The organism is Lacticaseibacillus sp. YLM2-1, assembly GCF_056583465.1.
The window spans coordinates 691,410-922,095 of record NZ_CM152617.1; the positions used below are offsets into that span (position 1 = coordinate 691,410).

Consider the following 230,686-nt stretch of genomic DNA (forward strand, 5'->3'; position numbering starts at 1 on the left):
ATGACGTTCTCCGACCGTAAGCTATACGAAGACGTTAATTTGAAATTCACGCCCGGTAATTGCTATGGCATTATTGGCGCAAACGGCGCGGGAAAATCGACTTTTCTTAAAATCATCCAAGGTGAACTGACCCCAACGACCGGGACGGTTAGTTTGTCGCCGAATGAGCGGATGAGTAGTCTGCGTCAGGATCACTTTGCGTTCGACAATCAAACGGTGATGAACACTGTTTTGCAAGGTTGGGAACGACTTTATCAGGTGATGACGGAAAAAGATGCTTTGTATGCTAAGCCAGACTTCTCTGAAGCTGACGGGAATAAGGCAGCCGAGCTGGAAGGTGAGTTTGCCGAAATGGACGGCTGGAACGCTGAAAGCGACGCGTCTCAGCTGTTGCAGTCATTGGGCATTGCGGAAAGTGAGCACCAGAAACTCATGGCTGATCTGCCTGAAGGGGAGAAGGTCAAGGTGTTGCTCGCTCAAGCGTTGTTTGGCAAACCCGACGTTCTGCTGCTCGACGAACCAACCAACGGGCTTGATCCGCAAGCGATTAACTGGCTTGAGAACTTTTTAGCTGACTATGAACACACCGTTTTGGTTGTCTCTCATGACCGGCATTTCCTGAATGCGGTCTGCACCATGATGTGTGATGTTGACTTTGGTAAGATCGAACTTTATGTCGGCAACTACGATTTCTGGAAGCAGAGTTCTGAACTGGCCTTGCAACTGCAAAGCCAAGCGAATGCTAAAAAAGAAGAACAGATCAAGCAATTACAGGAATTCGTGGCGCGTTTCTCCGCCAACGCTTCAAAGTCCAAGCAAGCCACTTCACGTAAAAAGCAGCTTGAAAAAATTACGTTAGATGATATTCGGCCTAGCACACGGAAATATCCGTACATCAAGTTCGAACCAGAACGCGAAATCGGTAACGATTTGTTACGGGTCGAGAATGTTTCCAAGACAATTGATGGTCATGAAGTACTGAAAAATGTCAGCTTCATTTTGCGGCCAGGTGACAAAACAGGGATCATCAGCCGCAATGACGTGACTGCCACTGTGCTGATGCAGGTGCTGGCAGGTGAGCTTAAACCTGACACCGGCACCATCACATGGGGTGTCACCACCAGCCGTGCCGCTATGCCAAAAGACTTGAATCCTGAATTTGATCATGATGATCTGAACATTCTCGATTGGTTGCGGCAGTTTGCACCACAAGACGAACAAGATAACACGTTCTTGCGTGGCTTCCTCGGTCGGATGCTCTTTTCTGGGGATGAAGTGCTCAAGCAACTGAACGTCTTGTCTGGTGGCGAAAAGGTCCGTTCATACTTGGCCAAAATGATGCTGAGCAAGGCAAACGTCCTCATCATGGACGATCCAACCAACCATCTTGATCTGGAAAGCATCACCAGTTTGAACGATGCCTTGATCGACTTCAAAGGCTCATTAATCTTCACCAGTCATGACCATCAGTTCATTCAAACCATTGCTGATCATATTATCGAGGTTGGGCCACTCGGTGTTGTTGACCGTGCGGACACAAGCTATGATGAATTCACGCAACACGAAACCGCTCAGGCCCAGGTCGCCGATATTTATCCGGCTGATAAAAAGAAGTCGAAGGCTTGATTGCTGATATCGTGCTGAAAGGTACAGGTTGTGGCATCCTATACAGTCACTATACAGGCGAACAATTTTCCGTAGTTAGGGAAATTGTTCGCCTGTTTGTTTGCTCATGGATAACTTATTGGAATTTATAAAGATCCCAGTGCCAAGGCGGAGCAATCGTAGGCCAGATGGGGTCAAAGCGCCGTCTCCGCTCTAGCTGCGCGTCGCCAGCCCAGCTGGCCGGAGATCGCTAAGTTTGGCACGGTAGGGATTGTTGCATAGATCCTTTCTGAATTGTTTGAATTTTAGAATTCTTGCTCATCTCTACTTCAATTTTGTTTTTCAAAACCATCTGATAGATAATATCAGCATAAGTAACCGACAAGATAAGTGTGTGTGACCCGCGCAAGTTGTTATTGAAAGTCTCACCAATCTGGTCACATCAGCTAAGAAAGCAGTGATCAATATGTCACAACCCATTACGATTCTTCTCAGCGTCACCGGCTTTATTGTTGCGATGATTGTCCTCAATGGTTTGTTAACCTGGCAGCGACAGCAAAAGCTCAAGCGCCAATTGCTAGCTGACTGGGGCACTTTTCCTGAAAAACGGCCAAAAGGTGAGCGCTATTTAAAAGCCGCCTATCTTGATCATGAAGCCCAAGTTAATCACGATTGCCAAGTTGACGACCTGACTTGGCAGGATCTTGATATGTTAGACGTGTTCGAACAGCTGAACGTCACCCAAAGTAGTGTTGGCGCTGAACGGGTCTATGCACAATTGCGGGCTTATGATTTAGGCAAACCAGCTGTTGACGAGGCGTTGATTGCCTTTTTTCAAGATCATCCTGACAGCCGATTGAAAGTGCAAATGGCGTTTGCCGGACTTGGCATCGAGCCGGCGAACAATAGCCAACTTTATCTACGGACAACCACCAAAAAAGCCTTGCCGAATGCATGGCGATTCAAAGTAATGGGCGGTTTTCCATTTATAGGTGTCTTGTTGACGCTATTGTGGCCGGCAATTGGGGTGACCGTGATGGTGGTCAGTTTGCTGGTCAACGTGTTCTACTACATTTTGAAACGTGAAGGCCTTGATGCCGAAATTACGTCTATGGGTTACCTTGTCCGGACGATTATTACGGCAGAACGTCTCGCCAAAATTAGCCAACCGACTCAAGCAGCATTGCGACAAGCAGTTAAACCAATGCGCGGCATCACGCGATTTGCGTTTGTCTTCCGGACCAAGACCGGCAGCATGGGCGACATTTTAACTGAGTATCTTAGCATCATGTTCATGCTGAGCTTTATTGCCTACAACACAGTGCTCGATCGCTTAAGCAGCCACCATGCTGAGGCACTAGCCCTGTGGCAACGGCTGGGCGATGTAGAGTTGGCCATTGCCATTGCTAATTTTCGCGCGGCGGAAGCGACTACAACGCAGCCAGTCTTTGCCAAAGGCGGCATGACCGCCACTGACTTAGCCCATCCTTTGTTGAAACATCCCGTTGCCAACCCAGTTGACTGGCAGAAAAATGCGTTGATCACCGGCGCCAATGCTTCCGGTAAGTCGACCTACGTCAAAAGTATTGCGATCAATGCCATTTTGGCACGAACGATCAATACCGTGACAGCGACAAGTTTCACGATGGATCCAGGAGAAGTCATCACGGCTATGGCGGTGCGTGATGATCTGAGTGAAGGCGATAGCTATTTTGTTGCGGAAATTAAAGCCATTCGGCGGCTGCTCAATGCTGTTGCCAAAAAGAAACGCGTCTATGGTTTTATCGACGAAATTCTAAAAGGGACGAATACCGTCGAACGAATTGCCGCTTCGGCGAGTGTCATTAATTGGCTAAAGCAATATCCGAGTTTGGTTGTGGTCGCGACACATGATAATGAATTGACGGACATTATGGGCGATCAATGCGTCAACTGGCATTTTCAAGAGAAAGTGACGAAGGAGGATGGCGTTGTCTTTGACTATTTGCTCTATCAAGGTCCGGCCACTTCGCATAATGCCATAGCACTGTTGGCAACCATGGACTATCCAACGTCCTTAATTCACGATGCGCGGCAGTTGGCTGCGGATTTTGAACGTAGCAAAGCATGGCCTAAGTTTGTTAAAGGAGGGATTCAAGCGTGACAGATGCAGATAAAATATTTGAGGCTATTCGTCAGGATCCCGATAACGCTGACTTTACCGCCCAAGGATGGGATCCGCTATATCATATTGAACCTGAAGCAACGATCCTCATCGCCAGTCAGGCACCAGGACGAAAAGCACAAACGACAAAAACATACTGGAATGATCCAAGTGGTGACCGCTTGCGAACTTGGATGGGCGTCACCAAGGATCAGTTTTATCACAGCGGTAAAATTGCAGTTTTGCCGTTAGATTTTTATTATCCCGGCAAAGGTAAGTCAGGTGACTTGCCACCGCGTAAAGATTTCGCGGCCAAGTGGCATCCTTCTTTGCTGGCGTTAATGCCAAAGATTCAACTTACAATTGTGATTGGCGCCTATGCCCAAAAATATTATTTAGGAAAGCATCGCGAAAAGACGCTGACGGCCACTGTCAAAAACTTCCGGACGTATTTACCTGACTATTTTCCGATCGTCCATCCTTCGCCTCTAAACTATGGGTGGGTTAACCGTAATCCATGGTTTATGACCGATGTGGTGCCGGCATTACAGGCGCAGGTTGCAGACTTGATGAAGTAGAATGAATTAATGTGACGCGCTCGCAGGAGTCTACACATACCAACCTTGAAAAAGTCAGGCCATCATTCACAGCCCTCAAATAAATGCGAACAGATTATCGCAAAAGGTTTTTGTCGTCCTACATCTCGTGCATAACTTATCCGGATATAAAGATGTCAGTGCCAAGGCGGAGCAATCGTAGGCCAGATGGGGCTCAGCTGTGCAAACAACACAGCGACCGGGCTTTGTCGCTGATGTTGTTAGGCGACTTCGAGACCGGTTTTTGGGCTCGAAGCGCCGTCACGCGTTCCAGCCCCAGCTGGCCGGAGATTGCGGAGTTTGGCACGGCCGGGGATTGTTAGCCTAGCTCTTTTCTGGATTATTTAGGATCTGACAAATCATAAGGTCACTTACGTTTTGATTTTCAGGTGTTACTGTGCAGTCACAAAAAAGCTGAGATCACGGAAACGCTCCGCCGCGATCTCAGCTTTTTAAGTAGCCTTTTGCTTGAATAATTTAACGAGTGATTGAACTTATGGTAATGTCACGAAAATGAGTGCGCCAACAACGCCGCCAGCTAAAGGACCGAGAACAGGTACCCACGAGTAACCCCAATCAGAGCCGCCTTTATGTGCAATCGGCAGGATGGCGTGCGCCAAGCGTGGGCCGAGATCCCGCGCCGGGTTAATTGCGTAACCGGTTGTCCCCCCAAGTGACAATCCGATTGCAGTGATTAAAACGCCAACACCCATCGGACTCAAACCGGCTGTCCATTTGCCTTGCGCAAAAGCTAATAGGCCAAAAATCAAGACAGCAGTGCCGATGAATTCAGACAAGAAGTTAGCGGTATAGTTGCGAATGGCTGGGCCGGTCGCAAAAACGCCTAAGGTGGTTGCTTGGTCATTGGTCTTCGTCCAATGTGGATAGTAATGCAGCCAGACAACGGCGGCTCCTAAGAAAGCACCAAGCATTTGGGCAGCGACAAACGGCAGCACCCATGACCAAGAAAATTGACCGATGGCGGCAAAAGCGATGGTCACCGCCGGATTGAGATGGGCTGGGCCAAGGAAAGCGGCGGTATAAACGCCCATGGTGACAGCTAGTCCCCAACCAAGGGTGATGGCGACCCAGCCAGCATCCTTTGCTTTTGATTGGTTGAGTGACACGCCAGCCACCACGCCGTCACCAAGGAGAATCAGGATGAAGGTGCCGATAAATTCACCTAATGTTTGTGTCCACATGTTGATTCCTCTTTCTATTCAGGATGAACCGGTGCTGGTGCCGTTTTTAGATAGGCCAGTTGACTGTCGGCAATGGCAGCATTCAAGGCGGCCAGTTGTTGGGCTTTCACCGAGTCGTCCCATCCCAGTGTTTGCGCCATTTCGTCAACAACCGGCTGTTTCAACTCAGCCAGTGTTTCAGCGTGGAAAAGAAGGGCATTGGTTCGGCGCAAGAGATAATCAACCGGTGTGAGCGTCATTTCTTCATTGAGTGAATAACGCAGACTCATGGTTTCCTTCAGACTTAATCCTGGCGCAGGGCCATCGACAGCGTAAGTGAGCACTCGGCTGGTATTGGAACCGAAGCGGTTAGCCAGATCTTGGGCGTCTTTTTCCGATAAACCAGCATCAACGCCAATCCGAATGTAGAAGGCCATGGTTTCTTCAACATTGGTCGGATCAAAATGTCCGCCGGAAACTTGCAGCTTTTTGGAATCAACTGCTGGCGCGTCAACGTTGAAACGGTCGACCAGAATACGGCGAATCAGCGCGAGGGCACCAGCGGCCATTTTCCGATAGTCTGTAATTTTACCACCAGAAAGGGTGATGAGCCCGTCTGTCGCTTGGTGAAGAGAACTGCCGCGAGAAACTTGGGATGGGCTTAATCCGGCTTCTGCATGTGCTGTTTCCAGTTTGGAAATGGCACGTTCAACATCGGCGCGGGTTGCTTGATCGTCTTCATAAGCGTTCACAACCTCGATCAAGGCCGTGAATGAATCGTCTGAAACTTTGCCGCTGTTAGCACCGCCGCCGTTATAATCGGAACTGCCGTTGTCGTTGATCAGTGGTCGCAACCCAGCCCAACTAGCTTCAATATCGTCGATCGTCATATGGCTTTCGGGGAAGCGTTTATTGACGACTTTCAGCAGATAATCGACATCTTCTTGCTCAACGCGGGGATGTTCATAATCGCCGGTATAATCTGTATCAGTGGTACCAAAATACGTTTTGCCTTCTCGCGGAACCACGAAGAACATCCGACCATCGTTTAAGCCAGTATCCATGTAAGTTGGTTGCGGAACTGGCAAGCGAGAACCGTCAACGACTAAATGAACACCTTTGGTTGGCCGCAAAGTTGGCGCGTGTTTTTCGTGATCGTCAAGTGCATTGAACTTATCAGCCCATGGACCGGTTGTGTTGATGACCAGTTTGGCATGGATATCGAATTCAGTGTCGTCCAACAAGTCTTTAACATGCAGCCCAACCACTTGACCAGCGTCATTGTGCAGCACGCCGACCGCTTTAACATGACTGGCCATCAAGCCGCCAAGTTCGTCAGCTTCTTTGATGTTTTCGATCACAAGGCGCGCATCGTTGTTGACGAAATCGAGATAAACGCCACCGCCTTGCAGGTTATCAGCGGACAATTGTGGTTCACGTTGAAGGACTTCATCTTTTGTCACGGTATAATTGGCGTACTGAGAACCTTCAACACCAGCCAATCGATCATAGAGATCCATGGCAATTTTGACGCTGAACATGTCAAACGTACTGCCGGATTCTTGATAAATTGGCAACAGCATTGGGAATGGCCGCGGGATATGCGGCGCGATCCCTTGCACGACGGCGCGTTCCTTAACAGTGTCAGCGACAACGCCAACATCAAAAGATTTAAGATAGCGAATACCGCCGTGTACCAATTTGGTCGAACGTGAACTGGTGCCTTCCGCAAAGTCCTGCATCTCAATCAAACCGGTTTTGATCCCGCTGGCAGCTGCTTGAATCGCCACCCCAGCGCCGGTAATGCCGCCACCGACGATGAGCAAGTCGAGCTCGGTATGCTTTAACTGATGAATCGTTTGTTTGCGCGTTTCGTTGGAAAATACCATTTTGTTCTCCTTCATTACGGATCGAGTCAGTCTCGATCATTTTTTGGTTGACAGATCAGGCTTTCTTCGCCTTGTGCTTATACATTTGGGTTGCAGCAACAGCTTGCTGCCAGCCTTCATAAAGGTGGTCGCGATCAGGCGCGTCCATTGTTGGTTCAAAACGTTTGCCAAGCTTCACGATACTTTGCAGTTCATCGGTATTGTTCCAGAAGCCAGTCGCCAAACCAGCGAGGAAGGCAGCGCCCATCGCCGTCGTTTCCAAATTGGCTGCTCGTTCAATCGGAATGCCTAAAATATCTGCTTGGAATTGCATCAGGTAATCGTTGTTAGCTGCGCCGCCGTCAACGCGCAAAGCTTGGATCGGGATACCAGTGTCTTTATTCATGGTATCCACGACATCACGTGACTGATAAGCAAGAGATTGCAAGGTTGCTTTGATGAAATCTTCGCGAGTCGTGCCACGAGTGATGCCAAAAATAGCACCGCGAGCATCAGAATCCCAATAAGGCGCACCTAAGCCTGTGAAGGCTGGGACAACATAAACTTCATTTTGACTCTTAGAAGCCCGTGCGGCGGCTTCGGAGTCGCTTGAACGCTCGACCAACTTCATGGCGTCCCGCAACCATTGAATCGCACTGCCGGCAACGAAAACGGAACCTTCAAGTGCATAGGTTACCTTGCCATCAAGTCCATAGCCGATGGTGGTGAGCAGGTTGTTGTTGGACAAGGTCGGTTTTTCGCCGGTATTCATCACAATGAATGCACCTGTGCCATAGGTGTTTTTCACCATACCCGGCTCAAGCGCCAACTGACCAAAAAGTGCTGCTTGTTGGTCACCAACCATGCCGGCAATTGGCACGGTACTGCCGAAGAAATGGTAGGCTGCTGCATTGCCGTAAATTTCTGAATTGCTGCGAACTTCCGGTAGCATTTGCTTAGGAATATTCAACAATTGGAGAATCTCGTCATCCCAGGCTAGTTTATGGATGTTGAACAACATGGTTCGTGAGGCGTTGGTATAGTCGGTGACATGAATGGCGCCGCCGGACAGCTTCCAAGAAAGCCAAGTATCGATGGTGCCGAAAAGCAGTTCGCCTTTTTCCGCCCGTTCTTGCGCGCCAGGCACATGATCCAAAATCCAGCGAATCTTAGTCGCTGAGAAATACGAATCAATTAGCAAACCGGTTGAATCATGAATCATATCGCTGTGGCCGTCTGCCTTAAGTTTGTCAGCGATCTCGCTAGTTTGCCGCGACTGCCAGACGATGGCGTTGTAGATTGGCAACCCGGTCTGTTTGTCCCATACAACCGTGGTTTCCCGTTGATTGGTAATCCCGATTCCGACAATTTGGCGTGGCTGAATCTGTGATTCAATAAATGCCGTCGCGATGGTCGACAAAGCGGCATTCCAAATTTCATTGGCATTATGCTCGACCCATCCCGGATGCGGAAAATACTGCGGAAATTCCCGCTGTGCATCAACAACTTTTTGACCATTGTGATCGATGATGATGGTCCGTGTACTCGTGGTACCCTCATCAATCGCCAGAATGTACTTCTGATCACTTGTCACAAATAACTACCCCCTGTGAAATAATATTGCACACAATGAAAACGTTTCCGGAAATAGTTATACCGTACCTCGTGACATCCTGTCAACTTTAAACTTATGTGTATCATTAGTTATTTTAAAAAGTTAAAAAATCGATCAGGATTCTGTAAATGAGATGGAAATGGAGGTTGTGCTGCAAATGAGATATCTTGAATAAAAAAACGCGTGGCCGATGAACGTTTTCATCAGCCGCGCGTATTTTGCTTAGGATCATCTGACCGGCTATTGGATGAGCTGGCGCATGCGATGGATCCGCTCAAAAATCTGGTCTTCCTGACGGCGATCAGCCCAAGAAAAATTGTGCATCGTGCTATTCGGGCGATTAACCTTCGTGTACAAAATGGTTGGATTATAAGCATATTTGCCAGGCGTATGCGCGACAAAATCCGCCGTGAAGTAATAGTCCTCAGCAATGCGTAATTGTTCATCATAGCGAATATTACCGGCAGTTAAAGCATCCCGAGAGAAAGCCTTGTTCCAAATATAACCGCCCACTTCGGAGCCGTGGCGTGAGACTTGATCAAACATTTCCCGCTGTGACAACAATTGAAAGCGATTGGGCCCGCCGCGGTTGCGATGCCACCAATCATAACCAACCGCAGTGGCCACAACACCCGATGTGAACCCGTGTGATAACGTTGCGGCAAAGGTCGGCGCGATTAAATTGTCACCGTCAACAAACGCCACAGCTTGACCAGTGGCATGATCAATGCCAAAGTTTCGCGCAGCACCGATGCCACGATGGTGATTAAAACCGGTCGCGTGAAAATTAGGGATACCTTTAACAAAATCAGCCACTGTCTGAGCGGTACCATCAGTCGAGGCATCGTCGATGAGCCAAAGTTCAAAATCAATTGTTTGTTGCTGGATACTTTTTAATGTCTCAGGCAGATAATGACCTAAATTGTAAGTTGGCACAACGATGGTTAAATCTAAGTTCGACATAATTGCCTCCTTGAAGCTCGTTTTGATCATTATCGTCAAATTACAGGTGACGTCAATCAAAATGATTCATGTATGAAGTTGGGTTGTTGACATGGGGAATGCTAACTATCGGCGCCATGTGGAAGGGACATTCTGAACCTGCTAGAATTTTTAGTAAAAGGAAGTTGCTTTAAATTCAGCGATTTTTAAATGACCGCTAAAACAAAAACAAAATAATTTGGCTATAGCGCTTCCAATCCGTCATTATTTTTAGTAAAATAAAAACGGTTACAAAAATCAGTAGCGGATAAATAAGCTTAACTTCAATTAGGAGGTATTGACGGTGAATAGTACAGATGTCACGAAAGGTTTTACGGAACAATTTGGTAAGCAGGCGGAGCACACTTTCTTTGCACCAGGACGCATTAATTTAATTGGTGAACATACCGATTACAATGGTGGCCACGTTTTCCCGTGTGCCATTTCGCTGGGCACTTATGCAGCGGTTGGCACCAATGAGGACAACGCTTTTCGGTTATACTCGGCCAACTTCCCAAAGGTTGGCATTATTGACATCCCATTCTCGGATCTTTTCCAAGATAAGCGCGGCTTGTGGACAGATTACTTCCAAGGTATGGCGCGGGTGATGAAGACGGCGGGTGCGAACTTCACGCATGGCCTCAATGTTTACATCAACGGCAACTTACCTGATGGCGCTGGGTTATCAAGTTCTGCTTCTCTGGAAATGCTGGTCGGAACGATTCTGAACAATCTTTTTGATGGCGGCTTTGAACCGTTGGAGCTGGTTCAGTTCGGCGTTAAAGTCGAAAACGACTATATCGGCGTGAACTCCGGTGTGATGGATCAGTTCGCGATTGAAATGGGTCGCGCAAATCAAGCAACGCTGTTGGATACAAACACGATGAAATACGAGTACCTGCCAGTTGAGATGGGCGATAACGTGATTGTCATCATGAATACCAACAAGCGTCGTGAGTTGGCTGATTCCAAGTACAACGAACGCCGCAGTGAATGCGAAAAAGCACTGGCAATGCTACAAAAAGGTATTGAAGTTAAAAGTCTGGGCCAACTGAGTGAAGACGAATTCGACGAGAATACTTATCTCATTTACGATCCAATCCTGATCAAACGCGCGCGCCACGCCGTCTTTGAAAATCAGCGGACATTGAAGGCTTCGAAAGCACTGCAAGATGGCGATTTGAAGACCTTTGGCAAACTAGTCTCTGCTTCTGGAGTTTCGTTGGCTTTTGACTACGAAGTCACTGGCATCGAGCTTGATACCCTTGTGACCAATGCCTTGAAGCAACGGGGTGTGCTCGGTGCTCGCATGACCGGTGCTGGCTTTGGCGGTTGCGCCATTGCGATTGTCAACAGTGCTGATGTTGAAGACTTTATTGATAATGTTGGCAAGACTTATCGTGAAAAGATCGGCTATGACGCCCATTTCTATGTGGCCGATATTGCCGATGGTGCTAAGCAACTGAACTAACTCTGCTAAAATAGAAAAAGTGTTATAAAGTAGAGCGTGAGCCAGACCGATTTCTAGTCTGACGAACACGTTTTAAAAAAGGGAGATATTTTATTATGACAATTGCAGTTTTAGGCGGCGCTGGTTACATCGGTTCACATACGGTAAAACAATTACTCGCTGCCGGCGAGGATGTTGTGGTTTTGGATAACTTGATTACTGGGCATCGTAAGGCGGTTGATCCACGCGCCCGTTTTTATCAAGGCGACATCCGCGACTATCATTTTCTGAGCCAAGTGTTCAGCCAGGAAAAGATTGACGGGATTGTCCATTTTGCGGCGTTCTCAATTGTGCCGGAATCCATGAAAGATCCGTTGAAGTATTTTGATAACAACACTGGCGGCATGATCACCTTGCTTGAAGCCATGAATCAATTCGGCATCAAGAAAATTGTCTTCTCATCAACGGCAGCAACTTATGGCGAACCTAAGCAGGTCCCAATTAAAGAAACTGATCCGCAAGTACCGACCAACCCATACGGTGAAAGCAAGTTGGCCATGGAAAAGATCATGCATTGGGCTGATGTGGCTTATGGGCTGAAGTTCGTGGCTTTGCGTTACTTCAATGTTGCGGGTGCGATGCCAGACGGTTCCATCGGTGAAGACCATCATCCAGAAACGCATATTGTGCCAATTATCTTGCAGGTTGCAGCAGGTACACGAACTGGTTTGCAAATTTATGGTGACGACTATCCAACCAAGGATGGTACCAATGTGCGTGACTATGTTCATGTGGTCGATCTTGCTGATGCCCACATTTTGGCCTTGAAGTATCTGGATGCCGGCAATAAGTCATCCGCGTTCAACATAGGTTCTGCGCATGGTTTCTCCAACCTTGAAATTCTAAATGCAGCGCGTAAGGTGACTGGCCAAGAGATTCCGGCCACGATGGGCCCGCGGCGTGCCGGTGATCCAAGCACTTTGATTGCTAGCTCAGAAAAGGCTCGTGACATTTTAGGCTGGAAGCCAAACTATGACGATATTGACAAGATTATCGAAACCGCATGGAACTGGCACGAAAATCACCCAGAAGGATTTGGTGACCGGAATTGACCGCGATTAGCAATCACGTTGGTACCATTGTGAAACTCAATCCCGATTACACCCAGATGGATGCAGTCTATCTGACCAACAAATTGTTGAATTTGATCGGAGATGCTGCCCTTGACCTGTCTGGTGATGCTGATCCATTAACGAACCTTGATCTGATGGTGAAAGCTGCGCAGGAGAATGGTAAAATTCCAGATTCACAGGCAGCACGTCAGATTTTGGAAGCGCAGCTGATGGACCTTGCTACCCCGACACCAAGTCGGATCAATCAACTGTTTTGGGATAAGTATCAGGCGGGACCACGGGTTGCAACAGACTGGTTCTTTGCTTTGAGTCGCGCGAATAATTATATTCAAACGCGAGCGATTGCTAAGAATGTTGTTTTTCCAGCTAAAACTGAATATGGCGACCTCGAAATCACCATCAACCTGTCTAAACCGGAAAAAGATCCGAAAGACATTGCTGCTGCGGCACATGCCGCCCAGTCTGGCTATCCGGCGTGTGCCTTGTGTTTACAAACGGAAGGGTATGCCGGTCGAACTGACTTTGCGGCGCGAACCAATCATCGAATTATTCGCTTTTTGCTTGGCGGTAAAACATGGGGATTCCAATATTCGCCATATGCTTACTTCAACGAGCACGCGATTTTTCTGGATGCTATCCATGAACCCATGGTGATAGACCAAAGTACCTTCAGCAACTTGTTGTCCATCGTTTCAATGTTTCCAACTTATTTTGTTGGCTCAAATGCTGACTTGCCAATTGTCGGCGGTTCGATGCTGACGCATGAACATTACCAAGGCGGTCGCCATACATTTCCAATGGCCAAAGCACCAATTGAGACGCAGGTTGAAATTAGCGGACATCCGCATGTTTTCGCTGGCATCGTCAAGTGGCCGATGAGTGTTATTCGCTTAGTGAGTGCTGATTCGGACGAGTTGATAAATGCAGCCGAACATGTTCGGCAGGTTTGGAATCAGTATACCGATGAAACAGTTGACGTCCGCGCATTTGTTGATGGCAAACCGCATCATACGGTGACCCCAATTGCTCGGCGCGTTGGTTCGGAATTCCAGCTGGATTTAGTGCTGCGCGACAATCAAACTAGTGCAGAGTATCCGGATGGTATTTTCCATCCGCATCAAGACGTGCAACATATCAAGAAGGAAAACATTGGCTTGATCGAAGTGATGGGACGTGCCATTTTACCGGCACGATTAAAGTCGGAGTTAGCTGAAGTCCAGAAATATCTTTTGGGTGAAGCCAACACGATGAAACCAATGCATCAAGCATGGGCCGACCAACTGAAAGCAAAATATGATTGGACGCCAGCAAATGCAGAGATACAAATGCAGGCAGCGGTTGGTCGTGTATTTGCCAGGGTCTTAGAAGATGCTGGTGTGTTCAAACGCGATGAAGTTGGTCAAAAAGCATTTGCTCGCTTCTGTCGGGCACTGTAGCAACAGGCTACGTTGCTGAAGCCGGCAAGGAGTCAATGGAAACGGAGAAAACGATGACCACGATTACCGATATTGCGAAGGCGGCAGGGGTTTCAATTGCGACTGTCTCGCGTATTTTAAATTATGATACGACGTTGGCTGTCACGCCCGAAACGCGCCAACGCGTGTTGAAAACAGCCGAAAAGCTGGCGTACAAACCACGTCGACGTAAACGTGTGTCCCCGCAAACCACCGTTGCCTTGATTCAGTGGCGCAGCGAGCAAGAAGAGTTGAATGATCTGTATTATTTACAGATTCAATATGCTATTGAGGCACGGGCGGCCTCAGCTGGCTATCATTTGCAGAGCTTGCATTTGGAGCAGTTGGGAGCCGAGACGACACAAAACGTCCAAGGTGTGATTGCGTTGGGTAAGTACGACGCTGGCGAAGTGGCAACGATCAAAGCCTTGGCGCAACCAGTTGTTTTCGTGGATCAAAATATGTTGGCATTTGACTGCGACTCGGTCACCAGCGATTATGCTGGTCCTATCGAGCAAATTATTCATCATTTTCAATCGGTAGGGATCAACGACATCGGGTTTCTCGGTGGCGTTGAAACGAGTCGCAGCGGACGCGAGCAGTTTCAGGACGTGCGGACAGCCGCGTTTGATCGGGTGATGTACGCAGAGAATTTGATGCAGCCAGCGTTTCGTTTTATTGGCGCGTTCACGCCTGATTCAGGTTACGAACTGATGAAACAAGCGATCACCAAACTCGGTGACACCTTACCGCACGGTTTCATTGTGGCCAACGACACGATGGCAGTCGGTGCGTTGCGCGCTTTGAACGAGGCTAAGATCGAGGTGCCGCAACGCGTCTCTGTGATCAGCTTCAACGATGTGGCGGTCGCCAAGTTCACGACCCCGCCACTTTCTACGGTGCATGCTGCCACTGACCAAATGGGCCAAACCGCGGTCGAACTATTGCAGGCACGCATCAAAGATCCGAAACGCGTACCACGTCAGGTTAACTTCAAAAGTGAGCTTATTATGCGAGCCAGCAGCATGTAGGAACGGCATCATAACGTGTTCCCCCGCGAAGAAACCTGTCCATAATGACCTCAAGTGCAATGACCAAAAGCGGGTCATCATACTTGAGGTCGGCTGATGCTTTGGTTTCTAACCGCGCTGGCTTACGCTCGTTTATAAAGGAGGACAAGATGGACGTTTCAGTTGAACCATACGGTCAGTATCAAGGCCACAATTTGTATGAGCTGACCTTGACCAATGATCAAGGCATGGTTGTGAAGTTGTTGAATTATGGTGCAACCTTGGAAAAAGTGTTGTTACCAGAAGCTGACGGCTTGCACAACATGATTCTGTCGCTGCCAAGTCGGGAGGATTACTCGAAAGAGCGCAACTTCCTTGGTGGCACAGTGGGTCGAATTGTCGGCCGGATTCGTGGTCATGTTTGGCAGCATGGGGATGTGAAAATTGATCTGCCAATGAACGAAGGTAAGAATCACATTCACGGCGGGGATGACGGTCTGGATCGGCAAGTTTATAACTTCCGTATTGACCAGACAGCTACCACAGCTAGTGCTAGTTTTACCTTTGTTGATCCAGCAGGGCATAATGGCTATCCGGGCAACGTCAAGCTGCAAGTGACTTATACCTTGGAGAATACGAATACCTTGCATTATCGTCTGGATGCAGTTAGTGATGAAGAAACGCTCTTCAATCCAACTAACCATACCTATTTTGCGATTGACCAGCCAAACAAAATTGATGCTACCACGCTGACGATTCCAGCCGACGATTACAAACCGCTTGATGCAGACCATCTGCCAGATCAAGGCTGGCAGCCAGTTGCCGGAACGGTCTTTGATTTTCGGCAAGGGCAAAAGCTTGGCGATGTCATTCACACTCGAGCAGCGCAAATCACTGCAGAACGGGGCATTAATCACCCATTCCTACTGAAACACGGTCAAACCCTCGCGGCCAAACTCCAGACTGACAAACATACTATGACCCTGGCAACCACTGCACCGTCTGTCGTCGTTTACACCGCCAACCACTTTGACGGTACCGGTATTCCTCACAACATTGATCAATTTGATGGTGTGGCTCTTGAATGCCAATTTGCTCCGGTCAGCGGCGATGATCTTTCGGCGATGACATTATTGCCGAGCGAACCATTTACGTTGGTGAATAGCTGGACGTTTGAATAGGCAGCTTAACTTTTTAATGCCTCGGAATGTTCTGAACGAACCTAATCTTTATAAAGAAAGAAGCCTTCCAAATCATTGGAAGGCTTTTTTGACGCAACGAGAAAAGTTTAGAAGTTCTTGTGTTGAGCTGCTTTTTTGGTTAGCATTGTGAACAAATAGTTTCAAGTTAATACATAAATGGTTACGCGGTCAAAAGACATGCAATGTGACAAAAGGAGTCGATAGCATGAAGACAAAGTTTCTTAAGTTGCCGGTCTATCAACAAGGACTTTTCTTAACGTTGATTTGGCTAATGGTCGGGATTGGCGTGATGCTATATCGCTGGCCAACAAGTGATCAGGATTTTCAAACAACCGCCTATTGGCTTGCACCGAATTTGATTCATATGCAAGGTGAGGTGACCGCTCAATGGTTCCCGTTTGCGTGTGCAGTGACGGCCGGTGTGAGTCTTTATGTCGTCAAGCATATTAAAAGTAGAAACTGTGACACTAGAGAAGGCCTTTATGTACTTCAGAATTTGTGGCCCATCTGGTTGGTGACAATCGTAGTATTTTTCTTATTAAATCTTTGGCTACCACAAACAGGGATGACTCGTTTTTCGAGTTTTGATCGACAAGTACTCACGATTGCAATACTGTTTCTTGATATTACTTTATTTAGTTCTTACATGCTTTGGTTAAACTTCTGGGTGCCGGTTGGCCGGGTACATAATGTCATTAAGGTTCTATTTTGGGCAGTGCTTTTCCTTGGAGCTGGATTTATTATGAGCCACTTTCAATTTACGTTTGCCAGCAGCTCCTTTAGCTTGGACGATCTAGGACGACGTACATGGTTAACACTGCCATTTTGGCCAAGCTGGTTTTTAGGTTTACTATTAACGGCGGTTATTTGGTGGCACACTTTTCGTCGACTTCGAATGACGGATGATTCTCACTAAAATAGAGAGACCGGCCGTGCTCACACAACTCGGCAAAAAGATTGAGGGGGTCTAACTGCTGACAAGCGTACAACCTAGTCGGGCGAACCAACTATCCAAGATGAACAATCAAGCCTTAAAAAAACACGCTTTTTGTAAAAAGTAAACGCTTTCAACTATAATTTAGATAGCGATATGAACCGTTTACGTAACTAATATTGAACGTGTAAAAATGTTAATTGGGCGGCAATTAGGGAAGGAGACTTTCTCATGAAAATGAAATTGCAACGCCTACCAATTGCACTGCAAGGCATCGTTCTAGGCGCCATCTGGTTTTTGCTTGCTATAGCATTCATGCTGTATAACACTCCGACTGCAAAAAATGAAGTACCAATCTCCTTTTCACCACTTGTACCGCAGATGTTTCGAGTAGATGGTGTTGTAACAGCTGACTGGTTACAGTTCACTTTCTGGTTCATTCTTTTTCTCACGTGGTACGCGATCTATCGGTTTGTCAGACTAAATGACCAAACTCATACGCTTCAACCGGTGCTGCGAGCGGTCGTACCAATATGGGTATTTGCAATTACAATCGTCTTTATCGCAACTTTCTGGACGCCGATAATTGGGCTAAACGGCTTGTCGGTTGTTGAACGATCCCTAGTAACACTGGGGTTACTAGTTTTCACAGTTCTATTTGTGGGTGCATTTCGGTTGTATGGTGAGATTTTACGTTACAGTTCGAGACAAGGGAAAGTTTTCAGAATAATTTGCTGGTTTACACTTCTTTGCGCGTCATTCTATGTCATATGGCATCTACAGTTCACCGTTCAAGGAGAGCCCATTTTAAAAAATACGTTCTTGTTCGGTGGTCTCAGCCAAGACGCTTGGGTCGTACCTTTTTGGCCAAGTTGGCTGATTGGCATGGCGCTTGTTTCCTTAAGCTTGTTAATTATCAGAAAAAAAGCAATCAACATTCAGTACCGCGAAAAAACAATGTAGTCGATAAAAATTGCAATATATATAAATAAATAGGTTCCAAAACAAATAGCCGGCAATCTAATTTCTGGCTATTTGTTTAGATTTGTTCTTTTATGTTATATCCAAGAGAAATATTATTGATAGCGATTTCGACTTTGCAAAGTCATATTACTGACCTAAAAGTTTGTAGCAACGAGGATGAGGAGGAGGCTGATGTCTTATAAATTAATTTGCCAACCTTTCAAAGATTTTCTTGACTACTGAAAGCGTTTGAATATAATAAAGAGCGAACAGAAACAAACATTAATTAACAGGAGCTGAGAGAATGGCTAAGACGGTTGAGAATGACCTTTTTGATGCAGCGTTAGCATTTGTCGAGGATGGTGATGATCAGGATACAGTCTTTAAGCAAGTTTCCGATCAATTACTAGTAGCCGGTGCCGTTAAACCGGACTTTTATGAACATCTAAGCGAGCGGGAAAAGAACTATCCGACAGGCATCGATATGAGCGTTGTGAACGCTGAATATCCGAATGTAGCGATTCCGCATACAGAAGGCGAATTCGTCAATGTTAGAAAAATTGTTCCGATCCGCCTCAAAAACCCGATCGAATTTGCCAATATGATTGCGCCAGATCAAAAACTCAAAGTTAGCTTTCTGTTCATGATTTTGAATAATGATCCCGAGGGCCAGGCCAACGTCTTGGCACAGATCATGGATTTTCTGACAACATCTTCTGCTGAAACATTAGCTAAATTATTCGGAGCAGACGATGCGGCAACAATTTACAACGTTTTGGCAACCAGTTTTAAAAAATAAGGAGGAAGTTTGTTATGACAGTCAAGATTTTGGCAGCTTGTGGTGCGGGTGTTAATTCTAGTCACCAGATCAAAGATGCAATTGAAAAGGAATTTAAGAAGCGCGGCTATAGCGTTCAGGCAGATGCCGTGATGGTCAAGGATGTTAATGAAGACATGATGAAGAATTATGACATTTTCACTCCAATTGCAAAGACCGATTTAGGCTTTACACCGGCAATTCCAGTTATTAACGCAGGTCCAATCTTGTATCGGATGCCAGCAATGGCGAAACCTGTTTACGACAAAATTGAAGGCGTTATCAAGAAGGAAAATCTGAAATAGTCTCATGGTCTGATGGCGATGAACCGTCAGATACATATAAGGAGTGAGAAAATTCATGCAAACCATTATTGATTTGGCCAATGCGGTCTTCAAGCCAGTTATTGATTTAGGGGCAGCACCGATTATGCTGATCGTGCTGACCTTAATTGCTTGGGCGGTTGGTGTTAACTTCTTTCATGCGTTGGAAGGCGGCATCAAACTTGCGATTGCGATTACCGCGATCGGGAGTGTTATCGGTTTATTGACAACCACCTACCAGCCGGCGTTAAATGCTTTCGTTAAGTCTACAGGGATCAATCTTTCAATTACTGACTTAGGTTGGGCGCCACTCGCAACAATTACTTGGGGTTCACCGTATACATTATTCTTCTTAGCAATTCTGGTCATCGTCAACTTGATTTTGTTATTCTTGGATCGGACAAATACGTTGGATGTTGATATTTTTGATATCTGGCACTTATCATTTACTGGTTTACTGGCTATTTATTTCGGGGCTAACCTCTTTATTGCTACCATTTTGGTCATCTTCATTGGTATTTTGAAGATTATCAACTCTGATCTCATGAAACCAACTTTCAACGACTTACTGGACGATTGGGAAAATCCAATGACAACCACGCATTTAAACTACATGATGAATCCAGTCATCATGGTGTTTGATAAGTTGTTTGACAAACTGTTCCCATGGTTAGATAAATATGATTTTGATGCTGCAAAATTGAACGAAAAGATTGGTTTCTGGGGCAGTCGTTTTGCCATTGGGATTTATCTTGGGATCTTTATTGGTCTGATCTCCCACCAGAGCGTTAAGTCAATTGCGACACTGGCCTTTATGGCTGCTACCTGCTTGGAGCTGTTTAGTATTATCGGTTCTTGGTTCATTGCTGCTGTTGAACCGCTGTCACAAGGTGTTACTGATTTTGCCAACAAGCGCCTTGGCGGACGTATGTTAAATATCGGCCTTGACTGGCCATTCTTAGCCGGCCGTGCTGAAATTTGGGCCGCCGCTAACGTTTTGGCACCAATCATGTTACTTGAAGCATTGATATTGCCTGGCAACCGCATTCTGCCTTTAGGTGGTATCATTGCCATGGGTGTTACCCCAGCCCTGCTGGTTGTGACTCGCGGTAAGATTATTCGGATGATCGTTATCGGTGCGATTGAACTGCCGCTCTTCCTTTGGGCAGGCACTCTCTCGGCACCATTTATCACACACACAGCTCGCGCACTACACGCGCCTGGTATCCCTGCAACGGGTCTCTTCTCTTCCTCAACTAAGGAAGGTCCAATCGAACAATTCATCGCTGTGCTTGTTGGTAAAGCTTCTAAAGGCGAAATGATGATGGTGCTTTACGCTGCCCTAGCACTGATTGCATACACCGCATTATTCTTCTGGTATCGTCATGAAATGATGAAGCGGAATCAGAAGTACTCTGATGAAGGTAAAGAAGTTGCTGACGACGTTAAGTTCGTTGCAACACACGGTGCTGCAGGATCCGCGAACTAAAATTCTTAAATCTTTTAACTTACAGCTTCATCATGAGATGCATAAAGAGCCTCCATCGTTTTTGATGGGGCTCTTTTTGTTTCATCAATGGTAAATAGACGTTATTACTTTTTGAGAAACAAGTAGAAGGACATTTTAAAGAGGCACAAAAAAAGTCGCGATGGCCTTCGCAACTTTACGTGATGATTGAATAAAAATGGCTGAATTGATTTACCGGCTTGCCCGATTCTCACGACGCTTTTTACGATCAAAGACATGGTCCATTTTGAGTAGCTGATAGAGGGCATAGCAGGCGGTGACCATCACTAATACTTGTGTCAATGAGTTTTTAAAAATACCGTTCATGATTGCCACGAATGTCACAAGGGCCAACCACAGTAAGTAAGTTTTTCTACGAGCCGTCATCAGATTACCTCCATTGGCTTTTGAATAACTCTATTATACCGCAGCTAAAGCGCTAACACTAGTCAAAAAAGAACTAAAATTAACAATATCGAACAGGCAACACAGCTCGTATTATTGAGGCTAAATAAGGTTGCGGGTTAATAGGCATCACCTGCATTGAAGTGGTAAAGCGTGGAGAACTAAAAGTAAAGAAAAAAGCTCCAACTGCATCCACAAAACGCAATCGGGGCTTCTGTTTACTTGAAAAATATAAAGCTGTTACAGTCTAATAAATCGAATTAAAGTCTTGCTCCATTCTCAATGGGGGGGACTAACCACGTTCTTTCGATGAATGGCGTGAGTGCGATGTCGACGTGGGCTGGTGGACACGTTAAAGTGACAGGACACATTTTGGATGCTGTCTGAGTTGTTAACATAGGCGCATTCGGCCATTGTAACTTAGTTTAAATGCTTCACCTGAACGAGCTCGCCGGTGACGCCAACTTGAATGCCTTGCTTGATCTTGTCTGTGCGACTTGCATGGACGACTTGAAACTTGTTTTGTTTAACGATCAACTTGTTATCAGTGTGATAGTCGGCTGGCAATGGTTGGTTGCTGCCGCGCACGAGCATCACGATAAACTTGAAGCCGCTGGCATGCGCTTCGCAAGGGCTGTAGTGAAGCGTGTCGCTGAAGAATTCCACAACGGTTCCAGCCGGTACGAAAAAAAGCTTCGCGTCTTTTTCGGCATTGAATTGGCCATCATGCATCTGACCGCGTTTGCCGATCACCATGACAACATCGGTGAAGAAAACGTTCACTTCACTGCCTTGATGAAATTCAACCGCAGTCAAAGCGTCGGCGTGGCCGGCACATTCGCCTGCTTCAATTGGCAGGCCAGCGTAGACATCGCGCCCAATTTGCTGGACGACGGGAATCCTTTCCATGTCGGGATTTGACGGGATATAGAGATTGGCTTCGCTAGGGGCGGGGATGGTGACGTGCTGATCCATGAAAGCTTTGAGCTCACTGACGTCATACTGGGCGTAAGTGACGCCATAGTCGGCAAATGCCGCCTCATCTAAGCTGTGGATCGTTTTATCTGGATTCAGGGTTCTGAGCTGATCAATGGTTGACATAGGTGGACTTCTTTCTAAATGTTAATAGGATTCGATGGTGACTTTGGCAAAATACTCATCAAACTTAGCTGGATTGACGAAGCCGGTTTCTGCTTCCATGGTGTTCAACATCCCGGTTGTCATCGCCGTTTTCATGATGTCTTCGTCCGACTTGCCGTCATGAATGCCCATGGCTAAACCAGCCAGCGTTGAGTCGCCAGAACCAACCGGATTGACAACCTTGATCTTTGGAATGGCCGCGTGATAGAACTTGTCTAAATGCTTCACGAAAGCACCAGCTGCGCCCAAGGACACGACGATCCAATCAACACCGTCAAAAATCGGGTCTATGAGATCTTGTTTCAAGGCTGCGTAGTCGGTTTTGTCGACTTCACGATTGAGCAAGCCGCCGAGCTCTTCTTCATTTGGTTTAATCAGCAACGGTTTCACGGGTGCCTCTAAAGCGGATTTTAAAGTAGCACCTGATGTGTCCAGCAGCACTTTGACGTTTTTCTGACCAGCATGGGCGATCATCTGGGTGTAATAATCAGCCGGCAATCCTTGCGGCATGGAACCGGAGATGGTGATCAAATCGCTCTTATCTAACAGACTGTCAAAATGGCTGAGAAATTTCTCGGCATCTTCGGCAGCAATTGTTGGTCCGGCTTCCAGAATTTCAGTCTGTTCGCCGCCATCATGTAACATAGCAATCGAACTGCGGGTTTCGGCATCAATCGGGAAGAAGTCATGGTCAATACCGTCACGATCAAGCTGATTTTCCAACCACTTGCCAAAATAGCCGCCAATAAAGCCAGTTGCTGTGATCTCGTGATTTAACATATGAATGACGCGAGATACATTTAATCCCTTACCGCCAGCAGTTTTCCGTACCGTTTTCACCCGATTGACGGTGTCGATTTTGAGATGTTCGAGCGGGTAGGAGACGTCAATGGATGGGTTTAAAGTCACTGTTAAAATCATAAGTATTTTCCTCCAAAAATGTGATGATGAGCTGGGTCGGATACAAACCTAATCACGGAAGACGTTATAAAAGCCGATTCCCTGAGGAGTCGGCTTTTATCGTCTTCACGCGAATTAGGCGTGTTCGACCTTGTCCGTCCAAGGAGTTGCCGTTTCAGCTAAGACCTTGTTTAAGCGATCGATGTTTGCTTTGCCTTCGGTTTCCAGCCATGCTTTACCAGCAGCTTCGCCTTCAGCAGCAAATGGCTTCACGCCTGGCTTCCAAGTTGCCCGGCCGCAAAGAACACCATTGAAGGTTGATCCTGCTTGCTTCGCAAATTTCAGTTCTTCGAGGAACAATTCGTTTGAAACGCCGGCAGACAGGAAAATGAATGGCAGGTCGGTGGCGTCGGATTGGGCTTTGTAATACTTGGCAGCCTCCTCCTTGGTGTAAACCGGGGTCACGCCTTGATCTGTGAAGCCTTCGACAAACTTCTGATCAACTGGAACCTCGACTTTTAGAACAGAGACATTGTACTGTGGTTTGCTGAATTCCTTCGTGATCTTGATCACCTTATCTGGCTTTACCTTTGCCCATGCAGCCGTCCCAGTTTCATTGAGGGTGCCATCGTAGGAAACCAGTTCCAAGAACAATGGCAAATCGTTAGCCTTTGCTTCGGCACCAACGCGTTCAACGAAAGCATACTTGCGATCATTGATGGCGTCAGGTTCGTCTGGATCGATATAAAGCAAGAATTTAACGGCATCGCCGCCTTCATTCTTAATGCGCAACGCACTTTGATCATCAATCAGATCTGGAAAACGGCCAGGTTCGGTAGCATCATAACCGGTCTTTTCATATGAAAGCAGCAGGCCAGCCTGAGGGGCACGAACTTTGGCAGCCGGCAGACCATATTCCGGGTCAAGCAGAATGGAGCTGGCATACTTGGTTAATTCTTCGGAAACAGCCTTTTTGAAATCAACGATGGTGGTTTCATCAGCCGGCTTGTTAGCCGCTGCTGCAAGCATCTTTTTCAGGGAACCGCGTTGATCAATGGCCAGAGCAGAGATGACGTTGTTGTCATCGGACAATTGTTGCAAATGTTTGTATTGGCCAGCAGTAAGGGTGACAGTCATGTAGAAATTCCTCCTAAGAAATAGTGTCGAAGTGATAATTAGTCGTGGTAGACGCCTTCAGCCCACTTTTCGAGTTCAGTATCGAAGAAGTGTGGATTGTCTTTTTGTTCTGGATTTGGCTTAGCAATGTTGTCAATTTTATCGATGATCTTCTTGTTCTCAGGGGTTTCTTTATAGGTGGCATCCAGATAAGCTTTGACAATATCTTGGATCATATGGATACCAACTGTGGCACCACCGATACCCAATACATTGGCGTTTAATTGTTCACGTGCATAAACAGCCGAGGTCACGTCATCACACATAGCTGCCCGGATGCCGTCGTTTTTGTCAGCTGCGGTTGAAATACCGATACCAGTACCGCACATCACGATGCCTAAGTCAGCGCGGCCGTCAGCAACATCTTCGGCAACTTTCTTACCATAGATAGGATAGTGGGTACGATGGGTGTCATAGGTACCTTCATCAATGACGGTATAGCCCATATCTTTTAACATGTTCGAAATTTCAATTTTCTGCATCGTGACGATGTGATCGTTACCAATAGCAATAATCATAAGTGTGAAGCTTCCTTTCTTCTTTTAGGCTGAGGGCAAGGGGATTAAATCATTTTTTCAAGCATGTCGAGGCGGATTTGGTGACGGCCGCCTGCATATTCGGTGTCCAGATAACGTTGGATGATGACAAGTGCCCGGTCATAACCTGTGATGCCAGTACCAATGGCAATTGCCTTGGCGCCATTGTGTTCGGCGGTCATATGGGCGGTGTTTTCTTCTTCGACAACCGCGGTGACCATGCCCTTAACCTTGTTTGAAGCCATTGCTGAACCAACACCGTAACGGTCAAACATGATGGCTTTATGCGCATCGCCGCCCAATAATTCCTTCGTGACAGCTAAAGATGAATCAACAAAGTCTTCAGCAGGTTCTGGGGTCATATCCTTAACCCGATACTGATGATCCTCTAAATACTTTTTAACTTGTTCCTTCATTGCGAATCCATCTTTGTCTGCGCCAATAATGACATCCATGTTCTTATTCTCCTTTATTTGTTTTATCTGTGATGACATGTGTGAACGTGTTGTAATGTTGAAGATCATCGCGACTGATGCCCGGATCGGTAATCAAGCCATCTGTCTGATCAAGATCATAGAAGCTATAGAAGTCTTGCCGATTCAACTTGAAATGATCTGCGACCACAAGTTTCATGCCCGCATTGTCTAAGGCAATACGTTGTGTCTGGCCTTCTTCGGGGCTAGCATTGCTGATATGATTGTCCGCAATACCGTTGACACTGATAAATGCTTTCGTGGTGGTGAGATGTGCTAGCATTTCGTTTGCTAAGCTGCCGATAAATGCGCCAGATCGAGCCCGAAGCCGTCCGCCAATTAGTTGCAGTGAAAAGAAATCCGCGCGATCCTGAAAACTTTGAAAAACAGGGAGACTATTGGTGATGATGCGCACGTCTGGTTTTTTGAGATATTGTGCAATCATTTCGTTCGTGGTCCCAGGGCCGATATAGATCGTGTCGCCTGGTATGATCAGTGCGGCAATTGTTGCGGCGATTTTTCGCTTTTCATTCACATGAATCGATCGCTTTTCATTTCGGGATAATTCAGTCAGCGGTTTAAAGTTGGTACTCTGGGCGCCGCCATGAATGCGGACTAATTCTTTTTGGTCGGCAAGCTCTTCCAAATCCCGTCGCACCGTCATCGTTGAAACACCAAGGCTTTCCCCGATTTCGTTGACAGTTACAATACCCTTGCGGTCAACTAAATTACGTATTGTCAGTAAGCGCTCGTCTTTTAACATATCCTCACCTCGCACGTGTGTTCATTGTTGTTTGATTTTGTTTCTTATTACATTGTTCAAGTTACCACCGAGTTCAATATTCGTCAAGCCTATAAATACGATGTCTATTAAGATTTCATTTGCCTTGATGATAAAAGATAGAGATCACAAGAAAACGGTTTACAATGAACAAACGGATATAATGCAGCATTTAACCAAACAGAAAACAACATACACACACAGAAATCTGCTTTCACGAACGTTTTCACAAAAATGCTCATGCTCGGTGACCTGTGTCGGATGGCTTTTTAGCTGGTGTAGATGAGAAATTCATGGCATAAATTCAAAAAATAAGTTTAAAAAAAACCGCCAATAGGTGCATGTGCGCACGCACTCTTTAGCGGTTTTTGGTTGGAAATTGTGGATAAACGTCATTTTAACGTAGTATATAATAGGAACAACACGTCAAGCTAAGGTTGGCAAAGTCAGCAAATCACTTGCCTGTTGTAGCACCGCAACCCGAGGCATTACTTCATTACTTGGCGGCGTGGTCCAACCTGCAAGTGCAAAAGCAACCTTGGCGTCGGCAGCTGCCTGTGCATCAGTCGGTGTATCACCAATGTAGATCGTTGATGCTGGCTCACTGCCCAAACGTTCACGTGCGAGGGTGATGGGATCGCCAAAGGGTTTGTTGCGTTTGGCCTCGCCAGCAACCACGATCGCGTCGAAGTAAGGACTAAAATGAAACTTTTTGTCTTCTTCAATGAACTGCGTCTTGTCTTTTGACGTCACTAGGCCAAGCTTGTAGGTTTGTTTGAGCTGATTGAGCGCATGCTGCATACCGGGAAACCAAGCAATGTCGGTGAGGAATTCCTTCGAATCTTCTCGCCATTGCTCATGGACTTCAGGAATTTCTGCGGCACTGAATCCGAGTTCCGCGAGGCTGTCAACGCCCGCACGCCCATTGGTCCAGGTTAATTCATGAATGGGGACCTCTCGGCCATGGCGGCGTAATGTTTTTTGTAAGCCATACAAATACGCCTCTACATTGTCGAGCAGCGTACCATCGATGTCGAAGATAAAAGTGTTCATGATATTCCTCCCAATAAAGATAATTGTAGCAAGTAAGCGATAACAAGGAAAGGCATAACGATGAGATTCTTACACACAGCCGATTGGCATATTGGTAAAAAACTAAATGATTTTGATTTGCTTGAGGATCAACAAGCTGTGTTTGAGCAGCTGGTGGAAACGGCTAAGCAGCATAAAGTTGATGCCATTGTCATTGCGGGGGATCTCTATGACCGCGCCTTGCCAAGCGAAGCTGCTGTTTCCGTTCTGGATAACATGTTGATTAAGTTGAATCGTGACCACGGCTATCCGTTGTTGGTCATTTCAGGCAACCATGACTCGGCGGTACGCCTGCGCACAGGTCGGGCATGGTATGCCGCTACTAAAATGTTTGTTAATACCCAAGTAGCCGAAGCTTTTACACCCATTGAGTTGGATGGCGTGCAATTCTTTTTGCTGCCGTATTTTGAACCCTTTGCTGTTCGTGACTATTTTCAAGATAAGACAATCACGAATGTGGCTCAGGCAATTCGCCCGATTGTCGCGAAAATGAAGACTTTATTTAAGCCAGATATGCGTCATATTCTGGTTAGTCATTTTTTTGCTGCTGGAAGTGACCATAGTGCTTCGGAAACGAAAGTTAATGTTGGTGGACTGGACGCGGTACCGCTGGATGATTTGGCAGCATTTGATTATGTGGCACTAGGGCATCTGCACAACCATCATGCTTTGCATGGTGAACCAAAGATTCAATATAGCGGTGCTTTGTTAAAATACGCGGTCAGCGAGGCCCATCAAGAAAAAGGGGTCTATATTGTCGATACTGAGACCATGGATCGTGAGTTTGTGCCGTTGAAGCCTAAGCACGATTTAATCGAGTTAAAAGCTAGTTATGCCGACTTGACGGCTCCAGCATACTATCAGCAGCAGGATCGAGACGCCTATATTGGGATTGATTTGACCGATACGCAAGTAATTCCGAATGTCATGGCGCAATTACGCCAGATTTATCCGCGGATTATTAGCCTGCGCCGTGAGAACGGTGTGAATGCCATCAAGCCTTTGCAAGAGCGGCAGCGTGATTTGGATCCGATGAGTTTGCTGCAGACTTTTTTTAAAGATATGACACAAGATGATTTGTCGGCCGCCCAGATTAAGTGGGCGAAGGCAGGGTTGACGACGGCTAAAAAGGAGCAGGCATAATGCAACTTAAACAATTACACATGCAATTTTTTGGTCCATATGCAGATGCAGTCGTTGATTTTGACGATTTTCGTACCAGTCCCTTATTCTTGATCAGCGGGCCAACCGGCAGTGGTAAAACCACGATTTTTGATGCTTTGATTTATGCCTTGTATGGTGAAACGTCAGGTGAGCGTGACGGTGGGCAAATGCGCTCAAATTTTGCAGGTAACAGCGATTTAACAAAGGTGACACTCACCTTTGATCATGATGGCAAACATTATTTAATCGAGCGCCAACCGCCGCAATTGCAAAGTAAAAAACGCGGCGATGGACTAACCGAAGTCAAAGCTAAGGTGTTGCTAGCTATCTCCTCAGATGAAAAACAGGTGGCTGAGTACCGTAAGAAAAATCAAGTTCAGGAACAGCTAGACGCCGTTTTACACCTTGATGCTTCGCAGTTTCGACAGATTGTTTTGTTGCCACAAGGCGATTTTCGCCGGTTCTTAGATGCTGATAGCAATGCGAAAGAAGATCTACTGCGTGACTTGTTCGGTACTCAGTTGATTCAACGTTGGCAAACCGCTATGTTGGCGCAGATGAAAGCCAAGGGAGCAGCCATTCAGGACCAAGAGCGGATGTTAGACGTTTTGATGTCGCAGTTTGACTTCGAGACGGCTCCTGACGAGCATGCTACGATGGCGGATAAGCTGTCATTGATGAGAGCAACGGTGGCGAGTCAAGCGAAAGTTGTGACAGCAAGACAAGCGACCGCGGCGCAAAGTCACCAACGATATCAGGAAGCACAAACGGCACTGCAACAGGGGCAACAATTGGCGCAGGCTTTTACAGAGCGAGAACAAGCCGCCACAGCTTTAGCAAAACTGGCGGAGCAAAAACAAACCCATCAGAAGCAATTAAAACAAATTGAACAATTGACATGGGTACAGCAACATGAAAATGCTGCTCAACGTGTTCAAAAGGCTGGACAAGATCTTAAAGCGGCAATTGTGCAGTCTGAACAAACGCAAGCAGCTTTAACGACGACCGAACAGAAATTTTCTCTGGACAAGCAAGCTTTAGCACGCTTGCAGGCCAAATCAGACCAGATTGAGGCCCAAAAGAAACAACTGAATAGTTTACAGGCTGTTCAGCAACAGTTGACAGCCATCGCCGAACAAAATAAACAGGTGATTAAACAAGCAGCAATTGTTAATGAGGCTGAGCTTGCGTTGACGCACGCACAACAGCAGTTGACGGACGCCCAAACCGTTAAAACACAGCAGCAAACAAGTCTGGATAACTTGGGCTTGGATGAGCTGATAACCACGGTCAATACTCAGCGCAACTTATTGGCTGCCTTAGTGCCACAGGCTGCTAATTATCAGGAAGCCCAAGCTGATGTTGCACAGTTGTCTATGGCCATCAAAAAAACCCAAGTTACGCTGGAGCAAGCCGAAACGCAGGTAGCAGCCACAACCTCGCATTTGAACAAGCTTCAGCAGACTCAGATTCGCCAACAAATTGCACATTTGGCTGCTAAGCTCGAGCCTGACAGCCCATGTCCTGTTTGCGGCAGTACTAGCCATCCGCATCCGGCGCTTGTGGTTGACGAACCATTGGTGAGCGAAGCAGCGTTGAAACAAGCCGATCAGGAACGGCAAAAGGCTGCCGCAAGAAAAACTATGGTCGAGACACAATTGGCGAATCTTGAAACCCAACTGAAAACTGCGAAGGCCAAAACTGCACAGGCAAGGCAGGCTTTTACTGAGCATTGGCAAGAACAGGCCAAACTGATTGCAGGCGTTGCGGATAAAACTGGTATTTTACAACAATTAACGGCGTTGAAAACACTGGCGGCAACTAACGAGCACCAGTTAACGGAAGCGCAAACGGAGCACGCTGCTTTGCAAGTTGCGCTAAAAAAGAGTGACAAGGCCATCACTACCGGTACGACAAAAGTTCAGCAATGCGAAGCTAGTTTGAACACGGCTAGAATTGATGCGGCTGAAGCGGAAAGTGCGTTGAAGACCATGCAAAAGAACCTGCCCGCGGAAGCGACGGATTTGGCGACGGTCGCTGCTCAAGCTACAACCCTGCAGACAACCATTACAACGTATCAGGCTCAACTTCAGGAGGCGCAGGCAAGGGTCAATGCTTTGGATCGGCAATTAGCCGGGTTGCAAGCAGACGAGAAACACGCCGCGGCACAAGTGACTGCTTTGACCAAGGAACAGGCGGAAGCAAAAGCAACCTTTACGATAGCAGTCACGGAGTATTTTGGTGCTGATGGCAAGCAACGGTTCGCCGAGTTGCAGCTGCGGGTATCACAATTACCGCTGTTGAACGAACAGGTTCAGACTTATGAGCATACACAGCTCAAACAACAAACGTTATTAGATGCCGCCAATAAAACTATTGGTACCCAAGCACAGCCACAGCTTGATCAGCTTGAGGCCGAAGCAACAGCAGCGGAAACGACAGCAACAAACGACCAAACGGCTTTGATTAAGATTAGTCAGGCGCATGATGCTGCTGAAAAATTGGCCAAACAAGCGGCCACTATCTTTACGGCCAATCAAACGGCGCTTGCAGCCTACGCGGATTTACAAACACTGGCCACTGTGATGAATGGAAATGGTCCCAAGAAACTCAGTCTGGAGCGATACGTTTTGCAGGCTTATTTGCAAGAAATTCTGAATGTGGCCAATAGCCGTCTGCAGGTTTTGTCCAATAACCGGTATCAATTTGTTTTGCATACCAGCTTGGGGACGCAGAAGATCCACTCTGGGTTGGAAATTGATGTTTACGATGATCAGGTTGGTGAGAAACGAGCTGTGCAGACGCTATCAGGCGGTGAAAGCTTCATCGCTGCCCTTAGCTTGGCGCTGGCTTTAGGGGAAGTGATTCAGCAGGAAAGCGGCGGGATTAATATTGATGCATTGTTTGTTGATGAAGGCTTCGGCAGCCTTGATGCCAATAGTCTTGATGTGGCGATGAATGCGTTAGAATCATTAGAAGGCGAATCGCGGCTAATCGGCATCATTTCACATGTGACCGAGCTGCGGGATAATATTCCCGATCAGTTGCAAGTTGAGCCAGCAGGTACGGGCCGCAGTCGCTTAAAGATCCTTCACTCGGCTTAGCACTTTTAAATTGAGTGTGCCAAGTCTACGTGAAAGTGGTATAACAGAGATTGTAAGGGTCAATCCTACGAACTCACACCAAAAAGAGGCGACATCACATGGCATCATTGAGCAAAGAACAGAAAAAAGCTTTGATCGCTAAAGTTGAAAAGGAGCGCCAAGACCATCCCGAAAAGAAGTCAAAGAAGTCTGGCTTTGAAACGATTGACGAAGAAGCAGAACGCCTTGAAAGCGAAAATTAATGTTAGTTGAGTCGCTGGTCCTGAACAGTTAACTGTTCAGGGCTTTTTTTTGCAGAGCGCAAACTGGCCCGCTTAGAAACCGAAGCATAAGTGGCCTCGAACCTAAACGACTGGTCTTTGGTCGTTTAGGTTCGAGGTCCTTATGCGGAGGTTTCTGGGCCAGTTTGCGCGTTTCGGAGTTCAGCAATATCAGGCAGGGCTTTGGTCGTTTTAGGTTCGAGGTCCTTATGCTTCGGTTTCTGGGTCGGTTTGCGCGTTTTCAAAGATCTATAGCCCAATATTCAGTTTCGGGACAGCCAGATCTGCAACTTTTGCGCCCCAGTGACAGTAACTGTCTATGATGGCAAGAACGGTATTTATCGCCATTAAGCTAGCGCTTTTACCCATGACGCCGCATACTAGTCGTGTCCATTGAGCAGTTGCCGCAATACTAAGACTTTTTTAATAATGGTCTACAAAGAAATTAAAAGCTATAACGCATGTGAGAGTATGCAAAGAAACCGATTAATCAGCTTTTTTCAAAAAATATTAGCACTTAGCGTTCACAAGTGCTAGTTTGTGGTATAACTATAGGTGGAGCGAGGGAGAAGGAACAAGAGCTTCAGAGCAAATGTGTTTCTCCCGAATCGCCAAAGTCTCTATATTGAAAGGAAGCTATCTGTTATGGCTAATGAAGTTTTGAATCGTCGTAATAATGAGTTGATGAACAATGTGAATGATCCGTTCTTTGACAACTTAGCACGCCGGTTCTTCGGCCCGGTATCTGACTGGATGGATTGGGCAACACCTGCCATCACCAGCACGGCCGTCAACGGATTACTAACTGATGTTAAGGAGACCAAGGACGCTTACGAAGTTCATGTGGATGTACCTGGGATTGATAAGAACAACATCAAGATGAACTACCACGATGGTGTTTTGAGTATTAACGTTCATAAGGACGATATCACCGACCACGCTGATAAGAACGGCAACGTCATGATGTCTGAACGTAACTACGGCACAATGAGTCGGAGCTATCAACTACCAAACGTTGATGCAAGCAACATCAAGGCAGCCTATCAGGATGGTGTCCTCAATATCACCATGCCTAAGCTGACTGAATCTAAGGAGTCTGGTCACAACATTGAAATTCAATAATGTTCGTCATCAGCTGACCCAAGATTTACGGACTGCATTGCAAGCATGAATAGAAGCGGCACTTCTGCCGTTAGTGGGCAGAACCCATGAGTAAGCAAACAAAAATCGATGAGAATTGCCGCAGTTGCAGTGATCATTGAGTCGTTAAAGTCATCCCAGCGATACGTATGGTCGTTGGGGTGATTTTTTTGTAGAGCGCGAAAAGGCGCGATTAGAAACCGGAACATAAGTGGCCTCGAGCCTAAACGACAGGGCTTTGGTCGTTTAGGTTCGAGGTCCTTATGTGCAGGTTTCTGCGCCTTTTCGCGCGTTTCAGAGAGCCACAATATCATGGCTAAGCTTTAGCCATTTAGATTCAAGCTCCTTATGCGCAGGTTTCTAGGTCAGTTTGCGCGCTTCGGCGAGCCACAATATCATGACAGGGCTTTGGTCGTTTAGGTTCGAGGTCCTTATGCACAGGCTTCTGGACCTTGCTCGCGCATTTCAGCTTGAAACAAGGATTCCCACTCACTAACAAAAGCAGTTCAATATTTCCCGATTTTCAAGTCCATGGTAAGCTAGGGGTTATGATGACAAACAAATTAATCAACTGGCCGCCGGAAAAAGTGGCGGCTTTTCAAAAGGCCTTATTGAATTGGTATGATCAACATGCGCGTCAATTGCCGTGGCGCGAGGATCATGATCCTTATCATGTCATGGTTAGTGAGCTCATGCTGCAGCAAACGCAAGTGCAGACGGTGATTCCTTATTATGAACGGTTTATGAATCAATTCCCGACCGTGGGAGCCTTAGCGAAGGCGCCAGAAGCAGAGGTTCTGAAGGCGTGGGAGGGCTTGGGTTATTATTCCCGCGCACGCCGTCTGCAACAGGCAGCCAAGCAGATTGTTGCCGATTATGGCGGCGTTTGGCCGCAGACCTCAGAAACACTGCAGACATTGTCTGGCATCGGGCCTTACACAGCCGGAGCGATTGCGTCAATTAGTTTCGGGGAACCTGTGCCTGCCATTGACGGTAACGCTTTTCGAGTTTTCGCTCGGTTGTTTAAAGTGGATGCGGATATTGCCCGGCCACAAACGCGTCAGATCTTTTTTGACTTGATTCAGCCACTGATGCCAAAAGATCGACCTGGTGATTTTAATCAGGCCGTCATGGATCTTGGCTCAAGTTACATGTCGGCGAATCACCCAGACCCTGCACATTCTCCGGTGCGAGATTTTGATGCCAGTTATCGAGATGGGGTGGTTTCGGCTTATCCGGTTAAAACGAAAAAGCCACGGCCGGTGTTGCATCGTTACTTTGCGTTAGTCATTCGCTCGGAGAAAGGCTATTTACTTGAACAGCGGCCAAGTACTGGCTTGCTGGCTGATTTGTGGATGTTTCCGCTCGTTGACATGGCAGATCTTGAAAGTACCATGATGAGTGCGCAGTTAGATGAGGTCAGCACGTTGTTTGCGGCATCGTCAGGGATGCAGCTGACGTTTGCGGATCTTGGCGCGAAAACGGTTAAGCATACTTTTACGCATCAGCAATGGCAGTTGACGTTGATTGGGGTCGAAACTGCGGCGAGCGATCTCAGCTTTTTACCAGCACGGTGGGTGAAAGCGGATCATTTTAGTGAGCTGGCGTTGCCGACGGTGCAGAAGAAGTTGAATGCAGCGCTGGGGATGAATTAGAAATTGGTATTGGGTGAGTGGCTTAGTGATTTTGAAACATGTTCATCAGCTCAGAAACTGGGCCGTCTCACCCGCTGGCTGAAACGTGCGAACAGGCGCAGCTCGGCTATGCCAAGCTAACCGCTCCGCTTCACGCTCTGAGTCAATTGCTTACATTTCGCCGTTGAGCGGGTTATACTGAGTGCAAATTTGATTGGAGAGGTGAGCGTTTTGACAGTTAAAGTAACAAGAGATATCGCTTACGGTGATGCAGCATTACAGAAGCTTGATTTTTATGAACCAGAGAAGTCAAATGGGGCGGCGATCCTCGACATTCACGGTGGCGGTTGGTTTCGCGGTGAGAAGAATAAAGAAGGCGAGATGGCTGAACGGTTTGCCGCACTTGGTTATACGGTGGCGGTTCCAAATTACCGGCTTGCACCTGAAGCCTTCTTCCCAGCAGCTCGTGATGATGTTTTAGCAGCCTTTTCATGGTTGCGTGAGCATACTAAAGGGTTGCAACTTGGCGTTTTTGGGTCCAGTGCCGGTGGTTCGCTGTCAGTTGACGTTGGGTTAGCCGAAGGGGTACCGACAGTTTCTTGGTCGGGCATCTTCGACATTCGTCAGTGGTTCGCAGATCATCCAGCAGTCGTTGCCCAGCCGGATACGAAAACCGATTTTGTGAAAACGGCAAGTGCGAAAATTGACCAAGGTGGTCGTAATGATCTATTTTACAAATGGTTCATTTTGAATTATGTTGATTCAGATGAAACAAAGTTCCCTGAAGTTGAACCGTTTGACCGTTTGACCGCTCAGGCTGGACCTTTGTATCTGGCTAATTCGCAGGAAGAGATTATTCCGATTAGCGGCATCTATCAATTGGCACATGCCGCTGAAAAGCTTGGCTTACCTGTGACCTTGCAGTCGATTCCGGGCGGTCAGCATGCTGAAGGCTATCTTGATGAAGCGTGGCAGGGTACCGTTGCGTTCTTTGCGCAGTATTTGTTGAAAGGATAATCGTGGAAACATTAGTCGTTGTGAGTCATCCTGAAATTGAAAAAAGCGACACTCAGCAGTTTCTAAAGGCGAGTGCCGCTTCTTTGTCACAAGTCGTGTGGCATCATTTAGATAGTCGGCTACCCTTTGATGTGACGGCGGAGCAGCAAGCAATCACGTCTGCTGATCGCCTTATTTTTCAGTTTCCGCTTTATTGGTATATGGCGCCGGCAAGCTTACATCAGTGGCTGACAGATGTTTGGCTGAAACAGTTTGTTTATGATGCGCGAGGTGGATTGCTACACGGCAAATCACTTGGTTTTGTCGTGACATTCAGTCAACCGGCGACCGCCTATCAGCTTGGCGGTAGCGTTGGTTTTAGCATCAGCCAATTTTTGACACCATACGCGGCCTTGGCGGCTAAAACCGGCTTGACGTTATTGCCGCCTTTGACAATTGCCCAATTTGCCAATCAAACGGATCTTGAGCATCAACAATTATTGGTGCGTTATCAGCAATATTTGACGCTTGACCATCCTGACCGACCAGATGAACAAGCACAGTGGTTTATTGATCGATTGAGCGGCAACGCTGACACACAATTGTTGGCGGATCAATTAGCAGCGCAGACGGATGACATTGATCGCTTACGTTTGACATTACACGAATTAAAGGCAGGCGAGTCGGAATGACAACAGATGAACAATGGCTAGTGAACGCTGCTGCAGTGCAGGAAAAACAGGCAACATCTTATGAAAATGCCGCCTTTTTTAGGGCACTACAAGCATTCGTCACCCAGCAGGCAAAACGTCGTGAAAGTCTTGAAGGTGAAATCGATGGCCGCAGTTGGAATCACGAACAATGGTGAAAGTTCAGTCTGACGACGGAGGGGAAATAACTCACCGTATGCTATGGTTAAGTTAGCAAAACAAAGGAGCCTAAAAAATGCAAACAATGTTTGATCGTCTTCAACGTTGGTCATGGCTGCGCGGTTTGCTGATGATTTTAATCGGTGCCTGGATTTTAATCGCACCGCGCCAAGTCTATCGCAGTTTTCTCTGGATCGTAGCTGCAGTCTTGATTATTGCGGCAATTCCAAAGCTGATTGACGGCTTTTCAGCCCGCAAAGCATCAGGCACTTACGGTACATCGCTTTTTACAGGGGGCTTTTACCTGTTATTGGCGCTGATGGTGCCGGTCATCGTTCGGCCACTGATGAGTCTCGGGCCATTGCTGCTGGGCATTGTCTTGATGATTTATGGTGTCAATAAAATTTTAAGTGCTCGAAATCGACAACAATTTGTGAACGTCTCGGTTTGGCCGACCGTCATTTATGGTGTGGTGTTGCTCATCATGGGCTTCATTATGGCCTTGAATCCGTTCAGAACTGTCATGATGGTCTTCTCATTCTTTGGTGGCTTACTCGTTGTCATGGGCATTTTGCAACTCTTTACGCGACCACGTGCCTAATCACTAAAAAAGCATTCGACATCTAAAAGGTGGGGAATGCTTTTTTTCTTTGCCTAGATCTTTTGCTGGCTGATAGGCAGAATAATTGTATTCCACCGAGTAGATGGCTACACTCTGTGCAAAAGGATCTGACAACGCTTAACATGCGTGCTTAGAAACTGGCCTATACGCGATTTAAGGCTGAAGTCGTCGCCTTTCTGGGCTGGAGAACACGTTGAAGGAGGAAAAAATGATGCACAAGTTTGATTGGCGGGAAGTTGAACGTGACGAGTATTCGCGGTCTGAGGAACCTAGTTTTGTGAAGTTGACAACGCGCAGCTATATCACAGCGATGGGGGTGGCACCAGATCGGGTGACGGATCAAGCCTTCACGTCATTGGCAGCAGCGGTCACCCAAATTGCTGAGCGGATCAGCGAAGGACCAGATGCTGGCATTGATATTCCGAACTTTAAAGCTTACCATCCCTATCCATTGCAGGCGGTTTGGTCAGGGGGCGATAAAATCAGTAAGCGCCACATTTTTCGACTGTGGTTGAAGCAACCGTTGTTTATTCATGAAGACCAGTTTGAGGCTGCACTGACACAGCTGCATTTTGAACCAGCCATTGCCCAGCAGCTTCACTTAGAACAGTTGGCAGAAGGGTTTGAAATTCAAAGCTTTAATTCAACACCACTGACGGATGAAGCACCTGCGATTGCGCATATTCAAACAGTGATCAATCGCGACCATCTCGTTCCTAAATTTGATGATCGGCATCGCGAGGTTTATTTGGAAGGCTATCAAGGAGAAGTGCCGGTACTTTACCGGGTGCCGCTTGACGAAAACTTCGGTGAAGTTGGCGATGAGCAGGTTGCATATAATTAATCTGAATCGATGGCGCCATGAAAAAGCGATCAGCTGGGGCGGTGCCCCGTCAAGTGGACAGCTCAAATATTAAAAAGTTGTTCTCGTGTTATTTCCAAGTTAGGGACAAATTAATCATTAATTTTGGCAGTCCGCCTGGGCTGCCATTTTTGATCCAAGCACTTTCCTAATCAAAAGGTCCTTCTTGAATCATGGCTCTCCTCCTCGTGGATTCTTACAGAATACTATTATGCTGCTGTTTCAATGGCATGATTTCGGTATTCCGCTGGGGTCATCCCGTTGAGTGTCTCTTGGTGCCGATCACCGTTGTACCACAACACGTATTCTTCAATGAATTGCATCATTTCTTCGTATGTATTGGCATGGACAAAGTCAAAATATTCAGTCTTCGCATGGCTCCAGAGACTCTCCATCGGACTATTGTCTCCCGGTGTTCCCGGCCGTGACATGCTATGAATAACACCAGAACCGGCCAATTCAGTATTGTATAGTCGGGATGTGTAACCGGAACCTTGGTCACTGTGCAGCAGCTCAGGCAAAGTCTCCTCTGCCTCTGCAGCGGCTCTGAATGTTTGAGTGACCAGTGTAGCGGTCTCACTCGGCTCGACCTCCCAAGCCACGATACTATGGTCGTAGAGATCCTTGATTGCGCTCAAACGCAAATGGCACTCTGAATTGAAGCCATACGTCAACTCGCTGCAGTCCGTGACCCAAACCTCATTGGGCCGGGTAGGATGAAAGGCATGGCTGCCATCCTGGTTAAGCAATTTATTTCCAAGGATGTATTCCTTCTTTTCCGCTACTCGATCATGCTTCTTCTGGCGAATTGAACACTGAATACCGTTATCTTGCATCAATCGCCGAACCCGTTTAGGGTTCACATGATAATCAGTCTCCTGATTAATGATCATCCTTAACCGATCAACCCCATAAATGTAGTGATTGTCTTCTTCTAATTTCTTGATGAAACGAACCAGCTCAGTGTTCATGATGTCTTGTTTAGTTGGTTCTCGGTGCAGCCACTTGTAATAAGCAGAGCGTGGAATATCGAATATTTGGCAGCACAACGATACCGAATGGTATCGCTTGGTGACCCTGGTTACCTCTTGGGTGAGTTCTTGAATGGCAGTATATTGGTATTGTCGGTGTTGTTGCCGGCACTCCTTCTCTCTACATTTTGCAATTTTTTTAGGAGAGCGTTCTCCGTCTCCAGATAGTCAATCCTGGCCTTACTTTGTTTGTTCTCAAGCTTTAAACGTTGATTCTCATCAAGGGTGTTTTCAGGCTTATGCTGACCTCGCCGATCCTTAAGACCTTCCTCGCCGCTCTCGCGAAACTTCTTCACCCAAGAATAGACTTGACCGTACGAAACTCCAAAGTGCTTAATGGCCCCTTGGTAGTCCATATCATGTGCGATGATCCACTGTGCGATTTCGATTCTTTCAACGTAAGTTGTTTTCTTGCCCTTTGTCATGGGTGCACTCCCTCTAGTGGTCTGTAGTAGTTGACCACTATTATACAGAGAAACCCATTGGTAAACGACTGCTGGATTGGAGATGTCATACTCCGCACATAGTTTAGGGTAAGACGTCCCACCCGCCAGGTATTCTTGGACAATCTGAAGCTTGAACTCTCTGGAATACGTCTTGTGTTTACGTGGGTGGCGTCGCGTTGCTCGTTTCTTCGGGACGAGTCCAGCCGCTCCCCATTGCTGATAGCTGTGCACCCACCGACCTAAAGCCACATGGCGGGGTCCCCCAGACCTCTGAACATCCATGAGTGATTGGCCAGACAGAACTCGATTAACGAATTGAATCTTTTCTTCCAAAGAATAACGAATTCCCTTCCGCCGCATAAAAAAACTCCCTTCCAGGAGAACAGACCTTAAATATTTGGTCTGTCCACCCAAAAGGGAGTGTACCCGCTCTTTTTAAAATGAGCTGATCGCTTTTGTTGTCTTAATTAGAATTGTGGGTAGACAATCTTATTGGCCCAGTGATTGATCGGGCCGTACTGATGACCGACTGCAATTGGATGACCAATGGCTTGATTGGTGAAACGCTTAGCAATGCGAATGGCTTCCTCAACTGAGTTGCCTTTGCCAATTTCTGCGGTGATGACGGCGGAAAGCGTGTCACCTGTGCCGTTAACCCGGTCGGTTGCATGATAAGGTTCACTTAACCAGAATGACTTGCCGCTTTCCAGCAAAACAAAATCACGCACAGTTGGTTGCGTAGGATCATCATGGGCACCTTTTAAAACAATGTTCTTGGCACCGGAGTCTTGTAGTTGATGTGCGGCCGCTTCAGTCTGAGCGTCGGTGTCGAGTTTCATACCGGTTAGATGCTCGGCCTCGTAATGATTGGGGGTGACCACCGTTGCTAGGGGGATCAGTTCATTTTTGACAGCATCATAAGCGTCTTGTTCTAGCAACATCGCGCCGTGTTTAGTGATAATAACGGGATCGACAACTAAGGCACCGAAATCATATTGCTGCCAGTTTTTGATAATATTTTGCACCAGTGCGCGATCGGCAAGCATGCCCGTTTTAGCAGCGCGAATATGCAAATCAGCAGCGAGTGACTTGAACTGGGCATCAATGAACGGTAATGGCATGACCATACTATCCTGAATCCCGTAAGAATTGCCTGCAACAGCCGCGGTTAAAATGGTAGCACCATAAACACCGCGCATGAAGAAACTATGCAAATCGGCTTGGACACCGGCACTGCCGTCACTGTCCGTACCGCCGATTGTCATCACTTGTGGAAACTCATTAGCCACGTGATTCCCTCCTCGTAAACGTGTTCACTGGTGCAGAAGCCGGTACATCAGGATCTGAAGCACACTGGCCAAAGCTCAGCCAATGCGCTTCAGGTCGCTTATGCTCCGGATTCTAACCGCATCAGTTTACGCTCTTCCTGATAAAAGACTGTCATGACTTGCCAATACTGTTACTAATTAAACGCCCGTTTTTGCGGCAAGACAGCTTTAAGCCATTCGCCGATAAATGGATACTGATGGTTAAGTTCGATGATCTGCGTTTCTGGATCAGGATACTTCAGATAAACCATATTATTAGCCGGATTGATCATCACTGTAAAGATCTTTTGATTTGGTAGTGGCAATTCGTAAACGCCAGCTTTGGCACCTTGTCGCATGAGGATAGCGTTGTTGGATGCAATGACGAATAATTCATCCAATGCAGGTGAATTACTGCCTGCCGAAACACGAATAATGAGCTTGAGACGGTGATTGACCAATTCTTGCGGCACAGTAGTTGATGCCCACTCAAAGCGGTCATTTTTGACTTCTTCAGAGCCAAGATCTTGCCAGTCGTGGCCATCTTCGTCTAGGACTTGATACCCAAGTACTTTTGCATCCTGATCTAATGACGTACCAATGCTAAAGTCGCCGGCTTTGATGACTGCCTTTTTTGCAACGAGTGGTTTGAGGTTATCAAACCGTGTCTTGAAACTTAGTCCGTTAACGGGTTGCAAGACAGTTTCATCAACAGTAGTGAAGCGATAGCCGCCTTGATTGAGCGCTTTGGCTAAAGCAGACAGTGCCTTAACGGTTTCGGCATCGTAGGTCATGGCATTGCTGTCAGCAGCGGTGATCTGCAAAAGTGTCGGTAGGTTGACCGCTTTTAATTTGGCATCGTCACTCAAGGGATCCACAATCGTTAACAATGTGTTGTTGTCGTCCTGCGTCGTCTGAATCACCGCAATTTCGCTGTGGTGAGCATCTGCCGTTGTATCCTGCAGCCACAATGTCTGCAAAAATGGGGTAGGGATTGACGTCAAGTTTTGCAATGCCTGATATAATTTATTGCCCAAGAGATTCGTGTAGCTTGCCAATAAGGCGGTCAATGCCTCATCATTTGATTCCCATAATGGCGAGTTTGCTAAACGATCGGCTTCTTGCTGATATGCTGTACCAATTTGTTGGCGTGCCTGAGCAACGGTGAGTGGTTTTGTAATCAGGGCAGCCAAATGTGCATCATTAAGATTAAGCATGCGTGCGCCCTCCTTCAAGCTTTAATGACTGCATGAAATCATCCTTCAAGTTAGCTAAGATATTTTCAAATTCAGCGACTGAGCTGTAAGTCCCCATCACTGCTTGGAATTCATAGCGCGTGATGGCTGCGGAAACTTCGAGTTCGCGTTTGCGCTTGTCGAAAATATCATCGGCGGTAAGCTTTTCCTTGTCGAACTGTGCTTTCAGTCGCGAGGCATCTCCTGAAGGTTGTGAAGGCGATGGTTGGTCATCATCACTCGGATCAATAAAGTTTTTCAACAAGCCACGGAAACCGCTGTTGCCTTGGGTTGCTTGGCCGCGCTCTGGGGCGTTTTCGGCTTCCAAGTTGTCGATTTGGGTGTGCAATGAATCGACGTCACGGTAAACCTCTTTGCGCATCGCATCCAACTGGCGGTCTAGATAATGGTCGGGATCGTCAGAAAAAGCTTCGAGTTGTGGTAGGATGCGGCGCTGTTCGTCAGCTGACTGCGTGATTGCTCGCAAGATGACGTTAATATGGCCAAACTCGCGTCGGTGGTACCAATTACCAAAGTAGACGGTTCCTTGATCATTAACTTCAAAAAAGGGGATGTGCTGGCGCAGAAAATCAATAAGACCGATCTGCAGAAAATCATGCAGTTCCGCCTGTGCGTTTTTGTCATAAGCCAAAATATAACCAGGCGTTTCTTCGATGTCTAGCCGCAGATTTTCAGCGGTTGCATCTAGTCCCTGATAAAGGCGATAACGTGACTTTTTATGCCAAGCATCGGTAAAATCGTTGAAGAATTTCTTTTGATAAGTAAGGCTAGCTTCAATTGACATTTAATATCCTCTCACATTCTATACTAATGATTTAAGTGTACCGCATAACTGGCAATATAAGGAAGTTTTCTTGTCTTTTTCAAGCCCAGAAGGCAGATTCAGCCGTAAATGCTGGATACATGCTAGAATATGGACGAGAGGTCGTTGCTTCCTATAAACGCGCTCGTCAACCCAGCAAGTTGCATGTAGGCGGATTGACCTGCGCTCAACATGAAATGAGGTAGGCAAAATGAAAATTGCTGTTTTGGGTGCTACTGGTCGCGCGGGCAGTGCCATTGTCGCTGAAGCTCGGCGACGCGGACATGAGGTGCTGGCAGTTGTGCGTGATCCGCAGAAGGCCGCTGATCGGCTTGGTGCAACGGTTGCCACGTTGGTGAAGGAACCGTTGGTATTGACTGAAGACGACTTGGATAGCGTTGATGCAGTGGTAGATGCTTTGAGTGTGCCGTGGGGTTCAGGCCGTGGTTATTTACATCTGGACTTTGCCACGCACTTAGTTAGTCTGTTGCGCAACAGCGATACACTGGCTGTCTTTATTTTGGGAAGTGCTAGCTTGGCGATGCCGGGTGCGGATCACCCCATGATTCTTGACTTTCCAGAAAGTGCCGCAAGTCAACCATGGTATGATGGCGCCCTTTACCAATATTACGAATATCAGTTTTTACAAATGAACGCGAATGTGAACTGGATTGGCATTTCACCAAGCGAAGCCTTTCCAAGTGGACCAGCAACGAGTTATGTTGCCGGCAAGGATACATTGCTGGTGGGCGAAGATGGACAAAGCCACATTACGACCGGCAACATGGCCTTGGCAATTCTGGATCAGTTGGAACATCCAACAGCAATTCGAGATCGAATCGTTGTCCGCGATGCGGATTAGATGCTTGTGCAGCGATTAAAAAAGGCAACTTTGCAACTTCCCGAGGCGATGTTAGGAAGGTCAAAGTTGCCTTTTGCCATTTTTGCTTGGTGGACTATTAAAGACGGTAAGCGAGCCTGCTTTCGCTGAAACGGGTAAATTAGCCCAGAAATCTGCACATAAGGACATTGAACCTAAACAACCAAAACTCCGCCAATTTTGCAGGCCCTCGCAAACGCGTTCGCAGAAACCTGCTTTCGCGCTACACAAAAAAACCCGCGTATTGGGGGTACGCGGGGTTTCCTGTCAACACCATTGGGGGTGGTGCCGACTTCTTTTTACTTTGGAGGAGTAAAAATGAAAAAAAGTTGGGTTGGGGTAGTAGTAAGAAGGGGGTAAACTTCCTTGCTACATAGAAAAGAATAATCTGTAATTGTGAATTTTTTATGACGTTCTGGAAGAAAAATTTTGAATGTGGTTTTTTAATGTTCTTTGCTACTTTTTGATATTGTGAGCAAATGTTATTGAATTTTAAATTGTCAAAATGTCAATTAGTTGAAAATATGTTTATATAAATTGACAAAAGCTGTTGTGATTGAAGCCTTGATCTTTCGGGCGAAACTTAAATGAATGAATTGCGACCGTTTTAAGCGTTAATATCGTTATCTTAAGGTATAATAAGTGTTCCAAAAAAACATGGCAAAAATTTTGCCGGAAAAGAGGTAATTTTGATGGGGGTGGTAGTATCTAACTTTCATCTGGCGAAGATCACAGCTGAAGAAAAAGTGAAACTAACTTCTGGAAAAGATTTCTGGACTTCTGAGCATCTTGCCGATAAAGGTATACCAAGTTTTCGGATGAGTGATGGTCCCCATGGGCTGCGGTATCAGGCACTGGCAGCGGATCATCTCGGAATCAATGATAGTGTCCCTAGTACCAGTTTTCCAACGGCTAGTGCTAGCGCAGCTGCGTGGGATCCTGATCTCATTCAAGCAATGGGTAAGGCGATTGGATTAGAAGCGCAAAGCTTAGGTGTCGATATGGTACTTGGTCCCGGTGTTAATATGAAACGCAATCCACTTTGCGGTCGGAACTTTGAGTATTTTAGTGAAGATCCATTCTTGGCCGGAAAACTTGGCGCTGCGTGGATTAATGGTATCCAGGCGCAAGGGATTGCTGCATGTCTCAAACATTTTGCAGCGAATAATCAGGAAAATGACCGGCTTTCATCTGATTCGCTGGTGGATCCGACCGCCTTGCATGAAATCTATCTTGAGGCTTTTCGTATTGCTGTCACAGAAAGCCACCCAGAAGCGGTCATGTGTTCCTACAACAAAATTAATGGCACCTATGCAAGTGATAATCTCTATTTGATGACCCAAGTGTTGCGGCAACAATTTGGGTTTGGCGGGGCAGTGATCACAGATTGGGGAGCGTTGAATGATAAGGTTGCGGCGCTTAATGCCGGTACGGATTTAGAAATGCCAGGCGACGATCATTTATTTGATGGTGAGGCGCTGCAGGCTTATCAACAAGGCACACTGAAATTGGCCAGCTTAGATCGAGCGGTGACTAAGATTGCGGAAATTGCCCGCAAACAACGGCCCAAATTCCAGGGATCGCGAGAGCAATTATTGCAAGCAAATGGACAATTGGCGCAAAAAATTGCAGAAAGTGCGATTGTTCTGCTGAAAAATGAGGCCGCCATGTTACCATTACAGGCTACTGATACAGTCGCGGTCATTGGTGAGCTGGCTAAAGCTACACGCTTCCAAGGGGCAGGGTCTTCGCATATTAATGCTTCCGAGATCGTTTCAGTTTTGGATGGCCTTAAGCAAAAAAAGGTGTCATTTGATTATGCGGCTGGCTATCGACTTGACGATCAGGATGATTCGCAGGCGACTGCCGAGGCATTAGCCTTGGCACGCAACCATGACAAAGTCGTTTTTGTTGCTGGGCTACCCGACAATTATGAGTCGGAGGGCTTTGATCGCCAAAATATGGCTTTACCAAAAGTTCAAAACGATTTATTGCAGGCAGTGACCGCAGTTAATCCAAACGTGATTGTCCTGTTAGTTGCCGGTGCACCGGTTGAGCTTCCGTGGGTGGATCAAGTCAAAGCTGTCGTTAACCTATCACTTGGCGGTGAACGTATCGGGGCCGCAGCTGCCAACGTTTTGACAGGTGCTGTCAATCCAAGCGGCAAGCTAGCTGAAAGTTATCCGCTAAAATACCAAGACGTGCCCTCAGCGGATGTCTATGATAAAAACCCTCGGTCGGTGCCGTATGTTGAAAGCACATATGTTGGCTACCGTTATTACGACAAAGCAAAAGTGCCAGTCGCCTTTCCATTTGGTTTTGGTTTGAGTTACACATCGTTTGCCTTGAAAAACATTCAGCTCTCAAGTGATCACGTAACCGATGATCAGCCACTGACCATTAGCTTGCAAGTGACCAACACTGGAAAGGTTGATGGTGCGGAAGTGGTCCAGGTCTATGTTCAAGAACAACAACCACGACCATTACGACCGGAAAAATCATTAAAGGCATTCAAAAAGGTTTTTGTCAAAGCTGGACAAACCGTTAATGTTGCTCTCGATCTGAAGGCACAAGCCTTTAAGGAGTGGCGTGAACAGACACAAACATGGGTCTTGCCTGAAGCTCAAAAGGCGATTGCTGTTGGTACCAGTGTCACTAATATTGATGCTGTCTTACCGGTTAGCTTCACAGGGGAAACTTTTAATAACTTTGCAACGATTCCAAATTGGTATACAACGCTTTCCGGGAAACCTAGTGTTCAAGATTTTGAACAGTTGACAGACCAGAAAGTACCGGCACCACATGAATTTGTACCAGGCGAATTCACTCGACTCAATACACCGCGAGAAATGAAGAAACATTGCTGCGGCTAGTGGCGTGGATCACGGTCAAAATTCGAACTAAAGATTATATCGACAAGCAAGGACCCGAGGCGAAGTTCCAGCAGGCAATCGTATTGGACACGCCACTCATTCGCTTGGCGCAACAGGCCAGCGGTGCATTAAAGTTAAGCATGGTTGATCGACTCGTAGCTGCGGCCAATCATCAGTATGTGAAAATGATTTTTAGATAACAGATGTATTGTAAAATCATTAAAAATTTTTCTTGACGAATGACGATTGGATTCGGTATGCTGATTCTCGTACCAAACAGATAGCGTGTCAGCAGACGTGATTTATGCGACTGCGAACGCGTGTTTAAAGGAGTGTTGACCATGAACTTAGTACGGCAAACACAACTTAATAACTTTTTCGGCGGCTTTTTCGGATAGCGGTTTGCAGTGAGATGCAAACCGCGCAAGCAGTGGTTTGCATCCATAAGGCCGTCACATTAAATGTGCACACAACGCCGCATGGATGAACAATTATCCATGCGGCTTTTCTATACCGAAAAATCTCGGGGCCAGTCGCATGGTGAAAACCAGCGGCTGGTCCTTTTTGCATCATGCGACTATGTTGACCGTTCCGGATGGCTGAATTGTCACTCGTCACTCATCGATAACGCGCTCGCCAGCGCGGTTGCTGCGCTGGCGAGCGCTCACAGGAGGATTTTTTTATGAAAAAGCATCGACTACTTGTTATCGCTACTGCAGCACTGGTTGGCTTGACGTTGATCGGCTGCGGCAAGAAAAGTAACGCCGCCAGTTCCAAAACTGTCAAAATCGGCATTTTGCAGTTGATTGACCAAAGTGCCTTGACCGAGGCAAGAAAGGGCTTTGAGGCGGAGCTAGCCAAGGCGGGCTACAGTGGCGATCGTGTCAAGATCGATTACGTGAATGCCCAAGGTGATCAGGCTAATCTGAAAACCATGAGCGATCGGTTGGCCAGCGACAAGAATGATGTGAACCTTGCGATTGCAACTCCTGCCGCGCAAGCACTTCAACAAGCCGACAAAAAGACACCGATGTTATTCACCGCCATCACGGATCCTAAGTCAGCCGGATTGGTCACCAATCCCGCAAAACCAGATAAAAATGCAACCGGCGTGACAGATTTAGTTGCGGTAGCCAAACAAATTGACCTGCTTCATCAAACTTTCCCAGAAGCAAAAACTGTCGGCCTCATGTATAACGCTGGCGAACCAAATTCGGTTTATCAGATCAAGCAAGCCAAAGCTCGGCTGAAACAACTCGGCTTGCGTTACCAAGTTCGAACAGCGGCGACAACCAACGATGTGCAACAGGCCGCCGAGAGTTTAGCCAAAAGCGTCGATGCCCTTTATTTACCGGCCGATAACGTTATGGCCGCCGCGATGCCGACTATTGGTAAAGTTGCCAAGGCGCAGCAAATACCAGTCGTCCCAGCCGCTTCGACCATGGTTCAAGACGGCGGCACGATCACCAAAGGCATCAACTACCGCGACCTTGGTAAGCAGACGGCTAAAATGGCTATTAAACTGCTTAAAGGTAAAACAGTTAAAACATTACCAGTTGAGAAACCAGCAAAAGTCGAAACAGTTCGCAACGAGGCAATGCTAAAAGCCGTCAAACAAACGGTTAAATTACCAGAATAACTGCTATAGTAACGTTCTTTGACATTCTTCCCCATACAAAAACTGAAATAGCCGAATGTAAGTTTTTTGTTTGTGTTGACAAGATGAGAATATGAGTATACGCTTTGAGACAAGTCAGAGAGAACATCTCTGCATGAAGGAGTGTTGATCATGGATCGAGTCAAAACAACACAACTTAATCATTCTTATTATTACGGCTATTTCGGATAATGGTTTGTATCTCATGGATACAAGCCAATCAGGTTTGTATCCATGATGGCCGTAAGTGTTTAACTTGCAATTAACCGCCACATGGACGAATTCATCCATGTGGCCTTTTCTTTTTCCGGGAAAAAACAATGGCCAGCCACATGGACGAAAAATCCAGTGGCTGGCTATTTTTGTAAGAGCGCGAGTCAGCCCGGGTAGAAACCGGAGTGTAAGCGGCCTTGGTCGTGATAGTCGTATTTTGACCACTGCGACCAAGGTCCTTACATGTAGGTTTCTGCGCCAGTGAGCGCGTTTGCACAAAGTGTGAAGCACCATCACCTTAACCCGTACATCCCAGGAGGAAGAAAAATGAAGATCAAACGAATGGCCGCTATTGCGGCAGCAGCACTCACTATCATGGTTTTAGCCGGTTGTGGTAAATTAACCAGTGCAGCGGCTGACAAGAGTCAGGTTAAAATCGGCATTTTACAGTTGATTGACCAGCAAGCATTAACCGCCGCCCGTAAAGGGTTCACGGAAGAACTGGCCAAAGCCGGTTACAAAGGCAAGAAGATCAAGTTGGACTACGTGAATGCCCAAGGCGATCAATCTAATCTTCAGACGATGAGCCAGCGCTTGCAACGTGATAAAAACGATCTCAACTTGGCGATCGCTACACCGGCTGCCCAAGCCCTACAGAAGGCAGACAGCAAGACCCCGTTGCTGTTCACGGCGATCACGGATCCAAAAGCGGCTGGTCTTGTGACCACAGCAACCAAGCCAGACAAAAACGCTACAGGAGTCACAGACATGGTCGATGTGGCGGGGCAGATCAACTTTTTACACAAAGCCTTTCCTAAAGCAAAAAAAGTCGGCTTATTGTTTAACGCCGCCGAAGAAAATTCTCAGGTTCAGATCAAACTTGCCAAGGCAGCTATTAAAAAACTAGGTTTGACTGCGGTTGAAAAAACTGCCGCGACCACCAATGATGTTGAACAAAGTGCCACTGCACTGATGAAACAAAGTGATGTTGTGTACATTCCAACCGATAACACGATGGCGGCCTCAATGCCGACCATTGGCAAAATCAGCACGAAAGAAAACATTCCGGTCGTCACCGCTGATGCGACGATGGTGAAATTAGCCGGGGTGGCGACAGTAGGGATTAATTACGAAGATCTAGGCCGGCAGACTGGCAAACTGGCTGTTCAAATTTTGAAGGGGAAGAAAGTCAGCGATCTACCTGTTGAAAAACCGGCTAAAACTCGATTGGTCACTGATCCGACCCGGATGAAACAATTTGGCTTGACAGAGGCTGCCTTGAAGCAAGCTGAATAATCGATTTCGTGTCATAACGCGCTGGCAGTCGCAGCACCCGGGCTGACTCGCGCTTCTACCATAACGCGCTCACCAGCCCAGAAGCCTGCGTGTAAGGACCTCGGTCGCAACGGTCAAACTACGACCATCATGCCCAAGGCCGCTTACACTCCGCTTTCTACCCGGGCTGGCTCGCGCTCACTTAACAAAGGAGCTTTTCATTATGGACATCGTGACATCAAGTATTGCCCAAGGATTACTATGGTCGGTCATGGCGATTGGCGTGTACCTGACTTTCCGAATATTAGACATTGCTGACATGACTGCTGAAGGCAGTTTTCCCTTGGGCGCTGCGATTACTGCGCATGCAATTGTCACGGGGGTGGGGCCGATTGCGGCGACGCTCATGGGCTTTGCCGGTGGCGCTGCAGCTGGTGCAGTTTCAGGTTTTTTAACCACCAAGTTGCATATTCCAGACTTGCTCACTGGTATTTTGACCATGACCGGGTTGTATTCGGTGAACCTCTTCATCATGGGCAAGGCTAATATCAGTTTGATTGGGACTGTTAAGACGGTTTTCAATCTGGTTGACAGTGGTGATGCCACGACCACCGGCATCATCATCGGTGCCATTGTGGTCGCCATTGTGATAGGTATTCTGGTATTCTTTTTCCATACCGAGATGGGCTTAGCTGCTGCGGCAGTCGGCAACAACCAGAACATGGCGGCGGCCAACGGGATCAACAATGATGCGATGAAAATTATCATCTACATGCTGAGCAATGGCCTGATTGCTTTATCAGGCAGTCTCATGGCGCAAACCAATGGCTATGCGGATTTGTCGATGGGGATTGGGACCATCGTCATTGCCTTGGCAGCCATCATTATTTCGGAAATCCTATTGCGCAGCGTGCCGTTATGGGCGCGGTTGTTGATGATCATTGTCGGCGCTGTGATCTACCGCCTGATTATTGCGGTTGTGCTGGATCTTGGTGTTGACCCGAACTACCTGCGTTTCTTCTACGCCTTGATGTTAACGATCTTCCTGTCATTGCCGTTACTGAAAAAGAAATTGCAACTCATGACAATTCGTCACGGTAATCGGCGTCAAGCTCGCATCGTTCAGGCACAGATGCAAGCAGCAAAAACCGATTCAATGCGCACACATGCTGGTGATCAGCAAAAGGAGGTTTAGCCATGGCCGTACTTGAAGTGCATGGACTGCACCAGTATTTTGAACAAGGAACCGTGAACGAGAATCACGCGCTGAAAGGCATTGATCTCAGTCTTGAACGCGGGGAGTTCGTCGCGATTATTGGTGGCAACGGCGCAGGTAAATCAACGTTGCTGAATAGTATCGCTGGCACGCTCCCTGTTAGTCAGGGGCAGATTTTGATCAACGGTAAGGACGTGACCTATCAAAATGTTGCTAAGCGGGCGAAGGTAATTGCTCGAGTCTTTCAGGATCCACGTTCCGGCACCGCCTCGTTGCTGACAATCGAACAGAATTTGGCATTGGCCGAAAAACGCGGCTCTTGGCGTAACTTTTGGGCCAGTGGGGTCAAACGGAGTGATCGCCAACATTTTAAGGAAAAATTGGCGACCCTTGGATTGGGCCTTGAGAATCGCCTGGGTGCCGAAATGGGCTTGCTTTCTGGCGGTCAACGACAGGCAGTAACCTTGCTGATGGCTACTTTAAAAGAACCAGCGTTGTTATTGCTTGACGAACACACAGCAGCGCTCGATCCGCAGACAAGCGCTACCGTCATGGCTTTGACTGATAAAATGGTTCGCGCGCAACATACGACAACTTTGATGATCACACACAACATGGCCAGTGCACTGAAATATGGTGATCGCTTAATCATGCTGGATCATGGTGAAATTGCTGTTGATGTCCGTGGCGAGGAAAAACAGCATCTGACCGTCGAAGACTTATTGACGATGTTTAAAGAACGCAGTGGACAAGAGTTTGCCGATGATGCTGTTTTGTTGAGTTAAAGCTGGCCTAAAAGAAGTTAATGAATAGATTCTCTATGAGAAAACAAAAGACGACTGATTTCCGCCATTGGAAAATCAGTCGTCTTTTGGTGGCTATCAGTTGTCCTTCAACCGTGTTTGGTTGAAGCGCAACTTTGATGGTTAAAAAATCAAGCATGTCAGAGATTAGTGGTTAATTCATAATTGCTGCCAGCAAATACAGATACTCAGTAGCTGGCACTTTTCCATTAGCCCATGTCCACAATCGTCCGGGTTGTGTGGTGGTTAAAGTGTTTCGTCAAGGTTTGTGGCAAGTCAGCTAGTTTGACCGTATCGACAGGCATTGGCGCCAATTTGCCCAATGTCTGCCATGCGGCTGCTCGGGCCGCAGCAGGGGCATTGACGGAATCCACACCGAGCAAGCTGACATTGCGCAAAATGAAGGGGAAGACGGTCAGCGGCAAGGCAGTTCCTGCAGCATTGCCACATAACGCGATTGCGCCGCCATAACGCATACTTGGCAGCAAACTGGTTGTGAACGATCCACCGAGCGGATCAATGGCAAAATCAAAGCGTTGCTTACTCAAAGCCTTTCCCTTGGGAAGCTTGTCAAGTGCTAATGTTGCCGTGGCGCCAAGTGACATAACCTGTTTTTGCTGATCTGGTGTCCGCACAATACCGATTCGATTCGTGAAGCCTGCTTGCTCTAATAAGCGCATGGCAACACTGCCGACACCGCCCGTTACGCCACCAACAAGAATCTGCGGTGCATGCTCAGGCGTCATGCCATGCGCGGTCAAAGCAGCGACACATAAGGCAGCGGTCAAACCCGCCGTGCCAAAACTCATGGCGCTAGCAAGTGTCATGGCTGATGGCAGCGAGATTGCCCAAGAAGCCGGAATGCGGGCATATTCAGCGTAACCACCGCCTTGACTGACCCCTAGACCATGACCGGTGGCCAACACTTGATCGCCTACTTTAAAATTGGCATCTTGACTGGCTACCACAGTCCCACTTAAATCAATCCCGAGAATCTGTGGATAATCTCGAATAATTTGATTCTGCGGTTGATAGGCAAGCGCATCTTTGTAGTTAATATCTGAATAAGCGACCCTGATCAATAAATCGCCTGCTGGTAAATCATCTTTGTGCAGGGTTTGAAAAGTTGCCTTTTGCCCATCGTGAACCAATGCTTGAAATGTTTGCATAGAACAAGCCTCCTTGGATGGTATTCTTCCACCTATTGTTGGTGGTGAATTGCCATGCTCATTAGTTAACTAAAGCATATCAGATAACGATGATATCGCAAAACCAACGTTATTCTGCCGAATCTGATAAGGTGGCCTGACGCCATGGCGCTAATTCGTGCCGATGTTGACGGCGCTTGTAAGTTTCAACAACCAACATTGGCAGCCAGATGGCACCGAGGACGATGGCCCATTGTCCGGCTGTTAGTGGCGCTAGCTGAAAAATTTGTTGCAATGGTGCAATGGTTGCTAAGGCAACGATGACTGTCATCGTCAGTAAAAGGCTACCAGTCAGGATCGGATTGACAGTCATCGCTGACCAGTTAAGCCGACCACGGGTTTTGATGGGGAAAATGTCCAGCATCGAACCGATGGCTAATGTCAGAAATAGCATGGTCATGCCGATACTTGGCACATCGGGGCTGACCACGAAACGGCCAACGAAGTAGATGCCAAGAATCAAGCCAACATAGGTGGTCGTCCGCACGGCCACACGTTTGCCGAGGCCATTGCTGAAAATACTGGCTGCTTTTGGAATGGGTTTCAAGTGCATCATGCCAGGTTCAGCCAATTCTCGGCTAAGGAAGAAGCCGGGAATACCATCAGCAAGGACGTTGACGATGAGTAGCTGCTCAGGTGTCATCACAGCACCCCAGCCAACGAGGACGGCCAGTAGCATCGTGAAAATTTGGGCAAAATTAACCGAAATCAGAAATTCAACGGCTTTTAAAATATTTTGATAGACGGTTCGACCTTGTGCGACAGCATCGATAATCGTAGCAAAGTTATCGTCGGTCAAAACCATATCGGCAGCATTTTTGGCCACATCTGTACCAGTGATGCCCATGGCAATGCCGACGTCGGCAGCTTTGAGCGCTGGCGCATCATTGACGCCGTCACCGGTCATGGCGACCACCGCATCTTGTTTTTGCCAAGCTTTGACGATTCGAATTTTATCACTCGGGGTAGTCCGCGCGAACACGCGGATATCAGCAATATTGGCCGCCAGATCCTCGTCGCTCATTTGGCTGAGGTCATGGCCGGTGATCGCTTGTTGGCCGCTTTCAAGGATGCCAATGTCTTTAGCAATGGCTTTGGCCGTACCGAGATGATCCCCAGTGATCATAACCGTTGTAATGCCGGCCTGTTTAGCAGCGCGAATGGCAGCGGGCACTTCAGGGCGCGGCGGATCAATGATACCAATCAATCCCAACGGTTGTACGGCGGTTAGCTGTGTTTCCCAGTTTTCCCCAGGATCGGTTTCAAATTGTTGATAGCCAGCCGCCAGTACCCGCAATGCTTGTGCCGTCATTTGGTCATGGATTGCGGTGGCAGTTTGCTCCCAGTTTTCAGGCGCAAAGTTAATTCGGTCAACTGCTCCTTTAATAATCGCTAGATAGTGGCCATCCGGCGTGCGATGCAAAGTCGCCATGGTTTTCTTGTCAGATGAAAACGGCGCTTCAGCCACACGCGGATAGGTTTGCTCAGCCTCGGTCCGACTCAGATCGTAATGATCAAGTAGCCGAACAATTGCCAGTTCAGTCGCATCGCCGATATCTGGTTCATCATCAGCAGTTAAGTGTGCGTTGGTTGCAAGACCGAGATACTTGAAAAAGCGGGTGTCATTGGCTGACAACTTTGTTTTGGCGACTTTATGAATTTCTTTGCCATAAGGCCAGAAATGGGTGACTGTCATGCGATTCTGCGTGAGGGTCCCAGTTTTGTCTGAGGCAATCACGTTCACGTTCCCAATGGTTTCAACAGCGGTGACTTGGCGAATAATCGCGTGGCGCTTGGCCATCTTCTGAACGCCATGAGCCAAACTGAGGGTGACGATGACGGGCAAGGTTTCTGGAACTGCAGCAATGGCGAGGCTGACACCAAGCATCAAGCTATCTGTAAAGCCTTCCTGATGAAGCAAGGTTGCTAGCAAAATGGTGATGATACCGCCCAAGATAGCAACGAAGGATAGCCGCTTGCCAAGTGTGTTTAACCGTTTGGCCAATGGCGTCGTCTGCTTTTTTGTCTGATTGAGCAGTGCAGCAATTTTTCCCAGTTCGGTGTCCATGCCGGTAGCCGTCACAATCGCAGTTGCCTTGCCGCTGGTAATGGCTGTGCCAGAGAAAATATAATTGGCAGCATCCCCAAGATCATCAGGAGCAGTGGCCAAGGCTTCTGCCGTTTTGGTCACGCCCAGACTTTCGCCAGTTAAAATTGCTTCATCCGCTTCAAGTTCTTGGCTTTGAATGATTCTGGCGTCTGCAGGAACCGCATCGCCGGCCTTGAGGAGAATCAAATCGCCTGGAACAAGCCCGGCGGCCTGAATGGTTTGCGTCTTGCCTTCACGAACAACGGTGACGGTTTGGATCGTCATGGCTTTCAAAGCAGCGAGTGCTTTTTCAGCGCTGTGTTCTTGGTACAAAGCGATCACAACATTGAGAATGACGATGGCGCCAATAACAATGGTTTTGGTCCAGTCACTGTCAGTCGTCAAGGCCAGATAGGCAGAGAGACCAACGGCAAAAAGCAAAATTAGTGAGGTGATATCGCTGAGGTGATGGCCGATTTGCCGGAGCAAGCTAGGCTTTTTAGCCGCGGTGAGCTGATTGCGGCCATTTTGCTGCAAACGTGCAGCTGCTTCTTTAGCAGTCAGGCCAGTTTTGGTGTTCGTCGTTAATTCAGCGGCCAGATCGCTTGGCGTTAAGCGCGTCAAGTGCTTGGTCGTTGTTGTCATGAGTTCATTCCTTTCAATTTGTCAGAGACACGATCATTGCTTACTTATAATAACCGTAACATAAAAATATTGGTGTTGTAAAATTTAAAATGAGTTTAGACATGAGCACCATTAGCTAGTTCAAACATATTTGTGGCATTTAGCTTATTCTTTTGTGCTCAAAAAAGCCGCTAGCCTGATGTCGTCATTCAAACAACAGGTTAGCGGCTTTCTTGATTTTAAATAGTGGCGCTTGTGGCTAGTTTTGTAATGCGTGATAAGGATAACTTGTTTGTTGCGTCGTTTGGGTTTTGAAGCCGTATGTGTCGGCAACGATATAGAGCGGTCGATGGCGGCTTTCAGCGAACATCCTCGCGATGTAGGTGCCGAGCATGCCAATGGTGAAGGTAATACCAGCGCCAACTAGCAAGGTGATGATCATGACCCAGGTTAAGCTAGTGAGGTGGCCTAGTGCCAAACTAAGCCCAAAGAGCGCGACCGCGATGATCAGGAAGAAGCCGCTTAACCAGCTAGCTAAAGTTAACGGTACTGTGGAAAAACTAGTGATCCCATCCATAGCTAAGTGAAGCATTTTTCTCAGTGGATAGTGCGTTTCACCGGCTTCCCGTTCTTGACGATCGTACTCAACCGCAATTTGTTTGTAGCCGACCCAAGTGACCATCCCGCGTACATATGGGTCCTGTTCATTCATCTGCTTGAGAACATTGACAACACGCCGATCCATCAAACGGAAGTCGCCGGTATCGACAGGAATGTTGATGCTAGTGACAGCCTTGAGTAAGCGATAAAACATTTCGGCAGTCAACTTCTTAAACCACGTTTCACCACTGCGTTTGCGCCGCTTACCGTAAACGACGTCATAGCCTTCACGCCAGCGGGCTAACATTTCTGGGATAACACGCGGCGGGTCTTGCAGATCGGCGTCCATGACCACCACTGCATCGCCGCTGGCATAGCGAATACCGGCAGTGATTGCTAGCTGATGGCCGAAGTTGCGGGAGAAAGCGACTAACCGAATCGCCGGATTTTTGGCCATGGCGGCCCTGATTTGATCAGCACTATCGTCTGTTGAGCCGTCATTGACGAAAATTAACTCGTATCGTTCCGGCCGTGCACGAACGTAATTTGCCAAAACCGTTAAAGTTTCGCCGATGCCAGCACTTTCGTTATAAACCGGCAACACAATCGAAATGAATGGATTCTTTTCTTGTCGCATATCGGGGACTCCTTTCATAGAGAGATCAAGACGCTTTATTTCACCATGCTGGCATCGAGTTCATACAAGGTGCCGCCGCCCATGCCGCCTCGGCTGCCAAAGCCTTGCGTGCTGGACGATGAAGTGCCGCCATATTGACTTGCGGCAACCTTTTTGCCGACTTTGGTGACCCAAGCTTCAATCTTCGAATTGCCTGAGCGGCCAGAGGAAAGGTAATACTTCATATCGCCCTTTTTAACAAGCGCTTTGAACTGTTTCAGGGTGATAGCTGGATCAGTCCCGTTAAAGCCGCCAATGGCCATGACCGCTTTGCCAGATTTGATGATATACGGGGCTGCAGTGCTGGCGTTGCTGGTTGCAAACAGGTATTTGGCATTGCCTTGATGTTTTTCAACATACTTTAACAAGCCAGAATCTGCTGTGCCGTTGCCGAGTCCACCGTTACCGCTAGAGGAGAGCAGTGATGGACCGGCAGAAGGAATACCAGCCGAGGAACCAGCTATTGTTGGCGTTAAGGACCAGAATGCTGGTGCGGCCATGATTGCTGCGATGGCAACGCCTAACGCTGTTTTACGCCATGCTTTAGTGCGGCCGATGAACAGAAGTATCAAACCGAGCAGGCCGCCAGCGATGACTAAGAATGGCTGCCATTGATAATAGAGACTGACATACCAAGCCTGCAAGCCTGTGGTGACCACGATTGCGATTGGCAAAAGCCATGCTTGCCAATGTTTCAGATCGGTTTTGAATTGTTTGAACATAGTGACAGTTCCGATGCCGAATAAGGCGGCAATTGGTGGTGCCAACATGATCATGTAATAAGGATGGAAGAAGCTGGCGATGGAGAAGAAGCCAGCAACGGGGATGAGCCATCCAAGCCAAAAGAGCAAGTGATTTTGTTGAATGGTTGTCTGGTACCATTTCCGTTTGCGGTCCAAATAGTAGGCAAAGGCACTGATGAAGCCAATGATTGCAGCTGGCAGAAGCCAACTGATTTGTGGACCTAAATCAGATTGCAATAGGCGTAATGGACCGACTGTCCCGATGGAGAAAGCACCACCAGCACCGCCACGTTGACTGCCTTGACGACCACGTGTACCGCCCTTAAACGTCCCTTTTTTGAAGTTGGCAGGCATTTTGCGACCTGTACCAGCGCCTCTTTCGGTCGTCACAGCGGGTTGCTTCCCAGCCGCGCCAGTCTTAGTGCCGGGCATTTTTGTTCCGGCAGGTGGTGTTTTGCCTGTGTTGCCGGCACCAGGCGTTCCAGTTGGTTTCCTAGCAGTCGTGCCACCCGGCGCCGTGCCTTTAGCACCGGGTGGCGGGGTGCCAGCAGTGCCAGTGGAGCCGGTCTTGGATTTGGTACCCATACCAGGGAAGGCAGCACCAGTTCCTGTGGTTTGTCCGAGTAATCGTTCAGTGCCGTTGTAGCCAAAAGCCAGCTCCAATTCAGAGTTAGTTTCCGAACTGCCAACGTAAGGCCGTTGACTAGTGGCGGTTGAATCCACCTGTATTGGCCAAGCGAGGGTGGTGACGGCCATAGCAACCAAGGCAATAGCCAAGGTGCCTAGGCGCCGCCAAAGTTTCTGATTGGAAGCCAGCCAGAAGAATAAGAGCAAAGCCGGCAGAATCATAAACGCCTGTAGCATCTTGATGTTAAAAGAGACGCCGATCAGCGCGAACCTCACAACAACGAGCCATGGTTTGCGATTGCTAATGGCCTTCATGAGGCACCAACTGGCGAGTAAGAGGAAGAACTGAAGGGTTGCATCCATATTATTCGTTCGTGAATCAGCAACAACGATCGGTGTCAGCGTTAACGCCAACGCAGCAAGCCGTGCTGCCCAAATGTTAAAGCGCGGTTTGATCATGTTGTAGATCAAGGCGACGCTGCCAATCCCGAAAAGAATGGATGGCAAAACAACGGACCAACCATGTACGCCAAAAATTTTTGCCGAAATAGCCATGAACCACAAGGCAACTGGCGGTTTATCAACGGTGATGAAGCCGGCGGGATCGAAGGCACCATACCAGAAGTTATGCCAGCTTTGAATCATACTGGTAATAGCGGCGGTGTAGTAGTCGTTAGCGTTACCGGCTTCCCAAATATTCCAAGCATATAGAAAGGCGGCTAGGGTCAGAATGCCAATAAACCACCAATCAACGGTCCACTGTTTAATTTTTTTCATGTGCAGCAACTCCCTTTTCTCGAAATACCCAGAACTTGCTTAAAAGGAAGTTCGTTGGGACAGTGATCATCAATGCGAACATAGGTGCAAGCGGCTTGGGTAGTCGTAAGAAATCATTCCAAAAACTTGTCAAAACTAAACTTAGAATGAAGGTCAGGCCATAGGAGAGATAATAACGCGGTGCCACCGTTTTGAGTTGGCGTCGATCCTTTGCCTTGAACACCCATGTGTCATTAAGAAATAGGCCAAAAATGGATGTCAGCCCGTAGCCAACCCCCATGGCGGCTGTCGGGTTGATCAGCTGATATAATGTCAAGTAAATGAGATAGGTTAAAATGGTATTGACCCCACCGACCAAGCCGAAGCCGATGAATTGTTTCAGCTTTTGACGCATCAAACCGCTCCCTTCTTGGTGAATGGGATCATTATGAGAGTTACAGCATAAATTAACCTTAAAGTCGGGCATTCTATTTCTTAAGATGGCTTTATGGTTATCATGATATGGTCAGACCAGCAGATATAAGGTTACCAACAAATAAGTGGGGCAGAACATGACAGTTAAACCGAGAATTCTTGTGATCGAAGACGATCCGGATTTAAACGAGAGTATTACTGATTTTATCCGCGCATTTGCCGACCCAGAAGCCGCCTTAAACGGTGCTGATGGTCTGTATTTGGCCGAGGAAGGTATTTTTGATGCCATTATTTTGGACATTATGTTGCCAGAATTAAATGGTTTTGACGTACTCAAGAAGTTGCGGGCAAAGCAAATTAAAACGCCTGTATTGATTTTGACAGCCAAAGATGCGCTGACCGATAAATTGCACGGGTTTGAACTTGGCGGAGATGATTATCTGACGAAGCCGTTTCATCGTGAAGAACTCATTATGCGTTTGAAGGCGTTGTTAAAGCGAACCGGTCACTTCTTTGACGATGACGGCTTAACTGCTGGTCCTTTTGTGGTACATGTGACGAGTCATGAGGTGCTCATCAACGATCAACCAGTGGCCTTGAACGGTAAAGAATTCGATCTGTTGGTTTATCTATTACAAAATCAGAAAACAATTATCACCAAAGATCAGATTTTTGATCGTTTGTGGGGATTTGATTCTGAAACAGCTGTCAGCGTGGTGGAGGTTTACATGTCCAACCTGCGCAAAAAATTAAAACCGCTAAAAGTTGAGCATTGGATCAAAACGATTCGCAACGTTGGCTATATTTTTCAGGAGCCGGAGGGCAGTGAATGAACGCAGAAAAAGGTATTAAACATCAGCAACGTCGCTTATTCATCGGGCAACTGTTGAGCTTTGCGGGCTTGTTTGTGGTATTAGGTATCATTGTTTTTTTCTTATATGAGCGCTCAATTTATCAAGACATTGATCACACCTTAGAGCAGCAACAAGCAATGATTCTTAATCCAAACGAAGAAACGACAAAGCTTGGTCCGCAGCAACCCGGTACGAGAGTAACTCACCCAGCACCTTTCCGGACCAACATGGTGGTCTTTAACCAAAAAGGCCGCATCATTAATCAGGCCATGCTTGGTGAGCGGTTTTATGCTTACTTTAAAAATTTAAAACTGGATCGATCAGCGCAAAACAAGTTACAGACATTGACCACATCAACTGGAACATTCCGGACGCTATTAATCAAAGCACCTAAATACAGCGCAGATCCTCAGTATGCCGGTCACTATGTGTTAATTTTGCAAAATACCGATGCACAGGAAGCAGCGATTCGATCATTTCGGCAGGTTCTGATTGTCACCATTATTCTTTTTTGGGCATTGGCACTCGGCTTGTCATACTGGTTGTCCACACGTGCTATGCGGCCAATTGTCCGGTCATGGCAGCGGCAACAGGATTTCGTTGCCGACGCAGCACACGAGTTGCGGGCGCCACTTGCCGTGATTCAAAGCAAGCAGGAAGCCCTGCTGACGAAACCACAAGCGACCATCATTGACGAAAGTGAGGCAATTGCGACTTCGTTAGGTGAGACGAAACGCTTGCGTCAGCTGACCGATGATCTGCTAACAATTGCCAAAGCCGATAGCAACACCATCGAAATTGAATTGGTTGATCAACCTTTTGAAAAGGCCTTTGAACCACAGCTGTCTTCTTATCAAGATATTGCTGTCAGTCAGCAGAAGTCCTTCACAACAACGTTACCCAAGGCCGGTCATGCATTGTTTGACACGGCGAGGATGAAACAACTGTTAGTGATTTTACTGGACAATGCCTTTAAATATACACAGGCGGGTGATTCTATCTGGGTTGAAGTGACACAGACACCACGTGATTGGCAGTTGCAGGTTGGCAATTCTGGGCCGAGTATTGCGGATGCTGATAAAGCTCGCGTTTTTGAACGTTTTTATCGAGAAGATGCCTCGCGTAGTCGCCAAACAGGTGGTAGTGGACTTGGTTTAGCAATTGCTCGGTGGATTGTGACCATGCATCACGGGCATATTGAAGTCAAGGATGTCCATCCTCATGGCGCACTTTTCATCGCGACCTTCCCAAATAAGCCGCGTATGCGTTGATCAAACCAAAGAACATAAAAAAAGCCGCGTCAAAAATCAATTGTGATTTTTGACGCGGCTTTTCTGTTACGAGTTGTTAAGAATGCCCCGAGATTACGTTTCTTGAAAATAGCAGTTAGCGAGCAGGGTTATTTCGAACACCATTGGCTTCGGTGAAGTCAATAAAGCCCATATTGGTATCAATATCACCGCCGTCACCACTCAAAACTAAGGTATTCAGCGTTTTGTTAAAGTGGACATTCATGTGGGCATTCAAATCTTCTTGCGAATAACCCTTGATCAGAATTGGACCAAGGTTACTGTCAATTTCAGTGTCATAATCCGTTGCCGGATCGCTAGCTTTTACGACGTTAAGTGAGAACTGGACCTGCATATGGATCATCGCATGCTGCGAATAAGGACCCACCCCATCTTCAAACGTAAGCAGCAACTTTTTGTCATCGCCTAGATGCGGTTGGATTTTTTCAGTGGCACCTTCATCAAAATGAATTTGCATAGGATCAGCTCCTTTCGCCGTTAACATAGGCTGATTTGGCGTTAAAAGCAACTGATTTGTCTCGCAGGCAAAATGACGTTAAAGCCATCAAATTATCGGGTGAAAGTGAGTTTATTGTGATTCAAATATCGACGCACCTTAAAACTTGCGCCAAGTTTGAAACAAGTTTCAGCATCTTTTAAATCAATTCCAGTAATGTCACTGATGTGCTTGAGCCGGTAGCGCAACGTGTTTAAGTGAATGAAAAGTTGCCTGGCAGTGTGGGTGAGGTTTTCACCAGATTCAAGATAAGCGTCCAGTGTCGGTAACAACTCAGTTTTATTTTCAGCATCATGATCCATCAATGCCTTAACCGCCGGATTGATGAAAAATGGCAAAATTTCGGCATGATCGACCTGTGCCAGCATTAAGTCAAAGAAGGCATCCTCACACATGGTGACGTGAGTTGGTTGAGATTTAAGCTTCGCAGTACGACTGCAGACGGCATAGGCAGCGATGGTATCTTCAGGCCGCGTATATTGATTCGAAACGATCAAACGACAGTTGGCACGATCGGCAATGGTCGCTAAATTAGCTTTAAATTCAGGGTTGTTGTAAGTTGGTAAGTCGACAGAAACTAAGGCTAGACATTGATGATGATAAAGTGTGATCAAAGTTTGTGAGAAAAGCGGGGTTAATAAATACTTTAGTCGCTCTTTCAACGCTGCCAAAGATTGTCCAGCACGAGGCTCACCCTTAATCAAAACCATGCTTGTTGGCAATGTTGCATGTTCTTTCGCAAACTGAGCGGCAAAGGTACCACTTTGTTGTTCGGTAAGCAGCATGGTGAGCAGTTGATCGCGTTTTGAGGCGGCGGTCGGCATCATCCGGTTTTTGATCAAGGAGCTGGTGATGATTTTGGCTTCGGCTTTGAAGAAGGCAGTTTGTTCAGCGGTGAGCGGTCTGACGCAGGCTGGCATGACGAGGTAGCCTAGGGCATTGTTGCGATAGGCCAATGGCAGACATAAAAGCAGCAAGGGCAGCTGTGATTGCTGAATGAGAATAACTTGCGGGATCAAGTCTTTAGCGGGTCTGAATTTTTTCAATGCCTGTTGGACCTGGACAGAGGTAATAGCTGGCGCTGTCAAGTCACTAATGGCCGGCGCTTGCGTGGATTGCGCCACAGGTTGCCCGACAAGATCAAGAACAATCAAGGGATTACCTAATGTCCGGGCGGCTTGATTAAGAATCGTGTCGAAGTCCTCTGTGATCGCTTTAATAGCAAGCTGATTAACCTGTGCTTGTAAACTTGTTTCGGACGTCAAAAGACAACCAGCCCGATCGAATAGTTGAGCAAGTTGCGACTCGTTTTTTAGCTGCGTTTGAGCACACAGGGACAGTTGTGCAGTCTTGCCAACAGATCCTTTCAAAGTAATCGTTTGATCAGCAGATACAGCAAGATACAGTGAGGTCGGATGTGGCGAAAAAGTCGTATCATCGTCAAATTGCAGGCTTGTTATTTCGGGGTTTTGGAGACTGGTATCAAAGGCTAATGGGACTGTTTGGTCAAGTCGTTGGAGCAAAGTATTTAATTTCATTATTTATCCTCGAAGGTGACGTGAAGGTGGCACGTGTCAATTAGCAAAAACATACAAATTTATTTGTTCATTCATGTGCAAACTGTACCTTCATCATACGTTTTGAAAGCGCTATCGTAAAGGTGTATTCGAAATTGTGAATAAGCACACACATGAATGACTGCGTGTGCGGATTCACGCCACATAGGAGGCAAGCAATTATGAAGGATTTTAAGGACAAGGTCATGTTCATCACCGGGGCCGCCCACGGATTTGGTCGGGTCATTGCTGAAGAAGGGGCAAAACGGGGGATGAAGCTCGCCTTAGTCGATATCGACAAGCCGGCTTTGAATGAAACTTATCAAATCGTTGTGGCAACAGGGGCGGATGCTGTGATGATTCCGACTGATGTTACCAAAGAAGACGAAGTCAACGCAGCTATTGATCAGACACTTCAAACATTTAAGCAAATCGATCTGCTGATCAATGATGCAGGGATTGCTTTGCCAGGACGTATGTGGGAATTACCAACCCGTGATTGGGAATGGATCATGCACGTCAATGTGATGAGTCAGGTTTATGCGATGAAGCGGATTATTCCAATTATGATGGCGCAAAAAACGCACGGGGCGATTTTGAACGTCGCTTCGATCGCTGGCTTGGTCGATACCCCAGGCATGCCTGCATATCACGCCAGCAAGTTTGCCAGCGTCGGTATGAGTGAAGCAACTGCTTATGACCTGCAGCGGGCCGGTGCTGATATTGAAATGCATGTGATGTGCCCAGGTTTTGTTCAGACGGATCTTTATCACACTGAAGAACATCGTCCAAAGCAATACAGCGATCCAAGTGATCCTTACTATCAAAGCGAGGCTTTCCTGAAAGGTCAACAGTTTGCCAAATATGTGATCACCAACGGTATGCCACTTGATACGATTGCGGCGACGGTTTTCAAAGCACTTGAAGAAGATCAGTTCTACATTTTGACCCACCCACAGTTCAACCCATTGATTTTGGATCGGGTCAATCGGATCGTCAAAAATGGTGCACCAGATGTTCATGTGATGGATGGGATTATGTAGTTAGTTACTTTCGATAACACGCGAATCAGTGCCTCAACCGCGCTGGCGAGCGTTCACAAAAAAGGAGCGTCAAAAATGTCGAGTTATGTTGTGAGTCAAGAAGACGTGAAGAACTTTCTGAATTTACCAAGTATGAATGATCAAGAAGGGATCAGTTTTGCCTATGCCACGGATCCAGACGCCTTGGCCAAATTGATTCCGGCACCGTTGAAGTTGGTTGCACCAGTTGTGTGTGGCTACGTCGTCCACATGGGTAAGCCGTCGTTTGGCGGACCTTATCTGGAACAAACGCTATTTGCCCTTGTTAGCTACAAAGACAAAATGATGGGTTCCTATCCACTAACCTTGCTCCTGCATGGCCCTGGTGCTGAAGCCGGCTTGGTGGCAGGTCGTGAAGGTGCAGGTATTCCTAAGAAGCTCGCCGATCACATCGAACTGCGGCGCAATGACAACAGTGCCAGTGCCACGGTGGAACGTCACGGCAAGACGCTGCTTTCGGTTGATTGGGAAGCCGGGGATGTCAATGATCCTTCCATTTTGCAAACATTTGGCAGCCAATTTGCCTTAAACAAAGAATCCGAAATGAACAGTTTCTTCTTCACCCATGATCTTGTACAGGATAAACAAGGTGCGAACCACTTTGAAAATGTTGAGCTGGTCGCCACGCAGATGAAGTCGTTAGCTGATCGAGTTGAGCCAGGGAAACTGTCGATTCAACTTGCATCAACTGAAGATGATCCATTCGGTGAATTGCCAGTGCTCAGGCCGCTTGGTGCGATGTGGTATCATTTTGCGACTTCGACCATGTTCAACACTTTGCATCTGGAACAAGTCGATGCCGATAAAACCGCCCCTTATTTGATCACCGGACGCTACGATCGCAGCATGATGAATCCGCTGGCAACGACCTATATTATTTGATTGAAAACGGTTAATATTGATATTAAGAAATGAGGCAAAAAAAATGACAGAAACAGTAGCAACAAAAAAAATAACTAATAATGACTTCGCAGACGTGATGTTTGATCGTCATTCAGTTCGGGTGTTCGATCCATCAGTTAAAATCAGTCGCGATGAGCTTCAGGAAATGATTAAAGAAGCTACCACCGCCCTATCTGCCTGCAACTTGCAGTCGTGGCACTTTGTCATTATTGATACACCAGAAGGCAAAGAAAAATTGAAAAAGTCTGCCATGAAATTCAACTATCCGCAGATTGACTCCAGTTCTGCCATCATCTTCATCGCCGGCGATACGCAGTCTCATGAAGTTTATCGTGATGTTTGGACCAAGGTTTATGAAGACGGCAAAATCAGCAAGGAAAAGTTGGACCAGATTTTCAATACCTTCCTGCCATTATATGAAAATGCTTCACCTGAATTTCTGACATTAGATGCCACCATCGATGGCGCCATGGTTGGCATGCAACTGCTGCTGACGGCGCGGGCACATGGCTTTGATGCCAATCCGTGGTCCGGTTACGACTTCAAGACGATTATTCCAACATTGGGACTTGATCCAAAACGTTTTGTGCCAGTTATGGCAGTGGCTATTGGTAAGGCAGCTGAGAAGCCGATTCATACTGATCGCTATGATGTGAAGCAGCTGATTGACTATTTGGACTAATATGACGGCACAAACTGTCCGAGATGAGTGGGCACGTTTAATTTTTTAGAAATAGAGAGGAAGTTTACGATGGTCGATGCAGTAGAGACCGATCCATTCGGCAAAGTTGATGCGATTGATGTGTTGGATTTAGCCAGTTTGGAGGCGCGTGCGGAGAAAATTCTTGGCCGTGGCGAATTTGGCTATATCAGCGAAGGCTCTGACGATGGTTACACCATGCGCCGCAACACCACCGCTTTTACAGATGTACAATGCTCCCGCGCGTGCTCCAAGGAGTGGAGAAGCCGGATCAAAGTACGACCTTTATGGGAGCAAGACTGGCATCACCGCTGTTAACTGCGCCGATCGCCGGGAACACGCTGGCACATCCAAGCGGTGAATTGGGCTTAGCAAAAGGCGCAAAAGAAGCCGGTATTATGATGTCGCAAAGCACCTTTGCTTCCAAGACAATTGCGGAAACTGCTGCGGTCAGCGACGGTGCCCCTTATATGTTCCAACTTTACATGCCAAAAGATTGGTCGTATTGCCAATATTTGTTAGATCAGGCAAAACAAGCAGGCGCATTGGCGATCATTCTGACGGCCGATTCGACACTTGGCGGCTATCGGGAAAAAGACGTGATGAATCATTATCATCTCAAAGGCCGCTTAGCTAATCTTGAAGGTTACAATACTGGGCAGCAGGGAGTTGGCGCTGGCGGTTTGTTTAAAGAATCCATGCAGAAACTGGATCTTGCAACCATCGATAAGTTGGCCTCTTATTCAGGGCTGCCAATTATTGTCAAAGGCATTCAGCATCCTGATGATGCGGTTGCGGCGATCACAGCTGGTGCAGCTGGCATCTATGTTTCCAACCACGGTGGCCGCCAACTAGATGGTGCGCCAGGTGCGATTGAAGCCTTACCAGCAATTGCGGCTGCAGTTGATCATCGCGTACCAATTATCTTTGATGGTGGCGTTCAACGCGGCACCCATGTCCTGAAGGCCTTGGCCCTCGGCGCCGATCTTGTCGGCATCGGCCGGCCATTCAGTTATGGCTTAGCCCTCGGCGGCTGGGAAGGCGTCAAGGCGGTAGCCGATCACATGAAGATGGAAATCAACATCGCCATGCAGCTAACCGGTTGTCAAACGATGGCCGACGTCAAGCAGATGCAGATTAAAACCACTTTTGCATAATCAGAGAAAATGTCCACCTGATAAGGGTTGGGCATTTTTTTGTTTCAGGGAAAAGATGATGATTGTTTTGGCAAATGCTAACAACAAAAAATGCCAGCGACAGTAGACGAAATTGTCTAACTGTCGCTGGCGTTTTTCGAAATCAACACTGCCTGCCCAGCAAGAAATGTTGACTATTCCTTTTAGGCTATGAGCGCAAGTTTGATGTTCAGTGAAGCTAATTGCCAGAAGAAAATCACTCATGGATCTTAACGGACTTGAACCGTCGACCTCCTGCATGCCATGCAGGCGCTCTCCCAACTGAGCTAAAGACCCGCCATGAAAGCTGATATAAAATGGATCCAAACGGACTTGAACCGTCGACCTCCTACATGCGAAGCAGGCGCTCTCCCAACTGAGCTATGGACCCAAAACACAAGGTTCATTGTACTGAACTTCCGGTCTGCTGTAAAGAGGCATGCCTGTGAATATCAGAGAAGAAAAGCTGCCGTGACGGACTTGCACAATGAATCGAAACGCTTTATTCTGAATAGTCCCGGCGTGCGATGACGGCAGTAATGATGTTTTGCATGACACCGCCAATGATGAAAATGAGCCAAGAGTATGCCCATCCGTGGAGTAGAAAGCTGACAAGAAGATAGATGATAAGCACAGTCGGCCAATAGACTTGGTGAAAAAGTGCTATATCTTGGCGTGCTCGGGTGTTCTGATGATGCTTGTGTGGCTGTTCCCAATAATTAGCGGCATCGTCATCAGTACCATGGTACCAAGCAGTTGAATTTGCCGCAGTTGTCGCGTAAGCATAACGTTTTAGCTGAGAATAATTGATGGAGACATAGATGATCAGGTAGCTGCCTAGGCCAGCAATTGCTAGAAATAGCGCTCCGCCAGCATTTTCACTGATAAAACCAGGAATGTAGGCAGAAATGATGGGTGGGATGAGAGAGCCGATGCAGATCATAATACCAGCAATCAACCCAGCGGCAAATTGCCGGGTGTATTCCCCGGTGGTCTTGTTGGCTAGCTGTTTGGCACTGGCTGTGATCGGCCGGTCATTAAGCTGCTTTTTTTGCTGGCTGAAGACGGTGCCGCCCCAGATGAACAGACCAACTGCAAGTGCAGCAAGCAGAAACATGCCAATCACACCGAATCCTTCCCAGCGGCCCCCGCCTGTGTAGGCAGGCAAGGCGATACTGACGGCGCAAAGCAAAACACCAAGGGCAATTTGGGTGGCAAACTGATCGGCCATGTGCCAGAAGCTGCGAAGTTCGGTTTCAGTAATCGCATCTTCATCGGCTTCCTCCTCAGCGTCGGTGGGGTCCGACTGTGTTGTTGTCGCCGTTGCTTGTGCTGGCATTCCCAGATCAGCCCGTAGCTCGTCAATTGAGCCAAACGCGCTGATGACAGCACCAATAGCGGCTTCTTCGCTTTTACCTTCGCGCAACAAATCACGGTAATAATCACGCATGTTAGCGAGCATATCGGCTTTGGCTTGTCGGGTTTTGTCATTATCAGGTAAGGAAGCAAAAAGACTATCTAGGTAGGTGGTGATGGTATCCATGGGCGATTCCTCCAAGGTTAAAGATTCGTTAGCGGCTGTTTTAAGAATGGATCGACAACGGTTTTGACACGTTCCCATTCGGCTGCTTTAACAGCAAGAAAATTACGGCCGCTTGGGGTAATGCGATAATAAGTGCGGGGCTTGCCATTGGTGACATCCCCTGGGTAATCATCGATGTAGCCATTTTTGCTAAGTCGGTTAAAGACGGCGTAAAGGGTTGTTTCTCGAATGAGGTATTGACCATCTGTGCGCTCACGAATTTCTTTGCCAATTTTATAGCCGTAGGAATCGCCTTGCTGTAAAATCGCAAGAATGAGCGCATCATTATACCCACGCATGGCGTCACTGCTAATCACAGCATGACCTCCCTCTATCGTTATGGACTGATGCAAAGCACGTTTCAAAGTGCTTTACATCAGTACTGCATCTGTTGAAGTAATACTAGCACGATTACTCTATCAGGTAAAGTAAAAAACACCCTCATCTAAGATGAAGGTGTTGTCGAATAGCGGCTTATTAGTGGATGAAAACTGTGATGAAAGTCACCAGCCCGAACAGAATACCGGGCATATTTGAGATGATAATCGGCCAGTCTTTGTATGTTTTAGTCCAACCATAGAAGGTCCACAAAGTGGCATTGATCATCGCAACCAGTGGTTGAATCGGATTAACCGGATTCCCGGAGAAGTTGGCGATGATTTCGGGAATATAAGAAACATACATTAAAATACAGGTGAATGTCGCGACTTTACTCAATAACTTGAGTCGTTTCACTCGAACGGGGTCAACCCCTTCAGGATACTTTCCGGTGTCAACGCGCATTCATAACGCCTCCTTTTTGGATAAAAATAACCATAACACTAAATTAGTCTAAACCCAAGGCATGTGTCTGGGTGTGATAGAATCAAGAAGGCGACAGACCGCGGATAAGCGGCTCTAAAAATTTTCTGAAAACAAGCAGATTAAGGAGGATTACGATGGCAGAACAATCGGAGAACACCGTGACGCGAACACAAAAGCAAGAAGGTGCGGATGCGATTATGGATAAGGGTTACGTCACTGAGCGGGATATTCCGGAAATGATGAGCAAAACATGGAGCGAACAACTTCTTGATGCTGTTAATGATGAGTTGCGCTTGCGCACGGTGACCAATCGTACCGTGTTACAGCAATTTCACTATTACATGGGTAACGGCACGATCATTTATGATCCGGGTCAGCTGAACTCTGAAGGAGCCAAGATCGCCTTACAGCACGCCTTAGGTTTCCGCAAATAAAGCTAAACTGCTTGTGATGGTTATCGGCAGTTTAGCTTTTTTGATGGTCGTGAGCGGTATTAAGCAAACGGGCCAGTCAAAACAACCTTGCCCACTTCATGGCCACCTTCAACTAGGGCAGTCGCATTCTTGAGGGTGTCAACCGAGATGGTGTCAAAATGCTTGGTCACTGATGCCTTGATTTGATGGTCCTGATAGAGTGAGACTAGACGGCTCAGAATAGCACCTTGAGAAGCCACGTGATAATCAAAGTCGGTTTTGGCAAACATGTACTCATAATCAAAACTGGCAGCTTTATCTTTAACAACGGCCAAGTCTAAACCAGTTTGTGGGCCAACAATACAGCCTATGTGGCCAAAGGCACGAATCAGCTGACTGGCTGCTGCCAAGTAAGGTTCTGGTTGATAAAGCAACGCGATACCGTCGACTGTTTGCAAGCCGGCACGTTGGACTTGGGCAATCAAATCCTGATGGTAATCCAGTGGTGTTGCAACGCCGTGATCAAGCAGCCAAGGATGATTTTTTGGACTGCTAGTTGCTAGGACGGTTAAACCGCTCCAACGAGCTAATTGACAAAGCATGGAGCCAACGCCGCCAGCACCGTTGATGACTAACAAGTGTTGTCCTTTATTAGCATTGAATTCGGGGATAAAGCCCATTTTTTCGAAGAGTAATTCCCATGCGGTTAAACCGACAAGTGGCAGCGCGGCAAGATCGGCATCTGGGGCATCAGCTGGCGCGGCAGCGAGTAAGCGGGCATCAACTGCCTGATATTGCTGATTACTGCCGGGACGGTGTGTTGTACCAGCATAGATGACGCGATCACCAGGCTTGAAGCTGGTGACATTGGCACCGATCTGTGTAATCGTCCCGACTGCATCATAGCCTTGAATTTGCGGTGTTTGATGCTTTCCAGCAACTTGTCGGCGTTTCGTATCAACAGGATTGACGGAGACCCCGGCAACAGCCACGATCACTTCGCCTGACTGGGGCTGCGGCATTGGCAGCTTGAACTGTTGAAGACTGTTGGGTGCCGTGATTGGCAACCCTTCTGTAAAGCCAATTGCAAGATTTTGTGTCATCGAAATCGCCCTTTCTGTAAATAAAGACCTACTGTGATTGTAACCTTTTTCCACGAATAGTTGGAAGTTCCGGTTTTTTTTGGTAAAATGTGCAAGATATTGCAAGGAACAGTATGGTGTTGGCACAGTTGGCGGTTGATGAATCTGCAGGTTATGAACCATTGATTGTCATACTACCGGTCACCATGATGAAGACAGCGTGTGACGCGGCAGTGTTTCTAAGTCGAAGATCACATTTAAGGAGGCTGCATAGTGAAAAAACTTGGTACTAAGCGCGAATTGATCGGTGTTGTCATTGTCTTGCTGTTGGCAGCAGTAGGATTTGCGCTCTTTGCCTGGTATACGATGCGGCCAACAGATACCATTGGCACGATTGCCACGATTTCTTTTGGACTTGTTTTGTCAGCATTGATTGGCATTGTCCTGATTTTAGACACGGCAGCGACCACGCGCTGGCGCCGATTCTGGGTCGATCTACTTTTTGCGGCATTGATGTTGACCCTGATTGATTATTTCTTCTTAGATACCACGGCACCATGGCAGATGTTGGTGGCAGGAGCAGGGGTCGCTCTGGCGATTGTCGCATTGCTGGCCATTAGAAAAATCGATGAGTAAGTTGCTAAAAGAGTCAGATGAATAGGGTATAAGCCTAGTGAAAGTAAATGAAAACTCCCTGAAAATTTTCAGGGAGTTTTTTGTCGATACTTGCTGATGGTAACAACTTGGGGCAAACGCTATTTGTTATTGCATCGCTAGTTCATGCGTTGGACAGTCACAGGCACTGTTTTTGGCAAAACTTTCGTGAGTTCCGTCATAAAGTTTTGAAGACTTGCTTGGAAAGTCAGGCGAACCATGCGCCGTTTGCTAAGAGCGAAAACGGCAACAACCCATTCCTGACCATTAGGCAAACTAACCGGCGTCAACGTGATGCTGGACATGTTCGCGTAAGGAATAACGCGCGCCAGAATACCATTCGCGATTAAGCGCGTTGGCGCCAATCCACCGGTACCAGCCATGATCGACAAAACCAAAAAGATTGAGATGAAGACAATGTAAGGCAAATTGTCGACCCGAGTGGTCATAAACCAAAAGCCTAGGAAAACTGCCCACATCAGCTGGGTGACAGCGTAACGAGAAGCAACTTGAATTTTACTTTGCCAATAAAGATAGTAACCGGCAAGCGCCATCAGGATGACGTCAAGGCCGATCAGAAAAACATTAAAATTATTCATGAGGAACTCCTTTTTGCTTCGTGTCATCTGTGGCATGCTCGGCTTCATAGAGCCCGGAAACCTGTTGATACCAACTGAAGAAGCGGGTGACCACGATCTTCAACACGGCGAATCCTGGAATGCCAAGAATAACGCCGACTAAGCCGAATAGATTACCTGCTGTTAACAACACGACGACAATGGTGATGGGATGTAATTCAAGTTTACTCCCCATCACAAGCGGTGAGATGACTTGTGTTTCGATGAGCCATTCAATGAAAAAGACGATGATGACAGCTAAAATCATTCGCGGAGAGGTTAGGGCACCCATGATAAGCGGCGGAATCATCGCCAAGGCTGAGCCAAAGTATGGGATCAAATTCAGTGGGCATGCCAATAAGCCGAAGATAAGACCATAACGTAAACCGATCACTGAATAGCCGACCATGAACATCACGGCAACGCACAAGGCAACGGTGATTTGACCTTGGACATAAGAACCGACCTTTTCATTCATCTCATGCAACATTTGCTTGACTGACCGGCGAAGTTTAGTTGGCACGATATGAAGTACCATCGGCGTAAATTTGTCGCCGTCTTTTAACATGAAGAAAAGAATGATTGGCGCTGTTGAAATGGTGATGACGACATTACCAACAATGCCAATTAAGTTCTGTAGTTGAGAAATTGTGCCGGTTACGAACGCGCCTTGTTTACCAGTGAAGAAACTTTGCACTTCTGCTGCAATCTCATTGAGATCATGCTGTGAGAGAATATTCTGCTGGTCATTCAGATTATCCAACCATTTGCCAATTTCATCAAAGATTTGCGGCGCTGAATGGACAATACTGGTAATTTGATTGCTTACTGCCGGAATGAAACGCAACAATCCCCACGCCAACAAACCGATCAGCACAATGAATAACAGGCCAATTGCCCAACCACGATGAAGTCCGAATTTTTCTAATCGATTGATAATCGGGACAGTAAGGTAGAAGAGAATGCCGGCAAAGATAAACGGTGGCGCGATAATCCCGAGAAAATCCAGTACTGGCTGGAAAACCCACGCAATTTTAGTGAAAACGAAAATCACGAGCAATGCCAGTAACAAGTCAACTAGCAGGATCATAAACTTGCTATTAAGAAAGCGGCGATAGAGCCACGAGTCGGTATGTTTCAAGGGGGTACCCTCCTCTACAATTGTGATACCTGTTGGATGTATAAGCTTCATGACAATAACAAACGATGAGAGTGACTAGCCAGATTTGCGGCAGGGCCCTGTTCACGCTCATTAAAACGCGTTCACAGGCACAGAAACCTGCACATAAGGACCTCCCAACCCAAATGACCCAAGCCCGGCCATTTAGGTTGGAGGCCACTTATGCTCCGGTTTCTAAACGTGCCTGTTCACGCTCTGTACCATTAATGATACTCGACTCATGGTCATATTTCGAGGATAGCCGTGTTAAAAGCGGATTGATTTGATGTTAAAAAAGATTACATAAAATTTACAAACAACATGGAATAATCGTTACAAATCTTTAAAAACCCTAAATAAAGGCATCAAATGTAAATTTTATGTATACAAAGGCTTTACAAAACTCAAAAATTGGGTATGATTAGAGTCACAACCAAAACGGTGAGTATATGTCGGTTTATCCGATACGGAGAGGAGTGACCCCACATGACAATCCTACGGGGCGCAAAATGGACATTAATTACTCTGACCCTCGTGGCAACCTTGCTGTTATTCAGCAACTTTGCGACAGCCGGCATTTTGTTAATCGCGCTTGATATTTTCTTGAGTTTCTTCTACGCGGTCATCAAAAGCAGATGTGATCGGCGTCAGATGCATAAGATGCCATTATTGCATAATTAATTTAAGGATGAGGTCCACAGATGCTTTTTATCTGTGGACTTTTTTGCTATTTAGGCATAAAATCATTGCAAACGTTCGTTCGCTTTGGTATGCTTTGTGTAATCAATTAGAACTGAGGCGGTGAGCGGATGCCAACACAAGCAAGTCAGAAACGTTGGAAACAAATTTTACAATCAATCTATGATGCAATCGAGGATCATGGGTACCCGCCCACGGTTCGCGAAATCGGCAAATCAGTCGGTCTAAGTTCGTCAAGCACGGTGGCAGCGTACTTGGAGAAATTGTTGGCGGCGGGACTTATTGCTAAGGATCCAGCGAAGCCGCGGACGCTTGAAGTGACCTCAGCCGGACGTGACTTCATTGGCGTTCAGGATCACGGTATTCCGATCGTCGGCACAGTTGCTGCAGGGGTCCCGATTACGGCCATCGAAAATATCGATGATTATTTTCCGGTACCAGACGATCTTCCGTATGCCGCTGACGAATTATTCATGTTGCGAGTTCAAGGTAATTCAATGATCAAAATCGGCATTTTAGATGGTGACCAGATTATTGTCAAGAAGCAGAATGACGCCGAGAATGGGCAGATTGTTGTTGCAATGACTGAGGAAGATGAAGCCACTGTCAAGCGATTTTATAAAGAAAAGAACGGCATTCGGTTACATCCTGAAAATGACAGTATGGATGATATGTTTTTCCCGGATGTAACGATTCTTGGCATCGTTGTGAGTTTATATCGGCCGGCATTAGTTTAACCATTTGAAGTCGTGAATGACTAGGCATGGCAACTTAAATCCAATTAAAAATGTACCATCAACAAAAGAGACATCAGCTGTGATCCCACAAAATATAGGATCACGGCTGATGTCTTTTTGCTCAGACACTTTATTGGTTTTGTTGGGCGAGGCGATCGAGATCGTCTTGTGGCACCTTTTTATAAACGGGACCATCGGGCAACTGCTTTAAGTTACCGGTTTTTGTTAATTGAAATTGTATCGTATTAGCAGAGGCTTGCGGCTGCGCTTTACCAGTGAAGGTGAAGATTCGGCCTTTGAGGGTCAAATCAGCAGCAAAAATACCACTATCAGTACTTTCAAAGACACCATCTCGATTGGCTAATGTTTCAAGATAGTAGCCGCTGGTGGATGAGGTGACTCGAATTGCTTTGGTAGCATCTTTTGTTTGGACGAACGCATGGCCAACCAATGTACCTAAGGTCGCTTTCGGAACAGCTTTTTTGACCGTGTGCGATTGTGATGTTGCGCTCGATGATGATGTTGTCTTTTTTGGGGTTGAGGTAGTTTGTGAGCAGCCTGATAAGATCAAGATTGCTGCTAGTAGCAGATAGCGCTTTTTCATTCGACAGCAACTCCTAGTGAATGAACTGGATGCAAGTCATCACGATTGGGATCACGATCATCGAAAGCAGCGTTGTTTCGGTGACCATGATAGCAGCGTAATCGGAATCCGCATCGTACAGTTTGGCAACAACAGGCGCATTGGTCATGACCGGCATGCAAGATTGCAAAATAAAGATTTGTTTCATCAAAGTTGGGACAGGGGCGAAGGCGACAAGCGCCGTCATGAGTAACGGTGCAAAGAGGAAGCGGCCACTGAAAATACCCAAAGCTTCTTTGCTGATTCTTAATTTACCCCAGCCTGCTTGATGCAAAGCAATGCCAATGAAGAACATGGAGCCGGGAACAGTTAAGGCACCGACATAAGTCAGATCGGCCATCAAGAAAGTCGGCAATTTGATTTTTAAAAGCACAAGCACAATCCCTAACATAAAACCGAGTAACGGTGGTGAGAACACTTTTCCAAGTGCCTTTTTCAAATCAAATTTAGCTGGGCGCGGGCCGTCACCTTGAATAAGGTAAACGCCGATGGTCCAAAAAATGGTGGTGTTGGCCATGTAGTAGACCAACACATATGGCAGACTACTTGGCCCAAATAAGGCTAAGTTGACAGGCAAGCCGATAAAAACTGTGTTGGAGTTAAAAAACATTGACTTAAAGGTACCCTTACGTGCATGTGGCACCTTCAATAAGTAGCAAACCAGAAATGATAAGGCAAATAGGATCATCATGGAAAGGACTGGGAAAAACAAATCTGGCAAGAGTCGCAGCAACATTGGCGCCGTGAATTTTGAAGCAATCGTGACAATCATGTAGGCTGGCAAAGCAACTTGGGTGACAACTTTGGCAATGATTTTACTTGAATGGTCATTAAACCACCCGCGTGCTGTCAGAAAATAGCCGATTGCGATTAGAATCAAAATTTCAAGAACACCAAAAACACTGGAAATAAACGCGGTCAAATACTGACACTCCTTTATAAAATTATTTTGGCCGCCGCAGTGTAAAGGTGCGTCCAAGCTCGGCGTATGTCGGCCCGGCGAGGCGGGCAATCGGCGCCAAAACGGTGGGATCAATGTGAAGCGTTGTCGGATCAAGAACCGTATCGGCAAAATGGAATCGGTGCACTTCTAAAATGAAAAGATCAGTCAAAATGTCACCATCAGCGTTACGAATCGGCACGTATTGATAAAGCTTGGTTTCAAATCGAACACGCGCTGCCTGCAACCCCGGCACCTGAATGTCCGTACTTGCAACTAACGGCAGGTCAATCAACGACAACTCGCTTTGATCAGGTGCTAAGCGGGCAGCTGTTTGATTCATGGCCTTCGTGAGATCTGCACTCACGATGTGAACAACGGCCTCGTGGCGCGCCAATAGATTTGCAGCGGTATCCTTTGCCTGACCCCCATCACGTAAAACTGCTACTGACAACAGTGGCAGTTGGTTTGAAATCCCGGTCGTAAATGAAAAAGGCGCTAGGTTGATGAGGCCAGTCGTGTTTTGCGTGGTAATCCAAGCGATTGGCCGCGGGATGATACTGCCAGCCAGCAATTTATATTGATCACGCGCGGATAAGTCGGCGGCAGCAAGGTTGAACATCGTGGTCCTCCAGAAAGTTGGTAACGCGGCAGGTGCGTTAAATTGAGTGGGTCGCATTTGGGTGTGGTCATCAACTTGATTTTGCCCACTATGGTTGCAAGTTTAGCGCAGGCAGTTGGCGGCGTCAAAGTGGAACCATCATTTGGCATCATTGATGTCAGTCATGGCATGTTTTTTAAAGTCATCACAAGGATGTCATTGATCATATAAAAACTGACACCTGAAAAGTCGGGTGTCAGTAAGATTTTTTAAGGAAATCAATTAACTGGGATTACTGTTTGAAGCTGACGAGCTGCTGTCTGGTGACGGGGATGGTTGTTCACTAGATGGGTTCGAATTGCCGTCAGTTTGGGACTCGTTTTGACCGTTATTGTTATTTCCATTATGATTGCTACCGCTATTATCAACCGTGCTCTGTTGACTTTCCACACTCGGCTGAACAGAAGGCGCTGGCGCCGCTGATGATGGTGGCTCGCTTGGTTGGCTAACGATGACCGGTGCGCTGCTGACAGTGCTTGACTGTGCGCTGGCTGTTTCTTGCGTGGTTTTGAATTTAGCCAGACTGGTTAGCTTTTTCTTCGATTTGCTTAGTGGCAAATTGGTCTCAACATAGCGATAACTGTGCGGTGTTTTGTTTTTCAGCGTAATCGTGTTGTTCAACTCGGATGTGAGCGTCTTGGTGTAGCTTCGAACAGTGCCGGTCGCGCCATCGACTGAATACTGGCGAACGGCAGTCGGCTTATTGTTCTTGTACGTCGTCGCACTGGCGTATTCATAAACATTAGCGTGTTCGGATGTCAATGTTAGTTTGCCATTTTTACGCTTAAAACTGCCGGTGTCGTTGACGACAAATGGATGCCCATGAGGATCGAGAATGAGCAGGCGAGTGTAGGTTTGGTCATCTGTCAGCTTAACATAGACGGTTAAGTCATGTTGATCACGGTCTAGATCGATGACCGTGCCCGAAGCCTTATAAGTACCGCTGTTAAATGGGTGTGTGACGGTGACTGAAGATGAAACACTGCTGCTGGAAGATGTCACCGGGCCTTGAACTTTAGCACCGCGAAGAACGAGCCACATAAAAACAGCTACAAAAATAACCGCGGCACCAATACCGGTGAGCGTGAGATAAAGCGTTCGACGATTCTTGCGAATACGTTCACGTCGCATATTGTGCCTCCTGAAATAAGATGAAAAAGGTTTATTTTAATATAAGGAATGTCCAGTAGAAAGGCAATCTTTTACCAAATGCTTAACCTAACCGTTACACAATGACATCCCCATTAGCAAGAATCAAGGTTTGAATTGGCACATCAAACGGCTCCACAGGCCAAGCCACATGCGGAAACGCCATCACGGGTGGTACCAGTGTGATCGTGGTGCCGCGATAAGTTGTCAGAAAGCGATCATAATAGCCGCCACCGAAACCGATGCGGTACTTGTCAGCCAGCGAAAAGCCAATGCCAGGCACCAAAATGAGATCAGGGGCGGCATGAATCTGATCGGCTTGATAAGGCGGCTCCGGGATACCAAAAGCACTGGTGATCAGCTTGTCTTTGCCAGGATCAGGTAGGAAAACCATTTGCCGCTTGGGCATGACCCGTGGTAAGTAGACGGCTTTATTGGCGTCGTGGGCCGCCTGAATAATTGGCTCGGTTGGGACTTCAAACGGTCCGCTTACGGTAACACCGATGCTGTGAGCACGTTGCCACATAGGTGTTTGAACTAGTGCGGCCAAAAGCGTTGCACTGGCAGCCTGAGTCGCTTTCTGGGCGGCTTTCAGACGTTTTAACTGAAGCGGGCGAAATTCGGCTTTGCTTGGCATAGTGACCTCACTTTGTTTTGAGTAGTTCGCTTAGAACAACGGCTTGGTTATGCGTTTCGTCCTTGGCACCATAGAGCATAATGACTGGCTCTTGTTCATGTTGCTTCAATGTTTTGATGAAGTCTGGCAGGTCAGGATTAGCTGCTAACTCAGCTAAGTACCGCTTCTTGAATTCAGGGTACTTTTCAGGGTCGTGACCAAACCACTTCCGCAACTCAGTGGACGGCGCAATGGTTTTGGCCCATAAATCCAAAGCAGCGTTAACTTTGCTGATGCCCCGTGGCCAAACTCGGTCAACAAGGACACGGAATCCGGATGCTTGCGGTTTTTGGTAGATGCGTTCAAGTGTTACTTTCAAAATCATCACCTCACTGACTATTCTACCAGCCTTGGCAACTAGTGGCCGAAGGGGAGGATAGATACGTTATAATAAAAGAGAACGTGAACTGGCGCGTGTAGCAATCCGCGTGTGAGCATTTTGTACGGGATTGGCATCGCGGACAAGGGTGCATACAGAACGGCCTCTGCGCCAGTAAACGCGCTTTAATACGGCCAAGAGGTGTTGAAATGATTACGCGTTATCAGATCCAGCTACGAGGAAATATGCAGGTAACCACAGACGATCAGGCCAACTGGATTCGAGTTTCGGCGCCGTTGCCTCAAGAACTACAGACGCTGGCGACGACATACGGGCTGCCAGCAACCTATCTGGCGGCAGCAACCGATCAACATGAAAATGCGCGCGTGGAAGGTTTAAATCCGGCAGATCAGGTGCCAGGATTGATTGTTTTGCGTTACCCGGTTGAAACAACCAGTGAAACGGGGTTTGATCAATACAATACCGTACCTATGACCATGATTCTACTGAATGATCGTGTGATCACGATTACCCACGATCCCTTACAAGCTTTCGATGATTTAGCTCAACAAAAACTTTCTCCTAAGCCTGAAGAGTTTGCACTGGAAGTCCTGTGGTTGGTACTGCATCAATTCGTGATTGCAATGGACAAGCTGAATGATGAAACCAAGCAAATTGAGCGCAGCTTAGGTAAGGCGGCCAAAAACACGCAACTTTATCAGTTGATGGCCATGCAAAAAGGGCTGGTGTTTTTTGATGCGGCCTTGGATCATTCTGGTACGCTGCTTAAAGCCTTACGCGACGGCGAGCGCTTTTTTAATACGAATGGGTACTTACGGCGGTTGCATGATGTTGAAGTTGAAGTGGTCGAGGCTCAAACGATGGTTCGGATCACCGAGAAGTTGCTGACGCAGTATTCAACTGCCGTGAGTGCCATTGTTTCGAATAATTTAAATTTGATTATGAAGGTGTTAACTAGCATCACAATTATTTTGACGATTCCAACCATTGTGGGTGGTATATATGGCATGAATGTTCGCTTACCGTTTGCCAACGCTTACTGGGCTTTTTGGTGGTTAATCGGCGGCACAGCCATCTTGTGCGGCTTGGCGGCATGGTGGTTGTGGCGTCAGGATTACTTTTAGCATTAGGTACTTTGAAAATGGGTGTACAAATCCCCGTGACGTATCGCTATCGTCACGGGGATTTTGTGTGCGTCCGTCAGCCTGAGTAGAAACCGGCGCAAGTACGAGGAACGTGATGGCCGGCCTTAATCCTTGCGACCTAGATCCTTATGCGGAGCTTTCTGGGTTGGTGAGGCACGATGTTGCAGACGAATTAGTCTGTTTTCACGACTGACATGACAGCGTTAGTTTGCCGCAAGGATTTGATTAAAGTGCTGCATTGCCGGTGTCAAAACACGGTCTTTGCGGCGGACAATGGAAATGGTGAAAACCGGCTGTTTTGGATCAGTGAGTTTGACAGCCGCAAGATGGTCATCAGGATTGATGGCGAGATTTGTCAAAAAACCGATACCGACATTTTGCGCCACCATTTGCTTAAGAAGTTGCACATCACCGGTTTGATAGACCACGTTGGGGATGAATGCCGACTGTTGTTGAAACCATGTGAAGGCGCGAGTGTGGACGAAGGCTTCACTGAGCGTCACAAATTTTTGCATCGCCAGTTCCGCGAATCGAACCTTGTCTTTTTGGGCCAACGGATCTGATTCAGGGGTAATAATGACAAATGGCGCCGTGCCGATTTGGCTGATCGTCAAATCTGGCTCCTGTAATGGTCCACTGGCGCCAAGTAAGGCAAAATCAAGATCGCCTTGTTTGATTTGGTTTAGTAAGGCGGCGGATCCTGCTTCAACTGTTTGCAATTGTGGCATTAAGCCCGCGGCAATAAGCTGCGGTGCAATTTTTGGAAAGAAGTAGTTACCAATAATTGGTGGCAAGCCAAATCGAATTTTGTTGGTCTGATCCCACGCAATTTCCTGCTGCGCCAAGGTCAACTGCTGAAGGATCACTTGGGCGTGTGCTGCTAACTGTTTGCCAGCTGACGTGATACCGATGTCGTGATGACGCCGATCACGAATAATGAGTTGCGCTTGAAAACTGTCTTCGAGGCGCTTGATGGCGGTGGTAATCGTTGGTTGACTGACGGCAAACTGCTCTGCTGTTTGTGAAAAGTTGCGGGTCTGCGTTAGCGCCAGAAAATATTCAAAATCGCGTGTGTTCAAAGTGTTACCTCCATGAAACGGTTGATGGGGAATAGAAGACCAATTCTTTGATTAAAGCATATAAAAATATTTTATCACTCCTGCTGGGTTTGACTATAAGATTTGTCGGCGTGTAATGTGACCTGCTGTAAAGAAGAAAGCCCGAGCAATGGCTGGTTGCTAACCGCGCTGGCTGGTGCGCACCATAACGCGCTCCCCAGCGCAGCAACCTGCGTGTAAGAACCTTGGTCGCAATGGTCAAAGAACGACCATCACGCCCAAGGCCGCTTACATTCCGGTTGCTAATCGCACTGGCTCGCGCTCAACTATAACGCGCTCGCAGTCGCAGAAGCTTGCGCATAAGGACCTTGAGTCAAAATGGCCAAGATCGAGCCATTTTGACTCAAGCCTACTTATGCTCCAGCTTCTAAGCGCTCCTGCTCGCGCTCACTTAGAAGGAGTGTTGATTTTGAAATATACACCAGAGCAAATTATTAACGATCCGTTTTTAAATAAGGGTACCGCCTTTACTCAAGCAGAACGGAATCAGTATGGCTTGAATGGTTTGTTGCCACCAGCTGTCCAGACCTTGGACCAACAAGTTAAGCAAGCTTATGCTCAGTTAACGACCAAGCCGACTGATCTGGCTAAGCGTCAGTTCTTGATGACGCTTTTTAATGAGAACCATGTGCTGTTCTATAAGCTTTTTTCCGAGCATATCAATGAATTCATGCCGATCGTGTACGATCCAACGATTGCCGATACGATCGAAAATTACAGTGCGCTGTTTGTCAATCCGCAAAACGCCACTTATCTGTCGATTGACGATCCTGATCATATCGAAAGCGCGCTGAAGCATAGTGCCAATGGCCGTGATATTCGCTTGTTAGTCGTTAGTGATGCTGAAGGCATCTTGGGAATCGGCGACTGGGGCACCCAAGGCGTAGATATTTCTGTCGGCAAGCTTATGGTTTATACCGCTGCTGCTGGCATTGATCCGAGTCAAGTTCTCCCGGTTGTGCTGGATGTTGGCACCAATAATGAAGCACTATTGAATGATGATCTTTACTTGGGCAATCGGCATAAGCGGGTATATGGCCCGAAGTATCGTAGCTTTGTTGATCAATTTGTCACCACGGCAGAGAAGCTATTCCCTAATTTGTATCTGCATTTTGAAGACTTTGGTCGCAGTAATGCTGCCGATATTTTAAATGAATACAAAGACCAGATCACCACGTTTAACGACGATATCCAAGGAACAGGGATCATTGTGTTGGCTGGTTTGCTTGGTGCGATGAATATTTCTAAACAGAAGCTGACCGATCAAGTTTATCTGAGCTTTGGTGCCGGAACAGCCGGTGCCGGCATTACGTCGCGGGTATATGAAGCCTTTATCGAAAAAGGCTTAAGTCCTGAAGAAGCCAAAAAGCATTTTTACTTGGTTGATAAACAAGGCTTACTTTTTGATGACATGTCTGACTTGACACCAGAACAGAAGCCATTTGCTCGCAAACGCAGCGAATTTGCAAATGCCGATGCGTTGACGAATCTTGAAGCCGTTGTCAAGGCTGTCCATCCAACTGTCCTAGTTGGGACATCAACCGTGCCTGGAACCTTTACCGAAAGCATTGTTAAGGAAATGGCTGCGCATACGGAACGTCCGATTATTTTCCCGTTGTCCAATCCGACCAAGCTTGCGGAAGCCAAGGCTGACGATTTGATCAAGTGGACAGATGGCCGTGGTCTGATCGCAACTGGTGTACCAGCGGCTAATGTTGACTATCAAGGTGTCAGCTATGCAATTGGTCAAGCAAATAATGCTTTGGTTTATCCGGGCCTTGGCTTAGGCACCATTGCTTCAACAGCCAAATTGTTGACAGATTCCATGATCTCAGCAGCAGCGCACAGCTTAGGCGGTATTGTTGACCCTGATGAACCTGGTGCAGCGGTATTGCCGCCAGTTTCCAAGCTGGATCAGTTCAGTCAGACTGTGGCAATTGCGGTTGCTGAAGATGCGGTGAAGCATGGTCTGAACCAAAAGCCGATCAAAGATGCTAAACAAGCGGTTGCAAATATGACATGGCAACCAGAATACCGGCCACTGCCGGATTCACTCGAAATGGACTTGGGGGAATAAACGTTGACTGCATTAAGTACATCCATTCAAAGTGTTCTGACGATTGTTTTGCTGATCGTCGTAGGTTATGTGTTGCGGCGGCAAGGACGCTTTGATGATCAATTTGGTAAAACAATTTCTGATTTGTTAATGAAAATCGCCTTGCCAGCATCGATTTTCATCTCGGTCTTGCAACGCCTAACGTTGGATAAGTTGGTGAGTCTATCATCAGGCCTTGTTTATGGCTTTGGTGCCGTCATTTTAGGCTACCTGATCGCTTTCTTACTGGTTTGGTTATTAAAAGTGCGCCCGGGTCGGCGCGGGACGTTCATCAACATGTTTGTGAACGCGAACACCATTTTCATTGGTCTGCCACTTAACCTCGCCTTGTTTGGCGATAAGGCCGTTCCTTATTTTCTCATGTATTATGTGGTGAACACCGTGTCGACGTGGACTGTCGGGGCCTTCATCATGGCGTGGGACGATCCAACCCAGAAGAAATCAGAAAAAAGCAGTACTGGCTTCAACTGGAAAAAGTTGTTGCCAGCACCGTTAGTCGGATTCTTAGTCGCTTTGGTTTTCCTGTTGTTGAAGATTCCGTTTATTCACGTCGGTTGGTTAAGCTTTGCAGTGAATGCCCTTGATTATGTGGGCAGTTTGGTCACACCGTTGTCATTGATTTACATCGGGATTATTTTGGCCGATGCCGGTCTGAAAGCGATCCGCTTTGACCGCGATACCATCGTGGCTTTGATTGGTCGTTTTGTCATTGCGCCTGCATTAATCGCTGGTTTGATTCTGCTGGGGATGCATGCTGGGTTCAACGTACCAGGTCTTGAAGCGCAAACTTTGATCATTCAAGCTGCTGCGCCTGGATTGGCTGTATTGCCAATTCTTGCTACTGAGGCGCATGCCGATGTTGAGTATGCGACAAACGTGGTCACAACATCTACCGTCTTGTTTGTGGTTGTCGTGCCAATTTTGATGATGCTCGTTCAGGGCTTAGCTTAAACGTACGAAAAAAGAAGCCGATCATGGCTTCTTTTTTTTGTGCGATTAATGTTGATGAGCTTCTAGATAGGCTAAAGCGCTTGTGTAATCAGGCTCATGTGTTTGTTCGGTGATTAGTTCACGATATTTGACAGTGCCGGTGCCGTCCACGATCCAAACGCTGCGAGCATCGGTGTGATTATCGGCCACAAACAAGCCCATAGCCTTGCCAAAGTCGCCATTTTGATCAGACAACAACTGCATTTTTTTCACGCCTTCAGCGGCACACCACGACTGTTGTTCTTGTGGGGTATTGGTTGAAATTGTATAGAAGTCAGTATGATCAAACGCATCCATATCTTCATTGAAATGTTTGGTTGAGATACTGCAAACGCGTGTGTTGATGTCTGGGACAACGCTGATTAACGTTAATCGCTTGCTTAAATCCTGGGTAGTAACGGGTTTTGCCTGTGCATTAGTAACGGTGAACGTCGGCAACTGCTCGCCGAGTTCGATTGGTGTACCATTCGTTGTTAATGCTTCGCCATGACGGGTTATTTCCAAAGGGCTCACTCCTTATATCGTTAATGTGGAATCGTTCAAGTTCAGTATCAGTGTACCACGATTCTGAATGCCATCAGTGTAGCATGCATTTGGATGAAACGAAATTCGAACAATTAAATTTGCTAAAATTCATTAGCATATATATTGACGCGAATATAATTATTTATGTACATTAACAATAAGCAAAATCATGCCAGATTTTTACAATTGACGTAATCGAAAATGTTAGCGAGCAAATAACCGGCACTGCAGGTGCGAGAAGGAGGTGGTCGAATGGAACAAGCATTGGTTGTTTACGCTTCGGAGACAGGGTTCACGCAACGGTTTGCCCTTGGCATTGCCCAAGCACTGCATTGTGAATTAATTGATGTGCAATTTGTCACCACTGCAGACCTGCAAAAACGCAAACTTATCATCTATGGCGGCCATCTCGTAGGTGAAAAAGTCTTGGGTCTAAAGGCCTTCTACCGCGAATTTCACCAGTCTTTACCTGATCAGTTGATAGTCTTTGGTAGCGGGATTATCCGACGGGAACAAGTGGCAATTAAGCAGATCAAGCTACAGTATCAGAACCGCTGCGTCATGCCTATCGATTTTTATTACTTACAAGGCCAACCCAAGCTAAGTCAAATGAACCTTTTTCGGCGTATCCAGACGAGCCTTGCTTTAAAACAATTAGGCGCCAGTCATTGCCCGGCAATTCATGAAACCATTCAACCTCTTTTGAGGGCAGTGGTGCGCTTGTTGGATTAGGCAAAGTTATGATCGATAAAATCGTAAAAAAAGCCGTCACTTGGGCGGCTTTTTTTGCTGGGGTACTTAATCGATATAGATGCCAAAGTATTTGTAAGCAGATGTAGCCGACTCATTTAAGATGATTCGTCGAGCGTAATTAAAATAGTCAGCAAGCTTTGAGAACTTGAGTGTATTGGCAATTTGCACGGCTTCGTTTAACATTGCTGCTCCTGTATCTCGCTGACCATAACGAACCTGTAATTCCCCAGTGCGAAATTTGGCACGTAAGGCGAATTCTGCATCTTGCTGCTCAACCAGTTCGACCTTTAACTGGTTTAAATAAGTCGCGACCATGTCATAATTTTGGCGCAGGAATTCAAGCGTTATCTGATTGTCTAGTAAATGGAATATCAACCTTGGGGCACTGCGGTAGTGACTGTAGTGGCGGCTTCTTTTTAAGGCGAGCGTCAATAATCGCCGTTGCGTTACAGGCGGCATGGCAATGCTAAAGATGATGAAAAGATAAATGTCGAATTCACCCCAATTCTCAATACGTTGCAAGTATTGCTCGGTGGCATGGGTTAAATCAGGTCTGATGGGCAACTGATGGGCTTTATCAACGACGAGTGATTGAAAAGTTGCAAGAATGACGACGCGCGCATTGACTGCCAATTGTTGCTTAAGATTAGGGTGTCGGTCAAAAGCGGCTTGAGCACGGCTAATTTCCTCCTTCATTACTTGAATCGCTTTAGGGAAGTCTTTTGGGTCGGCGGACAGTTCCAAAGTCTGACCAAAATAAGTTCCCAGTAATCTGTCTCGGGTGGCATAGTCGTGCTCTCTCCCAGCAGTTACCAAAAATAGAAACTCTTCCGGCGTGGTGCTAAGTCGTTCGAGCAAGTGAGCTAACTTTGTGACTGTAATGTCACTTTGGTCGCGTTCTATCTTAGAAAGATAGGAACTGCTGATTTGTGCATCGGCGACTTGTGCAAGACTCATACTTTTGTTGGTGCGGATGGTACGAAGCAATTGACCAATCTTCATGACAGGTTGCCTTTCATATATGACATTTATTGTTTCTCTCAGCCTATACCTGACTATATTGAACAGCAAGTACTAAAGCGACTTATTGGTCAACACCAAGTCGCCAAGGTTAGGCCAAAGGGGGACATGTATGATGATGACATGGCGATATGGGCGCAAATGGCAATTGATTCTATTTGTTGGGACGAGTGTTTTGATGAGTGCGATGAATGTGGGGGTTGCAGCAAGCTTAACAGCTATGATCCAAGCGGCGACGGCGAAATCCGCAACGTTATTATTACAAACATTGCTGCCAAGTTTATTGGTCTTTTTCGGAGCTGCTGTGGCGACATGGGCCACAATGTTGCTACAAGCCGCCATTATTCGCCAAGTGAACTTGACTATCAAGAAAGTGATGACGCGGCAATTGATTGATCATCCGGATTTATCAAGTTCGCAAGGCTCAGATCTGTCGTTTATGACCAATGACCTTAAAATGATCGAAACCAATGGCGTGACCAGTGAACTGACAGTGGTCGGGCAACTCATCACGTTTGTTGGGGCAATGATTGGCGCGTTTGCGTTTGACTGGTTGACGGCATTGATCTTTTTCCTAGGGAATCTGGTGCCGTTAGTTGCTTCAAAAGTCGCCCAAGGACGCTTGCGCACAGCAGCATCAAATTGGTCTGAGGCTAATGGTAACTGGACGTCAGGGCTTAAAAATTATTTGAGCGGGCGCGATACAATCAGCGTTTATCAAGCAGAAGGGGTTGTTAAAGGTCGCATCCATCAACTAGCCGATCAGCTTGAAAACAGTCTGCGGTTGTTAAATGTTTTGACTAGTAGCATGGATTCGTTGGGGATGTTATTAGCACTTTGTTTCGGCGTTTTACTGCCATTTGGAGTTGGTATTTATCGCGTCATTAGCGGCGCGTCAACATTAGCATTGTTTATGGGTATCGTGCAGCTCTCAAATGACATGCGCAATCCGCTCGTTGTGATGATTGGTGCTGTGAACAAGTGGCAAACAGCACAGCCGCTTATCGCAAAAATAAATGCGGCGAATCATGCACCAACAGTTGAATCCTCATTGCTGATCAGGACTGGGGCGATGATGCTTAAGCATGCAGATGTGGCGATTGACGGTCACAAGATTCTAAACGGACTCAATTTGACGATCACACCAGGCCAAAAAGTTTTAGTGATGGCTCCCTCGGGATATGGCAAGTCAACGCTGCTCCGGCTGCTCGCTGGGGAGTTGCCAGTAGCAGCCGGTCAGTATTGGATCGGTAAGACCCTAGTGACCGCAAAAAATACGCATCAATTGCGGCAATTGTTTGGCCTCATTAAGCAAACGCCGTTTATGTTTGATGACACCATTCGCTTTAATCTGACGCTTGGTGAACGATTTTCGGAAAATGCTTTGGAACAGGCTGCTGCTGACGCTGGCTTGGCACCACTCATCGCAGAAAAAGGGTGGGACTATCAAGTTGGCGATGAAGGCCACAATCTGTCAGGTGGACAGGCGCAACGATTAGAGATTGCCCGCGCTCTGTTACGTCACCGGCCAATTCTATTGGCAGACGAAGCGACATCAGCCTTGGATGAGCATTTAAGCGATCAATTACATGCTCATCTTTTGAAAAGTCCTGGGACGCTCATTGAGGTCGCACATCATATTAGCGAGACATGGCAAAAACAATATGATCAGGTGATTCGACTTGACGAGCTTGCTAGTCAGCAATAAACGCGAAACCGTTTATAACTAAGAAAAAGACTGGGAATTAGCGATCAACCGTTCATTGCGCCGGAATGGCACAATTTAGCGGTGATGGCTTTTCCCAGCCTTTCATGATGAGGGGCTACTTAGAAATTGTGGTGCTAAATGCGTGATGCAGTTTTTGTCATTAGCCATTGATTTCATGACTCAGTGAAATAATCTCATCCACTGTTCTACCGAGGAAGGCAATGGTTTGCTTCAAGGCGGCATCTGTGGTGACATCGACACCGGCTACCCGAGCAGCAGCGACTGGATTGAGTGAGTCGCCTAAGCTTAAGTAACGCAACCAGCGGTCAACGGCAGGTTGGCCTTGTTGTTCGATGGCTTGGAATGCCTGAGTAGCAACCGTGAGACCAGCGGAGTACGAGTAGGAATACAATCCCATATAGTAATGGCTTTGTCGCATCCATGTGAGCTCGGCGCCTTCTTCTAGTTCAACAGCCGGTCCCCAGAAATCAGTGAGCACCTGACGTTTGATGGCATTCAACGCCGCTGCATCGAAACTGTCGCCGGCGTCAATGCGTTGGTAAACTTTGCGCTGGAACGCAGCTTCAAGTAAGTGGGTGACAAAGTTATGGAAGTAGGTGTCGTTGAGTAGGCGGGACAAGGCGAAGCGTTTCATCTGCGGATCTTTAGCCGTTTGATCAAGATAGTGGGTTAATAGGAGCTCATTGAAGGTCGAAGGGCTCTCCACTAAATAGTCATTGAAATCAGCATCGAGAATATTGTGTGCTTTTTCAGAGCGAACCATTTGTGCCGTGTGCCCAAGTTCATGAATTAAGGTGTAAACCGCAGGCAGGGAATTACTCCACGTCATTTCAACATAAGGGTGAACGCCATAGGGACCCGCAGTGTAAGCACCGGAGTCTTTGCCTTGATTGGCAGGGAAATCAATCCAGTGATCGGTGAACGCCTGCATCATTTGCGCTTGGTAATCATGGCCCATGATGGCGGTCGCCTTTTCGATGTCTTGCTTGGCCTGATCAAGCGTAATCGTTGGAGAGTAGGCAGGATCGATATCGATCTGAAGGTCGGTATAACCGATATGATCAAGTCCCCACAATTCCTTCACGTGGGTGATATATTTGCGCATGATCGGTGCCAGATCGTGCATAATCACGTCGATTTGGCGGTCGAACATGGCCCGACTGACTTCCTGATCGGCCAGCAAATAATCGATGACGGAATCATAGCCGCGCATGGTGGCAGTGATTTTTTCACGAGTGACTTGTGCTAGATAACCAGCCGCCATCGTGTTTTGATACCGACGCAATGTCTGGTTGAACTTTGCATAGGCTGCACGCCGCACTTCGGTATCAGGATGCTTCTGATAATTTTCTTCATACATCACGAATGACAGCGGATAGGTTTTACCGTGAGCCGTGAAGGTGCCAAAATCCATATCGCCGAAAATCGTTTGGTCGCGAATATTGCTAGGCGCTTGGAAAACAGGTGATAACTCGGCTAAGACCTTCTCAGCAGCAGGAGCCAAAGCGCCTTTTTTAGCAATTTTGATTTGGCGGAAAAAGCCAGCATAGTCAGGTGCCTTGGCAACAACGGCATCAAGGACCTCTTCAGGTAACTGGGTTAGTTCTGCTTGAAAGAAGCTCAATTGACCACCAATTTCACCATCTAAAGCCGTGGCTTTGATTTGGCGATCACGGAGTTTAGGATCAGTGGTATCTGTCGAATACGGCATAAATGCCCAGTGTCCAATTTTACTATCAAGTTCGATAATCGAGCCATAGTCGCCCAGTGCATCAACAATGATGGCCGGTTCGGTCAACTTTCCTTGATATAGATGGACAAAATCCTTGGTCAAAGCGCGTACTTGCTTAATGGCTTCGGTGTAAGCAAACTCATCAGCAAAAATCGGCGTTAAATCCCAAGTCAGTTTTGGATCAACCTCTTGACGTTTTGGCAGTGCGGTTTCACTCATCGAAAAAACCTCCTTCGCTTAATGGGTAAAGTATAGCATTGGTCTGCATGATTTTGTTCTGTGGAATCGCATGGGGTAGATGGAAACGCATATCCACAAAAAGCGACTCGTGGTAAAATCATTAAAAAGGATGTGTTATATATATGGGAATCGACAATAATCAGCTCGTGGCGCGCTATTTTGATCGCAAAGCTGATCATGCAGCATTCTTCAAGGCGTTAGAAGCCTATTTGGATGATCAGATTAATGAACTGTATACAACGTTGAATGATACTTTCGCAGATACGGTGACGCTGTCATTAGATGTGGCCATCGCTAAGGCGCACCAAGCCGGCGCCAAGATTGACGATCCAGCGGCTGAAGAAATTGCGGCAACTAACTATTTATTCAAAGAACTCTCTTCTCGCGGCTTGTGGCTGCAATCACCTGATCAAACCGAACCGAACACCATCATCGCTAAATTGAATTTCGGTAATCGGCGGACTTACTATTAAGCCTGATTGATCATCAAACGAGAAGTTGAGACATCATTCATAGTAACCAAAAAGAGGCATGATTTTCTGACTTGGGGAAATCATGCCTCTTTTACTGCGTCATATGGATAACTTGTTAGGATCTAAAGATGCCAGTGCCAACGCTGAACAATCGTAGGCCAAATGGGGCTCGAAGCACCGGCTCCGTTCTAGCTATGTGTTGCAAGCCCGATCTAACCGGAAATTGTGGAATTTAGCACGGCAAGGGACTCTTTTTACATCACCATGGCAATTTACCCGCGGTTTCTGTAAATGTCATATTCAAATCAGGGCTATCGTCAGCGGCGAGTTTGACGATTTGAGCAGCACCTTCTGCAACCGTTTGTTCGCCGCTGCGATTACCACCAAAATCTGTGCGAGTCCACCCAGGATTGACTGAGTTGACACTAATGTGATCTGGCTGTAACTCTTTGGCAAAATCAATGGTGGCGAAGTTCACCGCTGCTTTTGAGGCTTGATATCCAAGTGAATTCACCTGAAAGAAGCGACTGTCAGGATCGCTAGCCAAACCGAGTGAACCCATGTTGCTGCTAACGTTGATAATTTTAGCTGGAGCACCCTTTTTTAACAACGGGATCATCGCCTGTGTGACACTGACTAAGCCGAAAAAGTTGACGTCAAAGTCTTGACGCATTGTCATCACAGGCAATTGTGAAGGTGGTTGATGGGCATCTAAGGCAATACCAGCATTATTGATCAGAACATTGAGATAGCCATGTGAGGCTTCAATTTGTTTCGCGGCCGTCGCAATGGTGCCGGCTTGAGTCACATCTAAGATGACCAATTCTGCCGATACGCCAGCTGTGTGCAACTTGTTAATAGCCTGTTCACCGCGTGCCTGATTGCGCGCACCGACAAGCAAATGCTGACCGCGTTTACCAAGCGCCATTGCGGTTTCAAAGCCTATCCCTTTATCGGCACCGGTGATCAAAGTTAACGTCTGTCGTTTAACCATGATCCTCACTTCTTTCAATTATTGACCCTATTTTTCTGGCTGATGAGGGGCGTATTGACGATCAGGGAACCAGATTGGAATTTCACGTCGGGCACTCGTCTCACTATCGGAACTGTGAATGACGTTGCGAATAGTTTTGTCGGCCCATTCACGGCCAAAATCTCCACGAATCGTGCCGGGCGCTGCTTCGGCGGGATTCGTGGCGCCTGTCATTTTACGCACCGCTTCGATCACATTGAAGCCGCTCACGATCATTGCCACCATCGGACCGCCCGTCATGAAGCGTTCGATTCTTGGAAAGAAAGGCTCGCCAACAAGTGCTGCGTAATGCTGATGTAACTGATCTGCCGTTGCATGTGTGACTTTCAGTGCATCAATTGTGAAGCCGCGGTGTTCAATCCGCGTGATCACATCCCCAATATGTCCGTTTGCAACACCATCCGGTTTGACCAAGACTAAAGTTTGTTCTTCTGCCATGTGTGTGTGCCTCGTTTCCTTAACTATTTTCAGAAAATTCCTGCAATCTCAGTATACACGAGTCACCGTCGAACAAAAAAGGTCGTTGGGCATTTTCATCGTTTTCATCGCCAATTGATTTTTGACAAAACACGGCGACCAAGAAATTCTTGAATTAACAAGTAAAACGGAACAGTTGAGATCATGAGTGGCAAATAAATTAACGCGAGCTGCCACTGCCAGAGATTGACAAGTGAAAAAATTGAGCTGAAGACGAAGAAGACAAGAAACAGGGCAATGCTGAGACCACCCAGTAGGCCAACCTTGAGTCGGTTGAAAGGTCGGGCAACGACGAGCAGAACATTCAATGAAATAGTGCCAATCAACATGGCTACCATTGATGAAGTAGACTCAAAACTCAAGTGGAAGAAAGACTCCATCCATGTCAGCAGTAATGTGTAGATGACGACACTAATGGCAGCAGGTGCGGCAATGGTCATGACCTTCTGCATAAATTGACCAGTCACGCGTTCGAAGTTTGGTTCCAAAGTCAGGAAGAAGGAAGGAATGGCAACCCCGATAGCAGAAACCGGTGTGAGGTTAATCGGTACAATCGGATAATCAAGTGGCAAGAAGACAAAAATGGTGGCTAGGATGACTGAATACATCGTTTTGACCAAATACATGGATGCCACGCGTTCAATGTTGTTGATGACTCGGCGGCCTTCGTTTAGAACGCCGGTCATGGCATCGAAGTTTGAATCTAACAAAACGAAATCCGCAATAGAGCTGGCAGCATCGGCACCAGATGCCATGGCGATACTGCAGTCGCTTTGGCGCAATGCCAAGACGTCATTCACACCGTCACCAGTCATGGCGACGGTGTGCCCCAAAGCTTGATAGGCCATGATTAAAGATTTCTTCTGTTCAGGTGTGACCCGGCCAAAAACGTTATAGCGTTTCACAAGTGTTTGATAATCTTTGGCGGTTGCGTTGTCTGCAATGGTGCTCATGTCCACACTTTGATCAGCTCCTTCAAGGCGAGCTTGCTTGGCAATGTTGGCGACCGTGATCGGATCATCACCTGAGATGACTTTTAAAGCCACCCCTTGCGTTTTGAAGAAGTCGAACGTATTAATGGCAGTTGGCCGCAATTCATCGGTGATCAAAATCAGACCGAGCAGTTGGGGATTAACTAACGGATGCACTAATTTGGTTGCTGTGCCAATGGCTAAAACCCGGTAGCCCTTAGCAGCTGCATCCTTAATTTGATTTGCAATCGGTGCTGGTAATTGATCGCCGAATGTGAACTGCGGGGCGCCCATAAACAATACTTGACCATTAACAACGGCACCCGACCACTTACGCGCAGAGGAGAAGGGCATTGTCTGCGTGACTTGCTGATTGGTATCGTTTTGGAAGGCGGCTTTGATGGCCATTGCTGTTTCGTTGTCGTCATTTAGAGCATAAACAATAGCGGCGGCGGCTTTGGTGACTGTCGCTTCACTTTGCCCAGTCATCGGCAATGTTTCGGCGACTTTAAGTTTGCCACTCGTGATAGTACCGGTTTTGTCAAGACAGATAGTATCAACTCGTGCGAGTGCTTCAATGGCCGGCAAGGCGCGAACGAGAACTCGTTTAACGGCAAGATTGCGGGCGGATACGGCTAATGCCACATTTGTTAGCAAAACCAGACCTTCAGGAATCATGCCGATCATGGCGGCACTGGTTGTTAAAATAGCCCGATTATAGTTGCCTCGGCGGATCATCGAGACGGTGAAAAGAATTGCGCCAATCGGGATAAGCACATAAGTTAACACGCGAATGATGCGATTGATCGTTGCCAACAGTTGACTTTTGCTACCTTTTTCGGCTTTGGCTGCCAAAGCAAGCTTTGCCGCAAAAGTTGCGGCGCCAACCGCGGTGACTTGCATGGTTGCCTGACCGGAAACGATAAATGCGCCAGAAAGCAGCTTGTCGCCCACTTTTTTAGTGATGGGTCGAGACTCACCAGTTAAAGGACTCTCGTCACTTTCGAGACCATTCGTTGCGACAACCACACCATCGACAGGAATCTGATCACCGCGTTTCAGGTGCACCATGTCATCCATAACCAATTGTTCAAGCTCGATTTTTTGTGTTTTGCCATCACGAATGACGGTGGCTCGAGCAGCTGCCAAAATTGACATTTTATCAATCTGGTGCTTCGCCTGAATTTCTTGAATGGTCCCGATCGCCGTGTTGATGACCGCGACACCGAGAAAGAGTAAGTTCTTATAACTGCCCGTTGTCACAATCAAAGCACCTAAAACCACGTTCACCAAGTTAAATAAGGTGAACGTATTTACTTTGATAATTTGGCTAATTGATCGCGTTAATGGTTTTAACGGCAAGTTATGTTGACCCGCGGCAAACCGTTCTTCAACTTGCTTTGTTGATAATCCCTGATCCGGCAAAATGTTCTGCTCAGCCATCGCATGCCCTCCAATGCTTTTCATTCATTTTACCAATCAATCCCGGTAGATGACGAATAAGCGACCTGTTTTTATTAAACTTTGAAGAGTCTTATAAGATTGCGAAGTGGCTTAATGTTGTTCATCAACCACGAAACTCGCATAATGGAAGACAAACGACAAGAAAGAAGCGGTTGTATGCCAAAACTTAATCCAGACGGGACGCAATTCATCACGTTATCGAGTGGGTACCATTTGTGGACACAGACGCAAGGAAAAGGTGATATCCATCTCATGACCTTGCATGGTGGCCCAGGCGGCACCAATGAAGTCTTTGAAAATTTTGCTGAGCGGCTAGCGCCTTATGGTGTGCGCGTGACCCGTTATGATCAGTTGGGGTCATTTTACTCCGACCAGCCAGATTTCTCCGATCCGGCAAATCGTCAGCAGTTTCTGAACATTGATTACTATCTGAGCGAAGTGGAGCAGGTTCGACAGCAGCTTGGGATTGACCACTTTTATCTGCTTGGTCAATCGTGGGGCGGTGTGCTGGCAATTGAATATGCATTGAAATACCCAGAGCATCTTAACGGAGTCATTCTGAGTTCGATGATTGACAATCTTGACGAATATATTGTGAACATCAATCGGATTCGGGAAACTATGTTTTCAAAAGAAGATGTCGCTTACATGCAGCAAATTGAACAGCAGCATGCGTTCGATGATGCAAAATATCAGGCGCTTGTAAGTGAGCTAGGCGAACACTACTTGCATCATGCAAAAGATCCGCAGCCGCGTCACTTAATCAGTACGCTGGCCACGCCAGTTTACAATTATTTTCAAGGCGACAATGAATTTGTGATGGTGGCTGCGCTTAAAGATTGGGATCGGCGTGCAGATATCCACCGTATCGCCGTACCCACCTACCTGACGTTCGGCGGTCATGAAACGATGCCGCTGGCAGCCGCGGAACGCATGGCGAAGACAATCCCAGACGCTACCTTACATGTCACGTCGAATGCTGGTCATGGACAAATGCTGGATAACCCCACTGACTATTTCAGTCATTTAGGTGATTGGCTGGTCAAAACCGACACGAAGACGGCTTTTCATTCTAAATAACGTTATAATAAGAATGGTAAGGTAAGTTTTTCAAAATATGGAGGTGCTTGCATGTCTGAATATGATGAATTAAAAACAAGCTTGTTCGAACCTGTACGAGCGTTTGATCGGGCATTGGAACAACAGCCGGATTTAATCATTCCATTGGCAGTTGTTCACTTGATTCCAATTGCTCTGACACTTGGCGGCGGGATTGCTATCATTCGGGGTCACCAGAAACTGCGTGCCGAAAAAGAGCGCACGAAGCAGTTGAGCTTGAAGCTGGAGATGCATAAACATCATCATGGTCGGCGTAATTGGCGGCTGGCGCCAGAACATCGCGGCGAGCAGGATGTTTTTGCTCCAGAATATTTGGAGAAACCGGCTGGTAAAAATCGTCACGCCCATCGTCGGCATTAGGTTGATTTGATACATGAATAGATCAAAAGCCTGAGCAATTATCTATTGCTCAGGCTTTTTTGCTTAAGTATGCGCAGCTTTACGTGTTGATTTTTCACCTGTGAACATGTTTATCGCCGTGTCCAAAGCCGTATGTAAAAAAATTTTTTGTCCATTTTTTTACATATTACTAACCACAAAAACTGCCGCGCACTTTTATGCGCTGTCATTGAAACGGGCGACAAGATGCGGGACAATGGGTGCACGATAATTTAGGAGATGATGTTGATGCCAGTTATGTTGATGCGTGCTGCTACCCGAGAAGATATTCCCGCGATGATGAAGATTATTGCTTCTGCTCGGCAATTTTTGGGCGAACAAGGTATTTCACAATGGCAAGGAACCTATCCCGATCAGGCTGCGGTCGAACAAGATGTAGCGACAGGCATCGGGCGAGTTTTGGTCGTTGATGGGCAGGTTGCCGGCATAGCCGCTTTGGTGGAAGGGCCTGATCCGCATTATCTCAAAATTGATGGTGCTGGTTGGTTGGCCGATGTGCCCTATTTGGCAGTTCATCGATTTGCGCTTGATGGCAGCATTCGTGGTCATCAATTAAGTAAAGTTTTCTTTAGTAATATTATGAGTGAAGCCTATCGACGCGGTGTCTATGACCTGCGCGTGGATACGCATGCCCAAAATGTGATCATGCAGCATGCCATCACTGGAATGGGCTTCGAATATCGCGGCATTGTTTACATGGATGAACCTGTTCCTGAACGCAATGCTTATGAGGTTCGTTTGGCACACTAACAGAAAGACACGAAATGGAGGAGATCGACATGCAGGACATTGGCAACTTGGCACTGATCTTAGTCACAACGCTGGTTTTAGCGCATTTAAGCCGATTGTTGAATATGCCCGCTGTCATTGGGGAATTATTGGCTGGTATTTTGATTGGACCGGCGTTATTGGGCTGGTTGGCACCAAGTCACACGATTTCATTATTTGCGGAGATTGGTGTCATTATTTTGATGTTTCTTGCTGGCTTGGAAAGTGACCTTGATTTATTAAAAAAATACTTCAAACCAGGCATGTTGGTCGCCATGATCGGCGTCATTGTACCGGTGGCTGTTGTGTTCGTTTTTGGACGCAGTTGGGGCTTCAACATGACAAGCAGTCTATTCTTAGGCATTACCTTTGCCGCTACTTCTGTTTCGATCTCTGTTGAGGTTTTAAAAGAGCTACATGCCCTAGAAGGCCGAAATGGTGCGACCATTCTCGGTGCGGCGGTGGTTGATGATATTCTCACTGTCCTCATTTTAAGTTTCACGGTAGCAGTCCTTGGTGAGCAAAAGACCGCGAGTTTGCCTTTCTGGGTGCAAATCATTGAACAGTTGCTCTACTTTGTCGGCATTTATTTGGTTGTCAGGTGGGCTGCGCCATACTTAATGGGTTTGGCAGAAAAAATGTTTCCGTCGTCGGCTGTGACCATTATGTCTCTGCTCATTTGCCTCGGTATGGCCTATCTGGCTGATCTTGTAGGAATGTCCGCCGTTATCGGCGCTTTCTTCGCTGGCGTGGCAGTAGGCCAGACACGTCATCGCCATGAAGTGGATGGTAGTTTGAGTGCGATTGGGTATGCCGTGTTTATTCCGGTGTTCTTTGTCAGTGTCGGCTTGAATATGCGGTTTGATACCTTTGGCCGCGATCTAGGGTTTATTGCGATTTTGACCTTATTAGCCTTAGTCACAAAATGGGTCGGCTGTGGGGTTGGTGATCGTTTGGCCGGTGCGAGTTGGCTACAGAGTAATGTCGTGGGTGCCGGCATGGTTTCTCGTGGCGAGATGGCATTGATTGTCGCCCAAATTGGGTTCGAGGCCAAACTCATGGACGCTGAATATTACTCGGCGGTTATTGTTGTGATTGTCCTGACGACATTGATTGCACCAATTATCTTGAAAGATGCGCTACGGCGTGAACAGGAACCTGTATAATAAAGATGCGCGTCTATTTAACGCGACATAAAGCCGAGCGTGCGTGCGAGTTCTTAAAAATGTGTTGACTGGGCAATCATTGCGGGACTGGCGGCCGCGTTTATGAGGGGGATTCAAATGGCTAATTTGTTTTTTGACTTTGATGGCACCGTTGCTGATTCGGAAGTCGGTATCGTTGCAGGATTAAAATATATGGTTCAGGATCGCGGATTGCGGCCGCTGGACAATTCGGCCTACACGCAATTTATCGGACCAGCGCTGATTGATATGCTTCCCAAGGTTTGGCCAGAACTTGATGACATTGAAGTTAAGCGGGCCATTGATGCTTTCCATCATTATTACGAAGAGGAAGGCCTTTATCAGGTTGAATTGTATCCTAATTTTCTGGACACGATGGCAAAGCTCAAGCAACAAGACAACCAACTTTACATTGCCTCGGCTAAGCCAGAAACAATGCTGCATCGCCTTGTAAAGCACTTTTCGTTGGACCAATATTTTGCTGGTGCGTACGGTGCAAGTGACGATGAGGAAACCCGGGTCACGAAAACCGATATTTTGACCTATGCGCTAAAAGACAGTCAAGTTGCGCTCGATCAAAGTGTCATGATTGGTGATCGGGCCAATGATATGATTGGTGGCAAGGCCAATCATGTTCAATTGCTGGGTGTGACGTACGGCTTTGGTTCTGCTAAAGAACTAAAAGAAGCCGGTGCCAAAGTCTTAGTTGATCAACCTGCAGATATTCCTGCAGGATTGGCGAAGCTAGCAAAGATCAACGCAAAATAGTGCCCTAATCAAGCTTGATTAAGGAACCAGACAAAAAAGACGTGCCTGTAAATGGCACGTCTTTTTTGTCTGGCACGAGATACCGAATTATTGATCGTCCTCAGAAGTTTGTTGGGGATGAATCAGTTTCTCACCAATTTCATTGAGCAAGTCAACAAACTGTTTGGCTTTGTCCTCGCCAAGTGCAGTAACCCACTGATCGAAGCGATCAGTAGCAGTTTTAGTGATCTCCGCCTCAACTTGTTTTCCAAGCGGCGTTAATCGTAAAGTGTTACGCCGACGGTCAGCTGCAAACTTGGTCTGGGTCACGTAATTGAGATTGCGCAGTACGCGCAGTTGGCGGGCCACGGCCGGTTTCGTGACGCCTCGTTTGGCGACAATGGCAGTCAGGCTAATATCGGGATCATGGGCAATATCAGATAGAATCCGAAATTGTTCAAAACTAAGATGGTATTTTGCCATTGGTGCCGAGATTAGCTCATTAATACTTTTGAATGTTGAAAAATAGGCATCCACATATGCCTGTAGCAAAGATTCATCAGTCATCTTTCTTCCTCCAAAGTTTATCTTAACAAATCATACCGCAACTGTAACTTGAAATTATTAAAAGTTGCGGTACACTTTTTAGTTATGTAAAGGGCTTTAACTACTTATGGAGGCTATTAGTGTGCGAAAACATAAAAAAGCTTGGCTGATTGGGCTGTTATCAATCTTCGGTGTTCTGCTTATGGGATTAGTTGGCGCCAGTCTGTATTTCTACCAATATGCATTTGTGCCATCAAAAAAATCTTTTTTGAGTGGTGGCGAAAGTCGAATTGTCAAGGACGGTAAGGCGTGGCTTAAAACCGTTCATAAGGAAACGTGGACCGAAAAGGCGGCTGGTGCCGATTTGAAACTGGTTGCCGACTATGTGCCAGCGGCGAAACCAACGAACAAGACGGTGGTGGTCGCTCACGGGTACATGAACACCAAAGAATTCATGGCGCCGCAAATCAAAATGTTTCATGATGCAGGGTTTAATGTTTTGGCCCCAGATGATCGTGGCCATGGACAATCGCAAGGAAACTACATCGGGTATGGCTGGCCAGATCGGCTGGATTATTTGAAGTGGATCAATCAAATCATCAAGAAACAGGGCCAGCAAAGTCAAATCGCGTTGTATGGTGTCTCTATGGGCGGCGCAACAGTGATGTATCTGAGTGGCGAAAAATTGCCATCCCAAGTCAAAAGCATTGTCGAAGATTGTGGCTATACCAGTATTATTGATGAACTGACTTATCAAGCCAAAGCAATGTTCAATCTGCCTAAATGGCCGCTGATTCCGTCAGTGGCACTGACAGCCACGATCAAAGCCGGTTATAACGTATTTGATGCCAGTGCCATCACCGCGTTGCACAAAAATACCCGCCCCATTTTGTTTATTCACGGCAGCAAGGATAAGTTTGTACCAACCAGCATGGTGTATCAAAACTACCGAGCAGCCACAAAATCGAAGAAGGCCTTGTGGGTCGTTAAAGGGGCAGGGCACGCGAAGAGTTTTCCTGATCATCAGCAAGCCTACAGCAAGCGAGTTGTCGGCTGGTTTAACGCAAACTGGTGAAGCGCAACGTTACTGGGCGGCATTGGTGGCAGCAACCCGCTTTAAAATCGCGTAGATTTTCTCAGCATCACTTGGGGTCCCGCGTAATTCGTAATCGGCTAAGAAGGGTGCATCGAATTCTTTGGCATAGCGTTTAGCCGTGAGACAGTATTGTTCGTTAAAGTTACGATTGCCGGAACCAATGATGCCAATGCATTGATCAGCGTTTTCGCCTTCTGCCAGATAGTCACCCATGGCAGTGGTCATCAACTCCTTGACGCCGTTATCAATACCATTACCGCCGTCAAGATAAGTCGGCACCATGACAAAAAATGGTTTGGTTTCACCGTCACTTTGTGTGGCATCAGAAATTTCTTTCAGCACAATTGTTGGATTAGCAGCATCCTGATCATGTTGCGTTTGTGCATAGACTGCCAAGCGATGGGCAAAAGCCCGAGTATTGCCAGAAATAGAAATAAATAAAACGTGGATAGGTTCAGTCATTGTGATGGCCTCTTTTCATGATTTTGAGCATGGCACAAGCCTTTGCAGTCGCTTGCTTTTTGCCGATATGCCAAACGAAGAACAGCTAAAAAGAGTCGCGGTACAGCAGCCAAGTGCTTGCACCACGGCTCTTTTTTGCGGCGTTAGAATTCTTGATAAACTGCCGGATCTTGATCCTTGAGCCGACCATCCGGTTTTGTCAGACTGTCAATGGCGGCCATTTCTTCGTTCGTTAGTGTAAAGTCAAACACATCGAGATTGGTGCGTTGACGGGCAAGGTGTGCGGACTTTGGAATCGGTAAGATCTGATGTTGCAGATCCCAGCGTAAGATAACCTGACCGACATTTTTACCGTGTGCCGCAGCAATCTTTTTGATGCTTGGTTCCTGTAAAACCGCGCCGCGACCCAATGGACTCCAAGCAACTGTTTGGATATTGTGCTCTGCGTCATACTCACGTTGCGCTTGTTGGTTGAAGTAAGGATGCAACTCAATTTGATTAACAGCTGGCGTCACGTCGGTTTCTTTAATTAGCCGATCAATATGCTCAGGCAAAAAGTTTGAAACGCCGATTGAGCGAACCAATCCAAATCGTTGTGCCTGAATCAAGGCTTGCCAAGCTTCCACGTAAAGATCCTCTTTAGGATTTGGCCAGTGAATTAAATAGAGATCGTAATAATCCAAACCAGCACGATAAAGACTTTCTTCGATGGTATCGATGGCTTCTTGATAACGATGATGACGACCTGGCAGTTTTGAAGCAATCGTTAATTGACTGCGCGGAATGCCGCTTTGGCGAACGGCCTCACCAACGGCACCTTCATTTTCGTAGTTAAAAGCAGCATCCAACATGCGATAGCCGACATTGACGGCTCCCACCATTGCTCGAACGCCGTTAGCACCATTAAGTTTGTAGGTGCCAAAACCGATTGCTGGTAGGACGTTGCCGTCGTTTAAGGTGTAATTCATTCTTGTGAACCTCCTTTAAGATGTGCTCATGGTCAAACAGGACACAGATGACTAGCTGATGGGATTGAATAAGTGCTCGGACCAATCAGTTAAGAAACCAAATTCATCAGTTCAACAGTTCCTAGACGTCGCTGCGTCCGCTTTTTTAAGCTGCACAACACTATATATAGTGTAGTCCAAACCTAGTCATGCATACAAGCATCGACAAACCTTCGTGTATAATAAAGCCAAAAGATAGCGCGCAAACCAGTCTAGTTTCTGTGCTGGTAGGAGTTTTACGCGTTTACAAAGAGGGGATTATCACGAAAACACAGCAATGGCGAGCCGTTTCACGAAGCTGGTTTGCACTATTCACGATGATTTTTTGGGTATTATTATTTGTCGAAGCTTTTAGTACAGGGATGATGCTCACAATTGGCTCACCAGTGCGGACCGAGGCGGTTATCGTCAAGAGTAAAGGCCTAGATCAATTGACGCAAACGTTGAATCAGCAGTTGTTAACAACTGCAGCGAAAAGTGGGGCATCACTGGATAAAAGAACAGTGCTCGTCACTACAGATGATACCCAGAGACTGGCTAAGAATATGGTGGCGGCCAGTTCACTACATCAGCCACATGTTTCGTTGACGACCATTGAAGAGAGTGTCACAAGTCGCTTACAAACGGCAGCGACTGTGCAGCATCAAAATTTTGATCAAAAAAAAGTACTCGCCAGTTTGAAAACAACGCTTGAGCGCGAAATTAATTTACACGTGATGGCACAAGGCTGGGGATTAGTTTATCCATTGCTGGTTTTGATGACGCAAACAGCTGTGATTGTCGCGGCGATCCTGATGGCCTTTGTTTTGCTCATTATGATCAAAACCGCTCATTCATGGCGGCGTTTCTTAGCAGTAACTGGTCGTTCGACCTATGTCATGGGATATGTTGGCGGATTCATGGCCATGTTTGTCACCGCGAATCCTTTCTTAGGTGCTGTCGTATCACGCACTGCGATTAATCAACAACTGACACGTGATCTGATTCTGGCTTACTCGCCATTATGGCAGCGCGTCGCAGGATGGACGATTATCATCGGTTTGCTTGTTGCGGGTGTGAGCCACTTTTTCCCGCGCGCTCAGGCTGAGGACGATGACTTATTAACGGCTGAAAGGAGTGCTTTATGAAACTAAAACGCTGGGTTGTTATCGTATTTGCGGCGGTTGTGGTTATCGCTGGAGCGGGTTGGTACTGGTATCAGGAACAACCCACCGATACACCGACGACAGAGAAAACGACGATTGGTCAAACCGCAACGCTATACTTGCATGGCTATTCAGGGGGTGCTGGCTCGACTAATACCTTGATTCGACATGCTGAGCAGTCTGGCGCAACTAAGGTGCTCACGGCCACTGTCGCTAAAAATGGTAAAGTTAGCTGGCAAGGAAATGCACGGCATGTCAGCAAGCCGATAGTTCAGGTGATTTTTCAGGATAATGTCAATCCGGATTACGCCAAGCTAGCGGGTTGGTTGACGACCATTAATCGCGAACTTTATCAACGTTACGGCGTTCGCCAGGTCAACTTTGTGGCCCATTCGATGGGCAATATGGCAGTGATGTTCTATGCAACTCAAAACTCAGATCACCCTAAATTGCCAAAAATGCGGGCTTACGTGGCGATTGCTGGCCATTTTGACGGTATTATCGGCATGGGCGATGAGCCTCATCGTATTAAACTTGCTCCAAACGGTTATCCGACGCCGCCGGATGAGAATTATGCCACGTTAGCCAGAATGCGCGATCGTTTTCCAAAAAATGTGAAGGTTTTGAACATTTATGGTGATGTGGATGATGGTTCAGACTCAGACGGTCGTGTCGCAAACAATTCATCGCGCTCATTGCAGTACCTAGTTGAAGGGCGCGCCGCCAGTTATCAAGAAAAAGAATTTGTTGGCAAAAAAGCGCAGCATAGTGCGCTTCATGAAAATCCACAGGTGGCTAAGGCGGTTGATAATTTTATTTGGTGAGGGTATGCGCTAGTTTTTGTTAGGGTCATACGGCGTGACAACGACTTTGCCACTAAGATAGTTGGCCATGTAAACGTCGCCAGTTTCATAGCCTTGCTCCTGTAGCTGTGCTTTCAGCCAGTCTTCATCATGATCAATGGCATCAAGTGCGGCGGGATCAATCTGGCCATCTAGAATCAACGGGTATTTGATGGTTTCATCGCCTTTGAGGATGACATTAAGCTGACCATTTTGTTCTAGATAGGCTTGCCGAACATCGCGAAGATCGTTTACGCCAGCAGTTCGTAATTTGTAAGCCAAATCATTTGCCGAAAGACCGACTTGAGTCGCCGTCTCTACACGAATTTTGCCATGCTGCACGACCAATAAAGGCTCGCCGTCAATCAGACGCTTGATCCAACGGTTATGGTTAGTTAAGTATTTCGAACTGAAAACAATGAGTGTCCAAATCAGCAGTACGTTTACAAATTGGAGCAAGCCGATATCAGTATTGTAAATCACCCCGCCGATAATACCGCCAAGGACGTAATTCTGCATTTGATCAACAATCGTTGCTGGGGCAAGGTTACCTTTGCCGGTGAGCTTGATTTGGGCAACGAACACAATGAAGCCTAGTAAGAGTTTCATTGCCGTGATGAAATATGGATCTCTAAAAAGTTGCATGACAGCCTCCTACTTGGTCACAAAGTTTGCTTGAGGCACAATCAAGGTGGTTTTATCTAGCTGGTAGCTATTGTTGTCCGCATTGATCGTCACCGTAAACATGGTTTTCGTTGACTTACCGATGGTGACGAGCATGCCAGTGTGAACCGTGTTGCTGTTAGCATAGACTTGTTGCACACCCACCTGTTTTTGCTTGGCAACACTGCGCAACAGTGTCGCGACTGCCTGTGAATCAGCGGTTGCGGTGCGGCTCGCTTGCAGATCACGAATTTGAATGCCGATGGTTAATAGTTCAATCAACGCAACTAAAATTAATAGATCGCGATATTTGTTTGTGTGTTTGTGGCGCAAAAAATAGATGAGATAGGCGACAATCACAACAGCTCCTGCCATGATGATGATGTAACGGAAGGTACTTTGCCAAGTAGTTTGGCGAGTTAAGACGCTGTAAGCATAAAAAGTTGTTCCCATGAGACACCTCCAAAAAAGTAACTACCAAAAGCATACCAGAAACAGAACATGACAGAAGTTATTCTTGACAGTTTGATTGGCGGTGTTATGATAATGCCAACCTAGACAGACAGATTGCTTTGCGGAGAAGAGTACCTGAAGCGCAGATCACAAGCGAGCCTGAACAGTGAAAGCAGGCGATCAGTTAATCAGGGAAGATGAGCTCCAAACTGCTTTTCAGCGGTTCACGCCACTGAAACGGGCGCACCCGTTACCATGCCGGGTATCAAAATTGGTACCGTTGAGGCATTGGCATCAAAACCAGTGCGAATAAGGGTGGTAACGCGCAAAGTCGCCCCTTGATCAGAAATGGTCAAGGGGCGACTTTTTTGTGAGCGCGAGCCAGCCCCAACCCACTTCCCAAGCCATCGTAAGCACCGCCCCCTCCCAACATTCTTTCCGCAAAAGCCATCACTGCGTCTGTCGACGAAAAATAAGGAGGACCACCATCATGACAGAAAAAGTTCAAATAAAAGCTCCTTTCCGCGCCGATTTAGTCGGCAGCTTGCTTCGGCCTGAACGCTTAAAAGCGGCGCATCAACAACTTGCGATCGGTGAAATTAAACAAGATCAGGAACTCAACATTCAACACGCAGCCATTGAGCGTATCGTCAAACGACAAGTTGAACTTGGCTTCAAAGCTGTGACGGATGGTGAGTTCTCCCGCCGTTATTGGCATCTAGACTTTTTATGGGGCTTGAACGGTTTTGAAAAAGATGATAGTTGGCAGTATGAACACGACTTCAAAGGCGGCATTAACGCAGCAGCTAATGTGCATCTTGCTGGGAAAGTCAGCTTCAATCCTGATCACCCATTTTTTGCCGCCTTTAAGTATTTGCAGAGCATTGTGCCAGAAGGGGTTCTCCCCAAACAGACCATCCCGAGTCCTGCATTGCTCTTTCGTGACCATCGCAGCGATAACTGGGCAAAATATTATGACAGATTTGATGATTATTTGGCTGACGTTGTCCAAGCCTATGTGGATACGATTCAACATTTCTATGATTTAGGTGCCCGCTATCTTCAAATTGACGATACTAACTGGGCCTACTTGATTCAGAATCTAAAAGATACTGAAAATGATCCCAAGGCGCATCAGCGGTTTATTGACCTCGCTAAATTGGCACACCGCGTGATCAAGGCCGTTTTGGTGAAACTGCCAGAAGACTTGACCGTGACGTCGCATATCTGTCGCGGCAATTTCCAGTCGACATTCCTGTTTTCCGGCGGGTATCAATATGTGGCAGATTACATCGGTGATTTGCCGTATGACGGCTTATTCCTAGAGTATGATAATCAGCGTTCGGGGTCTTTTGAACCGTTAACAAAGTTGTGGCACGGCGATACTAATAAGCGCATTGTTCTAGGCCTGATCACTTCGAAGTTTCCTGAATTGGAAGATGAGGATGCCGTTATCAAGCGAATTAACGCTGCGACTGAGTACGTACCGCTGACGAATCTGGCGTTGTCCACTCAATGCGGTTTTGCTTCAACCGAAGAAGGTAACAAGGTTACTGAAGATGACCAGTGGGCGAAACTGGCTCTGGTTCAAAAAATTGCCAAGCGAGTTTGGGCGGATGCTTAGATTGTTTTTTCACTTATGTTTCGGCTTCTGAGCGCTACTGCTCGCGCTCAGATTTTTTTAACAGATACCACTGTTGTGTTATATGATAAATGTGTCATCAAAACTAAAAGGGAGATTTCTATATTATGGCAAAAGTTGAAAGTTTCACCTTGGATCACACAGCTGTTAAAGCACCTTATGTTCGGTTGATTACGACAGAGCATGGTGCAAAGGGTGATGTGATTTCAAACTATGATTTGCGGTTGGTACAACCAAATACAGCAGCCATTGATACGGCTGGCTTGCACACGATTGAACACTTGCTGGCATCGTTATTGCGCGATCGGATGGACGGCGTTATTGATTGTTCACCATTCGGCTGCCGCACCGGTTTCCACTTGATTACTTGGGGTGAGCACAGCACAACCGAAGTGGCCAAGGCTTTGAAGTCAAGTTTAGAGGCCATTGCCAATGACATTACTTGGGATGACGTCCCTGGTGTTGACATCAAGAGTTGTGGCAATTACAAGGATCACAGCCTGTTTTCAGCAAAGGAATGGGCGAAGTTAATTTTGAGCCGCGGCATTTCAAATGACCCATACACGCGTCAGGTTGTCTGAGGCTTGGTTTCAAAAGTATCCCACCAGCTCAAAATTACCGCATAAAAATGGGTCTACACTTTCTGGTGTTGAGAAATAATCAACACTGAACGTGTAGGCCCTTTTTGGATAACGCAAAAAGACACCTACTCAGTGTCCATGCTATGCTTGTTAGCGTCGAAACCAAAAGCAAGCGAGGTTATGAGTAAATGTCCCAATACGATCCTACACTGTCCGTCCTTGGAATACCAGACCATAATATCAAAGTTGCCTTTGTTCGTCATGAATATCGCGGCAACGGGGTACGTCGCCGCCAGTATCATGTGATTGATGCCGAGCTGACTTACCGGTTAACCCGGTGCCCACTGTGTGGCTTTGAGGCCTTGCACCCTAACGGGTTTTACACGGCCCACGTGCGCGTCCTCAACGGGGTTGAAATGCCGACAGTCATTGACTTGCACAAGCAACGATGGCGCTGTCATAACTGTTACCACACAGTCAGTGCCAAGACGCCACTCGTGCAACCCAACCACACGATCGCCGCTCACATGACAGAGCGAATCATGAAGTTAGCGCATGAACGGTTGCCAGTCAAAACCATCGCCCGTATTATCGGAATCTCAGCCTCCTCGGTTCAACGGATCATTGACCAAAATCTCAAACTCCGACCGGCTCGCCGGCTACCCACGCGACTCTGCTTTGATGAGTTCCGTTCCACTCATGGCATGATGTCGTTTATCTGTCTTGATGCCGATTCACATCGTCTGATTGCCTTGCTTGGTGATCGATTCAACCGCACGATTAAAAATTTTTTCATCGCTCATTATTCACTCGCTGACCGCACTCGGGTCCAGACGGTCACCATGGACATGAATGCAGCTTATCAAACGATTATTCATGAGGTTTTCCCCAAGGCCCAAGTCGTCATTGATCGGTTCCATATCATTCAACTTGCGGCTCGTGCCCTTGATCAGGTACGCGTCCAAGCGCTCAAACAGCTTGATGACAAACACAGCCGTCCTTATAAGATCATGAAGACAAACTGGCGGCTTTTTCATCAAACCGCGCCTGACGCTAAACACAAACAGTTCCTGTTTGGTTTGAATGAATACGTCACGCAACAGGAGGCCATCGATATCGCACTTGATACTGAGCCCAAGCTCAAGCAAACCTACGAGACCTACTTAGCACTTCATGATGCTTTGATGGTGAAGAAACATCCCGCGGAACTGGCAAACCTGTTAGCTACTTACGAGCCAAACGGTACGGCAATGGACATGACGATCGCGACGCTTAAGCGACACAAAGTCGCTGTTCTCGCCGCTGTCACCAGCCCTTATTCCAACGGTCCGATCGAAGGCGTTAACCGCCTCATCAAGTCACTCAAACGATCCTGTTTTGGCTTCAAGAATCAGCTGAACTTCTTCAAACGAATCTACCAAATCACGGCATAACATGACAAAGACGGCTCCCCAAATGGAGAACCGCCTCAAATGATAAATTTATTCTTCAACACCAGTTGACGCAGAGCCATAAAAATGGCACTGCTACAACTCGCTAAATGAGTTTGACAGTGCCATTTTCATGTTCGAAGGATTATTGAAATAAGTGGATTAGCCATTGCCCGCCATAAATCAAACTCATACTGTAGGCGAGGATTGTGATAGGTTTGCCTAAAATAATGATCCAAAAAAACTTTTTAAAGGTCATTTTAGTTAACCCGGCAAGCAGACACAAAACGTCGTCAGGAGCAACCGGTAAAATGATAGCAAGCGTGAAAAAGCGATCAAAGCGTTGCTGATTTTTGGTATAGCCGATGTATTTGTTATAGGTCTTTTCAGAGATCAGATAAGTAAGCAGCGGCTTACCAAATCGCCGAGCAAGATGGAAATTGATAAACGAGCCAATTGCAATACCGATGTAGTTGTAAAAAAAGCCTGTCCATGGGCCAAACAAAATCACGCCAGCCGCCGTACTGACACCGCCAGGAATGATCGGGATGACAACCTGAATGACTTGAATGAGCATAAAAAATAAAGCGCCGGCTATTCCGAGGCGAGCAATGTAAGCCTGCAGAGCATTGATGTTTGAAAGAATACCTAAGTCATACCAGTAAATGGCTACTGCTGCTAATAAGATAACAACAACGATGGTGGCAAAATTAATCAGACGACGCACATTTTTTGGATTCATTTATTTTTGGCCTCAGAACAGTTCATCATCAGGAAAACATCTATGCTACAATGAATCAAGCATACCAAACATACGTACTGAATGGAGAGCTTATGTACGAGTATTTTGAAGGCATTATTCAGGCGGTGACCCCGGCTTACATCGTCATCGATGTGCATGGCATCGGGTTCCGTCTGCTGGTAGCCAACCCTTATCATTTTGAAGCTGGCGAGCAAAAACGTGTTTATGTGCAGCTGATCATTCGCGACAACGACCAGACACTTTATGGATTCGAAGGTGCTGCGGATAAGCGTACCTTTAACCAGCTATTGACGGTCACAGGCATTGGCCCGAAGTCAGCGTTGGCCATTTTGGCGAACGTGTCTAGCGGCGGCTTGGCGACTGCGATTGCTCAAGATGATGTGAAGTTTTTGACTAAGTTTCCTGGGATCGGTAAGAAAACAGCTGCCCAGATTATCCTCGATCTCAAAGGTAAAATCACAACAGATGGACAACCAGCGGCAGCAGCGATTGCGCCAGTTGCCAGTGACGTTGATTCGGAACTTGCAGATGCGTTAGCGGCACTCGTGGCATTGGGCTACCCGCAACGCACCGTTGATGGTCTCACTGACACACTGAAGGCATTCAGTGCCAAGACAACTGATGCCTATTTACGCGAAGGCTTGCGGCTATTAAGCGGCAAGGCTTAGGCTTGATTATACTGAAGCTGACCGTTGACGACAACGGAAGCGGCTTTTGAATCACGATAAAATTTTTCCCGTGCTTTTAATAGCATGTTAACTAGAGAGGAAGTGGGCTTTTGGCAGACGCAGACAAGGATCGCTTGGTTTCTGGCGACGTTGACGATTCGAATGAAGCACAGATCGAAAAAAGTTTACGTCCCCGGATGCTCGCGCAGTATATTGGTCAGGATCGCGTCAAACATCAGTTGGAAGTCTATATCACGGCTGCCAAACAGCGCGAAGAGTCATTGGATCATGTTCTGCTCTATGGACCGCCTGGTTTGGGAAAAACGACGTTGGCTTTGGTGATTGCCAATGAACTGGGCGTCAATATTCGCACGACATCAGGGCCTGCTATCGAAAAACCGGGTGATTTAGTGGCACTGCTGAATGAATTGCATCCCGGTGATGTCTTGTTCATTGATGAAATTCACCGTCTACCAAAAATTGTCGAAGAAATGCTTTATTCAGCGATGGAAGATTTTTATATTGATATTGTGGTTGGTCAAGGGCCAACCGCCCACCCTGTGCATTTCCCGCTTCCTCCCTTCACCTTAATTGGGGCGACAACGCGCGCTGGCATGCTTTCCGCTCCGTTACGTGATCGATTTGGCATCAGTGAACATATGGCGTATTATTCTGCTGATGACCTCAGTGAGATCGTCAAACGATCAGCAACAATTTTCGATATGGCGATTGATGCTGAAGGTGCTCATGAAATTGCCCGACGGTCGCGGGGAACACCGCGGGTTGCTAATCGGCTGCTCAAACGTATCCGTGATTTTGCCGAAGTTGCGGGGCAGAGTCCAGTTGATATACAAATGGTTGACCATGCGCTTGACCAGCTGCAAGTCGATCAGCAAGGCTTAGACCAAATTGATCGCAAACTGTTGATGTTCATGATTCGTGATTACGAAGGTGGCCCCGTTGGACTCTCAACGATTGCCGCTAACATCGGCGAGGAAATGGCAACGATTGAGGAAATGTATGAGCCTTATCTGTTACAGATCGGGTATTTGAAACGAACGCCGCGTGGCCGCATGGTGACGCCAGCCGGATTTGCACATATGGGGCTGTCGGCTGAGCAACATTAGGCAACATGCTAAACGCGCTCGCAGTCGCAGAAGCCTGCACATAAGGACCTTGAGTCAAAACGACCAAGATCGGGCCATTTTGACTCAAGCCCACTTATGCTCCGGCTTCTAAGCGCTCCTGCTCGCGCTCACTGATTAAAATGAATGGAAGCGAATATGGTGCAAGAGAACAAACGTTATCACAAAGTAGAAGACAAACATTATCAGCTATCGGATTTCGATTATGACCTGCCGCATGAATTGATTGCGCAGACACCTTTGAAGGAACGTGATGCCAGTCGGCTGTTGGTATTAAATTCTGAAACTGGTGAGATGCAAGATAAGCATTTTTACGACATTCTTGATTATTTCAAGCCAGGTGATGCGTTGGTCATGAATGATACGCGGGTGATGCCAGCGCGATTGTATGGGGTTAAGCCAGAGACTGGTGCCCATATGGAAGTGTTATTGCTTAACAACACATCTGGTGATGATTGGGAAACCTTGATGAAGCCTGCGCGCAAGGCTCCGGTTGGCACGGTGATTGATTTTGGCGATGGCTTACTAAAGGCCACAGTTACCAAGGAACTCGAACATGGTGGTCGAATGATTCACTTTGACTATGACGGCATCTTTATGGAAATTCTTGATAAGTTAGGCGAGACGCCATTGCCGCCTTACATCAAGGAAAAGCTTGAAGATCCAGAAATGTATCAAACTGTTTATTCTAAAGAGTTAGGCTCTGCAGCGGCACCGACAGCCGGTCTTCACTGGACCAAAGACTTGCTGAAAAAAGTGCAAGAAAAGGGCGTCAAGTTGGTTTACTTGACGTTGCATGTTGGCTTGGGTACTTTCCGGCCAGTAGTTGAGGAAAACATCGAAGCACATAAAATGCACAGTGAATTTTATCGGTTGACTCCAGAAGCAGCAGCGACACTGAATGATGTTCGCGACAATGGCGGTCGAATTATTGCTACCGGTACGACATCCATTCGCACCCTCGAGGCCATCGGTACCAAATTTGATGGTGCCATCAAGGCAGATTCGGGTTGGACTGACATTTTTATCAAGCCAGGGTATCAGTGGAAGGTTGTTGATGCGTTTATCACCAACTTCCATTTGCCAAAGTCAACGTTAGTTATGCTCGTGGCAGCGTTCACCGGACGCGATACAATTTTAAATGCGTATAAGCATGCGATCGACGAAAAATATCGCTTCTTCAGCTTTGGCGATGCGATGTTCATTTACTAATCACGAAGCTAGTTTCTGCTCACTTTAGTGTGTTTACTAGCCCGGCAACTTGTCTGTAAAGAGCTTAGCCGCTTACTTTCCGGGTGTTAACCGCTGGCTTGCGCGCAACTATCACGCGTTCGCAGTCCCAGCAACTTATTCGCGCTCACTAAAAAATCGGCTTGCTTAAATGCAAGCCGATTTTTTAACGGACGGGATCACATCAACACATACCAACAGACATGTCTCGATTTTTCTTTTAACGCATCGCTGCGTGGAACAACGTATTCATAGGCGATCACAATGGCCGGGTCAAAACCCGGGAAGTGCGAAAACTACGGTAACGGTGATCCCGTCCTTAACTTCATTCTAACAGGGAAGATGGTATGAGAAAAGCGGAAAGCTCGGACTTTCTTGAAGGTTAAGTCAATCATGATATGCATGCACTTACTTTTAAATAACAAGTAACTCTGTTAAACTGACGTCACGAGAAAATCAAGCGGCGGTGCTGCGAGGGCATTGCCATGAATGAGGAGAATGTATGGAACCAGCAGTTAAGTATCGTCTGATTCATCAGGATAAGCATAGCGGTGCGCGGTTGGGTGAATTGATCACGCCGCACGGCACATTTCCCACCCCAATGTTTATGCCTGTTGGCACACAGGCGAGCGTGAAAACAATGGCGCCTGAAGAATTGGATACGATGGGGGCCACTGTTATCTTGGCGAACACGTATCATCTGTGGTTACGGCCGGGGCCAGAACTGATTGAAGAAGCGGGCGGCTTGCACAAGTTTATGAACTGGCACAAAGGTATCCTGACTGACTCAGGTGGCTTTCAAGTCTTTTCGCTAGCCGACACTAGACATATTACTGAAGAAGGTGTCACTTTCAAAAATCATTTGAATGGTGCCAAGATGTTCCTGTCCCCAGAAAAGGCGATCGCGATTGAAAACGCGTTGGGACCTGACATCATGATGAGTTTGGATGAATGTCCGCCGTTTTTTGAAAGCTATGATTATGTTAAAAAGAGTGTTGCTCGAACCAGTCGTTGGGCTGAACGTGGCTTGCAGGCTCACAAGAATCCTGATTGGCAGGCGCTTTTTGGTATTGTGCAAGGTGCCGGATTCAAAGACTTGCGCGAGCAAAGTGCTAAGGATCTCGTTAGCCTGGATTTTCCTGGCTATTCGATTGGTGGCTTGTCTGTTGGTGAATCAAAAGATGAGATGAACCATGTCCTTGATTTCACTACCCCGCTGCTGCCGGAAAACAAACCGCGCTATTTGATGGGTGTCGGCTCTGCGGATGCGCTGATTGATGGCGCCTTGCGTGGCATTGATATGTTTGACTGCGTCTTACCAACTCGGATTGCCCGAAATGGTACTTGCATGACCAGCCGTGGCCGGCTCGTCATTAAAAATGCGAAATATGCGCATGACTTTGGACCGCTGGATCCTAATTGCGATTGCTACACGTGTCGTAACTATAGCCGCGCCTATATTCGCCATCTGATCCATGTTGGTGAAGCTTTCGGTATTCGGTTGACGACCTACCATAATCTCTACTTCTTACTGCACTTGATGCAGCAAGTGCGTGAAGCGATTGCCAATGATGATTTGCTGGCTTTCCGTGAAGATTTCTTTGAAGCTTACGGATACAACAAAGAAAAAGCAAAGAATTTTTAGATTATTTGGAGTAGACCGCCTAATTCTGTTACACTGTTTGTTGACAAAATAAAAATAAGAGGTGCCTAAATTGAATGGTAATGTGACAATGATCTTTATGCTGCTACTTTTTGTGGGCTTCATGTATTTTGGCATGGTTCGTCCGCAAAAGAAACAACAGCAAAAGCGTCAAGAAATGTTGAATCAGCTTAAAAAAGGCGACCCCATCATCACAATCGGTGGGTTGCACGGTGTCATTGATTCAATCGACCAGCAAGCTGGGACGGTTGTCATTGATTCTGACGGCATCTATTTGACCTTTAACTTGAGTGCTGTTCGCGGCACAGCAACTCGTCCTGCAGCGCCTGCGCCAGCCGCTACCGTGACAAAGGCTGAAGAAGCGCATAATACGGATGAACAACGCGAAGCTAAACCAGTTGAAGAGGCTGCACCAAAGGCTGACGATCAAACCGATGCCAAAAGTGATAGCAAGGCAGAAGACGACAAATAGATTCGTCATCTGATAGAGAATTCAATATAGGTGACGTAAGGGAAGGCGTTTAGCCTTCTCTTTTTTTGCGTTTTAAGAGCGGATTGGCGCCTATCACGGGGAGATGTCAAAACACCGCGTTCTTTTTTGATAAATGACTTTAAAAGACCTCTAAGTCAGAAAAAAACTGCAAATTTACCTTAATAGTTCAAAAAAATACAAAGTGAAATAAGCAATTAAAGTCAATGAACACAACAACATCAGTGAGCAAGTCGATTTTTCGTGAAAAAATTCACCAAAATTGTTTACAAAATCACAAAGACCGGTTATGATGTTCTTGTGAAATGGTTAACAAAAAATTCCGCAATACACTTGGAGGTAAGCTCATGTTAAAGAATACTGCGAAGACTGCTACCGAAGTTGATGTTAAGAGTATGGTTGACGAATTGGTTGCGAATGCGCATGCCGCTTTGAAGATCATGAAAACTTTCGATCAAGAAAAGATCGATCACATCGTTCATCGGATGGCAATCGCTGGTTTGGATCATCATATGGAATTGGCAAAACTCGCTGTTGACGAGACGGGCCGTGGCGTGTGGGAAGATAAAGCGATCAAGAACATGTTCGCCACCGAAGAAATTTGGCATTCAATCAAGAACAACAAGACCGTTGGTGTGATCAACGAAGACAAACAACGCGGCTTGGTATCGATTGCTGAACCAATTGGTGTCATTGCTGGTGTGACGCCAGTGACGAACCCAACTTCAACGACCATGTTCAAATCCGAAATTGCCATTAAAACCCGTAATCCAATCATTTTCGCCTTCCATCCGGGTGCCCAAAAGTCTTCAGCGCGTGCGTTGGAGGTCATCCGTGATGAAGCCGAAAAAGCAGGCTTACCAAAGGGTGCTTTGCAATATATCCCTGTACCAAGTATGGATGCGACTAAAGCTTTGATGGATCACCCTGGTATCGCCACGATTTTGGCAACGGGCGGTCCTGGCATGGTTAAGTCCGCCTATTCATCAGGCAAGCCAGCACTGGGTGTTGGGGCCGGGAATGCGCCAGCTTACATTGAAGCCAGCGCTAACATCAAACAAGCTGTCAATGACTTAGTACTTTCAAAGAGTTTTGATAATGGCATGATCTGTGCTTCCGAACAAGGCGTGATTATTGATTCCAGCATTTACGATGATGTGAAGAAGGAATTTGAAGCCCAAGGTGCTTACTTCGTTAAACAGAAGGACATGAAGAAGTTCGAAAGTACCGTCATTAATCTTGAAAAGCAAAGTGTCAATCCGCGAATCGTTGGTCAAAGTCCTAAGCAGATTGCTGAATGGGCGGGGATCACGATTCCTGATAACACCACGATTCTGATTGCTGAATTGAAAGGTGTTGGCGAAAAGTATCCACTGTCTCGTGAAAAACTAAGTCCAGTACTGGCCATGGTCAAAGCAGATGGTCACGAAGATGCCTTCAAGAAATGTGAAACCATGCTTGATATCGGCGGTTTGGGTCATACGGCAGTCATTCACACGGCTGATGATGAGTTAGCTTTGAAGTATGCCGATGCTATGCAAGCTTGCCGGATTTTGATCAACACACCATCTTCTGTCGGCGGGATTGGCGATCTTTACAACGAAATGATTCCAAGTTTGACACTGGGCTGCGGCTCATACGGTGGTAACTCAATTTCGCATAACGTGGGGACGGTCGACTTGCTTAACATCAAGACAATGGCAAAACGCCGCAATAACATGCAGTGGATGAAATTGCCACCAAAGATCTATTTTGAAAAGAATTCTGTTCGTTACCTCGAACACATGGAAGGCATCAAACGGGCCTTCATCGTTGCTGATCGAAGCATGGAAAAGTTAGGCTTCGTCAAGATCGTTGAAGATGTTCTGGCTCGGCGTGAAAATCCTGTTCAAGTTCAGACTTTTGTCGATGTTGAACCTGATCCATCAACTGACACGGTCTTCAAGGGGACCGATATCATGCGCTCATTTGGACCGGATACCGTCATTGCTATCGGCGGCGGGTCTGTTATGGATGCTGCCAAAGGGATGTGCTTGTTCAACGATGCCGGGGATGCTGATTTCTTCGGCGCTAAGCAGAAATTCTTGGATATTCGGAAGCGGACTTACACCTTCCCGAATCTGAATAAGACAAAGCTTGTCTGCATTCCAACAACTTCTGGGACTGGTTCAGAAGTAACACCTTTTGCGGTTATCACCGATTCCAAGGCTGGCATCAAGTATCCGTTAGCTGACTATGCATTGACGCCAGACATCGCGATTGTGGACAGTCAGTTCATCGAATCCGTACCGCCAGTGGTTGTCGCTGATTCCGGTTTGGATGTGCTCTGCCACGCAACCGAAAGTTATGTTTCAACCATGGCCACTCATTACACGAAGGGCCTGAGTCTGGAAGCAATCAAGTTGGTCTTCGAAAATCTGGAAAAGAGTTATCATGGCGACGTCGAAGCAAAGTCAAAGATGCATGATGCTTCAACCATTGCCGGGATGGCCTTTGCCAACGCACTGTTGGGCATTAACCACAGCATCGCGCATAAGATTGGGCAAGCGTTCCATCTGCCTCACGGTCGTTGCATCGCGATCACGATGCCACATGTTATTCGCTTCAATGCGAGTCAACCGAAGAAGCGCGCTATCTGGGCGAAGTATAGCTACTTCCGCGCTAACGAAGACTACGCAGAAATCGCTCGCTACCTTGGCCTTCCTGGCAAGACAACTGATGAATTGGTTGAAAGCTATGTCCAGGCCTTCATCAAGCTGGCTCACAGTGTTGGCGTCAAGCTCAGTTTGAAGGAACAAGGCGTTAAAAAGGCTGATCTCGACAAGCAAGTTGATCGTCTTGCAGAACTGGCTTATGAAGACAACTGCACCGTTACCAACCCGCAAGAACCGTTAATCGGCGACTTGAAGCATATCATCCTTGATGAATATGAAGGCACCGAATCCACTTTCTAAGATGTTTGCCGCTAATCATTTCACAATGATCGGCGCAGAGAATTCAATGGCGACATTATTTGAGCCGATCACGAAAAACACGTCAGTAAATTGGCGTGTTTTTTTGTGTGACTCATGGCATAATGGAGTACAGTGACTGCAAATTAAAAGTAAGGATGTAAAATGACACCGAATAAAGAGGATTATCTTAAATTGATTTTTGAGATTGGCGGCGATACACAGCTGGTCTCTAATAAACAAATCGTTGCCGGTATGCATGTTTCTGCTGCTTCGGTCAGTGAGATGATCAACAAACTGGGCGAAGAAAAACTGGTTGCGCACACGCCTTATCAAGGTATCCAGCTGACATCAGCTGGCCGGAAAAAGGCGGCCATTTTGGTGCGTAATCATCGGCTCTGGGAAGTATTTCTGGTTCAGTGCCTTAAATATCCAGCTGATGCGGTCCATCAAGAAGCAGAAAAACTGGAACATGCCTTAACGCCGGAAATGGCCAAACGGTTGTCAGCCATGTTGGGCGAACCTCGCTATTGTCCGCACGGCGGTGTTATTCCGGATGCCAATGGCCACTATCTCCAACAAAGTCGGGTGACATTAGGCACGTTAGATGTTGGGCAAAGCGGGCATATTGAACGCGTGATTGATGAAGTTTCGTTGATTGATTACACGGTTAAAATTGACCTGCGGCTGGATGATGAATTCACGGTGACTGCGAAAACCTTAGATGCCGTGATCATCAAGTTAGCCCGTACCGGAAAAGAATTGGCGGTCGATGCAGATCGTGCTGATCACATTTTTGTCGAATTGTAATTAAGTCTAGAGAAAGCAGGGTCGTATACATGCCAGAAGAGTCACGTGCTGTGATTATTATTTTTGGAGGTTCAGGAGATTTAGCCTCACGCAAGTTGTATCCCGCACTGTTTAATCTTTACCGTCGTGGTGTCCTCGCTGAGCATTTTGCGGTGATCGGCACAGCGCGGCGTCCGTGGACGGATGATCATTATCACGAGGTTGTTGAAAACGCCGTCGCTGGCGATGATGTGGATCGTGACCAAGCAAAAGCCTTTGCCCAGCATTTCTTTTATCAGAGTCATGATGTAACCGATGCAGATCATTACATTACCTTGAAAAATCTGGCCGCAAAATTGGACGATCAGTATGTGACTGGTGGCAATCGCATCTTTTACATGGCCATGGCACCAGATTTCTTCGAAACAATTGCGAGCCATCTGAAATCGGAACATTTGCTGACGGAGCGCGGTTTCAACCGATTAATTATCGAAAAACCGTTTGGTCATGATTATGCCAGTGCTAAAGAACTAAACGATTCGTTAACTGCAACCTTTGATGATGATCAGATTTTCCGAATTGACCATTATCTTGGCAAAGAAATGATTCAGAATCTGTTGGCTTTTCGGTTTGATAATGCCATTTTTGAAGGAGTCTGGAACAAGGATTACATCGACAATATTCAAATCACACTTTCCGAGGCGGTCGGGGTTGAAGAACGAGCTGGCTATTATGAAAAGGCCGGCGCGTTGCGTGATATGGTGCAAAACCATGTGATGCAGGTGCTGTCTTATCTGACAATGCCAAAACCAAAGACTTTTACGGCTAACGACATTTTGACGGCCAAGGATCAAGTGTTTGCCGCTTTGAAGCCTTATGATCTTGCAACTGCTAAAGAAAATTTTGTGCGTGCGCAATATGCAAGCGCCGAAGTAGATGGCGACCAAGTGCTGGGTTATCGGCAAGAAGAAGGCGTGGCAGCAAATTCACAAACAGCCACTTTTGTCGCAGGCAAAATTATGTTAGATATGCCGCAATGGGAGGGTGTGCCGGTTTATATTCGCACTGGTAAACGGTTAACTCGGAAGTCAACCCAGCTGACACTGACATTTAAACCGGTCGCAAGTCCGTTATTCAACCGAGAAACCGGAAGTCAACCAGACAGCTTGACCATTTATATCGAGCCAAGTGAAGGCTATTCGTTGCAATTGAATGGTAAGGCCCTTGGCACAGGCTTTAATATTGAACCCGATGAGTTGCGGTATCGTCATGATCCGGAAGCCGCCGCTGCTGCTCCAGAAGCATATGAACGATTAATCAATAATGTGCTTGAAGGCGACCAGACAAACTTTACTCATTGGTCAGAGCTATCGGCATCTTGGCGGTTCATCGATGCGATTCAAGCAGCTTGGTCACAGGAGACAGAAATGCCGACATATCCGGCTGCCACGATGGGTCCACAAGCAGCGTTTGATTTGTTAGCTCGTGATGGCCGCCAATGGTTCTGGCAACCACGCCGAATTAAACTGGCGGACTAGGCTTTCACAGATAAACAAAAGGGACTGTGACCCGAAAAGGTGGTCAGGGTCCTTTTTTAGTGAACGTGAGTCAGCCCGGGTTTCTGGGCTGACGAGCGCGTTATAGGTGGTCCGAGTAGAATCGGTCTTGATCGTTAAAGCTGAACGTGAACTAGCGCGACAGAAAGAATAACAGAACAGTTGATACGAGGAAGGGGAAGCTCATGGCGTTATTTGAATTACCATTACAAAACGATACTTCCCGGAAAATCATTCATCTGGATATGGACGCCTTTTATGCTTCAATTGAGATGCGCGATAATCCGCAATTGCGTAGTAAAGCCTTGGTAATTGCCCGGGATCCGCGTACAACTGGCGGCAAAGGTGTTGTGACAACGGCCAACTATGTCGCCAGACGTTATGGCGTTCATTCGGCAATGCCGGCCAATGAAGCCTTGCAACTTGTGCCTCGTTCAAAACTGGTGTTTAAGACACCGGATTTTCCAAAATATAAAGCAGTGTCCGCGCAAATTCACGCCTTGTTTCATCAAGTGACCGATCTAATTGAACCAGTGGCGTTCGATGAAGCTTATCTTGATGTCACGGCCAACAAGATGTTCCCGAGTACGATCGCCTTGGCATTGTGGCTGCAAGATCAAATTAGTCAGGCAACGCAGCTCACAAGTTCCATTGGCATTTCCTACAATAAATTTATCGCCAAGCAAGCCTCTGATTACAATAAACCGGTTGGTCGTACACTGGTTTTGCCAGAACAAGCCCTATTATTTTTGGATCGGCTGCCGATCAAGCAGTTTCGCGGGGTTGGTAAGAAAACGTTGCCGAAGTTAACCGACTTAGGTGTCACTGATGGCAAGTCTTTACGGGCCTTATCGCAAGATGATTTGCTCCGGATGTTTGGCAAAATGGGATTTGTGCTTTATCAACATGCTCGTGGCGTTGACAATCGTCCTGTTGCTGTTCGGACGGCGAAGTCAATTGGCAAAGAACGAACCTATGGCACGCCTCTAACTGACGCCGAGGCGGTTCAGACACAGTTACACAATCTGGCAGGGATGGTCGTGACATCGTTGAATCAAAAAGGTATGCACGGCAAAACCGTGGTGCTCAAGGTGCGCGATGTTGACTTCATCACGCAAACAAAGCGGCTAACCCAAGATCACTACTTCGAAGGCGAACAAGCCATTTTCGATGCAGCGTGGCAGCTCTGGGGCAGTGTTGCCATGTCGAACTTGGCCATCCGGTTACTTGGGATTACCGTGACCGGGTTGGATCCGAAGCAGTATGAGAATTTGGACTTACCGTTGTGAAGACAAACAGCGAAGGGGTGCTTGCTGTAGGGGCTTTGGTAACGGCATGCGCTACTTGAGCTAATTAATGCGGTTTAGCGCACGTTTTTCCCATAACGCGCTCGCCAACCCAGAAACCTGCACGTAAGGACACTGAACGCAATGACCAAAATCCGGTCATCACGTTCAGTGCCGCTTACGCTCCGGTTTCTAACCGGGTTGGCTCGCGCTTCGTCTGTCATAGTACAGCCGTAACCTATGGTATACTAACGATAGATTGCAGTGGGGTGATGGTATGGCGACAAAGCATGAGCAGATTTTGGATTATATTGCAAACTTGGCGGTTGGCAAGAAGATTTCCGTTCGGTCGATCGCAAAGCATTTGAAAGTCAGCGAAGGAACCGCTTATCGAGCTATTAAGGAAGCCGAGAATACCGGCTTTGTCTCGACGATTGCGCGTGTCGGCACGATTCGGATTGAACAAAAACCGTTAAATCCAATTGAATCTGTGACATTCAAAACACTGGTTGATTTGATTGACGCCAAAGTTTTAGGCGGGCAGGCCGGTATGGACAAGAAATTGGACAAATTTGTGATCGGGGCGATGACACCAGCTGCCATGCGGCCTTACATCACGCGTAACTCGTTGATGATTGTCGGAAACCGTGAAGATGCACAACGGCTGGCACTAGAAGATGGTGCTGCGGTGTTGATCACCGGGGGATTCGAAACTAGCGCGGCGATTATCGCCTTGGCGGATGATCAGCAGTTGCCTGTGTTGCAAACTGCTTATGATACCTTTACAGTTGCAACCATGATCAATCGAGCTTTGTCAGATCAGGCGATCAAACAGGATATTTTGACAGTAGCTGCTATTTATACGCCGTTGGCCCAAATTCAAACCATTGGTGTTGAGGCGACGGTCGGTGATTATTTGCTGTTGCCCGATCCGCGATATCCATTGCCGGTCGTGACGCGCAATGGGCGATTGGTTGGCGTCATGCGGCCATCGCTGGTTGGCGGTAAGAAGCCGACGGTGCCGATTGAACGGTTGATGCAGAAGGATCCGCAAACTGTCAAACCTTACCTTAGTGTGACTGCTGTGGGGCATACCATGCAGGATAACGGTTTAACGGCCATGCCGGTGGTGGATGATAGCTGGAATCTGTTGGGAATTGTGACCCGCAACGCGGTTTTTTCAAGTCTCACAGGCATTGCCCACAGTCGCGAACTATCCAATACCATTGCCGATCAGGTCAGCGCTCAACTGACCGCCATCACACCGCAACCGCCTTACGTTGGCGGTTACGAGTTGAAAACCGTGCCGGCCATGACCAATTCGCTTGGCACTATGAGTTTTGGGGTGCTGGCTGAAGCCATTAACGGTTGCACTACCCGTTATTTGCATGACACGGGGCGGCGAAACGTGTTGGTCGAAGGACTGAATTTAACAACATTTCGACCCATCCAGTTAGAAAGTGTGGTCACCGTCTTGTTACGTGAACTTGAGATGACTAGGCATGATGCGACGCTGGATGTTGATGTCTTAAGCGACGGGGTTCAGGTTGCTAAAGCGATTGTGACCTGCCAGCTATTAGAAAGGAATTGATTTTTGATGATTCAAACCGATATTATTAACGCCATCAAGGCAAACGATCCAATCATTATCCATCGTCATGTGAACCCAGATCCAGATGCGTTGGGTTCCCAAGTTGGCTTAGCAGAAACCATTCGCGCTAGTTTTCCGGATAAGAAAGTGTATCAGGTTGGTAGTGACACTGGCAATTTGAGCTGGTTGGCACAGGAACAAACCATTACTGATGACGTTTACAAGGATGCTCTCGTGATTGTGACCGATACTGCCGATACGCCGCGAGTTTCTGATGAGCGCTTCAACAAGGGGAAAATGCTGATCAAAATCGATCATCATCCGAACGATGATGCGTATGGCGATCTTGTTTGGGTCGATAACAACGCTAGCTCTGCCTCTGAACTGATTTACGATTTAATCGCCGCCAGCAACGGTGTTTTGAAACTCAGCGATAAGGCTGCTCGCCTAATGTACGCTGGGATTGTTGGCGACACCGGCCGATTTTTATTTAACAATACGACACCGCATACGTTGCAGGTGGCGGCTGAGTTGATTAAAAAGGATTTTGATCCAACAGCCATTAATAATCGGATGAACACGGTGACGTTGGCACAAGCACGGTTGCAAGGCTATGTTGTCGATCATCTGAAAATTACCCCAGCAGGTGCCGCCAGTGTGACGGTACCACGGACCGCGATCAACGAGCTGAAACTGGCTGATGATCAGGTAAGCGCTGTTGTCGGCACACCCGGCCGACTGGATACCGTCATTGCTTGGGCAGAATTTATTGAACAGGCAGAAGGTGGTTACCGTGTTCATCTGCGTTCAAAAGGTCCCATCATCAACACACTTGCCAAAGCACACAATGGCGGTGGTCATCCATTAGCAAGCGGCGCTAAGGCAGCTAATTTTGACGAACTGATTCAAATCGAGACGCAACTCGATCAACTGGTCAAAGAATATTCGACCTCAGGAAAGTAGGCATTATGGAGAATCAATTCAAACAATTTCAACTAAAACCTTTTGTTATCGATGGTCTCAATGCAATGGCCATCACCGCCCCGACACCCATTCAACAAAAAGTTATTCCAGCACTTTTGCGTGGTGAAAACATTGTTGGGCAAAGCCAGACCGGTAGCGGGAAAACTCACGCCTTTTTGGTCCCCTTACTCAGTATGGTAGATCCTACCGAAGATGCGACTCAGGTCGTGATCACTGCCCCTTCACGTGAGTTAGCCAATCAAATTTATGCGGTTGCCCAGCAACTCATACAAACTGAGCCGGCGATTCGGATTAACCGTTTAGTCGGGGGAATGGACAAGCAAAAGCAGATCGACAAGTTGCAAAATCATCAACCACATGTGGCTATCGGAACGCCAGGTCGAATCTTGGACATGATCAAAAGCTATGATTTAGTGCCATCGTCTGTCCGTCATTTTGTAGTCGACGAAGCTGACATGACGCTGGATATGGGCTTCCTCGAAACGGTTGATGCGATTGCCTCGAGTTTTCCAGATCATCTGCAGATGGCTGTTTTTTCGGCGACTATTCCGCAAAAACTGGAACCCTTCTTGCGCAAGTACATGGACAATCCAACGACGATTGAATTGAAACCGCAGTCGGTGATTGCTGATACGGTTGAAAACATTTTGATTGCGTCAAAAGGGCGCGATAAAAATGAGTTAATCTATCAGCTTGTCACGATGGGGCATCCCTTTTTAGTGCTGATTTTTGCTAACACCAAGACCAGCGTGGATGCTATCCATGACTTCTTGAAGCATCAAGGTTTGAAGGTGGCCAAGATTCATGGTGGCATTCAGCCGCGAGAACGTCGGCGCGTGATGAAGGATGTTGCCGACCTCAAATATCAGTATGTGGTCGCCACTGATCTTGCTGCTCGGGGTATCGATATCAAAGGGGTCTCAATGGTCATCAATGCCGAGATTCCCCGCGACAACGAGTTCTTTATTCACCGAGTGGGCCGAACCGGTCGGAATGGCATGGCTGGTACAGCGGTGACACTGTACGAACCGGGACAGGAAGATCAAATTGCCGAATTAGAGCATATGGGCATTAAGTTTGCGCCGAAAATGATCAAAAACGGTGAGCTTGTAGACACTTATGACCGCAATCGTCGAGTTCACCGCAAACCGAAGCAAGAAGACACCAGTCTTGCCATTCGCGGTCTGGTGAAAAAGGCAAAGCAAAAGCACATGCCGAATTATCGTAAAAAGATTCGAACTGCGGTGTTATTAGAACGCAAACGAAATACCAAAATTGCTCGGCGCCAAGCGCTGTTAGCAGAAAAACGCAAGAACCGCAAACGAGGGTGAGCATATGGCAGTCAACGACCTGACCCTGCCGACCTGGAACACGCTGGATGAAGCGCGGCAGAAGTTTATTTTTCAGCAACTCACACGATACTTTCTAAGTCCGTTATTGTCCGTTGACGATATTCGGCCGTTGACGGTGACTTTTTTTGGCCAAACTTTGCATACGTTCGAGGCAATGATTGGCGGGGAATGGTTACGGTTGGTCCCGGGGATGCCTAATGTTAGCTTAGGTTTTGCGGCTGATCAACAAGGGCAGTTGGCTGATTATTTGGGGCAAAGCGGACTAACCATGCAAGACCTGAGCCATCAGCTTTCGCCTGAACGACAAGTTGATATACCAGCGATGCTCGTGGCAACGAGAGCAATGCCAGCGAGCGAAGAGATTTTAGGCCGAGTCAGTTTAACGACACGTATTTTTAAGGGCAATCATATGGCCTACGCGGCTGTTCGTGCTCAAGTGCTGGCCTTGCTGGACCGCCATGGCAGTCTTGATCCGTTTTCTCAATCCGGCTGGCCAGCAACTTTGACTAGCGGATCGGTGATTCTGCGACTTGCCAGTGCGCACCATTATCAGGTCAGCATCAGCAAAAACTGGCAAAAATCTGAGCTGCAAAAAGCACTTAGTTACTTCGGCTTCCGCCTGCCAACCCAAGATCAATATGAATACTTGCAAGGCGGGGGTGTCACCAGCCTATTTTCATTCGGCAATACCCTGCCAGCAGACATGCCACGCTACCTTCCCAATCGCTTCGGCCTAACTGTTCCGGTCACAAGATCCGGCAGTGAGCTAATCCAAGAAGCGATGCAAAAAAGCACACTACTTTCCGCGCAACCAACCGCAAAAGAAGCTTTGGCACTGTCACCGTTTTATCAGTTGGCAGGCGAAGGGAACATGGGCACGGCTTTATATCGGCGCGTGGCGACAATTACGATGGATTGAGAATCTGTACTCGTTGGCGTTTGAATGCGCGCTAAACACTCAGGATGAGACAATAATCAACAACAAGTTGACCCTTTTTTTCAGAAAAGCTATAATGAGTTTTCGTTAGGACATGCGTTGAACCCTGCACGAGACAGAAACGACCGCACAGCTGAGAACGGTCGCGTCAGGCTAAGATGTGCTCCCTGATATTAGTTAAACGACAATTAATGAAGTGGTAATGACTCGCATCATTGCAACCAAGGTGGTACCGCGTGCAAGCGCCCTTGGCAGCAATGGTGCTTTTTATTTTGTGAGCGCGAGCCAGCCCGGTTAGAAACCGGCGTGTAAGCGGCCTTGGACGTGATGGCCGAGTTTTGGTCATTGCGCCAAGGCCCTTACATGCAGGCTTCTGCGACGGCGAGCACGTTATAACGGACACCAAACAAGGAGGAACTTTTTGATGAAAAAAATGTCCAGTGGTGAAATTCGCCAAATGTTTCTGGATTTCTTTAAGAGCAAGGGCCATGCAGTCGAACCGAGTGCATCACTTATTCCCGTTGATGATCCAACTCTGCTTTGGATTAATTCCGGCGTGGCGACCCTGAAAAAATATTTTGACGGATCAGTAGTGCCTGACAATCCCCGGATCACCAATGCCCAAAAATCAATTCGGACGAACGATATTGAAAATGTCGGCAAAACTGCTCGTCATTTGACGTTCTTTGAAATGCTTGGCAACTTTTCTGTTGGCGACTACTTCAAAAAAGAAGTCATTCCTTGGGCGTGGGAACTGCTCACGAGTCCAAAATGGTTTGGATTTGATCCTAAACGGTTATACGTCACCGTCTATCCAAAAGATAAGGTCACGAAAGAACTTTGGCAGAAAACTGGGGTGCCTGACGATCATATTGTGGAGGCGGAAGACAATTTCTGGGATATCGGTGAAGGTCCTTCTGGTCCCGATTCCGAAATTTTCTATGATCGTGGCCAACAATTCAATAATGTGGCTGAGGATGATCCAGAAAATTATCCTGGTGGCGAAAATTCGCGTTATGTCGAAATCTGGAACATCGTCTTTTCTGAGTTGAATCATTTGCCAGATGGCCGATTTGTGGAACAACCGCATAAGAACATTGATACTGGCATGGGTTTGGAGCGACTGGTGGCGGTTATTCAAGGCACACCCACGATTTTTGAAACCGATTTGTTCATGCCAATCATCAAAGCAACCGAGAAAATGAGTGCTGGCAAGCGCTATGGTGTCAGTGCGCAGGATGATGTCTCTTTTAAAATCATTGCCGACCATGCGCGAACAGTGACCTTTGCGATCGGCGATGGCGCCTTACCAAGCAATGAAGGCCGCGGCTATGTTTTACGTCGATTAATTCGTCGGGCGGTTCTGAATGGTAAAAAGTTGGGCATTGATCATGATTTTCTATATCAATTAGTGCCGGTTGTTGGTGAGATCATGAAGAGCTACTATCCACAGATTCTGGCCAACCAACAGTTTATTCAAAAGGTCATTGAATCTGAAGAAGCACGCTTCCGCCAGACTTTGGACGCCGGCGTGACCTTGCTCAATCAGATCATTGCTGACTTGAAACAGGACGGTAAGAAAGAAATTCCTGGAGCAGATGCGTTTAAACTCTTTGACACCTATGGCTTCCCAGTTGAAATGACCAACGAATATGCGCAAGATGAAGGTTTGCAAGTCGACATGGCTGGCTTCAAGAAAAACATGGCTGCGCAGCGTGATCGGGCCCGCAAAGCGCGTGGTGATCGACAGTCCATGGGCAGTCAAGATAAAGTGCTGATGAGCATCACTACGCCAAGCAAATTTACTGGCTGGACCGAATTGGATCATAAGCACGCCTCCTTGCAGACCATTGTGGTGAATGATCAACTGCAAGATAGTGTCAGTGAAGGCACCGCCCAACTGATTTTTGACGAGACGCCATTCTATGCTGAAATGGGTGGCCAAGTGGCGGACCACGGCGAAATCAAGGCCCAAGACGGCACGGTGTTAGCTGACGTGAGCGATGTGCAGCATGCGCCAAATGGCCAAAATCTGCACACCGTTACGGTGAAGGGCAAACTGGAAACAGGCCAGCAATACTGGCTAAGTGTTGATCCGCTGCGCCGTAAGAAAGTATCACTCAATCACACAGCAACTCACTTGCTGGACCAAGCTTTGCGTGATGTTCTGGGTGAGCACACACATCAGGCTGGCTCTTTGGTTGAACCGGATTACTTGCGTTTCGACTTTACGAATTTTGGTCAAGTAACGCCTAAGCAACTACGCCAAGTTGAAACGATTGTGAACCAGAAAATTTGGGACGCTTTACCGATTACTTGGAAAGAAATGCCAATTGAAGAGGCCAAAAAACTTGGTGCGATTGCGATGTTTGGCGACAAATATGGTTCTGTCGTGCGGATTGTCAAGATTGGCGATTACAACACCGAATTCGATGGCGGGACTCATCCAACCAACTCCAGTGCACTCGGCTTATTCAAGATTACAAGTGAGTCTGGGATTGGCGCCGGGATTCGTCGGGTCGAAGCGGTCACGTCAAAAGAAGCTTACGAATATTTGACCCAGCAACAGGATTGGTTGAGCGAAACTGCTGAGAATCTAAAGATTGACCAAGTCAAAAATGTTCCAAGCAAAGTGACCCAATTACAGGCGGATTTAAAAGCCGAACAAAAGACAGTGGCTGGCTTACAGGCCAAGTTGGCAGCCCAAGCGGCGGCAGGTATTTTTGATCATCCTGAGGAAGTCGGCGGTTTGAAACTGATTGCCAAACAGGTTCAGGTGGCCGGGATGAATGAACTCCGACAGTTGGCGGATAAATGGAAAGCCAAGCAGGCATCTGACATTTTGGTACTGGGTACCGAAGTTAGCGGCAAGGCCAACTTGTTGGTTGCTGTCAATGACACGGCTAACCAAGCAGGCTTTAAAGCGGGCGATTTGATCAAGGCCATTGCACCAAAAGTTGGCGGCGGTGGCGGTGGTCGTCCAGACATGGCGCAGGCTGGCGGCAAGAACCCAGCTGGCATTCCTGCGGCGTTGTCTGAAGCAAAGACAGTGATTAGCCAAAAGGCTTAGCTGATTAGGCCAGATGGTCACCATCGATAATGAAGCGGCAAGTTTTTGGAAATTTCGAAAACTTGCCGCTTTTACTTGACCTTTTTTCTGAGATTGGTGAAGTCCATCACGCAAAGTTGAGCGGTCATGTTAAACTTAAGAAAACGATTTCATCGAGGTGGGGAGTATGAACAGGTTGCGGTTGTCGCTGACTGGCTTTTTTGGACCAAACGAACACTATCTGGTTGCCGAACAACATGATGGCATTAAAATCATATATTCAGTTGATCCGCGTGTTTCAACACCTATTTTTTTACGGACCATTGCACAAAATCAAATAGGCCATTAAATTAGTCGATAACGACGATTGGTAGCCGCGCAGAACAAAAAATAGCATTTATTCACTTACTATTGCTCAGGAATTGTACATTTGCTTGTATTTCAAGTAAAATGGTCTGTGAAGCGGATAGAATAGAGGTGTAAGAATGAGCACATTAGATCAAACCGTTCATTTTGATTTTCGAGATAACAATCCGAAGAATGTTCACGAAACGCTGGAGACAGTTTACAAGGCTCTTGAAGAAAAGGGGTATAATCCGATCAACCAGATTGTGGGGTATCTGATTTCTGGGGACCCGGCCTATATTCCACGGTACAATGATGCGCGTAATCTAATCCGGAAACATGAGCGCGATGAGATCATTGAAGAGCTTGTTCGAAACTATCTTGGCAAGGAGCAAGCTTAATGCGCTTGATGGGGTTGGACGTCGGTTCCCGAACCGTTGGGGTCGCGGTCAGTGATCCTTTGGGCTGGACAGCTCAAGGTTTGGAAATTATTCGGATCAACGAAGACAAGGAGCAGTTCGGCATCGCCCGCCTCAAGGAGCTTGTGAAGCAATATGAGGTAACGGCGTTTGTATTGGGGTTGCCTAAAAACATGAACAACTCGATTGGACCGCGTGCGGAAAAGTCACAAGCTTACGGTGAACTGTTGAAAACAACGTTTGGTTTGCCAGTTGATTTCATTGACGAGCGACTCACAACAGTTGAGGCTTCCCGCATGTTGATTGAAGAAGCTGATGCCAGTCGTAAACGGCAAAAGCAGGTGATCGATAAATTAGCTGCTCAGATGATTCTCCAGAATTATCTGGATGCAAAAGGTCCCTTGACCAAGCAATAATCAGGGCAAGTGATGGCATGACCTCCGCCCGTGTTGAAGGAGAAACAAGATGGCAAATAATGAACATGTAACGCCCGGCGAAGACGATCAGCAGATTACGCTGATTGACGAAAAAGGCAATGAAGAATTGTATCAGGTCTTGTTCACATTTGATTCGGAAGATTATGGCAAGAGTTACGTATTGCTGTATCCTGCGAGTGAAAGTGACGATCAGGAAGTCGAAATTCAGGCTTTCTCATTTACCCCCGACGAAAATGGCGATGCCAGCTCGGGCGATCTTTTCCCGATTGAAGACGATGCTGAATGGGATATGGTTGAGGAAGTTTTGAACACTTTCTTGGCCGACGACGATTCGAATCTGAAAGATTAAGTCTTAACTCACGGCATGTAAGACCACCAGAATATTGGTGGTCTTTTTGTAGAGCGCGAGCCAGCCCGGTTAGAAACCGGAGTGTAAGCGGACCTGAACGTGATGGCCGGGCTTTGGTCATTGCGCTCAGGGTCCTTACACGCAGGTTTATGGGCTGGCAAGCGCGTTTACGAGCGAAGTGTAAATTGCCAGCAGCCTAAAAAGGGAGTTAAAGCCGGCCCGGTTTTGAACTGGCGAGCATATGATGACGACAAGCATTACCCCACTTAATATTCGCTGGCAAAACAGATAAATTGAGCTGTGTCGCAATCAACCCCTTATCCTACTTGCCGGCTATGGTAGAATACACTTTGAGAGAGTGGAGGCATTCACGCAATGAGCGAAGAAAAGCGTCGTTTTAAAGCCGTGATCGGTGATAAAACGTATACGATTATCGGACCAGGGTCCGAACAACATTTTATAACGGTCACGAAGTTGCTGAATGAGCGGCTGGAGCAAGTTAAAACACTGGCGCCAGATCTATCGGCCGAGGAACAAGCCATTTTAGTTGCCTTCAATTCTGTTTCCGATCAGGTCAAACTGTTGGCGGCGCAACAGGATGATCATGAGCAGGAAGAGTAGTGGGGGACCGTGTTGATTTCATTATCGATTATTTTAATTTTGGCTTATTTCTATTATAGCGGCGCGCGTCGTGGTGCGGCGTTGCAGTGGTTGCATGTGGCCGGTTATGGGTTGAGCTTTCTTGCTGCAACTGCACTTGCTCGGCCACTGGGGGCGCATTTTACTTTGGTAGTGCCTTATCCGTCTGCTACGAATGCCGGCCAGTTTGCATTTTATTCAGATAAAGTCGGCTTGACGCTTGATACCGCATTTTATCGCGGCTTTGCTTTTTTAGTCGTGCTGACGTTTGGCTGGTTATTAACTCGAGTAGGGGCATTGTGGTTTCACGACTTGACATATGCCGCAATGGGTCATCGACGCAGTGCCATTATTGGCGGCTGTGCTAATTTAGTGATTGGTTACATTTTTCTGTTTTTGATTTTAGCCTTGCTGGCATTGATTCCGATTGCCGGTATTCAACATGGCTTAGACCATGCCATCGTTGCCAAGGTCATGATCAAATATTCGCCAGGGCTAACACAATTTGTGAATGCTTTGTGGCTATGAATGTTGACGACGCTCAGGGACGATTTATCACGTCTTTGAGCGCTTCTTGGTTATAGGAGCAATTATTTATGAATGAAAAGATTTTAAAAACCCTTGAATACGACAAGATTCAGCAGGCATTGTTGGGTCAGGTCGTGACAGCAAATGGCCGCCAGCTGGTGCAGGCCATGCAGCCGCTGACCGATCCAGTCGCCGTACAACAGGCACTAGATGAAACCGCAGACGGCGCATCGGCGTTGCGATTAAAAGGCGGTATTCCGGTGCCGCAACTCGAGAATATTGATCCGGCGCTTAAACGAGTCGACATTGGGGCCGTTTTGAATGGTCAAGAACTAGCCAGCATCAGCCGTGTCTTGCAAACGGTGAGTGCCATTGATAAATTTTTGACTGATTTACAGGATCAGATTGATTTTCGCCAGCTTTACACACTTCAAGAATCGTTAACCGTGTTACCGCAATTATCACGGCGCTTGAAGACAGCCGTTGATCCTGATGGGACATTGACCGATGAGGCTAGTCCTCAGTTGCATGGTGTTCGTGAACAGATCAAAAGTATTGAAGGCGAGATCCGCGGTAAAATGACAAATTATACTCGCGGCGCCCAATCAAAGTATTTAAGTGACCCGATTGTGACGATTCGGGATGATCGGTACGTGATTCCGGTTAAGGCTGAGTATCGCGCCAAATTTGGCGGTGTTGTCCATGATCAAAGTGCGACCGGCCAAACCTTGTTTATTGAACCGCAAGCAATTGTCGCCTTGAATAATCGACTGCGTGAGGCACAACTGGCCGAGGTAGCTGAGATTAACCGCATCTTAGCCGAATTGTCTAATGAATTAGCGCCTTATACCGGTCAAATCAAGGCGAATGCGGCGGTTCTTGGGCATTTTGACTTCATCAATGCGAAGGCGAGATTAGCCAAGGCGGAAAAAGCGACAGAGCCGTTAGTGTCGGCTGATAATGACGTATTGTTGCGTGATGCTCGGCACCCCTTGATCGATCCGCATAAGGTGGTTGGCAACGATATTCCGTTGGGCGACAAGTACCAAGCTATGGTTATCACCGGCCCGAATACCGGTGGGAAAACAATCACCCTCAAAACATTAGGACTGTTGCAGTTGATGGGGCAGTCCGGATTGTTTATTCCAGCTGATGATGAAAGTCGTATCGGCATTTTCGATGAAGTCTTTGCAGATATTGGCGATGAACAATCCATTGAGCAAAATTTGTCGACTTTTTCTGCACATATGGACAATATTGTTCATATTCTCAAACAATTGTCACAAAATAGTTTAGTGCTGTTTGATGAACTTGGCGCCGGCACTGATCCGCAAGAAGGTGCGGCGCTGGCGATCGCGATCTTGGACGCAGTGGGTGAAGTTGGCGCGTATGTGGTTGCCACGACCCATTATCCGGAATTGAAGTTGTATGGGTACAATACAGCAAAGACGATTAACGCATCGATGGAATTTGACAGCAAAACGCTGCAGCCGACTTATCGCCTTTTGGTCGGGGTACCTGGGCGCTCAAATGCGTTTGATATTTCTGCACGTTTGGGGCTGCCGGGCGTGATCGTTGAGCGTGCTAAGTCAATGATCAGCTCGGACAGCCATGAGCTGAATAATATGATCAGCGACTTGGAAAAACAGCGAAAGGCAGCGGAAACCGCTTATGAAGCCGCTCGTCGTCAGCTAGCCGATGCACAGTCTGTCCATGACGAGCTAGCGGCAGCCTACAAGAAGTTCACAACGGAACGCGATGCCCAGTTGCAGCAGGCTAAGGACAAGGCCAACTCGTTGGTTGACAAGGCCCAAACGAAGGCAGATAAAATCATCAAGCAACTGCGCCAAATGCAATTGACGAATCCGGGAACCGTGAAAGAGAATCAATTGATTGCTGCCAAAACGGCGCTTAAACAATTGCATCAAGACGAGCCGCTTCAGAAAAATCGCATCTTGCGCCGTGAACGTGAGAAACAGGCATTGCATGTTGGTGATGAGGTTAAAGTGGCAAGTTACGATCAAACTGGTACCTTGCTGGAGCAATTCGATAAGAAGCATTGGCAGGTTCAACTAGGCATTTTGAAAATGAAGGTACCAACTGATGAGCTGGAAAAAATCAAGCCAAGTAAGCAATCAGCGGCGCAACGTCCGGTTGTCAAAGTAAGTGGCGGCGGGATGAGCGGCCCATCGACCACGCTGGATTTGCGCGGCGAGCGGTATGATCAGGCGATGGCAGATTTGGATCAATACATTGATGCCGCCTTATTGGCCGGTTATCCATCTGTGACGATTATTCACGGACTGGGCACTGGCGCGATTCGCAACGGGGTGACCCAGTATCTTAAACGCAATCGGCAGGTTAAAACGTATGGCTTTGCACCACAAAATGCCGGTGGTTCAGGAGCTACCATCGTAAACTTTAAGTAGCAGGTAGTTTTTTACACTTCATTGTGCTATGATTTAGTTACAAAAAGTAAGAGGAGGGATCCGTTCATGGTTCAAGCAGTAACAGATTCAAACTACAAGACGGAGACCGACACTGGCGTCACCCTAACAGATTTTTGGGCGACTTGGTGCGGCCCTTGCCGGATGCAGAGTCCGGTCATCGACAAATTGGCAGAAAGTCGCGATGACGTTAAATTCGTGAAAATGGACGTCGACGCCAATCCAGAGACACCAAAGTCTTTTGGCATTATGGCCATTCCAACCTTGGTCATCAAAAAAGATGGCGAGGTTGTTGAGAAGCTTGTTGGCTATCAAACCAAGGATCAGTTGGAGTCAACCTTGAACAAATATACGGCTTAATGAATAAGTGAACAGACACGCATCGACGCTACTGGTCGATGCGTGTTTTTTTGCACTAAAACATGTTGAATGGGATGTCGCTTAAGATGAAGCTGACAGGCGTTAATTTCAAAACTTAAAATATTGAAGATTTTCTTGATGCTGATGAATTGGTCTAAAAATAACTAGGATATCAATAGTTATGTTAAAATTTTTCTAAGTCATTGTGTAGGTATTTGGGACGGTGGCAGCATAATTGTTTTACATACCAGTTTCAAAAAGGGATAGCTTAGGCGCCATAACGCATTCGCCACCGCAGAAACCGAAGCATAAGGACCTTGGACGCAATGGCCCAAGACCGGCCATCACGCCCAAGGCTGCTTATGCTTCGGTTTCTAACCGCGGTGGCTCACGCTTCTCATATTACGAAACTGTTAGCTCATTGTTACGCAATTCTTTGGCGTCATTTTTTCTGAAAACCTATAATGAATGTGTAAATAAAAACGTGGGGTGGCATCATGTTCGCAAAATTAAAAGCTATGTGGGAGAATCCCACTTTTCGATTTATTTTTTGGACCATTACGTATTTTCTTATCCTGTTGGTCTTGATTTATCTCTACGGCTACAGCGGGATTAATAACAGTAAATTCATTTATAACGAGTTCTAAAAGCGTGAATTGGCGCGACTAGAAACCGGAGCGCCAGTGAACGCGTCTAAAGAGGAGGAGAGCCAATATGATCGATAATGTGATTACTGCGATCGATCGGGTCGCCGCGGAACATCCAACGCGCGTTGCTTACGATTATGAAGGCACACAGTACACTTACGCACAATTAAAAGAAGGTAGCGATCGCTTGGCAGGCTTTTTTGCTGAAACCTTGCCTGAGCATGAGCCGATCATTGTTTATGGCGGTCAGACTTTCGATATGGTCGAGGTTTTCTTGGGCCTTTCCAAGTCTGGGCATGCATACATTCCGATTGATACCCATAGCCCCAACGAGCGGATCACGCAGGTGCAGGATGTTGCCCATACACCGGCTATCATCGAAGTAGCACCTTTGCCGATTGCGGTTCCGGATGTTCAGATTATTCGCGCACCAGCGTTGCATGAAGCTGAGAAGACGCATGCACCCATTAGTTCATTGCAACATGCGGTCGTTGGCGATGACAATTATTATATTATTTTCACAAGCGGCACAACCGGCAAACCTAAAGGTGTTCAGATCAGTCATGATAACTTGTTGAGTTACGTGAACTGGAACATTTCCGATTTTGGTCTTAAGGAAGGCGTTGTGGCCATGTCACAGCCACCCTATTCTTTTGACTTGAGTGTCATGGATTTGTACCCGACATTGGTTTTGGGCGGTACGCTTAAGGCATTGCCAAAGGAAGTAACGGACAATTTCAAAACGTTGTTCGCAACCTTACCTAAGCTAGGTTTGAATGAGTGGGTATCAACCCCGTCGTTTGCCGAAATTGCCTTGCTTGATCCTAATTTCAATCAAGATAATTACCCTGATTTGACACATTTCCTGTTCTGTGGTGAAGAATTGGTCAATAAAACGGCGCAGGAGTTGATCACCCGTTTTCCAAAGGCAACCGTGTATAACACATATGGCCCAACCGAAACGACTGTGGCGGTCACAGGAATGGCAATTACGCAGGACATTGTGGATCAATATCCGCGTTTGCCAATTGGTTTTGCTAAACCGGATACGGAAATTTTCGTTGTCGATGAGCAAGGCAATCAAGTGTCAGCGGGTACCGAAGGCGAATTGATGATTGTTGGACCAAGTGTTTCAAAGGGGTATCTTAACAATCCTGAGAAAACGGCCAAAGCTTTCTTCAATGTTGGCAGTCAACGCGGCTATCGGTCAGGCGATTTGGCCACGATGACTGAGGATGGCATGATTTTCTATCGTGGCCGAACTGACTTTCAGGTTAAGCTGCATGGCTATCGAATCGAGCTTGAAGATGTTGATCATAACTTGAATCAGGTTTCCTACATCAAACAAGCTTCAACGGTACCGCGCTACAACAAGGATCATAAGGTTGCTCAACTGATTGCTTTTGCAGTGGCGAAGCCCAATGACTTCGAAAGCGATATGAAGCTCACTCAGGCAGTGAAAGCTGAGCTAGGCAAAATGGTGATGGAATATATGATCCCGCAGCGCATTATCTATCGTGACAAATTACCGCTGACAGCCAACGGCAAAGTCGATCGGAAAGCGCTGATTGCAGAGGTAAATCATTAATGCTGAACTTACAACCATATGAGAATCCGCAATACTTTGTTTATCTCATCATTGCTTTACTGCCAGTTATCATTGGCATGTTCAAGGGTTTCCGGATGCACTGGTACGAGAGTCTTTTCTCAATCGTTTTTCTGGTGATGATCTTTGATGCCGATAAGTGGCCGCAAGGTAAAGCACTGTTGGGATATGTTGTTTTCAATCTGCTCTTGGTCTATGCCTACTTCAAGTATCGTACGCGAGAAGGATCAAAAAATTCAACGGCAGTCTTTTATCTCAGCGTCATTTTGGGCATTGCCCAATTAGTCGTAGTCAAATTTACACCGTTGTTCCAACATCATGGTTCCATTCTTGGATTTTTGGGCATCAGTTATCTGACATTTCGGGTTGTCGGTACCATCATGGAAATTCGGGATGGGTCAATCAAAGATTTGAACATGTGGAAATTCATTCAGTTTCTGCTGTTCTTCCCAACAATTTCCAGTGGTCCAATTGACCGGTATCGCCGGTTTATCAAAGACTATGATCGTGTCCCTGATCCAGAGCATTATGCCCAGTTAGTTACTAAGGCAATGCATTATTTGATGCTTGGATTTTTGTACAAGTTCATTCTTGGGTACATTTTTGGAACTTTATGGCTCCCATCGGTTGAACATATGGCCATGGTCAGTCGTACCGGCGCATTTCTAGGCTTAAGCTGGCCGGTCGTAGGTGTGATGTATGCTTACTCCTTCTATCTGTTCTTTGACTTTGCTGGTTATAGTTTATTCGCCGTTGCGATCTCGTATTTGATGGGGATCGAAACGCCAATGAACTTCAATAAACCGTGGATGTCATACAACATTAAGGATTTTTGGAATCGTTGGCATATGAGCCTAAGTTTCTGGTTCCGGGATTATATCTACATGCGTTTTGTCTTCTTTATGATGAAGCATAAGTTGATTAAATCACGGATCTGGACAGCCTTTGTCGGCTATCTGGTGTTGTTCCTGATTATGGGTATCTGGCATGGGGAAACTTGGTATTACATCACGTATGGACTATTCCATGCGATGTTGATCAACTTGACAGACGCTTGGCTGCGGTTCAAGAAGAAGCACAAAGACTTCTTCCCGCACAACAAAGCAACGCATTACTTTGCGATCTTCATGACCGCTAATGCTGTCTGCTTCTCATTCCTGATTTTCTCAGGATTCCTAGACACACTCTGGTTCCATTAAGGTAACGTTGGTACAGGCTTGTCGCTGTGACGACAAGTCGCGGATTAAAAAGAAAGAGGTACTTAATAATGGCTGACGAAGCAATTAAAAATGGTGTTTTAGATATTTTGGCAGATTTAACCGGTTCTGATGATGTGAAGACAAATTTGGATCTGAATCTGTTTGAAACCGGCTTGTTAGATTCAATGGGGACGGTACAACTGTTGTTGGAACTGCAAAGCCAGTTCGGCGTAGAAGCACCTGTTTCTGAATTTGATCGTAGTCAATGGGATACCCCTAACAAAATCATCGCAAAGGTCGAACAAGCACAATGAAAAAACCGATCGGGAAGATCCTTTGGCGCGGACTTGGCCCGCTGCTGATCGCTGTGATCCTGGTCGCTGCGTTGATGCTCGTGCCATTTAAGTTTGGCCGCAGCAGCCAAGCAACGATTAGACAAGCGGCCAGCTCTATGTCGGCCAACGTGCTTAAAGGCGAGAATATCAAAAATGAAGCCATGGCCGAAAACTATGTCCCGTTTATCGGGTCATCCGAGCTGTCGCGGATGGATGCCTTTCATCCTTCTGTCCTGGCACAAAAGTATCATCGCAACTATCGGCCATTCTTGATGGGGATGGCTGGCACGCAGGATCTCACGCACTTCTTGTCGATCAATGCGTTACAACATGTGAATGGGAAAAAGGCAGTCATGGTGTTGTCACCGCAATGGTTCGTTCCTGGCGGGGTTCGCAAGGCGCAGTTTGATTACTTCTTTTCGCCTGCACAAATGACAACCTTCTTGTTATCAGCGAATCCTAACTCAGAGGCTGATCGTTATGCTGCTAGTCGATTGTTGCAATTTCCATCCGCTGACTCTGATCGCATCGCCAATGATGCTTTGAAGAATATTGCGGCAGGGCAGAAGTTATCTGACAGTCAGTACTGGTATTTGAAACAAATCAAGGAACCCATGTCTGACCATCAGGATATTTTATTCTCTCAGCTGTTCTTGGATAATAATCAACCTAAGTTAACCAAAGCAGCCAAGACGCTACCAGGTACTTACGATGCTGATGTATTGGATGGTCTGGCAACACAGGATGGGATGAACGAAACGACGAACAACGCGTTTGAGTTGAAAAATGATTTCTACACCAAACGGGTTAAGCGTAATTTGCCTAAATTAAAAGGCTCTCAGGCAACATGGAGCTATGTGAAATCACCTGAGTATTCAGATCTACAGTTGGTATTGAACACGTATGCAAAAAAGCACATGGAGGTACTGTTCGTCATTCCGCCGATCAATGCCAAGTGGGCCGCTTATACTGGTCTGGATCTCGGGATGATTCAAAACACGGTTACCAAGTTAAAGTATCAACTGAAGACCCAAGGTTTTAATCACGTTCTTGATTTGAGTCAAGATGGTGCGCAGCCATACTTCATGGAAGACACGATTCACATTGGCTGGCGTGGCTGGCTGAAGATGGATCAAACTGTCCGGCCATTTCTCAAAACCACCAAGGCTGCACCCGTGCACTACAAGCTGAATGATGACTTTTACACAACGCGGTGGCAGCAGCGTAGTGCTAATGGCTTGAACTAAAACTTGTCGAGATTCAAAAAGCATCATACTCAAAAAGGAGTCTAAACGTAAGCAACTGCTTGCGTTTAGACTCCTTTTGATTGAGCAGTAAGCATGCAAACCCCAAAATAGGACAGTCAATTATGATACGAGTCTTTTAGCCTATTTTTTGGTTGGTTGGTGATCAGTTTCCAAGTTAATCAGATGCTCGGCTCGCGGTTGGGTATCTTGATTATCCATCACAACGGTCAGAACAACGTTTTGCTCGCGACGTTGAATCGCACTGCCGCCTTCGACTGCAAAACCTAAAACTTGTTGCAGTGCTTGCGCCAAGAACCCTGCTTCTAATTGAAAATCAGGATCTTCATATGTACGAATTCGCGTTGCCACAACGTCACCAGCGAGTAAATATTGCCGTTCCTGCCGCTTTTGTTTGAGCGGGGTGAGCGCGCCAAAGCCAACCTGCGTGAACAGTTGCGGAATGGCTGTCTCATCGACAGGCAACTTAGCAGCCAAATCGCGCCCAGCCCAATAAAGGATGTTGTGCTGTTCCTCGCCAAGCATATTCGGCAGCATGAGATCACGCATCGCTGTCAACGCAAAGAACGAAACCGAGCCTGGAAGGTTCAGCAGGGTGGTATAGTCAGATTTTGCCATGTTGTGCCTCCTGTTTCTATTCGTCTAGTATAGCGGAAAATCCAAAGCAAAGCATGATTTTCTCAACGCTTGCAATTTTTAACAAGAAAACTCACAATAAAGTTTCAGAGAGCGTGAGCAGGCGCGGTTAGAAACCGGAGCATAAGCGGCCTTGAAGCTAAATGGCTGGGCTTTGGCCATTTAGCTTCAAGGTCCTTATGTGCAGGTTTCTGCGCCTGCGAACGCGTTTTAGCGGATCCGAGGGCCATTTTGCGACCAAGGTCCTTACACGCAAACTCTCGGGCCGAGAAATGCGGCTAAAAACGATCTGTCTCACACTTCTACAGCTTCACCCAAAGCCCGTGAGGCAGAACATTTTAAAAAGAATCCTATGCAGACATTTTGGCAACATGAACTACTTTGCTTGCCATCCCTGCAAACCTGTTTCAAAAGGAGAATATTTCATGAACAAGCAACCAATCGGCTTTATTGATTCTGGTGTCGGCGGGCTGACAGTCGTTAAAGAGGCGTTGCATCAGCTGCCAGCTGAAAGCAGTGTTTATCTGGGCGATCAGGCTCGTTTGCCATATGGCCCGCGACCTGCCGAACAAGTACAGGCGTTTACTTGGCAGATGGTCAATTTCTTGCTTAAAAAGCATATTAAAATGCTCGTCATTGCCTGCAACACTGCCACCGCAGCGGCATTACCCTTAATTAAGGCTAACTTAGACATACCAGTCATCGGTGTGATCAAACCCGGCAGTCGGGCGGCACTGAAGGCGACTCAAACTGGTCACATCGGGATTATCGCCACAGAAGGCACCGTTAAAAGCGGTGCTTATGTGAAGGCTTTACGAGCAAAGGCGCCGAAGATTCGCCTAACTAGTCTGGCGGCCCCTAAATTTGTCTCATTGGTGGAAAGTAACGAAGCCCACTCACCCATTGCTAAACGGGTGGTGGCTGACACCTTGCAACCATTGCTGCATGAAGACATTGACACGTTAATTTTAGGTTGTACACATTACCCGATTCTGCGCCCGTTGATTCAAAATGTGATGGGTGATCAAGTGACCTTAATTGATTCCGGCGCCGAGACTGTGAATGATGTTTCCATGCTACTTGATTATTTTGATCTAGCAAACAACAGCGGCGACACCCCAACTCACGAATATTACACAACCGGGGCACCATCAATGTTTGACGAACTTGGCGAAGCTTGGCTTGAACTGACGGCGCCGATGCACGCCAAACATGTCAACATTGAGGCTGAGGCAGACCACGCTATGGCTACAGTGCTTGAAGCAAAGGGTAAAACGATTGTCGTTGCCAGCAAAAATCAAGGAAAGATTAAAGAATTTAAAACAATGTTTGAACCTGCTGGCATCACGGTGAAGAGTCTAGCCGACTTTCCAAGCGTGCCAACAGTTAACGAAACTGGCACAACATTTGAGGAGAACGCCCGACAAAAAGCCGATCAGTATGCCAAAGATTTGCAGTTGCCGGTGATTGCAGATGATTCTGGGTTGATGGTCGATGCTTTAGACGGGCAACCTGGTATTCGCTCAGCCCGTTATGCAGGCGATGGTCACAACGATGCAGCTAACAATGCCAAACTATTGGCAGCCTTGGCAGATGTCCCGGAAGATGATCGAACAGCGACTTTTCATACTACCTTGGTGCTTGCTAAACCGGATCATCCGGAAGCAGACTTGGTGGTACATGGTGATGTGAGCGGACTAATCACTGCGATCCCACGTGGCACAGATGGTTTTGGCTATGATCCATTCTTTTTTGTTCCAGCGTTAGGGAAGACAATGGCGGAAATGACCGCTGAAGAAAAAAATCAAATTAGTCATCGCGGGAACGCAATGAGGGCACTTGAAGATGTTTGGCAAACATGGTTGGAGGCAAACGGATGAAAATTTTAGCAGTTAGCGATACCCACGGTGATCGAGAGATTCTCACAGCTTTGTTGAAACAACAGCCGCATCTTGATGGCTATTTCTATGCCGGTGACTCAGAATTAGCCGCTGATGATGGCCTTTTTCAGCAGTACGAGGCAGTTGAAGGCAACATGGACTATGATCCTAATTTTCCCATGCAAATCACGACCACCATTCAAGGTGTGACAGTCTTCATGGCCCATGGACATCGTTTTGGGGTTAATTTTGGCCTAGATAAACTCATCGCTGCTGGCGAAGGGGTTCATGCTGATCTGATCATTTTCGGGCATACCCATCAGTTAGGTGTGGAGGAACATGCGGGGATTGTGATTCTTAATCCTGGTTCTATCAGCCAGCCGCGTGGCCAGTTTGCCAACCTTGGCGGAACTTATGCCACTGTTGAATTTACTGCGGATAACGTTCATGTTGATTTTTTGAAGCGTGATGGGGCAATCGTGCCAGAATTAAGTCGTGATTTTTCAAGGAAGCACGATTAAAAAAGATCTCACTAGCAGGACGCTGTCAATTGACAGTGATCTGCAGGTGAGATCTTTTTGGCTAGCCTTTGATGAATAGAACTTTGTAGGTGAAGACGGCTAGGATGGCTGCTAAAATCGGAGCAACAACCGGTACCCATGAGTATCCCCAGTCGGAGCTGCCTTTATGTTTAAGCGGCAGCAGTGCATGGAGAATGCGGGGACCGAGGTCACGGGCCGGGTTCAAGGCTGGCCCAGTTGGTCCACCCAGCGAGGCAACCAAGGTCGCGACCAGAAAACCCAATCCCATGTGGGCAGTACCCAGATTATTTTGGAAAAAAGGAGCCTTGGTAATTCCGAGGGCACCGATAAAAAGAATATAGGACCCGATGAACTCGTTGACGAAACCGTTAAGCTTGCTCTTGGTGGCGCTGATCGTGCTGAAGGTGCCTAAAACATGCTGTGTATTGGTTGTGAGATCATAATGCGGTTTGTAGGCCGCAACCACCAATAACTGACCGAACATGGCACCAGCCATCTGTACCGCAATATATGGCAAGACTTCTGACCATGGGAACATGCCAGATGCAGCGAGTCCAAGGGTAAAGGCGGGATTGATGTGATTGCCTGAAATCGCGCCAAACATCATCGCAGGAATCATCACCCCAGCACCGTAGCCCACGGCAATGAGCAACCAGTCAGAGCCGTTACCTTTTGTCCCTTTTAAATCAACGTTGGCTACAGAGCCATTTCCCAGTAGCACCATAATCGCGGTGCCAATAAATTCGGCGGCTAAACGCACGCCTAGATCGTATGTCATTTGTTTCCTCCAAGTAGTTAAAATAATACCCAAAAGCTTATGAAAGTATAAATATAGCTGAAAATAGTGTACCAACTTTTTGGGGAACCGTCCATTTAAACGACTAGTAAGCGTGGGCAGGTTTCTGGGCCTGCGAATGCGCTGCTTTGCGCATTATCGGACGAATTCGCTCGAAAGGTGGTTGAATCAATTAACCAATTGTCCGTCTTTTGACGGATGGCAGCGAGTAACGTAAGCGTTAAGATGAAATAAAGAAGTTGCCTGAAGCTGAATTTTTATGCGTACTCAGGTAAAATAGGACTGTCAATAAAGGAGTTGCTCATATGTTAAATCCAGTCATTGCCAATATGCTGATCGAAAATCGGCATCACTTCATGATTTCAGCCGACATGGTTGCAACTGTGTCTGAAAACAATCCTTTGAGTCATGCCTTTTTGGTATTGACCAAGGTGCGGTACGCGAAAATTCCTGTCCTCGATCATGATTCAAAATTCAAAGGGCTCATCTCACTGCCAATGATTACCGAGACCATGCTTGGCCTTGATCACATGAGTTTTAATTCACTAGATACAATGACAGTCAAAGATGTGATGCAGACAGAGGTCGCGACCATTGATGATCCCTACGACTTGGAAAATGTCCTACATTTGCTCGTCGATAACCCATTCATTCCGGTTGTCCAAGATGGTTACTTTACTGGCATCGTCACCCGTCGTGAAGTTATGAAGGGGATCAATAATATTGGTCACAACATAGATAAGAATTTTCAATTAGAACCCTTAACAGTTACGGTACCTAAAGAATCTTAACTTAGAAAAAACGTCGCATTGCTAAAAGCAGGGCGACGCTTTTTTATATCAGCGAGCACATTCAGTGACAGTCGTGATGCCAAACTTATTTTTTCTCGTCAGCATCTGGTTTGTCTAAGAAAATGGTGGCAAGCACGCCGATGACGAGGCTAATGACAACCATGGCGATGGCGCCGAGGTGACCAGTGGCTGGCCAATAAGGGGCGATACCAGATTCGATAAGAATTACGACTGCTGCCAAGACAATGCCGCAAACGGCATAGTAGACTTGTGCTTCAAAATGGGCCAATAAGTAGGCCATCAATTTAGCTACTGCTATCAGACCTGCTGCAGCCCCAATCATGAACGGGAGCAACAAGGCAACTGATCCCATCGCAGTTTGAAACGCGGGCCAGTTGCCGGATGCAGCAGCACGAGCAGCATCACCCAACTGACCCACAGCATTGTAAACCGTACCGTATTGATCAATCACCATCAACATGACTGAACCAGAAATACCGGGAATTGCCATCAGTGAAACTGCAAAAACGCCGGCAAAAGCCATGACGCCAGCATCACTGACACTTGTCAAACGTTTAATGGCAATCAGATTTTCTGGATCAGTGCCACCAAGTTTAGCCAGCCCGTATATGGCAACGAAGCCAAAGACCACTAGTAGTAAGTACCACCATGAAAACTTTTTGGTTGTCAGTTTACGGTAAATGAACGGACCGATACCCAGCACTAAACCAATAAAGAAGCCATAGCTTGGCAGCGGCCAGCGGGTGGTGATGACCAGAACCGCCTTAGTGGAAAGCAGGATGCCGATCACAGCACCCAACCCAATCGGTGTCAAAAACCGCATATTTTTTTTTGGATCATCGCGAAAATGGTTGACCGCATTTAACAATCGGTCATAGAGGCCGACGACCACAGCAAAAATACTGCCAGAAAGTCCTGGAATGACAAGTGCGATGCCAATAATGGCACCTTTAACGAAATTTAGCATAACATCTCCTTTTGAATTGGGTTAAGCCGCTTGATGATAACGTGACAATGGCACGGTGGTTCATGAACCACTTTGCAAGTTTAACGGCGGTGTGACAACTTTTATGCCTGCAGAATTCAAGGCAGCAACGTAGGCGCCTAAGAAAGTGCGTTGCAGGCTCACTTGTTCGCCATTTTCGGCGTAAAAAAGAACCTGATAGGTGAAAGCACCATTCTTTTCTTCAGTTAGCCCAAGAATGTCAGGCTCCTCGGTAATGGTTGTAAATTTCGGTACCAAATCTTGATTCACACGTTCAATGGTTTTTCGAACTAGATCGAGATCAGCGCTTGGGGCAAGCGGCAATTTAATCAGCACCTGCATATTGCTTCGCGAAAGGTTGCTGACGATGGTGATGTTGCGATTGGGAATGAAATTGACAGTCCCATCGGAACTCTTCACCACCGTCGTCCGCAAACCGACATTGGTCACGGTACCGGAGATGGTGCCGAGTTTGACGACATCCCCGACATCAAATTGTGCTTCTAAGAGGATGAAGAAGCCGGTCACGACGTCGTTTACAAATCCCTGTGCCCCAAAACCAATTGCCAAACCCACAACCCCAGCACCGGCTAACAGTGTCCCCACTGGTACGCCGAGAATCGATAAGATGGCGTAAAGGTAGAAGAAGAGTACCAGATAGAAAAAAACATTCACCGATAACGCATGAATTGTTTTGACCCGGGTGCCTGTCAAATGTGCCCGTCGTTGATAGCTTTTAAAGGTGCGATTGAGCGCAAAGCGGCCGAGCCGGTACAGAATTAAAAATAAGACGGTGAAAAACAGCAACGACAGCACTTTGTCGATAAAAGTGCCTACGATTTTATCCCAATCGATGGTTGTAAAATATTTCAGCCAAACGTTGGTTTGCTCGTTGACGGTTGTTGCTGTGACGATCATGTGTATCACGTGACTGCCTCCTTTACATTGGCACTATTTTACCAGAATCGGTGGGTGTGTGCTGGGAGATTTGGTTTGAGTGGGCGGTAAGGTTTTCCGAAACGCGCAAACTGGCACAGAAACTTTCACGTAAGGATCTTGGATGCAATGACCCCCAAACCGGTCATCACGCCCAAGGTCACTTACACTCCTGTTTCTTAACGGGGCTGCTCGCCAAAACGCGCAAACCGGCGCAGAAACTTCCACGTAAGGACCTTGGACGCAATGACCCAAAACCGGTCATCACGCCCAAGGCCACTTACGTTCCAGTTTCTAAGCGCGCCGGTTTGCGCTCTTAATTTTTTTGCACCGTTCTTGTCACGATGTTATGATTGTTTTAATCAACTGGTTTGAAATAGGAGGGTGTTGGATGTCAGGTGGAGAGATTGCTTGGATTATCGCGGCTATTGCGTTTCTGATTATTGCACTTGCAATTGCGATTATTGCGGTTCGTGTTTCTGGTGTGACGAAAGAAGTTAAGGGCACGGTTGCCGAGACGAATAAGACGTTGAACACGATCAACGGAGAGCTTGGCATTTTGACGAAGGAAGTTGAAGGTCTTTTGGCTAAGAGCAACACCCTGCTTGAGGACGTGAACGGTAAGGTGGCGGCAATTGACCCCGTCTTTACTGCGATCGGCGAACTTGGTGAGAGTGTCTCCGATTTGAATCAATCAACGCGCAATTTAACTGAGCGTGTTGCGCATGGTGCCAAGAACGGAGCCAAGGCGACCGTTGCGGCTCGTATGAGTGCCAAGGCGTTTTCAATGTTGACGAAGAAAAAACATAACGATCAATAGCAGGGGGAAGAATCATGGCTAAAAAAGGACATTTTTTGCTTGGATTTGTATTCGGTGCCGCTAGTGCCTTAGCCACCACTTATTTATTAACACCACAAACAAGCGATGAATTGAAGCGGCGTGTGAAGCACGCTTCTGAAGACTTGGCAGATCGGGCAGTTGATTATTTCGATTATGCCAAGGAAGCTAGCGCTGACTGGAAACAAAGTGCCACAGATTTTGTTGATGAATTGAAGCGTAAAGGCGACGATGCTGATGGTTCTAAAGCATTGGCAAACTATGATGCTGCCACCGAGCAATTGCGTGATCAACTGAATACGGCAACAGATACGGACTCATCAGCAGACTTTGATGACATTGTTCTTGACGGTAAAAGTGCTTTTGCGCAAGCTAAAGATGATGACGAGGGCAGTGACACTCGCACCGATGAAGTGCCAGAACCAGTAGAACCAGAAGCAGTTGCACCAGCGTCAACTGATACCGCACCGGCTAGCAGTGTCGCACCTGATGAACCGCAAGCATCTGCGACAAATGATAAGTAACAGACATGCATCACTTAGTCACAATTGATGCAAAAAAGGCGACAAACGGATTGTTCCTATGATTGGAGCAAGACGTTTGTCGCTTTTCGCATCAGTTATTGTCAATTTGCCATAATCGGTGGTACTTCATAGATCAGGCAGGTTGGGGCCTTTTGCAGCAACCAAACGACGACTTGGTTGCCAAGGTCGCAGCACCGTCTATAGATCTTTTTTAAAGGAGAGAATATGCTGAACAGTGAACGTCAAGCGCAGATCAAGGCTGCTTTAAGTACAGCCGCTGAGCCGCTTAGTGCCTCAAGTTTTGCCCGGCAGTTTGCCGTGAGCCGCCAGACAATTGTTGGCGACATTGCGTTGTTGCGCGCACAAGGTGAGCCGATTATTGCAACGCCACGAGGGTATATGTTTTCTCGACCGGCCGCCCATGAGTTTTTGTTGCCTTGCAAACATACGCCGGCACAAACTGCCGAAGAGTTACAGTTGATTCTTGAAAATGGCGGATGGATCGAGGATGTTTTGGTTGAGCATCCGCTTTATGGACAATTGCGCGGCCAGTTAAACATCCGGACAGTGGCTGACATGAAACTGTTTATGAGTCGGTTGTCGCGCTATCATGGCCGACTGTTGTCAGAATTGACCGGTGGCATTCATTTGCATACGATTAGCGTTAAAAATGAGCGCGATATGCCCAAAATCAAAGCAGCTTTGCGGCAGGCGGGGATGCTATATGAACAAGTGGAGCAGAGGTAGTCTGATGCCGCTAAAAAAGCCGTCCGGAATCTTTCCGGGCAGCTTTTTTTGTGGCATATGAATACGACTATATTGCAGTTTTTTAGACCTGTCCTAGCCGTTAATGACCGTGAATTCCTTTGAGGTGTGGGTAAATGGTTCGCAGCCGGTTTCGGTGACGTGGACACAGTCCTCAATCCGAACGCCAGCAACACCAGGTACATAGATGCCCGGTTCGATTGAGAAACACATTCCTGGCTGCAACAGCATATCGTTTCCTTCCATGATTGATGGAAATTCATGTGTCGACATGCCAATCCCATGACCAAGCCGATGGTTAAAGTAATCGCCATAACCAGCCTTAGTAATGATGTCGCGGGCAATCTTATCGAGCTCGGATGCTTTCAAACCAGGCTTGACAGCCGCCATTGCGGTTAAATTGGCCTCTAAACAGACATCGAAAATTTCCCGCGGCTTGCCGGTGACCTGACCAAACGCAACAGTACGGGTGGCATCTGACATATAGCCATGGTTGTCAGTCCCAAGGTCGAACAAAACCAACTCGTTTGGTTGAAGCTTGGTGCCCATTGGTTCACCATGCGGATTGGCAGCGTCGACGCCGGCCTGCACAATGGTACCAAAGCTCATGTGCATGACGCCTTCCTTCATCATGGCATAATCGATTTCAGCTGCCACTTCTTGTTCTGTCGCGCCAGCTTTGATCGCGTTAAAGCCAGCCTGAAAGGCGCGATCTGCCTGGGCACCAGCTGCTTCCATCTGTTTGATTTCTGACGGTGTCTTAATGAGTCGCTGGTTCTCAATGAACCGGGATGCGTCAACTGGGAAGGTAGCATCCGGAAATTGTTTCATGAGAGCTTCAAATTTGAAGACAGCTAGATTATCTTTTTCAATTGCCCATTTTGTCGGGTTTGCTGTCACCGCTTTGATGTGATTAGCCATGATGGCAAATGGATCTTCGTGATCAAGATAACCGAAGACTTGGTACGGCCAGCCAGCTTTTTTGACCTCTTCAATCGTCAGCTGAGGGGTGAATAGGAAAGGATCGTTGTCAGGGGTGACAATCAACGCTGTGATGCGTTCCTCAGGATCTTGAAAAAAGCCTGTGTAGTAGTTGATATTGATTGGGTCGCTAATATAGGCCAGGTCCAACCCTTCTTTTGCAACCCAAGCTTGCAAAGCAGCTAAATGTTCATTCATATTTTTTCCTCCTCAACGTGTTCACTGGCGCAGTACCATGCAGGTGCTGTGCACTTTTTAACCGGATTAGCTCGCGATCTTGCTTAAAAGTCGTGCGCCAATCAAGCATCGTGGTAAAATAGCACAACTTAAAACTTTAACTTTTAGTATATCACGTGACTAGCTTGATGGGCTTTCTGAAAAAGGCGGTTGTGAAAATTTCATGTAAAATTCAGTAAAACGCTTGCATTGCTATTTCTATTCTGTTACTTTGGAATGTAAATAGAACTTCGTGATTTCATCTTTTCACGACTAAGGAGAAAATCAATTGGAAAAGCAAACAATTACAATTTATGATGTCGCACGCGAGGCTAATGTCTCAATGGCGACAGTGTCTCGAGTCGTCAATGGTAACCCAAATGTGAAACCAGCTACTCGCAAGAAGGTTTTGGAAGTGATCGAACGGCTTGATTATCGGCCGAATGCAGTTGCTCGTGGTCTGGCAAGCAAGAAGACGACAACTGTCGGGGTAATTATCCCAGATGTCACGAACATGTTCTTCTCAAGCTTGGCACGTGGGATTGATGATGTCGCCACGATGTACAAGTACAATATCATCTTGGCGAACTCTGATGAAAACAATCAAAAAGAAGTCACGGTGTTAAACACATTGTTGGCTAAACAAGTGGATGGTTTGATTTTCATGGGCCATGAATTGACTGACTCAATTCGTGCTGAATTCTCACGCAGTAAGACCCCTGTTGTGCTTGCTGGCTCAATCGATCCTGACGAACAGGTTGGCAGTGTCAACATCGATTACGTGGCTGCTGTCGAAGAAGCCACGCGTCAGTTATTGGAAAGCGGCAACAAGCGGGTTGCTCTGGCGACCGGTTCATTGACGCATCCGATCAATGGGCAGTTCCGGCTCAAGGGTTACAAACAGGCTCTGGAAAAGGCCGGTGTTGCTTATGACGAAAGCCTGATTTTTGAAAATGAGCCAAGCTACCAAGCTGGTTTAGCCTTGTTTGATAAGTTGCAGAAAGTTGGGGCAACGGCGGTTATTGCAGGTGATGACGAGTTAGCAGTTGGCCTTTTGGATGGCGCAATTGATAAGGGCGTTAAAGTGCCGGACGACTTTGAAATTATCACCAGCAATAACACCAAACTGACGGAAATGACTCGGCCACAACTTACTTCGATTGATCAGCCATTGTATGATATTGGTGCGGTTGCTATGCGCTTGCTGACCAAGATGATGAATAAAGAAGAGATCGAGGAAAAGACCGTTATGCTTGGCTTCGATATTTTGAAGCGTGGTTCAACGAAATAATGCCAGCTTTTGTGAGCTGCTTAGCAGACATGTAAAGTCATTAGGGTAAAGAAAAAGGCTTCCAAGCAAATTACTTGGAGGCCTTTTTTCTTTGCGTTGAAATGAAAACTCGTGATCGTGTTGTTACTGACCGCCGCCAGTCGTTGTTGCAGGTGGGGTCTGTTGTTGATTGGTATTATTAGTGCCACCAGTATTCGTACCGCCACCAGTCGTTGTACCTGTGCCGGTTGTCGTGCCAGTTTCTGTGGTCGTCCCAGTACCGCCAGTCCCACCAGTGCCGGTGGCGCCATTCGTGCCGCCAGTCCCTGTGGTTTGTGGTTCGCTTGGCTGGTTTTCAGATGTCCCTTGTTGGTTTTGCTGACTTGATGGCACTGTCACGCTAGGAGCACTGCTAGGTGTCGTCTGAGTATCTTCAGTTGGCGTGATCGGGGTTTCTTGATGTTCTTTTTTGGCTTCAGTTGAATTGCCGTTGGCATCGGAAACCTGACCATAGCCATTTTGTTTGCCATCAAGATGGTCGAAGAACAACTGATAATTAGCTTTACTGCCACCGATGGCAAAATCATTTTTCGTGGTTGGCTGCCAATCATTGTAAAGGCTGGTGACGGTTGAGCCGCCAGTTCGGTAGGTGTTTCCGTCAAAAGTCAAGGTGCCGGCGGGTTGCCCAGTTTGTTTATCGACAGTCACTGATTTAACCGTATCCGGGCGTGCCAGTTTCTGATTAACCTTAAATTGTTTAGGAATCGTCTGGTAAACTGCGTTGGTTAATTTAGCCCAATAGGCTTCATTGGTCATGGAGCCAGTCTCATCTAGTGAATAAGTTGTGCCATCATTATTGTCATAGCCCATCCAACTGGCGATTGTTACCCCAGGTGTCGAGCCAATAAACCAGATGTCCCGGAAATCATTGCTCGTCCCTGTTTTCCCGATCAGGTTATCAGTGTTGAAGTGGAGTTGATAATTGAGGCTTTCCGCAGTTCCGGAATCAATCACGTTTTTCAACATTTGATTCATGATGTAGGTCGTGCCCTTAGAGAAGACTTTTGTTTTCTTAACCTTATGTTGATAGATTGGATGACCAGACGGATCGACAATCTCCGAAATCACGTAGGCTGGTACGTGCTCACCTTGGTTGGCAAAGGTTGAAAATGCGCTGGCTTGTTCTTTGACATCAACCCCGTAATCAGTCCCGCCCAAAGCGAGTCCAAGCTGACTATAGTCATTTTTGGTGAGGGTATCGATGCCCATTTTATCCATATAGTCCTTAACATTAACGGTCGGCTTGATGTGTTTATATAAGTTGACTGCTGGGATGTTGTAGGATTGGGCAAGCGCTTCGGTGGCAGGAATAAAGCGATTCTGAATCTGACCGCCGTAGTCTGTCACGCTGTAATTGTTGCCGAGATCGGTTTTAAAATCAGCCAACGCTGTTTGCGAGCCGATGATTTTTTGGTCAACGGCCGGCGCGTAAACTAGCAAAGGCTTAATCGTTGATCCTGGCGAACGCAATGTATAGATATGATTGAGTTCACCAGAGACTCCGCCAACGAAGCCTAAAACAGCCCCGGTTTGATTGTCCAAGACGACCGAACCATTTTGGACTGGATGTTTAATGGTTTCGGTTTCGCCAGTCTTCGGATTAATTTGTGTGCTGGTATAAGTCTGACCAAATGTGCTGCGTGTTGCCTTCATCACAAATTGCATCCGGTCGTAAACATCTTTGTTAATCGTGCTTTTAATCTGATAATTTTTCGATGAAAAAAGATTAGCAGCTTGCCGCAGATAGTCGTTGTTTAAGGCGTTGTCTTTCGCCAATTCGGCGGCGGAATGGCCATCGTTTTTAGCCAACTGCTCAGCAAGTAATGATTCGGCTTCGCTTAACACCATGTTGTACACGTAGCCATATTGATTGTCGTCTTCTTCAGCATTCTCATGCTGGAGAAAAGCACCTTTGATATCAAATGCCTTGGCGTCGACATATTGTTTATGACTAATGACCCCAGCTCGATACATCCGGAATAGAACGGTCTGCTGACGATCCACACCATCTTTGAGATTGCTTTTAAGGGCGCCAGAAGCGGTATACGGGGTGTAAATAAACGGACTTTGTGGCAGGCCGGCAATAAACGCTGCTTCTGGCAGGTTGATGTCCTTCGCCGAGACGCCGAATAGGCCTTGGGCAGCTGCCTCAACCCCAGCTATGTTTTGACCTTTATTGTTACGACCAAGTGTGGCCACATTCAAATACGTGGCTAGAATTTGATCCTTGCTAAAATGATTATTTAAACGTCGGGCAAGCATAATTTCTGCCGCTTTACGTTTAAAGGTCGTTTCTGAGCTTAGAAACATCATTTTGACCACTTGCTGTGTCAATGTTGAGCCACCGGTTTGATTGCCCATGCCAGTTAAATCAGAGAAAAAAGCACGAATGACCGCTTTGGGTACAACGCCATCATGCCGATAGAAGTCTTCATCTTCAGTGGCGACAATGGCTTTTGTCAGCCAAGGCGACATTTCATTCAAATCAACCTTGGTTGAGACCAAATCGCTTTTAACATTGCTGAGTTTGACGTTGTGAGCAAAATACATGCTGGAAGTGCGGCTTGTATTGGAAAGGGTGGCCTTCATGGCAGCTTCGGTCGGAATCGGGGTGGCATCGATAATTGAAACGAAATAGCCGCCGAATAAACCGAGGCCAAAGACAGTCGCAATACCGAGCACGCCGAGTAAGTAATAAACAATGGTTTTAATACTTTGTAAGGTGACGTTGCCGTAAAAGACAACGGCCTCCTTGCCAGTTAAGTTTGTTGTCTCTGCTTCGGAATCAGGACGCCGGGTCACAAACGCAGTGAACCAGTGGCGAAATCGAGTCCCGAGCGTTTTGACTCGATCAAAGAACTTCTTCAAATGCTTGTCCCACCTTAAATTATGGTCTAGTACGCCTTAGTATACCTTAAATATTAAGCGGATTCTAACCGGGGATTTGTTGAGGCGTGTGAACCGACCTAGCCTAAAACCGGGGTGTAGGCTGCTTGAGGCGTGATGACCGGTTTTTGACGGGGTCGTTGTCTGCAGATTCCAAGGCTAGTGAGCACATCTTTGACGCAGTGGCGAAGATTAAGCGCTGACTTCGCAAACAGCTTGTCACGTCTCATCAGGTGTGTAAAACTGATAGCATGTAGCTTTAAGACGAGAATAGGAGCTTAGTATGTATCGGATAATTTTGTTTGATGTTGATGACACGTTACTGGATTTTAAAGCAGGTGAACTAAAAAGTCTGGCAAAGATGTTTGCCAGACTCAATTTGACTTACTCGCCGCGGATTGAGGCAAGTTATCTGAAAATTAATGCCAGTCTATGGCGTGACTACGAAGCGGGGCGCATCACGCGGCCAGAATTATTTGATGTGCGGTTTGCCAAACTCTTTCGCCATCATCACATTGAGGCTGATCCGCATTTGGCAGAACGCACCTATCATCATTTTTTGGATCAAGAGGCCATTTTGCTGCCGCGAGTTCTGGACACCTTGGATGCGTTGCAGGATTATCGGCTGTTTATTGTCAGCAACGGTATCGAGCCTGTGCAACGTGAACGCTTGGCATCGAGCGGTCTGATTGATTACTTTGAAGATATTTTTGTTTCTGATAGCGTGGGAAGCCCGAAGCCGACCGTGGCCTTTTTTGACTATGTTGCCAAACGCATCCCGCGGTTTGACCGGCGTGAGACATTGATCATGGGCGACTCGCTGACCTCAGACATTCAAGGTGGGATCAATGGCAAAATTGATTCGATTTGGTTTAATCCACATTTTCAGCCAAATCGCGATCACATCACACCGACTTATCAACTCAACGAATTTAGCGATTTGACGAAGCTATTGGCGCTTAACTGAAGTGACTTAGACTGTTTCAACGAGTCGGATGGTGCCGCTTGAGACCACCAATGTACCAAGATCTGTTTTTAATAGTAAAGCGCCGTTATCATCGAATCCGCTGATCGTCCCGGTCAGCGGATTTTGTGTGCCGCTGACCGTGATGCGGCGACCAACCCACGCTGCTCGTTTGCGGTACGCTGGCATGATGGTCTCGGGATTGGCAAAAAGCCGCATCAAGTGGGTCAAATAACGACCAGCAAGCTCGGGACGCGGATCATTTGCAGGGACCTCGCGCAAAATGGTTGTCATCGGCTGATCATTTGGCAAAGGACCGCTGGCAGCAGGGAAAAGATCGACGCCGGTTCCCAAAATGACAGCATTTTGTTCCAACAACGCTTCGGCTAAAATACCCGCGACTTTCTTACCAGCTTTCTGTAGATCGTTTACCCACTTAATCTGAGTGCTGATGCCAAACTGATCGGCGATTGCTTGTTGAAGCGCAACACCAGCAGCAGGTGTGATTAGGGCACGGTTAATTTGTGGATGAAACGCATAGCTGATGTAAAGTCCAGCATCAGCTGGGCTTGCAAAATGTTTACCATGCCGTCCAACGCCAGCGGTTTGCTGGTCGGCAATTAAAATCTGTGGTAAGGGGCCGCCGTTTTGAACGGACTTTTTTAAAATGACATTTGTGGATGTGACGGTGCCTGCTGTGGTGACAGCGGCACGCAAACGGGGATCATCTAACCATGGGTTTAAAGCATCAGGTTCAAACATAAATTGCTTCCTTTCAGACGTTTTGATAACGGTTAACGCCAACAAGGCCGACCTAGTTTAAAACTAAGACGGCCTTGCATGAACTGAATGTCGATAAAATGACGCCCAGAGATTACTTGACCAGGCGACTGATGGCATCGGCATAAATGGCAACAGCCGTGATGATATCCTTAATCGGCATGTATTCGTTAGCTTGATGCATCACATTTTCTTGACCTGGCATTTGGGCACCGAATGCAACGCCGCGCTTAATGATACGACCATAAGTTCCGCCTCCGATCACTTGCTCATGTCCTGGGATCCCGGTGTGATCAGTGAATGTTTGGAGAAGTGTTTTCACCAATGGATCATCCCCTGGCACATAGTGAGGGCCTTGGGCATGACCACTGATGCTTACGGTGACCTTGTCGGCGCCTAATGTCGTCTCAATCTGATCACGAATGGTGTCAGCATCTGTCCCTTGCGGATAACGGACATTCACAAGCACACTTTGTTCGCCATCTTGAGTAAAGGTGAAGATGTCTGGGCTGGCGGTCAATTCGCCCATCAGCTTGTCGGTATAATTGATGCCTAACAGCTTGCCTCGTGAGTCGTTGTGCAAGTATTTAGCGACCATCAGGAGATAAGCTTTACCGGCTGGATCAAATGGCAAGTCTGCCAGTAGATTGGCCAAGTAAGTGCCAGCATTTTTGCCATCTTTTGGCTCCTGTGCATGTGCACCTTTGCCGACAACTTCAATGGTTGTTGGATTACCCAAAGTAAGGGTAAGTTTGACGCCAGCCTCATCCGCCCAAGCGGTTGCTTGTGTGGCAAAAGTTTCTGGTAAATTGCCGGTGATGGTCGCAGTTGCGACTTGCGGCACCATGTTTGGCCGAATCCCGGCCGAGAAGTTGGTGAGCGTTAACTCAGCTGGTGCAGCGGCAATTGGCTTTTGATCGATTTTGAAACTGGCAATGCCTTTTTCACCGTTGATGATTGGAAATTCAGCATCTGGTGAGAAGCCAAAATCCGGTGCCGGCTGGGTTTCCAGATAGCGATGAATCCCGACCCATTCGGATTCTTCATCGGTGCCGATGATAAAGTGGATCTTTTTATTGATTGGCAGGCCAAGATCACGAATCAACTTTAAGGCATAATAAGCTGCGATGCTTGGTCCTTTATCATCGCTAGTGCCACGCCCATAAATTTTACCCTCCTTGATAACGGGTACGAATGGATCAGTTTGCCAACCTGGACCTGCTGGCACAACATCCACATGGCCAAACAAACCAAAGATCTCGTCACCGCTGCCAAGCTCAATGCGACCGGCAACGTTATCAACATTAAGTGTTTTGAAACCATCGCGTTCGGCAATGGTCAAAAAGGCTTCCAGTGCTTTGGCCGGTCCCGGGCCAAGTGGATACGCCTTTGTTTGATGGTCCGTATCGCGCTCAGAGTTGATTTTCAAAAGGGTTGTCAAGTCTGAAAGGAGTTGCGGTTCTAACTTCTCTGCTTCTTGCTGCCAATTAATCGTCATGAGGTTAACCTACTTTCTTACTGTCATTGTCTTTAGGATAGCATGTTTAATCATGGGAAACTAATAAGCCGTTCATCAAATTGTGAGGGTTGATAGTCACAATTGATGAACGGCTTATGATTGAGCGTGGTTCGGCGATTAACCGATGCCAACGACGCTAGCATTCAACAGTGGTGTGTCAAAGGCCGTGTCGCCTAATGCCCAGTGGACAAGTGGCTTTTGTGCAGCAGGAATACTGCGATATTGACTCATCCAGGTAGTCATATTTTCAGCATCTGGCAACAGTTGCAAATCTTGGGCGTTTAGCCAACCGGTTTTGATCTTTACATAGAGGTGATTGCCTTCATACCGTGCCGCTGTGATGTGATGACGCGTATGGTTAGCGATGTGAGCAATGACATCTTGTTGATGCAACGGATCAGCGTATACTGGCACGCGAAATTTTTTTCCGGTGACAACAGCATTTTGATTAATGAAGAGGCTAGCCCATCCGGCTTGCGGCGCAAGATTGACAGTTGTCGCTGGAACGAAAGCATTGTCGCCAATTTGATAATAGGTGTTGCCAGCAATCGTGATCATGCTGGAAATCATCACGGGGGTTTCAGGCGCTAATTGTTCATGGCGCAACGTCGGCTGATATGGATTTTCGTAAATGGGTAAGGGCGTGGTACTGGAGTTGGCACCAAGATCGTTAATATCGGTTGTCACTGCAGCGGCCTTCAATGCCTGAAATTCATGCCCTAGAGCCGTATAGTTGGTGACGATACCGTCAATGTTGAGATTCACCAGCCAAGTCCATAATGAGCGATTTTCGTTCATCTCGTCCCAGATGTAGACTTTTTTGCCAAGATCGTGAAGTTGGGTCACAAGTTGCGGTGTCACTAAGTCCGAACTCAGGTTGATACCATCTACGTAGGTTAAGACATCAAAATTGATTCGTTTAAGTGAGCCAACAATAAGGATACGGGGCACATTGGGCAAAACGGCTTGAAGCCTTTTTAAGCTTGCAGCGGAAAATGAGTGAAACATCACACGATTTTCCATGTGATACTTTTGGATTAATGCCGCTATTTTGTCTTCGAGATGGGGATGAGGTTCTCCCTTTACGATTTTGGTCTCAATTAGAAATTTATGGTTGGTTTGTTGCTCATGAATGAAGAGATCTTCCAAGCTGTGAATCGGCTCGCCATTTTTGGTATGATATTGCTGAAGCTGAGCAAAGTTCGTTGTGGCAATTGCCAAATTAGCGCCGGTCATTCGTTGAATCGTTGAGTCGTGTTGAATCACCACGACACCGTCAGCACTTTCATGCACATCCAGTTCGACATAGTCGGCGCCATTATTAAAAGCACTGTCAAAACTTTGGTAAGTCTCTTCCGGATAATTCAACGGATCGCCGCGATGGCCGATCAGCGTGAAACCCGAAAGCAGAAGGAATAAAGGCAGCAATAGCACTGCCAGCGTGAGTCGCTTGCCCATACAGGCTGCTCCTTTCCAGAAAAAAACATCATACCATAAACATAGCACCGCAAAGTAGCCGGGACAATTTTTAGAACACGACAAGCAGTGGCTAAATTGATAAAGGAGTATGAAGAACATGGCTGATAAATTTCAAGTTTTCGATTTAATTCAAGAAATCACACGGAATGACGGTAGTCGCTATTTTGAACTAGGTAACGTCATGATGAACGGTCGGGCGGAAAAGGCGGCTATGAAGGGGCTTATTAAACGTGTGCGGATCGTTCAACTAAACATTCCCCATTCAACTGCTGTGACAGCTTACGAACAGTACATCAACGATCATTATGAATTCCCGTCAGCTGATTTGACGAGCTGGGAAGAGTGGGACAAACCAGAAGGGCCAGTACGTCAGGCTTACCACGAGATTCTGAAGCAGAACCATGTTGGATGAGTGGTGATATCGCTGGATCGTCAGCGACAGTAACAATTTAAACAAAACCTAACAAACACTGGCATTCACACTGGTAACGTTGGCTTGGGTGATGCTAGCAGCGGTGCGGTGGCTTTAGTCTCACCCACTGCGCTAACTAGGTGAGCACCATCGCGAATCGTCAGGTAGTTGGCTTGATTTTCGGTTAGTTTGGTACACGCCGCATTTTGCGTCACGTTGACGCCACTTATATAATGTAGGGCATATGAAAGTAGGGCATTCACTAGGTTGATTTTGGCCGCGTGAATGTGAGGAGGCGTCAGCGTGAAGTATTTTGGTAAATGGCTTATTCCGTTCGTTGCGGCAATTGCGGTTTTTATTGGCATGCAGTTTGATAGCAGTCTTTACGCCAAACCAGTCGGTCGTGTCGAATCAGTTCAAGTCATTAAAACGACCAGTCATGATGATGAGGATCAGAATCATGATCGGCTAACCAAGCAACAGGTTAAAGTGCGTTTACTGAACACAGCAAAACGCGGGCAAAGCGTCACCATTCATAATACGTACTCGTTCAGCGGCGGTTTAGACAATCAGTTGCGGCCAGGTGAACAAATCTTTTTAGATGTCGATAAGGGCGTCTATACGCTCAACAACATCAAACGCGATGCCATCCTTGCCGCGTTGCTTGTTTTGACATTTGGCCTAATTTTTTTGGTTATGGGGCGTCGCGCTTGGTTAACAAGTATTAGTATTCTTTTGAACACAGTGATCTTTTTTATCGCGGTAACGTGGGAAATTGGCAGTAAGCAATGGCAGGCGTGGTGGTTGTTTGTTGGTCTAGCAGTCGTATTTACAATTCTGACTGCGGTTTTCATTGTTGGTTTTAAGCCGATTGCCGTCACGATTTCACTGGGATCGTTACTGGCAACTGGCCTTGCTGTGGCGCTAGGCTATGGTGTACTGACGTTGACAAATTATAACGGTGTGCATCTGGAAGAAGTGAAATATGCGACGCAAATGCCGCAATTGCTGTTCTTCGCTCAGATTGTTATTGGTTCATTAGGCGCTGTTCTTGATGAAGCAAGTGACATTTCAGTGGCGATTTTTCAGTTGCATGACAGCGCCAAAGAACGGTTTCAGGCAGGTATGGCAATCGGCCGGAATGTCATGGGACCGCTAATTTCAGTGCTCTTTATGATCTTTATTGCTGATACTTTTGTGGAATCAGTGCTATGGATTCGTAATAATAACTCGATTGCACAAACAGTCATTTGGGTGATGGGGCTTGGTTTTGCCCAAAGTTTAATTAGTGCCTTCGGAATTGTCCTAGCGGTGCCAATGACGAGCGGTTTAGCCGCGTTTATGGCTAAAATAAAGAAGGTGGCAGCATGAATGCAATTCTTGCCTTGGCACTATTGCTACTAGTCATGATGCTCTTGATTGGGAGCAAACAAGGCCTAGCCAATTTCTTTGCGCTGACGGTCAATGCTTTGCTCATGATTTTAGTCGTGATTTTGATGGCGAGCGGGTTCAATCCAATTATTCTCGCTGTGGTATTCGGATTGATTATTTTAGCCAGCACCATTTTCTTGAGCACGAGTCATGTAGCGGTTGCGGGCCCAGCGTTTGTTTCCGCGTTGCTAATCATGACGTTGCTTGTGGGGCTCATTATCTTGACTATGACGCTCAGTCAGACAGCTGGCTTTGGACCAGAAGATTCAGAAAGTCTTGAAGGCTTCTCTGTTTACATCGGGGTTAGTTTTCCGCATATTTTGATTGCAACAACCTTATTAGGCACGCTGGGAGCCATCGCGGAGGCGGCCATTGCCGTAGCGGCGGGGATGGATGAAATCAAGGATCAAGCAAGTGATGCCGGCATCAAACAGATGGGGCATGAGATTATTGGCACGGCGTTAAATACATTGTTCTTTGGTTTTTTTGGCGGGTTTTCATCATTGTTCATTTGGTTTGCATCTTTGCGCTATCCGTTCAGCCAAATCATCAATAATAAAATCTTTGTTGGGGAGTTGTTGCAAGTCTTGATTTCGGTCATTGCCGTTGTTTTGACGGTACCGATGACAACTTGGGTTGTGACAACTCGTCATGCGCATCGCAGAAAGGAATAATATGCAGTATTTCATTGCAGACACTCATTTTTTTCACGCCGATCTATTAGGCCAAAACGATTTTGCACCGCGACTTTTCCCCTCTGTTGAGGCTATGGACACGGCAATGATCAATGCTTGGAATGCTCGCGTGGGGGATCGGGATATTGTCTATCATTTAGGCGATATCGCGATGAATCCTGAGCATTTTCCGCAACCACCAGAAGTGCTTGGTATATTAAAACAGCTGAACGGTCGAATTGTCTTCATTAAAGGAAACCATGATTATGAGTCACTGTTCAAGTTTCTTCATCGAAATGATCCTGGTGTGAATGGACAGCCAAAATTCACGTTTCATGATGTTGGCACCATTATTAAGGACGACCATACACAATTCATTATGACGCACTACCCGTTGATGATGGGGATTGTCAAACAAACACTGAATTTACATGGCCATATTCATCACAACAGCGTCAATCTCGCTGAGAATATCAATGTCGGGGTAGATGCACCGGAACGCGATTTGTTAATGCCACACCTGCCATTTGGGACGCCGCTGTCCGCTGCTGAAGTGCATGAAATTTATCGGCTTAAGGCCCAGGCGTTAGCCAAAAATCGATGAACAACCGTTTGTTTGACCGCCCGCTTATCAGAGCATAGGATAAAAATAAGAAAGCGCGCCGGTGATTCACCAGTTAGAGTATTTATTTTTGCCGGCACAGGGAGGTTTCTCGTGGAAAAGTTAGTGATCCTGCATACCAATGATCTGCATTCCCATTTTGAAAATTGGCCGAAGATTCGGCGGTTTATGTTGGGAACACGCGCTGCAGAACAAGCAGAAGGCGCGAGTGTGTTGGCATTTGATGACGGGGATGCGATGGATCGCTCAGCGCCCTTAACGGAAGCTACGCAAGGTCAGATCAATGTGCAATTGCTGAATGAAATTGGTTACGATGCAGCAACCATCGGCAATAATGAAGGTGTCGGTAACCCGCATGATGTGCTGGAACATTTATACGATCATGCGAACTTTCCAGTGGCACTGGCTAATTTATTCGAGGTTGACGGCAGCCGACCGACATGGGCTAAACCGTTTGTGCGAACGCAAACGCGTGCTGGTACACGCATTGCGATTGTCGGATTCACGGCGCCATTTTTTCTGACATATCGACCAAATGGCTGGCAAGTTAAAACCGTGGCGGATGTATTTCCGGATATTTTGAAGCAATTATCAGGTACCTATGACGTGTTAATTGTGCTGTCACATTTAGGAATTGAGGCTGATCGGCACTTAGCAAAACAGTATCCAGAGATTGATGTCGTGATTGGTGGTCATACGCATCATTTATTGGCAGACGGCGAGTTACATGGCACCACCTTATTAACAGCTGCAGAAAAGTATGGCCATTATGTCGGCAAAGTGACGCTGACGCTGGATGATCAGCATCAAATTATCACCCGTCAGGCCGAGACATTTAAAACTGAGCTCATGCAAGCGGCAGCCGCTGATCCGCGTGAGATACAGGGCTATGAGAGCAAAGGAATTGCTTTGCTCAAGCAGCATCAGGTGGCGCGGTTGCCCAAACAGCTATCGATCAAATATGATGGGCCTTCACCATTACTGGATTTAGGTTTAGAAGCATTGGCTGATGGCGCTCAGGTGGACGCGGCGATTTTAAATGCCGGACTTTTCCTTATGCCGCTGGGTCCGGGTGTTGTCACCCAAGCGGATTTATTAAACTGTTTGCCGCATCCCATGCATCTGTTAAAAGTAACGCTGAGTGGTAAGGAACTGTGGCGCTTAATCATGGAAATGGAAAAGAATCGAATGTTCCTGCGACATTTTCATATGATCGGCATGAGTTTTCGTGGAAAGATTTTTGGTGACATTGGTTACCGGGGGATTAGCGTTAATCGTGAAAAACGGGTTGTTCTATGGCATGGGAAACCGTTGGTGCCAGAACAACAATATACGTTTGTGACGGTGGACAATTTTCTGTTCATTCCATTCTTTCCAACCATTGAGATTATGGGCAGCAATGAATTGCTTTTTCCTAAGCTATTACGGAATGTGGTGGGCGAGTACTTAGCTCAAAAATATCCATTATGATTTCGTGATATACTTTGCGAAGCATCAGCACACATAAGGAGGTGAGCACATGGGCGAACATGAACCGCTTATGCAACAAATTGATGCCGCATTGACCCCAGAAGCTGATAAAGATTCGCGGGTGGTCATTGTTAACGGTGATTTACTAACGATTGATGGTCGCCGCTATCGCCTTGTTAAGGATCACCGAAATGCTTTTGATGTTGCGCGTTTGAACGAACGCTACAACGAAATTCTTGATAAGTATGATTATATCGTTGGTGATTGGGGCTATGATCAGCTGCGTTTACGCGGATTCTATAAAGATGATCGACGCGGTGTCAGCAAAGACCAGCTCATCGGCACACTTGAAGATTATTTGTATGAATATTGTAATTTTGGCTGTGCTTACTTTGTTTTGGCGTGTTTAGACAAGTCAGTGACAAAAGGGCAGCCGCATCGTCGTCAGGGACATCGTGAGGCGGGGCAGAGATCAGAGACGATCAAACCAGTGCATCGCCAGACACCCCCAACAAATCGGCGCAACAGCCAGAACAATAAGCATAAGCCACGGTCAGCAAAAGCGGAAAAACCGTATACGGAAAAAACAACCCGACCAACCAAAATTCGCGGGGATCAGGCTAAAACTATCAATCAGACACAACCACGCAAGCGACATTTTACGATTCGGCGGCGTGAGACTAATAAGAAGTAGGGACGAACTTGAAGTATAAAGGCTATATGATCGATCTTGATGGCACTATCTATCGCGGTAAGGAGCGGATTCCCGCTGCAAAGGATTTCGTTGAACGACTACAGGCGGCACAAATCCCGTTTTTATTTTTAACTAACAACACGACCAAAAGTCCAGAAGATGTGGTCAAAAACTTAGCAGAGAATCATGATATTCATGTCCAACCGGCGCAGGTATACACCCCGGCACTAGCAACTGCAGCGTATCTGACCGACCTTAATCATGGCGATGTGACGGGTAAGTCCATTTATATCATTGGCGAGTTAGGCCTCAAGCAGGCGTTGCTGGATACTGGATTACGATTAAATGAAGTTGATCCGGATTATGTGGTCGTCGGCCTTGACTATGATGTGACTTATCATAAGTTTGAACTGGCAACACTGGCGATTAAACGCGGGGCAAAGTTTATTGGGACGAATGCTGACACCAATCTCCCGAATGAGCGCGGTTTGGTTCCAGGCGCGGGCTCATTGATCGCGCTAGTGGAGCGCAGCACACAGCAGCGGGCTTTTTACATTGGCAAACCCGAACCAACGATTATGGAGAAAGCCTTGAAAAAAATGGGCTTACCTAAAGAAGCGGTTGCCATGGTTGGCGATAATTACAACACGGACATTAAGGCAGGGCTGAATGCTGGTATTGATACGATTTTAGTGTATACCGGTGTTTCTACCCGTGATTATGTTTCCAAGCAAGTCCATCAGCCCACACATCAGATTGATGCCTTGACGGATTGGGAGGTCTAACCTCCATGAAGCGTATTGCTCAATGGGTGGCGTTGTGGCTAGCCATCATTAGTGTCCTTGTGTTCATGACGATTTTAAGTACGCTGATCACTTTTCCAGTTTATGCACACATGGATGATCTACCGCAGATTGCCGTGATGTCCCTTGGCCGGCTTTATCAGAATTATTTGCAGCTGATGGCTTACTTAAATTTACCGTGGGTTGGTACTCTGCATATGAATGATTTCCCCACAAGCGTACATGGCGCCATTCATTTTGCGGATGTTCGCCACCTCTTTCTCTTCGATATAGGGGTTGCTGTGGTCACGGTCCCATTTGCGGTACGCTGGTTGCATCAACTTCGCATTGCCAGAAAAAGATATTTGTTGGTTCGTCCGTTTATGATTGGGGCCGTGGTACCTGTTGTGTTGACGGCTATATTAGCGGTAAACTTCGACCAATTTTTCATCACGTTTCATGAAGTCCTTTTTCGCAATAGCGACTGGCTGTTTGACCCGGCGACTGATCCGATCATCAACGTTTTGCCTGAAGGATTCTTCATGTTGTGTTTTCTGACAGCATTTGCTTTGTTTGAAGCTGTCATGATCTGGGGCATTTGGCGTGGGCGTCAAGATGCGAAGGTGGCATGATTGGCAGCGCAAGCAAAAACGCATCGCTTGTCACGTGGAATTTACCACTTGACAGGCGATGCGTTTTTTTGATGCAAATCATTTTGCTCAGCGTTCAGTAGCTTTAGCTGTCCGGGTTTTAATCGCAGCAATGACCATCGGCAGAAGGGAAATGATCACGATACCGATGGCAACCAACGAAAAGTGTTCTTTCACGAAGGTGACATTGCCGAAGTAGAAACCGCCGAAAACGCACATGGTGACCCAGAGGAAACCGCCTAACAGGTTGTAATGGATAAACTTGCCGTAATGCATTCGGGAGCCGCCGGAAACAAACGGCGCAAATGTCCGAATCAGCGGCATAAAGCGGGCGATGGCAATCGTCTTACCGCCGTGCTTGTCGAAGAAAGCCTCCGCCTGCTTCAGTTTGTCGCGATTGATCAGCCGTCCAAACCAGCCATTGCCAGTGGATGCTGCCGAACCAACGCGCTTGCCAATTTCATAATTGACGGTGTCGCCAATAACCGCAGCAGCCAGAAAGACGGCGAAGAGAATCCACACATTCAGGTTATACGCGGCATTTGCAGCCAACGCGCTTGCAGCAAATAGCAATGAATCACCAGGCAGGAAGGGGAAAATAACGACACCTGTTTCGATGAAGACCATCGCAAAAAGGATGGCGTAGGTCCAAGGGCCGAAGCTATTAACGATGGTAATCAGATGCTCATCAATATGCATGATGAAGTCGAACAGTTGGGTCATCTTGTGAACTCCTTTAATGAATTACAGCTTATTATACGGATTGATGTGAAAATTTCATGAATCCTGACAGAATTTTACCAAAACATCAATAAATGTCGTCTTCAATTTCTGGATGTGAATGAGCAAGTCGACTTGCTGCAGCAGCAGCAGTGGCTCCCACGATATCATCTAAAAAGGTGTGGATAATGCCAGGCTCATGGGCGTTCAGCTTAGCTAAGATCCCTGGCTTGATGCGATCAATATAACCGTAATTGGTAAAACCAATCGAACCATATACATTGACAATCGAGAAGGCAAGCACCTCGTCAACGCCATATAAACCTTCATCTTCAGCGATGATTTTTTGCAACGGTTCTTCCAAACTGTTAGCTTCTGCTGCCTTGTCCAAAGCAATACCAGTCATCACAGCATTTTGAACTTCACGTTTGCGTAGAACAATGCGCACATTTTGTGTGGCTTCTTCAAGTGTCAGCTTGGGGATGAAGCGTTCTTGCAGGAACATTACAAGTTCGCCAATATCGGATATCCGAACCCCGCGTTCATGTAACAGTTGAATCGTGCGGTCATACAATTTTTCTTCATTCGTCATGTTTTTGCTCCTTGATGGGTAAATTGCGCAGATGAGCGTTAATGATACAACTGAGTACTGTGCAAGGCCTGACGTCGATCTGGATACAAACGGCTTAAGGCCTCATTGATAGCGGTTGGCGCTTCTCCAAAACCGCTGGCAATCAGCGGCAACTTGCCAGCATAGCTGACAGCATCGCCAATTGCAAAAATGCCGGGACGACTTGTTTGCATTTGTGTGTCCACCAGTATACCATTTCGATCCGTGTCAAGTTGCCAAGCCTGTAGGTGGTGTTTGTCGGTGACAAATCCATAGTTGATCAACAGCTTGTCGACGGTGAGCGTTGGCTGTGCCTCGCCGCGAACTTCCTTCAATTGAATCGCTAACTGATCATCTTGAGGGGTGACTGATTCGATCAGGTAAGGCGTCTGGATTGTCACACTGCTTTTTTCAAGTGCAGCAACACTGGCTTCCAAGCCGCGAAATTTGGCACGACGGTGAATCAGACTGACATGTTTGGCAACCGGTTCAAGTGCCAGTGCCCAATCAATTGCAGAATCACCACCACCAGCCACGGCCACTTCCTGATCCCGAAAAGTTTCCAAATCCTGCACGAAGTAGAACAGTTTTTTGCCTTCCAATGCCGGATCATAGTCAACAGCTAACTTGCGCGGCGTAAAAGCACCACCACCGGTTGCCACGATCACAGTTTTACTGCGGAAATCGCCTTGACTTGTATGCAATGTGAAAAAGCCATCTGGATCTTGATCGATCGTCTGTACTTCCGTAGCGGTCTTGACTTCAGGATGAAAATGGACGAGCTGAGTTTTGAGCTGCGTGACAAGGTCTTTGCCACTAACATGCGGGAATCCGCCAATATCATAGAGAATTTTGGCAGGGTATAAGTTGCCTGTTTGGCCGCCAAGCTCGTCAAGACTCTCCAATAACAAAACGTCTGCCTGGCGCAAACCCGCATAAAAAGCGGCGAACATCCCAACCGGGCCGCCGCCGATTACCGTGATTTCATATACATGCTGCACTGACATTTGCAATGCTCCGTTTCTATATAGTATGACGTCCATACACTACCATATTTTCACGATAAGTACCAAAATAGGCCGAACACCGGTCTGTCAAGTGTGATTAGCCCGTAAGCAGCCTTTTTAATAGACGATCGTTGCATCAGCAAGCCTGTGTAGTTTGCGCTCAGGGGCTGGGCTGGTATACTACGCCTAGTACAAGAACGTTAACTTGTAAAGGAGATTGATCATGGATTACCCACAATTAGAACTCAAAGACTTTAAGGGACCAAAAGCGATTTTTGAAACAAGCGAAGGTCGCTTTGAAATCGCACTTTTCCCTGAACAGGCGCCAAAGACAGTTGAAAACTTTGTAGGCCTTGCCAAAAAACATTATTACGACGGTTTGATCTTTCACCGGATTATTGATGATTTCATGATTCAAGGCGGCGACCCCACCGGTACCGGCATGGGCGGTGAAAGTCTCTGGGGGAAGCCCTTTAATGATGAGTTTTCAAATCAGCTATTCAATTTGAAAGGTGCACTTTCAATGGCCAATGCTGGTCCAAATACGAATGGCAGCCAATTCTTCATTGTGACTAATGCGCATTTAGACCCGAGCATGCAGGCGCAACTAAGTGAGGCTGGATTCCCAGAACCCATCATTGAAGCGTATAAACAAGGCGGTACACCGTGGCTCGATCATCGCCACACAGTCTTTGGCCAAGTCCTAAGTGGCCTGTCCGTGGTTGAGAAGATTAGTAAAGTCAAAACAGGTGCTAATGATAAGCCGGTTGAACCGGTCACGATTGATCAGGTTACGATTGAAGACTAATATTGGTCGGCAATGATTTTTAGGGTATACTCAAAGAGAAATCCAATGAAATGAAGTGTCAGAATGGAATATCGCATAGGAGATATCTTGACTGGCAAAGTGACAGGCGTTCAACCTTATGGCGCGTTTGTCATGCTTGATGAGCACACGCAAGGTTTAGTGCACATCTCAGAATGCCAGCATGGTTATGTCAAGGACACCAGCGATATTTTTACCGTCGGCCAGCGAGTTGAAGTTGTGATTTTGGACATCGACGAATATACCCAAAAAATCAGTTTATCCTTACGTGCCTTACAAGCGTCGCCTAGAATGAGTAAAAAGCGTCGCCGCAAGCATTATTGGACCAGTCGTAAATTTCACACAGGCTTTGCACCGATTGCCGCTCGGTTAGACGGGTGGGTCGCTGAAGCACTTGATCATTTAGACGAAGAACCGGCTCACAAATGAGTCGGTTCTTTTTTCTGAACTTTTGTCACGATGAATAGAATAATGTTCGCAGAAATGCTGAATTTTTATGCAATTTTGGAGAAAACGTTCGCGATCTTTCGGTATTTTAAAATGTTTCAATTTGCATGAATTTTTTATTGACTACATCGTTAAAGTGCTGGTATGATACTTGTTGTTGTCAAAACAAAAGGCGCTGATCTTTAGCGGATATACTTAATTAGATCAAGTTGATGGCTTGCACAATGTGCGACGTCGAGAACAGATGAATAAATATTCAATGTTTAAAAAAACGTTGACATGTAACGCTGGTCATGATAATCTATCAAAGTTGTCTTTTGACAAGGTCGTCCTTTGAAAACTGAACAAAGTTTCGTTTAAATGTGCAGGGTCCTTGGTACTTCGGTACCGAGGCAAAAAGTAACATTTGCGAAGTCAATTCGCTAGAACAACAAATCGAGCTATTCGAACAGCTCATATTTATATGAGAGTTTGATCCTGGCTCAGGATGAACGCTGGCGGCGTGCCTAATACATGCAAGTCGAACGAGTTCTCGTTGATGATCGGTGCTTGCACCGAGATTCAACATGGAACGAGTGGCGGACGGGTGAGTAACACGTGGGTAACCTGCCCTTAAGTGGGGGATAACATTTGGAAACAGATGCTAATACCGCATAGATCCAAGAACCGCATGGTTCTTGGCTGAAAGATGGCGTAAGCTATCGCTTTTGGATGGACCCGCGGCGTATTAGCTAGTTGGTGAGGTAATGGCTCACCAAGGCGATGATACGTAGCCGAACTGAGAGGTTGATCGGCCACATTGGGACTGAGACACGGCCCAAACTCCTACGGGAGGCAGCAGTAGGGAATCTTCCACAATGGACGCAAGTCTGATGGAGCAACGCCGCGTGAGTGAAGAAGGCTTTCGGGTCGTAAAACTCTGTTGTTGGAGAAGAATGGTCGGCAGAGTAACTGTTGTCGGCGTGACGGTATCCAACCAGAAAGCCACGGCTAACTACGTGCCAGCAGCCGCGGTAATACGTAGGTGGCAAGCGTTATCCGGATTTATTGGGCGTAAAGCGAGCGCAGGCGGTTTTTTAAGTCTGATGTGAAAGCCCTCGGCTTAACCGAGGAAGCGCATCGGAAACTGGGAAACTTGAGTGCAGAAGAGGACAGTGGAACTCCATGTGTAGCGGTGAAATGCGTAGATATATGGAAGAACACCAGTGGCGAAGGCGGCTGTCTGGTCTGTAACTGACGCTGAGGCTCGAAAGCATGGGTAGCGAACAGGATTAGATACCCTGGTAGTCCATGCCGTAAACGATGAATGCTAGGTGTTGGAGGGTTTCCGCCCTTCAGTGCCGCAGCTAACGCATTAAGCATTCCGCCTGGGGAGTACGACCGCAAGGTTGAAACTCAAAGGAATTGACGGGGGCCCGCACAAGCGGTGGAGCATGTGGTTTAATTCGAAGCAACGCGAAGAACCTTACCAGGTCTTGACATCTTTTGATCACCTGAGAGATCAGGTTTCCCCTTCGGGGGCAAAATGACAGGTGGTGCATGGTTGTCGTCAGCTCGTGTCGTGAGATGTTGGGTTAAGTCCCGCAACGAGCGCAACCCTTATGACTAGTTGCCAGCATTTAGTTGGGCACTCTAGTAAGACTGCCGGTGACAAACCGGAGGAAGGTGGGGATGACGTCAAATCATCATGCCCCTTATGACCTGGGCTACACACGTGCTACAATGGATGGTACAACGAGTTGCGAGACCGCGAGGTCAAGCTAATCTCTTAAAGCCATTCTCAGTTCGGACTGTAGGCTGCAACTCGCCTACACGAAGTCGGAATCGCTAGTAATCGCGGATCAGCACGCCGCGGTGAATACGTTCCCGGGCCTTGTACACACCGCCCGTCACACCATGAGAGTTTGTAACACCCGAAGCCGGTGGCGTAACCCTTTTAGGGAGCGAGCCGTCTAAGGTGGGACAAATGATTAGGGTGAAGTCGTAACAAGGTAGCCGTAGGAGAACCTGCGGCTGGATCACCTCCTTTCTAAGGAAACAGACTGAAAGTCTGACGGAAACCTGCACACACGAAACTTTGTTTAGTTTTGAGGGGATCACCCTCAAGCACCCTAACGGGTGCGACTTTGTTCTTTGAAAACTGGATATCATTGTATTAATTGTTTTAAATTGCCGAGAACACAGCGTATTTGTATGAGTTTCTGAAAAAGAAATTCGCATCGCATAACCGCTGACGCAAGTCAGTACAGGTTAAGTTACAAAGGGCGCACGGTGGATGCCTTGGCACTAGGAGCCGATGAAGGACGGAACTAATACCGATATGCTTCGGGGAGCTATAAGTAAGCTTTGATCCGGAGATTTCCGAATGGGGGAACCCAGTACACATCAGTGTATTGCTTGTCAGTGAATACATAGCTGGCCGGCGGCAGACGCGGGGAACTGAAACATCTCAGTACCCGCAGGAAGAGAAAGAAAACTCGATTCCCATAGTAGCGGCGAGCGAAGTGGGAAGAGCCCAAACCGAGAAGCTTGCTTCTCGGGGTTGTAGGACTGGACATTGGAGTTACCAAAGTCCGACGTAGTCGAAGTCAGCTGGAAAGCTGCGCCACAGAAGGTGAAAGCCCTGTAAGCGAAACGTCGAACCCTCCGTCCAGGATCCTGAGTACGGCGGAACACGTGAAATTCCGTCGGAATCCGGGAGGACCATCTCCCAAGGCTAAATACTCCCTAGTGACCGATAGTGAACCAGTACCGTGAGGGAAAGGTGAAAAGCACCCCGGAAGGGGAGTGAAACAGTTCCTGAAACCGTGTGCCTACAATTAGTCAAAGCCCGTTAATGGGTAATGGCGTGCCTTTTGTAGAATGAACCGGCGAGTTACGTTTGCTTGCGAGGTTAAGATGAAAAGTCGGAGCCGTAGCGAAAGCGAGTCTGAACAGGGCGAATGAGTAAGCAGATGTAGACCCGAAACCAAGTGACCTACCCATGACCAGGTTGAAGGTGTGGTGAAACACACTGGAGGACCGAACCCATGTATGTTGAAAAATGCTGGGATGAGTTGTGGGTAGCGGTGAAATTCCAAACGAACTTGGAGATAGCTGGTTCTCTCCGAAATAGCTTTAGGGTTAGCCTCGGAGGATGGATCATGGAGGTAGAGCACTGTTTGAACTAGGGGCCCATCAAGGGTTACTGAATTCAGATAAACTCCGAATACCATCGATCTTACTCCGGGAGTCAGACAGTGAGCGATAAGGTCCATTGTCGAAAGGGGAACAGCCCAGATCACCAGTTAAGGTCCCTAAATTTATGCTAAGTGGAAAAGGATGTGGCGTTGCACAGACAACTAGGATGTTGGCTCAGAAGCAGCCACCATTTAAAGAGTGCGTAATAGCTCACTAGTCGAGTGGCACTGCGCCGAAAATATACCGGGGCTAAGCATAATACCGAAACTGTGGGTGCACCCGTAAGGGTGCGCGGTAGGAGAGCGTTCTAAGGGCGTTGAAGGTCGATCGTGAGGACGGCTGGAGCGCTTAGAAGTGAGAATGCCGGCATGAGTAGCGAAAGATCAGTGAGAATCTGATCCACCGTATGACTAAGGTTTCCTGGGGAAGGCTCGTCCTCCCAGGGTTAGTCGGGATCTAAGGCGAGGCCGAGAGGCGTAGTCGATGACAAGCAGGTTGAGATTCCTGCACTAGTTTATTTTGTTTAAGCGATGGAGGGACGCAGGAGGCTAAGGAAAGCGCACGGCTGGAAATGTGCGCCCAAGCAGCAAGTCTGACAGCGAGTGAAATGCTTGCAGTCTTAAGGACAAGCTGTGATGGGGAGCGAAATTATAGTAGCGAAGTTCCTGATGTCACACTGCCAAGAAAAGCTTCTAGTGAGAAATAAACTACCCGTACCGCAAACCGACACAGGTAGTCGAGGAGAGTATCCTCAGGTGAGCGAGCGAACTCTCGTTAAGGAACTCGGCAAAATGACCCCGTAACTTCGGAAGAAGGGGTGCTGACCGCAAGGTCAGCCGCAGTGAATAGGCCCAAACAACTGTTTATCAAAAACACAGGTCTCTGCTAAATCGTAAGATGATGTATAGGGGCTGACGCCTGCCCGGTGCTGGAAGGTTAAGAGGATGAGTTAGCGCAAGCGAAGCCCAGAATTGAAGCCCCAGTAAACGGCGGCCGTAACTATAACGGTCCTAAGGTAGCGAAATTCCTTGTCGGGTAAGTTCCGACCCGCACGAAAGGCGTAATGATTTGGGCACTGTCTCAACGAGAGACTCGGTGAAATTATAGTACCCGTGAAGATGCGGGTTACCCGCGACAGGACGGAAAGACCCCATGGAGCTTTACTGTAGCTTGATATTGAGTGTTTGTACCGCTTGTACAGGATAGGTAGGAGCCGTAGAGATCGGAACGCTAGTTTCGATGGAGGCGTTGGTGGGATACTACCCTAGCTGTATGAACACTCTAACCCGCGCCACTAATCGTGGCGGGAGACAGTGTCAGGTAGGCAGTTTGACTGGGGCGGTCGCCTCCTAAAATGTAACGGAGGCGCCCAAAGGTTCCCTCAGAATGGTTGGAAATCATTCGCAGAGTGTAAAGGTATAAGGGAGCTTGACTGCGAGACTGACAAGTCGAGCAGGGACGAAAGTCGGGCTTAGTGATCCGGTGGTTCCGTATGGAAGGGCCATCGCTCAACGGATAAAAGCTACCCTGGGGATAACAGGCTTATCTCCCCCAAGAGTCCACATCGACGGGGAGGTTTGGCACCTCGATGTCGGCTCATCGCATCCTGGGGCTGTAGTCGGTCCCAAGGGTTGGGCTGTTCGCCCATTAAAGCGGTACGCGAGCTGGGTTCAGAACGTCGTGAGACAGTTCGGTCCCTATCCGTCGCGGGCGCAGGAAATTTGAGAGGAGCTGTCCTTAGTACGAGAGGACCGGGATGGACGTTCCGCTGGTGTACCAGTTGTGCCGCCAGGCGCATCGCTGGGTAGCTATGAACGGCAGGGATAAACGCTGAAAGCATCTAAGTGTGAAGCCCCCCTCGAGATGAGATTTCCCATTCCTATATGGAAGTAAGACCCCTGAGAGATGATCAGGTAGATAGGCTGGAAGTGGAAGTGCAGCGATGCATGGAGCGGACCAGTACTAATCGGTCGAGGACTTAACCAAGTAAGCGTGCAAGCAGGCGCAGGTTTCTGCGACTGCGAACACATTTCGATGACAAGTACGTTAAGTTCAAGGCAGCAATTAAACAATGATAGCCAGTTTTGAGAGCGCAAAGTTCTCATAAGTGTGGTGGCGATAGCAAGAAGGATACACCTGTTCCCATGCCGAACACAGAAGTTAAGCTTCTTCACGCCGAGAGTAGTTGGTGGGAAACTGCCTGCGAGGGTAGGAAGCTGCCACGCTTACATATGGAGGATTAGCTCAGTTGGGAGAGCGTCTGCCTTACAAGCAGAGGGTCACAGGTTCGAGCCCTGTATCCTCCATTGAGCCGTTAGCTCAGTTGGTAGAGCAACTGACTTTTAATCAGTGGGTCGACAGTTCGAGCCTGTCACGGCTCAGAGAATTATTGGTTTTAAATGGCGGCTCAAGTCGATTTTTCGCCGACTTAGCTCAGTTGGTAGAGCATCTGTCTTGTAAACAGGGGGTCGAAGGTTCGAATCCTTTAGTCGGCATGGTACCAATAATTTGATAGCACCATGTTTCATGCGGAAGTAGTTCAGTGGTAGAACATCACCTTGCCATGGTGGGGGTCGCGGGTTCGAATCCCGTCTTCCGCTTTCCAAGCACAGTGCCGAGGGTGTGCTTGGTCAAACCTATCCTCGGCATTATCATGATTTGCACCCATAGCGCAATTGGATAGAGTGTCTGACTACGAATCAGAAGGTTGTAGGTTCGACTCCTACTGGGTGCATTATCGGGAAATAGCTCAGCTTGGTAGAGCACCTGGTTTGGGACCAGGGGGTCGCAGGTTCGAATCCTGTTTTCCCGATTGGACATTTTTGTCCCTTAGTTTTTCGCGGTGTAGCTCAGCTGGCTAGAGCGTCCGGTTCATACCCGGGAGGTCGAGGGTTCGATCCCCCCCGCCGCGATTGAGCTTGGACCTTTAGCTCAGTTGGTTAGAGCAGACGGCTCATAACCGTCCGGTCGTAGGTTCGAGCCCTACAAGGTCCATCTTTACAGGGTGGTCGCTGTTCGGTATAATCGATATGTTATTGTTATCGCGGGATGGAGCAGTTCGGTAGCTCGTCGGGCTCATAACCCGAAGGTCGCAGGTTCAAATCCTGCTCCCGCAATTTATATGGTTCCATGGTCTAGTTGGTTAGGACGCCTGCCTGTCACGCAGGAGATCACGGGTTCGAGTCCCGTTGGGACCGTTTGCGGCTCGGTAGCTCAGTCGGTAGAGCAATGCATTGAAGCTGCATGTGTCGGCAGTTCGATTCTGTCCCGCGCCATATTCATAATCATTTTTATGCGGGTGTAGTTTAGTGGTAAAACCACAGCCTTCCAAGCTGTTGTCGCGAGTTCGATTCTCGTCACCCGCTGCGGTTATGATCATGGGCCTATAGCTCAGTTGGTTAGAGCGCACGCTTGATAAGCGTGAGGTCGGTGGTTCAAGTCCACCTAGGCCCATTGTTCCATTTATAGTTTCATATACACATGGAGAAGTACTCAAGTGGCTGAAGAGGCGCCCCTGCTAAGGGTGTAGACCGGGAAACTGGTGCGAGGGTTCAAATCCCTCCTTCTCCGTTGTGGCCCGTTGGTCAAGTGGTTAAGACACCGCCCTTTCACGGCGGTAACATGGGTTCAAATCCCGTACGGGTCATGTTTAGATGGAGAATTACCCAAGTCTGGCTGAAGGGAACGGTCTTGAAAACCGTCAGGTGGGCGTAAGTCCACGCGAGGGTTCGAATCCCTCATTCTCCTTTATAATTATCGCGGGATGGAGCAGTTCGGTAGCTCGTCGGGCTCATAACCCGAAGGTCGCAGGTTCAAATCCTGCTCCCGCAATTTATATGGTTCCATGGTCTAGTTGGTTAGGACGCCTGCCTGTCACGCAGGAGATCACGGGTTCGAGTCCCGTTGGAACCGTCTCTCTCAATTGAGAGAAAAATACAATAGTTTAGTTCCAAATGGCTCGGTAGCTCAGTCGGTAGAGCAATGCATTGAAGCTGCATGTGTCGGCGGTTCGATTCCGTCCCGCGCCATTATGGAGGAGTAGCGAAGAGGCTAAACGCGGCGGACTGTAAATCCGCTCCTTCGGGTTCATAGGTTCGAATCCTATCTCCTCCATTTTATAGGGATATAGTTTAATGGTAGAACTACGGTCTCCAAAACCGTCAGTGTGGGTTCAACTCCTACTATCCCTGCTTTTATAATGGCGGTATTGGTGAAGCGGTTAACACACCGGTTTGTGGCACCGGCATACGTGGGTTCGATCCCCACATACCGCCCTTTTTACTGGGGTATAGCCAAGTGGTAAGGCAACGGACTTTGACTCCGTCATGCGCTGGTTCGAATCCAGCTACCCCAATTTCTCCAACTGCCATAGGGGAAAGGCACTTAATTGAAATATGGCGGTGTAGCCAAGCGGTAAGGCATGGGTCTGCAAAACCTTGATCGTCGGTTCGATTCCGATCACCGCCTTATCTTGCGGCAATCGCCAAGAGAGTGTATTATCATTTAATATTATGCCGGTGTGGCGGAATTGGCAGACGCGCGGGATTCAAAATCCCGTTCCAGCGATGGAGTATCGGTTCGACCCCGATCACCGGTATCACAAACCTTCCTAGGAAGGTTTTTTTTTTGCCTTGAAAATCTGTGCCACAAACAAAGATGTTCCCAATACATTTTTGATCACACCCGATTTAAAAAAGTGTACAGTTTGGCACAAATCATGGGGCCGCTGTTTTTGCATGAAAATTGTATGATTTCTGACACACGAAAAAAAGACCCAGCGCTTCTTCATCCTACGTAAAAGTAAGATGCTCCTGAGTCTTTTTTCGTTATCTGATACTGTCCTTTTTGACGATTGCTGCCAGTTGACTTGCTATTCTTCGCGAGAGAACTTCAATATCTTGATCCGAGACCGTTCCAATGCGCGACGATGACGCTGCAGCAAAGGATCTTCAGAACTGTCTGTCTGACTGATGACAGCTGCCTCGAAGGCCTCATATTCCAAAGGTGACAACCGTGCCAGAAACTGTGCAAACTCGATTCGCATAAGTAGACCATCTTCATACGATCTGAGAGCCAGACGTTCTTGAAGAGATTCAAGTGCGCTGTCTTCAACTGGGATTGCGGTCGCGTCGATGCGGCGTTTATGCGCAAAGTGTTTCCGCAAGACTGAACGTAGGTGTGACTGCAATACCATTCGATAGTAGGGACCAAATTGGGATCCGCTAGAGCCATCATATCGAGTAATTGCTTTGAGCATCGCAATCCTGGCCTCTTGTAACCAGTCTTCATGTGAAAAATCCCTGAGATGGTACGGTCTTAACACCGTTAGGACTAGCGGTCGATATTGCTTAAACAATTGGCTGAATGCAGTTGAGTTTGTGATTGCTTCATTGATTAATGTTAACTCTGTGGCTTTCATATCTCCTCCTCCCCCGACTTACTAGCTTTTTCATTCTACAATAAAGCGTTTCCAATTGAATAGCGAACAATCGTTCATGAATATTTTTTAGGGGAACAGAATGCTTACAACCAAAGGCATATGTTGGGGCAATATTGACAACATTATTTTAGTATTTTTTTCACGATTTTTTTAAGAGTCACGACATCTTTAAAGGAATAGAAAGGGGGCAGTAGAATGACCTATTGTTAATTGGTGATTCGGTGGTCGGAGAGCGTGTTATTACAAGCATGATTTGAAAATTGGTATGACAAAAAATGATGATATTTTAATGGCGTGAAGGCAGCTTTAGATATCTTAGAACGGCAATTTTAAAAAAATAATGTTGGCGCCTTCATATGCGATACCATCGGGAAAATAGCGAATTTATAAAGAATAATCAATTTTACATTGATCATGACATGCGTTATATTAAACGAGTTACTTTTTTAGGGAGGTATTCGATAATTTCTTCAAATAAAGAAAATAATAAAATTGGTCTATTTCAGTTAGTTATGCTGGCTTTGGGTTCCTTGATTGGTTCAGGCTGGCTCTTTGGTTCTTGGGAAGCAGCAGCAGTAGCTGGTCCGGCGGCGATTCTGTCTTGGGTGATTGGCGGCTTGATTATTGGCATCATTGCTTATAATTACATTGAGCTTGGGACCATGTTTCCTGAATCAGGCGGAATGAGCAAATATGCTCAGTACTCGCACGGTTCTTTAGTTGGCTTTATCGCTTCTTGGGCCAACTGGATCTCGCTAGTGACGTTGCTGCCGATTGAAGCAGTGGCTGCCGTGCAATATATGGCATCATGGCCGTGGCAGTGGGCTAGCTTTACGCACGGTTTTTTGGCTGATGGGCGTATCACATCGCAGGGGTTGCTGGTGGTGTTTGCTTTCATCATTATTTTTACGTTACTTAACTATTGGTCAGTCTCATTACTGACACGATTCACGAGCTTCATCTCGATCTTCAAAATTGGGGTGCCTTTGCTGACGATCACGCTGTTGGCACTTTCAAGCTTCCATCCCGGCAATTATGGGCATTCTTTAGCAACCTTCATGCCTTATGGGAGCGCACCTATCTTTGCGGCCACTTCAGTTTCTGGGATTATTTTTTCCTTTAACGCGTTTCAAACCGTCATCAACATGGGAAGCGATGTTAAGAAACCGCAAAAAAATATTGGGCGCGGAATTGCAATTTCGTTACTGATTAGTGCGGTCATTTACATTTTATTGCAAAGCGTTTTTATCACGACAATTTCGCCGAAGCTGTTAGCAGCACATGGTTGGCAAGGGTTGAATCTCAACTCCCCATTTGCTGACTTGGCGATTCTGCTGGGTATTCACTGGTTATCAGTTTTGTTATATATGGATGCCTTTGTTTCCCCGTTTGGGACTGGCGTTTCATTTGTTGCTTCATCTGGGCGGGCGTTGCAGGCGATGGTCAGCAACAACCATATTCCCAAATTTCTTGGGAAACTTGATGAAAAGTATGGTACACCACGAGTGGCGATGGTGGTGAATGCGTTGCTTAGCATGGTTATGGTTTCGATTTTTCCATCTTGGGGTACGTTAGCTAGCGTCATCTCCACGGCAACGTTGATTGCTTACCTGACAGGTCCTATTACGGTCATCTCCTTGCGTGACATGGCCCCGGATTTTAAGCGGCCAGTGAAGTCGAGTCTCTTGCGGGTGATGGCACCATTGTCATTTGTGCTAACCTCATTAGCGGCTTACTGGGCAAAATGGCCGACAACGGTTGAAGTGATCGGCGTTATTTTCTTGGGTATTCCTTTCTATTTGTTCTATGAATGGCGATCAGGCTGGGCAAGCACGCTTAAGCAATTGAAGGCGGCAGCTTGGATGCTGGTATATTTGCTATTCCTGTCACTCATCTCACTTATTGGCAGCAGTGAGTTTAATGGTTTGAATTGGATTCACTATCCTTTAGATTTTGTTGTCATTATCATTGGTGCTTTGGGCTTTTATGCTTGGGGAATTAATAGTCACATTTTCTCTAAATATTTCCGACGCGCTGCAAGAGTGAATGACAAAGTTAAAATGCCGCGGCAGTAGCAACTTTTATTAGAAAAAACACGTCTCTGGTCAGAAACATGATCATCGACGTGTTTTTTGGTATGATGGAAGACATTCTGATTCTTGGCCATTGCCGCAGATGCTTTGAGCCGCCGGTGGTGAAGGCTCGTTTGATAAAATGCTAGATGGCATAACTTACGACTTTTGCCTGATGATGGTGTGATGGCGACAAGGTAAGATAATTTTAAAGGTTTGAGGGAAAATTGCATTTAGCTATGCCTATCTTTATACTTATACTAAACAAATGACGTCTGGAGGGGATTAGGTGAATATCGGGATTTTTACAGATAGCTACTTTCCACAAGTCAGTGGCGTCGCGACGTCCATCAAGACCTTGAAGGACGATCTGGAGCGTAAGGGCCATCAGGTTTATATTTTTACAACGACTGATCCGCATGTGCCGGACGACGCCGTTGAACCTAATTTATTCCGATTTACCAGTGTACCGTTTGTCTCATTCACGGATCGGCGAATTGCGGTTCGTGGGCTTTTTCATGCTTACGCAGTGGCGAAGGAATTGAACTTGGACATTGTTCATACACAAACTGAATTTTCGATGGGGTATATCGGCAAATTTGTCGCCAAGCAGTTGAAAATTCCGACAATCCATACTTATCACACTATGTATGAGGATTATCTGCATTATGTCCTGAATGGTCATTTGCTGAAGCCTTATCATGTGAAGCAGTTTACGCGGGCGTTTCTTTATCATGTCAGTGGCGTTGTTGCGCCTTCTGAACGCGTTTATGATACGCTGCGGCGATATGGCGTCAAAACTGAGATCAAAATCATTCCAACTGGGGTTGATTTGACTCAGTTTGCCCAGCAAAAAGATCCGTATTTACGTGACAAGCTCGGGTTGGCGCATGTCCCGGTTTTGGTCTCACTCAGTCGGGTCGCGTATGAAAAGCGAATTGATAAGGTGATCAGTGCCATGCCTAAAATTCTGGAACAGGTGCCCCAAGCGGTGCTGTTAATTGTTGGCGATGGGCCTGCGCGTGAAGACTTAGAGGCGCAAGTCGCTGAGCTGGGTCTCAAGGAGCATGTCCGATTCACCGGTGAAATTGACCATGATGATGTTGGTGACTATTACCGGGTTGGCGATGTGTTTGTATCGGCAAGTGACTCCGAGTCACAGGGGTTAACTTATATCGAAGCGATGGCGGCGGATCGGAAAGTGGTTGCCTTGACAGGGGATTATACGGATCAACTTTTGGATGATCCGGCGTTAGGGACAACATTTTCAACTGAGACTGAAATGGTGCATCAGGTCGTGAATTACTTGAAACATCCAAATGCTTACGATGATGCTAAGCCGCGTCAAGAAAAGTTAGCGGCAATTTCTGCAGATCGATTTGGCGATCGGGTTTTGGATTTCTATCAAGACATTTTGTCACACTATTCGCCTAATGAGGCCGATGAAGCTGCACCATGGACCGATGAAGATTCCAGTAAACGGACCATGAAAGGTTAAATATGATTGTTATTAATATGTTTTCCTCTGCCAATAAGGTTGCAGGACAAGGAGTTGGCGCAGTCTACACAGAACTGATGGGCTTGCTGAAACACGATTTTTCAAATGAATTTGAAGTTAACGTCAATCGTTATACGCGTAGTGACATCAGCCATTATCATACGATTGATCCTAAATTTTATTTATCTACTTTCTCCAAAAAACGGGGTCGCAAGATTGGCTTTGTTCACTTTGTGCCGAGTACACTGGATGCGAGTCTGAAGTTGCCGCGAGTGGCGCGGTGGACGCTTGATAAGTATACGTTGGCTTTTTATAAGCGAATGGATCAGTTAGTGGTGGTGAACCCGAATTTTATTCCTAAGTTAGAAGCTTATGGGATCAGTCGCGACAAAGTGACTTATATTCCTAATTTCGTATCGCAACGAACGTTTCATCCAGTATCCACTGAAAAGCGGCAGGCTTTGCGACATGCCAATGGCTTTAAACCTGATGATTTTGTCATTTTTGGCGCGGGTCAGGTGCAGGATCGTAAGGGTGTCAGCGATTTTATCAAATTAGCAAAACAAAATCCGGAATTTCGTTTTGTTTGGGCAGGTGGGTTCTCTTTTGGCCGCATTACTGAAGGCTACGACCATTTGAAGAAGGCCGTAGCAGAAGCCCCGGCAAACTTGGATTTCACTGGGATTATGCCACGAGAGACAATGATTGACTATTACAATATGGCCGATGTTTTCTTATTGCCTTCTTATGAAGAGCTGTTCCCAATGTCCGTCCTTGAGGCTTTTGCAACGGGAACGCCAGTGATGGTGCGGGATCTTGAGCTGTATCACCAAATCATCACACCTTATGCCATCACGGCTGTTGATGTTGACGATATGCAGTCTCGATTGCGGGCACTTGCGGATGATCATGATCTTTTGGCAACTTATGCAACTAAGAGTCGACAAGCTGCTGAAGTTTACGATGAAAGCCGACTTGAAAAAGTCTGGCACGATTTCTATCTTCATCAAGCTGCACTGGGGAAGCACTAGCCGAGGAGTTATATGACACGGAAGAACAAACTGGCTGTCTTAATCATGATTTTGATTGGCGCCGGTATTTTTATTTATGAAGCTCGTGATCTGAACGGCGCACAATTAATCCACGAACTATTGACGCTTGATCTCAAGTGGCTGCTGGTGGCTTTTTTGCTCATGTTTGGGTCGTGGATCATTGAAACTTTTGTGGTTCAGATCTTTATTCGAAGTGAAGCTGATGATTTAGACTTTAAAACCGCTTTGCGTGTGCCGTTGGTTGAACAATTGTTTAATGCAATTACGCCGATGGCTTCTGGTGGTCAGCCAGCCCAATTATTTGCTTTGATGCAAAGTGGCGTTGAAGCTGGCCGGGCAAGTTCCGTGTTGTTGATGAAGTTTGTCGTGTATCAATTCATGGTCCTGATTAACTTTGTCCTGACACTATTCATCGGGTTTGATCAGGTGTCCAAGCATTTTGGGGCGCTTGCTTTGTTCATCGTTTTTGGTTTTGTGATTCATGTGGTTGTCATCGTAGGCTTGCTCATGGTGATGTATTACTATAAGTTCACAAAAAAATTAGTGAATTTGGTGATGATACCGATTGGCTGGTTTGTCAAACCTGAGAAAAAACTTGCCATGCAAAGTAACCTTGATCATAAAATTGACACCTTTTACGCAGAGAGTTTGCACTTGAAACGCGAAAAGAAGCGGGTCATCAAGGCTTGCTTGTTGACACTTGTGCAATTGCTGCTTTACTATGCAGTGCCGTACTTTGTGCTCCTGTCGCTTGGCGTAAGTCATGTTAGTATCGTTGAGGTCATCGTGTTGCACGTGATGATTGTGATGATTGTCAGCCTGTTTCCGATTCCAGGTGGTGCTGGCGGTGCCGAGTATAGCTTTAAGACCTTGTTTGCGACTTATGTTGCGTCGCCTTCAAAATTGATTCTAGGGATGTTGTTATGGCGGTTCTTGACCTATTACCTAGGGATGATCTGCGGCATCATTGCCATGGCATTCCCGCCAAAAAGCAAACGTACGTGAGCGACTGAGAAAAATCAAAGCTCAGGGAGGGCGTAATGTCGTCAGCAAGCGAAGAACTGAACCAGTATTGGCCTGCCTTTAGACAAAGCAAACGTTATGCGCCATTGTTAGGGATCGGAGACGCCGAGATTAAGCATATCTTGACCGGCATCGTTGAATTGGTGATGGCTCAAAATCAGCATCACATTAAGGCGTGGCAAATCAACGAAATTGCTGCTGCCCTGAGACCTGCTTTGGAGACTAGCTGGGCCACCCCAAAACAGGAGCAGCGAATTTTGGCACGATATGCTTCGTGGGTGAATATTTTTTTAACATGGCTGGCAGAAGCCGGTAAGGTCGCATTTACATCGGCAGACGTTGCTGCTGTGATGGCGATACTTTATCCGTAAGCTACATGTCGATAAATAAAAAGCGCTTGGTAATCAGACCAATTTTGATCTGATAACCAAGCGCTTTTATCTATTGTCTTCAAAACTAGGCGGCTTTATGCGCAGCTATGAATGCTTGCAAACGTTTGACTGCCTCCTTGAGGTCAGCCATGGAAGCCGCATAGCTGATGCGAATATAACCTTCGCCACCAGGGCCAAACGCAGTACCTGAGATCAGCGCAAGTTTCTGCTCTGTGGCAAGCGATTGCGTGAATTGTCGCGAATCAAGCCCCAGTTCGATCGGGATTTTGGCAAAAAGATAGAAGGCGCCATCCGGCCGAGCAACGTCGAAGCCCATGTCCAAAAGCGCCTGATAGACAAAATCGCGGCGTTTAGCATAGGCGGCTTTCATCACCTGTGCATCATCTTGTCCGTTCGTCAAAGCTTCGATGCCAGCGCGTTGTGCAATGGTGGTTGCCGCGGTGACGAGATACTGGTGCACTTTTTTCGCCTCTGCGATCAAAACTCGCGGACCCATCAAAAAACCGATTCGCCAGCCGGTCATGGCATGTGATTTTGACAGACCATTCACGACAAAAGTTCGGTCGTAAGCATAACTGCCCATGGAAACATGTGAGTCACCATAAGTTAGTTCGGAATAGATCTCATCGCAAATAATATAAAGATCATGTTCAGCAGCAGTTGCGGCAATCGCTTTAACCTCAGACGCACGATAAGTGACGCCAGTCGGATTGCTTGGATAGTTTAAAATGATGCCTTTTATTTTGGCATCAGGATGAGCAGCAATCGTTGCTTCGATCAGCGCTGGGGTCAAGACAAAGTTGGTTTTGCTAGTGTCCATATAGATCGGTGTCACATGATTCAACGTAAGCAAAGGGATGTACCCCGGATAAATCGGTGACGGCACCAGCATGGCATCACCTGGATCGCTGATGGTTGTAATGGCAGTTGCCAAAGCCTCGGTAGCGCCCACGGTGACAAGGATTTCATCTTCAGCAGCGTAATCAGTAGCATATTTTGTTTTGAAAAAGTGTTGCGCAGCTTCCCGCAGTTCTGGATCACCCACCATTCCGGTATAATGAGAATAATTTTCCTGAATAGCTTCAATGCCAGCCTGTTTAACGTGCTCAGGCGTATTGAAATCGGGTTCACCTAACGTTAACTTCAAAATACCGGGAATCTTGCTGACGCTTTCGTCAAATTGCCGGATTTCACTAACGTCGATATCGGTTAATTGTTTATTTAATGGTTGCAACTTCATGGGCGATCTCCTTAGTATGTAGGTTGCAAATAGCATAGTCCATTTTCCCTCATAGTTGCAATGCAATAAAACTGCAATTCAAAGAGAGATTTCTCCCACAGAGGCCGTGGTTTATGCTAAGCTATTTCTTGAAATAGGAAAAATAAACAGCGCGTGATCCCGCCCAGATGAGATTCGATGTGTCAGTGCCAATGATTGGCATGTTGGCTCGCAAGGTGGTGATCGCGTTTATAGGAGGCCATTTTATGAAACAATCACAGCTCGTGGCCATCATCAAGCGCCTAGAAGCCATGCAGGCAGGCGATGGCGAGACCCAGTCGCGCCGCTTCGAAAAAAATGGTGATGAAAAGGGCCTCGTGACATACGATCCCAAGACCGAAACTTATGAACTTGAAGAATTAGGCACTCACCAAACCTTTCAGTTTGATAATATCGATCTTGCGGCCATGGAAATCTATGATTTGATGGATTTTGATGAAGACGATGGCACAAGTGACAGCACCAGCGATCAAGCACCAGCTTGATCAACGACAAAAGCGAACTGACAAGGTTCGCTTTTTGTGTAGCACATGATCAGAAGCGCTTGGAAATGGTATTCAGTAGCCGTCAAAACCTGATCCGAATTTAAAGGCTTCTTTAAAATCACCATGGATTGGCCCAAATAGGTCCAGAAAGTTTGTCTTTTTCAAAACAAGCGGTTATCCTAGCGAATGTGCTATACTTTTGACATTAAACAATGACTTGGAGGCTCCACATGAACCAGCTTGGCAGTAAACTCAGGGGATTTTTTAATACCCGGCTCGGGTTTTTTGTGCTTGCCATCGTCCTTTTTTGGGCGAAGACATACTGGGCATATCAATCAAAATTCAATCTGGGCGTCACCGGTAGCTTTCAACATCTGATCTTGGCGATCAACCCGATTCCAACCACACTGTTCCTTTTTGGCATCGCACTATACATGTCAGGGCGTAAATCGTACATTACGATGCTGATTATTGATGCACTTACATCGGTGTGGCTTTTTGCCAATGTCCTTTACTATCGAGAATTTTCGGACTTTCTGACATTTGCATTGATCAAAGGGTCAGGCGCCGTGTCCAATAACCTCAATAAAGGCATCATGGGTATTGTGCAACCAACAGATTTTATTGTTTTCGCTGACGTCCTCATTTTGATTCTGTTGCTTGTTTTTAAAGTCATCCGGATGGACATTCGACCGATTAAGAAACGCTTTGCGCTCGGGGTTTCGGTTTTAGCTGTCGCGATGTTCGCAGCTAATCTCAGTATGGCTTATAGTGACCGTTCAGGCTTACTGACGCGTACCTTTGACAATAACTATATTGTTAAGTATTTAGGGCTTAATGCCTATACTGTTGTTGATGGGGTCAAAACAGCACAAAACAGTGCCACGAAAGCAAACGCTGATTCAAGCGATGTGAAATCTGTTTTGAATTATCTTAATAAGAACAGAGTCACACCTAATGCGCAATATACTGGTGTTGCCAAAGGAAAGAACGTTTTTGTGATCCATTTGGAAAGCCTTCAGCAGTTTATGATTGACTTCAAATGGGATGGGCAGGAAGTGACACCTAATCTAAATAAGCTCTATCATGAATCTGATACGTTATCCTTTGACAATTTCTTTAATCAAGTTGGCCAAGGGAAAACTGCCGATGCTGAGATGATGATGGAAAACTCACTGTTTGGTTTACCTGAAGGCGCAGCCATGGTTACTGATGGCACAACCAATACTTTCCAGGCAGCGCCAGCAATTTTGGATCAGCAAGGTTACACAACAGCATCATTCCACGGCGATGTGCCGAGTTTTTGGAACCGAGACAACACCTATAAGTCTTGGGGCTATGACTACTTCTTCTCGAAAAATTATTTTTCAAGTGGGAAGAACTACGATGTCGGCTATGGGCTAAAGGATAAGATTTTCCTCAAAGACTCAGCTCAGTACATTGAGCAATTACCACAACCGTTCTATGCCAAAATGATCACGGTCACAAATCACTATCCGTATACTTTGGATAAAGCCAATCAAACCATCGAGAAGACGGATACTGGCGACGACACCGTTGATGGCTATGTTCAAACTGCCCGTTATCTTGACGAAGCACTGGGTGAGTTTTTCAATTGGTTGAAGGAAACTGGTCTGTATGACAAATCAATGATTGTTCTTTACGGTGATCACTATGGTATTTCGAATAACCATAAAAAAGCCATGGCAAAGCTTACGAACATTTCTGGTTTCAATGATTATGACAACGCCATGTACCAGCGAGTACCATTTATGATTCACATGTCAGGCTTAAAAGGTGGTATTAATCATACGTACGGTGGTGAGATTGACGCACTGCCAACAATATTGAACCTGTTAGGTGTGAAAGATAACGATACAGTTCAATTTGGGTCCGACTTGTTATCCGCGGATCATCCGCAAACCGTGGCCTTCCGAAACGGCGACTTTGTCACGCCAGACTTTACAAAGGTTGGTAGTCAATATTTCAATACCACGACTGGTAAGAAAATCGACAAGTTATCAGAAAGCCAGAAGGAAAGTGTTGATGCGTCCACTAATCGAGTGACCACCGAACTTTCTCTGTCTGATCGCGTCATTAACGGCGATTTGTTGCGATTCTATACACCGGCCGGTTTTAAGAAGGTTGATCGAAGTGACTTTTCATATAAGCTGACAGATACAAAGAAAAAGTTGAAAGCCGCGCAAAAGAAGGGCACGAGCCTAAAAGCGGAAAATAAGGGTAAGTCAGTTGCCGATGAGTATAAGACCGATGCACCCGAACTTAAAGACGATAGCGATAGCAGCAGTAGCGAGTCAAAGTAGCAATCGAATTCATTGAAAGCAGCGTTCAGCGGCGAGCGCTGCTTTTTCTGTGTCCACAAAATGTGCTGTAGCGAATGGGATTACTGACCTGAAGCTGCTTATTCTGAACTTTTGTAAGTAAACAGTTGTGCTAGATTAGAAAAGAGCGTACAATTTTACTAGATGATAATAGTTACAAATAGGAGGCTGGCTATGAATCAGGCGGTTTACAACAAAACAATTAACTTGCTCAAAGCGAAGCAGATTCGGGTCACCCCGCAGCGTGAAGCGATTATTTCGTACATGATTGACAGTACGGCACATCCGACTGCGGAAATGATTTATGCGAAGCTGTCGCTGCAGTTTCCGCATATGAGTGTTGCAACCGTATATAATAATCTACGGCTTTTGGTTGATCTTAATCTAGTTGAAGAAATGTCGTCTAATGATGCGGCCACTCATTTTGATTTTCCCATTGAGCCACATTATCACGCCATTTGTACAAACTGCGGCAGAATCTTTGATTTCAGTTATCCAGGCGTTACAGATGTTGAAGCAGTGGCGGCTAAGAAAACCGGCTTTAAAGTGAGTGGCCATCACCTCGAAGTTTACGGTATTTGCCCTGATTGCCAAGTGAAATTAGGTATGAAGTAATTGAGTCCAATAAGGCGGTGCATTACGGCGATTAAGTCGTATGTACCGCTTTTTGTTGGGTAGGTTAAGCAACATCACGCAACAATCAATTAGGCCGTATGGACAGGAGCATCGCGTGGTTTTGCTGGAAACTCAAAAAAATACTTGCACACCGTCTGAGTTGCTGGTATTATATTATTGCTGTCAAAAAGCAATTCCTTTTCTAAAAAGGGTAAGGTAGAAGCGCTTGCATCTTCCATTTAACAGGATATTTAATAAAAATGTTGACAGTTGTTTGTCAGCGTGATAATCTATCAAAGTTGTCTTTTGACAAGGTCGTCCTTTGAAAACTGAACAAAGTTTCGTTTAAATGTGCAGGGTCCTTGGTGCTTCGGTACCGAGGCAAGAAGTAACATTTGCGAAGTCAATTCGCTAGAACAACAAATCGAGCTATTCGAACAGCTCATATTTATATGAGAGTTTGATCCTGGCTCAGGATGAACGCTGGCGGCGTGCCTAATACATGCAAGTCGAACGAGTTCTCGTTGATGATCGGTGCTTGCACTGAGATTCAACATGGAACGAGTGGCGGACGGGTGAGTAACACGTGGGTAACCTGCCCTTAAGTGGGGGATAACATTTGGAAACAGATGCTAATACCGCATAGATCCAAGAACCGCATGGTTCTTGGCTGAAAGATGGCGTAAGCTATCGCTTTTGGATGGACCCGCGGCGTATTAGCTAGTTGGTGAGGTAATGGCTCACCAAGGCGATGATACGTAGCCGAACTGAGAGGTTGATCGGCCACATTGGGACTGAGACACGGCCCAAACTCCTACGGGAGGCAGCAGTAGGGAATCTTCCACAATGGACGCAAGTCTGATGGAGCAACGCCGCGTGAGTGAAGAAGGCTTTCGGGTCGTAAAACTCTGTTGTTGGAGAAGAATGGTCGGCAGAGTAACTGTTGTCGGCGTGACGGTATCCAACCAGAAAGCCACGGCTAACTACGTGCCAGCAGCCGCGGTAATACGTAGGTGGCAAGCGTTATCCGGATTTATTGGGCGTAAAGCGAGCGCAGGCGGTTTTTTAAGTCTGATGTGAAAGCCCTCGGCTTAACCGAGGAAGCGCATCGGAAACTGGGAAACTTGAGTGCAGAAGAGGACAGTGGAACTCCATGTGTAGCGGTGAAATGCGTAGATATATGGAAGAACACCAGTGGCGAAGGCGGCTGTCTGGTCTGTAACTGACGCTGAGGCTCGAAAGCATGGGTAGCGAACAGGATTAGATACCCTGGTAGTCCATGCCGTAAACGATGAATGCTAGGTGTTGGAGGGTTTCCGCCCTTCAGTGCCGCAGCTAACGCATTAAGCATTCCGCCTGGGGAGTACGACCGCAAGGTTGAAACTCAAAGGAATTGACGGGGGCCCGCACAAGCGGTGGAGCATGTGGTTTAATTCGAAGCAACGCGAAGAACCTTACCAGGTCTTGACATCTTTTGATCACCTGAGAGATCAGGTTTCCCCTTCGGGGGCAAAATGACAGGTGGTGCATGGTTGTCGTCAGCTCGTGTCGTGAGATGTTGGGTTAAGTCCCGCAACGAGCGCAACCCTTATGACTAGTTGCCAGCATTTAGTTGGGCACTCTAGTAAGACTGCCGGTGACAAACCGGAGGAAGGTGGGGATGACGTCAAATCATCATGCCCCTTATGACCTGGGCTACACACGTGCTACAATGGATGGTACAACGAGTTGCGAGACCGCGAGGTCAAGCTAATCTCTTAAAGCCATTCTCAGTTCGGACTGTAGGCTGCAACTCGCCTACACGAAGTCGGAATCGCTAGTAATCGCGGATCAGCACGCCGCGGTGAATACGTTCCCGGGCCTTGTACACACCGCCCGTCACACCATGAGAGTTTGTAACACCCGAAGCCGGTGGCGTAACCCTTTTAGGGAGCGAGCCGTCTAAGGTGGGACAAATGATTAGGGTGAAGTCGTAACAAGGTAGCCGTAGGAGAACCTGCGGCTGGATCACCTCCTTTCTAAGGAAACAGACTGAAAGTCTGACGGAAACCTGCACACACGAAACTTTGTTTAGTTTTGAGGGGATCACCCTCAAGCACCCTAACGGGTGCGACTTTGTTCTTTGAAAACTGGATATCATTGTATTAATTGTTTTAAATTGCCGAGAACACAGCGTATTTGTATGAGTTTCTGAAAAGAAATTCGCATCGCATAACCGCTGACGCAAGTCAGTACAGGTTAAGTTACAAAGGGCGCACGGTGGATGCCTTGGCACTAGGAGCCGATGAAGGACGGAACTAATACCGATATGCTTCGGGGAGCTATAAGTAAGCTTTGATCCGGAGATTTCCGAATGGGGGAACCCAGTACACATCAGTGTATTGCTTGTCAGTGAATACATAGCTGGCCGGCGGCAGACGCGGGGAACTGAAACATCTCAGTACCCGCAGGAAGAGAAAGAAAACTCGATTCCCATAGTAGCGGCGAGCGAAGTGGGAAGAGCCCAAACCGAGAAGCTTGCTTCTCGGGGTTGTAGGACTGGACATTGGAGTTACCAAAGTCCGACGTAGTCGAAGTCAGCTGGAAAGCTGCGCCACAGAAGGTGAAAGCCCTGTAAGCGAAACGTCGAACCCTCCGTCCAGGATCCTGAGTACGGCGGAACACGTGAAATTCCGTCGGAATCCGGGAGGACCATCTCCCAAGGCTAAATACTCCCTAGTGACCGATAGTGAACCAGTACCGTGAGGGAAAGGTGAAAAGCACCCCGGAAGGGGAGTGAAACAGTTCCTGAAACCGTGTGCCTACAATTAGTCAAAGCCCGTTAATGGGTAATGGCGTGCCTTTTGTAGAATGAACCGGCGAGTTACGTTTGCTTGCGAGGTTAAGATGAAAAGTCGGAGCCGTAGCGAAAGCGAGTCTGAACAGGGCGAATGAGTAAGCAGATGTAGACCCGAAACCAAGTGACCTACCCATGACCAGGTTGAAGGTGTGGTGAAACACACTGGAGGACCGAACCCATGTATGTTGAAAAATGCTGGGATGAGTTGTGGGTAGCGGTGAAATTCCAAACGAACTTGGAGATAGCTGGTTCTCTCCGAAATAGCTTTAGGGTTAGCCTCGGAGGATGGATCATGGAGGTAGAGCACTGTTTGAACTAGGGGCCCATCAAGGGTTACTGAATTCAGATAAACTCCGAATACCATGAATCTTACTCCGGGAGTCAGACAGTGAGCGATAAGGTCCATTGTCGAAAGGGGAACAGCCCAGATCACCAGTTAAGGTCCCTAAATTTATGCTAAGTGGAAAAGGATGTGGCGTTGCACAGACAACTAGGATGTTGGCTCAGAAGCAGCCACCATTTAAAGAGTGCGTAATAGCTCACTAGTCGAGTGGCACTGCGCCGAAAATATACCGGGGCTAAGCATAATACCGAAACTGTGGGTGCACCCGTAAGGGTGCGCGGTAGGAGAGCGTTCTAAGGGCGTTGAAGGTCAATCGTGAGGACGGCTGGAGCGCTTAGAAGTGAGAATGCCGGCATGAGTAGCGAAAGATCAGTGAGAATCTGATCCACCGTATGACTAAGGTTTCCTGGGGAAGGCTCGTCCTCCCAGGGTTAGTCGGGATCTAAGGCGAGGCCGAGAGGCGTAGTCGATGACAAGCAGGTTGAGATTCCTGCACTAGTTTATTTTGTTTAAGCGATGGAGGGACGCAGGAGGCTAAGGAAAGCGCACGGCTGGAAATGTGCGCCCAAGCAACAAGTCTGACAGCGAGTGAAATGCTTGCAGTCTTAAGGACAAGCTGTGATGGGGAGCGAAATTATAGTAGCGAAGTTCCTGATGTCACACTGCCAAGAAAAGCTTCTAGTGAGAAATAAACTACCCGTACCGCAAACCGACACAGGTAGTCGAGGAGAGTATCCTCAGGTGAGCGAGCGAACTCTCGTTAAGGAACTCGGCAAAATGACCCCGTAACTTCGGAAGAAGGGGTGCTGACCGCAAGGTCAGCCGCAGTGAATAGGCCCAAACAACTGTTTATCAAAAACACAGGTCTCTGCTAAATCGTAAGATGATGTATAGGGGCTGACGCCTGCCCGGTGCTGGAAGGTTAAGAGGATGAGTTAGCGCAAGCGAAGCCCAGAATTGAAGCCCCAGTAAACGGCGGCCGTAACTATAACGGTCCTAAGGTAGCGAAATTCCTTGTCGGGTAAGTTCCGACCCGCACGAAAGGCGTAATGATTTGGGCACTGTCTCAACGAGAGACTCGGTGAAATTATAGTACCCGTGAAGATGCGGGTTACCCGCGACAGGACGGAAAGACCCCATGGAGCTTTACTGTAGCTTGATATTGAGTGTTTGTACCGCTTGTACAGGATAGGTAGGAGCCGTAGAGATCGGAACGCTAGTTTCGATGGAGGCGTTGGTGGGATACTACCCTAGCTGTATGAACACTCTAACCCGCGCCACTAATCGTGGCGGGAGACAGTGTCAGGTAGGCAGTTTGACTGGGGCGGTCGCCTCCTAAAATGTAACGGAGGCGCCCAAAGGTTCCCTCAGAATGGTTGGAAATCATTCGCAGAGTGTAAAGGTATAAGGGAGCTTGACTGCGAGACTGACAAGTCGAGCAGGGACGAAAGTCGGGCTTAGTGATCCGGTGGTTCCGTATGGAAGGGCCATCGCTCAACGGATAAAAGCTACCCTGGGGATAACAGGCTTATCTCCCCCAAGAGTCCACATCGACGGGGAGGTTTGGCACCTCGATGTCGGCTCATCGCATCCTGGGGCTGTAGTCGGTCCCAAGGGTTGGGCTGTTCGCCCATTAAAGCGGTACGCGAGCTGGGTTCAGAACGTCGTGAGACAGTTCGGTCCCTATCCGTCGCGGGCGCAGGAAATTTGAGAGGAGCTGTCCTTAGTACGAGAGGACCGGGATGGACGTTCCGCTGGTGTACCAGTTGTGCCGCCAGGCGCATCGCTGGGTAGCTATGAACGGCAGGGATAAACGCTGAAAGCATCTAAGTGTGAAGCCCCCCTCGAGATGAGATTTCCCATTCCTATATGGAAGTAAGACCCCTGAGAGATGATCAGGTAGATAGGCTGGAAGTGGAAGTGCAGCGATGCATGGAGCGGACCAGTACTAATCGGTCGAGGACTTAACCAAGTAAGCGTGTTCGCAGGCGCAGGTTTCTGCGACTGCGAACACATTTCGATGACAAGTACGTTAGGTTCAAGGCAGCAATTAAACAATGATAGCCAGTTTTGAGAGCGCAAAGTTCTCATAAGTGTGGTGGCGATAGCAAGAAGGATACACCTGTTCCCATGCCGAACACAGAAGTTAAGCTTCTTCACGCCGAGAGTAGTTGGTGGGAAACTGCCTGCGAGGGTAGGAAGCTGCCACGCTTTTTTTATTCCGGTTTAGCTCAGTTGGTAGAGCACCTGACTGTTAATCAGGTTGTCGTCAGTTCGAGCCTGACAACCGGAGTTTTTTATGGAGAGTTGTCCGAGAGGCTGAAGGAGCATGGTTGGAAACCATGTATACGGGTTTTACCTGTATCAAGGGTTCGAATCCCTTACTCTCCGTTGTCTTACATTCGGATGTAGCTACATAAGAAGCCTCAAAACGCTGTTAATTCGGTGTTTTGAGGTTTTTTTGAACATCAAATAAAATTTAATTGTGCCTGATATGATTAGTAGCATGAGTGGGGATTTAAAGGATGTTTAAGACATCTGACCATCACAAAATCGTTAACCGACTTTAGTGACTATTTTGTACGAAAAGCTTGTAATTTTTAATAGCTTCCGCTAGTATAAATAAAGCAATAGACACCACACATGGAGGATTAGCTCAGTTGGGAGAGCGTCTGCCTTACAAGCAGAGGGTCACAGGTTCGAGCCCTGTATCCTCCATAACGAAAACACCTACCACTGCGGCAGGTGTTTTTCTTTTACCTTTTTGAAGTTGGACGGGGCGTCCAACGCATGAGATTTGACTTAGTTTAAATAGCTATTAGAGGGGGCTGATTCTGACAATAAAAACGCCACTACTGATTGTGGTGACGTTTGATTAGCCGTGCATGCGCGCTAGATAGAGTAACAGCGTCGCAATGACTGGGCTAAATTGGTAAAGGTAGCTGGGTACTTTAAATGGTCGACGGCTGTTGATGAGCGTGACAAGGATGATGATACCGCCGATAGCTATTAAGTTGAGTCGTTGTAACCAGTAACCGATAACGACGGTGATTGCCAACAAGACCATATCTGTCCACTTGGAAAAATGGTTGGCCCATAACCCGATTAGTGCTGGCACATATAGTAATGCCAAGTCGAGCAACATATCCTGACTGAGAAAATGCAAACCCGCGTAAATAAGTAAGATTTGGAATAAAATTGCTTGGCCAAAAGCAATGGTACCAGCCCATTGCTTGGTAACTTTTTGTGTGCGCAACAAAAATGTCAACAGGAGCTGAACAGCAACTAATGGTAACAAGATCCATTGATTGATGGCACCAATGATACCGGTAATAGCGGCAATGATTAGAACTAATGGGTAACGTTTACCGACCATTGCAGCCGATAAGCAAACGCCCATGAGTAAAAGCGCGATGATTTGAAAATGCCATGTGATTTGCAAACTTAGCGCGATCAGAAACGGATAGGCGAGTATTTGTCCGATAAAGGCCGCTGCACCAGCACCTTGATTGATATTTTTCAAATTGATTATCCTTTCTATGATGCTTCCATTTTACAAAACCCTGAGACGGTAAACAAAGATTTTCGGAAATTTTACATCTTTTATGTTATGCTACTAGAGTTGCAAAACATTCCCGATGGGGTTCGTCAAAGCTATGACGAACATGCCTTGTAACCTAAAATAATAAGGGGGAAACAAAACATGCAGGAACGCCATTTATTTACGTCGGAGTCTGTTTCGGAGGGGCATCCGGATAAAATTGCTGATCAGATCAGTGATGCTATCTTGGATGCCATGCTTGAACAGGATCCCGATTCACGAGTTGCTTGCGAAACGACGGTGACAACCGGTTTAGTGCTGGTTGTCGGTGAGATATCAACAAAGGCTTACGTTGATATTCAATCAGTGGTTCGCGGGACGATTAAAAAGATCGGTTATACCAAGGAATCAGGTTTTGATCCTGATAGTGTCGGAGTGCTGGTCGCTTTGGATGAACAGAGTCCAGATATCGCTCAAGGGGTTGACGAAAGTCTTGAAGCCCGTGAGTCTGATACTGATCCGCTTGACAAGATCGGTGCTGGCGATCAAGGCATGATGTTCGGTTTTGCCATTGACGAAACCGAAAACTATATGCCGTTACCGATTTCATTGGCCCACGCGTTAATGCGCAAAACTGATTCATTACGGCACAAGGGTGAAATTAGTTATCTGCGTCCAGATGCTAAGGCGCAGGTCACGGTGGAATATGATGATGATGACAATCCAATTCGGGTTGATTCCGTTGTTGTCTCCGTGCAACATGATCCGGATGTCACGCTTGAAGAAATTCGCCGCGATGTCGAGGCCAAGATTATTCGCACTGTGATTCCTGAAGCTTTAATGGATGATGACACGAAAATTTATGTCAATCCGACTGGCCGCTTTGTACTGGGCGGTCCGCAAGCCGATTCTGGTTTGACCGGACGCAAAATTATCGTTGACACATATGGCGGTTTTGCCCGACATGGTGGTGGTGCCTTTTCTGGTAAGGACGCGACGAAGGTTGATCGTTCGGCCAGTTATGCAGCGCGTTATATTGCCAAAAATGTGGTAGCAGCGGGTTTGGCGAAACGGGTTGAAGTACAATTGGCATACGCAATCGGTGTTGCCAAACCGGTTTCCGTGTCGGTGAATACATTTGGCACAAGCGCAGTATCAGAAGATGTGATTGAACAGGCAATCCGTGAGAACTTTGACTTGCGGCCTGCTGGCATTATTAAAATGTTAGACCTGAAGCGGCCGATTTATGAACAGACGGCAGCATATGGTCATTTTGGACGTACAGATGTTGATCTTCCTTGGGAGCACTTGGATAAGGTGCAGGCTTTGCTCAAGTACCGAGATTAGCGAGAAAAGAGGCGGCCTTAGTCGAGAATTATTCTCGGCTGGGTCGTTTTTTCGTGCTTATGAGGGGCTTCTCAAGACTAACAACATCGCCTGGCAACTCAGAAGGGATATTTATGAAGCAAAGGAAAACCAATGTCGCACTCGTAACGGCGGCAATTTTTATTGGCACATTTATGACGGCGATTGAAGGCACGATTGTGTCAACGGCTATGCCAACCATTATCGGCAGTTTACATGGGGTTCATTTAATGAACTGGGTCTTTTCCATTTTTCTGTTGACTAATGCGATGGCAACGCCGATTTACGGCAAACTGAGTGACAAAATTGGTCGCAAACCAGTTTTTCTCATTGGACTAACGATATTTGTCATTGGTTCGTTGCTATCCGGTTTGTCACAATCCATGGAAATGCTAATTATTTTCCGCGCAATTCAAGGGATTGGTGCTGGGGCTATTATGCCAGTGACATTTACGATTATCGCCGATATTTATCCATTCGAAAAACGAGCAAAAATGCTCGGTTTTAATGGCTCGATGTGGGGAATCGCTTCGGTAATCGCGCCGTTATTGGGCGGTTTTATCGTTGATCAGTTAAGTTGGCACTGGATTTTCTTTATTAACGTACCGTTGGGTATTTTCACGTTTGGCCTTGTGTGGTTCTTTTTGCAGGAAGATCGGCGCAGTGTCCGGCAGCCGCTTGACATGCGCGGGACGGTTTGGCTGCTGGTGGCCTTGTTGGCGATGATGTATGGCTTTCAGACATTAGCTGAACCCAACGGCATCTGGCAGTTAGTTGCCATGGCAATTGTGGCTACGCTGGGCTTCTGGCGTTTTTGGCAGGCAGAACGGCGTGCAGTCGATCCGATCATTGACTTGAAACTATTTGAAAATCGTACTTTTGTGATTCATAATTTGATCGCCGCTTTGATTTCGGGGTTCGTGATTGGATTTGAAGTCTACATGCCTATGTGGATTCAAGGAATTCGCGGCATGGATGCTTCCCTTGGCGGATTTGCCGTGACTCCTAGTTCTTTGATGTGGGTCGTTGGCTCTTTTGTAGCTGGCAAGTTATTGGGCCGGTTCCAACCTAAGCCGATTCTGACAGGGGCGATGATTTGGCTGCTTGGCGGTAGTCTTGTGCTGGCATTAGTGCCGCAATCGACACCGTATTTTGTCTTTCTGCTAGTTGCCGGCGCCTTAGGATTCGGCTTTGGTTTGGTGATTACGATTACTACGGTAACAGCCCAGGCCGTTGTGGCGCCTGATCAGGTTGGCGTGGCAACGAGTTTCAATACCTTGTCTCGAACGTTGGGGCAAACACTGATGGTCTCGGTTTATGGGATTGTTTTGAATCTGCGTCTGACTCAAGGTATCGCGGCAGATAGCCGGCTCAATAGCAATATGCTCAACGAACTGATTAATCCGCATACCGCCAAAAATTTACCCGCAGCAGTGTTGCCAACTCTTCGGCAAATTTTGTATGAAGGTCTGCACAACATTTACTTTTTCTCGATTATCATCGTGGCGTTGGCGATTCTAGCCAATCATTTTGAAGCAAAAAGGGTGCTGACAAAAGAAACAATTCAGGAGTCGAATGAAGAAAGCTGAATCAACTGAAATATCATACAAAAAACCGGATTCTATTTAAGAATCCGGTTTTTTGTACGCTGATATCGCTTTCGTTTGCCGATAAATAGCTGAAGTTAAAACGGACTGACCACTCGATCGGTATGATCTTCGGTGGCGGTTTTTCTGACAGGTTGTTTGTACAATTTCGCTGTTTTATCGGTCACTTGCGCAATGACATCGTAGTCTGGGTCATTTTCTAACGGGCCAAAATTGAACACTGTCTGCGTTGCTTCGCGCTTGATATCTTGCAATCTAGTGCTGATAAGGACATGTAGCATATCTGCTTTTTGATGTGATCGTTCGATTTCTTCACTGGCTTTGGCTAAGGTATACCCTTCATCAAGCATTGTCTTGATCATGACGATTAAGGTGATGTTTGCCAAGGAATATCGTTTATTGCCATTAGCGTCATGCCTGCGAGAATGAATGAGTTGTTTCTTTTCCCAGTATCGAATTTGCGTTGGGGTGGCTCCGGTGACGCGGCTGGTTTCGCCTATGCCGAGTGAAATATCGAGTGAACGTAAACGTGCATTAAACGGTCCCATGACATAGCATCCTCTCTTGAAAATGCGCTCACTGGCGCCAAAAACCGATGCATAAGGACCATGATTGTGATGACCGATTTTCCGGCCATCACGGCCAAGCCCACTTATGATCCGGTTTCTCAACGCGCCTGTTCACGCTATTACCTTGACATTTATTAAGTTTAAATGTAATATTTTCTATTGTCAATATTACATTGTGTGATATAGAAAACATGAAATCTTATAAAGAAACTAGGCGAAGTTATGGACGTTAAAGATATCAACGGGAAACACGTCAATGTACCAATGATGGTCACGACCTTGATCGTTGGGACGTTTATTACGATTTTGAATCAGACCATTCTATCTACTGCGTTTCCAACGCTGATGAAGGCCTTCAACATTTCAACTGCGACAGTACAGTGGTTGTCGACAGGCTTCATGCTGGTAAACGGGATTATGATTCCAGTATCCGCATATCTGAGTGCGAAGGTGCCATCAAAATGGTTATACATGAGTGCGATGAGTACTTTTTTTGTCGGCACATTGGTTGCCTTCATTGCAAATAGTTTTGGCGTTTTGCTAATCGGTCGATTGATTCAGGCGCTTGGCGTTGGGATTACGATGCCATTGCTGCAGAACATCATGATGTCGATTTTTCCCCCGAACCGGCGCGGCGCTGCTATGGGGATGGCTGGAATTGCGATTGGGGTGGCGCCTGCCATCGGGCCAACGCTTTCCGGTTATGTCATCGACAATTTCGGCTGGCGTTTCTTATTCGGTATGATTCTGCCAATTGCCGGTCTCGTTATTTTGGCAACATTGTTTTTCTTCAAAAATGTCTTACCGTTGTCTGATCCTAAATTGGATATTCCTTCCTTGATTGAATCGTCAATCGGGTTCGGCTCCTTGTTGTATGGCTTTTCTGAAGTGGGCAATGATGGTTGGGGTGATCCGATCGTTTTAGGCACAATCGCACTCGGCATTGTGTTTATCTTCATCTTTGGTTACCGTCAATTGCACTTAAAAGAACCATTTGTTGAATTGCGAGTGTTTAAGAGCAAAATCTTTGCCTTATCCACAGTCTTAGGTACCATCGCCAACATGGCGATGGTCGGGGTGGAGATGATTTTGCCAATGTATTTGCAAATCATTCACGGCAAGAGTGCGTTGGAGTCAGGTTTGACATTGTTGCCTGGGGCGATTTTGATTGCTTTAATGAGCCCGGTCACTGGTCAAGTGTTTGATCGCATCGGGGCCAAGCGGCTTGCACAGTTAGGCTTGTTCTTGCTGACGATTGCAACACTGCCATACTTTTTCCTGACAGAAAGCACCCCGTCCATTTTTATCACAGTGATTTATGCTGTGCGGATGTTTGGGATTTCAATGGTCATGATGCCTTTGACGACGAATGGGATGAACGCCTTATCACCTGATATGATTCGACATGGGACAGCGGTTAACAACACTGTCCGTCAGGTGGCAACTTCCATGACAACTGCTGTCATGATTTCAGTTCTGTCAAACGTCACCAATCTGGCCAAACCGGCGGCCAGTTTGTTGAAAACCAATCCGCTGCAGTATAAGCAAGACTTTTTTGGGGCAACACTTAGTGGCTACCACGCAGCCTTTCTGCTGGCAGCAGGGTTCAGTTTAATTGGCTGGATCTTGGCTTTTTTCTTGAATACCCACGCGATGTCGCAAGAAGTGACGATCAAAAATGAAAAGAAGGTGAAGGCATGATTCTATGGTTTTTGGGCCTGACAGTGATCGGCCTTTATCTCAGCTTTATTATGATGAAACGCTCCAGTTTGCGTAGCACGTTAATTGCGGTCTTCGGGATTGGTGTGGTGGGTAGTCTATTGCTGATTACGTTGAATGATAATGCACATTTTGGCATGGTCAAACGAACAACAATTGATGAGCAGACCATCTACACCGCCTCACCGAATGCAAAACTGCCAATGTTGCTAAAACAAAACATTGGCACGGATGGCAAGCATGTTGTCTACATTTATAAAACCGATCCGAAGAAAAAAGCGGTTCATACCAAGGCTGATATTGTTGTAACTAATCGGGTGACAACGACAGCGAATGCCACAGCTTCGTTGACGAGCAAAACAACTCGGTGGCAATATCAAAACGGTTTTTATGGTGCGTTGTTCAATCATGAAGGGGCTGGTCAATTGGTTGCTCAGCACAATCAATTGGTCATCCCAACAAGCTGGTCAGTGCTGACAACGGCTCAGGCCAAGCAGCTTGGTAAAAAGTTGGCCGCCTTGCAGCAACCAACTGCAGAGCAAAAAGCGTCACTGGCAGCCGCAGTCAAGGCTAAAGCTGCTGCGCTGGCCAAGGCTGATCCAAAACTAGCAGCAGATCCGACAGCTTTAGCGAAGCAGGCCAAGGCTGCGGTTGAACAAGCAATGATTCAGCAAGCTGTTCGTGAAGTGCAAGCACAAAAATAGTCTGATGCCGCCCATAACGTGGTACTAGGGCAAACATTTTTCGTAACATTATCTTGACGAATGGCTTTTGTCAGCCTTCTAAATTAAAAAAAGCAGACCGCTATTTTTTAACGGTCTGCTTTTTTGATTGTTTGGCAGCTTGGTTTGTCAGATAAGGACTAAAATACCACCAACTCACCATCAGCAAGGCAAAGCCAAGTGAAAATCCAGCAAAGACGTCTGTGGGATAGTGAACGCGCATGAAGATCCGAGAATAACCGGTTAAAAGAATCATGCTACTGGCAAGGCAGGTGATGAGCCATTTGGCGGATTGACGTTTGAGCAGTGCCCAAGCCAAAAGGATCATGGTACCGTAAAAGATCATCGTGCCACTAGAATGCCCGCTAGGAAAACTAAAACCGCCAGCATGTACCAATGCCCGAATCTGAGGATCTGCAATAAAAGGTCGTGGTCGCCGAACCCAATATTTGATTCCGACGTTAACGAGGCTCATCAAGGCCCCCATGCTGGCTGCAAAAAGTGCGGCGTAACGATAACGCTTGAGCAGTAACACCACGGCGAACGCCATGGTTAAAAAAACTAAGGATACTGGATTGCCGAGACTGGTGATTAAGATGAGTAAGGGTTTAAAAGTGACAGGATGGAACTGGATGACAGCGGCAATTACCTGTTGATCAATGGTATGAATCCATCCAGCGTTATTTAGAATACCCGTCAATAACGTGATGAAAATAAATAAAGCAATTGCTGCAAGATACAATGGTTCGGGTCGGCGTTTTAGCACTTGTTGCCTCCTCTACAAAACGTTCGCAGTCGCAGAAACCTCCACATAGGGACTTCAGACAGAAATGGCCAAAGTCCAGTCATTTCTGTCTGAGTCCACTTATGTTCCGGTTTCTAAACGTGCCCGCTCACGCTCTGAAATCGACTAATGTTATAAGAATAGCACAAACACCATTGAACCTTGGCAATGTTTTTGCTATGATTGACGCAATCATCAAACGAACAAAGGAGTAGTAAGTTAGCGCGGGTGACAGAGAGCAGGCGGTGGTGCGAGTCTGACGAAGCAAAGACCGAACTGACCTTTGAAGTTGCTGGGGTGAAATTAGTAGCCACAGCCGGCCGGACCGTTATCTCCTTTGAGCGCTGTGAAAGCAGAACTTAGGTGGTACCGCGGCTGAGCCGTCCTAATGTAGATAGGGCGGCTTTTTGTTTGAAATTAAGTGGGAGGTAACAAAATGGCATACGATCATCATGAGATCGATAAGAAGTGGCAGCGTTATTGGGCCGAGCATAACGAATTTAATACCACAACCGATCCTAAGAAGCCGAATTATTATGCGTTGGACATGTTTCCTTATCCGTCAGGCCAAGGCCTGCATGTTGGGCATCCGGAAGGGTATACGGCAACTGATATTGTTGCACGCATGAAACGGATGCAAGGGTTCAATGTTCTTCATCCTATGGGCTGGGATGCATTCGGCTTGCCAGCTGAGCAATATGCCTTGAACACGGGTCACAATCCGAAGACCTTTACCAAACAAAATATTGAGACCTTTAAGCGTCAAATCAACAGCCTTGGCTTTTCATATGACTGGAATCGTGAAATCAACACAACGGATCCGAATTACTACAAGTGGACCCAGTGGATTTTTGAACAACTTTATAAACATGGTCTGGCATATGAAGCTGAGGTACCGGTTAACTGGAGTCCGGATCTAGGGACGGTTGTTGCAAACGAAGAAGTGATTGATGGCAAAACGGAGCGTGGCGGGTTCCCAGTTGTTCGGAAGCCGATGCGTCAGTGGATGCTGAAAATCACAGCCTATGCTGAAAAGCTGTTGACGGATCTGGACGATCTTGACTGGCCGGAATCAATTAAGCAGATGCAACGCAACTGGATTGGCAAATCAACTGGGGCACAGATCACCTTCCGGGTAACTGACAGTCATGAGCCGTTTGATGTCTTTACCACTCGTCCAGATACGCTGTTTGGTGCAACGTATGTCGTGATGGCACCAGAACATGAATTAGTTCAGAAAATTACCACCCCGGCACAACAGGCCGTCGTTGATGCGTACATTGACGAAGCCGCCCATAAGTCAGATCTTGATCGTACCGCTTTAGATAAGGAAAAGACTGGTGTTTGGACCGGGGCCTACGCGACTAATCCGGTTAACGGCGAAAAACTACCGATTTGGATTTCAGACTACGTTTTAGCCTCTTATGGGACTGGCGCAATCATGTCCGTGCCTGCGCATGATGATCGTGACTACGCTTTTGCCAAAAAGTTTGGTATTGAAATCAAGCCTGTTATTGAAGGCGGCAATGTCGATGAAGCAGCTTATACTGGCGATGGCGTGCACATCAACTCCGGGTTCCTCGATGGTTTGAATGAACACGACGCGATTGATCGAATGATCAAATGGCTTGAAGATAAAGGTATCGGCAGTGCCAAGATCAATTACAAACTGCGTGATTGGGTCTTTTCACGCCAGCGTTATTGGGGTGAACCGATTCCTGTCATTCACTGGGAAGATGGCGAAACCACGTTGGTGCCAGAAGACGAACTGCCTCTCACATTACCTGAAGAGGCTGATATCAAGCCAAGCGGTACTGGCGAGAGTCCACTGGCAAATCTGACTGACTGGGTTAATGTGGTCGACAAGAACGGGCGGAAAGGTAAGCGTGAGACCAATACAATGCCGCAATGGGCAGGGTCTTCATGGTACTTCCTGCGGTTTGTTGATCCTCACAACAAGGAAGCTCTTGCGGATTACGACAAACTTAAGGCATGGATGCCAGTTGATCTGTACATTGGAGGGGCTGAACATGCTGTGCTGCACCTGCTGTATGCCCGTTTCTGGAATCTGTTCCTTTATGACATCGGGGCGATCCCGAACAAAGAACCGTTCCAACGGCTATTTAACCAAGGGATGATTCTGGGCGATAATCATGAAAAGATGAGTAAGTCCAAGGGCAATGTGGTTAATCCAGATGATGTGGTTGATGAGTATGGTGCCGATACGTTGCGGCTGTACGAAATGTTTATGGGACCGCTGGATGCTGGTATTGCTTGGTCAACAAAAGGGTTGGCTGGTGCCCGCAAGTTCTTGGATCGTGTCTGGAGTGCTTTCATTGATGATGAAGGCAAACTGCGTGATCGGATTACGACGATCAATGACGGTCGACTTGATAAGGTTTACAATGAGACGGTCAAGAAGGTTACCGAGGACTACGATGCTTTGCATTTCAACACGGCAATTTCACAGATGATGGTCTTCATCAACTCAGCGCGTAAAGATGATGACCTGCCACTAGAATATGTTGAAGGATTCGTGAAAATGCTTGCGCCGATTGCCCCGCATCTAATGGAGGAAATTTGGTCACGGCTAGGTCACGATCATAGTCTGACTTATGCGCCATGGCCAAGTTATGATGAAAGCAAAATCAAAACCGACACTTACGATATGATGATCCAAGTCAATGGCAAGCTGCGCGGTTCGATTACGGCGGATGTCAACGAATCAGATGATGAGATCAAACAAGCGGCTTTGGCAAATAATAATGTTCAGAAATTTACGGCGGGCAAAGACATTAAGAAAATTATTGTCGTACCGCGAAAAATCGTGAATATTGTCGCAAAATAACCGCACTGGCTTCACCAATTAACTGAAAGAAAAAATGGTCAACGAATGGTTCCTGAAGGAAGCGGGCGTTGACCATTTTTTAGCGATTCAGCTGCATGAAAAGTTTTGTATTTTTGGCGTTTCGATTGTGAGATTACTTGCTACGTGGCGGCTGGTAATTGTCAAAGTTTTCTTTTGATTCCCGAAAGAAGCCCGGGAAAGATTGCAAGTCGCGCTGGGATTGCCTAAAATATAAAGGATTATGCAACACGACAGGAGTTTATCATGGAGAATTCGCTGGGCAGCGGTAATCAACCGCAACGTTCAGATAAGGAAAAAATGATCCGCGGCTCGGCGTGGATGACTGCCGGCAGTGTTTTTTCGCGGATTTTAGGGGCCATTTATGTCATTCCATGGCGTATTTGGCTTGGAGCAGCGTTTCTAACTGCCAACGCTTTGTTTACAAAAGGTTATCAAATTTACAGTCTTTTTCTGATTATTTCGACTGCTGGTGTTCCTGGTGCTGTTTCCAAACAGGTTGCCCGGTACAATGCTATGGGCGAATATAAAACCGGGATGCGTCTTTTTTACCACGGCACTTTTGCCATGGTGCTGATGGGGATTGTCTCGTGTGGTGCCATGTGGCTGCTGTCGCCGCTTTTAGCAGCGGGAGACGCGCGCATGATACCGGTTTTTCGGTCACTGGCATGGCCGTTGCTGCTAATTCCGTCGCTTAGTTTGATTCGCGGGTTTTTCCAAGGTTATAACGAGATGGCGCCGAGTGCCATCAGTCAGTTTATTGAACAAGTGGCGCGAATTCTTTATATGTTAGTGATGACTTACGCGATTATGGTGGCGGGTAACCACAGTTATCTGAGTGCGGTCATTCACTCCACCTTCGCCGCGTTCATCGGGGCCGTTTTCGGACTTGGACTGTTAGTTGTTTATTTCCTCCGGCAAAAACCACGGTTGGATGCGTTGGTTGCCCAGAGTGCTAATTCCCTGCAGATCAGTGTCAATGAGATTCTTTTAGATGTGGCACGGCAGGCGATTCCATTTATCATCATGGATTCAACGATTAATATTTACTACATCGTTGACCAGTACACATTTAATCCAATGATGAAGGCTTTTTATCTCGTTAGCGAAGATCAGCTTGACCGTTTTTATGCGCTGTTTGCCGGAAACGCTAATAAACTGATTATGATCGTTGTTAGTCTGGCAGTTGCTATGGCCATTACCGTAGTACCATTATTGGCAGGTGCGAAAACGCGCGGTGATGTTGAGGGATTGGCCCGGCAAATCACGAATACACTGCAGTTGTTTTTTATCGTCATGATACCTTCGGCGTTGGGGATGGTGGCAGTCGCGCGCCCACTGTATGTTTTGTTCTATCGGGATATGGACTGGTTGGGCATTCGCTTGTTGCAGATTTCATCACTTTTAGCGATTATGCTGGGCTTGTTTACGGTTTTGGCAGCAATTCTTCAGGGATTGTTCAATAACCGTCTTGCTATTCAAGAGATGCTGATTGGCTTGGCAGTTAAAGTGATTGTACAGTGGCCAATGATTTTCTTCTTCAATGTTTACGGTCCGGTTTTGTCCACAATGTTGGGCATGACGGTCTCGAGTCTCCTAATGCTCTATTCAACGAATCGGATGTACAATATTCATGTACGCCAAACCATTCGCCGCGGCGTCGGTATTCTGGCCTTTTCCCTGATCATGTGCGCCGTTTGTTACCTGATTGTGAATGCATCAACCTTGGTGATCAATCCGCGGAGTCAGTTCGGGGCAGCGTTCGTCTTGTTGATTGCAGTTGGGGTGGGCGTTTTGATTTACGTTTATTTGATTTTGAAAACGCGTTTGGCTGATTTAATCATTGGTGAGCGAATTAGTCGACTTCGCGATATTTTACACATTCGGTGAGCTTATGCGATTAGATAAATATTTGAGTCATTTACAATTTGGTAGTCGAAAAGAAGTTAAGGCACTTATTCGCGACAAGCGGGTACGTGTGGCCGGTGATTTAATCACTGATCCTGGTTACAATGTGTTGCCGGGGATCGCGGTCGAGGTGAACGATGCCCAAGCGGATGGGCCGCTTGAGGTCGATTATTTGATGAACAAACCGGCTGGGGTGATTACCGCAACAGAAGATCCTACGCAATCAACGGTGCTGGATCTGATCCGACCACATGATTACCGACCGGGTTTATATCCCGTAGGTCGTCTGGATAAAGACACTACTGGTCTGTTGTTACTTACGACCGATGGCAATTTAGGTCATGCACTGCTTTCGCCTAATCGTCATATTGCCAAAACCTATGCTGCAACTTTGGCTAAGACATTAACTGCTGACATGAAGCAGCGACTCGAAACCGGCATTGATTTAAAGGACTTCACAACCGCCCCGGCACAAGTCGTTGTCTTGCCGGATACCGATGGCAAACGCATCCAGATTACAATCACGGAAGGTAAGTTTCATCAAGTCAAGCGCATGTTGTTGGCAGTTGACAATGAGGTGACGGCCTTGACGCGAATTGCTATGGGACCATTGTCATTGCCCGCCGATTTAGCTGCTGGGGAGTATCGGGCTTTAACCGATGACGAACGGACTGATTTGGATAATATCACTCGTTGAGCAACCGAGCACTTTGGTGTGGTGATTGTTTGGCTTTGTCTAAGCGAGAGATTTTGTTTGTTACAGGAGTTTAAGAGAGCGGCCTTGATTAGGCGAACCAAGATGGCTACTTTGACAAACATGATTAGAAAGGGTGCGTGTCATGGATCAACAACAGTACGTCTGCCCCAAATGCCAAAACACGGCTTATGTTGCCGACCAATTTCAAGCAACTGGTGGTAATTTTTCAAAAATCTTCGATGTTCAGAATAAAAAATTCGTGACTATTTCTTGTACCAGATGCGGGTACACAGAACTTTATCGCAGTGAAACCAGTTCTGGCATGAACATTCTCGACTTCCTTTTGAATGGCGGCTGAGAAGGCGTAAGTTCAGCTTAGGAATGATGTCAAAAAAGCAGGTGATCCTTCAGCCGTCGTTGTGGCGGAAAGGGATCATCTGCTTTTTGTTTGCTGCTTGTTCACAAATTGGTTCGTCATTCTGAAAGCTGCTTTAAGTAGGTAGGCAGTTCGCGAATGACCATAGTCGGTAAGGCAACATAACTATTCATAGCTACAATATCAGCTACACGGGAATGGACAAAAACGGCTGCGAGAGCGGCTTTGTCCAATGGCTGGAACTGGCCCGCAAAGGCAGCAATAATGCCTGTCAGCGTGTCACCAGAGCCGCCTGTGGCCATTGCCGGCCCACCGGCTGTGTTTTCATAGACATCTTCATCAACGAAAACATGTGTATGAGAACTTTTCGCGACGATGATACCCGGTATTTTTGCGGCCGCTTTTTGGCTGGCTTCAATGGTTTGGGCAGCCAGGGGTAAGCCAGATAACCGCTGCCATTCAATCTGGTGAGGTGTCCAAATTAGTTGGGCTTGCGGGTAATCTAGGTGATGAGAGGCAACGAGAGTGATTGCTGATCCATCAATGATCATGACCTGCTTGGCATTGACGGCAGCAAAAACTGTTTTCAAAATGGTAAGGGCTGTACCATCAGTGCCCAGCCCAGGGCCAACAACAATGACCGTTGCTTGCCGCACAGCCGTCTCAAGTTCCGGCGCGGTAGCATCGAGGATCATTGCCTCAGGTAATCGGGCGTGCAACGCATGACGGTTAACCGGGTCAGTCGCAACACTGACCAACCCAGCGCCAGCGTAAACAGCAGCACTGGCACTCATGATCGCAGCACCGCCAAAGTGGGCATTACCGCCAACAATCAGAATTTTGCCGAAACTGCCTTTATACGTATCACGGGCCCGTGGCCGGACCACACTTTGTGCAAATTGCTCTGTCAATTGTTTCATGACGGATTTGCCGCCTCCTTTAAAACTTCCCAATTAGAAAAAGTTTTGGTCGTCAATTCAGGCTGGCCGGTCGTTAAGAATGCTTTCGCAAACATGACAAGCGGCGATGCATTGGCCCACGTCAAAGTATCAAGTGGCAAGGCGCAGGCACCGAGCGAATCCTGGCCCATAAATTGGGCAACGCTTGTTTCTAGTTTACCGCCGTTAATGGATAGCGCATAGAAAACGCAGATGTGCTGGTTGATGGTCCAGTGTTGGTACTTCCAAGGATAGATAAAACTGGTTGCCCCTAGTTGTTGATCAATCGTGGCTGTCAATCCGGTTTCTTCGGTGAATTCCCGCAAGACGTCATGTTCAAGCGGTTCAGGGCCATCAAGGCTACCCCCGGGAAGGTCGAAGCGATGACGATAAGGACCCCCATTTTTCTTAATCACGACAAGCTTGTCGTCAATCGTTGCAATCCCGTAACAACCAAATGCGCGATGAGTTTTATGTGTCATCAGGCCACCTCCATTGATCAAGGGTAGCACGCTGTTGCAGAGGGAACAAATTGTAAAAATAGTTCGTGATTTTGCTTGCGTGCCTTACCTGCTTCCGTTATAATCATTTATGTTGTTGCCGCGATGGCGGAACTGGCAGACGCGCAGTGTTCAGGTCGCTGTGGGATTTATCCCGTGCAGGTTCGATTCCTGTTCGCGGCATTCTCGTGATTTTTAACGGCGGTTAAAAATCGAAATGCCCGTGTAACAACGTTTTAGCCTTCCTAATTGATGTTAGGGGGGCTATTTTTGTGTGCAAAATGTGAACAAGCAATGACTTATGCCTTGATGCAAGTCATCAGGTCTGGAAGCTGTGTTATATTCGTCATGAGGCGACTGAGCAAGCGGCAAGGTGAATGAGGAGTATAAACATGATGTGGCCTGAAATGAAGCACGATCAATAGTTGAAAGGAATGATCGCTGGATGATTTATTTTCTTGATGAATACTTACTTGCAAAGAACTCAAGTGTTGAACATGCTGCGTTGAAACGACTGGCTTTGTTCAAACAATTTAAGCAACCAGTTAAGATTCTGACGCGTGATTACGATCGTTTGAGTGTCCAAACCTTGCGCGAGCTTGGCGTTGCTCAGACGGATGTGCGCAACATGTTCGACTATTTTCAGCATGTGCCCGCCGACCGACCGGAAAAAGCTGTGCATAATGATGAGATCAATTTGCCGACAATGGATGAAGTTTCAGTCGATGCTAACCAAAGTCAGGTGACGAACGGCGACCGGCTGCGACGGCAGGTCGGTTATATTCCAGGAACCGTCGGCCATGTTTATTATCAAAACTTTTTGGACGATCAAGGCAATCTTGTGGAATGCGATCTTTGGGACGCCCGAGGGTTTAAATCGGCCACTCAGTATTTTGGACAGGATGGCTTGTTAGCCTTTGAACGCTACTATGATCTTCGAGGTGTACCAGTGCTCGACATTTATTATGCTGGTGATCATGCTGGTCAGTTTCAGATCAGCCGGATTGTTTTAAAGGGCCAAACCCTTAAAGAAGATCATGAGTTTGATACATTGGGAGAGTTGTTTAGCTATTTTCTTGATCAACTTGCGACTGAAGATTCAGAAACAACGATTTTTATCAGTGATCGTCCGGGGATTGGCGTTCAACCGCTACTGGCAATGCATGCAGCCGCAAAGAAGTTTGTTTACATACCCATTAATCATGTTTTAACACCTGGCAAACCGCGGCAAGGCGAACTTGATGGTTTTATTCAACCTGTGCTGCAGCATCCCCAAAAAGTAGATGGCTTAATTGTACAAACGCCTCAGCAGCAACATGATCTTCATGATCGTTTTCCGAAAGTTCGGGTGGCGGCGATTCCAGCGGTGACATTTGATCCGGCTTTGACAGCGCGCTCGGTGGCCGCCGCTGCAAGCAAGAAAATCCTGTTTGTGGGTCGGCTGTCGCCTGATAAGCAACTTGATCAGCTACTTCGGGCAGTCGCTTTGGCGAGTCGGCAGGTGTCTGGCGTGACGCTTGATTTGTTTGGTTACGGTGATGAACAATATCAAACCGCGATGAGGCAGCTTGCGGATCGTTTAGAGATTGGCAGTCAAGTGACATTTAAGGGTTACCAGTCATCTCTGGCTGATCAGTACCCACAATATGCCTTGTTGGTCAATACGAATTTGACAGATGGGGGTCCGTTGGCGTTGGTTGAAGCACAAACCCATGGACTGCCAGTGGTGAGTTATCGCTTTTCCTATGGACCTAGTGCCTGTGTGATTGATCAGGAAACCGGTTATCTTATCAAGCAAGGACGCGTAAATGACCTTGCTGAAGCGATTGTGAGACTGCTAAAGCGGCCAGAGCAGTCACAACAATTCGGCGATCATGCCAGAGCACTGGCGCAAAAGCAGTTAGCGCCTGAAAAAGTCTACGCCCGCTGGCAAGCATTTCTTGGACTGGAGAATTAATCCGACAAAACGGCAAGGAGGTTCAGGATGTATTATTTTTTAAATGATCAAATGGCCTATGCCAAGTCTGGTATTGAAGGCGCGGAAATTCAGCGGTTGCAGCTTTTCAAAGCGAACCAGACGCCAGCAAAGATTGTTACCCGGCAATTTGCTTTAGATCTACACGATGTTTTGAAAGATGCAGGCATTGACGATACTGATTTTATCAATCTGTTTGATTACTTTTGCGACCTGTTGAGCACACCGTGGCAGCAGGTAACGGTTGCAGACGTTTGCCAGCCGACTGCGGGCGTGACCCGCCGGCGTGAAGGGCGGCAGGTGATCTTCAGCCGCGGTTCCCGAGTCATTCGAATTGTTTATTTGCGCGAAAAGGCGGGGCATGAGCAAGAGGTTAGCAATGTTCAATACTTTGACGTGACCGGCCGAACGATCAAAATGAGTTGGTGGGACACGCGAGGCAACCATTGTTTGGATCAGTATTTTGATCAAGGCGGCAAAATCTTCCAAGAACACTATTTGGATCGTCATGGTCGCACGCGGCTTGAAAAACTGCATTATTTAAATCATAGCCAGCAAGAAAAATTTTCGTGGAAATTGGTTGATTTTCATGGTGTGGATTATCTATTTGATGGGCTTCATGATTTGACAAGGTTCTTCTATGATCAACTGAATCAGGTAGATGGCGGCTATAATGTCTTCGTGTGCGATCGGACGACGGAAACTGGCTGGGGCTTGTTGCACATGACGACACCGGCGCTCAAAGTTTTGCATCTGCATAATAACCATGTTGCCGGGAATGAGGACGTGCTGCATGCGAAGCTGAATAATTTTTATGCTAGTGCCTTGACCCATTTGAATCGCTGGGACGCTGTGATTGTGCCGACACCGCAGCAGGCGCAGGATATGGCTGCCCGGTTTGGCACGGCCACGCCGATTTTCACGATTCGAGTTGCTTTTGTTAAGGCGGCAGATGTAGCGGCTAATCGCCTCCCGTTTTCACAACGCGAACAACATCTGGTGGTGCACGTTGCGCGATTGGCACCGGAAAAACAGCAGGCAAGTTCAATTCGGGCATTTGCCCAAGTTGTGAAGGCCATTCCGGATGCAAAACTTGAACTCTGGGGTTATGCCAATGGTGATATGGCGCCGAAACTACATGCTCTGGTTGAAAAGCTGCATCTCGCGGATCACGTTTTCTTTAAGGGTTATACTCGCGACATAGCGGCCGTCTACAATCGCGCACAGTTAGGACTGTTGCCTTCCAGTGCCGAAGGATTTCCGCTAACCTTGATCGAAGCACAGGCGCACGGATTACCGATGATCGCAAATGACATTCACTATGGGCCAGCCGATATTTTGGCCAACGGTAAAAGCGGGCTTTTGACGCAAAATGGTGACATTGATGGTTTAGCAAATGCAATCATTGGGTTATTGAATGATTCAACTAAGCTGGCCCAGTTTAGCGCGGCTGCCTATGACAACGCTTTGCGATTCACTGATACGAGCACATTTGTTCAGTGGCAGAAACTCATGGCGTTTGCGGCAAAGAAAAAGACAAGGCTGGCGGCCTTTGAGCATGTTGATTAGGCACCGGTCATGGCAATGAGTGGCGTTTTTACTGACATCTGTTCAAAAAATGGTAGGATGAGGCGTAAGCTTTTACCAAGAAATGGAGGCTAACCAATGTCAATTTATGATTATGAGGTCACATTAGAAGATGGCTCGCAATATGCTTTGAGCAAATACAAGGGTCGACCAATGTTGATCGTGAACACTGCCACTAAATGCGGCTTCGCGCCTCAGTTTGATGGTTTGGAGAAATTGTATGACAAGTTCAAGGATCAAGGTTTGGTAGTGCTAGGTTTTCCTTCTGATCAATTTAAACAGGAACTGGCTGATGGTCATGCAGCGGCCGAGGCTTGCCGGTTGAAATACGGTGTGAGTTTTCCAATGCATGATTTGATTAAGGTGAACGGCAAAGAAGCAGCTCCGCTGTTTCAATACCTTAAAACCCAAGCCCCTGGTGAACTAGGCAAGTCCATCAAATGGAACTTTACGAAGTTTTTGGTTGATCGTGATGGTCAAGTTGTCGCCCGCTTTGCACCAAAAACAAAACCAGAAGCGATTGAACCAGCAGTGGAGAAGCTTCTTGGCTAACTTTTGTCAGTTGCACGTGGGGCTGGTTCACGCTCTGTTCTAAACGCGTTTGCCAGCCCAGAGACCTGCGTGTAAGGACCTTGGGTGCAATGACCAAAGCCCGGCCATCACACCCAAGGCCGCTTACACTCCGGTCTCTCCCGGGCTGGTTCACGCTCTGTTTTAAAACGCGTTCGCTGGCCCAGAAACCTGCACATAAGGACCTCGGACATAAATGGCCAAAGTCCAGCCATTTATGTCCGAGGCCACTTATGCTCCGGTTTCTAACCGGGCCTGCTCACGCTCTGGACACTCATGCATGTGATGCGTACAATGACATCAAAAGTAAGAAAGCAGGGATGATTGATGGAAGAATTGCCAGCTGATGTAGCGGCTTTTGTTGAAACACATTTGGTTGATCGGCGCAATAGTAACGCCGTGAAGTGGGATGGTTTGGCAGGTGAATTTGGCCGCACGGATCTCCTGCCGATGTGGATTGCCGATACCGAATTTAAAGCACCTCAGGCGGTGATTGACGCCTTAACCGCTCGCATTCAAGAAGGAACTTTTGGCTATTCCATTCGGCCACAATCCTACTATGATGCCTTCATTGATTGGGAAAAGACTCGTCATGGCGTGACGGTGCAGCCGGAATGGATGCGTTTTGGTGTCGGTGTGGTTAAATCGCTGTATGCCATGGTCAATTGGCTGACCGAACCCGGCGATCCAGTTTTAATCATGCAGCCTGTCTATTATCCCTTCATGAATGCGATTAAGGATCTTGGTCGCAAAGTGGTCTCGGTTGATCTTCAATTAACTGCTGATGGCTGGCGGATAGATTTTGATCAATTGGATAAAACTCTTGCGACGCAAAACATTAAAGCCATGATTTTTTGCTCGCCACATAATCCGGTCGGTCGAGTTTGGACCCGTGAAGAACTGGAACGGCTTTTTGCGATCACGAGTCACCATGATGTCACGGTGGTATCTGATGAGATTCACGGCGATTTGGAAGTTAGTGGGCCAAAATTCACCTCTGCTTTGCAAGTAGCTGAGGGTCCGGCACGCAGTCGGCTTGTCGTCCTGAATGCACCGTCGAAGACCTTTAATCTTGCGGCTTTACTGAATTCGCATATTATTATTCCGGATGAAAAGTTGCGCACGGCTCATGATGATTTCATCAAACAGTTGCATCCAGTAGATACCAGCCTTTTGGGACAGGTCGCCGGTGAGGCAGCCTATCGTCACGGTGGCGCGTGGTTAGACAAGGTGCTTCAAGTTGTCCGATATAACTACCAACAGTTGCTAACCGGTCTGAAGCAGAGCGCTTCGAAGGCTACAGTTGCGGACTTGCAGGGCACCTATCTTGCCTATGTGGATATTGGTGCCTATGTTGCGCCAGCCAAAATTAAATCATTTGTTGAAGATGTTTGCGGACTGGCAGTTGATTACGGCGCATGGTTCTCCCCCAAAACAGCTACGTATATTCGCTTGAACTTAGCCACCGACCCCAAACTTGTTGCCGAGGCGATTCAGCGTTTAACTGAGCACTTGGCTCAGCCGCAACTTTAATTGAAACAGAACAAAACACCCTGTTAACGCAAGGCATGTTGACTCATTACCAAACATACAAGGTTTGGTGCTGAGACAGCGATGATTGCTGATGGCAGGGTGTTTTTGTGTGAGTAGTCTTAGTTAACAGTCACTAAGGGTGATTGATGATTAAATGATTATCATTCATATTATGATCCTGTACGATTTCTTTAAGATATCGCCGCAGCATTGGTGAGCGTTCCAAAACGGCCCAGCCCGGATCGGCTTTTAATCGCTTGAGTTCAGCTTTATCGGGATGATCATCGCCTGTGAAAAAGCGCCAGTTCAAGACGCCCATCAGTTTTGCCGCAGCATCCAAATCATGCTGATTCGTCACGCCATTATCCATGAGATCCCCATATGCAAGGCCTTCGCCATCTTGGAGAAAGAGTTGCTTCAGATACCGTTGATAATGTAGCAGATCAGGATTTTTTCGTTGCTTGGCGGTTAAGTAAGGTGTGGGATCAGTCGCATGCTTTTGATAGGTGATTCGGTTAGGCGTGAACGTCACCACCCCATAACTGGCAGGGCTGATCGAAAATGCGCCGCTGACAACTTCAATCGTTGGACATTGCCCATCTGGATCGCGGCTGATGTCTTGCGCATGGATGTGTCCGGAAAAAAGCAACGGAACATGGTAAGCTTTCAGCAACGTTTTGAGTTGATCGCTGTTGTCCAAAACAAATCCTTGATTCACCGCTTCATTGTGGGCATATAGATTGTGGTGCATGAAAACAATCGACTTGCGATGGGCCTTTTGACCAGCAGCTAATTGCTGGCGAACCCATTTCATGGTCTGCGGTGTGAGCTTACCACCAGTGTTCGGGGGGCGATTGGAAGGTTCGATCGTATAAATATTGCTGTCCAGCATCAGCAATTGATAATTGCGGTTAAGGTTGACGCGATAGCTCAAACTATTCGGATCCTGCGCAACTGCCTGCTCATAACTGGTATGAAAAATATTGCGCCAATCGCTAGGGCTGATTTGTTCTGTCAGTAGTTGTCGTTTGCCCTTGTAGGCTCGTGCCCAACCATCGTAAATATCATGATTGCCAGGGATGATCAACACCTTCGTACCATTGGCAACAAGTGGTTGTAGGCGGCGCATGATACTTTCGGCACTGGCTTTTTCGCCGTTGAACGTGACATCACCGGTGATGACGAGGGCTGTCGGGCGGGCTTTTAAGGCGTTTTGAACCAAAGCATTGATAGCAACGGGCTGATAGTCCATATCTTTTCCTGCTGCAGAACGTTTGATTTGGGTATAAGCAGTCTTTTCATCATGTAGACTTGGGGCAATAAAGTGGGTATCGCTGAGCACCCAAATGGTTGCCTGTGAACTATTGGTGAGTGGGCGATCACGATCAGGGTGAATTTGCCCCAAGACGATTGCAAAGATCAGCATTAAAAATAACGCTGCTACATATTTGACTGCTTTCATTTTCTGCCTCCGTACCTAGTTTACCATTGATCAAGGTAACACCAGCAGGTCATTTTGAGTGGGTGTCAAAAAATTTTTTTGATGATTAACTTGTTGGTGACTTAAAAACGTTACTGACCGAGAGCGGGATTATGGTAAAATAAAGCCACATTTGACCACGATAGCGTTTAGAGAGAGGACATATACACCTATGCAAGTAATCGTAACGGTTATCGGTACCGACAAAGTTGGGATCATCGCACAAGTAACCACTGCTTTAGCAGATTTAGATGTTAATATTTTGGATGTTTCACAGACTATCATGCAAGGTGCATTTACGATGATGCTGCTAGCTAAAATTCCAGATAATGGCAATTTCAATACGGTAAAAAGTCAATTGGCGACCTTGGGTGATCAAATTGGCGTTGAGATCAAAGTAGCCCGTCAAGAGATTTTTGATGCCATGCATCGGCTTTAATATGCGTTGGATCGGCAATCGTACTTATCAGAGCTAAAGGAGCCAGTGATGGAAACTCAACAAATTAAAGAAACCATTGAAATGATCAGTGAAGAGAATCTGGATATCCGAACGATTACCATGGGGATTTCCTTGTTGGATTGTGTAACTGGTGACCTGCAAACCACAGCCGACAAAGTATATGCCAAAATTATGGCAAAAGCTGCCAATCTGGTGCCGGTAGCTGACGCCATTAGCGACGAATACGGAATTCCAATTGTCAACAAACGTATTAGCGTGACCCCGGTCAGCTTGCTAGCTGGCGCGGATCAAAACCTCGATTTTCGCCCGATTGCCCAAGCGATGGATCGAGCTGCAAAAGATTTAGGTGTGGATTTAATTGGGGGCTATGCCGCTCTCGTTCAAAACGGTAGTACGCCAGCAGAAACTGCATTGATGAAGAGTTTGCCGGAGGTGTTAGACACCACGGAACGCGTTTGTGCGTCCGTGAACATCGGCAGTACACGCAGCGGTTTGAACATGGACGCTGTTAAGTTGATGGGCACGGTCGTCAAAGAGGTTGCCATGCGCAAGCCGCAGAATGCGATGAAACTGGTGGTATTCTGCAATGCTGTTGAAGACAATCCGTTTATGGCAGGTGCTTTTTGGGGGATTTCAGAAGGTGATGTTGCCATCAACACAGGTGTTTCCGGTCCCGGTGTTGTAGAACGGGCGATCGCGGCCAAACCGGCGGCAAGTTTTGAAGAGATCTGTGAAACGATTAAACAAACCGCCTTTAAAGTGTCACGGATGGGCCAATTTGTCGGTAAAGTTGCTGCGGATCGCCTTGATGTACCGTTTAACATTGTTGACCTCAGTTTGGCACCAACACCGGCAAAAGGTGACTCAGTGGCGCAAATTCTGGAAACAATGGGACTCAGTCATGTTGGCACACCAGGCACAACGGCAGCGTTGGCGTTGCTAAACGATGCAGTCAAAAAAGGCGGCATCATGGCGGCTGAACGTGTCGGCGGATTATCAGGTGCCTTCATTCCGGTTTCTGAGGATGCTAATATGATCACCGCAGCGGCCAAGGGTCAAATCAGTCTGGAAAAACTAGAAGCGATGACGGCGGTTTGTTCAGTTGGCTTGGATATGGTTGCGGTGCCTGGCGACACTCCTGACGCCACGATTAGCGGCATGATTGCCGACGAGGCTGCTATCGGAATGATTAACAACAAGACGACGGCAGTCAGAGTGATTCCAGTTCCTGGTAAGCAGGTGGGCGACACCGTTGAATTCGGCGGTATTTTCGGTACTGCGCCGATCATGGCAATTAACGATGGCGATGCGCAGCAGTTTATTAATCGTGGTGGCCGTATCCCAGCCCCGATCCATAGCTTTAAGAACTAACGCGTCTCATTTTTAAACGATCCGACTTAGGCCTTGTTGTTGCTGGTAATTGCCAGTAGCAGCAGGGCTTTTTGGTTGCGGTGCGTAATGTTTTGATGAGGTGAATCGTATGTTTGTAGCCCTAGATAAAAACAATCAACGTGTCACATTGACAAGTCATGCCCAGGCGGCCAATTTAACACACCAAACCTTTCACTGTCCTATTTGCAAGCAGGTCGTTCGCATCAAAAACGGAACCGTAATGCCTGCCCATTTTGCTCACCGAAGTCAACCAATGGGTGAGGGTGAACCAGAGAGTATAGAGCACCTAACTGGCAAATGGTGGTTGGCGTCTTGGCTCAAACAGCATGGCGAACAGGCAACGTTGGAATACTATGATGCAACCATTCGCCAGCGCGCAGATCTTTTGGTTGCAAGTAAACCGCCGAGGGTATTGGAATTTCAAGCAAGCCCGCTAAGCGTGCCAGATCTGCAAAAACGGACAATGATGTATCATGCGCGTGGTTGGCAAGTGACATGGGTATTGGGTCATCGATACTGGCATCCTGAAGGCAAGATACAAGCACGAAAGTTTTTGAGCATCGAAGATCATCGGCTAACTTTGTGGCATTTACAGACAACGGTTGGTGAGTTGGTACGGATTCAGTTTGGAAATGAAGGCCGTTGGCTAACGCGCTTTCAGCATGATGATCCGCCAACTCAAACTTGGCAGGCAGAATCGACTTATCCGCAACGACAAATTCGGCAGATTGCCATCAGTTTACAAAAGCGGGTGCAACCGTGGATGACGCTGCAAGCAGCTGCTTATCAACAGGGCCGCAATTTGAATGGCTCTCCATGGTTCGTTCACAGTCGGCCCCATGTGTTACGGCATTTTGGTGTTCCAGAACTACAACTGCGACTCAAATGGCTGTTGATCTTTGAAGGACAGCCTTTTACCGCGACTGCCAACCGTCAATTTTGGCAAGCGGGCCTGCCGAATATCTGGACGCCTTTGTTGCCAGCTGGCACGCTCGGGAAAATGATGGGTGCCCACTGGCTGCAAGTGTTGCTGGCAGAAGGCTTCGTTGTTCAGGAAGATGGTTGTCGTTATCAGTGGCAGCGTTTGCCTGTTTGGTTTGCCGATCTTGAGCGAAAATTGGCCATGAAAAAAGACTTTGCTTAAGGCAAAGTCTGATGAGGCTGATTGCTTATCACGATTCGCAAGGTGGGAAAATGGGACGGTTTGTGCGCTTATGGAAACGTGTTTGTAGACCCAGAAACCGGCATGTAAGGACGCTGAACACAATGCCTGAAGACCGGTCATCACTTCAGACCACTGATAGGCCGGTTTCTAGCCGAGTCTGTTCACGCTCTAAAAAATTCTAAAGTTGCTCCCCATGTTTTCGGGCCGTTCGGTGAAGAAACCGGCGGGATCTGTTCGGATGAGATCGCAAAGATGTGGGATGAGTGCTGGGTCACCGATTTGTTCGATCAAAACAGCATGGCCGTCATCTACTTTGCGATCGGTGTCAACAATGACAAGGGAAGGCGTTTGAGTGATACCCATTTGGTTAGCAGTTCGTTGATCGGAGTCAAAGCCCATTTTAACTTCGGAACGCTGACGATCTTCATAAAACATTTCTTGATCCAGCTTACATTTGTCGAGCATCTTTGCCACAAAGGCCGCATCATATTGGTATTGAACCAGAGGTGCGTGTTGTTGTAGCCGCAACAAGAGCATCCGTGCTTTTTTGTTGCCTTGATATTGTGCAGCCTTATAATCCAACGCAAGGTTGTAAGCTGCACGGAGCAGCTGGTTGCGTTTAGCAAGATTACCTACGCTCAGTTGCTCACGTTTCATAAATTGTTCCATGATATCTAAATTAAGAACGGGAACGAAGTGGACGCGCACTTCCTGCTGGAATTTATCCAATTGTCTGAGTAATTTCTGTTCAGTGCCCAGACAGACGCTCCCGATTGGATTGAAAAAAAGAAAAATTTCTATCACGTTAACGGCCTCCAATTCGCCAACAACAGATTCTTACATTTACTTTATCAGAAAATGAGCAGGGTACAATTAATCAGCTTGTGAATCGTGCACATGCATGAATGCGCGCTGAACTTTGTTGATAACCGGCCGTTTTTCAATGTTGAATTGGTGCAACAAAGTATCGTAGAAAACTTGAGCTTGTGGCAGGTCATGGTACTCCATTTCCAACTCAAAATCAGAGGTGTTGTCCATGTAAAAAGTCTGATCGAGTGTCAACAAACCTGCTTTAAGATGCGCTACACGGCGGGTCGTTTTTGCTTGGGTTTGCGGATGAACCGCTGCGGGGTCAATTTCACGGGCTGCTAGTGCCGTTGTGACTTGACCGGTTTTAAGTTGACCTTGATCAATCAAGGAGCGGGCTTCAACTGAAGTCAGCGGATCGGTAATTTCTTCCAAATCACGATGTTGATTCTTATTAGGAACTTTTAAGGTTTGTTCCGCACGATCTTTAAACTGACGAATGCGCAAGCCTAGGCCTGCCTTTTTGACGGCGCCAGTCGGTGTATCGTAATAGGTATTCATTTGACTGAAGCCCGGCTCAAAATCAAACTGATTGAGAATCGCTAGAAAATCAGTCTTTGTTAAAGTTGTTTTAAATTCCTGTTCGCGAGAAATTGACATGAACTGCCTCCAAAGACAAAGGGCAACGGTGACGAGACAAAAATATGATAGAATGGTGGTCGTGAGTGACTTGGCTGGCAAGAAAGCTACGGGTTGCCGTACTTCTTAACCAGTCTGGCTGGAATATAGCCGTCGTTTGTCGGCCAAGCCTCACGCAACGTATCATCAGTAGTTTAGTATGGGAGGGCCAGCAATGCAAAGGGACTGGGATAGTTTCTTAATGCCGTATGAACAAGCAGTCGGGGAATTGAAAATTAAATTTCGCGGTATGCGTAAACAATTTCAACAGGCCAATGAACACACACCCATCGAATTTGTGACGGGGCGGGTTAAACCGGTCAGTTCGATTATTGAAAAACAAAGTCGGCGTTTTATCAGTGACGAACTTTTGGAACAGGATATGCAGGACATTGCTGGTCTGCGAATCATGTGTCAGTTTGTTGAAGACATTTATCAAGTCGTGGCACTCCTTCGTCAACGCACAGACATGAACATCGTGGAAGAACGCGATTACGTGACCAACGTGAAGCCTTCTGGTTACCGCAGTTACCATGTGGTGATTGAATATCCAGTGCAACTCATCCATGGTGAAAAAAAGATTTTGGCGGAAGTCCAGATTCGAACCATGTCCATGAACTTCTGGGCAACGATTGAGCACAGCCTGAATTACAAATATAATGGCGAATTTCCGGATACTTTGAAGGCGCGGCTCAAGCGGGCAGCGGAGGCTTCCTTTATGTTGGATAAAGAGATGTCAGATATTCGTGAAGAAATTCAAGAAGCCCAGCATCTGTTTGTTTATGGTAAAGGGCAGCAGCCACATTCGAAAACAAAGGATCACCATGACGATAAAAAGGATGAGTAAGATGCGTGTGACAGTTTTCCATAATAGCATACCTGCCTCAATCACGGCTGCCCAAAAGCTGACGAAGCTTTTGAAGAGCGGTCACTTTGAGCTTGATGAGCGGCATCCCGAGGTGGTCGTTACCATCGGCGGTGATGGTACGCTCCTTTCGGCCTTTCATCGCTATGCGGATCAGTTAAACTCAATTCGCTTCATCGGTGTGCATACAGGCCATTTGGGTTTTTACACAGACTGGCGGGATTTTGAAATTGAAGATTTAGTTATCGCCTTAAAAGAAGACTCTGGACAAAGCGTTAGCTACCCACTTTTGGATGTTCAGGCGACTTATGCTGACGCGACCAGTGCTCATTATCTAGCATTGAATGAGTCAACCTTGAAGCGTTTAAACGGTACTATGCGGACGGAAGTCTATATCAAAGGCGATTTCTTTGAGAGTTTCCGCGGGGATGGTTTGTGTGTGTCGACGCCAACTGGATCCACAGCTTACAGTAAGTCTAACGGCGGTGCTGTGATTCATCCGCGATTGGATGCGTTGCAAATGACCGAAATTGCGTCCATTAATAATCGGGTTTTTCGTACCCTCAGTTCGCCGATTATCACGGCACCAGACGAGTGGGTGACATTGGAGCCGACAGGTCGCGATGATTACGTCATGACTGTGGATCAGTTCGTCATCAATCCACCAACAATCAAACAAATTCGGTATAAAATTGCGAAAGAACGGATTCATTTTGCACGCTACCGGCATATGCATTTTTGGGATCGTGTTGAAGACGCCTTTATCGGAGCCAAACACTGATGCGATTTGAATGGCAGTATGAGGGACCGCCGCTGAAATTGGCGGCTTTTTTAAAACAACAGGGTTTTTCCCGTGCACAGCTTAAGAAACTTCGTTATCAAGGCGGATTTGTTTTTGTCAACAAACGGCAACGGCATACCGCTTATCCGGTGCGCTCGGGGGACAGAATTTTGGTACAGACAGCACCTGAGCACGCGGCAGACAGTGTGGTGCCTTATTCGCATGATTTGGCCATCAGTTACGAGGATGACGATTATCTGATAGTGAATAAACCGGCCGGGGTGGCATCTATTCCAGCGGTTGGGCGCCAAAATAACAGCATGGCGAATATGGTCAAGGCTTATTTAATTAAAACCAAAGCTGAAAGTCAGGCCGTTCATGTGGTGACACGGTTGGATCGCGACACCAGCGGGTTGATGGTCTTTGCCAAGCATGGGTTGGCGCACAGCTTGTTGGATCAGCAATTGCACAGTCAAGACTTTGTCAAACAGTATGTGGCAATTGTGACCGCACAAACACCTTTAGCAACTCATGGTTGGATCGTATTGCCCATTGGCGTCAGTGACGGCTTTTATATGCGTCGTGTTGTAACCGATACTGGCAAAGCTTCTGTCACGGAGTATCGAACACTTGACCAAAATAAGGCTGGGGCCATGATGCTTGTCACGTTGCATACCGGGCGGACTCATCAAATTCGGGTTCATTTTGCCGCGATTGGTCATGCGTTGTATGGTGATGGCTTATACAGTCCTGATACGCACGGCTTTAATCGACAAGCACTTCATTGTGCCCATTTGCGTTTCTGGCAGCCGTTGAAGCATAAACTGATTGATTTACATGCACCACTTCCGGCTGATATGGCAACGTTAGCGGCGAAGTTGAAATTATCGCAGCAAGATTGAGCCGCCGCAAAAGTTTAAACAAGGTATGACAAAAGCCAGTTCCCGAAAATTAGGAACTGGCTTTTAACATACTATGATTCAGGAACATAATTAGCGGCTTCAAGCGAACTAGAAGTTGCCTTTGTGATAACCTGAATCGGCATCAAACTTGAATTGCTTTTTGAGGCCATTGGTTAAATAGATCTTCTTGTCATTGGTAATGAAAATTGCTTGAATATGATCGCTGTTTTTGGCATTCATGTATTGCAGACCGCCTTTTAATCCCTTATCAAAGGCAGCATTGGATAAGGCATCGCCATCAACACTATTTTTCGAGACAATCGTGACTGAGGCCAAGTTGTTGTCATAGGGATAGCCAGTCTGAGGATCGAAAAGATAAATGTATTTATGGCCATTGGAGATTAGGTATTGCTCATAGGTGCCAGCTGTCACAATGGATTCGTTGCTTTCAGGAATCGTACCCACTGCAGTGCCACGCGGCGCGGTCGGGTCTTGAATCCCAACGTGCCAATCGCGATTGGTACCAAGTGGTGAGTGACCCATGACAACGACATTACCGCCAAGATCAATAATCGCTGCTGTGACGCCATCTTTGGCGAGCACGGCCTTCACTTTGTCAGCAACCCAGCCCTTGGCAATCCCGCCAAAATCAAGCCGCATCCCTTTTTTGGTCAGATAGGCGGTATTATTTTTGGTATCGAGTTTGACATCGCGCCAGTTGACCAGTGGCAAGGCCTTGTCGATCTCACTTTGTGCCGGGACGCGCGCGCCAGGCAGGCCAATTTGCCACAGATTGGTGACGGCTCCAATGGCCATGTCGAAACTGCCATTGGAGTTTTTTGAAAAGTAGTAGGCTTTTTCAAGTAAGGGCATAAAATCTTTAGGCACTTTGACCGGCTTGATTCCGGCATTATCGTTGATCTTATCCAAAACCGAACCGCCGCGGGTTAAAGTTGCCTCGGCGTCGACGTGATGAATCATGGCAAATCCGTCTTTTAAGGCGGATTTTTTACCTTTATCATAAATTGTCAAAGTACAAGTGGTGCCCATGACAAATTCATTTTGTGTGTATGGGGTTTTCAAGTAAGTTGGACTGGCTGTTTTTTGACAGCCGGACAAAGTTAGAAAACCAATAAAAGCAAGTAAACCGATGACGAATTTTCGCATGTTACATAACCCTCATTTCATCTTTCCCTTTGAATATCATACCGCGCGTTATGGAAAAAGAAAGCCCTGGTTGTCGCTCGTCAAGCGTATGGCAGCAAAAAAGGCTAGTTATCCAGGCGGTTGCCCGCATAACTAGCCTTTCCGTGGCGTGGTTCATTAGAACGCGATTAGTTTTGTACCATGTAAAGCTTTCACACCTAATGTCTCACCGATTGAAGCAGCGTTTTGACTGGTGATCCCGCCGCCTGGCAAGATGCTGATTTTATCACCTGCATAGTTGATGATGGCTTGCAGGCGTGGCAAAGTGTCGGTGATGGGGGTGGTCAAAGGACCGCCGTGGGTCAAGATACGCTCGACATCATGATCGGCCAACCAATCAATTGCGGCAAACTGCTTGGTTTCTGGGATGGCATCGAAAGCCATATGGAAAACAACGGTCATGCCAGCACTGGCAGCAATGAGGCTGGTCATCGCGTCTTCATCAATTGCGCCATCTGGTGTCAAAGCACCAAAGGCAACGCCATCCACGCCAAGCGCCTGTGCCTCAAAAAGATCAGCTTCCATGATTTTTAATTCAATATCGTTATAAACAAAGTTACCGCCACGTGGACGAATCATGGTGATGAGGCTACGGCCATGTTCATGAACATATTTTGTACTCTCTGCCATAACGCCCTTAGACACAGTTGTGCCACCAACCGCTAAATTGTCATTGAGCTCAATCCGATCAGCCCCGGCCGCGATTGCTTTAGGAATCGATGTATAATTTTCAACTGCAATTTCTTTTAACATGACGGACCTCCATTTACTAGCTTAGATAAACATGACCAATAAGACAATCGCACCTAAAGCGATTCGGTACCAGCCAAACGGTTTGAAGTCATGCGTTTGAACAAATTTCAACAGCCACTTGATGGCAACGATGGCGACGAGGAAAGAAACAATGGAACCTGTCATCAAAACAGCCCATTGTTCACCAGAGAAGCCGTTGCCTTGCCACAGGTATTTGCCGATTTTAAGAATCGACACGCCAACCATGGTCGGTATTGCCAGAAAGAAGGAAAATTCGGTAGCAACGTAGCGAGAAGTCCCGATTAGTAAGGCGCCTAGAATTGTGGCGCCAGATCGTGATGTACCAGGGACGATTGACAAGACTTGGAAAAGACCAATCAGTAAGGCGGTTTGATAAGTGATGTCTGCCAGAGAGGTGATATGCGCGTTTTTATTCTTGAGGTAGTTTTCTAGAATAATGAACAGCACCCCATAAATGATCAGGGTTGTTGCGACTACGAGTGGTGTATGTAAATGTTCATCCATCCAGTTGTTAAGCGGGAGGCCAACAACGACTGACGGCAGAACTGCAATGATAACTTTTGCCCACAGTTGCCAAGTTGCGTTGCGGGCTTTGGCTGTCGGCTTGGAAAAGGGATTCAGCTTATTGAAATAAAGCAATATGACGGCGAGAATAGCGCCAAACTGAATCACGTACTCGAACATATTAATGAAATCCTGACTCTGCGATAATTTAATGACGTGGTTTACCAGATCAATATGGCCGGTTGAACTAATCGGCAGAAACTCCGTTAACCCTTCAACGATACCGATGATCACGGCCTTGATAATGTCAAACATAATAACCCTCCAATTCTCAATGTTAACAGTATACAAGGTTTTGCAAGGCTTGCCACGTTCAACTCGGAATTTATAGTCATCTTACGTAATTCAGCAACTTTTTTGGGAGGCAAAAAAAGCCCAGCCACCAAGCAAAACAGGTCTTGGGGGCTGAGCCAATAAAAAGTTGTATCGATAGTTAAACATAAGACAGACGGTTTAACTTACTTAGCCGATAAAAATAAAACGTTAACGGCTTCTGGCGTCGGAATATCACGTTGAATTTCGGTCAAGAGTCCCGTTTTGGCATCGCGACTATAGAGTGTGCCATTACTAGTGTTTTGGTTGACCACGAGAATAAAGTGTTCAGTGAGATCGAAATTGAAATCACGAGGAAAATCGCCTGCCGTACTGATTTGTTGCAATTCTGACAGATTTCGGCCATCCGGACTGACGGCAAAAACGGTGATACTATTATGACCGCGGTTGGATACATAAAGGAAGCGTTGATCACTGCTCAGTCGAATCGCAGCAGCACCATTGTGATCGGTGTAATCTTCCGGAATGGTCGGCAACGTTGCAATGAGTTTGAATTGACCAGTTGCCGCATCATAATTTAGGATGCTAACCTGACTTGAAAGCTCACCTAGTAAATAGGCAATCGGGTTGTTGTGGTTAAAAGCCAAGTGGCGAGGGCCAAAGCCAGGTTCGGTGTGAAAAATAACCGGATCGCTGAGTTTGCCGGCATCGTTGACAGCATAGGTTGTTAAGGTATCATTACCCAGATCAACGACCGCTATTCGCTGAAAGTCAGGGGTGACAGCAGCAAAATGAACATGGGCACTATCTTGTTCCGGTCGCGGACCGTTACCGGTATGCTTCACTTCATCCGTTAAAGCCAAACCATGATCATTTTTAATGCGATAGACATTGATTCGGCCTTCGTGGTAATTGCTGGCATAAACCAGCTGACGATTCGCATCAATCGAGATATGCGCGGGGGATGAACCTGCCTGCAGTACCTTGTTAATCAAGCGCGGTGGATCAACATTTAGGTCATAAGCCGCGACACCGCCTTGATCACCTTCTGCGTCTACCGCATATAAAATATTGTCATCAGATACGGCTAAGTAGGTTGGTGAACCCAAATCAGTAATGAATGGGGCAGGGGTCGGCAAATGCGCTTCGTCATTATCAAATGTACCGGCATAGACGCCTGCACCGCCGTGACGCGTATAACCGCCTAACAAGAGTCTTTGCTTCATGTTCAAGTTGCTCCTTTCGAATTTGATTTGAGTATAGCATGTTTGGCTGATGCTTATGCTATGATATAAAGCGTGAGTCAACGTTTAATGAAAATAGCTGGCCAATAAGGCTATCATTAAAGGAATTTTCAGACCTTTAATCAAACGATTTGCCACAGCCCATAACTCAGCGCCATCATGGGCCTTAACGAGATCGCATTATGTTGGCAGCGAAGCTCAGATAACAAACACTTATGATATTAAAAATGACAGGCAAACGGAGGCACGACCATGCAATTGACAGCAACAGTAACAGCTATTGGTAAGGATGCATTGAGTTCCAAGGATCCGATGATTATTCTCTTTGGACCGCAAGCAACAGACGCACTACGCGACGTCGCGGTGATCCAGCAGTTCGCTGATAAGTCAGCTTTGGAAAAACTGGTTATCAAGGCGGGCGACCAATTAACAATCGATGATGAGACGTTTGAGATGACTTATGTCGGTCAACTTGCTAACAGTAACCTGAAGGCGATTGGGCACGTTACCCTGTTGTTCCAAGCTGTACCAGCAGACAAGCCGATGCAAAACGCAATTTATTTAAAACCGACCCATCGACCAACATTTAAGGTTGGGACGACACTAACTTACATCACGCAAGCCAATTAAGTGTGACAACGAGTTCTTGGATCAGTTATGCGCCAGTTTCTAACCGCTTCTGCTTACGGTCAACAAAAAAAGAAGATTTCAGGCGATCTATCAGCCTGAAATCTTCTTTTTTTACCATGATGCCTTACGAACACCTGGAATTTGACCCTTATGCGCTAGATCACGGAAATTCAAACGAGACATTTTGAATTTGCGCATGTACGCATGCGGCCGACCATCAAGTTCATCGCGACTGTGCGCGCGAACGGGTGAGGCATTCCGCGGTAAAGCTTGCAAGGCAGCGTAATTATGCTCAGCTTTGTACTTGGCACGCAACGGGGCATATTTAGCAATCGTTGCTTCGATCTTCTTTTCCTTGGCAATCTTTGACTTTTTAGCCATGTATGCAATCACTCCTTATTTGTGGTTTGTATTTAACGTTTTTTAACGACGTGTCTGTTCGAACAGTTCAACCCACATAGCATAGCACAGCCTTAAGCCGCTCGCAACACTTACAAAAAATAAGCGTTTAATATTGATCGCCATTGAAAATCGAGTTTTTAACAATGACATAATCGACCTTGGTCAAGGACTCGAGATCGCGGCCACCGGCGTAGGAGACAGCTGACTGCAAGTCTTCTTGCATTTCCTTTAACGTGTCACCAATCTTGCCTTTGACAGGTAACAAGATCTTTTTGCCTTCAACGTTGTGGTGGGTGCCCTTTTGATACTCGGACGCTGAACCGTAATATTCCTGATATTCCTTGCCGTCAATGTTGACGTGTTTGCCAGGTGTTTCTTCATGGCCAGCAAAAAGGGAACCAATCATGCACATGGTGGCGCCAAAGCGGATTGACTTGGCGATGTCACCATTATTGCGAATGCCGCCATCAGCAATGATGGGTTTACGGGCTGCTTTGGCGCACCAACGAACAGCAGCTAATTGCCAGCCGCCCGTACCAAAACCGGTTTTTAATTTGGTGATGCAGACCTTGCCAGGACCGATGCCGACTTTGGTAGCATCGGCACCAGCGTTTTCAAGTTCCCGGACAGCTTCTGGGGTGCCGACATTACCGGCAATCACAAAGGCATTTGGCAAATAATGTTTGATATGTTGAATCATGTCAATGACCACCTGAGCATAACCGTGGGCAATATCAATGGTGATATAGTCAGGAGTCAGCTCATTAGCAGCCAGCGCTTCGATAAAATCGAACTCGTCATCCTTGACGCCGACACTGATTGAAGCGATTAAGCCGCGCTTTTTCATATCGCGAACAAAATCCATCCGGCGTTCCGGCTGGAAGCGATGCATAATATAGAAGTAATCGTGCTCTGCCAACCAGATCGCCAAAGGTTCATCGATGATGGTTTGCATATTAGCGGGAACGACTGGAATCTTGAAAGTATGCGGGCCAAATTTCACGCTGGTATCAACCTCTTTACGTGATTGCACCACACACTTGTTAGGAATCATTTGAATGTCTTCGTAATCAAAAATCTGCATGCCGTTGTTCATCGGATTCATCCTTTCGCAAAAGCCGAACATTGTTAAGCATTATTGGTGTTATTCAAAACACCAAGTGCTAAGATACGCGAAAGTTTTGTAAAAGTCAATCAAAAGTACATATATTCTTTTTTAATGTTCGTGTTTTGCAAAATTAAAAGAAAAGCCGGTTGCCCGGCTTAGAAAAACGACAGTGGTAATTGATGCGGCAAACGAGGATGTAACACGTCACAGAAGGCTCAGAAAAACTTGTTGCGCCAAAATTGAAAGGCAAGTACCACCGCAATGGCAACGGAAATGGCAATGGTGATAATCCAGCTCACCTTCATATCAGCCAAAGGGAGATGAACATTCATCCCGTAA

General features: G+C 47.0%; 205 protein-coding genes, 31 tRNA genes, 6 rRNA genes, 2 pseudogenes and 1 riboswitch (2 of these 245 only partly in view). Of the genes and pseudogenes, 162 read left to right on the forward strand and 82 right to left on the reverse strand.

The window, feature by feature from the left end; all coding sequences use genetic code 11:
• The 3 genes from AC07KQ_RS03280 to AC07KQ_RS03290 all read left to right on the forward strand — a co-directional run.
• A protein-coding gene (locus AC07KQ_RS03280) for an ABC-F family ATP-binding cassette domain-containing protein (RefSeq protein ID WP_041168847.1) crosses the window boundary here: on the forward strand, positions 1-1,626 show its 3' portion. The gene continues 24 nt to the left of window position 1, outside the view; 1,626 of the gene's 1,650 nt are visible here — the last part of the coding sequence; its start codon lies beyond the left edge, outside the window; it ends in the stop codon at positions 1,624-1,626.
• A gap of 445 nt (positions 1,627-2,071) precedes the next feature.
• Positions 2,072-3,748, forward strand: coding sequence for a MutS-related protein (locus AC07KQ_RS03285; RefSeq protein ID WP_480156613.1), 1,677 nt, complete (start codon positions 2,072-2,074; stop codon positions 3,746-3,748).
• Positions 3,745-4,326: a uracil-DNA glycosylase family protein gene (locus AC07KQ_RS03290; RefSeq protein WP_003593485.1), complete on the forward strand. Its 582-nt coding sequence runs from the start codon at positions 3,745-3,747 to the stop codon at positions 4,324-4,326. Before AC07KQ_RS03285 ends, AC07KQ_RS03290 begins: the two co-directional genes overlap by 4 nt.
• Before the next feature lie 512 nt (positions 4,327-4,838).
• Here AC07KQ_RS03290 and AC07KQ_RS03295 read toward each other — a convergent pair.
• The 4 genes from AC07KQ_RS03295 to AC07KQ_RS03310 all read right to left on the reverse strand — a co-directional run bounded on the left by AC07KQ_RS03295 (position 4,839) and on the right by AC07KQ_RS03310 (position 9,971).
• Positions 4,839-5,546, reverse strand: a complete 708-nt coding sequence (locus AC07KQ_RS03295) for an MIP/aquaporin family protein (RefSeq protein ID WP_003601383.1) — start codon at positions 5,544-5,546, stop codon at positions 4,839-4,841.
• Between the two features lie 14 nt (positions 5,547-5,560).
• On the reverse strand, positions 5,561-7,414 hold the full coding sequence (gene glpO / locus AC07KQ_RS03300) for a type 1 glycerol-3-phosphate oxidase (protein WP_016386425.1): 1,854 nt from the start codon (positions 7,412-7,414) through the stop codon (positions 5,561-5,563).
• A gap of 55 nt (positions 7,415-7,469) precedes the next feature.
• Positions 7,470-8,987 carry a glycerol kinase GlpK gene (gene glpK, locus AC07KQ_RS03305; RefSeq protein ID WP_003604510.1) on the reverse strand — a complete coding sequence of 506 codons (1,518 nt, stop codon included), beginning with the start codon at positions 8,985-8,987 and terminating at the stop codon, positions 7,470-7,472.
• A gap of 261 nt (positions 8,988-9,248) precedes the next feature.
• Positions 9,249-9,971: a glycosyltransferase family 2 protein gene (locus AC07KQ_RS03310; protein WP_013245510.1), complete on the reverse strand. Its 723-nt coding sequence runs from the start codon at positions 9,969-9,971 to the stop codon at positions 9,249-9,251.
• A gap of 322 nt (positions 9,972-10,293) precedes the next feature.
• Here AC07KQ_RS03310 and AC07KQ_RS03315 point away from each other — a divergent pair, with 322 nt between their 5' ends.
• From AC07KQ_RS03315 to AC07KQ_RS03360, 10 genes are all read left to right on the forward strand, one after another.
• A complete protein-coding gene (locus AC07KQ_RS03315; RefSeq protein ID WP_003563710.1) occupies positions 10,294-11,460 on the forward strand; it encodes a galactokinase in 1,167 nt (388 codons plus the stop codon).
• 95 nt (positions 11,461-11,555) lie between these two features.
• On the forward strand, positions 11,556-12,551 hold the full coding sequence (galE, locus tag AC07KQ_RS03320; RefSeq protein ID WP_003563715.1) for a UDP-glucose 4-epimerase GalE: 996 nt from the start codon (positions 11,556-11,558) through the stop codon (positions 12,549-12,551).
• Complete coding sequence (locus AC07KQ_RS03325) at positions 12,548-14,008, forward strand: UDP-glucose--hexose-1-phosphate uridylyltransferase (RefSeq protein WP_003563717.1); 1,461 nt, start codon at positions 12,548-12,550, stop codon at positions 14,006-14,008. Before galE ends, AC07KQ_RS03325 begins: the two co-directional genes overlap by 4 nt.
• Before the next feature lie 35 nt (positions 14,009-14,043).
• Positions 14,044-15,057, forward strand: coding sequence for a LacI family DNA-binding transcriptional regulator (locus tag AC07KQ_RS03330; protein ID WP_003563719.1), 1,014 nt, complete (start codon positions 14,044-14,046; stop codon positions 15,055-15,057).
• 149 nt (positions 15,058-15,206) lie between these two features.
• Positions 15,207-16,217, forward strand: a complete 1,011-nt coding sequence (locus tag AC07KQ_RS03335) for an aldose epimerase family protein (protein WP_003563720.1) — start codon at positions 15,207-15,209, stop codon at positions 16,215-16,217.
• A 226-nt stretch (positions 16,218-16,443) separates the two neighbouring features.
• On the forward strand, positions 16,444-17,154 hold the full coding sequence (locus AC07KQ_RS03340; protein ID WP_003563722.1) for a hypothetical protein: 711 nt from the start codon (positions 16,444-16,446) through the stop codon (positions 17,152-17,154).
• 249 nt (positions 17,155-17,403) lie between these two features.
• Positions 17,404-18,135, forward strand: coding sequence for a hypothetical protein (locus tag AC07KQ_RS03345; RefSeq protein ID WP_003563724.1), 732 nt, complete (start codon positions 17,404-17,406; stop codon positions 18,133-18,135).
• A 304-nt stretch (positions 18,136-18,439) separates the two neighbouring features.
• Entirely contained in the window at positions 18,440-18,934 is a 495-nt protein-coding gene (locus AC07KQ_RS03350) for a PTS sugar transporter subunit IIA (RefSeq protein ID WP_003563725.1), read from the forward strand.
• 14 nt (positions 18,935-18,948) lie between these two features.
• Positions 18,949-19,257 carry a PTS sugar transporter subunit IIB gene (locus AC07KQ_RS03355; protein WP_003563727.1) on the forward strand — a complete coding sequence of 103 codons (309 nt, stop codon included), beginning with the start codon at positions 18,949-18,951 and terminating at the stop codon, positions 19,255-19,257.
• A gap of 55 nt (positions 19,258-19,312) precedes the next feature.
• Positions 19,313-20,764: a PTS galactitol transporter subunit IIC gene (locus AC07KQ_RS03360; RefSeq protein ID WP_013245512.1), complete on the forward strand. Its 1,452-nt coding sequence runs from the start codon at positions 19,313-19,315 to the stop codon at positions 20,762-20,764.
• Between the two features lie 210 nt (positions 20,765-20,974).
• Here AC07KQ_RS03360 and AC07KQ_RS03365 read toward each other — a convergent pair whose 3' ends face one another.
• From AC07KQ_RS03365 to AC07KQ_RS03400, 8 genes are all read right to left on the reverse strand, one after another.
• Positions 20,975-21,169, reverse strand: coding sequence for a hypothetical protein (locus AC07KQ_RS03365; RefSeq protein WP_003563731.1), 195 nt, complete (start codon positions 21,167-21,169; stop codon positions 20,975-20,977).
• 438 nt (positions 21,170-21,607) lie between these two features.
• The gene (locus tag AC07KQ_RS03370) at positions 21,608-22,288 is read right to left on the reverse strand and encodes a DUF4867 family protein (protein WP_003563733.1); all 681 of its coding nucleotides are present in this window, start codon (positions 22,286-22,288) and stop codon (positions 21,608-21,610) included.
• A gap of 21 nt (positions 22,289-22,309) precedes the next feature.
• Positions 22,310-23,248, reverse strand: coding sequence for a tagatose-6-phosphate kinase (gene lacC / locus AC07KQ_RS03375; RefSeq protein WP_003659914.1), 939 nt, complete (start codon positions 23,246-23,248; stop codon positions 22,310-22,312).
• A gap of 114 nt (positions 23,249-23,362) precedes the next feature.
• A complete protein-coding gene (locus AC07KQ_RS03380; RefSeq protein ID WP_003563737.1) occupies positions 23,363-24,364 on the reverse strand; it encodes a tagatose-bisphosphate aldolase in 1,002 nt (333 codons plus the stop codon).
• A 38-nt stretch (positions 24,365-24,402) separates the two neighbouring features.
• Entirely contained in the window at positions 24,403-24,921 is a 519-nt protein-coding gene (gene lacB / locus AC07KQ_RS03385; RefSeq protein WP_003563739.1) for a galactose-6-phosphate isomerase subunit LacB, read from the reverse strand.
• A gap of 44 nt (positions 24,922-24,965) precedes the next feature.
• Positions 24,966-25,394 carry a galactose-6-phosphate isomerase subunit LacA gene (gene lacA, locus AC07KQ_RS03390; RefSeq protein ID WP_003563741.1) on the reverse strand — a complete coding sequence of 143 codons (429 nt, stop codon included), beginning with the start codon at positions 25,392-25,394 and terminating at the stop codon, positions 24,966-24,968.
• Between the two features lie 4 nt (positions 25,395-25,398).
• Complete coding sequence (locus AC07KQ_RS03395; RefSeq protein ID WP_003563743.1) at positions 25,399-26,175, reverse strand: DeoR/GlpR family DNA-binding transcription regulator; 777 nt, start codon at positions 26,173-26,175, stop codon at positions 25,399-25,401.
• A gap of 444 nt (positions 26,176-26,619) precedes the next feature.
• The gene (locus AC07KQ_RS03400) at positions 26,620-27,246 is read right to left on the reverse strand and encodes an HAD family hydrolase (RefSeq protein ID WP_003563745.1); all 627 of its coding nucleotides are present in this window, start codon (positions 27,244-27,246) and stop codon (positions 26,620-26,622) included.
• A 60-nt stretch (positions 27,247-27,306) separates the two neighbouring features.
• Between AC07KQ_RS03400 and AC07KQ_RS03405 the strand changes: the two genes are divergently transcribed.
• From AC07KQ_RS03405 to AC07KQ_RS03420, 4 genes are all read left to right on the forward strand, one after another.
• Positions 27,307-28,428 carry an exonuclease SbcCD subunit D gene (locus tag AC07KQ_RS03405; protein ID WP_003563746.1) on the forward strand — a complete coding sequence of 374 codons (1,122 nt, stop codon included), beginning with the start codon at positions 27,307-27,309 and terminating at the stop codon, positions 28,426-28,428.
• Positions 28,428-31,553, forward strand: a complete 3,126-nt coding sequence (locus AC07KQ_RS03410) for an AAA family ATPase (protein ID WP_003659917.1) — start codon at positions 28,428-28,430, stop codon at positions 31,551-31,553. The genes AC07KQ_RS03405 and AC07KQ_RS03410 overlap by 1 nt, the downstream gene beginning before the upstream one ends.
• 98 nt (positions 31,554-31,651) lie before the next feature.
• Complete coding sequence (locus AC07KQ_RS03415; protein WP_003563758.1) at positions 31,652-31,795, forward strand: hypothetical protein; 144 nt, start codon at positions 31,652-31,654, stop codon at positions 31,793-31,795.
• A 663-nt stretch (positions 31,796-32,458) separates the two neighbouring features.
• On the forward strand, positions 32,459-32,935 hold the full coding sequence (locus AC07KQ_RS03420; protein ID WP_003573966.1) for an Hsp20/alpha crystallin family protein: 477 nt from the start codon (positions 32,459-32,461) through the stop codon (positions 32,933-32,935).
• Here the strand turns inward: AC07KQ_RS03420 and AC07KQ_RS03425 are convergent.
• A complete protein-coding gene (locus AC07KQ_RS03425) occupies positions 32,929-33,162 on the reverse strand; it encodes a hypothetical protein (protein ID WP_003659920.1) in 234 nt (77 codons plus the stop codon). The genes AC07KQ_RS03420 and AC07KQ_RS03425 overlap by 7 nt on opposite strands.
• A 342-nt stretch (positions 33,163-33,504) precedes the next feature.
• Here AC07KQ_RS03425 and mutY point away from each other — a divergent pair, with 342 nt between their 5' ends.
• The 6 genes from mutY to AC07KQ_RS03455 all read left to right on the forward strand — a co-directional run bounded on the left by mutY (position 33,505) and on the right by AC07KQ_RS03455 (position 37,918).
• Positions 33,505-34,608, forward strand: coding sequence for an A/G-specific adenine glycosylase (gene mutY, locus AC07KQ_RS03430; protein ID WP_013245516.1), 1,104 nt, complete (start codon positions 33,505-33,507; stop codon positions 34,606-34,608).
• Between the two features lie 210 nt (positions 34,609-34,818).
• Positions 34,819-35,604: an alpha/beta hydrolase fold domain-containing protein gene (locus tag AC07KQ_RS03435; protein WP_480156614.1), complete on the forward strand. Its 786-nt coding sequence runs from the start codon at positions 34,819-34,821 to the stop codon at positions 35,602-35,604.
• Between the two features lie 2 nt (positions 35,605-35,606).
• Complete coding sequence (locus AC07KQ_RS03440; protein ID WP_003563776.1) at positions 35,607-36,275, forward strand: NAD(P)H-dependent oxidoreductase; 669 nt, start codon at positions 35,607-35,609, stop codon at positions 36,273-36,275.
• Positions 36,272-36,451, forward strand: coding sequence for a hypothetical protein (locus AC07KQ_RS03445; RefSeq protein ID WP_003563777.1), 180 nt, complete (start codon positions 36,272-36,274; stop codon positions 36,449-36,451). Before AC07KQ_RS03440 ends, AC07KQ_RS03445 begins: the two co-directional genes overlap by 4 nt.
• Positions 36,452-36,528: 77 nt before the next feature.
• Positions 36,529-37,053 carry an HdeD family acid-resistance protein gene (locus AC07KQ_RS03450; protein WP_003573971.1) on the forward strand — a complete coding sequence of 175 codons (525 nt, stop codon included), beginning with the start codon at positions 36,529-36,531 and terminating at the stop codon, positions 37,051-37,053.
• 232 nt (positions 37,054-37,285) lie between these two features.
• Positions 37,286-37,918, forward strand: a complete 633-nt coding sequence (locus AC07KQ_RS03455; RefSeq protein ID WP_003659923.1) for a hypothetical protein — start codon at positions 37,286-37,288, stop codon at positions 37,916-37,918.
• 227 nt (positions 37,919-38,145) lie between these two features.
• Here the strand turns inward: AC07KQ_RS03455 and AC07KQ_RS03460 are convergent, their stop codons facing one another.
• From AC07KQ_RS03460 to AC07KQ_RS03480, 5 genes are all read right to left on the reverse strand, one after another.
• The gene (locus tag AC07KQ_RS03460) at positions 38,146-39,042 is read right to left on the reverse strand and encodes an IS3 family transposase (RefSeq protein ID WP_123796487.1); all 897 of its coding nucleotides are present in this window, start codon (positions 39,040-39,042) and stop codon (positions 38,146-38,148) included.
• Positions 39,018-39,773, reverse strand: coding sequence for a helix-turn-helix domain-containing protein (locus AC07KQ_RS03465; protein ID WP_013245323.1), 756 nt, complete (start codon positions 39,771-39,773; stop codon positions 39,018-39,020). Before AC07KQ_RS03465 ends, AC07KQ_RS03460 begins: the two co-directional genes overlap by 25 nt.
• A 107-nt stretch (positions 39,774-39,880) precedes the next feature.
• Positions 39,881-40,702, reverse strand: coding sequence for a bifunctional hydroxymethylpyrimidine kinase/phosphomethylpyrimidine kinase (gene thiD / locus AC07KQ_RS03470; RefSeq protein ID WP_003563790.1), 822 nt, complete (start codon positions 40,700-40,702; stop codon positions 39,881-39,883).
• Positions 40,703-40,875: 173 nt separating this feature from the next.
• Positions 40,876-41,937: a hypothetical protein gene (locus AC07KQ_RS03475; RefSeq protein WP_003563792.1), complete on the reverse strand. Its 1,062-nt coding sequence runs from the start codon at positions 41,935-41,937 to the stop codon at positions 40,876-40,878.
• Positions 41,930-42,760, reverse strand: coding sequence for a hypothetical protein (locus AC07KQ_RS03480; RefSeq protein ID WP_003563793.1), 831 nt, complete (start codon positions 42,758-42,760; stop codon positions 41,930-41,932). The genes AC07KQ_RS03475 and AC07KQ_RS03480 overlap by 8 nt, the downstream gene beginning before the upstream one ends.
• A gap of 229 nt (positions 42,761-42,989) precedes the next feature.
• Here AC07KQ_RS03480 and AC07KQ_RS03485 point away from each other — a divergent pair, with 229 nt between their 5' ends.
• The 6 genes and pseudogenes from AC07KQ_RS03485 (at position 42,990) to AC07KQ_RS03510 (ending at position 51,677) form a co-directional block, all read left to right on the forward strand.
• Positions 42,990-43,640 carry an SDR family oxidoreductase gene (locus AC07KQ_RS03485; RefSeq protein ID WP_003563795.1) on the forward strand — a complete coding sequence of 217 codons (651 nt, stop codon included), beginning with the start codon at positions 42,990-42,992 and terminating at the stop codon, positions 43,638-43,640.
• A gap of 710 nt (positions 43,641-44,350) precedes the next feature.
• Positions 44,351-46,731, forward strand: a pseudogene (locus AC07KQ_RS03490) (beta-glucosidase family protein).
• Positions 46,732-47,213: 482 nt separating this feature from the next.
• On the forward strand, positions 47,214-48,170 hold the full coding sequence (locus tag AC07KQ_RS03495; RefSeq protein ID WP_003659939.1) for an ABC transporter substrate-binding protein: 957 nt from the start codon (positions 47,214-47,216) through the stop codon (positions 48,168-48,170).
• 558 nt (positions 48,171-48,728) lie between these two features.
• Entirely contained in the window at positions 48,729-49,697 is a 969-nt protein-coding gene (locus AC07KQ_RS03500) for an ABC transporter substrate-binding protein (RefSeq protein WP_480156615.1), read from the forward strand.
• 202 nt (positions 49,698-49,899) lie between these two features.
• Complete coding sequence (locus AC07KQ_RS03505; RefSeq protein ID WP_003569209.1) at positions 49,900-50,871, forward strand: ABC transporter permease; 972 nt, start codon at positions 49,900-49,902, stop codon at positions 50,869-50,871.
• A gap of 2 nt (positions 50,872-50,873) precedes the next feature.
• Positions 50,874-51,677, forward strand: a complete 804-nt coding sequence (locus tag AC07KQ_RS03510) for an ABC transporter ATP-binding protein (RefSeq protein ID WP_003563800.1) — start codon at positions 50,874-50,876, stop codon at positions 51,675-51,677.
• Positions 51,678-51,904: 227 nt separating this feature from the next.
• Here AC07KQ_RS03510 and AC07KQ_RS03515 read toward each other — a convergent pair whose 3' ends face one another.
• From AC07KQ_RS03515 to AC07KQ_RS03535, 5 genes are all read right to left on the reverse strand, one after another.
• Positions 51,905-52,864: an acrylyl-CoA reductase family protein gene (locus tag AC07KQ_RS03515; protein WP_003563801.1), complete on the reverse strand. Its 960-nt coding sequence runs from the start codon at positions 52,862-52,864 to the stop codon at positions 51,905-51,907.
• 109 nt (positions 52,865-52,973) lie between these two features.
• Complete coding sequence (locus AC07KQ_RS03520; RefSeq protein ID WP_003563804.1) at positions 52,974-55,637, reverse strand: cation-translocating P-type ATPase; 2,664 nt, start codon at positions 55,635-55,637, stop codon at positions 52,974-52,976.
• Positions 55,638-55,875: 238 nt separating this feature from the next.
• Complete coding sequence (locus tag AC07KQ_RS03525) at positions 55,876-56,853, reverse strand: glycosyltransferase family 2 protein (protein ID WP_274991092.1); 978 nt, start codon at positions 56,851-56,853, stop codon at positions 55,876-55,878.
• 35 nt (positions 56,854-56,888) lie between these two features.
• Positions 56,889-59,039: an ArnT family glycosyltransferase gene (locus AC07KQ_RS03530; RefSeq protein ID WP_480156616.1), complete on the reverse strand. Its 2,151-nt coding sequence runs from the start codon at positions 59,037-59,039 to the stop codon at positions 56,889-56,891.
• On the reverse strand, positions 59,026-59,433 hold the full coding sequence (locus AC07KQ_RS03535) for a GtrA family protein (protein ID WP_003563810.1): 408 nt from the start codon (positions 59,431-59,433) through the stop codon (positions 59,026-59,028). The genes AC07KQ_RS03530 and AC07KQ_RS03535 overlap by 14 nt, the downstream gene beginning before the upstream one ends.
• Before the next feature lie 157 nt (positions 59,434-59,590).
• Between AC07KQ_RS03535 and AC07KQ_RS03540 the strand changes: the two genes are divergently transcribed.
• Both AC07KQ_RS03540 and AC07KQ_RS03545 read left to right on the forward strand, forming a co-directional pair.
• On the forward strand, positions 59,591-60,286 hold the full coding sequence (locus AC07KQ_RS03540; RefSeq protein ID WP_003563812.1) for a response regulator transcription factor: 696 nt from the start codon (positions 59,591-59,593) through the stop codon (positions 60,284-60,286).
• Positions 60,283-61,578: a sensor histidine kinase gene (locus AC07KQ_RS03545; RefSeq protein WP_003563815.1), complete on the forward strand. Its 1,296-nt coding sequence runs from the start codon at positions 60,283-60,285 to the stop codon at positions 61,576-61,578. Before AC07KQ_RS03540 ends, AC07KQ_RS03545 begins: the two co-directional genes overlap by 4 nt.
• A gap of 115 nt (positions 61,579-61,693) precedes the next feature.
• On the opposite strand, the gene AC07KQ_RS03550 is transcribed toward AC07KQ_RS03545, so the two are convergent.
• Complete coding sequence (locus tag AC07KQ_RS03550) at positions 61,694-62,074, reverse strand: iron-sulfur cluster biosynthesis family protein (protein ID WP_003563820.1); 381 nt, start codon at positions 62,072-62,074, stop codon at positions 61,694-61,696.
• A 92-nt stretch (positions 62,075-62,166) separates the two neighbouring features.
• Positions 62,167-63,651 carry a PucR family transcriptional regulator gene (locus tag AC07KQ_RS03555; RefSeq protein ID WP_003563823.1) on the reverse strand — a complete coding sequence of 495 codons (1,485 nt, stop codon included), beginning with the start codon at positions 63,649-63,651 and terminating at the stop codon, positions 62,167-62,169.
• 200 nt (positions 63,652-63,851) lie between these two features.
• Here AC07KQ_RS03555 and AC07KQ_RS03560 point away from each other — a divergent pair, with 200 nt between their 5' ends.
• The 4 genes and pseudogenes from AC07KQ_RS03560 to AC07KQ_RS03575 all read left to right on the forward strand — a co-directional run bounded on the left by AC07KQ_RS03560 (position 63,852) and on the right by AC07KQ_RS03575 (position 67,511).
• Positions 63,852-64,712 carry an SDR family NAD(P)-dependent oxidoreductase gene (locus tag AC07KQ_RS03560; protein ID WP_003563824.1) on the forward strand — a complete coding sequence of 287 codons (861 nt, stop codon included), beginning with the start codon at positions 63,852-63,854 and terminating at the stop codon, positions 64,710-64,712.
• A gap of 75 nt (positions 64,713-64,787) precedes the next feature.
• Entirely contained in the window at positions 64,788-65,633 is an 846-nt protein-coding gene (locus tag AC07KQ_RS03565; protein WP_003563826.1) for an acetoacetate decarboxylase family protein, read from the forward strand.
• A 43-nt stretch (positions 65,634-65,676) separates the two neighbouring features.
• On the forward strand, positions 65,677-66,336 hold the full coding sequence (locus AC07KQ_RS03570; RefSeq protein ID WP_480156617.1) for a nitroreductase family protein: 660 nt from the start codon (positions 65,677-65,679) through the stop codon (positions 66,334-66,336).
• 69 nt (positions 66,337-66,405) lie between these two features.
• Positions 66,406-67,511 (forward strand): annotated as a pseudogene (locus AC07KQ_RS03575) (alpha-hydroxy-acid oxidizing protein).
• Positions 67,512-67,753: 242 nt separating this feature from the next.
• Here the strand turns inward: AC07KQ_RS03575 and AC07KQ_RS03580 are convergent.
• From AC07KQ_RS03580 to AC07KQ_RS03600, 5 genes are all read right to left on the reverse strand, one after another.
• Positions 67,754-67,826 (reverse strand) — tRNA-Ala (locus tag AC07KQ_RS03580).
• Positions 67,827-67,847: 21 nt separating this feature from the next.
• Positions 67,848-67,920 (reverse strand) — tRNA-Ala (locus AC07KQ_RS03585).
• Positions 67,921-68,031: 111 nt separating this feature from the next.
• Positions 68,032-69,072, reverse strand: coding sequence for a permease prefix domain 1-containing protein (locus AC07KQ_RS03590; protein WP_003563844.1), 1,041 nt, complete (start codon positions 69,070-69,072; stop codon positions 68,032-68,034).
• A gap of 17 nt (positions 69,073-69,089) precedes the next feature.
• Complete coding sequence (locus AC07KQ_RS03595; RefSeq protein WP_003563847.1) at positions 69,090-69,428, reverse strand: PadR family transcriptional regulator; 339 nt, start codon at positions 69,426-69,428, stop codon at positions 69,090-69,092.
• Positions 69,429-69,588: 160 nt separating this feature from the next.
• Entirely contained in the window at positions 69,589-69,894 is a 306-nt protein-coding gene (locus AC07KQ_RS03600) for a SemiSWEET family transporter (protein ID WP_003563849.1), read from the reverse strand.
• Positions 69,895-70,049: 155 nt separating this feature from the next.
• On the opposite strand from AC07KQ_RS03600, the gene AC07KQ_RS03605 reads away from it, so the two are divergent.
• Complete coding sequence (locus tag AC07KQ_RS03605; protein WP_003563851.1) at positions 70,050-70,349, forward strand: hypothetical protein; 300 nt, start codon at positions 70,050-70,052, stop codon at positions 70,347-70,349.
• A gap of 59 nt (positions 70,350-70,408) precedes the next feature.
• Here the strand turns inward: AC07KQ_RS03605 and AC07KQ_RS03610 are convergent, their stop codons facing one another.
• Positions 70,409-71,431 carry an alcohol dehydrogenase catalytic domain-containing protein gene (locus AC07KQ_RS03610; RefSeq protein WP_003563854.1) on the reverse strand — a complete coding sequence of 341 codons (1,023 nt, stop codon included), beginning with the start codon at positions 71,429-71,431 and terminating at the stop codon, positions 70,409-70,411.
• A 252-nt stretch (positions 71,432-71,683) separates the two neighbouring features.
• Between AC07KQ_RS03610 and AC07KQ_RS03615 the strand changes: the two genes are divergently transcribed.
• On the forward strand, positions 71,684-72,046 hold the full coding sequence (locus AC07KQ_RS03615; protein WP_003563857.1) for a hypothetical protein: 363 nt from the start codon (positions 71,684-71,686) through the stop codon (positions 72,044-72,046).
• Positions 72,047-72,183: 137 nt separating this feature from the next.
• On the opposite strand, the gene AC07KQ_RS03620 is transcribed toward AC07KQ_RS03615, so the two are convergent.
• Positions 72,184-72,663: a hypothetical protein gene (locus AC07KQ_RS03620; RefSeq protein WP_003563860.1), complete on the reverse strand. Its 480-nt coding sequence runs from the start codon at positions 72,661-72,663 to the stop codon at positions 72,184-72,186.
• Positions 72,656-73,822, reverse strand: coding sequence for an AI-2E family transporter (locus AC07KQ_RS03625; RefSeq protein ID WP_003563871.1), 1,167 nt, complete (start codon positions 73,820-73,822; stop codon positions 72,656-72,658). The genes AC07KQ_RS03620 and AC07KQ_RS03625 overlap by 8 nt, the downstream gene beginning before the upstream one ends.
• A gap of 504 nt (positions 73,823-74,326) precedes the next feature.
• On the opposite strand from AC07KQ_RS03625, the gene AC07KQ_RS03630 reads away from it, so the two are divergent.
• Both AC07KQ_RS03630 and lexA read left to right on the forward strand, forming a co-directional pair.
• Positions 74,327-74,521 carry a hypothetical protein gene (locus AC07KQ_RS03630; protein ID WP_003563872.1) on the forward strand — a complete coding sequence of 65 codons (195 nt, stop codon included), beginning with the start codon at positions 74,327-74,329 and terminating at the stop codon, positions 74,519-74,521.
• Between the two features lie 128 nt (positions 74,522-74,649).
• Positions 74,650-75,276: a transcriptional repressor LexA gene (lexA, locus tag AC07KQ_RS03635; protein WP_003563873.1), complete on the forward strand. Its 627-nt coding sequence runs from the start codon at positions 74,650-74,652 to the stop codon at positions 75,274-75,276.
• A gap of 130 nt (positions 75,277-75,406) precedes the next feature.
• Here lexA and AC07KQ_RS03640 read toward each other — a convergent pair whose 3' ends face one another.
• From AC07KQ_RS03640 to AC07KQ_RS03665, 6 genes are all read right to left on the reverse strand, one after another.
• Positions 75,407-75,880 carry a hypothetical protein gene (locus tag AC07KQ_RS03640; protein WP_003563874.1) on the reverse strand — a complete coding sequence of 158 codons (474 nt, stop codon included), beginning with the start codon at positions 75,878-75,880 and terminating at the stop codon, positions 75,407-75,409.
• Between the two features lie 13 nt (positions 75,881-75,893).
• Positions 75,894-76,841: an AEC family transporter gene (locus AC07KQ_RS03645; protein ID WP_003563875.1), complete on the reverse strand. Its 948-nt coding sequence runs from the start codon at positions 76,839-76,841 to the stop codon at positions 75,894-75,896.
• Between the two features lie 22 nt (positions 76,842-76,863).
• A complete protein-coding gene (locus tag AC07KQ_RS03650; protein WP_003563876.1) occupies positions 76,864-77,481 on the reverse strand; it encodes a flavin reductase family protein in 618 nt (205 codons plus the stop codon).
• Positions 77,482-77,742: 261 nt separating this feature from the next.
• Positions 77,743-78,651 (reverse strand): hypothetical protein, encoded by a 909-nt coding sequence (locus AC07KQ_RS03655; RefSeq protein ID WP_003563878.1) that lies wholly within the window; start codon positions 78,649-78,651, stop codon positions 77,743-77,745.
• A gap of 94 nt (positions 78,652-78,745) precedes the next feature.
• A complete protein-coding gene (locus tag AC07KQ_RS03660; RefSeq protein ID WP_003563879.1) occupies positions 78,746-79,306 on the reverse strand; it encodes a 5-formyltetrahydrofolate cyclo-ligase in 561 nt (186 codons plus the stop codon).
• 7 nt (positions 79,307-79,313) lie between these two features.
• Complete coding sequence (locus tag AC07KQ_RS03665; RefSeq protein WP_003563881.1) at positions 79,314-79,670, reverse strand: DUF488 domain-containing protein; 357 nt, start codon at positions 79,668-79,670, stop codon at positions 79,314-79,316.
• Positions 79,671-79,873: 203 nt separating this feature from the next.
• Here AC07KQ_RS03665 and AC07KQ_RS03670 point away from each other — a divergent pair, with 203 nt between their 5' ends.
• On the forward strand, positions 79,874-80,809 hold the full coding sequence (locus AC07KQ_RS03670) for a magnesium transporter CorA family protein (protein ID WP_003563885.1): 936 nt from the start codon (positions 79,874-79,876) through the stop codon (positions 80,807-80,809).
• A gap of 224 nt (positions 80,810-81,033) precedes the next feature.
• Here AC07KQ_RS03670 and AC07KQ_RS03675 read toward each other — a convergent pair whose 3' ends face one another.
• A complete protein-coding gene (locus AC07KQ_RS03675; protein ID WP_003563887.1) occupies positions 81,034-81,909 on the reverse strand; it encodes a LysR substrate-binding domain-containing protein in 876 nt (291 codons plus the stop codon).
• Between the two features lie 448 nt (positions 81,910-82,357).
• Here AC07KQ_RS03675 and AC07KQ_RS03680 point away from each other — a divergent pair, with 448 nt between their 5' ends.
• Together AC07KQ_RS03680 and AC07KQ_RS03685 are read left to right on the forward strand one after the other, a co-directional pair.
• Positions 82,358-84,025: a malolactic enzyme gene (locus AC07KQ_RS03680; RefSeq protein WP_480156618.1), complete on the forward strand. Its 1,668-nt coding sequence runs from the start codon at positions 82,358-82,360 to the stop codon at positions 84,023-84,025.
• Positions 84,026-84,028: 3 nt separating this feature from the next.
• Positions 84,029-85,015 carry an AEC family transporter gene (locus AC07KQ_RS03685; RefSeq protein ID WP_003563892.1) on the forward strand — a complete coding sequence of 329 codons (987 nt, stop codon included), beginning with the start codon at positions 84,029-84,031 and terminating at the stop codon, positions 85,013-85,015.
• A gap of 45 nt (positions 85,016-85,060) precedes the next feature.
• On the opposite strand, the gene tpx is transcribed toward AC07KQ_RS03685, so the two are convergent.
• Positions 85,061-85,558 (reverse strand): thiol peroxidase, encoded by a 498-nt coding sequence (tpx, locus tag AC07KQ_RS03690; RefSeq protein WP_003563894.1) that lies wholly within the window; start codon positions 85,556-85,558, stop codon positions 85,061-85,063.
• A gap of 273 nt (positions 85,559-85,831) precedes the next feature.
• On the opposite strand from tpx, the gene AC07KQ_RS03695 reads away from it, so the two are divergent.
• The gene (locus tag AC07KQ_RS03695; protein WP_003563896.1) at positions 85,832-86,311 is read left to right on the forward strand and encodes a flavodoxin domain-containing protein; all 480 of its coding nucleotides are present in this window, start codon (positions 85,832-85,834) and stop codon (positions 86,309-86,311) included.
• Positions 86,312-86,377: 66 nt separating this feature from the next.
• On the opposite strand, the gene AC07KQ_RS03700 is transcribed toward AC07KQ_RS03695, so the two are convergent.
• On the reverse strand, positions 86,378-87,334 hold the full coding sequence (locus tag AC07KQ_RS03700) for a helix-turn-helix domain-containing protein (RefSeq protein WP_274991093.1): 957 nt from the start codon (positions 87,332-87,334) through the stop codon (positions 86,378-86,380).
• A gap of 133 nt (positions 87,335-87,467) precedes the next feature.
• Here AC07KQ_RS03700 and AC07KQ_RS03705 point away from each other — a divergent pair, with 133 nt between their 5' ends.
• Positions 87,468-89,060, forward strand: coding sequence for an ATP-binding cassette domain-containing protein (locus tag AC07KQ_RS03705; RefSeq protein ID WP_025598677.1), 1,593 nt, complete (start codon positions 87,468-87,470; stop codon positions 89,058-89,060).
• Between the two features lie 160 nt (positions 89,061-89,220).
• On the opposite strand, the gene pepF is transcribed toward AC07KQ_RS03705, so the two are convergent.
• Positions 89,221-91,032 carry an oligoendopeptidase F gene (gene pepF, locus AC07KQ_RS03710; RefSeq protein WP_003578017.1) on the reverse strand — a complete coding sequence of 604 codons (1,812 nt, stop codon included), beginning with the start codon at positions 91,030-91,032 and terminating at the stop codon, positions 89,221-89,223.
• Between the two features lie 143 nt (positions 91,033-91,175).
• Here pepF and AC07KQ_RS03715 point away from each other — a divergent pair, with 143 nt between their 5' ends.
• Positions 91,176-91,526: a hypothetical protein gene (locus AC07KQ_RS03715; protein ID WP_003563904.1), complete on the forward strand. Its 351-nt coding sequence runs from the start codon at positions 91,176-91,178 to the stop codon at positions 91,524-91,526.
• A gap of 259 nt (positions 91,527-91,785) precedes the next feature.
• Here the strand turns inward: AC07KQ_RS03715 and AC07KQ_RS03720 are convergent, their stop codons facing one another.
• The 3 genes from AC07KQ_RS03720 to AC07KQ_RS03730 all read right to left on the reverse strand — a co-directional run bounded on the left by AC07KQ_RS03720 (position 91,786) and on the right by AC07KQ_RS03730 (position 95,450).
• On the reverse strand, positions 91,786-92,520 hold the full coding sequence (locus tag AC07KQ_RS03720; protein ID WP_003563906.1) for an SDR family NAD(P)-dependent oxidoreductase: 735 nt from the start codon (positions 92,518-92,520) through the stop codon (positions 91,786-91,788).
• Positions 92,521-92,547: 27 nt separating this feature from the next.
• Positions 92,548-92,997 carry a nucleoside-diphosphate kinase gene (gene ndk, locus AC07KQ_RS03725; RefSeq protein ID WP_003563911.1) on the reverse strand — a complete coding sequence of 150 codons (450 nt, stop codon included), beginning with the start codon at positions 92,995-92,997 and terminating at the stop codon, positions 92,548-92,550.
• A 104-nt stretch (positions 92,998-93,101) separates the two neighbouring features.
• Positions 93,102-95,450, reverse strand: a complete 2,349-nt coding sequence (locus tag AC07KQ_RS03730; protein WP_013245530.1) for a cation-translocating P-type ATPase — start codon at positions 95,448-95,450, stop codon at positions 93,102-93,104.
• A gap of 177 nt (positions 95,451-95,627) precedes the next feature.
• On the opposite strand from AC07KQ_RS03730, the gene AC07KQ_RS03735 reads away from it, so the two are divergent.
• From AC07KQ_RS03735 to AC07KQ_RS03755, 5 genes are all read left to right on the forward strand, one after another.
• Positions 95,628-96,551, forward strand: coding sequence for a proline iminopeptidase-family hydrolase (locus AC07KQ_RS03735; RefSeq protein WP_480156619.1), 924 nt, complete (start codon positions 95,628-95,630; stop codon positions 96,549-96,551).
• A gap of 51 nt (positions 96,552-96,602) precedes the next feature.
• Positions 96,603-96,950, forward strand: a complete 348-nt coding sequence (locus tag AC07KQ_RS03740; protein WP_003563917.1) for a hypothetical protein — start codon at positions 96,603-96,605, stop codon at positions 96,948-96,950.
• 267 nt (positions 96,951-97,217) lie between these two features.
• Positions 97,218-97,739, forward strand: coding sequence for a GNAT family N-acetyltransferase (locus AC07KQ_RS03745; RefSeq protein WP_003563919.1), 522 nt, complete (start codon positions 97,218-97,220; stop codon positions 97,737-97,739).
• 29 nt (positions 97,740-97,768) lie between these two features.
• Positions 97,769-98,923, forward strand: coding sequence for a cation:proton antiporter (locus AC07KQ_RS03750; protein ID WP_003563921.1), 1,155 nt, complete (start codon positions 97,769-97,771; stop codon positions 98,921-98,923).
• A 117-nt stretch (positions 98,924-99,040) separates the two neighbouring features.
• Positions 99,041-99,709, forward strand: a complete 669-nt coding sequence (locus AC07KQ_RS03755) for an HAD family hydrolase (protein ID WP_003563923.1) — start codon at positions 99,041-99,043, stop codon at positions 99,707-99,709.
• Between the two features lie 87 nt (positions 99,710-99,796).
• Here the strand turns inward: AC07KQ_RS03755 and AC07KQ_RS03760 are convergent, their stop codons facing one another.
• Entirely contained in the window at positions 99,797-100,255 is a 459-nt protein-coding gene (locus AC07KQ_RS03760; RefSeq protein ID WP_003563925.1) for a MarR family winged helix-turn-helix transcriptional regulator, read from the reverse strand.
• Positions 100,256-100,376: 121 nt separating this feature from the next.
• On the opposite strand from AC07KQ_RS03760, the gene AC07KQ_RS03765 reads away from it, so the two are divergent.
• Complete coding sequence (locus tag AC07KQ_RS03765; RefSeq protein ID WP_003563927.1) at positions 100,377-101,309, forward strand: alpha/beta hydrolase; 933 nt, start codon at positions 100,377-100,379, stop codon at positions 101,307-101,309.
• Positions 101,310-101,318: 9 nt separating this feature from the next.
• Here the strand turns inward: AC07KQ_RS03765 and nrdI are convergent, their stop codons facing one another.
• The gene (nrdI, locus tag AC07KQ_RS03770) at positions 101,319-101,792 is read right to left on the reverse strand and encodes a class Ib ribonucleoside-diphosphate reductase assembly flavoprotein NrdI (protein WP_003563929.1); all 474 of its coding nucleotides are present in this window, start codon (positions 101,790-101,792) and stop codon (positions 101,319-101,321) included.
• Between the two features lie 143 nt (positions 101,793-101,935).
• Complete coding sequence (locus tag AC07KQ_RS03775; protein WP_003563931.1) at positions 101,936-102,760, reverse strand: aldo/keto reductase; 825 nt, start codon at positions 102,758-102,760, stop codon at positions 101,936-101,938.
• A gap of 260 nt (positions 102,761-103,020) precedes the next feature.
• Here AC07KQ_RS03775 and AC07KQ_RS03780 point away from each other — a divergent pair, with 260 nt between their 5' ends.
• Entirely contained in the window at positions 103,021-103,926 is a 906-nt protein-coding gene (locus tag AC07KQ_RS03780) for a hypothetical protein (RefSeq protein ID WP_274991096.1), read from the forward strand.
• Complete coding sequence (locus AC07KQ_RS03785; protein ID WP_003569294.1) at positions 103,923-104,768, forward strand: alpha/beta hydrolase; 846 nt, start codon at positions 103,923-103,925, stop codon at positions 104,766-104,768. The genes AC07KQ_RS03780 and AC07KQ_RS03785 overlap by 4 nt, the downstream gene beginning before the upstream one ends.
• A gap of 9 nt (positions 104,769-104,777) precedes the next feature.
• Here the strand turns inward: AC07KQ_RS03785 and AC07KQ_RS03790 are convergent, their stop codons facing one another.
• Positions 104,778-105,431 carry a DUF421 domain-containing protein gene (locus tag AC07KQ_RS03790; protein ID WP_003563937.1) on the reverse strand — a complete coding sequence of 218 codons (654 nt, stop codon included), beginning with the start codon at positions 105,429-105,431 and terminating at the stop codon, positions 104,778-104,780.
• A 9-nt stretch (positions 105,432-105,440) separates the two neighbouring features.
• Entirely contained in the window at positions 105,441-105,902 is a 462-nt protein-coding gene (locus AC07KQ_RS03795) for a DUF3290 family protein (protein WP_003563939.1), read from the reverse strand.
• 490 nt (positions 105,903-106,392) lie between these two features.
• Here AC07KQ_RS03795 and AC07KQ_RS03800 point away from each other — a divergent pair, with 490 nt between their 5' ends.
• From AC07KQ_RS03800 to AC07KQ_RS03810, 3 genes are all read left to right on the forward strand, one after another.
• Positions 106,393-107,526, forward strand: a complete 1,134-nt coding sequence (locus tag AC07KQ_RS03800; RefSeq protein ID WP_003569302.1) for a vitamin B12 independent methionine synthase — start codon at positions 106,393-106,395, stop codon at positions 107,524-107,526.
• A 125-nt stretch (positions 107,527-107,651) separates the two neighbouring features.
• Positions 107,652-108,125, forward strand: a complete 474-nt coding sequence (locus AC07KQ_RS03805; RefSeq protein WP_003563944.1) for an S-ribosylhomocysteine lyase — start codon at positions 107,652-107,654, stop codon at positions 108,123-108,125.
• 188 nt (positions 108,126-108,313) lie between these two features.
• Positions 108,314-109,558: an ISL3 family transposase gene (locus tag AC07KQ_RS03810; RefSeq protein ID WP_013245374.1), complete on the forward strand. Its 1,245-nt coding sequence runs from the start codon at positions 108,314-108,316 to the stop codon at positions 109,556-109,558.
• Between the two features lie 142 nt (positions 109,559-109,700).
• On the opposite strand, the gene AC07KQ_RS03815 is transcribed toward AC07KQ_RS03810, so the two are convergent.
• Positions 109,701-110,297 (reverse strand): TVP38/TMEM64 family protein, encoded by a 597-nt coding sequence (locus AC07KQ_RS03815; protein WP_003563965.1) that lies wholly within the window; start codon positions 110,295-110,297, stop codon positions 109,701-109,703.
• Between the two features lie 92 nt (positions 110,298-110,389).
• Between AC07KQ_RS03815 and ruvA the strand changes: the two genes are divergently transcribed.
• The 26 genes from ruvA to dltD all read left to right on the forward strand — a co-directional run bounded on the left by ruvA (position 110,390) and on the right by dltD (position 140,567).
• Entirely contained in the window at positions 110,390-110,986 is a 597-nt protein-coding gene (ruvA, locus tag AC07KQ_RS03820) for a Holliday junction branch migration protein RuvA (protein WP_003563967.1), read from the forward strand.
• Positions 110,987-111,096: 110 nt separating this feature from the next.
• Positions 111,097-112,113: a Holliday junction branch migration DNA helicase RuvB gene (gene ruvB, locus AC07KQ_RS03825; protein WP_003563969.1), complete on the forward strand. Its 1,017-nt coding sequence runs from the start codon at positions 111,097-111,099 to the stop codon at positions 112,111-112,113.
• A 156-nt stretch (positions 112,114-112,269) separates the two neighbouring features.
• Positions 112,270-113,343: a tRNA preQ1(34) S-adenosylmethionine ribosyltransferase-isomerase QueA gene (gene queA / locus AC07KQ_RS03830; protein WP_003563971.1), complete on the forward strand. Its 1,074-nt coding sequence runs from the start codon at positions 112,270-112,272 to the stop codon at positions 113,341-113,343.
• A 520-nt stretch (positions 113,344-113,863) separates the two neighbouring features.
• Positions 113,864-115,006: a tRNA guanosine(34) transglycosylase Tgt gene (gene tgt / locus AC07KQ_RS03835; RefSeq protein ID WP_003563973.1), complete on the forward strand. Its 1,143-nt coding sequence runs from the start codon at positions 113,864-113,866 to the stop codon at positions 115,004-115,006.
• 70 nt (positions 115,007-115,076) lie between these two features.
• On the forward strand, positions 115,077-115,496 hold the full coding sequence (gene yajC / locus AC07KQ_RS03840; RefSeq protein WP_003563975.1) for a preprotein translocase subunit YajC: 420 nt from the start codon (positions 115,077-115,079) through the stop codon (positions 115,494-115,496).
• Between the two features lie 365 nt (positions 115,497-115,861).
• Entirely contained in the window at positions 115,862-118,468 is a 2,607-nt protein-coding gene (gene adhE / locus AC07KQ_RS03845) for a bifunctional acetaldehyde-CoA/alcohol dehydrogenase (RefSeq protein WP_003569311.1), read from the forward strand.
• A gap of 162 nt (positions 118,469-118,630) precedes the next feature.
• On the forward strand, positions 118,631-119,275 hold the full coding sequence (locus AC07KQ_RS03850) for a metal-dependent transcriptional regulator (protein ID WP_003563980.1): 645 nt from the start codon (positions 118,631-118,633) through the stop codon (positions 119,273-119,275).
• Positions 119,276-119,304: 29 nt separating this feature from the next.
• Entirely contained in the window at positions 119,305-120,792 is a 1,488-nt protein-coding gene (zwf, locus tag AC07KQ_RS03855; RefSeq protein WP_003563983.1) for a glucose-6-phosphate dehydrogenase, read from the forward strand.
• A 203-nt stretch (positions 120,793-120,995) separates the two neighbouring features.
• A complete protein-coding gene (gene dinB, locus AC07KQ_RS03860) occupies positions 120,996-122,099 on the forward strand; it encodes a DNA polymerase IV (RefSeq protein ID WP_003563986.1) in 1,104 nt (367 codons plus the stop codon).
• A 274-nt stretch (positions 122,100-122,373) separates the two neighbouring features.
• Positions 122,374-123,687 carry a DRTGG domain-containing protein gene (locus AC07KQ_RS03865; RefSeq protein ID WP_003563989.1) on the forward strand — a complete coding sequence of 438 codons (1,314 nt, stop codon included), beginning with the start codon at positions 122,374-122,376 and terminating at the stop codon, positions 123,685-123,687.
• A 6-nt stretch (positions 123,688-123,693) separates the two neighbouring features.
• Complete coding sequence (locus tag AC07KQ_RS03870) at positions 123,694-124,650, forward strand: DHH family phosphoesterase (RefSeq protein ID WP_003563990.1); 957 nt, start codon at positions 123,694-123,696, stop codon at positions 124,648-124,650.
• Between the two features lie 5 nt (positions 124,651-124,655).
• Entirely contained in the window at positions 124,656-126,002 is a 1,347-nt protein-coding gene (locus AC07KQ_RS03875) for a DEAD/DEAH box helicase (protein ID WP_013245536.1), read from the forward strand.
• Positions 126,003-126,006: 4 nt separating this feature from the next.
• A complete protein-coding gene (locus AC07KQ_RS03880) occupies positions 126,007-126,942 on the forward strand; it encodes a hypothetical protein (protein ID WP_013245537.1) in 936 nt (311 codons plus the stop codon).
• 442 nt (positions 126,943-127,384) lie between these two features.
• Positions 127,385-130,030, forward strand: coding sequence for an alanine--tRNA ligase (gene alaS / locus AC07KQ_RS03885; protein ID WP_012491199.1), 2,646 nt, complete (start codon positions 127,385-127,387; stop codon positions 130,028-130,030).
• A gap of 464 nt (positions 130,031-130,494) precedes the next feature.
• Complete coding sequence (locus tag AC07KQ_RS03890) at positions 130,495-130,755, forward strand: IreB family regulatory phosphoprotein (RefSeq protein ID WP_003564007.1); 261 nt, start codon at positions 130,495-130,497, stop codon at positions 130,753-130,755.
• Positions 130,755-131,189, forward strand: coding sequence for a Holliday junction resolvase RuvX (ruvX, locus tag AC07KQ_RS03895; RefSeq protein WP_003564009.1), 435 nt, complete (start codon positions 130,755-130,757; stop codon positions 131,187-131,189). The genes AC07KQ_RS03890 and ruvX overlap by 1 nt, the downstream gene beginning before the upstream one ends.
• A gap of 49 nt (positions 131,190-131,238) precedes the next feature.
• Entirely contained in the window at positions 131,239-131,559 is a 321-nt protein-coding gene (locus AC07KQ_RS03900; RefSeq protein ID WP_003564011.1) for a DUF1292 domain-containing protein, read from the forward strand.
• Between the two features lie 375 nt (positions 131,560-131,934).
• A complete protein-coding gene (locus tag AC07KQ_RS03905) occupies positions 131,935-132,180 on the forward strand; it encodes a cell division protein ZapA (protein WP_003564013.1) in 246 nt (81 codons plus the stop codon).
• A 12-nt stretch (positions 132,181-132,192) separates the two neighbouring features.
• Positions 132,193-132,726, forward strand: coding sequence for a CvpA family protein (locus tag AC07KQ_RS03910; RefSeq protein ID WP_003564014.1), 534 nt, complete (start codon positions 132,193-132,195; stop codon positions 132,724-132,726).
• 68 nt (positions 132,727-132,794) lie between these two features.
• The gene (locus AC07KQ_RS03915; RefSeq protein WP_003564016.1) at positions 132,795-135,155 is read left to right on the forward strand and encodes an endonuclease MutS2; all 2,361 of its coding nucleotides are present in this window, start codon (positions 132,795-132,797) and stop codon (positions 135,153-135,155) included.
• A 66-nt stretch (positions 135,156-135,221) separates the two neighbouring features.
• Positions 135,222-135,533 carry a thioredoxin gene (trxA, locus tag AC07KQ_RS03920; protein WP_003564019.1) on the forward strand — a complete coding sequence of 104 codons (312 nt, stop codon included), beginning with the start codon at positions 135,222-135,224 and terminating at the stop codon, positions 135,531-135,533.
• A 497-nt stretch (positions 135,534-136,030) separates the two neighbouring features.
• On the forward strand, positions 136,031-136,180 hold the full coding sequence (locus AC07KQ_RS03925; protein ID WP_003564021.1) for a teichoic acid D-Ala incorporation-associated protein DltX: 150 nt from the start codon (positions 136,031-136,033) through the stop codon (positions 136,178-136,180).
• 67 nt (positions 136,181-136,247) lie between these two features.
• A complete protein-coding gene (gene dltA, locus AC07KQ_RS03930) occupies positions 136,248-137,768 on the forward strand; it encodes a D-alanine--poly(phosphoribitol) ligase subunit DltA (RefSeq protein ID WP_011674281.1) in 1,521 nt (506 codons plus the stop codon).
• Positions 137,768-138,985, forward strand: a complete 1,218-nt coding sequence (dltB, locus tag AC07KQ_RS03935) for a D-alanyl-lipoteichoic acid biosynthesis protein DltB (protein ID WP_003564026.1) — start codon at positions 137,768-137,770, stop codon at positions 138,983-138,985. Before dltA ends, dltB begins: the two co-directional genes overlap by 1 nt.
• A 68-nt stretch (positions 138,986-139,053) precedes the next feature.
• Positions 139,054-139,299 carry a D-alanine--poly(phosphoribitol) ligase subunit 2 gene (gene dltC, locus AC07KQ_RS03940; RefSeq protein ID WP_003564027.1) on the forward strand — a complete coding sequence of 82 codons (246 nt, stop codon included), beginning with the start codon at positions 139,054-139,056 and terminating at the stop codon, positions 139,297-139,299.
• Positions 139,296-140,567, forward strand: a complete 1,272-nt coding sequence (dltD, locus tag AC07KQ_RS03945; RefSeq protein WP_003564029.1) for a D-alanyl-lipoteichoic acid biosynthesis protein DltD — start codon at positions 139,296-139,298, stop codon at positions 140,565-140,567. The genes dltC and dltD overlap by 4 nt, the downstream gene beginning before the upstream one ends.
• A 141-nt stretch (positions 140,568-140,708) precedes the next feature.
• On the opposite strand, the gene AC07KQ_RS03950 is transcribed toward dltD, so the two are convergent.
• Positions 140,709-141,203, reverse strand: coding sequence for a DUF2507 domain-containing protein (locus AC07KQ_RS03950; protein ID WP_003564031.1), 495 nt, complete (start codon positions 141,201-141,203; stop codon positions 140,709-140,711).
• A gap of 443 nt (positions 141,204-141,646) precedes the next feature.
• On the opposite strand from AC07KQ_RS03950, the gene racE reads away from it, so the two are divergent.
• On the forward strand, positions 141,647-143,101 hold the full coding sequence (gene racE / locus AC07KQ_RS03955; protein WP_480156620.1) for a glutamate racemase: 1,455 nt from the start codon (positions 141,647-141,649) through the stop codon (positions 143,099-143,101).
• A complete protein-coding gene (locus tag AC07KQ_RS03960) occupies positions 143,098-143,622 on the forward strand; it encodes a YfcE family phosphodiesterase (protein WP_003574139.1) in 525 nt (174 codons plus the stop codon). Before racE ends, AC07KQ_RS03960 begins: the two co-directional genes overlap by 4 nt.
• 61 nt (positions 143,623-143,683) lie before the next feature.
• On the opposite strand, the gene AC07KQ_RS03965 is transcribed toward AC07KQ_RS03960, so the two are convergent.
• Positions 143,684-144,421 (reverse strand): MIP/aquaporin family protein, encoded by a 738-nt coding sequence (locus AC07KQ_RS03965; RefSeq protein ID WP_003564035.1) that lies wholly within the window; start codon positions 144,419-144,421, stop codon positions 143,684-143,686.
• A gap of 323 nt (positions 144,422-144,744) precedes the next feature.
• On the opposite strand from AC07KQ_RS03965, the gene cbpB reads away from it, so the two are divergent.
• The gene (gene cbpB / locus AC07KQ_RS03970) at positions 144,745-145,230 is read left to right on the forward strand and encodes a cyclic-di-AMP-binding protein CbpB (RefSeq protein ID WP_003564036.1); all 486 of its coding nucleotides are present in this window, start codon (positions 144,745-144,747) and stop codon (positions 145,228-145,230) included.
• Between the two features lie 85 nt (positions 145,231-145,315).
• On the opposite strand, the gene AC07KQ_RS03975 is transcribed toward cbpB, so the two are convergent.
• Positions 145,316-146,218, reverse strand: coding sequence for a DUF368 domain-containing protein (locus AC07KQ_RS03975; protein WP_013245539.1), 903 nt, complete (start codon positions 146,216-146,218; stop codon positions 145,316-145,318).
• Positions 146,219-146,278: 60 nt separating this feature from the next.
• Entirely contained in the window at positions 146,279-147,154 is an 876-nt protein-coding gene (locus AC07KQ_RS03980) for a mechanosensitive ion channel family protein (RefSeq protein ID WP_013245540.1), read from the reverse strand.
• 409 nt (positions 147,155-147,563) lie between these two features.
• Here AC07KQ_RS03980 and AC07KQ_RS03985 point away from each other — a divergent pair, with 409 nt between their 5' ends.
• The 3 genes from AC07KQ_RS03985 (at position 147,564) to AC07KQ_RS03995 (ending at position 149,281) form a co-directional block, all read left to right on the forward strand.
• Positions 147,564-147,992 carry a DUF948 domain-containing protein gene (locus AC07KQ_RS03985; RefSeq protein ID WP_003564040.1) on the forward strand — a complete coding sequence of 143 codons (429 nt, stop codon included), beginning with the start codon at positions 147,564-147,566 and terminating at the stop codon, positions 147,990-147,992.
• A gap of 14 nt (positions 147,993-148,006) precedes the next feature.
• Positions 148,007-148,534, forward strand: a complete 528-nt coding sequence (locus tag AC07KQ_RS03990) for a YtxH domain-containing protein (RefSeq protein WP_003564042.1) — start codon at positions 148,007-148,009, stop codon at positions 148,532-148,534.
• Between the two features lie 225 nt (positions 148,535-148,759).
• On the forward strand, positions 148,760-149,281 hold the full coding sequence (locus tag AC07KQ_RS03995; protein WP_003564045.1) for a transcription repressor NadR: 522 nt from the start codon (positions 148,760-148,762) through the stop codon (positions 149,279-149,281).
• A 93-nt stretch (positions 149,282-149,374) separates the two neighbouring features.
• On the opposite strand, the gene AC07KQ_RS04000 is transcribed toward AC07KQ_RS03995, so the two are convergent.
• The gene (locus tag AC07KQ_RS04000; RefSeq protein WP_003578090.1) at positions 149,375-150,478 is read right to left on the reverse strand and encodes a M24 family metallopeptidase; all 1,104 of its coding nucleotides are present in this window, start codon (positions 150,476-150,478) and stop codon (positions 149,375-149,377) included.
• A gap of 307 nt (positions 150,479-150,785) precedes the next feature.
• Between AC07KQ_RS04000 and ccpA the strand changes: the two genes are divergently transcribed.
• Complete coding sequence (gene ccpA / locus AC07KQ_RS04005; RefSeq protein ID WP_003564050.1) at positions 150,786-151,787, forward strand: catabolite control protein A; 1,002 nt, start codon at positions 150,786-150,788, stop codon at positions 151,785-151,787.
• Positions 151,788-151,910: 123 nt separating this feature from the next.
• Here ccpA and AC07KQ_RS04010 read toward each other — a convergent pair whose 3' ends face one another.
• On the reverse strand, positions 151,911-154,694 hold the full coding sequence (locus tag AC07KQ_RS04010; protein WP_003564052.1) for a transglycosylase domain-containing protein: 2,784 nt from the start codon (positions 154,692-154,694) through the stop codon (positions 151,911-151,913).
• Between the two features lie 301 nt (positions 154,695-154,995).
• Here AC07KQ_RS04010 and AC07KQ_RS04015 point away from each other — a divergent pair, with 301 nt between their 5' ends.
• Positions 154,996-155,679: a YjjG family noncanonical pyrimidine nucleotidase gene (locus AC07KQ_RS04015; protein WP_003566798.1), complete on the forward strand. Its 684-nt coding sequence runs from the start codon at positions 154,996-154,998 to the stop codon at positions 155,677-155,679.
• Positions 155,680-155,685: 6 nt separating this feature from the next.
• Here the strand turns inward: AC07KQ_RS04015 and AC07KQ_RS04020 are convergent, their stop codons facing one another.
• The 3 genes from AC07KQ_RS04020 to AC07KQ_RS04030 all read right to left on the reverse strand — a co-directional run bounded on the left by AC07KQ_RS04020 (position 155,686) and on the right by AC07KQ_RS04030 (position 159,433).
• Positions 155,686-156,438 (reverse strand): biotin--[acetyl-CoA-carboxylase] ligase, encoded by a 753-nt coding sequence (locus AC07KQ_RS04020; RefSeq protein ID WP_003566799.1) that lies wholly within the window; start codon positions 156,436-156,438, stop codon positions 155,686-155,688.
• Between the two features lie 112 nt (positions 156,439-156,550).
• Entirely contained in the window at positions 156,551-157,954 is a 1,404-nt protein-coding gene (gene pepV, locus AC07KQ_RS04025; RefSeq protein WP_003566800.1) for a dipeptidase PepV, read from the reverse strand.
• Positions 157,955-158,092: 138 nt separating this feature from the next.
• Positions 158,093-159,433 carry a glycerophosphodiester phosphodiesterase gene (locus tag AC07KQ_RS04030; protein ID WP_003566801.1) on the reverse strand — a complete coding sequence of 447 codons (1,341 nt, stop codon included), beginning with the start codon at positions 159,431-159,433 and terminating at the stop codon, positions 158,093-158,095.
• Positions 159,434-159,551: 118 nt separating this feature from the next.
• Between AC07KQ_RS04030 and AC07KQ_RS04035 the strand changes: the two genes are divergently transcribed.
• On the forward strand, positions 159,552-159,866 hold the full coding sequence (locus AC07KQ_RS04035) for a hypothetical protein (RefSeq protein ID WP_003566802.1): 315 nt from the start codon (positions 159,552-159,554) through the stop codon (positions 159,864-159,866).
• A gap of 65 nt (positions 159,867-159,931) precedes the next feature.
• On the opposite strand, the gene AC07KQ_RS04040 is transcribed toward AC07KQ_RS04035, so the two are convergent.
• Positions 159,932-160,081 carry a hypothetical protein gene (locus AC07KQ_RS04040; RefSeq protein WP_013245544.1) on the reverse strand — a complete coding sequence of 50 codons (150 nt, stop codon included), beginning with the start codon at positions 160,079-160,081 and terminating at the stop codon, positions 159,932-159,934.
• 88 nt (positions 160,082-160,169) lie between these two features.
• Between AC07KQ_RS04040 and AC07KQ_RS04045 the strand changes: the two genes are divergently transcribed.
• The 7 genes from AC07KQ_RS04045 to AC07KQ_RS04075 all read left to right on the forward strand — a co-directional run bounded on the left by AC07KQ_RS04045 (position 160,170) and on the right by AC07KQ_RS04075 (position 166,171).
• Positions 160,170-161,237, forward strand: a complete 1,068-nt coding sequence (locus AC07KQ_RS04045) for a YibE/F family protein (protein ID WP_003593697.1) — start codon at positions 160,170-160,172, stop codon at positions 161,235-161,237.
• Positions 161,234-161,971 carry a YibE/F family protein gene (locus tag AC07KQ_RS04050; protein ID WP_003566803.1) on the forward strand — a complete coding sequence of 246 codons (738 nt, stop codon included), beginning with the start codon at positions 161,234-161,236 and terminating at the stop codon, positions 161,969-161,971. Before AC07KQ_RS04045 ends, AC07KQ_RS04050 begins: the two co-directional genes overlap by 4 nt.
• A gap of 1 nt (position 161,972) precedes the next feature.
• Complete coding sequence (locus AC07KQ_RS04055) at positions 161,973-162,575, forward strand: metallophosphoesterase (RefSeq protein ID WP_003566804.1); 603 nt, start codon at positions 161,973-161,975, stop codon at positions 162,573-162,575.
• A gap of 111 nt (positions 162,576-162,686) precedes the next feature.
• A complete protein-coding gene (locus tag AC07KQ_RS04060) occupies positions 162,687-164,063 on the forward strand; it encodes a bifunctional metallophosphatase/5'-nucleotidase (RefSeq protein WP_013245545.1) in 1,377 nt (458 codons plus the stop codon).
• A gap of 49 nt (positions 164,064-164,112) precedes the next feature.
• Complete coding sequence (locus AC07KQ_RS04065) at positions 164,113-164,757, forward strand: YutD family protein (RefSeq protein ID WP_003566806.1); 645 nt, start codon at positions 164,113-164,115, stop codon at positions 164,755-164,757.
• Between the two features lie 8 nt (positions 164,758-164,765).
• Positions 164,766-165,542 carry a TIGR01457 family HAD-type hydrolase gene (locus tag AC07KQ_RS04070; protein WP_003566807.1) on the forward strand — a complete coding sequence of 259 codons (777 nt, stop codon included), beginning with the start codon at positions 164,766-164,768 and terminating at the stop codon, positions 165,540-165,542.
• A 5-nt stretch (positions 165,543-165,547) separates the two neighbouring features.
• Positions 165,548-166,171 carry a TIGR01906 family membrane protein gene (locus AC07KQ_RS04075; protein ID WP_003566809.1) on the forward strand — a complete coding sequence of 208 codons (624 nt, stop codon included), beginning with the start codon at positions 165,548-165,550 and terminating at the stop codon, positions 166,169-166,171.
• Between the two features lie 87 nt (positions 166,172-166,258).
• Here AC07KQ_RS04075 and AC07KQ_RS04080 read toward each other — a convergent pair whose 3' ends face one another.
• The 3 genes from AC07KQ_RS04080 to AC07KQ_RS04090 all read right to left on the reverse strand — a co-directional run bounded on the left by AC07KQ_RS04080 (position 166,259) and on the right by AC07KQ_RS04090 (position 168,526).
• Positions 166,259-166,912: a VTT domain-containing protein gene (locus AC07KQ_RS04080; protein ID WP_003566811.1), complete on the reverse strand. Its 654-nt coding sequence runs from the start codon at positions 166,910-166,912 to the stop codon at positions 166,259-166,261.
• 85 nt (positions 166,913-166,997) lie between these two features.
• Complete coding sequence (locus AC07KQ_RS04085) at positions 166,998-167,501, reverse strand: phosphatidylglycerophosphatase A family protein (RefSeq protein ID WP_003566812.1); 504 nt, start codon at positions 167,499-167,501, stop codon at positions 166,998-167,000.
• Positions 167,502-167,539: 38 nt separating this feature from the next.
• Positions 167,540-168,526, reverse strand: a complete 987-nt coding sequence (locus AC07KQ_RS04090) for an NAD(P)/FAD-dependent oxidoreductase (protein ID WP_003566813.1) — start codon at positions 168,524-168,526, stop codon at positions 167,540-167,542.
• Between the two features lie 223 nt (positions 168,527-168,749).
• Here AC07KQ_RS04090 and AC07KQ_RS04095 point away from each other — a divergent pair, with 223 nt between their 5' ends.
• The 30 genes from AC07KQ_RS04095 to AC07KQ_RS04240 all read left to right on the forward strand — a co-directional run bounded on the left by AC07KQ_RS04095 (position 168,750) and on the right by AC07KQ_RS04240 (position 177,576).
• Positions 168,750-169,334 (forward strand): peptidylprolyl isomerase, encoded by a 585-nt coding sequence (locus tag AC07KQ_RS04095; RefSeq protein WP_003566814.1) that lies wholly within the window; start codon positions 168,750-168,752, stop codon positions 169,332-169,334.
• A 63-nt stretch (positions 169,335-169,397) separates the two neighbouring features.
• A complete protein-coding gene (locus tag AC07KQ_RS04100; RefSeq protein WP_003566816.1) occupies positions 169,398-169,781 on the forward strand; it encodes a CvfD/Ygs/GSP13 family RNA-binding post-transcriptional regulator in 384 nt (127 codons plus the stop codon).
• A gap of 477 nt (positions 169,782-170,258) precedes the next feature.
• Positions 170,259-171,828, forward strand: a 16S ribosomal RNA gene (locus AC07KQ_RS04105).
• A 219-nt stretch (positions 171,829-172,047) separates the two neighbouring features.
• Positions 172,048-174,965: ribosomal RNA gene (locus AC07KQ_RS04110) — 23S ribosomal RNA — on the forward strand.
• Between the two features lie 122 nt (positions 174,966-175,087).
• Positions 175,088-175,204: ribosomal RNA gene (gene rrf / locus AC07KQ_RS04115) — 5S ribosomal RNA — on the forward strand.
• Together the 16S, 23S and 5S rRNA genes with 25 tRNA genes alongside form the textbook arrangement of a ribosomal RNA operon.
• 8 nt (positions 175,205-175,212) lie before the next feature.
• Positions 175,213-175,285, forward strand: a tRNA-Val gene (locus AC07KQ_RS04120).
• Positions 175,286-175,287: 2 nt separating this feature from the next.
• Positions 175,288-175,360, forward strand: a tRNA-Lys gene (locus tag AC07KQ_RS04125).
• Between the two features lie 41 nt (positions 175,361-175,401).
• A tRNA-Thr gene (locus AC07KQ_RS04130) sits at positions 175,402-175,474 on the forward strand.
• Between the two features lie 33 nt (positions 175,475-175,507).
• Positions 175,508-175,579, forward strand: a tRNA-Gly gene (locus AC07KQ_RS04135).
• Positions 175,580-175,639: 60 nt separating this feature from the next.
• Positions 175,640-175,713: transfer RNA gene (locus AC07KQ_RS04140), tRNA-Arg, on the forward strand.
• Between the two features lie 4 nt (positions 175,714-175,717).
• Positions 175,718-175,791, forward strand: a tRNA-Pro gene (locus AC07KQ_RS04145).
• Between the two features lie 26 nt (positions 175,792-175,817).
• Positions 175,818-175,891: transfer RNA gene (locus AC07KQ_RS04150), tRNA-Met, on the forward strand.
• An 8-nt stretch (positions 175,892-175,899) separates the two neighbouring features.
• A tRNA-Ile gene (locus AC07KQ_RS04155) sits at positions 175,900-175,973 on the forward strand.
• A 48-nt stretch (positions 175,974-176,021) separates the two neighbouring features.
• Positions 176,022-176,095, forward strand: a tRNA-Met gene (locus AC07KQ_RS04160).
• Positions 176,096-176,102: 7 nt separating this feature from the next.
• Positions 176,103-176,176 (forward strand) — tRNA-Asp (locus tag AC07KQ_RS04165).
• Positions 176,177-176,181: 5 nt separating this feature from the next.
• Positions 176,182-176,254, forward strand: a tRNA-Phe gene (locus AC07KQ_RS04170).
• Between the two features lie 19 nt (positions 176,255-176,273).
• Positions 176,274-176,344: transfer RNA gene (locus AC07KQ_RS04175), tRNA-Gly, on the forward strand.
• Between the two features lie 14 nt (positions 176,345-176,358).
• A tRNA-Ile gene (locus AC07KQ_RS04180) sits at positions 176,359-176,432 on the forward strand.
• 29 nt (positions 176,433-176,461) lie between these two features.
• Positions 176,462-176,549 (forward strand) — tRNA-Ser (locus AC07KQ_RS04185).
• A gap of 4 nt (positions 176,550-176,553) precedes the next feature.
• Positions 176,554-176,625: transfer RNA gene (locus tag AC07KQ_RS04190), tRNA-Glu, on the forward strand.
• Between the two features lie 9 nt (positions 176,626-176,634).
• A tRNA-Ser gene (locus tag AC07KQ_RS04195) sits at positions 176,635-176,726 on the forward strand.
• A 10-nt stretch (positions 176,727-176,736) separates the two neighbouring features.
• Positions 176,737-176,810 (forward strand) — tRNA-Met (locus AC07KQ_RS04200).
• 7 nt (positions 176,811-176,817) lie between these two features.
• Positions 176,818-176,891, forward strand: a tRNA-Asp gene (locus tag AC07KQ_RS04205).
• A gap of 43 nt (positions 176,892-176,934) precedes the next feature.
• Positions 176,935-177,007 (forward strand) — tRNA-Phe (locus tag AC07KQ_RS04210).
• Between the two features lie 4 nt (positions 177,008-177,011).
• Positions 177,012-177,092: transfer RNA gene (locus tag AC07KQ_RS04215), tRNA-Tyr, on the forward strand.
• A gap of 6 nt (positions 177,093-177,098) precedes the next feature.
• A tRNA-Trp gene (locus tag AC07KQ_RS04220) sits at positions 177,099-177,169 on the forward strand.
• Positions 177,170-177,180: 11 nt separating this feature from the next.
• Positions 177,181-177,253: transfer RNA gene (locus AC07KQ_RS04225), tRNA-His, on the forward strand.
• A gap of 8 nt (positions 177,254-177,261) precedes the next feature.
• A tRNA-Gln gene (locus AC07KQ_RS04230) sits at positions 177,262-177,333 on the forward strand.
• 42 nt (positions 177,334-177,375) lie between these two features.
• Positions 177,376-177,446 (forward strand) — tRNA-Cys (locus tag AC07KQ_RS04235).
• Positions 177,447-177,492: 46 nt separating this feature from the next.
• A tRNA-Leu gene (locus AC07KQ_RS04240) sits at positions 177,493-177,576 on the forward strand.
• Between the two features lie 273 nt (positions 177,577-177,849).
• Here AC07KQ_RS04240 and AC07KQ_RS04245 read toward each other — a convergent pair.
• The gene (locus tag AC07KQ_RS04245; protein ID WP_003564071.1) at positions 177,850-178,398 is read right to left on the reverse strand and encodes a sigma-70 family RNA polymerase sigma factor; all 549 of its coding nucleotides are present in this window, start codon (positions 178,396-178,398) and stop codon (positions 177,850-177,852) included.
• Between the two features lie 533 nt (positions 178,399-178,931).
• Here AC07KQ_RS04245 and AC07KQ_RS04250 point away from each other — a divergent pair.
• The 5 genes from AC07KQ_RS04250 to AC07KQ_RS04270 all read left to right on the forward strand — a co-directional run bounded on the left by AC07KQ_RS04250 (position 178,932) and on the right by AC07KQ_RS04270 (position 184,435).
• Positions 178,932-180,494, forward strand: coding sequence for an APC family permease (locus tag AC07KQ_RS04250; RefSeq protein ID WP_016386418.1), 1,563 nt, complete (start codon positions 178,932-178,934; stop codon positions 180,492-180,494).
• Between the two features lie 286 nt (positions 180,495-180,780).
• A complete protein-coding gene (locus AC07KQ_RS04255) occupies positions 180,781-181,989 on the forward strand; it encodes a glycosyltransferase family 4 protein (RefSeq protein ID WP_003564075.1) in 1,209 nt (402 codons plus the stop codon).
• A 2-nt stretch (positions 181,990-181,991) separates the two neighbouring features.
• On the forward strand, positions 181,992-183,020 hold the full coding sequence (locus AC07KQ_RS04260; RefSeq protein ID WP_003564079.1) for a glycosyltransferase family 4 protein: 1,029 nt from the start codon (positions 181,992-181,994) through the stop codon (positions 183,018-183,020).
• 12 nt (positions 183,021-183,032) lie between these two features.
• Entirely contained in the window at positions 183,033-184,046 is a 1,014-nt protein-coding gene (locus AC07KQ_RS04265) for a lysylphosphatidylglycerol synthase transmembrane domain-containing protein (protein ID WP_003564081.1), read from the forward strand.
• Positions 184,047-184,081: 35 nt separating this feature from the next.
• Complete coding sequence (locus tag AC07KQ_RS04270; protein ID WP_003564083.1) at positions 184,082-184,435, forward strand: hypothetical protein; 354 nt, start codon at positions 184,082-184,084, stop codon at positions 184,433-184,435.
• Between the two features lie 85 nt (positions 184,436-184,520).
• Here AC07KQ_RS04270 and AC07KQ_RS04275 read toward each other — a convergent pair whose 3' ends face one another.
• The gene (locus AC07KQ_RS04275; RefSeq protein WP_003564085.1) at positions 184,521-185,696 is read right to left on the reverse strand and encodes a pyridoxal phosphate-dependent aminotransferase; all 1,176 of its coding nucleotides are present in this window, start codon (positions 185,694-185,696) and stop codon (positions 184,521-184,523) included.
• Between the two features lie 245 nt (positions 185,697-185,941).
• Between AC07KQ_RS04275 and AC07KQ_RS04280 the strand changes: the two genes are divergently transcribed.
• The 9 genes from AC07KQ_RS04280 to AC07KQ_RS04320 all read left to right on the forward strand — a co-directional run bounded on the left by AC07KQ_RS04280 (position 185,942) and on the right by AC07KQ_RS04320 (position 195,077).
• Complete coding sequence (locus AC07KQ_RS04280; protein WP_003564087.1) at positions 185,942-186,220, forward strand: YkuJ family protein; 279 nt, start codon at positions 185,942-185,944, stop codon at positions 186,218-186,220.
• 230 nt (positions 186,221-186,450) lie between these two features.
• Positions 186,451-188,544, forward strand: a complete 2,094-nt coding sequence (locus tag AC07KQ_RS04285; protein WP_003660176.1) for an LTA synthase family protein — start codon at positions 186,451-186,453, stop codon at positions 188,542-188,544.
• A gap of 192 nt (positions 188,545-188,736) precedes the next feature.
• Positions 188,737-189,177: a Fur family transcriptional regulator gene (locus tag AC07KQ_RS04290; RefSeq protein ID WP_274991147.1), complete on the forward strand. Its 441-nt coding sequence runs from the start codon at positions 188,737-188,739 to the stop codon at positions 189,175-189,177.
• 448 nt (positions 189,178-189,625) lie between these two features.
• Positions 189,626-191,195, forward strand: a 16S ribosomal RNA gene (locus AC07KQ_RS04295).
• Between the two features lie 218 nt (positions 191,196-191,413).
• Positions 191,414-194,331, forward strand: a 23S ribosomal RNA gene (locus AC07KQ_RS04300).
• A gap of 122 nt (positions 194,332-194,453) precedes the next feature.
• Positions 194,454-194,570: ribosomal RNA gene (gene rrf, locus AC07KQ_RS04305) — 5S ribosomal RNA — on the forward strand.
• 9 nt (positions 194,571-194,579) lie between these two features.
• Positions 194,580-194,652, forward strand: a tRNA-Asn gene (locus AC07KQ_RS04310).
• Positions 194,653-194,660: 8 nt separating this feature from the next.
• Positions 194,661-194,750, forward strand: a tRNA-Ser gene (locus tag AC07KQ_RS04315).
• A 254-nt stretch (positions 194,751-195,004) separates the two neighbouring features.
• Positions 195,005-195,077 (forward strand) — tRNA-Val (locus AC07KQ_RS04320).
• A gap of 157 nt (positions 195,078-195,234) precedes the next feature.
• Here the strand turns inward: AC07KQ_RS04320 and AC07KQ_RS04325 are convergent.
• Positions 195,235-195,882, reverse strand: a complete 648-nt coding sequence (locus tag AC07KQ_RS04325; RefSeq protein ID WP_003564108.1) for a hypothetical protein — start codon at positions 195,880-195,882, stop codon at positions 195,235-195,237.
• Between the two features lie 94 nt (positions 195,883-195,976).
• A riboswitch (SMK box riboswitch) is annotated at positions 195,977-196,065 on the forward strand.
• Here AC07KQ_RS04325 and metK point away from each other — a divergent pair.
• Positions 196,063-197,247 carry a methionine adenosyltransferase gene (gene metK, locus AC07KQ_RS04330; protein ID WP_003564111.1) on the forward strand — a complete coding sequence of 395 codons (1,185 nt, stop codon included), beginning with the start codon at positions 196,063-196,065 and terminating at the stop codon, positions 197,245-197,247. (Overlaps the previous riboswitch by 3 nt.)
• Before the next feature lie 113 nt (positions 197,248-197,360).
• On the forward strand, positions 197,361-198,854 hold the full coding sequence (locus AC07KQ_RS04335) for an MDR family MFS transporter (protein ID WP_003564114.1): 1,494 nt from the start codon (positions 197,361-197,363) through the stop codon (positions 198,852-198,854).
• Between the two features lie 95 nt (positions 198,855-198,949).
• Here AC07KQ_RS04335 and AC07KQ_RS04340 read toward each other — a convergent pair whose 3' ends face one another.
• Entirely contained in the window at positions 198,950-199,420 is a 471-nt protein-coding gene (locus AC07KQ_RS04340) for a MerR family transcriptional regulator (RefSeq protein WP_003564124.1), read from the reverse strand.
• Positions 199,421-199,663: 243 nt separating this feature from the next.
• On the opposite strand from AC07KQ_RS04340, the gene AC07KQ_RS04345 reads away from it, so the two are divergent.
• Together AC07KQ_RS04345 and AC07KQ_RS04350 are read left to right on the forward strand one after the other, a co-directional pair.
• A complete protein-coding gene (locus tag AC07KQ_RS04345) occupies positions 199,664-201,142 on the forward strand; it encodes an MDR family MFS transporter (RefSeq protein WP_003569431.1) in 1,479 nt (492 codons plus the stop codon).
• Positions 201,139-201,864 (forward strand): DUF4811 domain-containing protein, encoded by a 726-nt coding sequence (locus AC07KQ_RS04350; RefSeq protein WP_003564126.1) that lies wholly within the window; start codon positions 201,139-201,141, stop codon positions 201,862-201,864. Before AC07KQ_RS04345 ends, AC07KQ_RS04350 begins: the two co-directional genes overlap by 4 nt.
• Positions 201,865-201,964: 100 nt before the next feature.
• Here AC07KQ_RS04350 and AC07KQ_RS04355 read toward each other — a convergent pair whose 3' ends face one another.
• Positions 201,965-202,648 (reverse strand): phosphatase PAP2 family protein, encoded by a 684-nt coding sequence (locus AC07KQ_RS04355; RefSeq protein WP_003657809.1) that lies wholly within the window; start codon positions 202,646-202,648, stop codon positions 201,965-201,967.
• 454 nt (positions 202,649-203,102) lie between these two features.
• Between AC07KQ_RS04355 and leuS the strand changes: the two genes are divergently transcribed.
• The 4 genes from leuS (at position 203,103) to AC07KQ_RS04375 (ending at position 208,495) form a co-directional block, all read left to right on the forward strand.
• Entirely contained in the window at positions 203,103-205,514 is a 2,412-nt protein-coding gene (gene leuS / locus AC07KQ_RS04360) for a leucine--tRNA ligase (protein WP_003564129.1), read from the forward strand.
• 264 nt (positions 205,515-205,778) lie between these two features.
• Positions 205,779-207,422 carry a putative polysaccharide biosynthesis protein gene (locus tag AC07KQ_RS04365; protein ID WP_003564130.1) on the forward strand — a complete coding sequence of 548 codons (1,644 nt, stop codon included), beginning with the start codon at positions 205,779-205,781 and terminating at the stop codon, positions 207,420-207,422.
• Positions 207,423-207,426: 4 nt separating this feature from the next.
• Positions 207,427-208,137, forward strand: a complete 711-nt coding sequence (locus tag AC07KQ_RS04370; protein ID WP_003564131.1) for a pseudouridine synthase — start codon at positions 207,427-207,429, stop codon at positions 208,135-208,137.
• 142 nt (positions 208,138-208,279) lie between these two features.
• A complete protein-coding gene (locus AC07KQ_RS04375) occupies positions 208,280-208,495 on the forward strand; it encodes a zinc ribbon domain-containing protein (RefSeq protein ID WP_003564132.1) in 216 nt (71 codons plus the stop codon).
• 116 nt (positions 208,496-208,611) lie between these two features.
• On the opposite strand, the gene AC07KQ_RS04380 is transcribed toward AC07KQ_RS04375, so the two are convergent.
• Positions 208,612-209,433, reverse strand: coding sequence for an NAD(P)H-hydrate dehydratase (locus AC07KQ_RS04380; protein ID WP_003564133.1), 822 nt, complete (start codon positions 209,431-209,433; stop codon positions 208,612-208,614).
• Entirely contained in the window at positions 209,430-209,933 is a 504-nt protein-coding gene (locus tag AC07KQ_RS04385) for an NUDIX hydrolase (RefSeq protein WP_003564134.1), read from the reverse strand. The genes AC07KQ_RS04380 and AC07KQ_RS04385 overlap by 4 nt, the downstream gene beginning before the upstream one ends.
• A 117-nt stretch (positions 209,934-210,050) precedes the next feature.
• Here AC07KQ_RS04385 and AC07KQ_RS04390 point away from each other — a divergent pair.
• From AC07KQ_RS04390 to AC07KQ_RS04410, 5 genes are all read left to right on the forward strand, one after another.
• A tRNA-Leu gene (locus tag AC07KQ_RS04390) sits at positions 210,051-210,134 on the forward strand.
• Positions 210,135-210,396: 262 nt separating this feature from the next.
• Positions 210,397-211,908 carry a glycosyltransferase family 4 protein gene (locus tag AC07KQ_RS04395; RefSeq protein WP_003564135.1) on the forward strand — a complete coding sequence of 504 codons (1,512 nt, stop codon included), beginning with the start codon at positions 210,397-210,399 and terminating at the stop codon, positions 211,906-211,908.
• 27 nt (positions 211,909-211,935) lie between these two features.
• On the forward strand, positions 211,936-213,495 hold the full coding sequence (locus AC07KQ_RS04400) for a glycosyltransferase (protein ID WP_003564136.1): 1,560 nt from the start codon (positions 211,936-211,938) through the stop codon (positions 213,493-213,495).
• Between the two features lie 96 nt (positions 213,496-213,591).
• On the forward strand, positions 213,592-214,065 hold the full coding sequence (locus AC07KQ_RS04405) for a glutathione peroxidase (RefSeq protein WP_003564137.1): 474 nt from the start codon (positions 213,592-213,594) through the stop codon (positions 214,063-214,065).
• Between the two features lie 345 nt (positions 214,066-214,410).
• The gene (locus AC07KQ_RS04410; RefSeq protein ID WP_274991046.1) at positions 214,411-215,616 is read left to right on the forward strand and encodes a MalY/PatB family protein; all 1,206 of its coding nucleotides are present in this window, start codon (positions 214,411-214,413) and stop codon (positions 215,614-215,616) included.
• Positions 215,617-215,749: 133 nt separating this feature from the next.
• Here the strand turns inward: AC07KQ_RS04410 and AC07KQ_RS04415 are convergent, their stop codons facing one another.
• Positions 215,750-217,078 (reverse strand): metallophosphoesterase, encoded by a 1,329-nt coding sequence (locus tag AC07KQ_RS04415; protein WP_003564139.1) that lies wholly within the window; start codon positions 217,076-217,078, stop codon positions 215,750-215,752.
• Positions 217,079-217,268: 190 nt separating this feature from the next.
• Here AC07KQ_RS04415 and AC07KQ_RS04420 point away from each other — a divergent pair, with 190 nt between their 5' ends.
• The 3 genes from AC07KQ_RS04420 to AC07KQ_RS04430 all read left to right on the forward strand — a co-directional run bounded on the left by AC07KQ_RS04420 (position 217,269) and on the right by AC07KQ_RS04430 (position 220,092).
• A complete protein-coding gene (locus tag AC07KQ_RS04420) occupies positions 217,269-217,535 on the forward strand; it encodes an ACT domain-containing protein (protein WP_003564140.1) in 267 nt (88 codons plus the stop codon).
• 48 nt (positions 217,536-217,583) lie between these two features.
• Positions 217,584-218,927, forward strand: a complete 1,344-nt coding sequence (locus AC07KQ_RS04425; RefSeq protein WP_013245553.1) for a PFL family protein — start codon at positions 217,584-217,586, stop codon at positions 218,925-218,927.
• Positions 218,928-219,036: 109 nt separating this feature from the next.
• Positions 219,037-220,092, forward strand: coding sequence for a competence protein CoiA (locus tag AC07KQ_RS04430; RefSeq protein WP_274991045.1), 1,056 nt, complete (start codon positions 219,037-219,039; stop codon positions 220,090-220,092).
• A gap of 189 nt (positions 220,093-220,281) precedes the next feature.
• Here AC07KQ_RS04430 and AC07KQ_RS04435 read toward each other — a convergent pair whose 3' ends face one another.
• Together AC07KQ_RS04435 and AC07KQ_RS04440 are read right to left on the reverse strand one after the other, a co-directional pair.
• Positions 220,282-220,917 carry a DsbA family protein gene (locus tag AC07KQ_RS04435; protein ID WP_003564143.1) on the reverse strand — a complete coding sequence of 212 codons (636 nt, stop codon included), beginning with the start codon at positions 220,915-220,917 and terminating at the stop codon, positions 220,282-220,284.
• A gap of 69 nt (positions 220,918-220,986) precedes the next feature.
• Positions 220,987-221,580, reverse strand: a complete 594-nt coding sequence (locus tag AC07KQ_RS04440; protein WP_003564144.1) for a CYTH domain-containing protein — start codon at positions 221,578-221,580, stop codon at positions 220,987-220,989.
• Positions 221,581-221,773: 193 nt separating this feature from the next.
• Here AC07KQ_RS04440 and yjbM point away from each other — a divergent pair, with 193 nt between their 5' ends.
• Genes yjbM through AC07KQ_RS04455 form a run of 3 tightly spaced genes read left to right on the forward strand, consistent with a single transcriptional unit; the run spans position 221,774 to position 224,146 of the window.
• The gene (yjbM, locus tag AC07KQ_RS04445; protein WP_003564145.1) at positions 221,774-222,445 is read left to right on the forward strand and encodes a GTP diphosphokinase; all 672 of its coding nucleotides are present in this window, start codon (positions 221,774-221,776) and stop codon (positions 222,443-222,445) included.
• A 1-nt stretch (position 222,446) separates the two neighbouring features.
• Positions 222,447-223,244 carry an NAD kinase gene (locus AC07KQ_RS04450; protein WP_003564146.1) on the forward strand — a complete coding sequence of 266 codons (798 nt, stop codon included), beginning with the start codon at positions 222,447-222,449 and terminating at the stop codon, positions 223,242-223,244.
• A complete protein-coding gene (locus AC07KQ_RS04455) occupies positions 223,244-224,146 on the forward strand; it encodes an RluA family pseudouridine synthase (protein ID WP_012491275.1) in 903 nt (300 codons plus the stop codon). The genes AC07KQ_RS04450 and AC07KQ_RS04455 overlap by 1 nt, the downstream gene beginning before the upstream one ends.
• A 108-nt stretch (positions 224,147-224,254) precedes the next feature.
• Here the strand turns inward: AC07KQ_RS04455 and AC07KQ_RS04460 are convergent, their stop codons facing one another.
• The 4 genes from AC07KQ_RS04460 to AC07KQ_RS04475 form a co-directional block, all read right to left on the reverse strand.
• On the reverse strand, positions 224,255-225,313 hold the full coding sequence (locus tag AC07KQ_RS04460; RefSeq protein ID WP_003569478.1) for an FAD:protein FMN transferase: 1,059 nt from the start codon (positions 225,311-225,313) through the stop codon (positions 224,255-224,257).
• A 156-nt stretch (positions 225,314-225,469) separates the two neighbouring features.
• Complete coding sequence (locus AC07KQ_RS04465) at positions 225,470-226,105, reverse strand: copper homeostasis protein CutC (protein ID WP_013245555.1); 636 nt, start codon at positions 226,103-226,105, stop codon at positions 225,470-225,472.
• 21 nt (positions 226,106-226,126) lie between these two features.
• A complete protein-coding gene (locus AC07KQ_RS04470; RefSeq protein WP_013245556.1) occupies positions 226,127-226,945 on the reverse strand; it encodes an undecaprenyl-diphosphate phosphatase in 819 nt (272 codons plus the stop codon).
• 203 nt (positions 226,946-227,148) lie between these two features.
• Positions 227,149-228,189: a lactonase family protein gene (locus tag AC07KQ_RS04475; RefSeq protein WP_013245557.1), complete on the reverse strand. Its 1,041-nt coding sequence runs from the start codon at positions 228,187-228,189 to the stop codon at positions 227,149-227,151.
• A 270-nt stretch (positions 228,190-228,459) separates the two neighbouring features.
• Here AC07KQ_RS04475 and AC07KQ_RS04480 point away from each other — a divergent pair, with 270 nt between their 5' ends.
• Positions 228,460-228,837 carry a PTS glucitol/sorbitol transporter subunit IIA gene (locus AC07KQ_RS04480; RefSeq protein WP_003564152.1) on the forward strand — a complete coding sequence of 126 codons (378 nt, stop codon included), beginning with the start codon at positions 228,460-228,462 and terminating at the stop codon, positions 228,835-228,837.
• A 111-nt stretch (positions 228,838-228,948) separates the two neighbouring features.
• Here AC07KQ_RS04480 and rpsN read toward each other — a convergent pair whose 3' ends face one another.
• The 3 genes from rpsN to AC07KQ_RS04495 all read right to left on the reverse strand — a co-directional run.
• Positions 228,949-229,218 carry a 30S ribosomal protein S14 gene (rpsN, locus tag AC07KQ_RS04485; RefSeq protein WP_003564153.1) on the reverse strand — a complete coding sequence of 90 codons (270 nt, stop codon included), beginning with the start codon at positions 229,216-229,218 and terminating at the stop codon, positions 228,949-228,951.
• Between the two features lie 127 nt (positions 229,219-229,345).
• On the reverse strand, positions 229,346-230,323 hold the full coding sequence (locus tag AC07KQ_RS04490; protein ID WP_032674946.1) for a GMP reductase: 978 nt from the start codon (positions 230,321-230,323) through the stop codon (positions 229,346-229,348).
• Between the two features lie 239 nt (positions 230,324-230,562).
• Positions 230,563-230,686: the 3' end of a magnesium transporter CorA family protein gene (locus AC07KQ_RS04495; protein WP_003564155.1), read on the reverse strand. 824 nt of this gene lie beyond the right edge of the window; the window shows 124 of its 948 coding nt (coding positions 825-948); its start codon lies beyond the right edge, outside the window; the stop codon is at positions 230,563-230,565.

Excerpts from the sequence above, each read along its gene's own strand:
- AC07KQ_RS03285 (WP_480156613.1), top strand. The coding sequence starts at position 2,072 with ATGTCACAACCCATTACGATTCTTCTCAGCGTCACCGGCTTTATTGTT.
- AC07KQ_RS03295 (WP_003601383.1), bottom strand. The coding sequence starts at position 5,546 with ATGTGGACACAAACATTAGGTGAATTTATCGGCACCTTCATCCTGATT.
- glpO (WP_016386425.1), bottom strand. The coding sequence starts at position 7,414 with ATGGTATTTTCCAACGAAACGCGCAAACAAACGATTCATCAGTTAAAG.
- AC07KQ_RS03310 (WP_013245510.1), bottom strand. The coding sequence starts at position 9,971 with ATGTCGAACTTAGATTTAACCATCGTTGTGCCAACTTACAATTTAGGT.
- galE (WP_003563715.1), top strand. The coding sequence starts at position 11,556 with ATGACAATTGCAGTTTTAGGCGGCGCTGGTTACATCGGTTCACATACG.
- AC07KQ_RS03330 (WP_003563719.1), top strand. The coding sequence starts at position 14,044 with ATGGAAACGGAGAAAACGATGACCACGATTACCGATATTGCGAAGGCG.
- AC07KQ_RS03335 (WP_003563720.1), top strand. The coding sequence starts at position 15,207 with ATGGACGTTTCAGTTGAACCATACGGTCAGTATCAAGGCCACAATTTG.
- AC07KQ_RS03340 (WP_003563722.1), top strand. The coding sequence starts at position 16,444 with ATGAAGACAAAGTTTCTTAAGTTGCCGGTCTATCAACAAGGACTTTTC.
- AC07KQ_RS03345 (WP_003563724.1), top strand. The coding sequence starts at position 17,404 with ATGAAAATGAAATTGCAACGCCTACCAATTGCACTGCAAGGCATCGTT.
- AC07KQ_RS03350 (WP_003563725.1), top strand. The coding sequence starts at position 18,440 with ATGGCTAAGACGGTTGAGAATGACCTTTTTGATGCAGCGTTAGCATTT.
- AC07KQ_RS03355 (WP_003563727.1), top strand. The coding sequence starts at position 18,949 with ATGACAGTCAAGATTTTGGCAGCTTGTGGTGCGGGTGTTAATTCTAGT.
- AC07KQ_RS03360 (WP_013245512.1), top strand. The coding sequence starts at position 19,313 with ATGCAAACCATTATTGATTTGGCCAATGCGGTCTTCAAGCCAGTTATT.
- AC07KQ_RS03365 (WP_003563731.1), bottom strand. The coding sequence starts at position 21,169 with ATGACGGCTCGTAGAAAAACTTACTTACTGTGGTTGGCCCTTGTGACA.
- AC07KQ_RS03370 (WP_003563733.1), bottom strand. The coding sequence starts at position 22,288 with ATGTCAACCATTGATCAGCTCAGAACCCTGAATCCAGATAAAACGATC.
- lacC (WP_003659914.1), bottom strand. The coding sequence starts at position 23,248 with ATGATTTTAACAGTGACTTTAAACCCATCCATTGACGTCTCCTACCCG.
- AC07KQ_RS03380 (WP_003563737.1), bottom strand. The coding sequence starts at position 24,364 with ATGACTGTCACCCTTACTGCTGGCCAATACAAACATTTGCAACAATTG.
- lacB (WP_003563739.1), bottom strand. The coding sequence starts at position 24,921 with ATGATTATTGCTATTGGTAACGATCACATCGTCACGATGCAGAAAATT.
- lacA (WP_003563741.1), bottom strand. The coding sequence starts at position 25,394 with ATGGATGTCATTATTGGCGCAGACAAAGATGGATTCGCAATGAAGGAA.
- AC07KQ_RS03395 (WP_003563743.1), bottom strand. The coding sequence starts at position 26,175 with ATGTTAAAAGACGAGCGCTTACTGACAATACGTAATTTAGTTGACCGC.
- AC07KQ_RS03400 (WP_003563745.1), bottom strand. The coding sequence starts at position 27,246 with ATGAACACTTTTATCTTCGACATCGATGGTACGCTGCTCGACAATGTA.
- AC07KQ_RS03405 (WP_003563746.1), top strand. The coding sequence starts at position 27,307 with ATGAGATTCTTACACACAGCCGATTGGCATATTGGTAAAAAACTAAAT.
- AC07KQ_RS03410 (WP_003659917.1), top strand. The coding sequence starts at position 28,428 with ATGCAACTTAAACAATTACACATGCAATTTTTTGGTCCATATGCAGAT.
- AC07KQ_RS03415 (WP_003563758.1), top strand. The coding sequence starts at position 31,652 with ATGGCATCATTGAGCAAAGAACAGAAAAAAGCTTTGATCGCTAAAGTT.
- AC07KQ_RS03420 (WP_003573966.1), top strand. The coding sequence starts at position 32,459 with ATGGCTAATGAAGTTTTGAATCGTCGTAATAATGAGTTGATGAACAAT.
- AC07KQ_RS03425 (WP_003659920.1), bottom strand. The coding sequence starts at position 33,162 with ATGTTCCGGTTTCTAATCGCGCCTTTTCGCGCTCTACAAAAAAATCAC.
- mutY (WP_013245516.1), top strand. The coding sequence starts at position 33,505 with ATGACAAACAAATTAATCAACTGGCCGCCGGAAAAAGTGGCGGCTTTT.
- AC07KQ_RS03445 (WP_003563777.1), top strand. The coding sequence starts at position 36,272 with ATGACAACAGATGAACAATGGCTAGTGAACGCTGCTGCAGTGCAGGAA.
- AC07KQ_RS03450 (WP_003573971.1), top strand. The coding sequence starts at position 36,529 with ATGCAAACAATGTTTGATCGTCTTCAACGTTGGTCATGGCTGCGCGGT.
- AC07KQ_RS03455 (WP_003659923.1), top strand. The coding sequence starts at position 37,286 with ATGCACAAGTTTGATTGGCGGGAAGTTGAACGTGACGAGTATTCGCGG.
- AC07KQ_RS03465 (WP_013245323.1), bottom strand. The coding sequence starts at position 39,773 with ATGCGGCGGAAGGGAATTCGTTATTCTTTGGAAGAAAAGATTCAATTC.
- AC07KQ_RS03475 (WP_003563792.1), bottom strand. The coding sequence starts at position 41,937 with ATGCTTAATCTTAATGATGCACATTTGGCTGCCCTGATTACAAAACCA.
- AC07KQ_RS03480 (WP_003563793.1), bottom strand. The coding sequence starts at position 42,760 with ATGTCAATTGAAGCTAGCCTTACTTATCAAAAGAAATTCTTCAACGAT.
- AC07KQ_RS03485 (WP_003563795.1), top strand. The coding sequence starts at position 42,990 with ATGAAAATTGCTGTTTTGGGTGCTACTGGTCGCGCGGGCAGTGCCATT.
- AC07KQ_RS03495 (WP_003659939.1), top strand. The coding sequence starts at position 47,214 with ATGAAAAAGCATCGACTACTTGTTATCGCTACTGCAGCACTGGTTGGC.
- AC07KQ_RS03500 (WP_480156615.1), top strand. The coding sequence starts at position 48,729 with ATGAAGATCAAACGAATGGCCGCTATTGCGGCAGCAGCACTCACTATC.
- AC07KQ_RS03505 (WP_003569209.1), top strand. The coding sequence starts at position 49,900 with ATGGACATCGTGACATCAAGTATTGCCCAAGGATTACTATGGTCGGTC.
- AC07KQ_RS03510 (WP_003563800.1), top strand. The coding sequence starts at position 50,874 with ATGGCCGTACTTGAAGTGCATGGACTGCACCAGTATTTTGAACAAGGA.
- AC07KQ_RS03515 (WP_003563801.1), bottom strand. The coding sequence starts at position 52,864 with ATGCAAACATTTCAAGCATTGGTTCACGATGGGCAAAAGGCAACTTTT.
- AC07KQ_RS03520 (WP_003563804.1), bottom strand. The coding sequence starts at position 55,637 with ATGACAACAACGACCAAGCACTTGACGCGCTTAACGCCAAGCGATCTG.
- AC07KQ_RS03525 (WP_274991092.1), bottom strand. The coding sequence starts at position 56,853 with ATGCGACAAGAAAAGAATCCATTCATTTCGATTGTGTTGCCGGTTTAT.
- AC07KQ_RS03530 (WP_480156616.1), bottom strand. The coding sequence starts at position 59,039 with ATGAAAAAAATTAAACAGTGGACCGTTGATTGGTGGTTTATTGGCATT.
- AC07KQ_RS03535 (WP_003563810.1), bottom strand. The coding sequence starts at position 59,433 with ATGCGTCAAAAGCTGAAACAATTCATCGGCTTCGGCTTGGTCGGTGGG.
- AC07KQ_RS03540 (WP_003563812.1), top strand. The coding sequence starts at position 59,591 with ATGACAGTTAAACCGAGAATTCTTGTGATCGAAGACGATCCGGATTTA.
- AC07KQ_RS03545 (WP_003563815.1), top strand. The coding sequence starts at position 60,283 with ATGAACGCAGAAAAAGGTATTAAACATCAGCAACGTCGCTTATTCATC.
- AC07KQ_RS03550 (WP_003563820.1), bottom strand. The coding sequence starts at position 62,074 with ATGCAAATTCATTTTGATGAAGGTGCCACTGAAAAAATCCAACCGCAT.
- AC07KQ_RS03555 (WP_003563823.1), bottom strand. The coding sequence starts at position 63,651 with ATGAAATTAAATACTTTGCTCCAACGACTTGACCAAACAGTCCCATTA.
- AC07KQ_RS03560 (WP_003563824.1), top strand. The coding sequence starts at position 63,852 with ATGAAGGATTTTAAGGACAAGGTCATGTTCATCACCGGGGCCGCCCAC.
- AC07KQ_RS03565 (WP_003563826.1), top strand. The coding sequence starts at position 64,788 with ATGTCGAGTTATGTTGTGAGTCAAGAAGACGTGAAGAACTTTCTGAAT.
- AC07KQ_RS03570 (WP_480156617.1), top strand. The coding sequence starts at position 65,677 with ATGACAGAAACAGTAGCAACAAAAAAAATAACTAATAATGACTTCGCA.
- AC07KQ_RS03590 (WP_003563844.1), bottom strand. The coding sequence starts at position 69,072 with ATGGATACCATCACCACCTACCTAGATAGTCTTTTTGCTTCCTTACCT.
- AC07KQ_RS03600 (WP_003563849.1), bottom strand. The coding sequence starts at position 69,894 with ATGCGCGTTGACACCGGAAAGTATCCTGAAGGGGTTGACCCCGTTCGA.
- AC07KQ_RS03605 (WP_003563851.1), top strand. The coding sequence starts at position 70,050 with ATGGCAGAACAATCGGAGAACACCGTGACGCGAACACAAAAGCAAGAA.
- AC07KQ_RS03610 (WP_003563854.1), bottom strand. The coding sequence starts at position 71,431 with ATGACACAAAATCTTGCAATTGGCTTTACAGAAGGGTTGCCAATCACG.
- AC07KQ_RS03620 (WP_003563860.1), bottom strand. The coding sequence starts at position 72,663 with ATGAATAATTTTAATGTTTTTCTGATCGGCCTTGACGTCATCCTGATG.
- AC07KQ_RS03630 (WP_003563872.1), top strand. The coding sequence starts at position 74,327 with ATGACAATCCTACGGGGCGCAAAATGGACATTAATTACTCTGACCCTC.
- lexA (WP_003563873.1), top strand. The coding sequence starts at position 74,650 with ATGCCAACACAAGCAAGTCAGAAACGTTGGAAACAAATTTTACAATCA.
- AC07KQ_RS03640 (WP_003563874.1), bottom strand. The coding sequence starts at position 75,880 with ATGAAAAAGCGCTATCTGCTACTAGCAGCAATCTTGATCTTATCAGGC.
- AC07KQ_RS03650 (WP_003563876.1), bottom strand. The coding sequence starts at position 77,481 with ATGTTCAACCTTGCTGCCGCCGACTTATCCGCGCGTGATCAATATAAA.
- AC07KQ_RS03655 (WP_003563878.1), bottom strand. The coding sequence starts at position 78,651 with ATGCGACGTGAACGTATTCGCAAGAATCGTCGAACGCTTTATCTCACG.
- AC07KQ_RS03660 (WP_003563879.1), bottom strand. The coding sequence starts at position 79,306 with ATGCCAAGCAAAGCCGAATTTCGCCCGCTTCAGTTAAAACGTCTGAAA.
- AC07KQ_RS03665 (WP_003563881.1), bottom strand. The coding sequence starts at position 79,670 with ATGATTTTGAAAGTAACACTTGAACGCATCTACCAAAAACCGCAAGCA.
- AC07KQ_RS03670 (WP_003563885.1), top strand. The coding sequence starts at position 79,874 with ATGATTACGCGTTATCAGATCCAGCTACGAGGAAATATGCAGGTAACC.
- AC07KQ_RS03695 (WP_003563896.1), top strand. The coding sequence starts at position 85,832 with ATGGAACAAGCATTGGTTGTTTACGCTTCGGAGACAGGGTTCACGCAA.
- AC07KQ_RS03700 (WP_274991093.1), bottom strand. The coding sequence starts at position 87,334 with ATGAAGATTGGTCAATTGCTTCGTACCATCCGCACCAACAAAAGTATG.
- AC07KQ_RS03705 (WP_025598677.1), top strand. The coding sequence starts at position 87,468 with ATGATGACATGGCGATATGGGCGCAAATGGCAATTGATTCTATTTGTT.
- pepF (WP_003578017.1), bottom strand. The coding sequence starts at position 91,032 with ATGAGTGAAACCGCACTGCCAAAACGTCAAGAGGTTGATCCAAAACTG.
- AC07KQ_RS03715 (WP_003563904.1), top strand. The coding sequence starts at position 91,176 with ATGGGAATCGACAATAATCAGCTCGTGGCGCGCTATTTTGATCGCAAA.
- AC07KQ_RS03720 (WP_003563906.1), bottom strand. The coding sequence starts at position 92,520 with ATGGTTAAACGACAGACGTTAACTTTGATCACCGGTGCCGATAAAGGG.
- ndk (WP_003563911.1), bottom strand. The coding sequence starts at position 92,997 with ATGGCAGAAGAACAAACTTTAGTCTTGGTCAAACCGGATGGTGTTGCA.
- AC07KQ_RS03730 (WP_013245530.1), bottom strand. The coding sequence starts at position 95,450 with ATGGCTGAGCAGAACATTTTGCCGGATCAGGGATTATCAACAAAGCAA.
- AC07KQ_RS03735 (WP_480156619.1), top strand. The coding sequence starts at position 95,628 with ATGCCAAAACTTAATCCAGACGGGACGCAATTCATCACGTTATCGAGT.
- AC07KQ_RS03740 (WP_003563917.1), top strand. The coding sequence starts at position 96,603 with ATGTCTGAATATGATGAATTAAAAACAAGCTTGTTCGAACCTGTACGA.
- AC07KQ_RS03745 (WP_003563919.1), top strand. The coding sequence starts at position 97,218 with ATGCCAGTTATGTTGATGCGTGCTGCTACCCGAGAAGATATTCCCGCG.
- AC07KQ_RS03750 (WP_003563921.1), top strand. The coding sequence starts at position 97,769 with ATGCAGGACATTGGCAACTTGGCACTGATCTTAGTCACAACGCTGGTT.
- AC07KQ_RS03755 (WP_003563923.1), top strand. The coding sequence starts at position 99,041 with ATGGCTAATTTGTTTTTTGACTTTGATGGCACCGTTGCTGATTCGGAA.
- AC07KQ_RS03760 (WP_003563925.1), bottom strand. The coding sequence starts at position 100,255 with ATGACTGATGAATCTTTGCTACAGGCATATGTGGATGCCTATTTTTCA.
- nrdI (WP_003563929.1), bottom strand. The coding sequence starts at position 101,792 with ATGACTGAACCTATCCACGTTTTATTTATTTCTATTTCTGGCAATACT.
- AC07KQ_RS03775 (WP_003563931.1), bottom strand. The coding sequence starts at position 102,760 with ATGAATTACACCTTAAACGACGGCAACGTCCTACCAGCAATCGGTTTT.
- AC07KQ_RS03785 (WP_003569294.1), top strand. The coding sequence starts at position 103,923 with ATGAAACTAAAACGCTGGGTTGTTATCGTATTTGCGGCGGTTGTGGTT.
- AC07KQ_RS03790 (WP_003563937.1), bottom strand. The coding sequence starts at position 105,431 with ATGCAACTTTTTAGAGATCCATATTTCATCACGGCAATGAAACTCTTA.
- AC07KQ_RS03795 (WP_003563939.1), bottom strand. The coding sequence starts at position 105,902 with ATGGGAACAACTTTTTATGCTTACAGCGTCTTAACTCGCCAAACTACT.
- AC07KQ_RS03800 (WP_003569302.1), top strand. The coding sequence starts at position 106,393 with ATGACAGAAAAAGTTCAAATAAAAGCTCCTTTCCGCGCCGATTTAGTC.
- AC07KQ_RS03805 (WP_003563944.1), top strand. The coding sequence starts at position 107,652 with ATGGCAAAAGTTGAAAGTTTCACCTTGGATCACACAGCTGTTAAAGCA.
- AC07KQ_RS03810 (WP_013245374.1), top strand. The coding sequence starts at position 108,314 with ATGTCCCAATACGATCCTACACTGTCCGTCCTTGGAATACCAGACCAT.
- AC07KQ_RS03815 (WP_003563965.1), bottom strand. The coding sequence starts at position 110,297 with ATGAATCCAAAAAATGTGCGTCGTCTGATTAATTTTGCCACCATCGTT.
- ruvA (WP_003563967.1), top strand. The coding sequence starts at position 110,390 with ATGTACGAGTATTTTGAAGGCATTATTCAGGCGGTGACCCCGGCTTAC.
- queA (WP_003563971.1), top strand. The coding sequence starts at position 112,270 with ATGGTGCAAGAGAACAAACGTTATCACAAAGTAGAAGACAAACATTAT.
- tgt (WP_003563973.1), top strand. The coding sequence starts at position 113,864 with ATGGAACCAGCAGTTAAGTATCGTCTGATTCATCAGGATAAGCATAGC.
- adhE (WP_003569311.1), top strand. The coding sequence starts at position 115,862 with ATGTTAAAGAATACTGCGAAGACTGCTACCGAAGTTGATGTTAAGAGT.
- AC07KQ_RS03850 (WP_003563980.1), top strand. The coding sequence starts at position 118,631 with ATGACACCGAATAAAGAGGATTATCTTAAATTGATTTTTGAGATTGGC.
- zwf (WP_003563983.1), top strand. The coding sequence starts at position 119,305 with ATGCCAGAAGAGTCACGTGCTGTGATTATTATTTTTGGAGGTTCAGGA.
- dinB (WP_003563986.1), top strand. The coding sequence starts at position 120,996 with ATGGCGTTATTTGAATTACCATTACAAAACGATACTTCCCGGAAAATC.
- AC07KQ_RS03865 (WP_003563989.1), top strand. The coding sequence starts at position 122,374 with ATGGCGACAAAGCATGAGCAGATTTTGGATTATATTGCAAACTTGGCG.
- AC07KQ_RS03870 (WP_003563990.1), top strand. The coding sequence starts at position 123,694 with ATGATTCAAACCGATATTATTAACGCCATCAAGGCAAACGATCCAATC.
- AC07KQ_RS03875 (WP_013245536.1), top strand. The coding sequence starts at position 124,656 with ATGGAGAATCAATTCAAACAATTTCAACTAAAACCTTTTGTTATCGAT.
- AC07KQ_RS03880 (WP_013245537.1), top strand. The coding sequence starts at position 126,007 with ATGGCAGTCAACGACCTGACCCTGCCGACCTGGAACACGCTGGATGAA.
- alaS (WP_012491199.1), top strand. The coding sequence starts at position 127,385 with ATGAAAAAAATGTCCAGTGGTGAAATTCGCCAAATGTTTCTGGATTTC.
- AC07KQ_RS03890 (WP_003564007.1), top strand. The coding sequence starts at position 130,495 with ATGAGCACATTAGATCAAACCGTTCATTTTGATTTTCGAGATAACAAT.
- ruvX (WP_003564009.1), top strand. The coding sequence starts at position 130,755 with ATGCGCTTGATGGGGTTGGACGTCGGTTCCCGAACCGTTGGGGTCGCG.
- AC07KQ_RS03900 (WP_003564011.1), top strand. The coding sequence starts at position 131,239 with ATGGCAAATAATGAACATGTAACGCCCGGCGAAGACGATCAGCAGATT.
- AC07KQ_RS03905 (WP_003564013.1), top strand. The coding sequence starts at position 131,935 with ATGAGCGAAGAAAAGCGTCGTTTTAAAGCCGTGATCGGTGATAAAACG.
- AC07KQ_RS03915 (WP_003564016.1), top strand. The coding sequence starts at position 132,795 with ATGAATGAAAAGATTTTAAAAACCCTTGAATACGACAAGATTCAGCAG.
- trxA (WP_003564019.1), top strand. The coding sequence starts at position 135,222 with ATGGTTCAAGCAGTAACAGATTCAAACTACAAGACGGAGACCGACACT.
- AC07KQ_RS03925 (WP_003564021.1), top strand. The coding sequence starts at position 136,031 with ATGTTCGCAAAATTAAAAGCTATGTGGGAGAATCCCACTTTTCGATTT.
- dltA (WP_011674281.1), top strand. The coding sequence starts at position 136,248 with ATGATCGATAATGTGATTACTGCGATCGATCGGGTCGCCGCGGAACAT.
- dltB (WP_003564026.1), top strand. The coding sequence starts at position 137,768 with ATGCTGAACTTACAACCATATGAGAATCCGCAATACTTTGTTTATCTC.
- dltC (WP_003564027.1), top strand. The coding sequence starts at position 139,054 with ATGGCTGACGAAGCAATTAAAAATGGTGTTTTAGATATTTTGGCAGAT.
- dltD (WP_003564029.1), top strand. The coding sequence starts at position 139,296 with ATGAAAAAACCGATCGGGAAGATCCTTTGGCGCGGACTTGGCCCGCTG.
- AC07KQ_RS03950 (WP_003564031.1), bottom strand. The coding sequence starts at position 141,203 with ATGGCAAAATCTGACTATACCACCCTGCTGAACCTTCCAGGCTCGGTT.
- racE (WP_480156620.1), top strand. The coding sequence starts at position 141,647 with ATGAACAAGCAACCAATCGGCTTTATTGATTCTGGTGTCGGCGGGCTG.
- AC07KQ_RS03960 (WP_003574139.1), top strand. The coding sequence starts at position 143,098 with ATGAAAATTTTAGCAGTTAGCGATACCCACGGTGATCGAGAGATTCTC.
- AC07KQ_RS03965 (WP_003564035.1), bottom strand. The coding sequence starts at position 144,421 with ATGACATACGATCTAGGCGTGCGTTTAGCCGCCGAATTTATTGGCACC.
- cbpB (WP_003564036.1), top strand. The coding sequence starts at position 144,745 with ATGTTAAATCCAGTCATTGCCAATATGCTGATCGAAAATCGGCATCAC.
- AC07KQ_RS03975 (WP_013245539.1), bottom strand. The coding sequence starts at position 146,218 with ATGCTAAATTTCGTTAAAGGTGCCATTATTGGCATCGCACTTGTCATT.
- AC07KQ_RS03980 (WP_013245540.1), bottom strand. The coding sequence starts at position 147,154 with ATGATCGTCACAGCAACAACCGTCAACGAGCAAACCAACGTTTGGCTG.
- AC07KQ_RS03985 (WP_003564040.1), top strand. The coding sequence starts at position 147,564 with ATGTCAGGTGGAGAGATTGCTTGGATTATCGCGGCTATTGCGTTTCTG.
- AC07KQ_RS03990 (WP_003564042.1), top strand. The coding sequence starts at position 148,007 with ATGGCTAAAAAAGGACATTTTTTGCTTGGATTTGTATTCGGTGCCGCT.
- AC07KQ_RS03995 (WP_003564045.1), top strand. The coding sequence starts at position 148,760 with ATGCTGAACAGTGAACGTCAAGCGCAGATCAAGGCTGCTTTAAGTACA.
- AC07KQ_RS04000 (WP_003578090.1), bottom strand. The coding sequence starts at position 150,478 with ATGAATGAACATTTAGCTGCTTTGCAAGCTTGGGTTGCAAAAGAAGGG.
- AC07KQ_RS04015 (WP_003566798.1), top strand. The coding sequence starts at position 154,996 with ATGTATCGGATAATTTTGTTTGATGTTGATGACACGTTACTGGATTTT.
- AC07KQ_RS04020 (WP_003566799.1), bottom strand. The coding sequence starts at position 156,438 with ATGTTTGAACCTGATGCTTTAAACCCATGGTTAGATGATCCCCGTTTG.
- pepV (WP_003566800.1), bottom strand. The coding sequence starts at position 157,954 with ATGACGATTAATTGGCAGCAAGAAGCAGAGAAGTTAGAACCGCAACTC.
- AC07KQ_RS04030 (WP_003566801.1), bottom strand. The coding sequence starts at position 159,433 with ATGGGCAAGCGACTCACGCTGGCAGTGCTATTGCTGCCTTTATTCCTT.
- AC07KQ_RS04035 (WP_003566802.1), top strand. The coding sequence starts at position 159,552 with ATGGCTGATAAATTTCAAGTTTTCGATTTAATTCAAGAAATCACACGG.
- AC07KQ_RS04050 (WP_003566803.1), top strand. The coding sequence starts at position 161,234 with ATGAATGCAATTCTTGCCTTGGCACTATTGCTACTAGTCATGATGCTC.
- AC07KQ_RS04055 (WP_003566804.1), top strand. The coding sequence starts at position 161,973 with ATGCAGTATTTCATTGCAGACACTCATTTTTTTCACGCCGATCTATTA.
- AC07KQ_RS04065 (WP_003566806.1), top strand. The coding sequence starts at position 164,113 with ATGGGCGAACATGAACCGCTTATGCAACAAATTGATGCCGCATTGACC.
- AC07KQ_RS04075 (WP_003566809.1), top strand. The coding sequence starts at position 165,548 with ATGAAGCGTATTGCTCAATGGGTGGCGTTGTGGCTAGCCATCATTAGT.
- AC07KQ_RS04080 (WP_003566811.1), bottom strand. The coding sequence starts at position 166,912 with ATGACCCAACTGTTCGACTTCATCATGCATATTGATGAGCATCTGATT.
- AC07KQ_RS04085 (WP_003566812.1), bottom strand. The coding sequence starts at position 167,501 with ATGACGAATGAAGAAAAATTGTATGACCGCACGATTCAACTGTTACAT.
- AC07KQ_RS04090 (WP_003566813.1), bottom strand. The coding sequence starts at position 168,526 with ATGTCAGTGCAGCATGTATATGAAATCACGGTAATCGGCGGCGGCCCG.
- AC07KQ_RS04095 (WP_003566814.1), top strand. The coding sequence starts at position 168,750 with ATGGATTACCCACAATTAGAACTCAAAGACTTTAAGGGACCAAAAGCG.
- AC07KQ_RS04100 (WP_003566816.1), top strand. The coding sequence starts at position 169,398 with ATGGAATATCGCATAGGAGATATCTTGACTGGCAAAGTGACAGGCGTT.
- AC07KQ_RS04245 (WP_003564071.1), bottom strand. The coding sequence starts at position 178,398 with ATGAAAGCCACAGAGTTAACATTAATCAATGAAGCAATCACAAACTCA.
- AC07KQ_RS04250 (WP_016386418.1), top strand. The coding sequence starts at position 178,932 with ATGCTGGCTTTGGGTTCCTTGATTGGTTCAGGCTGGCTCTTTGGTTCT.
- AC07KQ_RS04260 (WP_003564079.1), top strand. The coding sequence starts at position 181,992 with ATGATTGTTATTAATATGTTTTCCTCTGCCAATAAGGTTGCAGGACAA.
- AC07KQ_RS04265 (WP_003564081.1), top strand. The coding sequence starts at position 183,033 with ATGACACGGAAGAACAAACTGGCTGTCTTAATCATGATTTTGATTGGC.
- AC07KQ_RS04270 (WP_003564083.1), top strand. The coding sequence starts at position 184,082 with ATGTCGTCAGCAAGCGAAGAACTGAACCAGTATTGGCCTGCCTTTAGA.
- AC07KQ_RS04275 (WP_003564085.1), bottom strand. The coding sequence starts at position 185,696 with ATGAAGTTGCAACCATTAAATAAACAATTAACCGATATCGACGTTAGT.
- AC07KQ_RS04280 (WP_003564087.1), top strand. The coding sequence starts at position 185,942 with ATGAAACAATCACAGCTCGTGGCCATCATCAAGCGCCTAGAAGCCATG.
- AC07KQ_RS04285 (WP_003660176.1), top strand. The coding sequence starts at position 186,451 with ATGAACCAGCTTGGCAGTAAACTCAGGGGATTTTTTAATACCCGGCTC.
- AC07KQ_RS04290 (WP_274991147.1), top strand. The coding sequence starts at position 188,737 with ATGAATCAGGCGGTTTACAACAAAACAATTAACTTGCTCAAAGCGAAG.
- metK (WP_003564111.1), top strand. The coding sequence starts at position 196,063 with ATGCAGGAACGCCATTTATTTACGTCGGAGTCTGTTTCGGAGGGGCAT.
- AC07KQ_RS04335 (WP_003564114.1), top strand. The coding sequence starts at position 197,361 with ATGAAGCAAAGGAAAACCAATGTCGCACTCGTAACGGCGGCAATTTTT.
- AC07KQ_RS04340 (WP_003564124.1), bottom strand. The coding sequence starts at position 199,420 with ATGGGACCGTTTAATGCACGTTTACGTTCACTCGATATTTCACTCGGC.
- AC07KQ_RS04345 (WP_003569431.1), top strand. The coding sequence starts at position 199,664 with ATGGACGTTAAAGATATCAACGGGAAACACGTCAATGTACCAATGATG.
- AC07KQ_RS04350 (WP_003564126.1), top strand. The coding sequence starts at position 201,139 with ATGATTCTATGGTTTTTGGGCCTGACAGTGATCGGCCTTTATCTCAGC.
- leuS (WP_003564129.1), top strand. The coding sequence starts at position 203,103 with ATGGCATACGATCATCATGAGATCGATAAGAAGTGGCAGCGTTATTGG.
- AC07KQ_RS04365 (WP_003564130.1), top strand. The coding sequence starts at position 205,779 with ATGGAGAATTCGCTGGGCAGCGGTAATCAACCGCAACGTTCAGATAAG.
- AC07KQ_RS04370 (WP_003564131.1), top strand. The coding sequence starts at position 207,427 with ATGCGATTAGATAAATATTTGAGTCATTTACAATTTGGTAGTCGAAAA.
- AC07KQ_RS04375 (WP_003564132.1), top strand. The coding sequence starts at position 208,280 with ATGGATCAACAACAGTACGTCTGCCCCAAATGCCAAAACACGGCTTAT.
- AC07KQ_RS04380 (WP_003564133.1), bottom strand. The coding sequence starts at position 209,433 with ATGAAACAATTGACAGAGCAATTTGCACAAAGTGTGGTCCGGCCACGG.
- AC07KQ_RS04385 (WP_003564134.1), bottom strand. The coding sequence starts at position 209,933 with ATGACACATAAAACTCATCGCGCATTTGGTTGTTACGGGATTGCAACG.
- AC07KQ_RS04395 (WP_003564135.1), top strand. The coding sequence starts at position 210,397 with ATGATTTATTTTCTTGATGAATACTTACTTGCAAAGAACTCAAGTGTT.
- AC07KQ_RS04400 (WP_003564136.1), top strand. The coding sequence starts at position 211,936 with ATGTATTATTTTTTAAATGATCAAATGGCCTATGCCAAGTCTGGTATT.
- AC07KQ_RS04405 (WP_003564137.1), top strand. The coding sequence starts at position 213,592 with ATGTCAATTTATGATTATGAGGTCACATTAGAAGATGGCTCGCAATAT.
- AC07KQ_RS04410 (WP_274991046.1), top strand. The coding sequence starts at position 214,411 with ATGGAAGAATTGCCAGCTGATGTAGCGGCTTTTGTTGAAACACATTTG.
- AC07KQ_RS04415 (WP_003564139.1), bottom strand. The coding sequence starts at position 217,078 with ATGAAAGCAGTCAAATATGTAGCAGCGTTATTTTTAATGCTGATCTTT.
- AC07KQ_RS04420 (WP_003564140.1), top strand. The coding sequence starts at position 217,269 with ATGCAAGTAATCGTAACGGTTATCGGTACCGACAAAGTTGGGATCATC.
- AC07KQ_RS04425 (WP_013245553.1), top strand. The coding sequence starts at position 217,584 with ATGGAAACTCAACAAATTAAAGAAACCATTGAAATGATCAGTGAAGAG.
- AC07KQ_RS04430 (WP_274991045.1), top strand. The coding sequence starts at position 219,037 with ATGTTTGTAGCCCTAGATAAAAACAATCAACGTGTCACATTGACAAGT.
- AC07KQ_RS04440 (WP_003564144.1), bottom strand. The coding sequence starts at position 221,580 with ATGTCAATTTCTCGCGAACAGGAATTTAAAACAACTTTAACAAAGACT.
- yjbM (WP_003564145.1), top strand. The coding sequence starts at position 221,774 with ATGCAAAGGGACTGGGATAGTTTCTTAATGCCGTATGAACAAGCAGTC.
- AC07KQ_RS04450 (WP_003564146.1), top strand. The coding sequence starts at position 222,447 with ATGCGTGTGACAGTTTTCCATAATAGCATACCTGCCTCAATCACGGCT.
- AC07KQ_RS04455 (WP_012491275.1), top strand. The coding sequence starts at position 223,244 with ATGCGATTTGAATGGCAGTATGAGGGACCGCCGCTGAAATTGGCGGCT.
- AC07KQ_RS04460 (WP_003569478.1), bottom strand. The coding sequence starts at position 225,313 with ATGCGAAAATTCGTCATCGGTTTACTTGCTTTTATTGGTTTTCTAACT.
- AC07KQ_RS04465 (WP_013245555.1), bottom strand. The coding sequence starts at position 226,105 with ATGTTAAAAGAAATTGCAGTTGAAAATTATACATCGATTCCTAAAGCA.
- AC07KQ_RS04470 (WP_013245556.1), bottom strand. The coding sequence starts at position 226,945 with ATGTTTGACATTATCAAGGCCGTGATCATCGGTATCGTTGAAGGGTTA.
- AC07KQ_RS04475 (WP_013245557.1), bottom strand. The coding sequence starts at position 228,189 with ATGAAGCAAAGACTCTTGTTAGGCGGTTATACGCGTCACGGCGGTGCA.
- AC07KQ_RS04480 (WP_003564152.1), top strand. The coding sequence starts at position 228,460 with ATGCAATTGACAGCAACAGTAACAGCTATTGGTAAGGATGCATTGAGT.
- rpsN (WP_003564153.1), bottom strand. The coding sequence starts at position 229,218 with ATGGCTAAAAAGTCAAAGATTGCCAAGGAAAAGAAGATCGAAGCAACG.
- AC07KQ_RS04490 (WP_032674946.1), bottom strand. The coding sequence starts at position 230,323 with ATGCAGATTTTTGATTACGAAGACATTCAAATGATTCCTAACAAGTGT.